Source organism: Leucobacter aridicollis (assembly GCF_024399335.1).
Taxonomy (GTDB): Bacteria; Actinomycetota; Actinomycetes; order Actinomycetales; family Microbacteriaceae; genus Leucobacter; species Leucobacter aridicollis_A.
In genome coordinates, this window is the sequence record NZ_CP075339.1 from 917282 (window position 1) to 1143105 (window position 225824).

220 protein-coding genes, 2 tRNA genes, 1 pseudogene and 1 riboswitch (2 of these 224 running past the window's edge) are annotated in these 225824 nt (G+C 65.1%); of the genes and pseudogenes, 150 read left to right on the forward strand and 73 right to left on the reverse strand.

Annotation, left to right across the window (positions count from 1 at the left end; all coding sequences use genetic code 11):
* From KI794_RS04045 to KI794_RS04065, 5 genes are all read left to right on the forward strand, one after another.
* A protein-coding gene (locus KI794_RS04045) for a helix-turn-helix transcriptional regulator (protein ID WP_255809236.1) crosses the window boundary here: on the forward strand, nucleotides 1-356 show its final stretch. Its footprint begins 487 nt before the window's first position; the window shows 356 of its 843 coding nt (coding positions 488-843); its start codon lies off the left edge, out of view; the stop codon is at nucleotides 354-356.
* 152 nt (nucleotides 357-508) lie between these two features.
* The gene (locus tag KI794_RS04050) at nucleotides 509-1570 is read left to right on the forward strand and encodes an iron-siderophore ABC transporter substrate-binding protein (RefSeq protein WP_119283204.1); all 1062 of its coding nucleotides are present in this window, start codon (nucleotides 509-511) and stop codon (nucleotides 1568-1570) included.
* Nucleotides 1567-2640, forward strand: coding sequence for a FecCD family ABC transporter permease (locus KI794_RS04055; RefSeq protein ID WP_255809237.1), 1074 nt, complete (start codon nucleotides 1567-1569; stop codon nucleotides 2638-2640). Before KI794_RS04050 ends, KI794_RS04055 begins: the two co-directional genes overlap by 4 nt.
* Complete coding sequence (locus KI794_RS04060) at nucleotides 2637-3695, forward strand: FecCD family ABC transporter permease (RefSeq protein WP_255809238.1); 1059 nt, start codon at nucleotides 2637-2639, stop codon at nucleotides 3693-3695. The genes KI794_RS04055 and KI794_RS04060 overlap by 4 nt, the downstream gene beginning before the upstream one ends.
* A gap of 14 nt (nucleotides 3696-3709) precedes the next feature.
* Nucleotides 3710-4498, forward strand: a complete 789-nt coding sequence (locus tag KI794_RS04065) for an ABC transporter ATP-binding protein (RefSeq protein WP_119283201.1) — start codon at nucleotides 3710-3712, stop codon at nucleotides 4496-4498.
* 40 nt (nucleotides 4499-4538) lie between these two features.
* Here the strand turns inward: KI794_RS04065 and KI794_RS04070 are convergent, their stop codons facing one another.
* Complete coding sequence (locus KI794_RS04070) at nucleotides 4539-5957, reverse strand: MFS transporter (protein WP_255809239.1); 1419 nt, start codon at nucleotides 5955-5957, stop codon at nucleotides 4539-4541.
* A gap of 100 nt (nucleotides 5958-6057) precedes the next feature.
* On the opposite strand from KI794_RS04070, the gene KI794_RS04075 reads away from it, so the two are divergent.
* Complete coding sequence (locus KI794_RS04075; RefSeq protein ID WP_162921180.1) at nucleotides 6058-6732, forward strand: TetR/AcrR family transcriptional regulator; 675 nt, start codon at nucleotides 6058-6060, stop codon at nucleotides 6730-6732.
* 12 nt (nucleotides 6733-6744) lie between these two features.
* On the opposite strand, the gene KI794_RS04080 is transcribed toward KI794_RS04075, so the two are convergent.
* Together KI794_RS04080 and arsB are read right to left on the reverse strand one after the other, a co-directional pair.
* Nucleotides 6745-8037, reverse strand: coding sequence for an FAD-dependent oxidoreductase (locus KI794_RS04080; RefSeq protein ID WP_255809240.1), 1293 nt, complete (start codon nucleotides 8035-8037; stop codon nucleotides 6745-6747).
* Nucleotides 8034-9173, reverse strand: coding sequence for an ACR3 family arsenite efflux transporter (gene arsB / locus KI794_RS04085; protein ID WP_119283197.1), 1140 nt, complete (start codon nucleotides 9171-9173; stop codon nucleotides 8034-8036). The genes KI794_RS04080 and arsB overlap by 4 nt, the downstream gene beginning before the upstream one ends.
* A gap of 103 nt (nucleotides 9174-9276) precedes the next feature.
* Here arsB and KI794_RS04090 point away from each other — a divergent pair, with 103 nt between their 5' ends.
* Nucleotides 9277-9666, forward strand: coding sequence for an ArsR/SmtB family transcription factor (locus KI794_RS04090; RefSeq protein WP_119283196.1), 390 nt, complete (start codon nucleotides 9277-9279; stop codon nucleotides 9664-9666).
* Entirely contained in the window at nucleotides 9663-10073 is a 411-nt protein-coding gene (locus tag KI794_RS04095; RefSeq protein ID WP_119283195.1) for an arsenate-mycothiol transferase ArsC, read from the forward strand. Before KI794_RS04090 ends, KI794_RS04095 begins: the two co-directional genes overlap by 4 nt.
* Before the next feature lie 37 nt (nucleotides 10074-10110).
* On the opposite strand, the gene KI794_RS04100 is transcribed toward KI794_RS04095, so the two are convergent.
* Genes KI794_RS04100 through pdhA form a run of 3 tightly spaced genes read right to left on the reverse strand, consistent with a single transcriptional unit; the run spans nucleotide 10111 to nucleotide 13596 of the window.
* The gene (locus tag KI794_RS04100) at nucleotides 10111-11433 is read right to left on the reverse strand and encodes a dihydrolipoamide acetyltransferase family protein (RefSeq protein WP_255809241.1); all 1323 of its coding nucleotides are present in this window, start codon (nucleotides 11431-11433) and stop codon (nucleotides 10111-10113) included.
* 13 nt (nucleotides 11434-11446) lie between these two features.
* Nucleotides 11447-12448, reverse strand: coding sequence for an alpha-ketoacid dehydrogenase subunit beta (locus KI794_RS04105; RefSeq protein WP_255809242.1), 1002 nt, complete (start codon nucleotides 12446-12448; stop codon nucleotides 11447-11449).
* Nucleotides 12445-13596 carry a pyruvate dehydrogenase (acetyl-transferring) E1 component subunit alpha gene (pdhA, locus tag KI794_RS04110; RefSeq protein WP_255809243.1) on the reverse strand — a complete coding sequence of 384 codons (1152 nt, stop codon included), beginning with the start codon at nucleotides 13594-13596 and terminating at the stop codon, nucleotides 12445-12447. The genes KI794_RS04105 and pdhA overlap by 4 nt, the downstream gene beginning before the upstream one ends.
* A 142-nt stretch (nucleotides 13597-13738) precedes the next feature.
* On the opposite strand from pdhA, the gene KI794_RS04115 reads away from it, so the two are divergent.
* On the forward strand, nucleotides 13739-14323 hold the full coding sequence (locus KI794_RS04115) for a TetR/AcrR family transcriptional regulator (protein ID WP_119283193.1): 585 nt from the start codon (nucleotides 13739-13741) through the stop codon (nucleotides 14321-14323).
* 24 nt (nucleotides 14324-14347) lie between these two features.
* Here KI794_RS04115 and KI794_RS04120 read toward each other — a convergent pair whose 3' ends face one another.
* The gene (locus KI794_RS04120; RefSeq protein WP_255809244.1) at nucleotides 14348-14893 is read right to left on the reverse strand and encodes a GNAT family N-acetyltransferase; all 546 of its coding nucleotides are present in this window, start codon (nucleotides 14891-14893) and stop codon (nucleotides 14348-14350) included.
* Here KI794_RS04120 and KI794_RS04125 point away from each other — a divergent pair.
* The 7 genes from KI794_RS04125 (at nucleotide 14892) to KI794_RS04155 (ending at nucleotide 21879) form a co-directional block, all read left to right on the forward strand.
* On the forward strand, nucleotides 14892-16274 hold the full coding sequence (locus KI794_RS04125) for an aminotransferase-like domain-containing protein (RefSeq protein WP_119283191.1): 1383 nt from the start codon (nucleotides 14892-14894) through the stop codon (nucleotides 16272-16274). The genes KI794_RS04120 and KI794_RS04125 overlap by 2 nt on opposite strands.
* Before the next feature lie 230 nt (nucleotides 16275-16504).
* Nucleotides 16505-17668, forward strand: coding sequence for a thiamine pyrophosphate-dependent enzyme (locus tag KI794_RS04130; RefSeq protein WP_255809246.1), 1164 nt, complete (start codon nucleotides 16505-16507; stop codon nucleotides 17666-17668).
* Nucleotides 17665-18657, forward strand: coding sequence for an alpha-ketoacid dehydrogenase subunit beta (locus KI794_RS04135; RefSeq protein WP_119283189.1), 993 nt, complete (start codon nucleotides 17665-17667; stop codon nucleotides 18655-18657). The genes KI794_RS04130 and KI794_RS04135 overlap by 4 nt, the downstream gene beginning before the upstream one ends.
* 28 nt (nucleotides 18658-18685) lie before the next feature.
* Nucleotides 18686-20074, forward strand: coding sequence for a dihydrolipoamide acetyltransferase family protein (locus KI794_RS04140; protein ID WP_255809249.1), 1389 nt, complete (start codon nucleotides 18686-18688; stop codon nucleotides 20072-20074).
* Between the two features lie 73 nt (nucleotides 20075-20147).
* Complete coding sequence (locus tag KI794_RS04145; RefSeq protein ID WP_119283187.1) at nucleotides 20148-20903, forward strand: enoyl-CoA hydratase/isomerase family protein; 756 nt, start codon at nucleotides 20148-20150, stop codon at nucleotides 20901-20903.
* Between the two features lie 118 nt (nucleotides 20904-21021).
* A complete protein-coding gene (locus KI794_RS04150) occupies nucleotides 21022-21453 on the forward strand; it encodes a helix-turn-helix transcriptional regulator (RefSeq protein WP_255809251.1) in 432 nt (143 codons plus the stop codon).
* A gap of 18 nt (nucleotides 21454-21471) precedes the next feature.
* Entirely contained in the window at nucleotides 21472-21879 is a 408-nt protein-coding gene (locus KI794_RS04155; protein WP_119283185.1) for a VOC family protein, read from the forward strand.
* 114 nt (nucleotides 21880-21993) lie between these two features.
* Here the strand turns inward: KI794_RS04155 and KI794_RS04160 are convergent, their stop codons facing one another.
* The 3 genes from KI794_RS04160 to KI794_RS04170 form a co-directional block, all read right to left on the reverse strand.
* The gene (locus KI794_RS04160) at nucleotides 21994-22533 is read right to left on the reverse strand and encodes a YaeQ family protein (protein ID WP_119283184.1); all 540 of its coding nucleotides are present in this window, start codon (nucleotides 22531-22533) and stop codon (nucleotides 21994-21996) included.
* Between the two features lie 222 nt (nucleotides 22534-22755).
* Nucleotides 22756-23679 (reverse strand): dihydrodipicolinate synthase family protein, encoded by a 924-nt coding sequence (locus KI794_RS04165; RefSeq protein ID WP_255809730.1) that lies wholly within the window; start codon nucleotides 23677-23679, stop codon nucleotides 22756-22758.
* The gene (locus tag KI794_RS04170) at nucleotides 23679-24674 is read right to left on the reverse strand and encodes a DMT family transporter (protein WP_255809253.1); all 996 of its coding nucleotides are present in this window, start codon (nucleotides 24672-24674) and stop codon (nucleotides 23679-23681) included. The genes KI794_RS04165 and KI794_RS04170 overlap by 1 nt, the downstream gene beginning before the upstream one ends.
* Between KI794_RS04170 and KI794_RS04175 the strand changes: the two genes are divergently transcribed.
* A complete protein-coding gene (locus KI794_RS04175) occupies nucleotides 24673-26082 on the forward strand; it encodes an aminotransferase-like domain-containing protein (protein ID WP_119283182.1) in 1410 nt (469 codons plus the stop codon). The two genes, KI794_RS04170 and KI794_RS04175, sit on opposite strands and share 2 nt — an antisense overlap.
* Here KI794_RS04175 and KI794_RS04180 read toward each other — a convergent pair.
* From KI794_RS04180 to KI794_RS04190, 3 genes are all read right to left on the reverse strand, one after another.
* The gene (locus tag KI794_RS04180; RefSeq protein ID WP_255809255.1) at nucleotides 26079-29420 is read right to left on the reverse strand and encodes a serine hydrolase; all 3342 of its coding nucleotides are present in this window, start codon (nucleotides 29418-29420) and stop codon (nucleotides 26079-26081) included. The two genes, KI794_RS04175 and KI794_RS04180, sit on opposite strands and share 4 nt — an antisense overlap.
* Before the next feature lie 241 nt (nucleotides 29421-29661).
* Nucleotides 29662-31053 carry a serine hydrolase domain-containing protein gene (locus KI794_RS04185; RefSeq protein WP_255809257.1) on the reverse strand — a complete coding sequence of 464 codons (1392 nt, stop codon included), beginning with the start codon at nucleotides 31051-31053 and terminating at the stop codon, nucleotides 29662-29664.
* Nucleotides 31054-31262: 209 nt separating this feature from the next.
* Nucleotides 31263-33476: an MMPL family transporter gene (locus KI794_RS04190; RefSeq protein ID WP_255809259.1), complete on the reverse strand. Its 2214-nt coding sequence runs from the start codon at nucleotides 33474-33476 to the stop codon at nucleotides 31263-31265.
* A 124-nt stretch (nucleotides 33477-33600) separates the two neighbouring features.
* On the opposite strand from KI794_RS04190, the gene KI794_RS04195 reads away from it, so the two are divergent.
* The 6 genes from KI794_RS04195 (at nucleotide 33601) to KI794_RS04220 (ending at nucleotide 38562) form a co-directional block, all read left to right on the forward strand.
* A complete protein-coding gene (locus tag KI794_RS04195) occupies nucleotides 33601-34188 on the forward strand; it encodes a MarR family winged helix-turn-helix transcriptional regulator (protein WP_255809260.1) in 588 nt (195 codons plus the stop codon).
* Nucleotides 34189-34279: 91 nt separating this feature from the next.
* Nucleotides 34280-35203, forward strand: a complete 924-nt coding sequence (locus KI794_RS04200; RefSeq protein ID WP_255809262.1) for a carbonic anhydrase — start codon at nucleotides 34280-34282, stop codon at nucleotides 35201-35203.
* Between the two features lie 84 nt (nucleotides 35204-35287).
* A complete protein-coding gene (locus KI794_RS04205; RefSeq protein WP_255809263.1) occupies nucleotides 35288-35476 on the forward strand; it encodes a DUF4177 domain-containing protein in 189 nt (62 codons plus the stop codon).
* A complete protein-coding gene (locus KI794_RS04210; protein ID WP_119283176.1) occupies nucleotides 35473-35988 on the forward strand; it encodes a DUF2165 family protein in 516 nt (171 codons plus the stop codon). The genes KI794_RS04205 and KI794_RS04210 overlap by 4 nt, the downstream gene beginning before the upstream one ends.
* 7 nt (nucleotides 35989-35995) lie before the next feature.
* Nucleotides 35996-37339: an LssY C-terminal domain-containing protein gene (locus KI794_RS04215; RefSeq protein WP_255809264.1), complete on the forward strand. Its 1344-nt coding sequence runs from the start codon at nucleotides 35996-35998 to the stop codon at nucleotides 37337-37339.
* A gap of 44 nt (nucleotides 37340-37383) precedes the next feature.
* Nucleotides 37384-38562 (forward strand): GNAT family N-acetyltransferase, encoded by a 1179-nt coding sequence (locus KI794_RS04220; protein ID WP_255809265.1) that lies wholly within the window; start codon nucleotides 37384-37386, stop codon nucleotides 38560-38562.
* A 266-nt stretch (nucleotides 38563-38828) separates the two neighbouring features.
* Here the strand turns inward: KI794_RS04220 and KI794_RS04225 are convergent, their stop codons facing one another.
* The 3 genes from KI794_RS04225 to KI794_RS04235 form a co-directional block, all read right to left on the reverse strand.
* Nucleotides 38829-39902: an NAD(P)-binding domain-containing protein gene (locus KI794_RS04225; protein ID WP_255809266.1), complete on the reverse strand. Its 1074-nt coding sequence runs from the start codon at nucleotides 39900-39902 to the stop codon at nucleotides 38829-38831.
* Between the two features lie 4 nt (nucleotides 39903-39906).
* Nucleotides 39907-40362 carry a carboxymuconolactone decarboxylase family protein gene (locus KI794_RS04230; protein ID WP_119283174.1) on the reverse strand — a complete coding sequence of 152 codons (456 nt, stop codon included), beginning with the start codon at nucleotides 40360-40362 and terminating at the stop codon, nucleotides 39907-39909.
* A gap of 97 nt (nucleotides 40363-40459) precedes the next feature.
* A complete protein-coding gene (locus KI794_RS04235) occupies nucleotides 40460-41155 on the reverse strand; it encodes a TetR/AcrR family transcriptional regulator (protein WP_119283173.1) in 696 nt (231 codons plus the stop codon).
* Between the two features lie 108 nt (nucleotides 41156-41263).
* On the opposite strand from KI794_RS04235, the gene KI794_RS04240 reads away from it, so the two are divergent.
* A complete protein-coding gene (locus KI794_RS04240; protein ID WP_255809267.1) occupies nucleotides 41264-43843 on the forward strand; it encodes an MMPL family transporter in 2580 nt (859 codons plus the stop codon).
* 272 nt (nucleotides 43844-44115) lie between these two features.
* Here the strand turns inward: KI794_RS04240 and KI794_RS04245 are convergent, their stop codons facing one another.
* Nucleotides 44116-44910 carry an ABC transporter ATP-binding protein gene (locus KI794_RS04245; protein WP_255809268.1) on the reverse strand — a complete coding sequence of 265 codons (795 nt, stop codon included), beginning with the start codon at nucleotides 44908-44910 and terminating at the stop codon, nucleotides 44116-44118.
* A complete protein-coding gene (locus KI794_RS04250) occupies nucleotides 44907-45659 on the reverse strand; it encodes a FadR/GntR family transcriptional regulator (protein ID WP_119283170.1) in 753 nt (250 codons plus the stop codon). Before KI794_RS04250 ends, KI794_RS04245 begins: the two co-directional genes overlap by 4 nt.
* Nucleotides 45660-45853: 194 nt before the next feature.
* On the opposite strand from KI794_RS04250, the gene KI794_RS04255 reads away from it, so the two are divergent.
* The 3 genes from KI794_RS04255 to KI794_RS04265 all read left to right on the forward strand — a co-directional run bounded on the left by KI794_RS04255 (nucleotide 45854) and on the right by KI794_RS04265 (nucleotide 49253).
* On the forward strand, nucleotides 45854-47638 hold the full coding sequence (locus KI794_RS04255; protein ID WP_255809269.1) for a 2-isopropylmalate synthase: 1785 nt from the start codon (nucleotides 45854-45856) through the stop codon (nucleotides 47636-47638).
* Between the two features lie 121 nt (nucleotides 47639-47759).
* On the forward strand, nucleotides 47760-48665 hold the full coding sequence (locus KI794_RS04260; RefSeq protein ID WP_255809270.1) for an aldo/keto reductase: 906 nt from the start codon (nucleotides 47760-47762) through the stop codon (nucleotides 48663-48665).
* Nucleotides 48666-48749: 84 nt separating this feature from the next.
* Complete coding sequence (locus KI794_RS04265; RefSeq protein ID WP_119283167.1) at nucleotides 48750-49253, forward strand: phosphoribosyltransferase; 504 nt, start codon at nucleotides 48750-48752, stop codon at nucleotides 49251-49253.
* Nucleotides 49254-49264: 11 nt separating this feature from the next.
* Here KI794_RS04265 and KI794_RS04270 read toward each other — a convergent pair whose 3' ends face one another.
* The gene (locus tag KI794_RS04270) at nucleotides 49265-50734 is read right to left on the reverse strand and encodes a PucR family transcriptional regulator (protein ID WP_119283166.1); all 1470 of its coding nucleotides are present in this window, start codon (nucleotides 50732-50734) and stop codon (nucleotides 49265-49267) included.
* A gap of 83 nt (nucleotides 50735-50817) precedes the next feature.
* On the opposite strand from KI794_RS04270, the gene KI794_RS04275 reads away from it, so the two are divergent.
* Together KI794_RS04275 and KI794_RS04280 are read left to right on the forward strand one after the other, a co-directional pair.
* Nucleotides 50818-51990 carry a CaiB/BaiF CoA transferase family protein gene (locus KI794_RS04275; protein WP_119283165.1) on the forward strand — a complete coding sequence of 391 codons (1173 nt, stop codon included), beginning with the start codon at nucleotides 50818-50820 and terminating at the stop codon, nucleotides 51988-51990.
* Between the two features lie 33 nt (nucleotides 51991-52023).
* The gene (locus KI794_RS04280) at nucleotides 52024-53187 is read left to right on the forward strand and encodes an acyl-CoA dehydrogenase family protein (RefSeq protein ID WP_119283164.1); all 1164 of its coding nucleotides are present in this window, start codon (nucleotides 52024-52026) and stop codon (nucleotides 53185-53187) included.
* A gap of 218 nt (nucleotides 53188-53405) precedes the next feature.
* Here the strand turns inward: KI794_RS04280 and KI794_RS04285 are convergent, their stop codons facing one another.
* The gene (locus KI794_RS04285; protein WP_255809271.1) at nucleotides 53406-54596 is read right to left on the reverse strand and encodes a PQQ-dependent sugar dehydrogenase; all 1191 of its coding nucleotides are present in this window, start codon (nucleotides 54594-54596) and stop codon (nucleotides 53406-53408) included.
* A 46-nt stretch (nucleotides 54597-54642) separates the two neighbouring features.
* Between KI794_RS04285 and KI794_RS04290 the strand changes: the two genes are divergently transcribed.
* The 4 genes from KI794_RS04290 to KI794_RS04305 are packed head-to-tail and all read left to right on the forward strand — an operon-like array spanning nucleotide 54643 to nucleotide 58224.
* Nucleotides 54643-55059: a GntR family transcriptional regulator gene (locus KI794_RS04290; RefSeq protein ID WP_119283163.1), complete on the forward strand. Its 417-nt coding sequence runs from the start codon at nucleotides 54643-54645 to the stop codon at nucleotides 55057-55059.
* Nucleotides 55056-56168: a DUF1648 domain-containing protein gene (locus KI794_RS04295; RefSeq protein WP_255809272.1), complete on the forward strand. Its 1113-nt coding sequence runs from the start codon at nucleotides 55056-55058 to the stop codon at nucleotides 56166-56168. Before KI794_RS04290 ends, KI794_RS04295 begins: the two co-directional genes overlap by 4 nt.
* Nucleotides 56165-57238, forward strand: a complete 1074-nt coding sequence (locus KI794_RS04300) for a DUF1648 domain-containing protein (RefSeq protein ID WP_255809273.1) — start codon at nucleotides 56165-56167, stop codon at nucleotides 57236-57238. The genes KI794_RS04295 and KI794_RS04300 overlap by 4 nt, the downstream gene beginning before the upstream one ends.
* A complete protein-coding gene (locus KI794_RS04305) occupies nucleotides 57235-58224 on the forward strand; it encodes a CPBP family intramembrane glutamic endopeptidase (RefSeq protein WP_255809274.1) in 990 nt (329 codons plus the stop codon). The genes KI794_RS04300 and KI794_RS04305 overlap by 4 nt, the downstream gene beginning before the upstream one ends.
* Nucleotides 58225-58242: 18 nt before the next feature.
* On the opposite strand, the gene KI794_RS04310 is transcribed toward KI794_RS04305, so the two are convergent.
* Entirely contained in the window at nucleotides 58243-58809 is a 567-nt protein-coding gene (locus KI794_RS04310; protein ID WP_119283159.1) for a TetR/AcrR family transcriptional regulator, read from the reverse strand.
* Nucleotides 58810-59131: 322 nt separating this feature from the next.
* Between KI794_RS04310 and KI794_RS04315 the strand changes: the two genes are divergently transcribed.
* Nucleotides 59132-60469: a PhoH family protein gene (locus KI794_RS04315; protein WP_255809731.1), complete on the forward strand. Its 1338-nt coding sequence runs from the start codon at nucleotides 59132-59134 to the stop codon at nucleotides 60467-60469.
* Nucleotides 60470-60496: 27 nt separating this feature from the next.
* Here the strand turns inward: KI794_RS04315 and KI794_RS04320 are convergent, their stop codons facing one another.
* Entirely contained in the window at nucleotides 60497-61207 is a 711-nt protein-coding gene (locus KI794_RS04320) for a FadR/GntR family transcriptional regulator (RefSeq protein ID WP_255809275.1), read from the reverse strand.
* 52 nt (nucleotides 61208-61259) lie between these two features.
* Here KI794_RS04320 and KI794_RS04325 point away from each other — a divergent pair, with 52 nt between their 5' ends.
* Entirely contained in the window at nucleotides 61260-62471 is a 1212-nt protein-coding gene (locus KI794_RS04325) for an MFS transporter (RefSeq protein WP_255809276.1), read from the forward strand.
* A 101-nt stretch (nucleotides 62472-62572) separates the two neighbouring features.
* Here KI794_RS04325 and KI794_RS16230 read toward each other — a convergent pair whose 3' ends face one another.
* The 4 genes from KI794_RS16230 to KI794_RS04345 form a co-directional block, all read right to left on the reverse strand.
* Nucleotides 62573-65275, reverse strand: coding sequence for a purple acid phosphatase family protein (locus KI794_RS16230; protein ID WP_304941401.1), 2703 nt, complete (start codon nucleotides 65273-65275; stop codon nucleotides 62573-62575).
* A gap of 163 nt (nucleotides 65276-65438) precedes the next feature.
* Nucleotides 65439-66227, reverse strand: coding sequence for a trimeric intracellular cation channel family protein (locus tag KI794_RS04335; protein ID WP_255809277.1), 789 nt, complete (start codon nucleotides 66225-66227; stop codon nucleotides 65439-65441).
* 4 nt (nucleotides 66228-66231) lie between these two features.
* On the reverse strand, nucleotides 66232-66789 hold the full coding sequence (locus KI794_RS04340) for a tetratricopeptide repeat protein (RefSeq protein ID WP_255809278.1): 558 nt from the start codon (nucleotides 66787-66789) through the stop codon (nucleotides 66232-66234).
* A gap of 38 nt (nucleotides 66790-66827) precedes the next feature.
* Nucleotides 66828-67820, reverse strand: coding sequence for a LacI family DNA-binding transcriptional regulator (locus tag KI794_RS04345; RefSeq protein ID WP_255809279.1), 993 nt, complete (start codon nucleotides 67818-67820; stop codon nucleotides 66828-66830).
* Nucleotides 67821-68011: 191 nt separating this feature from the next.
* Between KI794_RS04345 and KI794_RS04350 the strand changes: the two genes are divergently transcribed.
* Genes KI794_RS04350 through KI794_RS04365 form a run of 4 tightly spaced genes read left to right on the forward strand, consistent with a single transcriptional unit; the run spans nucleotide 68012 to nucleotide 72371 of the window.
* Nucleotides 68012-69682, forward strand: a complete 1671-nt coding sequence (locus KI794_RS04350; RefSeq protein WP_255809280.1) for an amidohydrolase — start codon at nucleotides 68012-68014, stop codon at nucleotides 69680-69682.
* 50 nt (nucleotides 69683-69732) lie between these two features.
* Nucleotides 69733-70656, forward strand: coding sequence for a transporter substrate-binding domain-containing protein (locus KI794_RS04355; RefSeq protein ID WP_255809281.1), 924 nt, complete (start codon nucleotides 69733-69735; stop codon nucleotides 70654-70656).
* Between the two features lie 3 nt (nucleotides 70657-70659).
* Complete coding sequence (locus KI794_RS04360; RefSeq protein ID WP_119283149.1) at nucleotides 70660-71610, forward strand: amino acid ABC transporter permease; 951 nt, start codon at nucleotides 70660-70662, stop codon at nucleotides 71608-71610.
* Nucleotides 71607-72371: an amino acid ABC transporter ATP-binding protein gene (locus KI794_RS04365; RefSeq protein ID WP_119283148.1), complete on the forward strand. Its 765-nt coding sequence runs from the start codon at nucleotides 71607-71609 to the stop codon at nucleotides 72369-72371. The genes KI794_RS04360 and KI794_RS04365 overlap by 4 nt, the downstream gene beginning before the upstream one ends.
* Before the next feature lie 80 nt (nucleotides 72372-72451).
* Here KI794_RS04365 and KI794_RS04370 read toward each other — a convergent pair whose 3' ends face one another.
* From KI794_RS04370 to KI794_RS04385, 4 genes are read right to left on the reverse strand one after another with little or no spacing between them, the layout of a single operon-like run.
* Nucleotides 72452-73858 carry a class II fumarate hydratase gene (locus KI794_RS04370; RefSeq protein WP_255809282.1) on the reverse strand — a complete coding sequence of 469 codons (1407 nt, stop codon included), beginning with the start codon at nucleotides 73856-73858 and terminating at the stop codon, nucleotides 72452-72454.
* Nucleotides 73859-73895: 37 nt separating this feature from the next.
* Nucleotides 73896-74573 (reverse strand): carbonic anhydrase, encoded by a 678-nt coding sequence (locus KI794_RS04375; protein WP_255809283.1) that lies wholly within the window; start codon nucleotides 74571-74573, stop codon nucleotides 73896-73898.
* A complete protein-coding gene (locus KI794_RS04380) occupies nucleotides 74570-75253 on the reverse strand; it encodes a DUF4245 family protein (RefSeq protein ID WP_119283145.1) in 684 nt (227 codons plus the stop codon). Before KI794_RS04380 ends, KI794_RS04375 begins: the two co-directional genes overlap by 4 nt.
* A gap of 2 nt (nucleotides 75254-75255) precedes the next feature.
* Entirely contained in the window at nucleotides 75256-75522 is a 267-nt protein-coding gene (locus KI794_RS04385; RefSeq protein WP_119283144.1) for an exodeoxyribonuclease VII small subunit, read from the reverse strand.
* Between the two features lie 86 nt (nucleotides 75523-75608).
* On the opposite strand from KI794_RS04385, the gene KI794_RS04390 reads away from it, so the two are divergent.
* Nucleotides 75609-76772 (forward strand): hypothetical protein, encoded by a 1164-nt coding sequence (locus KI794_RS04390; protein WP_255809284.1) that lies wholly within the window; start codon nucleotides 75609-75611, stop codon nucleotides 76770-76772.
* A gap of 42 nt (nucleotides 76773-76814) precedes the next feature.
* Here the strand turns inward: KI794_RS04390 and xseA are convergent, their stop codons facing one another.
* Nucleotides 76815-78032 carry an exodeoxyribonuclease VII large subunit gene (gene xseA, locus KI794_RS04395; RefSeq protein WP_255809285.1) on the reverse strand — a complete coding sequence of 406 codons (1218 nt, stop codon included), beginning with the start codon at nucleotides 78030-78032 and terminating at the stop codon, nucleotides 76815-76817.
* A 163-nt stretch (nucleotides 78033-78195) separates the two neighbouring features.
* Between xseA and KI794_RS04400 the strand changes: the two genes are divergently transcribed.
* Entirely contained in the window at nucleotides 78196-79227 is a 1032-nt protein-coding gene (locus KI794_RS04400; RefSeq protein ID WP_119283415.1) for a 4-hydroxy-3-methylbut-2-enyl diphosphate reductase, read from the forward strand.
* 353 nt (nucleotides 79228-79580) lie between these two features.
* Here KI794_RS04400 and KI794_RS04405 read toward each other — a convergent pair whose 3' ends face one another.
* A complete protein-coding gene (locus KI794_RS04405) occupies nucleotides 79581-79862 on the reverse strand; it encodes a pyrophosphorylase (RefSeq protein WP_119283141.1) in 282 nt (93 codons plus the stop codon).
* Between the two features lie 248 nt (nucleotides 79863-80110).
* Here KI794_RS04405 and KI794_RS04410 point away from each other — a divergent pair, with 248 nt between their 5' ends.
* From KI794_RS04410 to KI794_RS04425, 4 genes are all read left to right on the forward strand, one after another.
* Complete coding sequence (locus KI794_RS04410; protein WP_255809286.1) at nucleotides 80111-82105, forward strand: serine/threonine-protein kinase; 1995 nt, start codon at nucleotides 80111-80113, stop codon at nucleotides 82103-82105.
* Nucleotides 82106-82232: 127 nt separating this feature from the next.
* Nucleotides 82233-84923: a hypothetical protein gene (locus KI794_RS04415; RefSeq protein ID WP_255809287.1), complete on the forward strand. Its 2691-nt coding sequence runs from the start codon at nucleotides 82233-82235 to the stop codon at nucleotides 84921-84923.
* Complete coding sequence (locus KI794_RS04420) at nucleotides 84920-86353, forward strand: hypothetical protein (RefSeq protein WP_255809288.1); 1434 nt, start codon at nucleotides 84920-84922, stop codon at nucleotides 86351-86353. Before KI794_RS04415 ends, KI794_RS04420 begins: the two co-directional genes overlap by 4 nt.
* Before the next feature lie 70 nt (nucleotides 86354-86423).
* Nucleotides 86424-90728 carry an FtsK/SpoIIIE domain-containing protein gene (locus tag KI794_RS04425; protein WP_255809289.1) on the forward strand — a complete coding sequence of 1435 codons (4305 nt, stop codon included), beginning with the start codon at nucleotides 86424-86426 and terminating at the stop codon, nucleotides 90726-90728.
* Between the two features lie 7 nt (nucleotides 90729-90735).
* On the opposite strand, the gene KI794_RS04430 is transcribed toward KI794_RS04425, so the two are convergent.
* The 5 genes from KI794_RS04430 to fbaA form a co-directional block, all read right to left on the reverse strand.
* Nucleotides 90736-91419, reverse strand: coding sequence for a TetR/AcrR family transcriptional regulator (locus KI794_RS04430; protein ID WP_255809290.1), 684 nt, complete (start codon nucleotides 91417-91419; stop codon nucleotides 90736-90738).
* Between the two features lie 218 nt (nucleotides 91420-91637).
* Nucleotides 91638-93185, reverse strand: a complete 1548-nt coding sequence (locus KI794_RS04435) for a pyridoxal phosphate-dependent decarboxylase family protein (RefSeq protein ID WP_255809291.1) — start codon at nucleotides 93183-93185, stop codon at nucleotides 91638-91640.
* Entirely contained in the window at nucleotides 93182-94615 is a 1434-nt protein-coding gene (locus KI794_RS04440) for an MFS transporter (protein WP_370647855.1), read from the reverse strand. The genes KI794_RS04435 and KI794_RS04440 overlap by 4 nt, the downstream gene beginning before the upstream one ends.
* A 105-nt stretch (nucleotides 94616-94720) precedes the next feature.
* Nucleotides 94721-95641, reverse strand: a complete 921-nt coding sequence (locus KI794_RS04445; protein ID WP_255809292.1) for a DUF6264 family protein — start codon at nucleotides 95639-95641, stop codon at nucleotides 94721-94723.
* On the reverse strand, nucleotides 95641-96669 hold the full coding sequence (fbaA, locus tag KI794_RS04450) for a class II fructose-bisphosphate aldolase (RefSeq protein WP_119283133.1): 1029 nt from the start codon (nucleotides 96667-96669) through the stop codon (nucleotides 95641-95643). Before fbaA ends, KI794_RS04445 begins: the two co-directional genes overlap by 1 nt.
* Nucleotides 96670-96808: 139 nt before the next feature.
* On the opposite strand from fbaA, the gene glpX reads away from it, so the two are divergent.
* Nucleotides 96809-97792 carry a class II fructose-bisphosphatase gene (glpX, locus tag KI794_RS04455; protein WP_119283132.1) on the forward strand — a complete coding sequence of 328 codons (984 nt, stop codon included), beginning with the start codon at nucleotides 96809-96811 and terminating at the stop codon, nucleotides 97790-97792.
* A gap of 63 nt (nucleotides 97793-97855) precedes the next feature.
* Complete coding sequence (locus tag KI794_RS04460) at nucleotides 97856-98326, forward strand: DUF3995 domain-containing protein (RefSeq protein ID WP_255809293.1); 471 nt, start codon at nucleotides 97856-97858, stop codon at nucleotides 98324-98326.
* Here the strand turns inward: KI794_RS04460 and KI794_RS04465 are convergent.
* Genes KI794_RS04465 through KI794_RS04485 form a run of 5 tightly spaced genes read right to left on the reverse strand, consistent with a single transcriptional unit; the run spans nucleotide 98323 to nucleotide 103124 of the window.
* A complete protein-coding gene (locus tag KI794_RS04465) occupies nucleotides 98323-99216 on the reverse strand; it encodes a polysaccharide deacetylase family protein (RefSeq protein WP_255809294.1) in 894 nt (297 codons plus the stop codon). The two genes, KI794_RS04460 and KI794_RS04465, sit on opposite strands and share 4 nt — an antisense overlap.
* 6 nt (nucleotides 99217-99222) lie before the next feature.
* On the reverse strand, nucleotides 99223-100167 hold the full coding sequence (gene speB / locus KI794_RS04470) for an agmatinase (RefSeq protein WP_119283129.1): 945 nt from the start codon (nucleotides 100165-100167) through the stop codon (nucleotides 99223-99225).
* Between the two features lie 12 nt (nucleotides 100168-100179).
* Nucleotides 100180-100953: an SDR family NAD(P)-dependent oxidoreductase gene (locus tag KI794_RS04475; protein WP_255809295.1), complete on the reverse strand. Its 774-nt coding sequence runs from the start codon at nucleotides 100951-100953 to the stop codon at nucleotides 100180-100182.
* Nucleotides 100954-100956: 3 nt separating this feature from the next.
* Entirely contained in the window at nucleotides 100957-101646 is a 690-nt protein-coding gene (locus KI794_RS04480; RefSeq protein ID WP_255809296.1) for an SDR family NAD(P)-dependent oxidoreductase, read from the reverse strand.
* Nucleotides 101646-103124 carry an APC family permease gene (locus KI794_RS04485; protein WP_119283126.1) on the reverse strand — a complete coding sequence of 493 codons (1479 nt, stop codon included), beginning with the start codon at nucleotides 103122-103124 and terminating at the stop codon, nucleotides 101646-101648. Before KI794_RS04485 ends, KI794_RS04480 begins: the two co-directional genes overlap by 1 nt.
* Before the next feature lie 124 nt (nucleotides 103125-103248).
* On the opposite strand from KI794_RS04485, the gene KI794_RS04490 reads away from it, so the two are divergent.
* The gene (locus tag KI794_RS04490; protein ID WP_255809297.1) at nucleotides 103249-104607 is read left to right on the forward strand and encodes a PucR family transcriptional regulator; all 1359 of its coding nucleotides are present in this window, start codon (nucleotides 103249-103251) and stop codon (nucleotides 104605-104607) included.
* A 35-nt stretch (nucleotides 104608-104642) separates the two neighbouring features.
* On the opposite strand, the gene rmuC is transcribed toward KI794_RS04490, so the two are convergent.
* Complete coding sequence (gene rmuC, locus KI794_RS04495) at nucleotides 104643-105926, reverse strand: DNA recombination protein RmuC (protein WP_119283124.1); 1284 nt, start codon at nucleotides 105924-105926, stop codon at nucleotides 104643-104645.
* A 67-nt stretch (nucleotides 105927-105993) separates the two neighbouring features.
* A complete protein-coding gene (locus KI794_RS04500) occupies nucleotides 105994-106578 on the reverse strand; it encodes a 3'-5' exonuclease (protein WP_255809298.1) in 585 nt (194 codons plus the stop codon).
* A gap of 128 nt (nucleotides 106579-106706) precedes the next feature.
* On the opposite strand from KI794_RS04500, the gene KI794_RS04505 reads away from it, so the two are divergent.
* The 4 genes from KI794_RS04505 (at nucleotide 106707) to KI794_RS04520 (ending at nucleotide 109525) form a co-directional block, all read left to right on the forward strand.
* Nucleotides 106707-107132 (forward strand): DUF1761 domain-containing protein, encoded by a 426-nt coding sequence (locus KI794_RS04505; protein ID WP_119283413.1) that lies wholly within the window; start codon nucleotides 106707-106709, stop codon nucleotides 107130-107132.
* Nucleotides 107133-107181: 49 nt separating this feature from the next.
* Nucleotides 107182-108255, forward strand: a complete 1074-nt coding sequence (ychF, locus tag KI794_RS04510) for a redox-regulated ATPase YchF (RefSeq protein ID WP_119283412.1) — start codon at nucleotides 107182-107184, stop codon at nucleotides 108253-108255.
* A gap of 215 nt (nucleotides 108256-108470) precedes the next feature.
* Complete coding sequence (locus KI794_RS04515) at nucleotides 108471-109142, forward strand: class I SAM-dependent methyltransferase (protein WP_255809299.1); 672 nt, start codon at nucleotides 108471-108473, stop codon at nucleotides 109140-109142.
* Between the two features lie 20 nt (nucleotides 109143-109162).
* Nucleotides 109163-109525, forward strand: coding sequence for a hypothetical protein (locus KI794_RS04520; RefSeq protein WP_119283122.1), 363 nt, complete (start codon nucleotides 109163-109165; stop codon nucleotides 109523-109525).
* A gap of 38 nt (nucleotides 109526-109563) precedes the next feature.
* On the opposite strand, the gene yiaA is transcribed toward KI794_RS04520, so the two are convergent.
* Complete coding sequence (gene yiaA, locus KI794_RS04525) at nucleotides 109564-110064, reverse strand: inner membrane protein YiaA (RefSeq protein ID WP_255809300.1); 501 nt, start codon at nucleotides 110062-110064, stop codon at nucleotides 109564-109566.
* Nucleotides 110065-110259: 195 nt separating this feature from the next.
* Between yiaA and KI794_RS04530 the strand changes: the two genes are divergently transcribed.
* Complete coding sequence (locus KI794_RS04530; RefSeq protein WP_255809301.1) at nucleotides 110260-110643, forward strand: zinc ribbon domain-containing protein YjdM; 384 nt, start codon at nucleotides 110260-110262, stop codon at nucleotides 110641-110643.
* Here KI794_RS04530 and KI794_RS04535 read toward each other — a convergent pair.
* Both KI794_RS04535 and KI794_RS04540 read right to left on the reverse strand, forming a co-directional pair.
* Nucleotides 110630-111766, reverse strand: a complete 1137-nt coding sequence (locus KI794_RS04535; protein ID WP_255809302.1) for a hypothetical protein — start codon at nucleotides 111764-111766, stop codon at nucleotides 110630-110632. The genes KI794_RS04530 and KI794_RS04535 overlap by 14 nt on opposite strands.
* Before the next feature lie 54 nt (nucleotides 111767-111820).
* Nucleotides 111821-112228: a VOC family protein gene (locus KI794_RS04540; protein ID WP_255809303.1), complete on the reverse strand. Its 408-nt coding sequence runs from the start codon at nucleotides 112226-112228 to the stop codon at nucleotides 111821-111823.
* A gap of 134 nt (nucleotides 112229-112362) precedes the next feature.
* Between KI794_RS04540 and KI794_RS04545 the strand changes: the two genes are divergently transcribed.
* From KI794_RS04545 to KI794_RS04575, 7 genes are all read left to right on the forward strand, one after another.
* The gene (locus KI794_RS04545) at nucleotides 112363-112785 is read left to right on the forward strand and encodes a VOC family protein (protein ID WP_119283118.1); all 423 of its coding nucleotides are present in this window, start codon (nucleotides 112363-112365) and stop codon (nucleotides 112783-112785) included.
* Between the two features lie 41 nt (nucleotides 112786-112826).
* Nucleotides 112827-113321 (forward strand): NUDIX domain-containing protein, encoded by a 495-nt coding sequence (locus tag KI794_RS04550; protein WP_119283117.1) that lies wholly within the window; start codon nucleotides 112827-112829, stop codon nucleotides 113319-113321.
* 60 nt (nucleotides 113322-113381) lie between these two features.
* Nucleotides 113382-113591, forward strand: coding sequence for a DUF4287 domain-containing protein (locus KI794_RS04555; protein WP_119283116.1), 210 nt, complete (start codon nucleotides 113382-113384; stop codon nucleotides 113589-113591).
* Entirely contained in the window at nucleotides 113591-114022 is a 432-nt protein-coding gene (locus tag KI794_RS04560; protein WP_119283115.1) for a DUF1801 domain-containing protein, read from the forward strand. The genes KI794_RS04555 and KI794_RS04560 overlap by 1 nt, the downstream gene beginning before the upstream one ends.
* A gap of 29 nt (nucleotides 114023-114051) precedes the next feature.
* Nucleotides 114052-114801 carry a GTP pyrophosphokinase gene (locus KI794_RS04565; RefSeq protein WP_255809304.1) on the forward strand — a complete coding sequence of 250 codons (750 nt, stop codon included), beginning with the start codon at nucleotides 114052-114054 and terminating at the stop codon, nucleotides 114799-114801.
* A 64-nt stretch (nucleotides 114802-114865) separates the two neighbouring features.
* The gene (locus KI794_RS04570) at nucleotides 114866-115639 is read left to right on the forward strand and encodes a phosphotransferase (protein WP_255809305.1); all 774 of its coding nucleotides are present in this window, start codon (nucleotides 114866-114868) and stop codon (nucleotides 115637-115639) included.
* A gap of 44 nt (nucleotides 115640-115683) precedes the next feature.
* Nucleotides 115684-116583, forward strand: a complete 900-nt coding sequence (locus KI794_RS04575) for a hypothetical protein (RefSeq protein ID WP_255809306.1) — start codon at nucleotides 115684-115686, stop codon at nucleotides 116581-116583.
* A gap of 28 nt (nucleotides 116584-116611) precedes the next feature.
* Here KI794_RS04575 and KI794_RS04580 read toward each other — a convergent pair whose 3' ends face one another.
* Nucleotides 116612-117463 carry a CPBP family intramembrane glutamic endopeptidase gene (locus tag KI794_RS04580; protein WP_255809307.1) on the reverse strand — a complete coding sequence of 284 codons (852 nt, stop codon included), beginning with the start codon at nucleotides 117461-117463 and terminating at the stop codon, nucleotides 116612-116614.
* 347 nt (nucleotides 117464-117810) lie between these two features.
* On the opposite strand from KI794_RS04580, the gene KI794_RS04585 reads away from it, so the two are divergent.
* The 11 genes from KI794_RS04585 to KI794_RS04635 all read left to right on the forward strand — a co-directional run bounded on the left by KI794_RS04585 (nucleotide 117811) and on the right by KI794_RS04635 (nucleotide 132156).
* Nucleotides 117811-119475, forward strand: coding sequence for a peptide ABC transporter substrate-binding protein (locus KI794_RS04585; protein ID WP_119283111.1), 1665 nt, complete (start codon nucleotides 117811-117813; stop codon nucleotides 119473-119475).
* A gap of 193 nt (nucleotides 119476-119668) precedes the next feature.
* The gene (locus tag KI794_RS04590) at nucleotides 119669-120595 is read left to right on the forward strand and encodes an ABC transporter permease (RefSeq protein WP_119283110.1); all 927 of its coding nucleotides are present in this window, start codon (nucleotides 119669-119671) and stop codon (nucleotides 120593-120595) included.
* Nucleotides 120588-121559 carry an ABC transporter permease gene (locus tag KI794_RS04595; RefSeq protein ID WP_255809308.1) on the forward strand — a complete coding sequence of 324 codons (972 nt, stop codon included), beginning with the start codon at nucleotides 120588-120590 and terminating at the stop codon, nucleotides 121557-121559. The genes KI794_RS04590 and KI794_RS04595 overlap by 8 nt, the downstream gene beginning before the upstream one ends.
* Nucleotides 121556-123340 (forward strand): dipeptide ABC transporter ATP-binding protein, encoded by a 1785-nt coding sequence (locus KI794_RS04600; protein ID WP_255809309.1) that lies wholly within the window; start codon nucleotides 121556-121558, stop codon nucleotides 123338-123340. Before KI794_RS04595 ends, KI794_RS04600 begins: the two co-directional genes overlap by 4 nt.
* Before the next feature lie 156 nt (nucleotides 123341-123496).
* Nucleotides 123497-125128, forward strand: a complete 1632-nt coding sequence (locus KI794_RS04605) for an ABC transporter substrate-binding protein (RefSeq protein WP_119283107.1) — start codon at nucleotides 123497-123499, stop codon at nucleotides 125126-125128.
* A gap of 64 nt (nucleotides 125129-125192) precedes the next feature.
* On the forward strand, nucleotides 125193-126266 hold the full coding sequence (locus tag KI794_RS04610; RefSeq protein WP_255809310.1) for an ABC transporter permease: 1074 nt from the start codon (nucleotides 125193-125195) through the stop codon (nucleotides 126264-126266).
* Nucleotide 126267: 1 nt separating this feature from the next.
* Nucleotides 126268-127320: an ABC transporter permease gene (locus KI794_RS04615; protein ID WP_255809311.1), complete on the forward strand. Its 1053-nt coding sequence runs from the start codon at nucleotides 126268-126270 to the stop codon at nucleotides 127318-127320.
* The gene (locus KI794_RS04620; RefSeq protein ID WP_255809312.1) at nucleotides 127317-129026 is read left to right on the forward strand and encodes an ABC transporter ATP-binding protein; all 1710 of its coding nucleotides are present in this window, start codon (nucleotides 127317-127319) and stop codon (nucleotides 129024-129026) included. Before KI794_RS04615 ends, KI794_RS04620 begins: the two co-directional genes overlap by 4 nt.
* 247 nt (nucleotides 129027-129273) lie before the next feature.
* Nucleotides 129274-131178, forward strand: coding sequence for a translational GTPase TypA (gene typA, locus KI794_RS04625; RefSeq protein ID WP_255809313.1), 1905 nt, complete (start codon nucleotides 129274-129276; stop codon nucleotides 131176-131178).
* Between the two features lie 95 nt (nucleotides 131179-131273).
* Nucleotides 131274-131912, forward strand: coding sequence for a maltokinase N-terminal cap-like domain-containing protein (locus KI794_RS04630; protein ID WP_119283102.1), 639 nt, complete (start codon nucleotides 131274-131276; stop codon nucleotides 131910-131912).
* A 170-nt stretch (nucleotides 131913-132082) separates the two neighbouring features.
* Nucleotides 132083-132156: transfer RNA gene (locus KI794_RS04635), tRNA-Pro, on the forward strand.
* 1201 nt (nucleotides 132157-133357) lie between these two features.
* Here the strand turns inward: KI794_RS04635 and KI794_RS04645 are convergent.
* Both KI794_RS04645 and KI794_RS04650 read right to left on the reverse strand, forming a co-directional pair.
* Nucleotides 133358-133900 (reverse strand): hypothetical protein, encoded by a 543-nt coding sequence (locus KI794_RS04645; protein WP_255809314.1) that lies wholly within the window; start codon nucleotides 133898-133900, stop codon nucleotides 133358-133360.
* Nucleotides 133901-134677: 777 nt separating this feature from the next.
* Nucleotides 134678-134845: a hypothetical protein gene (locus KI794_RS04650; protein WP_162921171.1), complete on the reverse strand. Its 168-nt coding sequence runs from the start codon at nucleotides 134843-134845 to the stop codon at nucleotides 134678-134680.
* 271 nt (nucleotides 134846-135116) lie between these two features.
* Here KI794_RS04650 and KI794_RS04655 point away from each other — a divergent pair, with 271 nt between their 5' ends.
* The 5 genes and pseudogenes from KI794_RS04655 (at nucleotide 135117) to KI794_RS04675 (ending at nucleotide 138817) form a co-directional block, all read left to right on the forward strand.
* Nucleotides 135117-135551 carry an Hsp20/alpha crystallin family protein gene (locus KI794_RS04655; RefSeq protein ID WP_119283099.1) on the forward strand — a complete coding sequence of 145 codons (435 nt, stop codon included), beginning with the start codon at nucleotides 135117-135119 and terminating at the stop codon, nucleotides 135549-135551.
* Between the two features lie 489 nt (nucleotides 135552-136040).
* Nucleotides 136041-136307, forward strand: coding sequence for a hypothetical protein (locus KI794_RS04660; protein ID WP_119283098.1), 267 nt, complete (start codon nucleotides 136041-136043; stop codon nucleotides 136305-136307).
* 823 nt (nucleotides 136308-137130) lie between these two features.
* Nucleotides 137131-137762, forward strand: a pseudogene (locus tag KI794_RS16305) (transposase).
* 497 nt (nucleotides 137763-138259) lie between these two features.
* Nucleotides 138260-138463, forward strand: coding sequence for a hypothetical protein (locus KI794_RS04670; protein WP_119283097.1), 204 nt, complete (start codon nucleotides 138260-138262; stop codon nucleotides 138461-138463).
* A gap of 108 nt (nucleotides 138464-138571) precedes the next feature.
* Nucleotides 138572-138817 (forward strand): hypothetical protein, encoded by a 246-nt coding sequence (locus KI794_RS04675; protein ID WP_119283096.1) that lies wholly within the window; start codon nucleotides 138572-138574, stop codon nucleotides 138815-138817.
* Between the two features lie 72 nt (nucleotides 138818-138889).
* Here KI794_RS04675 and KI794_RS04680 read toward each other — a convergent pair whose 3' ends face one another.
* The gene (locus tag KI794_RS04680) at nucleotides 138890-139153 is read right to left on the reverse strand and encodes a hypothetical protein (protein ID WP_162921170.1); all 264 of its coding nucleotides are present in this window, start codon (nucleotides 139151-139153) and stop codon (nucleotides 138890-138892) included.
* Nucleotides 139154-139276: 123 nt separating this feature from the next.
* On the opposite strand from KI794_RS04680, the gene KI794_RS04685 reads away from it, so the two are divergent.
* The gene (locus KI794_RS04685; protein ID WP_119283408.1) at nucleotides 139277-139483 is read left to right on the forward strand and encodes a hypothetical protein; all 207 of its coding nucleotides are present in this window, start codon (nucleotides 139277-139279) and stop codon (nucleotides 139481-139483) included.
* On the opposite strand, the gene ctaD is transcribed toward KI794_RS04685, so the two are convergent.
* The gene (ctaD, locus tag KI794_RS04690) at nucleotides 139480-141156 is read right to left on the reverse strand and encodes an aa3-type cytochrome oxidase subunit I (RefSeq protein ID WP_255809315.1); all 1677 of its coding nucleotides are present in this window, start codon (nucleotides 141154-141156) and stop codon (nucleotides 139480-139482) included. The genes KI794_RS04685 and ctaD overlap by 4 nt on opposite strands.
* Nucleotides 141157-141200: 44 nt before the next feature.
* The gene (locus tag KI794_RS04695) at nucleotides 141201-142121 is read right to left on the reverse strand and encodes a bifunctional hydroxymethylpyrimidine kinase/phosphomethylpyrimidine kinase (protein WP_255809316.1); all 921 of its coding nucleotides are present in this window, start codon (nucleotides 142119-142121) and stop codon (nucleotides 141201-141203) included.
* A 66-nt stretch (nucleotides 142122-142187) separates the two neighbouring features.
* Here KI794_RS04695 and KI794_RS04700 point away from each other — a divergent pair, with 66 nt between their 5' ends.
* Nucleotides 142188-143306 carry a DegT/DnrJ/EryC1/StrS family aminotransferase gene (locus KI794_RS04700; RefSeq protein WP_255809317.1) on the forward strand — a complete coding sequence of 373 codons (1119 nt, stop codon included), beginning with the start codon at nucleotides 142188-142190 and terminating at the stop codon, nucleotides 143304-143306.
* Here the strand turns inward: KI794_RS04700 and alr are convergent.
* Together alr and KI794_RS04710 are read right to left on the reverse strand one after the other, a co-directional pair.
* On the reverse strand, nucleotides 143303-144475 hold the full coding sequence (gene alr, locus KI794_RS04705) for an alanine racemase (RefSeq protein ID WP_255809318.1): 1173 nt from the start codon (nucleotides 144473-144475) through the stop codon (nucleotides 143303-143305). The genes KI794_RS04700 and alr overlap by 4 nt on opposite strands.
* Before the next feature lie 3 nt (nucleotides 144476-144478).
* The gene (locus KI794_RS04710) at nucleotides 144479-145303 is read right to left on the reverse strand and encodes a YggS family pyridoxal phosphate-dependent enzyme (RefSeq protein WP_255809319.1); all 825 of its coding nucleotides are present in this window, start codon (nucleotides 145301-145303) and stop codon (nucleotides 144479-144481) included.
* Between the two features lie 72 nt (nucleotides 145304-145375).
* On the opposite strand from KI794_RS04710, the gene KI794_RS04715 reads away from it, so the two are divergent.
* From KI794_RS04715 to KI794_RS04730, 4 genes are all read left to right on the forward strand, one after another.
* A complete protein-coding gene (locus KI794_RS04715; RefSeq protein WP_255809320.1) occupies nucleotides 145376-146776 on the forward strand; it encodes an aminotransferase class I/II-fold pyridoxal phosphate-dependent enzyme in 1401 nt (466 codons plus the stop codon).
* The gene (gabT, locus tag KI794_RS04720) at nucleotides 146773-148116 is read left to right on the forward strand and encodes a 4-aminobutyrate--2-oxoglutarate transaminase (RefSeq protein WP_255809321.1); all 1344 of its coding nucleotides are present in this window, start codon (nucleotides 146773-146775) and stop codon (nucleotides 148114-148116) included. The genes KI794_RS04715 and gabT overlap by 4 nt, the downstream gene beginning before the upstream one ends.
* Nucleotides 148117-148154: 38 nt before the next feature.
* A tRNA-Cys gene (locus KI794_RS04725) sits at nucleotides 148155-148225 on the forward strand.
* Nucleotides 148226-148364: 139 nt separating this feature from the next.
* Entirely contained in the window at nucleotides 148365-149768 is a 1404-nt protein-coding gene (locus KI794_RS04730) for an L-lactate permease (protein ID WP_255809322.1), read from the forward strand.
* Nucleotides 149769-149842: 74 nt separating this feature from the next.
* On the opposite strand, the gene KI794_RS04735 is transcribed toward KI794_RS04730, so the two are convergent.
* Nucleotides 149843-150385, reverse strand: coding sequence for a carboxymuconolactone decarboxylase family protein (locus KI794_RS04735; RefSeq protein WP_255809323.1), 543 nt, complete (start codon nucleotides 150383-150385; stop codon nucleotides 149843-149845).
* A gap of 119 nt (nucleotides 150386-150504) precedes the next feature.
* Between KI794_RS04735 and KI794_RS04740 the strand changes: the two genes are divergently transcribed.
* Nucleotides 150505-151353: an AraC family transcriptional regulator gene (locus tag KI794_RS04740; protein WP_255809324.1), complete on the forward strand. Its 849-nt coding sequence runs from the start codon at nucleotides 150505-150507 to the stop codon at nucleotides 151351-151353.
* Here the strand turns inward: KI794_RS04740 and KI794_RS04745 are convergent.
* Nucleotides 151350-151736, reverse strand: a complete 387-nt coding sequence (locus KI794_RS04745) for an MmcQ/YjbR family DNA-binding protein (protein WP_119281567.1) — start codon at nucleotides 151734-151736, stop codon at nucleotides 151350-151352. The two genes, KI794_RS04740 and KI794_RS04745, sit on opposite strands and share 4 nt — an antisense overlap.
* Before the next feature lie 417 nt (nucleotides 151737-152153).
* On the opposite strand from KI794_RS04745, the gene KI794_RS04750 reads away from it, so the two are divergent.
* Nucleotides 152154-153566, forward strand: a complete 1413-nt coding sequence (locus KI794_RS04750) for an aspartate dehydrogenase domain-containing protein (RefSeq protein ID WP_255809325.1) — start codon at nucleotides 152154-152156, stop codon at nucleotides 153564-153566.
* Nucleotides 153567-153579: 13 nt separating this feature from the next.
* On the opposite strand, the gene KI794_RS04755 is transcribed toward KI794_RS04750, so the two are convergent.
* Nucleotides 153580-154347 carry a 2-oxo acid dehydrogenase subunit E2 gene (locus KI794_RS04755; protein WP_119281565.1) on the reverse strand — a complete coding sequence of 256 codons (768 nt, stop codon included), beginning with the start codon at nucleotides 154345-154347 and terminating at the stop codon, nucleotides 153580-153582.
* A 105-nt stretch (nucleotides 154348-154452) separates the two neighbouring features.
* Between KI794_RS04755 and KI794_RS04760 the strand changes: the two genes are divergently transcribed.
* The 10 genes from KI794_RS04760 (at nucleotide 154453) to KI794_RS04805 (ending at nucleotide 163922) form a co-directional block, all read left to right on the forward strand.
* Nucleotides 154453-155439, forward strand: coding sequence for an AEC family transporter (locus KI794_RS04760; RefSeq protein WP_255809326.1), 987 nt, complete (start codon nucleotides 154453-154455; stop codon nucleotides 155437-155439).
* A 293-nt stretch (nucleotides 155440-155732) separates the two neighbouring features.
* Entirely contained in the window at nucleotides 155733-156743 is a 1011-nt protein-coding gene (locus tag KI794_RS04765) for a DctP family TRAP transporter solute-binding subunit (RefSeq protein WP_255809327.1), read from the forward strand.
* A 51-nt stretch (nucleotides 156744-156794) separates the two neighbouring features.
* On the forward strand, nucleotides 156795-157397 hold the full coding sequence (locus tag KI794_RS04770) for a TRAP transporter small permease (RefSeq protein ID WP_255809328.1): 603 nt from the start codon (nucleotides 156795-156797) through the stop codon (nucleotides 157395-157397).
* Nucleotides 157397-158878 (forward strand): TRAP transporter large permease, encoded by a 1482-nt coding sequence (locus KI794_RS04775; protein ID WP_119281562.1) that lies wholly within the window; start codon nucleotides 157397-157399, stop codon nucleotides 158876-158878. Before KI794_RS04770 ends, KI794_RS04775 begins: the two co-directional genes overlap by 1 nt.
* 21 nt (nucleotides 158879-158899) lie before the next feature.
* Nucleotides 158900-159667 (forward strand): SDR family NAD(P)-dependent oxidoreductase, encoded by a 768-nt coding sequence (locus tag KI794_RS04780; protein ID WP_255809329.1) that lies wholly within the window; start codon nucleotides 158900-158902, stop codon nucleotides 159665-159667.
* Nucleotides 159668-159796: 129 nt separating this feature from the next.
* Nucleotides 159797-160753 (forward strand): PCC domain-containing protein, encoded by a 957-nt coding sequence (locus tag KI794_RS04785; protein WP_119281560.1) that lies wholly within the window; start codon nucleotides 159797-159799, stop codon nucleotides 160751-160753.
* A gap of 32 nt (nucleotides 160754-160785) precedes the next feature.
* Nucleotides 160786-161013, forward strand: a complete 228-nt coding sequence (locus tag KI794_RS04790) for a lipoyl domain-containing protein (protein WP_255809330.1) — start codon at nucleotides 160786-160788, stop codon at nucleotides 161011-161013.
* 7 nt (nucleotides 161014-161020) lie between these two features.
* Nucleotides 161021-162001 (forward strand): thiamine pyrophosphate-dependent dehydrogenase E1 component subunit alpha, encoded by a 981-nt coding sequence (locus KI794_RS04795; protein WP_119281558.1) that lies wholly within the window; start codon nucleotides 161021-161023, stop codon nucleotides 161999-162001.
* A complete protein-coding gene (locus tag KI794_RS04800) occupies nucleotides 161998-162987 on the forward strand; it encodes an alpha-ketoacid dehydrogenase subunit beta (protein WP_255809331.1) in 990 nt (329 codons plus the stop codon). The genes KI794_RS04795 and KI794_RS04800 overlap by 4 nt, the downstream gene beginning before the upstream one ends.
* Nucleotides 162988-163094: 107 nt before the next feature.
* The gene (locus KI794_RS04805) at nucleotides 163095-163922 is read left to right on the forward strand and encodes an SDR family NAD(P)-dependent oxidoreductase (protein ID WP_119281556.1); all 828 of its coding nucleotides are present in this window, start codon (nucleotides 163095-163097) and stop codon (nucleotides 163920-163922) included.
* 1 nt (nucleotide 163923) lies between these two features.
* On the opposite strand, the gene KI794_RS04810 is transcribed toward KI794_RS04805, so the two are convergent.
* Nucleotides 163924-164661 (reverse strand): FadR/GntR family transcriptional regulator, encoded by a 738-nt coding sequence (locus KI794_RS04810; protein ID WP_255809332.1) that lies wholly within the window; start codon nucleotides 164659-164661, stop codon nucleotides 163924-163926.
* A gap of 128 nt (nucleotides 164662-164789) precedes the next feature.
* Between KI794_RS04810 and yczE the strand changes: the two genes are divergently transcribed.
* Nucleotides 164790-165569: a membrane protein YczE gene (gene yczE, locus KI794_RS04815; protein ID WP_255809334.1), complete on the forward strand. Its 780-nt coding sequence runs from the start codon at nucleotides 164790-164792 to the stop codon at nucleotides 165567-165569.
* A gap of 35 nt (nucleotides 165570-165604) precedes the next feature.
* Here the strand turns inward: yczE and KI794_RS04820 are convergent, their stop codons facing one another.
* The 5 genes from KI794_RS04820 to KI794_RS04840 form a co-directional block, all read right to left on the reverse strand.
* Nucleotides 165605-167653, reverse strand: a complete 2049-nt coding sequence (locus tag KI794_RS04820; protein ID WP_255809335.1) for an NADPH-dependent 2,4-dienoyl-CoA reductase — start codon at nucleotides 167651-167653, stop codon at nucleotides 165605-165607.
* 85 nt (nucleotides 167654-167738) lie between these two features.
* Nucleotides 167739-168293 (reverse strand): hypothetical protein, encoded by a 555-nt coding sequence (locus KI794_RS04825; protein WP_255809336.1) that lies wholly within the window; start codon nucleotides 168291-168293, stop codon nucleotides 167739-167741.
* Nucleotides 168238-168879: a DUF4192 family protein gene (locus tag KI794_RS04830; protein WP_255809337.1), complete on the reverse strand. Its 642-nt coding sequence runs from the start codon at nucleotides 168877-168879 to the stop codon at nucleotides 168238-168240. Before KI794_RS04830 ends, KI794_RS04825 begins: the two co-directional genes overlap by 56 nt.
* Nucleotides 168880-169034: 155 nt before the next feature.
* Nucleotides 169035-169502, reverse strand: coding sequence for a Fe-S cluster assembly sulfur transfer protein SufU (sufU, locus tag KI794_RS04835; RefSeq protein WP_119281551.1), 468 nt, complete (start codon nucleotides 169500-169502; stop codon nucleotides 169035-169037).
* Entirely contained in the window at nucleotides 169499-170815 is a 1317-nt protein-coding gene (locus KI794_RS04840) for an aminotransferase class V-fold PLP-dependent enzyme (protein WP_255809338.1), read from the reverse strand. Before KI794_RS04840 ends, sufU begins: the two co-directional genes overlap by 4 nt.
* 246 nt (nucleotides 170816-171061) lie before the next feature.
* Between KI794_RS04840 and KI794_RS04845 the strand changes: the two genes are divergently transcribed.
* A complete protein-coding gene (locus KI794_RS04845; protein ID WP_255809339.1) occupies nucleotides 171062-171736 on the forward strand; it encodes a trimeric intracellular cation channel family protein in 675 nt (224 codons plus the stop codon).
* Nucleotides 171737-171833: 97 nt separating this feature from the next.
* Here KI794_RS04845 and KI794_RS04850 read toward each other — a convergent pair whose 3' ends face one another.
* A complete protein-coding gene (locus KI794_RS04850; RefSeq protein ID WP_255809340.1) occupies nucleotides 171834-173063 on the reverse strand; it encodes an MFS transporter in 1230 nt (409 codons plus the stop codon).
* A gap of 92 nt (nucleotides 173064-173155) precedes the next feature.
* Here KI794_RS04850 and rsmI point away from each other — a divergent pair, with 92 nt between their 5' ends.
* The 12 genes from rsmI (at nucleotide 173156) to KI794_RS04910 (ending at nucleotide 189319) form a co-directional block, all read left to right on the forward strand.
* A complete protein-coding gene (rsmI, locus tag KI794_RS04855; protein ID WP_119281547.1) occupies nucleotides 173156-173977 on the forward strand; it encodes a 16S rRNA (cytidine(1402)-2'-O)-methyltransferase in 822 nt (273 codons plus the stop codon).
* 488 nt (nucleotides 173978-174465) lie between these two features.
* A complete protein-coding gene (locus tag KI794_RS04860; RefSeq protein ID WP_119281546.1) occupies nucleotides 174466-175410 on the forward strand; it encodes an FKBP-type peptidyl-prolyl cis-trans isomerase in 945 nt (314 codons plus the stop codon).
* Nucleotides 175411-175480: 70 nt separating this feature from the next.
* On the forward strand, nucleotides 175481-176560 hold the full coding sequence (gene dxr / locus KI794_RS04865; protein WP_255809341.1) for a 1-deoxy-D-xylulose-5-phosphate reductoisomerase: 1080 nt from the start codon (nucleotides 175481-175483) through the stop codon (nucleotides 176558-176560).
* A gap of 51 nt (nucleotides 176561-176611) precedes the next feature.
* Nucleotides 176612-176703: riboswitch (glycine riboswitch) on the forward strand.
* 147 nt (nucleotides 176704-176850) lie between these two features.
* The gene (gene gcvP / locus KI794_RS04870) at nucleotides 176851-179715 is read left to right on the forward strand and encodes an aminomethyl-transferring glycine dehydrogenase (protein ID WP_255809342.1); all 2865 of its coding nucleotides are present in this window, start codon (nucleotides 176851-176853) and stop codon (nucleotides 179713-179715) included.
* A 2-nt stretch (nucleotides 179716-179717) separates the two neighbouring features.
* Nucleotides 179718-180872: a glycine cleavage system aminomethyltransferase GcvT gene (gcvT, locus tag KI794_RS04875; protein ID WP_255809343.1), complete on the forward strand. Its 1155-nt coding sequence runs from the start codon at nucleotides 179718-179720 to the stop codon at nucleotides 180870-180872.
* Nucleotides 180873-180936: 64 nt separating this feature from the next.
* Nucleotides 180937-181317 carry a glycine cleavage system protein GcvH gene (gene gcvH / locus KI794_RS04880; protein WP_119281542.1) on the forward strand — a complete coding sequence of 127 codons (381 nt, stop codon included), beginning with the start codon at nucleotides 180937-180939 and terminating at the stop codon, nucleotides 181315-181317.
* Nucleotides 181318-181358: 41 nt separating this feature from the next.
* Complete coding sequence (locus KI794_RS04885) at nucleotides 181359-182786, forward strand: L-serine ammonia-lyase (protein WP_255809345.1); 1428 nt, start codon at nucleotides 181359-181361, stop codon at nucleotides 182784-182786.
* A gap of 52 nt (nucleotides 182787-182838) precedes the next feature.
* The gene (locus KI794_RS04890) at nucleotides 182839-184305 is read left to right on the forward strand and encodes a M50 family metallopeptidase (RefSeq protein WP_119281540.1); all 1467 of its coding nucleotides are present in this window, start codon (nucleotides 182839-182841) and stop codon (nucleotides 184303-184305) included.
* Nucleotides 184306-184356: 51 nt separating this feature from the next.
* Nucleotides 184357-185490 carry a flavodoxin-dependent (E)-4-hydroxy-3-methylbut-2-enyl-diphosphate synthase gene (gene ispG, locus KI794_RS04895; protein WP_255809733.1) on the forward strand — a complete coding sequence of 378 codons (1134 nt, stop codon included), beginning with the start codon at nucleotides 184357-184359 and terminating at the stop codon, nucleotides 185488-185490.
* 333 nt (nucleotides 185491-185823) lie between these two features.
* Complete coding sequence (locus tag KI794_RS04900; protein WP_255809347.1) at nucleotides 185824-186357, forward strand: PadR family transcriptional regulator; 534 nt, start codon at nucleotides 185824-185826, stop codon at nucleotides 186355-186357.
* Nucleotides 186354-187043, forward strand: coding sequence for an ABC transporter ATP-binding protein (locus KI794_RS04905; RefSeq protein ID WP_255809349.1), 690 nt, complete (start codon nucleotides 186354-186356; stop codon nucleotides 187041-187043). The genes KI794_RS04900 and KI794_RS04905 overlap by 4 nt, the downstream gene beginning before the upstream one ends.
* Nucleotides 187040-189319 carry an FtsX-like permease family protein gene (locus KI794_RS04910; protein WP_255809351.1) on the forward strand — a complete coding sequence of 760 codons (2280 nt, stop codon included), beginning with the start codon at nucleotides 187040-187042 and terminating at the stop codon, nucleotides 189317-189319. Before KI794_RS04905 ends, KI794_RS04910 begins: the two co-directional genes overlap by 4 nt.
* Before the next feature lie 13 nt (nucleotides 189320-189332).
* On the opposite strand, the gene KI794_RS04915 is transcribed toward KI794_RS04910, so the two are convergent.
* Nucleotides 189333-190817, reverse strand: coding sequence for an RNB domain-containing ribonuclease (locus KI794_RS04915; RefSeq protein WP_255809352.1), 1485 nt, complete (start codon nucleotides 190815-190817; stop codon nucleotides 189333-189335).
* 47 nt (nucleotides 190818-190864) lie between these two features.
* Here KI794_RS04915 and KI794_RS04920 point away from each other — a divergent pair, with 47 nt between their 5' ends.
* The 3 genes from KI794_RS04920 to KI794_RS04930 all read left to right on the forward strand — a co-directional run bounded on the left by KI794_RS04920 (nucleotide 190865) and on the right by KI794_RS04930 (nucleotide 193196).
* Nucleotides 190865-191926 carry an LOG family protein gene (locus KI794_RS04920; protein WP_119281534.1) on the forward strand — a complete coding sequence of 354 codons (1062 nt, stop codon included), beginning with the start codon at nucleotides 190865-190867 and terminating at the stop codon, nucleotides 191924-191926.
* Between the two features lie 2 nt (nucleotides 191927-191928).
* Complete coding sequence (locus KI794_RS04925; RefSeq protein WP_370647860.1) at nucleotides 191929-192120, forward strand: TraR/DksA family transcriptional regulator; 192 nt, start codon at nucleotides 191929-191931, stop codon at nucleotides 192118-192120.
* Between the two features lie 92 nt (nucleotides 192121-192212).
* Nucleotides 192213-193196, forward strand: coding sequence for a hypothetical protein (locus tag KI794_RS04930; protein WP_255809353.1), 984 nt, complete (start codon nucleotides 192213-192215; stop codon nucleotides 193194-193196).
* 361 nt (nucleotides 193197-193557) lie between these two features.
* On the opposite strand, the gene KI794_RS04935 is transcribed toward KI794_RS04930, so the two are convergent.
* Nucleotides 193558-195957, reverse strand: a complete 2400-nt coding sequence (locus KI794_RS04935; protein WP_255809734.1) for an ATP-binding cassette domain-containing protein — start codon at nucleotides 195955-195957, stop codon at nucleotides 193558-193560.
* A gap of 88 nt (nucleotides 195958-196045) precedes the next feature.
* Here KI794_RS04935 and KI794_RS04940 point away from each other — a divergent pair, with 88 nt between their 5' ends.
* From KI794_RS04940 to KI794_RS04950, 3 genes are read left to right on the forward strand one after another with little or no spacing between them, the layout of a single operon-like run.
* Nucleotides 196046-196420, forward strand: coding sequence for a PadR family transcriptional regulator (locus tag KI794_RS04940; RefSeq protein WP_119281531.1), 375 nt, complete (start codon nucleotides 196046-196048; stop codon nucleotides 196418-196420).
* The gene (locus tag KI794_RS04945; protein WP_119281530.1) at nucleotides 196417-197337 is read left to right on the forward strand and encodes an HAAS signaling domain-containing protein; all 921 of its coding nucleotides are present in this window, start codon (nucleotides 196417-196419) and stop codon (nucleotides 197335-197337) included. The genes KI794_RS04940 and KI794_RS04945 overlap by 4 nt, the downstream gene beginning before the upstream one ends.
* Nucleotides 197334-198215, forward strand: coding sequence for a CPBP family intramembrane glutamic endopeptidase (locus tag KI794_RS04950; protein ID WP_119281591.1), 882 nt, complete (start codon nucleotides 197334-197336; stop codon nucleotides 198213-198215). The genes KI794_RS04945 and KI794_RS04950 overlap by 4 nt, the downstream gene beginning before the upstream one ends.
* Before the next feature lie 8 nt (nucleotides 198216-198223).
* On the opposite strand, the gene aroQ is transcribed toward KI794_RS04950, so the two are convergent.
* Nucleotides 198224-198661 (reverse strand): type II 3-dehydroquinate dehydratase, encoded by a 438-nt coding sequence (gene aroQ, locus KI794_RS04955; protein ID WP_119281529.1) that lies wholly within the window; start codon nucleotides 198659-198661, stop codon nucleotides 198224-198226.
* A gap of 119 nt (nucleotides 198662-198780) precedes the next feature.
* On the opposite strand from aroQ, the gene trmB reads away from it, so the two are divergent.
* From trmB to map, 24 genes are all read left to right on the forward strand, one after another.
* Nucleotides 198781-199518, forward strand: a complete 738-nt coding sequence (trmB, locus tag KI794_RS04960; RefSeq protein WP_119281528.1) for a tRNA (guanosine(46)-N7)-methyltransferase TrmB — start codon at nucleotides 198781-198783, stop codon at nucleotides 199516-199518.
* A gap of 526 nt (nucleotides 199519-200044) precedes the next feature.
* Nucleotides 200045-200353, forward strand: a complete 309-nt coding sequence (gene rpsJ, locus KI794_RS04965) for a 30S ribosomal protein S10 (RefSeq protein ID WP_010156393.1) — start codon at nucleotides 200045-200047, stop codon at nucleotides 200351-200353.
* Between the two features lie 14 nt (nucleotides 200354-200367).
* Nucleotides 200368-201021: a 50S ribosomal protein L3 gene (rplC, locus tag KI794_RS04970; RefSeq protein ID WP_119281527.1), complete on the forward strand. Its 654-nt coding sequence runs from the start codon at nucleotides 200368-200370 to the stop codon at nucleotides 201019-201021.
* 3 nt (nucleotides 201022-201024) lie between these two features.
* A complete protein-coding gene (gene rplD, locus KI794_RS04975) occupies nucleotides 201025-201678 on the forward strand; it encodes a 50S ribosomal protein L4 (protein ID WP_119281526.1) in 654 nt (217 codons plus the stop codon).
* Between the two features lie 2 nt (nucleotides 201679-201680).
* Nucleotides 201681-201974, forward strand: coding sequence for a 50S ribosomal protein L23 (gene rplW / locus KI794_RS04980; RefSeq protein ID WP_183075415.1), 294 nt, complete (start codon nucleotides 201681-201683; stop codon nucleotides 201972-201974).
* 22 nt (nucleotides 201975-201996) lie between these two features.
* Nucleotides 201997-202833 carry a 50S ribosomal protein L2 gene (gene rplB / locus KI794_RS04985; RefSeq protein ID WP_119281524.1) on the forward strand — a complete coding sequence of 279 codons (837 nt, stop codon included), beginning with the start codon at nucleotides 201997-201999 and terminating at the stop codon, nucleotides 202831-202833.
* 22 nt (nucleotides 202834-202855) lie between these two features.
* Nucleotides 202856-203137 carry a 30S ribosomal protein S19 gene (gene rpsS, locus KI794_RS04990; protein WP_025133706.1) on the forward strand — a complete coding sequence of 94 codons (282 nt, stop codon included), beginning with the start codon at nucleotides 202856-202858 and terminating at the stop codon, nucleotides 203135-203137.
* Between the two features lie 25 nt (nucleotides 203138-203162).
* Nucleotides 203163-203540 carry a 50S ribosomal protein L22 gene (gene rplV / locus KI794_RS04995; RefSeq protein ID WP_119281523.1) on the forward strand — a complete coding sequence of 126 codons (378 nt, stop codon included), beginning with the start codon at nucleotides 203163-203165 and terminating at the stop codon, nucleotides 203538-203540.
* A gap of 3 nt (nucleotides 203541-203543) precedes the next feature.
* A complete protein-coding gene (rpsC, locus tag KI794_RS05000; protein WP_042544411.1) occupies nucleotides 203544-204302 on the forward strand; it encodes a 30S ribosomal protein S3 in 759 nt (252 codons plus the stop codon).
* Nucleotides 204303-204305: 3 nt separating this feature from the next.
* Complete coding sequence (gene rplP, locus KI794_RS05005) at nucleotides 204306-204725, forward strand: 50S ribosomal protein L16 (protein ID WP_119281522.1); 420 nt, start codon at nucleotides 204306-204308, stop codon at nucleotides 204723-204725.
* A complete protein-coding gene (gene rpmC / locus KI794_RS05010) occupies nucleotides 204725-205042 on the forward strand; it encodes a 50S ribosomal protein L29 (RefSeq protein WP_119281521.1) in 318 nt (105 codons plus the stop codon). The genes rplP and rpmC overlap by 1 nt, the downstream gene beginning before the upstream one ends.
* 2 nt (nucleotides 205043-205044) lie before the next feature.
* Nucleotides 205045-205317, forward strand: coding sequence for a 30S ribosomal protein S17 (rpsQ, locus tag KI794_RS05015; RefSeq protein ID WP_119281520.1), 273 nt, complete (start codon nucleotides 205045-205047; stop codon nucleotides 205315-205317).
* A 33-nt stretch (nucleotides 205318-205350) separates the two neighbouring features.
* Nucleotides 205351-205719: a 50S ribosomal protein L14 gene (gene rplN, locus KI794_RS05020; protein ID WP_059063306.1), complete on the forward strand. Its 369-nt coding sequence runs from the start codon at nucleotides 205351-205353 to the stop codon at nucleotides 205717-205719.
* A 4-nt stretch (nucleotides 205720-205723) separates the two neighbouring features.
* Nucleotides 205724-206086 carry a 50S ribosomal protein L24 gene (gene rplX / locus KI794_RS05025; RefSeq protein WP_119281519.1) on the forward strand — a complete coding sequence of 121 codons (363 nt, stop codon included), beginning with the start codon at nucleotides 205724-205726 and terminating at the stop codon, nucleotides 206084-206086.
* Entirely contained in the window at nucleotides 206086-206664 is a 579-nt protein-coding gene (gene rplE, locus KI794_RS05030; protein ID WP_119281518.1) for a 50S ribosomal protein L5, read from the forward strand. The genes rplX and rplE overlap by 1 nt, the downstream gene beginning before the upstream one ends.
* Before the next feature lie 114 nt (nucleotides 206665-206778).
* Complete coding sequence (gene rpsH / locus KI794_RS05035; protein WP_119281517.1) at nucleotides 206779-207177, forward strand: 30S ribosomal protein S8; 399 nt, start codon at nucleotides 206779-206781, stop codon at nucleotides 207175-207177.
* Nucleotides 207178-207183: 6 nt separating this feature from the next.
* A complete protein-coding gene (gene rplF, locus KI794_RS05040; RefSeq protein WP_119281516.1) occupies nucleotides 207184-207720 on the forward strand; it encodes a 50S ribosomal protein L6 in 537 nt (178 codons plus the stop codon).
* A 2-nt stretch (nucleotides 207721-207722) separates the two neighbouring features.
* The gene (gene rplR, locus KI794_RS05045) at nucleotides 207723-208097 is read left to right on the forward strand and encodes a 50S ribosomal protein L18 (protein ID WP_119281515.1); all 375 of its coding nucleotides are present in this window, start codon (nucleotides 207723-207725) and stop codon (nucleotides 208095-208097) included.
* Nucleotides 208094-208804: a 30S ribosomal protein S5 gene (gene rpsE / locus KI794_RS05050; RefSeq protein WP_119281514.1), complete on the forward strand. Its 711-nt coding sequence runs from the start codon at nucleotides 208094-208096 to the stop codon at nucleotides 208802-208804. Before rplR ends, rpsE begins: the two co-directional genes overlap by 4 nt.
* Nucleotides 208804-208992, forward strand: a complete 189-nt coding sequence (gene rpmD, locus KI794_RS05055; protein WP_119281513.1) for a 50S ribosomal protein L30 — start codon at nucleotides 208804-208806, stop codon at nucleotides 208990-208992. Before rpsE ends, rpmD begins: the two co-directional genes overlap by 1 nt.
* Entirely contained in the window at nucleotides 208989-209450 is a 462-nt protein-coding gene (rplO, locus tag KI794_RS05060) for a 50S ribosomal protein L15 (protein WP_255809354.1), read from the forward strand. The genes rpmD and rplO overlap by 4 nt, the downstream gene beginning before the upstream one ends.
* 154 nt (nucleotides 209451-209604) lie before the next feature.
* Complete coding sequence (gene secY / locus KI794_RS05065) at nucleotides 209605-210930, forward strand: preprotein translocase subunit SecY (protein ID WP_119281511.1); 1326 nt, start codon at nucleotides 209605-209607, stop codon at nucleotides 210928-210930.
* Nucleotides 210927-211505 carry an adenylate kinase gene (locus KI794_RS05070; RefSeq protein ID WP_255809355.1) on the forward strand — a complete coding sequence of 193 codons (579 nt, stop codon included), beginning with the start codon at nucleotides 210927-210929 and terminating at the stop codon, nucleotides 211503-211505. The genes secY and KI794_RS05070 overlap by 4 nt, the downstream gene beginning before the upstream one ends.
* A 2-nt stretch (nucleotides 211506-211507) precedes the next feature.
* On the forward strand, nucleotides 211508-212350 hold the full coding sequence (map, locus tag KI794_RS05075; protein WP_119281509.1) for a type I methionyl aminopeptidase: 843 nt from the start codon (nucleotides 211508-211510) through the stop codon (nucleotides 212348-212350).
* Nucleotides 212351-212421: 71 nt separating this feature from the next.
* Here map and KI794_RS05080 read toward each other — a convergent pair whose 3' ends face one another.
* From KI794_RS05080 to KI794_RS05090, 3 genes are all read right to left on the reverse strand, one after another.
* A complete protein-coding gene (locus tag KI794_RS05080; protein ID WP_255809356.1) occupies nucleotides 212422-213291 on the reverse strand; it encodes a PaaX family transcriptional regulator in 870 nt (289 codons plus the stop codon).
* Nucleotides 213288-213803, reverse strand: a complete 516-nt coding sequence (locus KI794_RS05085; protein ID WP_119281507.1) for a YqeB family protein — start codon at nucleotides 213801-213803, stop codon at nucleotides 213288-213290. The genes KI794_RS05080 and KI794_RS05085 overlap by 4 nt, the downstream gene beginning before the upstream one ends.
* Nucleotides 213804-213935: 132 nt before the next feature.
* Complete coding sequence (locus KI794_RS05090) at nucleotides 213936-214502, reverse strand: CGNR zinc finger domain-containing protein (protein WP_255809357.1); 567 nt, start codon at nucleotides 214500-214502, stop codon at nucleotides 213936-213938.
* Between the two features lie 48 nt (nucleotides 214503-214550).
* On the opposite strand from KI794_RS05090, the gene KI794_RS05095 reads away from it, so the two are divergent.
* Nucleotides 214551-216056, forward strand: coding sequence for an FAD-dependent monooxygenase (locus KI794_RS05095; protein WP_162920995.1), 1506 nt, complete (start codon nucleotides 214551-214553; stop codon nucleotides 216054-216056).
* Here KI794_RS05095 and soxR read toward each other — a convergent pair.
* Complete coding sequence (gene soxR / locus KI794_RS05100; RefSeq protein WP_255809358.1) at nucleotides 216053-216532, reverse strand: redox-sensitive transcriptional activator SoxR; 480 nt, start codon at nucleotides 216530-216532, stop codon at nucleotides 216053-216055. The genes KI794_RS05095 and soxR overlap by 4 nt on opposite strands.
* Nucleotides 216533-216578: 46 nt before the next feature.
* Here soxR and KI794_RS05105 point away from each other — a divergent pair, with 46 nt between their 5' ends.
* From KI794_RS05105 to rplQ, 7 genes are all read left to right on the forward strand, one after another.
* Nucleotides 216579-218006, forward strand: a complete 1428-nt coding sequence (locus KI794_RS05105) for an MFS transporter (RefSeq protein ID WP_255809360.1) — start codon at nucleotides 216579-216581, stop codon at nucleotides 218004-218006.
* A gap of 170 nt (nucleotides 218007-218176) precedes the next feature.
* Nucleotides 218177-218398 carry a translation initiation factor IF-1 gene (gene infA / locus KI794_RS05110; RefSeq protein ID WP_119281503.1) on the forward strand — a complete coding sequence of 74 codons (222 nt, stop codon included), beginning with the start codon at nucleotides 218177-218179 and terminating at the stop codon, nucleotides 218396-218398.
* Between the two features lie 80 nt (nucleotides 218399-218478).
* Complete coding sequence (gene rpmJ, locus KI794_RS05115; protein ID WP_005050492.1) at nucleotides 218479-218595, forward strand: 50S ribosomal protein L36; 117 nt, start codon at nucleotides 218479-218481, stop codon at nucleotides 218593-218595.
* Between the two features lie 152 nt (nucleotides 218596-218747).
* Complete coding sequence (rpsM, locus tag KI794_RS05120) at nucleotides 218748-219116, forward strand: 30S ribosomal protein S13 (RefSeq protein WP_119281502.1); 369 nt, start codon at nucleotides 218748-218750, stop codon at nucleotides 219114-219116.
* A gap of 47 nt (nucleotides 219117-219163) precedes the next feature.
* The gene (gene rpsK / locus KI794_RS05125; protein WP_042544393.1) at nucleotides 219164-219562 is read left to right on the forward strand and encodes a 30S ribosomal protein S11; all 399 of its coding nucleotides are present in this window, start codon (nucleotides 219164-219166) and stop codon (nucleotides 219560-219562) included.
* A gap of 125 nt (nucleotides 219563-219687) precedes the next feature.
* Nucleotides 219688-220674, forward strand: coding sequence for a DNA-directed RNA polymerase subunit alpha (locus KI794_RS05130; protein ID WP_042544392.1), 987 nt, complete (start codon nucleotides 219688-219690; stop codon nucleotides 220672-220674).
* Nucleotides 220675-220718: 44 nt separating this feature from the next.
* Nucleotides 220719-221219: a 50S ribosomal protein L17 gene (gene rplQ, locus KI794_RS05135; RefSeq protein ID WP_255809361.1), complete on the forward strand. Its 501-nt coding sequence runs from the start codon at nucleotides 220719-220721 to the stop codon at nucleotides 221217-221219.
* Nucleotides 221220-221351: 132 nt separating this feature from the next.
* Here rplQ and KI794_RS05140 read toward each other — a convergent pair whose 3' ends face one another.
* Nucleotides 221352-223286: an acyltransferase family protein gene (locus tag KI794_RS05140; RefSeq protein WP_255809362.1), complete on the reverse strand. Its 1935-nt coding sequence runs from the start codon at nucleotides 223284-223286 to the stop codon at nucleotides 221352-221354.
* Between the two features lie 105 nt (nucleotides 223287-223391).
* On the opposite strand from KI794_RS05140, the gene KI794_RS05145 reads away from it, so the two are divergent.
* From KI794_RS05145 to glmM, 4 genes are all read left to right on the forward strand, one after another.
* Nucleotides 223392-224303, forward strand: coding sequence for a tRNA pseudouridine synthase A (locus KI794_RS05145; protein WP_255809363.1), 912 nt, complete (start codon nucleotides 223392-223394; stop codon nucleotides 224301-224303).
* A 149-nt stretch (nucleotides 224304-224452) separates the two neighbouring features.
* Nucleotides 224453-224899 carry a 50S ribosomal protein L13 gene (rplM, locus tag KI794_RS05150; RefSeq protein WP_119281588.1) on the forward strand — a complete coding sequence of 149 codons (447 nt, stop codon included), beginning with the start codon at nucleotides 224453-224455 and terminating at the stop codon, nucleotides 224897-224899.
* Nucleotides 224900-224932: 33 nt separating this feature from the next.
* A complete protein-coding gene (rpsI, locus tag KI794_RS05155; protein WP_119281499.1) occupies nucleotides 224933-225412 on the forward strand; it encodes a 30S ribosomal protein S9 in 480 nt (159 codons plus the stop codon).
* A gap of 18 nt (nucleotides 225413-225430) precedes the next feature.
* Nucleotides 225431-225824: the 5' end (the start) of a phosphoglucosamine mutase gene (glmM, locus tag KI794_RS05160; protein WP_255809364.1), read on the forward strand. Its footprint extends 956 nt past the window's final position; only the first 394 of its 1350 coding nucleotides appear in the window; the start codon lies at nucleotides 225431-225433; its stop codon lies off the right edge, out of view.

The window sequence follows — 225824 nt, forward strand, 5'->3', positions numbered from 1 at the left end:
CTGTGCCTGTCGACGAGCGTGTGCGGCCCCTCGTCGACGCGGTGCTCGCAGCGCCGGGGGACGTGCGCACTGCGCGCGATCTGTTCGCGCAACACGGGCTCCACGAGCGCACTGTCCTGCGTGTGTTCGTGAGCGATATTGGCATGAGCTTTGGGCAGTGGCGCACCGGGGTTCGTATGACGATGGCCGCCAGGCTCCTCGTTGCTGGCACCCCCGTTGGCGCGGTCGGCAGCAAGTGCGGCTATCACTCGACGAGTGCGTTCTCCGCAGCGTTCAAAGAACGCTTCGGCGTCACCCCAACGCAGTATGCGTCGCGCACGCAGTCTGCTGACGCGCATCGCGCGTACTGGCGGTAAATCTGACGTTTGGCGGTTTTGCGCAAGAAGTCGTCCGCAACGCAACACACGGGAACCCGCGGGGCTCGTAGCATCGTTTTGTTAGGTAAGGCTTGCCTAACTCTCGCCGCCGGTTTGCGGCCGCGACCAGCCATCTTCCCACTAGGAGAACAATGCTGCACGCTTCAGCGCGCTCACACACGCGACGACTTTCGGGCGTCGTCACCCTCATCGCCGCCGCTGCCATCGCCCTCACAGGCTGCACCGCCCCAGCCGCCGAGGAACCCGCGGACGCATCGTCGTCGACGGGCGTCACCATCGAACATGCGCACGGCACCACCGTGATTCCCGAGAAGCCGAAGCGGATCGTCGCCCTCGGCTGGATGACCCCCGACATCGTCGCGGCGCTGGGTGAAAACCCAGTCGGCGTCGAGGAAGTGTGGGGAGCCGACGAAAGCGGCTACCTGCCCTGGTTTAACGAGTTCGTGACAGACACGTACGGCGAGACCCCCGAGATCATCCCGTACGGCAATGAGGGCCCGAACTTCGAGGGGATCAAGGAGCTGAAGCCCGACCTCATCCTCGGCCTCTACACGGGAATCACGGACGTCGAGTACGAGCGGCTCAGCGAGATCGCCCCGACGGTCCCCTACATCAAGGGTCCGTGGGATCCGAGCACGTGGGAAGAGATGACTCGCACTGTTGGGAAAGCGATGTGGGAAGACGCCCGTGCTGAGGAGCTCATCACCGAGACCGAGGATCTCGTGACCTCGCTCGCCGGCGAGCACCCTGAGTTCTCTGGCAAGACATTCGTCTGGGGCCTCACAATGCCGGAGGGCAGCACCGACCTCGGCGTGTACCTCGACTACGACCCGCGTGTGCGCATTACCGAGGCGCTCGGCTTCACCTCGACAAGCGCGATGGACAGTTTCCACAAGAGCGCCGAGGGTGACAACTGGTACACGGGTGTGAGTCTCGAAAATCTCTCCGACGTTGAGGCAGACGTGTTTGCCGCGTGGGGTGCGAGCAAGGCCGAGGCGACCGCGACAGTCGAGAACAAGATCGTCTCGAAGTGGAACCCGATCGCGAACGGCTCCTACGTCATCTACAACAACCAGGCAGAGGCGGCAGCGATCAGCTCGCCAACCGTGCTGTCGTTGCAGTACATCCTGCCGAAGTACGTCGACGACCTCGCGGCCGCGCTGCAGGGCGAGCCGACGAACTCTGACGAATGACGCTGACGGCTGAGAGGCGGGGTCGCGAGGCGGCCCCGCCCTCTGCGGTGCGCGAGCCGAAATCGCGAAAGCGGGGCTGGGTGCTCGGCGTGGGGCTTGTCGTCGTCTGCGGGGTGCTCGTCGTGACAGTGATCGCGTCGCTTGCGGTCGGAAGCCGCGCGATCGACCCAGGGGCCGTTATCGCCGCGCTCGTCTCCTACGACGAAGAGAACCCGCTGCACCTCACGGTGCGTGAACTGCGTGTGCCCCGCACCATCTACGGGATCCTCATCGGCGCAGCCCTCGCAATGTGCGGCGGGCTCATCCAGGCGTTCACACGGAACCCACTCGCCGATCCTGGCATCCTCGGTGTGAACGCTGGGGCCTCGTTCGCTGTTACTTTCGCCGTCGGCGTTCTCGGCCTCACCGCTCCCGGCGCGTATGTGCCGTTCGCGCTCGGCGGCGCATTCGTGCTTACCGTGCTCGTCTACGTGCTCGGCTCGTTTGGGCCGTCGGGAGCGACCCCTATGAAGCTCACCCTCGCGGGCGTCGCGCTCGGCGCGGCGTTCACAGGGTTCACCACCGCGATCGTGCTGCAGAACAACAGCACGCTGCAGGTGATGCGGTTCTGGGGTGTCGGCTCTGTCGCGGGCCGGGACCTCGCCGACCTCGCGTGGGCGGCGCCACTAATCGGCGTCGGGCTGCTGCTCGGAATGCTCAGCGCCCGATCCCTGAACGCGCTCGCGCTGGGAGATGACCTCGCGCAGGCGCTCGGCGCGCGCATCCGCGTAACCAGGGTGGGCGTGATCGTCGCGGTCACGCTGCTTGCTGGCACCGCCGTCGCCGCGGCTGGTCCCATCGGCTTCGTCGGCATCATGATCCCGCACGCGGTGCGCTGGTTTACCGGCCCCGATCAACGCTGGGTGCTTGCCTACTCGGTCGTCGTCGGCGCGAGCTTCCTGCTGCTCGCCGACATTCTCGGACGCGTCGCGATGCAGAACGGCGAACTGCGCGTCGGCATCGTCACCGGCCTACTCGGCGCGCCCGTGCTCATCACGCTCGTGCGCCGCAGGCAGGTGAGCGGGCTGTGAGTGACACCCCAACCGCCATCGACTTCGGCCGCCGTGAGCTCCGCATCGAGACGCCGCGGGTAGCCGTGGCAGTACGGCACCGGTCGGTCATCGTGGGCTGTGTGCTCGCAATTGTGGTGATCGTCTTCGGCGTCGCCTCGATGACTATCGGCTCGTACGAGGTGAGCTTCGCTGAGGTCGTTCGTGCCCTCTTTGACCCTGCGGCAGACCCCGATGCGCGGCAGGTTGTGTTCGAGTGGCGGTTCCCGCGCGTGCTGTTCGCGGTGCTCTGTGGCGCGGCCCTCGCTCTTTCCGGCGGCATCTTCCAGTCGCTCACGCGCAACCCGCTTGGCTCGCCCGACATCATCGGGTTCGGCGTCGGCGCGCAGTTCGGCGTCACGCTCGTGATGGTGGTGCTCGAGTTGAACACGTACATGTTCAAGGCGGCGGGTGCACTCGTCGGTGGCCTCGCGACAGCGCTCATTGTCTACGTGCTTGCGATGAAGCGCACCGTGTCCTCGTTCAGGCTGATCATTGTGGGGATCGGGGTCTCTGCCGGCCTGGGCTCGCTGACTTCGTGGATCCTCATCTCGGTGAGCGTCGAGAAGGCGATGATGGCGGCGACGTGGGGTGCCGGGTCGATCGCCTCGCTCGGGTTTGACCAGCTGCTCCCCGCGGCGGCGGTCTTCGCCGTCGTCGTCATTGCGGCGCTGCCGCTTGGACGCACCCTTCCGGTGCTCGAGATGGGCGACGACGCGGCGACTGCGCTCGGGATTCACCCCGGTCGCACTCGCCTCTCCGCGATGGTGCTCGGCGTCGCACTCGTCGCGCTCGTGACCGCCGCTGCCGGCCCGATCTCTTTCATCGCGCTCGCCGCGCCGCAGATCAGTCAGCGCCTCACCCGCACGAACACGCCGATGGGTATGGCGCCACTCATGCTCACCGGTGCGGCGCTCGTTGTCGTCTCGGACGCGGCTGCGCAGCTCCTATTCGTTCCGGTCGGTGTCGTCACCGTATCAATCGGCGGGATCTATCTCGCTTGGCTCCTCGCCACTCAGTACGCGCGGCGCGCGTGAAAGGACTCTCCCCAATGCCTGCCTCGCTCGTAGCGCGCGACGTATCTCTCGGGTACAGCGATAGCCCCGTCATCTCGGGGCTCACTCTCGAAGTGCCCGACGACTCGTTCTCGATCATTATCGGGCCCAACGCCTGCGGCAAGTCGACGCTGTTGCGCGGGCTCGCTCGTCTGCTTCGGCCCGCCCGTGGCAGCGTGTTACTTGACGGGGCCGAGCTGCACAGGCAGAAGTCAAAGGATGTCGCGAAGCGGCTCGGCCTGCTCCCGCAGTCGTCGCTCGCGCCAGACGGAATCACTGTCGCAGACCTCGTTGCCCGCGGCAGGTTCCCGCACCAGAACGCGCTGCGAACCTGGAGCAGCGCTGACGAGGCTGCCGTGTCGGGTGCGATGGCGGCGACCAACGTGACCGAACTCTCGGCACGGCTCGTCGACGAACTGTCGGGCGGTCAGCGTCAGCGGGTCTGGGTGGCAATGGCGCTCGCGCAGCAGACCGGGCACCTGCTGCTCGACGAGCCGACAACGTTTCTCGACATCGCTCACCAGATCGACCTTATGGAGCTGTTTGCCGAGCTGCATCGCGGCGGCACCACCCTCGTCGCCGTGCTGCACGACTTGAATCACGCCGCCAGGTACGCGACCCACCTGGTTGCGATGCGTGACGGCGAGATCGTGGCGCAGGGTGAGCCGCGCGAGATCATCACCGAGCGCATCGTCGAGCAGGTCTACGACCTGCCGTGTCAGGTGATTACAGATCCCGTCTCGGGGACACCGCTCGTGCTGCCGCTCGGGGGTCGGCGGGCGTAGCGAGTCCTCGAGGCGGTCGCCGCCAGGCGGAGGTCTCGCTTCAGTGCTGCGCGGGGAGCGCGAGCGCGAAGAGCGCACCCGCGCTGCTCACGACTGCGCCGATCACGAACAGTGCAGTGAACGAGCCGAGTGTGCTCGCGCCAGCCGCAGTGACGGCGATGCCAGTGAGCACCGAAGTTGAGATCGGCGCTCCGAGTGCTGAACCGACAGTACGCAGCACGCCATTCACCCCAAGCGCGGCGGCGATCTCTGCGCGCGGGGCGAGACTCGCGACGAGGTCGGAGACGACGGCGAAACCGATGCCGTTGCCGAGTCCGACGAGCGCGAAGAACGCGACAATCACGGGCAGGCTCTGCGGTGCGAGGGCGATGCCGAGGCTACCGGCGCCCATCACCAGGAGCGCGATGAGCGCGGTGAGTTTCGAGCTTGTGCGGCCGATGAGCCACGGCGCGAAGCGCCCGCCGAGGAAGACGAGGATCGCGCCGGGCAGGAGCGCGATACCCGTCTGTGTGACAGTGAAGCCTTGGCCGAACCCAGCACTGGGGCTGGCCTGCAGCAGCACCGGGAGCCCGACGTAGAACAGGTACGGGATGAACCCCAGGAACAGGGTCAGGCCGTTCGTGATCGCGAGCGCCGGCCGTGCGAGCGTGCGCACGTCGATGAGGGGCGAGGCGGTGCGGCGCTCGATGAGCACGAGGGCCGTGATGGCGGCGACTGCGAGGGCAGCGAGTCCGAGCACCGCTGGCGAGTCCCAGCCCCAGCTGCCTCCCTGGGAGATTGCGAGCAGTAGGGCGAGGAGCCCGACAGTGAGCAGCGCGGTGCCGGGCCAGTCGGTGCGGGCCGTCTTGCCGCGCTGCGAGGCTGGCACGAAGAGCGCGGTGAGCGCGATCGACACTATTCCCATTGCGGCGCCGGTCGCGAAGAGCCAGTGCCACGAGAGCGATTCGACGATGACGCCGCCGACGACGAGTGCCGCGCCAGCGCCGAGCCCCATCGTGCCGCTGAGCCAGCCTGTCGCGCTCCGCTGCGCTGCGCCTGCGGTGTGGCGTCTCACGATCGCGAGGGCGAGTGGGAACGTTGCGGTGCTCGCGCCCTGGAGCACTCGCCCGGCGAGCAGCACTGTCAGTGACGGAGCGAGCGCGGCGAGCACGCCCCCTAAGACGAACGTGCCGAGCGTAGCGAGCAGGATGCGTCGGTGTCCGTACCTGTCGCCGAGCGATCCGAGGATCGGGGCGGCGACCGCCCCGCACAGGAGGTAGCTGGTGAGGATCCAACCGGCCAGCGAGGCGTCAATACCGAACTCAGACATGAATGTCGGGATCGCTGGGACGAGCAGCGTCTGCATCATCGAGAAGCTCAGGACGCCGATGGCGAGCGCGAACACGAGGCCGCGCGGTCCGCGCACCGCGGTGGGGGAATCGGCCTGGGCGGGGGTTGGCGTTTGGGCGGTATGAGACACGGCTGCTCGACTTTCACTTCGGGCAGCGACGCCCTGATTCTTCGGAGCGGAATGCTCCGTTCCGATAGAAGTCTATGGCAAACACCGGTACCGTGGAAGAGTGACGTCACACGAACCCGAAGCTGGGCCCCTGCGCGGCCGCGCCCGCGAGGCGCAAAGCAACGACGGCGCGATCCTCCGAGCCGCCCGCGAAGTGTTCAGCGAGTGGGGCTGGAGCGCCCCGATGTCGGAGGTCGCCGCTCGGGCGAATACCGGTGTCGCGAGCATCTACCGGCGCTACCCGAGCAAGACCGAGCTCGTCAACGCAATCCGCGTGTACGCGCTCGACCTAATCTGCGAGCTCGCCGAAGACTGCGCGCGTCAAGCTGGTGCGCCAGGCCAGCCTGAGTCAGCCGTCGAACTTTTCCTCAGGCGCCACATCGCTGAGGCCAGGGGCCCGCTCATGCCCCTCCTTGGGCGGCAGGTCGGCAGCAACGACGAGATCGACGCGCTCTCGGACAGGCTCGAGGTCGCGCTGTCCGCGATCATCGCCCACGACGTCGCCCGCGGGCTCGTGCCAGCGAGCTACGGTCCCGGCGACCTGATGCTCACCGTCACGCACCTGCGCCCGGCACTCACGGTGCCACGGGACCGCGCCAACCTCATTCATTTGCGGCAGCTCGACTACGTGCTCGCCGGGCTCCGCGCATACGCGCAGAGCGGCGACGAGCCGAGCGGCAAGCCAGCAAGCTGGGAAGACTGGGTCAGCCTCAACAACACCGACGAGCGCGAGTAGGGGAGAAGGGCGCTACCCAGCGCTGCAGACGCCTGTCTGTGGGAGCGAGAGCGTGACTTGGCGAGCGGCCTCTCCGTCGCCGCTTAACTCGGCGGTGACCGACCTCACCTGCTCATAGCCTGTCGCGAGCAGAAACGTCGGTGCGCGTCCGTAGCTCTTCGCCCCGACAGTGTAGAAGTGTTTCTCTGGGTGGGCGAGTGCGGTTGCGCCGTGCGCGGGGACTGTTCCGCAGCTGTGAAACTCGGGAGCGATGAGCGGCCCAAGCGCTACTGGCGCTTCGGTGGCGTCGTCAAGGGCGAGGCGAAGCTCAGCTGTGATGCGGTGATCGGGGCGAAATCCTGTTGCCGGTACGAGGAAGTCGACCTCCAGGGTTCGCCCGTCTGCTGACACGACTGTGAGGCGATGCGGAGTCGCATCGGACTCGACGCGAAGCTCGCTCACCGAGACACCCTCAAGGAGCGTCACGTTGCCTGACTCCACGAGCCGGCGAAGGCTCGCCCCGAGCTGCCCCCGCGCGGGCAGCTCGTCGGCCGCTTCACCCCCAAACAGGCGACCCGGATCGGCTGCGCCGCGGATGCCCCACAGGATTTCAGTCGCCGGGTCTTGCTGCCGAAGCCTGCCGAGGGCGATGAGGGTTGTCGCCGCCGAATGGCCCGATCCCAAGACGAGCACCCGCTTGCCCGCAAACTGCGACCGCTCGGCTCCGAGCGGGTCTGGCAGCGGCGAGGTGATGAGTGCCTGCTCCCGTGCGGTGGTCTCGCCAATTGCGTGAATACCTGATCTCCCGACAGGGTTCGGCGAGTTCCAGATTCCGGTCGCGTCGATCACTGCCCGCGCGGTGAGTTCGTGCTCACCGGTGGCCGTCGCAAACCGTATTAGGAACGGTTGCGTGCCGCGAGCTGTCGTTCGGGTCTTATCGAAAGATCCCCCGGTGGGTGTTGTTCGAGTGACCGCGGTGACGCGACGTTGGAGCCTGAGGTGGGGCGCGATTGCAGGGTGTGCGGCGAGCGGTGCAAGGTACGCGTCGATGAGTTCGCGACCTGTCGGCAACTGGGTCGGGCGCGGCTGCTCCCAGGGTGCCGCGCCGGGGTCGTTTCGCGACTCGAGCAGCCGCCGCGCGGCGCCATCGATGTTGTATTGCCACGTCGAGAACAGCTGCACGTGGTTCCACGACTCCATTGCCGCGCCAACAGAGTTGCCGGCCTCGAGGATCACGAACTGTTGATTTCGCTCGGCGAGGTGAGCTGCGGCTGCGAGCCCGATTGGACCCGCGCCGAGGATCGCAATAGGAAGCTTGGTGCTCATGAGGTGGTGCCTTTCTGGGAAGCGTGCGGCGCGGGGTGTGGAGCCCACGTCCTGTCTTGACTGAGCTGGGTTGCGGATGGCGCGAAGAATCTTCGCGCCCAGAGAGCGACGTACACGAGCCCGATGAGGATCGGTACCTCGATGAGCGGGCCGACGATTCCCGCGAGGGCCTGGCCGCTTGCGGCCCCAAACGTGCCGATGGCGACAGCGATCGCGAGCTCAAAGTTGTTGCCTGCCGCGGTGAATGCCAAGGCAGTGGTGCGCTCGTAGCCGAGGCCGGCGACGCGGCCAATCGCCATGCTGACGAAGAACATTACGGTGAAGTAGACGAGCAGCGGGACAGCGATTCGCGCCACTTCGATCGGCTGCGCGACGATGCGATCGCCCTGCAAGGCAAAGAGCGCCACGATCGTGAAGAGGAGCCCGTAGAGCGCCCATGGGGCGAGCTTCGGCAGGAACGACTGCTCGTACCAGGCGCGTCCGCGAGCGCGCTCGGCCGCGAACCTCGTCGCGACTCCGGCGACAAGTGGCAGTCCGAGAAAGACAAGCACCGACAGCGTGATCGACGCGAGCGAGAAGTCGACCTGGGTGGTAGCGAGCCCGAGCCAGCCTGGCAACACCTGCAGGTAGAACCAGCCGAGTGCGCCGAATGCGACGAGTTGAAACACCGAATTGATTGCAACGAGCACCGCGGCGGCCTCGCTGTCTCCGCAGGCGAGGTCGTTCCAGATGAGCACCATGGCGATGCAGCGCGCGAGCCCAACAATGATGAGTCCCGTGCGGTACTCAGGCTGGTCTGCGAGGAAGACCCAGGCAAGCACGAACATGAACGCGGGAGCGACAAGCCAGTTCAGCACGAGTGAGAGTACGAGGAGTTTCTTGTCGGTGAGCACGTTGGTTGTCTCCGTGTACCTGACCTTTGCGAGAACTGGGTACATCATGACGAGGAGCCCAATCGCGATAGGAATCGACACGCCTGCGACGTGCATCGACTCCAAGGCCGGGCCGAGTCCTGGCGCAACCTGTCCGAGAAGGATGCCAGCGGCGACCGCAAGCAGAATCCACACCGGTAGCAACTTGTTGGTCGTGTTGAGGGTGGCGCGAGCCTTGTGTTGGACGGCGGCCTGCTCGGTCATGTGGCTCCTGAAGTGAAACATAGATGGTTGTCGATATGTGCAGCTCCGAGTATGCTCTGGGATATAGATGGTTGTCAATCTCTAGTGCCGAGGGGTCACACACATGGCAGAACGACACGAGCACGCAATCAGCGGCCTCGACACTCAAGGCGAGTCGTGCTGCCCGGCGGAGGGCACAGGCAACGCCTCGGCCGAAAGCCAAGACTTCACCCAACTTGCCGCAGGCTTCAAAGCGATTGCCGATCCAACCCGACTGCGGATTCTCGCGATCGTCACTGAGTCCCCCGAATCAGAGGTCTGCGTCTGCGACCTGCCCGGCCCGCTCGGTCTGACACAGCCCACGGTCTCGCATCATCTCCGAGTGCTCGTTGAAGCCGGGCTGCTACACCGCGAGAAGCGAGGAGTCTGGGCGTACTTCTCACCCGTGCCTGGCGCTTTGCAGCGGCTCTTCGGAGCGGTGTTGCAGCCAGACGAGACAGGAGCTGGCGTATGAGCGAGGCTCCCGGGGTGCTCTTCGTGTGCGTCAAGAACGGTGGCAAGTCTCAGATCGCCGCAGGGCTGATGCGAGCGCTCTCGGCTGGCAAGGTGCGCGTCGACTCTGCTGGCACGGCGCCGGGAAACGCTGTCAGTGCGCTCGCCGCCGAGGTGCTGCGTGATCGCGGCATTGAGATTGGGAGCGAGGTGCCGACGCTGCTCACCGACGACGCCATGCGCAGGGCAGGTCTCGTCGTAGTGCTCGGCGCCGAAGCGAACGTAGCGCCTGTTGCGGGCGTGCGAGTTGAAACCTGGCACACAGACGAGCCGAGCACCCGCGGCATCGACGGGCGCGAGCGGATGGAACTCGTGTGTGACGACATTGAACAGCGCGTGCGGGCCCTCCTCGAGACGCTCTCACGCTGAGTGCTGTGGGGCGCCAGGCGTGCGCCCCACAGCGGTGCTACGCGACGATCGCGACAGGGTTCTCAAGGAGCCCAGTCAGCACGCGCAGGAACTGCGCGGCGAGCGCGCCATCGATGATGCGGTGGTCTGCCGACAGGGTATAGCGGAGCCGCTCTCGCGCAACGATCGCCCCGTCGACGACCGCGGGCTCAGATACCGCGGATCCCACCGCGAGGATCGCTGCTTCCGGCGGGTTGATCACAGCGGTGAACTGCTCGACAACGTACATGCCGAGGTTGCTGATCGTGAACGTGCCCCCAGTCATCTCGTCGGGTGTGAGCTTGCCGTCGCGCGCCCGCGCGGAGAGCGCTGACGTTGCTGCGGCGATCGCCGAGGTCGGCAGCCGATCCGCGTCACGGATCACAGGCACGACGAGCCCCGAGTCTGCGGCGACAGCGAGCCCAACGTGCACGCGCTCGTGCATGACCGTCGCGCCACGCCCCTCGTCGGAATACGAGGCGTTCACCCCCGGTACCTCGCGTAAAGCGAGCGCGCAGGCTCGAACAATCATGTCGGTGACGCTGAGCTTTAGCCTGTCAGCGGCGACGAGCCGCTCGTTGAGTGTCGCCCGCAGCGTGATGAGCTCGGTCACATCGGCGACCGCGGTCACCGCGAAGTGCGGCGCCTCAGAACTGCTCGAGCTCAGCCTGCGCGCGATCACCGCACGGGTCGCGTCGAAGGGAACCACCGTGGAGTGCTGCAGAGCGTTTGTCGCGCTCGTCGCGGGCACCGGCAACGGTGAACCGGCCCCAGCGGGCGCCCCAGCTGGTGCGTCCTCGATGTCAGCGCGAACGATCCTTCCGCCAGGCCCGCTCCCGATCACACCTGCGAGGTCGATTCCACGTTCTCTCACGAGTCGCCTCACGAGCGGCGAAATGACCTGCCGCGCGCCCTCAGCTGGTCGCAGCGGGGTAGGGGCCGCAGGCCCCGCGGGCACGGGAGCGGCGACGGGTGTAGGTGCGGGTACGGGGGCAGATTCTGGCGCGGGTGCGGGAGCCGATTCGGGGTTCGGCGCGGCAGACCCGAAGGTGCGCACCGGTGCCTCCGCCAGCACGCTTTCCGGATCCTGACCGGGGGCCGCGCCGCGCTCGTCGTCGAGTCTCGCGATTGGCTCCCCAATGCGCGCCTGCTCACCCACCTGCACAAGAATGCTGCTGAGAACGCCCGCCTCGTAGGCCTCCTGCTCCATCAGCGCCTTGTCGGTTTCGATCTCGACGAGGATGTCGCCGACTTCGACGCGGTCGCCTGGCTGTTTCAGCCAGGTCGCGATGGTGCCCTCGGTCATAGTGTCACTCAGGCGGGGCATGAGAATGTCGATCATGTGTGCTGCCTTTCTATGCACGGCCGGCGACAGCCGCGAGCGTCTCGCGGATCGCGGTGATGGCATCGGTTGCTTGGGGGAGTGCCGCTGTCTCGAGCGGCTTGGAGTACGGCAATGGCACCTCGGCCATCGCGACCCGGCGAACTGGGGCGTCGAGCCAGTCGAAAGCGCCGTCTGAGATCGTGGCCGCGATCTCTGCGCCGATGCCGTAGGTGAGCCAATCGTCTTCAAGTACGACCGCGCAGTTGGTGCGCTTGACTGAGTCGATGATCGTGTCGCGGTCAAGCGGCCGGAGGCTTCGCAGGTCGACAACCTCGACGTCGATTCCGTCGGTCTCGGCGAGGAGCTCGGCGACTTCGAGTGCAACGGCAGCCATCCGCGAGTAGGCGACAACTGTGATGTCGCTCCCGCGCCTCGTGACCTTCGCCCGACCGATTTCTGCCGGGGTGTCATCGTCTGGAACCTCCCCGCGCGTGTTGTAGAGCGCGAGGTTTTCGAGAAAGAGCACCGGATCGTCATCTCGGATTGCGGCGAGCAAAAGGGCCTTGGCGTCTGCGGGGCTCGACGGTGCGACGACCTTCATTCCGGGAACGAACGCGTAAAACAGTTCGATGTTCTGCGAATGGGTGGCCCCCAGTTGTTGTCCACCACCGCCCGGAGTGCGGATGACGAGCGGAACGCGCGCCTGCCCGCCGAACATCCCGTAGATCTTCGCCGCGTGGTTGACGATCTGATCGAGCGCGAGCAGCGAGAAGTTGATTGTCATGATCTCGACGACAGGCCGAAGCCCAAGCATTGCGGCCCCGATTGCGGCGCCGGTGAAGCCCTCCTCTGCGATCGGGGTGTCGCGGACTCGCTTCGGGCCGAACTCCTCGAGCATTCCGGCGGTGATCTTGTACGAGCCCTCGAACACGCCGATCTCTTCGCCGATCAGCATCACCTCGGGGTCTCGGATCATCTCGGCTCGAAGCGTGTCGTGCAACGCCTGGCGGTAGGTCATGGTCTGGGTGCTCATGAGGTGGCTCCGATCAGGGGCATTGGCGGGACAGGGGCGGGGGCGAAGAGCGGCTGACCCGGCAGCCTGCGGGAATCGTTCGCAACCGGAGTCGCGTAGGTGTAGTCGAAGAGCGTGTCAACGCTCGGGTGTGGGCTTGCCTCCGCGAACTGAACCGCAGCCTGCACGCGGGCCGTCGCGCCTGCGTCGATTTCAGCCACCGAGCCTTCGTCGAGCAGCCCACGGGCGGTGAGGTGCTCAGCGAACAGCGTGATCGGGTCGCTCGCGGCGAGGGACTTGGTCTTCTCGGCGCTGCGATACTTGGCAGGGTCGACGACCGAATGGCCCTTCAGTCGCTCGCTCACGGCTTCAAGGAGGAACGGCGAGCCCGACCGCGCGCTCGAAAGTGCGCGCTGCATCGCGTCGCGCACGGCGAGCGGGTCGGTCCCGTCGACCCGCTCCGCAGGCATCCGATAGGACGCGGCGCGCTTGTAGAGCTCTGGTTCGCCCGATGACTCCTCGACGGTTGTTCCCATGCCCAGGCCGTTGTTCACGACGACGAACACGACGGGCAGCCGCCAGATTGCTGCAAGGTTGAGTGACTCGTGAAACGCGCCGATATTCGTGGTGCCGTCTCCCATAATGCAGACGACTGCCTCGCGACCGCCGCGATAATCGATTGCAAGCGCAGCACCCGTGGCGAGCGGAAGCTGGCCACCAACAATGCCGTAGCCGCCGAGCAGCCTCGCTTCGACATCGAACAGGTGCATTGACCCGCCCCAGCCTTTCGAGACTCCACCGGAGCGGCCGTAGAGCTCCGCCATGATGCGGCCGGGATCGATGCCTTTGCTGAGTGCGTATCCGTGTTCGCGATAGTTGGTGAACAGGTAGTCTGTGCGTTCCATCGCGGCGAGGACGCCGACGACGGTTGCCTCCTCGCCGAGGTTCAGGTGGCAGTAGCCTCCGATTTCTGCCTGCGTATAGGCGCGCGCGGCGCGCTCTTCGAACCGGCGAATCAGCACCATCTCCCTGTACATGCCGAGGAGGGCGCCGTCGTCGATCGTGTCAGCTATCTGGTCTGGAGACGACGTTGCCTTCGGTGTCCGGGGCGCCCTGTTTCGCCTCGTCTGTGGCTTCGTCTGTGGCTTCGCTTGTGGCTGTGCTCCCACGTGTGAACTCCTCACGAGCTTCCGCGTGTCGCCACGTGCAGTGGCGACCCAATATTAATGAAACGAAATCGTATCATTATAGAATGGAGGTCGGCGCCGAGCTTCGCGACTGCGAGGACGCGCTGCGCGAGAGGGGTGTGAGATGAGCGCGAGTGGCGAGCGGCGCAAACGGGGGCGCCCGACTGAGGCTGAGCGGCTGACGCGGCGCGATCACATCCTCGACGCTGCGCTCCAGGCATTCATCTCGCGCGGTTATGGGGCGGTAACGATCGATGAGGTCGCGCTCGCCGCCCAGGTGACGAAACGCACGATCTACTCATACTTCGGCGACAAGGCGGGCATCTTCACCGCTGTCATCGAGCGTTTCCGCGCTGCGGCGGCCGAAGTTCAGAGCGACAATATCGTCGATACCGCGACACGCATAGTCGAAGTGTTGTTCTCCGACGCCGCCGTTGGAATGCACAGGCTGATGATTGCCGAGGCCTCGCAATTTCCCGACCTTGCGGCAGGCTTCTACGAAAGTGGGCCGCGTGGCTACGTCGCGTTGCTCGCAGAACACCTGCCAGGAGATCGGGCGGAACGGGAAGTTGTGGCGGAGGCGTTGTTTGGGGTGCTTCTCGGAGAGCCACATAGGCGCAGGCTGCTGGGGCTCCAGAGTGAGCCGGATCCGGCAGTAGCGCGAGCGCACGCTGAGCGGGCGCTCGCGCTACTGCGAGTAGGTGAGTGAGGATAAGCTGACGCGTGCCCGGTGCTAGTTGCCCGTCGGGGCCGCGTCGTAGGTTACCCAGCTCGCCCGAGTTGCGAGCGTGTTGTAGAGCGCCTGCGCCTGGTGGTTGTCTTCGGCTGTGACCCACTGGACGCCCGCGCGCCCCTCGGCTGCAGCCATGTCTGTGAGCCTGCCAATGAGCGCGCGGCCCACGCCCCTTCCGCGAGCGGCGGGCGTGGTGAAGAGGTCGTCGAGGAAGATGCTTGTCGTCCCTGTGTAGGGCGACGAGAACCGGCGGTGGTGGGCGAACCCAAGGACCTCTCCGTCGACCTCTGCGACGAGCGCATCGCACTCGTGTCGCGGATCCATGAACCATCCCCAGGCTCGCGAGACGACCTCTTCGGACTCTGCGAGCCTGTAGAACTCGCGGTATGCCCGGAAGTGAGCGCGCCACTGGGTTTCGTCGGCTGGCGCAAGCGGGCGGACCGTTGGTGGGGCGAAGCCCGGTGCGGTTGCGGCGAAGGCGACGGCCGCCGCGGTTGACAGTAACGGTGTTGCGGAATTATCAGTAACGTTATTAACTAGGTTCATGTCCAAGGATAACAGAAGCTCGGCGGTGGCAGCGCAGATCCGCGCCGAGATCGCCGACCTATCCCCGGGAGACAAGCTTCCAGGGGTGCGGGAGCTCGCCAGCAGATTCAAGGCGAGCGCGGCCACAATCTCCGAGGCGCTCGCCGAGCTCAGCGCGCTCGGGCTCGTGCGCGCCGAGCCAGGCCGGGGAACGTTCGTGGCGCGGCGCGAACCCATCCGCGAGGCTGACTACTCGTGGCAAACCCAAGCGCTCGGGCCCGCCCGGGTCGACGCAGATCGCGCCTCACGGCTCGGTGGGTACGGGACCCCGCAGCACGTGCCGCTCTCCTGGGGATACCTCGCGCCCGAGCTCGTGCCGGGCGGTGAGCTCACACGGATAACTGCCCGCGTCGCAAAACACTCGCGCTCGTGGCAGATGACGCCCGTCGCGGGATCGCCAGATCTGCGCAGGGTCATCGCCGCCGACTACACGGCAGATCCAGGCGATGTGCTCATCGTTCCCGGTGGCCAACAGGGGCTCGCGTACGCGCTACGAACCCTCAGCGAGCCGGGCGGCCACGTCATCACCGAAAGCCCGAGCTATCCCGGCGTTATCCTCGCAGCGCAGAGCGCCGGGCTGACAGTGAGCTCGGTTCCCGCCGACGCGCACGGGATCCGGATCGAGGCGCTCGCCGACGAACTCGAGCGCACCCGCGCCCGCGTGGTCTATGTGCAGCCCACGTACGCGAACCCGACCGGGGCGGTGCTCGCCCCCGAACGCCGCACGGCGCTCATCGAGCTTGCCGCAAAGCACGGCGCGTTCGTCGTGGAGGATGACTGGGCGCGCTATATCAACCTCGACGAGAAGGCCCCGCGGCCAGTGTTCGTCGACGATCCCAACGGCCACGTCGTGACGGTGACGACGCTCTCGAAGCCAGTGTCGCCCGGACTGCGGCTCGGCGCCGTGATCGCGCGCGGACCAGCGGGGGAGCGACTCCAGGCCGCGCGCGCCGCCGAAGATCTGTGCGTCTCACCGCTCACCCAGGAGGTGACCCACGCCCTGCTCACCTCGCAGGCGTGGGTGCGACATCGGGGACGACTCAGTGCCGAGCTCACGGCGCGGCGAGACGCGCTCGTGCGGGCGATCCACACGTACCTCCCTGACGTCACACTGCAGTCGATCCCGCGTGGTGGATTGCACATGTGGGGGAGGCTGCCGGAGTTCGCGCGCTCCCGCGAGGTTGCCGAGAACGCATACGCCGCGGGGGTGCTCGTCGGCGACGGAAGGCATTTCTTCGTGAACGAGCCCTCCGGGCAGTACCTGCGCTTCTCGTTCGGCGCGGCGACCGAAGCGCAGGCCGCCGAGGGTGCCCGGTTGTTGGCGCGGGTGCTCGAGACCTAAGCCGTTTGTCCCCGCCGCAAGCGGGTTGTTCTGATCGCCAAAGTGAGGGGCAAAAGTTGGCCGTTCATGCCATGGCCTTTCACTGCTTCGCGCGATAGTGTGAGGCTCACAAGTGACCCTTGTGAGTGCTTCGACGGCGAAGACGACGCATCTTTGTTGCCGAGGCGCTGAGCACCACTGAGTGCTCCGAGTACCACCAGAGCAATCCCAAACAAGGAGCGTGAACGTCAATGGGGATCAATATCCATGATCCAGAACCCATTCGCTTTCTCGACGCAGACGGAACGTTTGCGCCGAACGAGAGTGCGGCGGAGTATCTCAGCGAGATCGATGATCTCGCTGTTGAAGAAGTCCAAGAGTGGTACAGGTCGATGGCCCGCAGCCGTGCTTTCGACACAGAGTGCACAAACCTCCAGCGTCAGGGCCAGCTCGCGCTGTGGGCACCGAACCTTGGCCAGGAGGGCTGTCAGGTCGGGCTCGCGTACGCGACCGAACCAGACGACCACCTGTTCCCCACCTACCGAGAGCACGCCGTCGCCGACGTCCGCGGGGTACCGTTTCTCGATCTCGCGGCCCAGTTCCGCGGGCTCACACACGGCGGATGGGACGTCAACGACCCAAAGAACGGCAACTTCCACCTCTACACAGTCGTGCTCGGCGCGCAGGCGCAGCACGCGCAGGGCTTCGCGCTCGGCATGCTGCTCGACGCAAAACGCAAGGCCGGAAACACCGCGCTGGATCCGAATGAGGCCGGCACCCGCACTGAGCGTGGCGTGATGTGCTTCTACGGCGATGGCACCACAAGCCAGGGCGAGGCAAACGAAGCGCTCGTCTTCGCGCAGAGCTACCAGTCTCCAGTCGTCTTCGTCGTGCAGAACAACCAGTACGCGATCTCGGTTCCAGTGGCCCGCCAGAGCCGCACCCCGCTCTACCGACGTGCGCTCGGATTCGGTATTCAGTCGGTGCAGATCGACGGCAATGACGTGCTCGCCTCCTACGCCGTCGGCCGCCGCTTCATGCGCGACGCGCGTGAGGGCCGCGGCCCGGGCTACATCGAAGCCCTGACCTACCGCGTTGGCGCGCACACAACGAGCGATGACCCGACCCGCTACCGGGAGAACGAAGAGCTCGAAGAGTGGAAGACGAAGGATCCGCTCGCCCGTGCCGCCGGATACCTCCGCTCACTCGGAGTCACGGACGAGACGATCGCAGAGATTGACGCCGAAGCCGCCGCTCACGCGCGCGTCGTCCGCGAGGAGATCCTCGCGCTCCCCGCGTCGAAGCCCGACGAGATCTTCGACTACGTCTACGCAGAGCCGCACCCGCGCATCGACGAACAGCAGACCTGGATGCACGCCTACGAAGCGTCGTTCGCAGAGGAGGTGGCCTCATGAGCCAGTCACAGGAGACCACATCACTCGCGATCGCCCGTGCGATCAACGCAGGCCTCCGCGAGGCGCTGTCCAAGGACGACAACGTCGTGCTGCTCGGGCAAGACATCGGCGCCCTCGGCGGCGTCTTCCGTGTGACAGACGCGCTCGCGAAAGACTTCGGAACCGCCCGCGTGCTCGACATGCCGCTCGCCGAGGCAGGCATCCTCGGATCGGCAGTCGGCCTCGCGATGAGTGGCTTCCGCCCCGTCGCCGAGATCCAGTTCGATGGCTTCGTGTTTCCGGCGATGAACCAGCTCGTCACCCAGCTTGCGAAGCTGCGAAACCGCTCGGCCGGCACCATGAACATGCCAGTCGTGCTGCGCCTGCCCTACGGCGGCCACATTGGTGCTGTCGAACACCACCAGGAGAGCCCGGAGGCGTACTTCGCCCACACCGCCGGCCTGCGTGTTGTCAGCCCGGCGAACGCGAACGACGCCTACTGGATGATCCAGCAGGCGATCGAGTCTGAGGATCCCGTGATCTTCCTTGAGCCCAAGGCCAAGTACTGGCAGAAGGGTGAGGTGCGCCTCGACCGCCCCGCCGCGAAGCTCCACGAGACGCTCGTCGCCCGCGAGGGGAGCGACGTGACCCTCGTTGGGTTCGGCGCGATGGTGACGACCCTGCTGCAGGCCGCAGAAATCGCCAAGTCCGAGGGCGTCAGCGCCGAGGTCATTGACCTGCGCACAGTCTCACCGATCGACTACGGGCCCATCATCGCATCCGTGCGCAAGACCGGCCGCGTTGTCGTCGCTCAGGAGGCGCCCGAGAACGCTAGCGTCGGCTCCGAGATCGCCGCGACGCTGAGCGAACGCTGCTTCCTTTCCCTCGAGGCCCCGGTGCTCAGGGTTTCGGGCTACGACACTCCGTTCCCGCCTGCCGGGAACGAGAGCCATTACCTGCCCGATGCTGATCGCGTGCTTGAAGCCGTCGATCGCGCACTGAACTACTAGACAGCGCGCCGCGCTGAGAGGGTAAGACATGAGTAAGAATGAATTTGCGCTCCCCGACGTGGGGGAGGGCTTGACCGAAGCCGAGATCGTCACCTGGGCAGTGAAGCCAGGCGACACCGTGCACCTGAACCAGGTGATCTGCGAGATCGAGACCGCGAAGTCGCTCGTTGAGATCCCGTCGCCGTTCGAGGGTGAGATCGCCGAGCTGCTCGTTGAGACCGGGACGACGGTGCCCGTGGGCACCGCGATCCTCAGGATGGTTGGCGACGACGCCGATCCTGGTCCCGCCACCGCCCCCGCTGAGCCGGCCTCTTCCGAGGGCGAATCCGCAGGTGCGGCGCACGCGGCTGACGCGGCCGCCGCCGCTGAGCCAGCTAGCGCCGCCCCAGCAGCGGCGGACGACGAAAACTCGGGTGCCGTGCTCGTCGGGTACGGCACCGGCGGGGCAGTGAAGAGTCGCCGCAAGCCTGGCGGGCAACCGCTCGTCGTGGTGGGACCGGCCGAGACCGCCGAGCCCCCTGCCGCGGGCAAAGTGTATGTGAAGCCACCCGTGCGCAAACTTGCCAAGGACCTCGGCATTGACCTCGCGCGGGTCGCGGGTTCGGGCGCGGGCGGCGAGATCCTTCGCGACGATGTGCACGCAGCGGCGAGCGGCGCAGGCACCTCAGGATCGGGCGCGACGGCAGGCGAACTTCGCATGGCGACGAGCGGATTCGTCTCGGGTGGCGCGCGCGAGGAGCGGGTGCCCGTGAAGGGAATCCGTAAGGTCGTCGCGGCGGCGATGGTCGAGAGCAAGTTCACGGCCCCGCACACCTCAGTGTTTGTCGAGGTCGATGCGACGCGCACGATGAAGTTCGTCAAGCGGCTCAAGCAAAACGAGGCGTTCGCGGACGTACGAGTGTCGCCACTTCTCGTCATGGCGCGTGCAGTGATCTGGGCGCTCGCTCGAAACCCCGAGGTGAACTCGGCTTGGGCGGGCGACGAGATCATCCGCCGCAACTACGTGAACCTCGGCATTGCAGCCGCGACGCCCCGTGGGCTCGTCGTGCCGAACATCAAGGATGCGCACGAGCTGTCGCTCCTCGAACTCGCCGAGGCGATCGGCACGCTCACACAGCGCGCCCGTCAGGGAGCGACCCAGCCAGCCGAGATGCAGCAGGGCACAGTGACGATCACCAACGTCGGCGTGTTCGGGGTCGACTTCGGGCTGCCGATCTTGAACCCCGGCGAGACTGCGATCGTCGCCATGGGCTCGATCAAAGAAAAGCCATGGGTTGTGAAGGGCAAGGTTCGCCCGCGCATGGTGACCACGGTCGGAGGCTCGTTCGATCACCGCGTCATCGACGGCGACGTGATCAGCAGGTTTATCGCAGACATCGCAGCCGTGCTTGAACGACCGGAACACCTGTTGAGCTAATTCGGCTGAACATCGCAGAGGAATCTCACACATTGGTTGACGGGCGCGCGGTGCCCACTCGTAGGATCGCAGTATGACTACTGCAGTGTTGCTGAGCATCGACAACGGGATCGCCCGAATCACCCTGAACCGGCCCGAGCGGCTGAATGCGTTCAACGACGAGATGGCTGAGGGGTGGGCGGCAGCCGCACAGGCTGCCGCCCAGTCCGACGACGCGCGCGCCATCATCATCGACGCCGCGGGCAGGGCGTTCTGCGCCGGGGGCGACGTGCAGGCGATGGCGCAGATGGACGAGCGCGCAGGTATGATCCGCGAGCTCGCACACCGCATCAACGACGGAATCCTCGCGCTGACGGAGTCGGCGAAGCCCGTCGTCGCGGCAGCCCACGGCACGACTGCGGGCGGCGGGCTCGGCATCCTCCTGTCGAGTGATTACGCCGTTATCGGTGAGTCGTCGCGCGTCGGCAGCGTCTACGGCGGCGTCGGACTCACGCCAGACCTGTCGGTGTCGGCCCAGCTCGCCGCGGCCGTCGGCGAACGCCGCGCCCTGCAACTGCTGCTGCAGGAGCGCCTGCTCTCGGCCGGCGAAGCAGTCGAGTGGGGGCTGGCCGCCGAGAAAGTCGCCGACGACAAGGTGGGGGAGCGCGCGAACGAGATCGCCGCGTTCTGGGCCCAAAACGCCCACGCGTACGGCGAAGCAAAGCGGCTCATCCGTTCCCGGCCGGAGCGCACGTTCCGCGAGCAGCTTGCCGAGGAGGCGAGCACGATCGCGGTCGCGTCGGAGAGCCCCGAGGGTGACAAGCGCATCCGGGCGTTCGCATCGCGCTAGCAGTGCAGGGCGGTCGACGCCGCGTTGGGCCTGGCTGGGTGCCGACTCGGCAACCGGCGCTGCTTTGGCCTGCGCGAGGCGGCTGGTCGGATAGTGCCCGGCGTGGCATGCTGAGTGCATGGGAAGCGGGCGTGAGGAGACAAGCCGTCAGGCGATCATCGCGATCCGCCGGGTCCGCGACAGGATAGACCGCGACTACGCACAGCCCCTCGACGTTGAAGCGCTCGCCCGCGACGCGCACATGTCATCCGGACACCTCAGCCGCGAGTTCAAACGTGTCTTCGGGGAATCACCCTACTCGTACCTCATGACGCGCCGCATCGAACGTGCGATGACCTTACTGCGGCGGGGAGACCTCAGCGTCACTGAGGTGTGTTACGAGGTCGGCGTGTCATCGCTCGGTACGTTCACAACCCGGTTCACAGACCTTGTTGGGGTCTCGCCTGGCGCCTACAAGCGCGGAAGCGCAGGTGTGGCTGCAGGGATTCCCGCCTGTCACGCAAAGCAGGCGACGAGACCGGTCAGGAATCGAGAAGTTTCTGAACGCTGAGCGACGTAGATTAAGCGCATGAACATTAGCATTCACTACGCATTCCTGCCGCACACCGATCCTGAGGCCTCGTTGAGCTTTTACCGGGACGCCCTCGGGTTCGAGGTGCGAAACGACGTCGGCTACGAAAACATGAGGTGGATCACGGTCGGCCCCGCAGGCCAGCCGGATACCTCAATCGTGCTGCACCCGCCGGCCGTTGATCCTGGCGTATCCGAGGCGGAGCGGTCTGTCATCCTCGACCTCATGGCCAAGGGGGCGTACGGCGCGCTCACGCTCGCGACTGACGACCTTGACGGCTTCTTCGCGAAGCTTGAGGCCGCGGGCGCGGACGTGGTCCAGGAGCCGATCGATCAGGATTACGGGGTGCGCGACTGCGCGTTCCGCGACCCTTCGGGCAACCTCATCAGGGTCAACCAGCGCTAAGCCTCGGCCTGCCGCTGCAGGGGTCGGCCCGCTCAGCCGGCCGCCGCTATGTCTCGCTGGGCCAGCCGGCAGGCTCAGCGTGGCGGCTCTGCCTGCCGGCCCAGCGTTCCGGCACTATGCGATGCGGTGTTCCCGAACCTCTGCTGTCGCCGAAGCGCCGTTGTTGTCGACGTAGAGCTGGCCCTCGGTGAGGGACACCGTCATCGTGTTGCGTCGCTCGAGCGTTTCGACGAGAGCGTCGATGAAGCCGAGGTCGAACGAGCGCACGACGATGGCATCTGCATTGTGGATCGTCTTGCCCGACCACGCCGCAAGCAGCTTCTCGGGTTCGCGGTGTGTGTAGACGGCGGTGCGCTCGGCGAGCTTACTGCCGAAGTGGAGCCTGTCGGCATCCGGCGCACCGACCTCGATCCAGGCCGTCGTCGCACCGGTGAGGTCGCGCACGAGCACAGCAGGCTCGTCGGTGGTGGAGACGCCAGCGCTGAATTGGATGCCCTCTTCGTATTCCAGGCAATAGGCGAGCAGACGCGTGATCATGAACCTGTCGGTCTCTGACGGGTGCCGTGCGACCCGAAGAGAAAGATCCTCGTACACCCCGCGATCCACGTCAGCCAGTTGAATGTCGAAGGTGTGCATGGTTGCGCCGATAGCCATGGTTCCCGAGTTTACCCGGGCTTGCACACTCCGGGCTCACGCACCCGCCTCTGCGCCAGACGCTACTTTCCCTGCAGAAGTACCCCTTACCAACGGTCAGGAAGGGGCGGTCTTGCAGGGAAAGTGGTGTTCGGCGGGGTAGGTCGGGCGGGATCGGCTCGGCTCGGCTCCGTGGGAGCTTGCGCCCGGCCCGGCTCAAGCCTCGGCCGCGCCAGGCCCGAGTCAGGCCCGGCCCACGCCCGCGGCATCGAGGGCAGCCGCGACCCCGCGGCGCCCCGCCTCGCCAAGCCCCTGCACCGGGTGGGGGAGGGACTCTGGCCCGACGAGCCCGAGCTCCTCTGCCACCGCGGCAACAACCCTGAGGCTCCCGTGCTCGGCGAAGAGATCCCAGAGCGGCGTGAAGCGGTCAGAGATTGCGGTTGCGGTCGCATGGTCGCCCGACTGGGCCGCACGCGTCAGATCGAGGCATTCCCTGGGTAGCACTCCCGCGAGCACGCTGTACCACGCGTCACAGCCGGTGAGGAGCGCCGCGGCGGCCGACCCGTCGCCGCTGATACCCAGCGTGACTGTGGCGGGAATGTGCTCGCGGTAGTGCGTTACCGTCGCGGTCGCTGCGTCAGCCTCTGTGGGCACGGGCGGGATCTTGATGGAGGCGACACGGGGCAGTTCGGCGATACGCCCGTGGAGCTCCAAACTGAAAGTGAATCCGGTTGTCGCGGGGTTGTCATACACCACGAGCGGGACTGAAAGCTCGGCCGCGACGCATTCGTAGAGCCCGAACACCTCGTCCTGAGTGAGCCGTTGGTACGACATCGGAGCGAGCAGCACGGCCGAGGCGCCCGCGCGTTGCGCGTTGTCAACGTTCCCCAGTACCTCGCGGGTGCTGAGCGCGCTCACCCCGATGACGACAGGCACGGTCCCGGCCGCCCGAACAGTGAGCTCCGCGACCCGGGCGCGCTCCGCGCGAGACAGATACGCGTAGCTTCCGGTCGAGCCGAGAGCCCCGATCGAGTCGACGCCGGCGTTCGCGAGCCGTTCGACGAGCCCTTCGTACGCCGCCTCGTTGACTGCAAAGCCGGCCGCAGACTTCGCCCCGACGCTCGGGCGGAGCGGCGTCAGCGGAAAGGCGCAGAGCCCAGTGAACATCATCCTTGCTTCCTCTCCGTGATACGCGACCGCACTGCCAGTGCAGCACATGCGACGACTGCGAGACCGCCGCCAACGGTCGCGAGCGTGAGCGGTTCGCCGAGCAGCAGAGCTGCCCACGCAATACTCATGACGGGCTGCGTCAGCTGCACCTGGCTGACCTTCGCCATCGGGCCGATCTCGAGCCCTCGATACCACGCGAAGAATCCGAGAAACATGCTGACGACACCGAGGTAGGAGAACGCCGCCCACTGAATCGGGGTCGCGTGTGGTGGCGTGGTAAGTACCGAAACCGTCGCCAGCGCGAGCATGAGGGGCAGGCTGAGCACGAGCGCCCATGAGATTGTCTGCCATGCGCCGAGCTCGCGGGCGAGTAATCCGCCCTCTGCGTAGCCGATTGCCGCTGTTGTGACAGCTCCAAAGAGGAGTAAGTCGTGCCACGAGAGCTGCCACGAGCTGTCGGTCTGGAGGGCAGCGAACACCACGGCGGCCAACGCCCCGAGCGCGGCTGCGACCCAGAAAGCAGTCCCGGGTCGCTCGCCGGTGCGCACGACTACGGCCATCGCCGTGGCGGCCGGCAACAATGCGATGATCACCGCGCCATGGCTCGCCGTGCTCGTCGTGAGCGCAAGCGAGGTGAGGAGTGGAAAGCCAACAACTACCCCGAGAGCGACGGCTCCGAGCCGCAGCCACTGGGGGAGGCTTGGGCGCCGCTGCCGTGTCGCACTGAGCGCGACTATTGCGAGTGCTCCGGCGACGACGGCTCTGGCTGAGGCGACAAATAGCGGAGAAAGCCCACCGAGCGCAACGGTGGTGAGCGGAACTGTGAATGAGAATGCGACGACGCCGAGAAGTCCCCAAGCTATCCCCGAGCGGGGTGTGGACCGACTGGCCGCGTCGGGGGACTCGTCCTCCTGCGAACAGAGAGGCGGGGCCGGAACTCGAGCCGGTATCAGTGGCGATGAATTGCGAGTAGCGCTACTATGATCATTCATGAATAACGATAGCAGTTCGCGAATCGTCGCGGGGCTCCTCGATTGGATTGCGAACGCTCCGTCCGGTGCGAAGCTCCCGTCGACGCGCTCACTCGTCGCCGAATATGGGGCAAGCCCGGTAACGGTTCAGAAAGCGCTGCGAACGTTGAACGCCAGGGGGCTCGTGGAAAGCCGTCCTGGTTCAGGAACCTTCGTGCGCGCAGTTCGCACCGCCCGACCGCTCGATTTCGGCTGGCAGACTGGGGCGCTGCGCTCGCCGCTTGCTCGGCTGCCCCGAGCCTCGATGACTATGCGCGATACAGTGCACGGGGCGATTGCGCTGCATGCCGGCTACCCAGACCGCGAGTTGCTGCCCGAACGGCTCGTGCGAGCAGCGCTGACGCGGGCTGCGCGCAGCGACGTCGCGGTGTCTCGCTCGCCCGTAGCGGGGCTCCCCGAACTACAGGCTTGGTTCGCGCAGGAGCTTGCCGCCGCGACGCCCATTGGTATCACGCCGCCAGCAGCGAGCGATGTTGTTGTGCTTCCCGGCAGCCAGAGTGGGTTGAGCGCGACGTTCCGCGCACTTGTCGGCGCGGGGCAACCGCTCCTTGTCGAGTCGCCGACGTATTGGGGCGCGATTCTCGCGGCGACCCAGGCTGGCGTGCGAGTCGTGCCCGTGGTGAGCGGTCAGCACGGCCCCGACCCCGAGGATCTTGCACGAGCATTCGATGAGACCGGTGCACGGGCCTTCTACGCGCAGCCGAACTATTCAAACCCGAGCGGGGCGCAGTGGTCGACGAGTCGTGCGAGCGAGATCCTTGCGGTCGTTCGCAGCAACGGTGCGTTTCTGATCGAGGATGACTGGGCCCACGATTTTGGCATTGGCAATGACCCAGTACCCGTAGCGACGCAGGACGACGCGGGGCACGTGGTCTACATTCGCTCGCTTACGAAGAGCGTTTCTCCTGCGATCCGGATCGCGGGGGTTATCGCGCGAGGACCGGTCCGAGAGCGGATTCTTGCTGAACGAGCCGCCACGTCCATGTACGTGAGCGGCGTCCTCCAGGCTGCCGCGCTCGACGTCGTCACACAACCAGGGTGGAAGACTCACCTGCGCAGCTTGCGTGATCAGCTGCGCGCACGGAGAGATCTGCTTGTCGACAGCATGGCCGAGTTTGCTGCGCAAGCGCACCTCGACTGGATTCCGCAGGGTGGCCTCAACCTGTGGTTCAGGCTCCCAGACGGCGTTGACCTGCCCGAGGTCCTGCGGGCGTGCGAGGACGAACGCGTGCTTATCGCTGCCGGCGACGAGTGGTTTCCGGCGGAGCCCGCGGGAACCTTTGTCAGGCTGAACTACTCGGGACCGAACCCTGGCGCCTTCCCAGAAGGCGCCAGGGTTATCGGCAGCGTGCTCGAGGGCTTGAGCTAGTTCGTCACCTTCCGCACTGCGCGCCCGCCCGAGTGGATGTACTTGTCGCCGTTTTCGAGCGTGTAGAACTTCACCGACGTCCATGCGCCGGGGGCTCCGACCGCGAAGAGGCCGTCGCTCACGGGGATGAGGTCGTATTCGGCTGCCGACTGCGCGACGAAGGTCGCCGCAATGCCAGTAATCCTGCTCGAGGCGCGAAGTCTGCCGCCCTCCTCGAACGTTTCCATCTCGACGCTCGCCCGCTTGTACTCCCCGACGTACTTAGAGACGTCAGTCACGAACGGTTCCTCTGGGGGAGCGAATGCGGCGGGCAGCGAGACGCCGCCGAGGGTCTCGAGGATCTCGGTGAAGAGCTCGCGGTACACCTCACGGATCGCGCCGCCGTTTGTGAGCATGACGACGGCGAGACCGGCCTCCGGGAGTATGCGCAGGATCGCGGCCTGCCCGACGGTGCCACCATCGTGACCGAATAGCCTCGTCCCGTTCCAGTCGTAGCGGATCCACCCGAGGCCCCATGAATCTCCGAGCACGGTCGTGTCGGGAATCGGCACCTGGAATTCGGTCATCTGCGTCGCGCTCTCCTCCGACAGCAGGCGGGTGCCGTCACTCGCGACACCGCCCTCGAGGTGCATTCGAGCGAACGAGAGCACGTCTGCTGCAGACGAATTGATGATCCCGGCTGGGCCGAGCGATCGCGGCAGCGACCAGCGCGGGGCGAGCAGTGGGCCGTTCTCGTCGCGGCCGAGGTGCCCGAACGCCGCCCGTTGCCTGAGGGCGTCTTCGGGAAGCGTGCTCGTGTGTTTCAGTCCGAGCGGCGTGTAGAGCCGCTCGCGCATCGCCTCGTCCCAGTTCTGGCCAGTGACGATCTCGATGATGCGCCCGAGCACCGCGTAGCCGGCGTTCGAGTACGAGAATGTCGCGCCGACGGGGTGATTCAGGGGCGCGTCAGCGAGCGACGCGACGTACTTCTCGAGGCAGTCGTCGCCGCGGCCGAGGTCGTTGTAGTTGTCGCCGTCGATGCCGTTTGTGTGCGTGAGCAGATGGTGGATCGTGATGAGTTCTGCCTGGCCCTCGTCGGCGACATTGAACCCCGGAATCACGTCCACGACCCGGGTGTCGAGCGAGAGCTTGCCCTCGTCGATGAGCTGCATCGCGACAGTCGCGGTCCAGACCTTTGTGATGGAGCCGATCTGGAAGACTGAGTCGTCGGTGGTCTCGACGCCGGTGTTGACGTTGAGGATGCCGTGGCTGGCGACGACAGGCTCCTCACCGAGGCGCAGGATTCCGAGTGTCGCGCCTGGAATCTCGTGCAGCGTCGCGAGCTCGCTGAAACGCTGCTGCCAGTGTGCGGCGTCGAGCGCAGCGGGGCGTACGGGCTTGCCCGGCTCGGGCACGTGGCGGACGACCCAGTCGACGATACGCCGGTTCCAGTCGGCGCGGTGCGAGGGGCGGCCGTTCGAGAGGAAACCGTGTGCACCGCCCGGATAGAGCACGAGTTCGGTGGGAACCTCCTGTTCGCGCAGCGCGGTGAACCACTGTTCTGCCTGGCCGACAGGGCAGCGGTGATCCTCGCCTCCATGCACGATGAGCGTCGGGGTTCGCACGTCGCCGACCTTCGAGATCGGAGACTGGAGTGCAGTGACCTCGGGGGTCTCCCAGGGCAGCGAGAGGTTCTCGAACCCCGAGATGAAGTGGCCGACGTCGGAAGTGCCCGCGAGACTCGCGAGATCAGAGACGACCCCACCCGCGACCGCCGCTGCGAAGCGCCTATCGCGCGAGGTGAGGTAGCACGTCGTGAACCCGCCATAGCTGTATCCGGTGATCGCGAGCCGGCTTGCGTCAGCGATTCCCTCCTCGACGAGCGTGTCGAGGGGTTCAAGGAAGTCGTTGGCGTCGCCGTGTCCCCAGACGCCGATGACGCCCCGCATGAACTCCTCACCGTAGCCGTCACTGCCGCGCGGGTTGAGCGTGAGCACGGCCCAGCCGCGGTTGACGAGCTCGTGGTGGTAGGCGTGCACGGTCTCGGCAGCGCCGTTCCAGGCGTTGTGCGGGCCGCCGTGCACGTCGAGCAACAGGGGCAGCGGGCCGGCAAGCGACGGATCGCGGCGCAGCCAGCCGTGCACAGTCGTGCCGTCTGAGATTGTGAAGCTGCGCGGCTCGGCCACGACGACGCCAGAGTCCTCGGGCGTGTAGCTGGTGAGTACGGTCAGCGATCCTGACCTCAGGTCGACAATTGCGACCTCACCGAAGCTCGTCTCGGTCGCGAGAATGATCGCTGCGGTCGAACCCGAAACTGACACTCCCGAAACGTTGGCTGCGCCGCCGACGAGAGCCCGGGGCGAGCCGCCTGCGGTGTCGGTGATGTAGAGGTTCGTGTAGCCGCTCTCGCGAGCGCAGAACACGAGCTCAGAGCCTGTCGATCCGTACTGTGGGAGCGCGCCCGGGTATCCAGGCGCGCCCTGCATGACGTTGCGGTCGAGCGATGCGGTGAGGTTGCGCGGCGCTGAACCGTCGACGGGTATGGCGAAGATGCTCGCGTTGCCAACCTGCGTGTTCTCGCTGCCGACGGCGAGGATCTCGCTCCCGTCTGGTGACCACGTCGTCGCAGAGAGCTGCCCGATGGCTGAGCCAACGAGGCGAGGGGCGATCTTCGCGCTGGCGGTGCTCACAACGTAGACGGCGCTCGTGAGATCGAGGTCGCTGCCGGGGGTCTTGCTGCTCGAGAAGGCGATCTGCGACCCGTCGGGCGACCAGACGGGCCTGCCTGCCAGCCAGTCTCCGGAGGTTAGCCGAAGCGTCGTGGCGTCATCGAGATCGACGACGTGGATGTGGGTACGGACTGTGCCAAGAAACCCGGAGCCGTCTGCCTTGTAGAAGAGCTTGTCGGTGACGATCGGCTTTGTCTTGAGCGTCGGTGAGGGGGAGGTTGCATCGCTTGGCGCGGCGCTCACATCGACAGGGCCGCTGAATGCAAGCTTCGAGCTCGCAGCGTTCCACACTGGCGGGCCTGCGCCAAGCGGCTGCTTCGTGACCTGTTCGGCCTCGCCGCCCGCAAGCGGGAGCACCCACAGCTGAGCCGGGCCGCTCTGGGCGCGCAGGAACGCGATCCGGGTCCCGTCTGGGCTCCACGCAGGCGCCGTGTCCGAGGTGCCGCGCGTCAGTTGGCGTGCGGGGCCGCCAGCCGTCGGCGCGATCCAGAGCGACCGCTCATCGCGATCCTCACCGCGGTTCGTGCTGCGAAGCACATACACGACCTGCGACCCGTCGGGCGACACTGTGGGTTGCTCGGGGAGCGGGTGATCGAGAAACTCGTCGGTGTGAACACGTCGCTGTGTCATTGTGTCTCCTGTCGGGGGTGCTGTGTGCGGCGGAACTGAGGGTGGCCTGCCGGGCGCTGAGTGCTCGCCGGGCCAACTGAATGTGTCACGGCTCGGGGCCGGTCGCTGTGTGAGAGTGGCCCGCGACCGGAAGGTCGCGGGCCTAGGGCATGCGGGAAACGGCGAGCATTTCGCGGTGCCAGACGCTGCGGCGGCGAGCCTCGCCAGGTGGCCGCCGCAGCGCGGTCGAGGTGTGGCGGCGTTACACGGTCACGCGGCGGCTCGTCCGCCCGCTGTTCATATACAGCGCGCGCCCGGTGCCGTCGTCGCCTGTGAAGGAGTACTGCGGCATGGTGACCTGATCGGTGCCGAGCGCGAGCACGGTGTCGTCGCGCCAGTGCGCGAGCTCGATGGGCTTCGGTGTTGCGCCGAGTTCAGCGAAGATTCCCTGGAGGTCGTGGGTGACCCAGACCCGACCGTCATCGTCCTGCGTGACATGGGTATCGGCGGCCGCGGAGCGGTAGGTGCCGACATAGCGCGACGCATCAAACCCTGTCGTTCCCTCAGACGCCTCAGGAGCTGCAGACGCCACGACGCCCGTGAGTCGCTCTATGGCTGGCAGTACGAGATCGGAGTAGAGCGCCTGCGTGCTGCCGCCGTTGGTGAGTAGCGCGATCGCGACTCCGTGGTCTGGGAAGACGCGGAAGAATGCGCTCTGGCCGAGAGTGCCACCGTTGTGGCCGATCGTGCGTCCGCCCGACCAGTCAAAGAGTCGCCAGCCAAGGCCCCAGCTGTCGCGCGAGTCGCCGAGGTCGGGGAGCAGCACCTGCGGCTCCTGCATCGCGGCGATGCTCTCGGCGCTCACGATCTGGGTGCCGTCGGGGCCGACCCCGCCGTTCAAGTGAAGCTTTGCGAAGTCCATGAGGTCCGCTGCGCTCGTGCAGAGCACTGACCCTGCGGGGGAGTGCGCGCGAATGAGCGACCATTCCTTCGCAGGCTCGGGCTCGCCGCCAGCCGTCATGGTGAGGTGCCCGACCGCGGCCCGGAAGCGAATTGCCTCGTTGGCGCCCGTGACGGCGCGCGTGAGCTGCATCGGCTCGATGAGGTACTTATGTAGGCACGCCTCGTAGTGCGCGCCGCGGAGCACCTCGACGAGTCTGCCCAACACGCAGAACGCCGCGTTGTTGTACGAGAACATTTCGCCGGGAGGGAAGATCTGGTCTGTGTCGCGGAGGGCCTCGACGAAGAGCTTCACCGCGTCTTCGCCCTCGGACGTCCCAGTGAAGACATCGCCCTCGAAGCCCGAAGTATGGGTGAGGAGGTTTCTGACGGTGATCTGCGCCGCCGCCTCAGCGCTCGCGAGGGCGAACTCGGGGAGGTAGCGCTGGATCGGGGCGTCGAGCTCAACGAGCCCCTCGTCGACGAGCTGCATGACAAGCGTCGTCGTCCACACCTTGGTGATCGACCCGACCTGGAACACAGTGTCGGTTGTCGCCTCGACTCCGGTGAGCTTGTTGATGACGCCGCCCGCAGTGGTGAAGACTTCATCGCCGTGCAGCACTGCGATCGCAGCGCCAGGCACGCTGTGCGTATCGAGCAGGCCCGGAAGCTCGGATTCAATCCACGCGCCGACCTGGGCCAGTGACTCCACCATAAAAACTCCTCCTCATCGAGAAATGCGACTCTTTCGAGCGTAAGGCGCCGCGAAAGCTTGGATCTCGTAGGACTCGACGGGAGTTGGCCGCGACATTCGTGAGATGCGACAATTCTACGTCACCCGCGGGGAACCGCTCGTGGCCCCAGCACACAGGTACGCCCCCGGCCGCGGCGTGAACCGTCGGTCGGGGGCGCTGCCCGCGGGCGCTAGTTCGCCGTGTCGACCCGCTTGCTTGCGCGGGACAGCTTCGATGGCCACCAGATCTTTTCACCAATGTCGTAGCTCAGCGCTGGTACGAGCAGCGACCTCACGATGAACGTGTCGATGAGCACGCCGAACGCGACGATGAAGGCGATCTGCACGAGGAAGAGGATCGGGATCACGGCAAGCGCGGCGAACGTCGCGGCGAGCACGAGACCCGCTGACGTGATGACACCGCCGGTGATTGTGAGCCCGCGCAGGATCCCCTCGCGGGTGCCATGCTTCACCGATTCCTCCCGGACGCGTGTCATGAGGAAAATGTTGTAGTCGATGCCGAGCGCGACGAGGAAGATGAAGCCGAAGAGCGGCACGGCCGGGTCTGCGCCGGGGAAGTTGAACACCCCGTTGAAGACGAGCGCTGAGACGCCGAGGGCGGTGCCGAACGAGAGCACCGTCGTGAGCACTAGGAGGATCGGCGCGACGATCGAACGCAACAGCAGCATCAGGATGACCAGGATGACGGCGAGCACGACTGGGATGATGAGGTTGCGGTCATGGATCGATGCGGTGTTCGTGTCGATCGCAGTTGCGGTGACGCCGCCGACGAGGGCTCCAGGAACCGCGTCAGACAGCTCTGAGCGAATCTCACGAACAGTGACTGCCGCGGCGTCCGAGTCAGCCGCCGATGTGAGCGTTGCCTGGATCATGACGTCGCCGTCGACGACTGTCGGCTCAGGAGCGGGAGTTCCGGGCGGGCCGAACGCTGAGATTCCGTCGGCGGTGATCGGTGCGGAACCGCTCGGCGAGTCTTTCGAGACGACCGATACGCCGTCGATGTCTGAGTGCGCGAGGAGCACGTCTGCGGCGGCCTGGAGCTCATCTTTCGGCACGACGACTGTCGCGGGGCTGCCTGATCCACCCGGGAAGTGCTCGCCGAGCGCGAGCTGGCCGTCGCGGGCTTCGGACGATCCAATGACGAGGTCAGATTGCGGCACGCCGACAGCGTTGAGCTGCGTGACTCCGAGTGCGCCCGCGGCGAGCACAATCGCCGTTGTCACCCAGATGGCGCGCGGGCGGCGCTTGATGAGGGCCGCGAACTTTCGCCAGATGCCGCCCGAGGGCATGCCATGCTCTGCCTCGACGACGTCGGGTTCGAACACTGGCCGGCGCGGCCAGAACGCCGCGCGGCCGAACGCGAACAGGATCGCGGGCAGGAGCGTCAGGGCCGCAAGCATCGCGAACACGATGCCGATCGCCGCGACAGGGCCGAGCGTGCTGTTCGATTTGAGATCGCTGAGCAGGAGGCACAGGAGGCCAGCGATGACTGTGCCGCCGGATGCGACGATCGGCTCGAACGATGCCCTCACTGCGCGCATCGTCGCCTGCCACTTGTCGGTGGTGATGCGGAGCTCCTCGCGGAAGCGCGCGACGTAGAGCAGGGAGTAGTCGGTCGCTGCGCCGATCACGAGGATGAAGAGGATGCCTTGGGTCTGCCCGCTCAAGAGGATCACGCCGGCTTTGGCGAGCCACCAGACGGTGAGCAGCGCAACGCACAACGCGAACATGCTCGTCGCCAGCACGGCGACGGGAAGGAGCAGGGAACGGTAGACGACGATCAGGATCAGGAACACGGCGATGAGCGCGACCCCGAGCAGGAGCCCATCGATGCCGGAGAATGCGGCAGCGAGGTCGGAGCTGAACCCGGCGGGGCCTGTCACGTAGACGTTGACGCCGCTGGGGGCGTCTGCCCGCAGTGTCTCGCCGAGTGCCGCGACGGTGTCGCCGAGGTCTGCGTCGGAGTCGATCGGCACGAAGGCCTGTGCAGCCTTTTCGTCTTCTGACGGGATTGCGGGAGAGGCCCCGTCGGTGATGCCAGGGGTGTTCGCGAGGCCCGTCAGGGAATCGGAGATCTTCGCGAGGTCTGTGTCTGTGAGTGCCGTGTCGCCCGCGAAGACGACGATCGCGGGGATCGTGTCGCTGTCGTTAAACTCAGTCAGCAGATTGCGCACCTGCGTCGCGTCGGCGGACTCGGGGAGGTACGCCGTGGGGTCGTTCGAGGACACTTCGCTGACCTTGCCGAAGTACGGGCCGCCGATTCCCGCGCCCGCGAACCAGACGAGGATAAGCAGTGCCGGGATCAGGATCCGCAGCCACTTCGGTGCGCTGCGGCGTGATCCGATGCTCTCCCCGCTTCGATGTTCGGTGTGCGTGCTCGTCATGCGATCCCCCTGCTAGCCATGCGCTTTTCTTGGTTCATTGTCGAATGTCGCTAGCTTAGCAAGAAATATCAATGGGGTGTAGTTAGTTCAGCATAAAGTATTCGAACCAGGCTACAATCGTCACATGCAGGACAAGTTCACGGGTGAGGAGCAGGACCGCTCCAACGTCTATGATCTCGACTCGAACGACCCCGAGCAGCGGCTCGTGAGCCGAACGGGCGTCGACCCCGCACAGGTGCAACACATTGGAATGCTCATGGGCGCCCTTGGGAGGCTTCGCGACGCCGAACAAGAGTTGTCCGATGCCTCGCTCAAATACATGCGGCTCAACGAGACGGACATGCGCGCGCTGCACTTTCTCATCGTTGCCGGGAACCGGGGAGACCTCGCGACTCCTGGAACGATTGCCAGCCACCTGAAGATTTCAAGCGCCTCGACAACGAAGCTGCTCGACAGGCTCGAGCGGGCCGGGCATATCGTGCGCCGAGCACACCCCACAGACAGGCGCGCGCTCGCCATCTCTATCACTCCCGAAACGCACGAAGCGGCGATGAACACAGTGGGCAAGCAACACGCAAAGCGCTTTCATGCCGCGGCTCGCCTGACCCCCGCTGAGCGTGACGTGGTGATCCGATTCCTTGACGACATGGCCTCGGAGATCAGGATTGGTTCTGACGAGTGGCCAAACCAGGACGAGGCCGGGGCGAACTAAACTCGATTCTCCTCAGGGTGATCTTCGGCTTGAGCGGGCCGCAGCCGGGTTAAGAAATCCGCGCACGCCGGTCTCGATCCGGCTACGATCCATGACTATGGGCATCGTATCGAGCGGCGACGACTCTCATCAGGCTGAGGGGCAGGGTGGCGCGGATCACGCTGCCCGCGAGCGCGAGCGGGTGCAGCAGATCCGGTGGGTCGCCCAGTCGGATAGGCCGGCGCCGATCGCTGCTTCGTCTCCAGCGGAAGCGCTTGAACTGATGAGCGCGGGCAGTCGGGCCTTCGGGTCGCTGGGGTCGACGGGCGGCGACGTTGAAATGCGCCTTGACCCCGAGGCGTTCGGCTTCGTGAACACCGGTGACGAAGACGGCATTCTGAACCAGGAGCCATTCGCCGCAGTGCTGAGCTGTTCTGATGCTCGGGTGCCGATCGAGCTTGCGCTGGGTCGCGGGGCGAACGACCTCTTCGTGGTGCGCATCGCCGGCAACGTGCCAGGCGCCGAGTGCCTTGGCAGCATGCACTACGCGTCTGAGCACCTGCCCCGCGTGCAGCTGTTTTCGGTCATCGGCCATTCTCAGTGCGGTGCCGTGACCGCCGCCGTCGACGCGTTGCTCGACCCTGCGACCTATCTCACGGTAGCCCAGCTCGCGCCTTTGCGTGAGATCGTGGATTCCCTCTTTGGCAGCGTCAGGCTCGCCGCCTATGCGATGCAGCAGGTTACCGGCGACGCAACCTTCGTCGCTGCGGCTGACTCGCCTCGGCTGCGTGAGGTGCTTATCGCGGTGAGCGCCGTCGCCAATGCGGCGCTTGGGGCCAACGTCGTCGCTCGCAATCTTGGCCGCGAGGCTGCTTTCGGTCTCTACGACCTGTCGGAACGAACCGTCGGCTCAATGCGCGCTGGCGGGTGGGAGTCGGGGATGCGGATGGCTCCTGAGACTGACGCCGAGCTCGGTGCGGTGATTCGCGAGGCTGCTGAGGGGTACCTTGCCGAGCGCACGACGGTCTCGCCCTGATTCATAGCCTCTGGCACATTGCTCCTTCACATACTCTGGCGAGGTGTGACAATGGAACCAAGTTGAAGCGTAGGAAGGAACTGTATGCGTGAGTATTCGTTCGTTCGTGTCGCGGTGAAACGTCGCCGCGAGGGATCAGTGCTGCAGAAGGACTACCGCGAGGTCATCACCGAGCAGGCCGCGAAAGGCTGGCACTTCGTTCAGGCAATCCCGCTTGAGTCGCACACAGAGCCGCGACTCGACCTCGTGTTTAGCCGAAAGGTAAAGAAATGAAACACCCACTTCGCCTTCTCCAGGCGTTCACCCTCTTCTTGGCCGGTCTGTTTGGCTTCTTCGTGTTCCTCGGCAATCTCATGGATTACGACTCAAACTTCCAGTTCGTGAAGCACGTGCTATCGATGGACACCACCTTTGAGGGCAATGCTCTTATGTGGCGCGCCATCACCACGCCGTGGGTCTGGACAGTCGGCTACATCGGCATCATCATCGCGGAAGGTGCGTTCGCTGCGATCGCGATCACAGGCGCCATCAAACTGTTCCTTCGCCGCGACGCAGACATCGCAACGTACGACAGGGCACGGGGCTGGGGATACACGGCGTACGCGCTCGGCTTCGCGATCTGGTTCATCGGCTTCATCATCATCGGCGCGGAATGGTTCGCGATGTGGCAGTCGAGCACTTGGAACGGCAAAGAGACCGCAATGGGTATCGTCACGCTCTGGGCCGGATTCGCCGTGCTTCTCGCCATGAACGAGCCCGCCCGCGATTCCGAGTCCAAGGCGTAGCGTCAGAGTGACTGTGACGGGAGGTGCGCAGGGCACGCCTGTGCCCGAGCGCGCCTCCAAACGGCGGTTCGCGCTGCAGATGCAGCAACCGCTGCCGCGCGCGACACTGTTCGACCGCACCGCGTTTCTCATCGGCACCATCGCGGCTGCCTGGCTCGCGGTGATCATATCGATCCAGAGCGTGCGCTCGCCGTGGGCGCTCCTGCTGTTCGTGCCTGTCTGGGCAATCACGGCGTATCTTGTGCTGCCGCGTCTGCATAAGATGCTGTCGGACCTCTACGTTCCGGACTATTTCTTTGGTCGCACCCGGACCGCGGACGGCCTGCTCGGCGACCCTGTGAATCTTGGTGTCGACGGTGACGGAGAACAGCTCGACACCGCGATGCGGCGTGCAGGCTGGCATCGCGCCGATGAGATCACCGTGCGGTCGACCTGGGGCATCATCGTCTCGACCCTCACCCGCAAGAGCTACCCGACCGCACCCGTCTCACCGCTCATGCTGTTTGGGCGTCGCCACGACGTCGCCTATCAACAGGAGGTCGCCGGGAACCCGAAGCAGCGCCACCACGTCAGGTTTTGGCACTGCCCACCAGGCTGGTTGCTCCCGGGTGGGGCGCAGACTGATTGGCTCGGTGCGGGTACCTACGACACTGACGTCGGATTCTCACTGTTCACGCTGCAGATCACGCACCGCATCGACGAGAACACCGACGAAGAACGAGACTTCGTCGTTGCGAGTGTGCGCGAGGCGTCGCCCGAGATCGCCACGCGCACACTCCGCGACTTCACGACTGGCTATCACGCGCGAAACGGTGGCGGCGACAGGTTTATCACCGACGGACATCTTCCAGTGCTCGATGTCACCGCGGTTACACCCGATGGCGACACTTCGGAGCGTGAACCGGTGGTGCCCCAAACCGCCCAGGACGTCGTCGACCGCGCGCCGCTGAGCATCGCCATCTCGGTGTTCCTCATCATCGTGAGCGCGATCGTCGACTTCGTAGCGGTCATGTTTGACCCCGAAGTCCGGCAGTCGTGGAACGAGGCAGCGGACTCAGGTGGGCCAATCTTTGCAGCGGCAGTCACGATCCTCGGCGGATCCCTGACGCTCGGCCAGCTCTTCCTTGCCTGGCGACTCCTCAGGCGGGGCCACCGCTCGCGAACCCTGCTCATCATTCTGCTCGCGCTGACAATCTTTGGTATCGCGGTCGGGTACGTGCAGGGCTTGGAAGCTATCGGTTTGAACGGCACGCTCTTCTCGGCCTCACTCATGTGCCTGTCGCTGCTCGCGTTGACGAGCGAATCGGCTGCCGCGTGGACGCGAGGGCGAAGGAACGCCGGCGCGCACTGACGCGCGCAAGTCCGTCGTGTCGCGCGCTGAATAGACTACGTGCTGTGAGTACCCGAGAAGCGATTGAGCGAGCGACGGCGGCAGACAGTGATGCGATTACACACCTCGTGCGTGAGGCATACGAGCCCTACGTCGAGACGATCGGCCAAGAACCAGCGCCGATGCACGCAGATTACAAGTCGGCTATCGAAGCTGGTCAGGTGCACATCTGCACGCACGATGGCGAACTCGCCGGGGTGATCGTCACCGAGGCCTCGCCTGCGCACTTCTCCATCGAGAACGTCGCGGTCGCGTCGAGCGCGCGCGGGACCGGTGTGGGTGCGCGGCTCCTTGAGTTCGCGGAAGGCGAGGCGCTTCGGCTGGGTCTCAGCGAGGTTCGGCTCTATACGAACGCCAAGATGACTGCGAACCTCGACTACTACCCCCGACGCGGGTATCGCCGTACCGGACGACGTATCGAGGATGGCTACGATCGCGTGTTCTTCGCGAAGACGCTCTCCACCACGTCTGCGCCGGCGGCAGAGCAGCGCCTCAACGAGTTCGGTCAGCCGATCGGTGCTGCCGTGAACCGCGTGCTTCCTGCGCCGGCACCCGGCCGTGTCACCCTGATCGGGGAGCACTGCAGGCTCGAGCCCCTCGATCCCGACGCTCACGCAGCTGGGCTCTACGCAGCCTTCGCGGCGGCGCCAGATGCGAGTGACTGGACATACATGCCGGTTGGGCCGTTCGCATCAGAGGCGGACTACCGCGCATGGGCCGACGTCGCAGCGCTCGCTCAGGATCCGCTGCAGTTCACCGTCGTCAGCATCGCCACGGGCGAGCCCCTCGGAACGCTGTCACTGTTGCGGCAGGACCCGAAGAACGCTGTCGTCGAGGTCGGGTTCGTCGCCTTCTCCCGGGCGATGCAGCGTACGCCCTACTCCACCGAGGCTCACTTTCTGTTCATGCAGTATGTCTTCGACGAACTGGGCTATCGCCGTTACGAGTGGAAGTGCGATGCGCTCAACGAGCCGTCGAAGCGTGCGGCGGAGCGCCTCGGGTTCAGCTTTGAGGGCACCTTCCGGCAAGCGACTGTCTACAAGGGCCGCTCACGCGACACAAGTTGGTTCTCGATCATAGACACTGAATGGCCCGACCTCCGAGCCGAGTTCACTCGTTGGCTGGCCCCCGAAAACTTTGACGAGGCGGGTGTGCAGCGGACGCCGCTGCGGACCCGATCCTGATTGGCGGCTGGCCCCTGGCCCATGGGCCCCTGGCCCTGGCCCCCGGCCCCTGGCCCTGGCCCCTGGGCCCCGGTCGGCCCGTCTTCGCGCTCCTGGCATCGGCACCCCTGCCGGTGAGCGCACACAGCGGAAGTGGGCAGCGCACAACCATGTGATCTGCTGAAGATATGCTCGGCGCCGCGGTGTGCTGCATAGGGAATGCCGATCCCATGGTTAATGGCTGCGGCTGTGGCTGTGGCTGTGGCTGCGTGGCCCTCCAGCCACAACTACGCAGGCTGCCTGGCCCCGAGGGCCCGGCGCACCCCAGCGGCTGCAGTCCGGCCGGCGCGATTCGCCCCGATGGTGCTCGCAGACGGCCCATAGCCAACGAGCTGCACGCGTTCATCCGCGACGGCCCCGGTGCCGCGCCCCTCGCGATCGAGCTGGATGCCGCCCGCCGGGCTGCGCAGTTGCAGCGGCGCGAGGTGCGCGATTGCGGGCCGAAACCCCGTCGCCCAGATGATCGCGTCGACGGCCTCGAAGGAGCCGTCGTGCCAGCGCGCACCGGTCTGTTCAATGCGTTCAAACATTGGGCGCCGTGACGCGTAGGCCCCGAGCCACTCCGCCTCCCGTTCCTGCTCGCGGAGGGCGAGGCCTGTGACGCTCACCACGCTCTCGGGCGGAAGCCCCTGGGCGACGCGCTGCTCGACGAGTGCGACGGCGGCGACGCCGGCCTCCGGCGTGAAATCGTCGGTGCGCCACACGGGTTCGCGCCGCGTCACCCACACGGTGTCGGTGATCGGGGCGATCGCGCCGAGGAACTGCACCGCAGATGCGCCTCCGCCGACGACGAGGGTGCGTTTGCCGCGAAAGTGCTCGGGCCCGGGGTAGGCGACGGTGTGAAACTGTTCGCCGCGAAACGTCTCAGCGCCAGGGTAGTGGGGGATGAATGGCTGCGTCCACGTGCCAGTCGCGTTCACAATTGTGCGGGCCCGCCACGAGCGCTCGCCCGCGTGCACGGTGAGGATCCCGTCGTCGCCTGACTCGACCCGCTCCACCTTGACTGGGCGAACCACAGGCAACTCGTGCTCGGCCTCGTAGCCCGCGAAGTACTCAGGGATTGCGCTGTTTGCACGCTCTCGGGTGAGTGGTGGGGGAACGGATCCCGGCAGCTCGGCGACACCGTGCACGTCGCGCATAGTGAGTGCGTCCCACCTGTGCTGCCACGCGCCGCCAGGGTGCGCGTTCGCGTCGAGCACGACGTGCTCGATCCCGAGCCGAGACAGGTGATACGACGCCGAGAGGCCAGCCTGGCCAGCCCCGATCACGATGCTGTCAAGGACTCCGTCTGCCTGTGTCACCGCGCTAGGCCTTGCGTTGGCGCACTGGGTGCTCGCTCAAGATCGAGATGCGGTTGAACAGGTTGATCGTTGCAGCAACCCATTCGGCCGCAACGAACGTCTCGTCTCCGAGCACGGTTCGCGCCCCGAATAGATCGGCCTGCGCCTCCTCTGTGAGCGGCAGTTGAGTCGCCGCTTCTGCAACCGCGAGGACCGCGCGCTCGCGCTCGCTGTAGATGTCGGCTTCGCGCCAGGCTGGCAACAGATCGAGGTGCTGCTGGGAAACGCCGGCCTCGCGCGCTTCTTCAGTGTGCAAGTTCAAGCAAAACGCGCACCCGTTGAGCTGCGAGGCTCGCACCTTGATGAGTTCGCCCTCGATGAGCGAGAGGCCGCCGTCGGCGGCCGCCTGCGCAATGGCCTGCGAGTATGCGCCGGCTGCCTTCCACGCCTGGGGCGCGACCTTGTCGAGATACGGGCGCATGTTGCTCCTCTTTCGCCTACGTGTGCAGCGTTGTGAACTCACAGCGCTACCTCCACTCAACCAGAGCGCAAAGCTTGCGTCACGTATTCCCGTGCATTCAGTCGGGCAGGCCCTGCGCGCCCCCGAAAGAAGGCGGTAGCTCCGGCGCGCCAAGCAGCGCGACGAGCAGCCGATCCACTGCCAGGCGGTCGAGGCCTGCCCGGCTAAGCGCGCGCAGAAGAACGGCGCCGATGAGCGCGTCTGCGATCTCGTCAACGGGGGCATCCTCACCGAGCAGGGGAGTGGTGCCGCGGCCAGCGCGCAGCCGTGCCGAGAGCGCACCCGAGCCCGAGATTGAGTCGCGCAACCTGCGTCCGACCTCAGCGTTCTCGGTCGCGGCGGCGATGAGCGAGCGAACGAGACCTTCGCCGTGCTCACCCTCGATGAGTTCGCCGATCGCGGTGAGCCAGGTGGCGAGGTCGGCCCGCACGTCGCCAGTGTCGGGAACCGAGAGCCTGCCGGGAAACACGAGGCCTTCGAGGAGGCACTCAGCGAGGATCGCGCTCTTTGACTTCCACCACCTGTAGATCGTCTGCTTGCCGACTCCAGCGCGTGCTGCGATGCCCTCGATCGTGAGGTTGTCGTATCCGCGCTCGACGAGGAGTTCGACTGCGGCGGCGAGAATCGCCTGCCTGGCGACCTCGCTCCTGATGGGGCCGCTGCGCGACGACTGACCCCCGCGGGCGGGCGGATTTTCGGGCCCCGAGTCGGCCGCGGTGGAACGCGGGGGACGGGACGGCTGTGCCGCAACCATGAATCCTCCAGGCTAGACGAGACGGTTCGTGTAATCTTACGGTGTTTGTCGATGCCGACGGCGGCCAGGATACCGCGGTCGCCTCGCACCAGGGTTGAGGAGACCACTATGGCCGAGCTGCTACACCGCCTCGGAACGTTCGCCGCGCGGCGCGCCTGGGTAATGATCGTCGCCTGGGTCGCGATCCTCGGAATTGCAGGCGGCGGCTTCGCGATTGGCTTCAAAGGGCTGAGCTCAAGCTTCGACGTGCCAGGAACCGCGTCGGGGGAGGTGCTTGAGGAACTCCAGGACTCGCTTCCAGACTTCGCAGGCGCCTCGGGGACCGTTGTCTTTCACAGCGACGACGGCTCGGAGCTCACCGACGACCAGCGGGCCGAAATCGTCAGGGTCGCCGAAGAAGCGAAGGGCCTCCCAGATGTCGCCGATGTCATCGACCCGTTCGACGCGGAGCGCCAGCTCGCCGATCAACGCGCCGAGCTTGCGGACGGCAAGGAACAGATTGCCGCAGGCCGCGAGCAGGCCGAACAGGGGCAGCGACAGCTTGACGCCGGGCTCGCGCAGCTCAACGCAGGCCAGGCTCAGCTCGACGCCGGAAAAGCTCAACTCGAGGCGGCTGGCCTCCCCGCAGAAATGCTCGCCGCGCAGCTCGCTCCGCTCGAAGCGCAGCAGGCGCAGCTCGACGCTGGCCGCGCTGAGCTTCAGGCTGAGCAGCAGCAGCTCACCGAGGGGCTCGCGACGCTCGACGAGAACGAAGCACGACTCGAGACAGGTGCAGAACTCGCCTCGTACGTCGAGGGCATCCGTCTCGTCTCGGAGGACGGCGCCACTGCGCTCGTGAACGTCTCATTCACCGAGCCCCGCCTCGACCTCCCGCAAGAGTCGAAAGACGCGATTATCGAGCACTTCGAATCGAACCCGATCGAGGGGGTTGGCGTCTCGTTCTCAACCGACATCTCGCAGGGCGTCCCCGAGATCCTCGGCGTCGGCGAGGTCATCGGCGTCGCAATTGCCGCGATCGTGCTGGTCGTCGTGCTCGGCTCCCTGCTCGCCGCGTCCTTCCCGATCGTGACCGCCCTCGTCGGAGTCGGCATCGGCGCGATGGCGACGCTCGCGTTCTCTGGCGTCACGCAGATGGCGTCAGTCACCCCGATCCTTGGCGTCATGCTCGGGCTTGCCGTCGGTATCGACTACTCCCTCTTCATCCTCTACAGGCACCGGAAGCAGCTGCTCCAGGGTGCCGACGTGGTCGAATCGATCGGCCTCGCAAACGGCACCGCAGGCAACGCGGTTGTCTTTGCCGGTGCGACGGTGATCGTTGCGCTGTTCGCGCTCAACGTGAGCGGCATCCCATTCCTCGGCCTCATGGGCACAGCCGGCGCTGTGAGCGTGGCCGTCGCGGTGCTCATCGCTGTCTCGCTGACACCCGCGCTCCTCGGCCTCGCAGGGCGCAAGCTCCTCGGGCGCCGTGCGCGCGCGACAGCCGAGGCGGCAGCCGCCGCGGCCGCACACCCGGCGCCAGAAGTACTCGACGGCACCGTGACAACGCAACCGTCCCGCGCGCTGAAGCCGATGTCGAACCTGCGGGCCGTGCTGACTGCGGTTGTTGCCGTTGCCGTGCTGCTTGTCCTCGCGATTCCGTCGCTCTCGATGCGCCTTGGGCTGCCCGACGGCGGATCCGAATCAGCAGGCTCAAGCGCCCACACCGCCTACACCCTCACGAATGAGGCCTTCGGCGAAGGCGCGAACGGTACGCTGCTCGTGACAGCCGATCTCCCAGACGGCCTTGACGATGACGCCGTGCTTGGGGCTCAGGCCGCCGTCGCCCGCGAGCTCGCAGCGAATGCAGATGTCGTCGCGGTCGCACCCGTCGCTGTCTCAGATGACAACAGCCTCGCCGCATTCCAGGTGATCCCCGCTGAAGGCCCGAACAGTGAGTCTACCGACGCCCTCGTGCGTGAGCTTCGCGAGCTGCCGCCAGTGAACTTCACGCTCGACTCGGGCGAGAGCGGTGAGGCTGCGCTCGGCGTCGCCGGTCAGGCCGCGATCAACATCGACATCTCCGAGGGTCTGAACGACGTGCTGCCGCTCTATCTCGCGGTCGTAGTCGGCCTCTCATTCATCATCATGGTGATGGTGTTCCGCTCGCTCCTCGTGCCGCTCATCGCGACCGGCGGTTTCGTGCTCTCGCTGTTCGCAACCTACGGTGCGGTCACCGCAGTGTTCCAGTGGGGCTGGTTCGGCGACCTGCTCGGGGTGCACAACCCCGGCCCAATTCTGAGCTTCCTGCCCGTCATCCTCGTCGGGATCCTGTTCGGCCTCGCGATGGACTACCAGCTGTTCCTTGCGACGGGAATGCGCGAGGCGTTCGTGCACGGAGTGCCCGCTCGGCTCGCCGTCGCGCAGGGGTTCCGTGCAGGGCGGACGGTCGTGACGGCGGCGGCCATCATCATGGTGGCCGTGTTCGGCGGATTCATCGCCTCAGACTCGGTGATGATCAAGTCCATGGGTCTCGGCCTCGCGCTCGGCGTGCTGTTTGACGCCTTCATCGTGCGGATGCTCCTCGTGCCCGCGCTCATGCACCTCGTTGGTGGCGGGGCGTGGTGGCTGCCGAAGTGGCTCGACAAGATCATCCCGAACGTCGATGTTGAGGGTGCTGCGCTCGAGCGGCGCCACGCTCTGCAGCACTAGCACGGGGCCTGGCGGCTCGGGCTCGGCCGGCTCGGCCGCCCCATCCCCACTCCCAGCCCCCACTCACCTCCGAGCTGGCAGTTGTTGTCGCTTCCCGACTCGGCAAGCGACAACAACTGCCAACTCAGGGGCGTGAGGCCGGGGCTGGCCTAGGACTGGGCTGGGCCGTGCCCAGGGCCAAGGGCAGGGGGAGGGGCCAGGATCCGAGTCGAGACACCAAGAACCGGCGCCGCGCCGAGGCCCGGGGCGACCGCACCTAAAGGCGACCGCACCTAGCCGCGGCGGCTGACCCTGGCAGCCCAGCGGCCGTCCCTGTGCTCGATGTCGATCGGGTAGTCGAAGCTCTCCGATACGAGCTCTGACGTCAGCGTCTCGTTGACGCCGCCGGCTGCGAGCAGTGTGCCGTCTTTGAGGAGCATCGCGTGCGTCGTTGAAGCTGGCAGCTCTTCGAAGTGGTGTGTGACGAGGACGGTGGCGAGCTCTGGGTGCGACGTGTGGAGATCGTCGACGGTTTCGAGGAGCTGTTCGCGTGCCGCAACGTCGAGCCCCGTCGACGGCTCATCGAGCAGTAGCAATGGCGGCTCGGTGAGTAACGCGCGTGCGATCAGTGCCCGACCGCGCTCGCCCTGTGACATTGTCGGCCAGCGCACTTCAGTTCGATTGCCGAGCCCGAGGAGGTCGGCGAGGTAATCCGCTCGCTCGACGAGCTCGGGGGCTGGCTGCCACCCCATCATGAGCTCGGTCGTGCCAGTCGCGCCGGTGAGCACGACCTCGCGCACGGTGAGGGGCGAGCGCAGCTTGTGGCGGGGGTTGACGTGCCCGATGTGCTCGCGCAGCCTGCGGATCTCGACGCGCCCAAGCTGTTGCCCAAGCACGTGGACGGTGCCGCTGGTTGGGTGATGCTCGGCGCCACAGAAGCTCAGGATCGTGCTCTTGCCAGCCCCGTTGGGCCCGATGAGCGCCCAGTGCTCGCCAGCCCGGATGCCGAACGAAACGTCGTGCAGGATCGTGCGCCCCTCGCGCACGAACCTCACGTCGGTCAGGCGCAGCACCTCGCCCGCGCTCACAGGCCCGCCGCCGGGCTCGATGTTGGCTGGGCTGGGGTGGTTCGGGATCCCGAATCCGATCCCGGTGAGGTGAGCGCGTCGCCGAGGGAGCGCAGGTGGGCCCGCGCAACCGATGCCGCGCGGGCCGCGTCGCGGGCCGCGATCGCGTCGGCGAGGTCGACGTGGTGGTCGTGATCTTGTGAGCCGCTGAAATCGTTGCTGCCGAACGAGCCGCGCAGGCGCAGCATCTCGATCATTGCGGGGCGGATGCGGGGCGTGAATCCGTCGAACAGTTCGAGCAGGATCGGGTTGCCCGCTGCCTGCACCACGGCCCGGTGAAAGGCGGTGTCGGCGTCGACGTGCGCCGCGATGTCGTCGCGCTGTTCCGCGCGCGCGTCGAGGGTGCGCCGGATCGCGCGCAGGTCGGCTGGCGTGCGGCGGTGTGCGGCGAGCTCGGCGCTTTCGGCTTCGATTGCGGTGCGCGCTTCGATGACGGCAAGGATGTCTGAGCGCCTGAGCACGAGGTCCCAGTCATCGCGGACGTCGAGCGCGGTGACGAAGACGCCAGCCCCTTGCCTGGACGTGAGGACTCCGAGGCCAGCGAGCTGGCGGATTGCCTCGCGTGCTGTCGAGCGGCCGACGCCGAGCTGCGGGGCGAGCGTGGTCTCGCCTGGCAGCTTCGCGCCGAGTTCCCACTCGCCCGCGCGGATGCGGTTGAGGAGTACGTCGGCTGCTTGGTCGGCGAGCGAGGATCGTTGTACCTGGGCCATGACTCTCGAATCTGTCTGGTGCGCACTCTTCCCAAAGTGCGCTACTTGTCTGAGGAGTTGTGTTACAGTCTACGCATGTTTCCTCGAGCATTTCTTCTCCTTCTTCGCCACGGCGGGGCGTAGCCAGACCGGCTCCCCGCCGTGGGGAGTCGGGTGAGCCGGTCGTATCAGTACCAGCACGACAGGAAATCGAAATGACATCACTCACCGCGCAGTCCGCAACGACGATCGCGCCGCAAACAGCAGCCTGGAATCGCCAGCAGCCCTCGGGCATGCCTTCTCACCGCTACCGCGACGTGTTCTCGCGCGTCGACGTGCCGCTCGAATCACGCGAGTGGCCGACGAAGCGCCTGACTGAGGCCCCACTGTGGGTGCCGGTGGACCTGCGCGACGGGAACCAGGCGCTCGCCGAACCGATGGACCCCGAGCGCAAACGCCTCTTCTTCGAGCGAATGGTCGCCATGGGGTACAAGGAAATCGAGGTCGGTTACCCCTCGGCCTCACAGACCGACTTCGACTTCGTCAGGCTCATCGCTGAGACCGATATCGCGCCAGACGACGTCACCATCGTCGTCTTCACCGCAGCGAGGCGTGATCTCATTGAGCGCACAGTTGAATCGATCGCGGGCATCTCGAACCCCGTCGTGATTCACATGTACACAGCAACCGCGCCCATGTGGCGCGACGCCGTGCTCGGTCACAGTCGCGAGGCCCTGAAGGAGCTGATACTCGCGGGCGGCCGCGACATGCTCGAACTGGCCGGAGATATGCCCGGCGTCCGATTCCAATTCAGCCCCGAAGTGTTTAACCTCACCGAGCCCGACTACGTACTCGAGGTGTGCGACGCAATCACCGAGCTATGGGATGCCCGGCCCGAGCGGCCCGTGATCCTCAACCTGCCGGCGACAGTCGAAATCGCGACCCCGAATGTCTACGCCGATCAGATCGAGTACATGCACACCCACCTCGCCAGGCGCGACGGCGTGATCCTCTCGGTGCACCCGCACAACGACCGCGGAACGGGCATTGCGTGCGCGGAACTCGCCGTGCTCGCGGGTGCGCAGCGCGTGGAGGGATGCATCTTCGGGAACGGCGAGCGAACGGGCAACGTCGACATCGCAACGCTCGCCCTGAACCTGCACGCGCAGGGCATCGATCCGAAGATCGACTTCTCAGACATCGACGCGATCCGGCGAACCGTCGAACACTGCAACCGGATTGAAGTGCACCCGCGGCATCCCTACGTCGGTGACCTCGTGCACACCGCGTTCAGCGGTACCCACCAAGACGCGATCAAAAAGGGGTTCGCTGAGCATCGCGCACGGGCGGCTGCGCTCGGGGAGCCTGAGGCCGAGCTCGAATGGCGAGTACCGTACCTGCCGATCGACCCAGCCGATATCGGGCGAAACTACGACGCCGTGATCCGGGTGAACTCGCAATCGGGCAAGGGCGGGATCGCGTACCTCCTCGAGAGCAGCTACGGGATCACGTTGCCGCGGCGCCTGCAGATCGACCTCGCCAAGCGAGTACAACACCACAGCGACGAGAGCGGCGCGGAGGTGACCGCAGCCGAGATCCTGGCGATCTTCACCGAGGCCTACTGCGCGCCGGCGCAGGCGTCCGTGGGCGCCGGCGACGCGGTGAGGCCCGTGCCGAGGCTTGCGGCGTTTGAGACCACGGGCGACGCGGGGGAGGAGCGCACGGTGGTCGTGCTGCGTTCCGCCGCCGGCGCAGAGGCGGTGACTGAACACTTCAGGGTTGGGCCAGTCGAGGCGCTCACCGCCGCGCTTGCAGATATCGGCATCGACCTCGACGTGCTCGAACTGCATCAAAACAGCATCGGTGCTGGCAACTCGAGCGAGGCGATCACCCTCATCGAATTCAGGCACGCCGGTGGGACAGCGTGGGCCGCAGGCCGAGATCGTTCGACGCTCAGGGCGACGCTCGCTGCGGTGATGGCGGCAGCTTCCCGCGCCTGAGGAAAGGCCCTGTCCGCGCAGGCGTGCGTCGTCGGCGCGGACAGGGGAATGCGGGTTGCGGCAGTCGCAACCCGCCCCGCGTAACATGGCGTGTAACACCCGACGACGAAGTGGAGACGCTATGAGCGAGACCAGCAGGATTGTGCTTGGGATGATGCGGATCGAGAACTTGAGCGCAGGCGAGATCCGGGAACTCTACACAGCCGCGCGCGAGGCGGGGGTGACGCTCTTCGATCACGCTGACATCTACGGCGGCGGCGAGCACGGCTGCGAACGCCGCTTCTCTGAGGCGCTGCAGTTGAGCTCTGCAGAGCGGGAGCAGATCGAGCTTCAAACGAAGTGTGGCATCAGACCGGGTGGGCGCGGCTTCGACTTCTCGGCCGACTACATTGTGCGCAGGGCCGAGGAATCGCTTGCAGCGCTTGGCACCGACTACCTCGACGTGCTCATGCTGCACCGGCCTGACACGCTCGTCGAGCCAGAGGAGGTCGCGTCGGCGTTCTCGCAGCTTGAGGCCGCGGGCAAAGTGCGCTCGTTTGGGGTGTCGAATCACACGTCGCAGCAGATTGAACTGCTGAAAACCGCGGTGACCCAGCCGATCGCTGTGAACCAGGTGCAGTTCGGGCTCGGTCACGCCGCGCTCGTTGCGCAGGGCATCGCAGCCAATATGGAGGGGCTGAAGCAGTCGGCAGTGCGCGACGGCGGCCTGCTTGAATACGCGCGCATTCACGGCATCACCCTTGAAGCGTGGTCGCCGTTCCAGCGTGGGTTCTTCTCGGGGTCGATTTTTGAGCAGGGCGGGCTCCGGGAACTCCAGGCGGTGCTCGCCCGCATTGCCGCAGAACGCCAGACGACGCCAACTGCGATCGCAACGGCGTGGATTACCCGTCACCCGGCGCGCATGCGCGTCGTGCTCGGGACGACGAAGGCAAGCCGCGTCGCGGAGGCAGTCGCAGGCGCGGGCATCGTGCTCAGCCGGGCCGAGTGGTACGAGCTGTTCGTCGCGGCGGGCTACGAGGTGCCCTAACGGTGACGCTCGACGAAGCCGGGTAAACTGCTTGCCTTACGGCAGCACACGACGCCGCATCCGCACGACCTGAGGGAGCCCCACATGACCGCCGAACGCGAAGTACTCACCTGGGACGGATTCGGGGCAGCGACCCGTGAACTTTCGCGCCAGGTTGTCGCCGACGATTTCATCCCCGAGGTCGTTGTCGCGATCGCCAGGGGCGGGCTGCTGCCGGCTGGCGCGATCGCGTACGGCCTCGGGGCGAAAAACTGCGGCGCGCTGAACGTCGAGTTCTACACGGGAATTGGCACAGTGCTCGACAACCCTGAGGTGCTGCCACCCGAACTCGATATGGGCTATCTCAAGGGCCGCCGCGTGCTTCTCGTAGACGACGTTGCTGACTCGGGCCGCACGCTGAAGCTCGCGGTCGAGCTGCTCGTTGCTGAGGGCGCCGACGTGCGTTCGGTCACGATCTACACAAAGCCGTCAACGGTCATCGCACCCGACTATGCGTGGAAGGCAACCGACAAGTGGATCGACTTCCCGTGGTCGGCTGATGGCTCGGTCATCGAGGAAGACGCGAACGCCGCCGAGCGGAGCGCATAGCGCGCAGCGCGTTACAGCAGCTCGTCGGCGCGCAGCGCGAACCAGAGCTCCGCGCGGTCGGCGGCGCTTGAAAGCGATCTCCCCGTGAGCCGTTCGATGCGTGTGACCCTGTCGCGAAGCGTGTTGCGGTGAATGCCGAGGGCTGCGGCTGCGGGTCCACGCTGGCCGTCTGACTCGAAGAGCGCGTCGAGCGTCTCGCAGAGGAGCTCGCGGTCTGCCTCGGGAGATGCGTCGCCACCGGCTCCCGCTGCCGAAAGCGGCCCGAGCACCTCACGGCTGAGTCCCGCCGCGGCGGGTTTCCCTGCGGCCCCCAGGCTGAGTACTGCCTCGAGGAATGGGGCGTCACGGTCGACCCGGATGACCTGCGCGCGCCGGGGTTCTGCGTAGAGCGCTGCGCGGCCGGGGAGGTCGCTGATGCGCGATGCCGCGGAGCGCGCGCTCACGGGGACGCTGCCGCTGTCGACTTCCCGTCCGACGACGAGGTCGAGCCCGTGCTGCACCGTGCGTGTGATCGCTGGATCGGGGTGCGCGCCGTCGACGATCTGCCACGCTTGCGCGAGCCCGCCAGGCAGCTCTTCGGTTGAGGTGATGAGCCTGTCGAGGCCCAGGCGGGGTTCGGTGCGCCAGGCTGAGATGTCTTCTGGGGATCCCTGCACCGCGACGGCACGCAGCGTCGTGGGCATCACGAGCCCGGGGGAGAGCACTTCGGCGGTTTCGGCGGGGAACTCACCACTCAGGATCTTGCCCGTGAGTAGCTCCCAACGCTCACGTTCGGCGCGGTCTGTCGCTCGATCGCTGCGCACGCTGAACCCAAGTGCCATCGCGCCCGCGGCGATCACTGAGCTGCCCTCGGGCGTGAGGGGCCCGGATCCTGCGATGGCGAGCCTGAGGTTTCCCTCGGTGTCGAGTGCGACGAGTTCGGCGCCGTCTGGATGGAATCCTTGCGTGCTTGCGAGCACCCGGTCGGCACCGGCGATGAGCGCAAGCTGTCGGCCGGTTGCCTGCGAGATACTTGCGAGCACCTCCGCCGGATCTTGCGCTCCCCGCGCGCTGTCGAGGAGGCGCAGCTGCACTTGCAGCGCCGAGCGGGCGGCACGCAGCTCGTCGGAGCGCATGAGGCCGGCGACAGCCTTGGTTACGGCAATGAACGGCACTGGCAGCGGGATCTCGAACAGGGCGACACGGTAGGTGCTCGCCGCGCGGAGCAGGGGCGTGGGCACTGTCTCGTGGTTAACGCCAACACCGAAGCCGATGGCGGCGATGCGGGCACGACTGAGGCCCGCGACGAAGTCGAGCCAGCCTGGATCGTCGGCACCGAGGGAGAGGCCAGTCGTCATGATGATCTCGCCACCCTCGAGGTAGTCGCTGAGCGTCAGCAGCTCGGTGATTGAGGCCCAGCTGAGCTCGGGGTCTCCCTGCCCCGCCTGCAGCAGCGTGAGGCCGAGATCGGGCAATTCGAGCAGTTGGGAGAGCGTCGCCATGGTGTCATTCTCGCACAGTATCGAATGCAAGGAGTGTGCAGGTTTTGCCCCATGGGGTCTGGCGATTCACCTACAGTTGAAGTATGACAACCTCAGGTCCGCTCGCCGGCATTCGAGTCGCAGACTTCTCTCGAGTGCTCGCGGGCCCGCACGCAACGATGCTGTTGGCTGATTTTGGTGCAGACGTCATCAAGATCGAGAGCCCCGAGGGCGATGGCACCAGGCAGTGGTCCCCGCCAACAAACGCGATTGGGCAGAGCACCTACTTCGCGGGGGTCAACCGTGGCAAGCGCTCGGTCGTCTGCGACCTTCGCAGTGAGGAAGGCATCGCGCTCGCGACCGAGCTCGCGACGACGGCCGACGTCGTTATCGAGAACTTCAAGCCAGGCACGATGGACAAGTTCGGGCTGAGCTACGAGGCGCTCGCCGCAGCCAATCCTGGCGTCGTGTACTGCTCGATCTCGGGCTTCGGCGACGCCGAGGGGCGCGATCTGCCCGGCTACGACCTGCTCGTGCAGGCCGTCGGAGGGCTCATGAGCATCACTGGTCAGGCCGACGATGCTGGCGGTGAGCCGACAAAGGTTGGCGTCGCGCTCGTTGACATTCTCACTGGCCTCAACGCGGTTATCGGTATTCAGGCCGCGCTCCGCGCCCGCGACTCGGAGGGCGGCACTGGCCGCGGCCAGCACGTCAAGGTGACGCTCCTTGGATCGCTGCTGTCGGCCCTCGCGAATCAGGCCTCATCGACACTTGAGACCGGGGCGTCGCCTCAGCGGATGGGCAACGCCCACCCCTCGATCGCGCCCTACGAGACGTTTCACGCCGCCGATCAATCCGTCGCGCTCGCCGTGGGCACTGACGGTCAGTTTGCAAGGCTCTGCGAGGTGCTCGGCGTTCCGGGGCTCGCGACCGACGAGCGGTTTGCAAACAATCCCGCCAGGGTTGCGAACCGTGTCGCGCTGCGCGCAGCCCTTGAAGATCGGCTTCGCTCGCGCAACGCAGATGAGTGGATTACTGCGTTCACCGCGGCGAACATTCCTGCGGGCCGGGTGAATACGATTGCGCAGGCGATCGAGCTCGCAGAGTCCCTCGGCCTGAACACCGTTGCCGAGACAACTGGCGTCGCGCCAGATGGCACGGAGCATACTCTTCGCTCCATCGCTGCACCCATCCACTTCTCAGAGACGCCAGCTCGCTATACCTCGCCACCTCCCGGGGTCGGCGAACACCAGGGCGCGACCTGGCTCTCACGCTAATTTCTGCTGCACCCCCACGAACAAAGGAAACTCATGACAACCACGATTGACCAGCTGTTCAACGTCGCCGACTTCGTTACCGAAGAAGAGCGCGAGTGGCAGCTCAAGGCCCGCGAATTCGCACAGACTAAGATCAATCCGATCATCGACCAGGCGTTCGAGGATCGCAGGCTCCCCGTCGAACTGCTACCCGAGGTCGGCGAGTTCGGCGCGTTCGGCATGTACATGAACGGCTACGGCCTTCGTGGGGCGTCGTCCGTTGCATACGGTCTCGTAGCGATGGAGTTTGAGGCCGCTGACTCAGGTTTTCGCACCGCACTTTCGGTGCAGGGTTCGCTCGCGATGGGCGCCATCTACAAGTTCGGCTCGGAAGAGCAGAAGCAGCGCTGGCTCCCGGCGATGGGCCGCGGCGAGGCTGTCGGCTTCTTCGGTCTGACCGAGCCGCAGGGCGGCTCCGACCCCAACACGATGCTCACCCAGGCCCGCCGCGACGGCGACCAGTGGGTGCTCAACGGCAAAAAGCGTTGGATCGGCCTCGCAACGATCGCACAGGTCGGCGTGATCTGGGCGAAGGACGAGGAGGGCGTCGTGCGCGGATTCGTCGTGCCGACCGAGACCGAGGGTTTCAAGGCGACCGCGATCGAGAACAAGCTGTCGATGCGCGCGTCGCTGCAGACTGAGATCGAGCTCACCGATGTGCGCCTGCCTGCAGACGCGATCCTTCCTGGAGCCAAGGGGCTGTCGGCGCCATTCAAGTGCCTGAACGAGGCTCGCTACGGTATTGCCTGGGGCGTCATGGGTGCTGCCCGCTCGTGCCTCGAAGCAGCAGTTGAGCGTTCGCAGACGCGCGAGGTGTTTGGTGCTCCGATCGGCTCGAAGCAGATCATCCAGGCGCAGCTCGCCGACATGTTCGTTGAGTACGAAAAGGGCATGCTGCTCGCGCTGCACCTCGGCCGTCTGAAGGATGCAGGGACGCTCACCTACGGGCAGATCTCCGTTGGTAAGCTGAACAACGTTCGCGAGGCCATCAAGATTGCGGGCCAGTGCCGCTCGATCCTCGGTGGCGATGGCATCACCTCGGATTTCCCGGTGATGCGCCACATGGCAAACCTCGAGTCGGTGCGCACCTACGAGGGCACCGATGAGGTACACCAGCTTGTCATCGGGCGTGAGCTGACAGGTATCGCTGCGTTCTAGTCTGACGCTGCAGGCGCCCGTCGCCCCTCGGGGGCGACGGGCGCTGTGCGTTTTCGTGTCGAGGTACCCGGCATTGGCGCTGTGGCGGGGGAAAGTCGATCGTTGCTACTGGGATCGACGGTTCCAATGCCCACAGCTTCCCGGGGCTGCATGCGAAGTGCAGATCACATTGCGTGTGCTGGGGGCTTGGCACTGGGGGCCGGTGGGGTGGCAGGCCCCTACTTCACGAGACCGGAGTCGATGAAGCGATCGTCGCCGGCGCGCGGCTCGACCCGGCCGTCAGTATTGTTGCTCAGCAGCCAGAGCTTGCCGTCGGGAGAGACGGTGACGTCGCGGATGCGGCCGTACTCCTCCACGAAGTGATCGGAGCCTGTCGTCAGGTCTGAGAGCGGCACCGTTCGCACGCGCTGGCCGCGGAGGTTCGCGATGTAGATTGTGTCGCTCGTGATGGCGATGCCGCTCGGGCTCGCCTCGGCGGGTGTCCACTGTTGCACGGGGTCGACATAGCGGTCGTCACCAGCGATGCCTTCGACCTCGGGCCAACCATAGTTCGAGCCGGCGGTGATGACGTTGAGCTCGTCCCAGGTGTCTTGCCCGAACTCGCTTGAGTACATTGTGCCGTCAGCCGCCCAGGCGATTCCCTGCGGGTTGCGGTGGCCGGAGGTGTAGACGGGCGAGCCCTCGAATGGATTGTCGTCGGGTACGCCGCCGTCTGGCGTGAGTCGAAGGATCTTGCCAGCGAGGCTGTCGAGGTCTTGCGACAGCCACGGTTGCGAGGCATCGCCGACGGTGACGTAGAGCATTCCGTCCGGGCCAAACGCGATCCTGCCGCCGTTGTGCGACGTGGCGCTCGGGAGGCCCTCGACGATGGGCGTCGCCTCGCCGATCGCGAGCGAGCCTGGAGTCCCTGTGAGCGGGAATCGCTGCACGCGGTTGCCAGAGCTCGCTGTCGAGTACGCGTACAGAAACTCAGGCTGGGTGCCCTCAGGTGCTGGCGACACCGCGATGCCAAGGAAGCCGCCCTCGCCGCCATGCACGACGCCGGGGATTGTGGCGATTTCGCGGCTGGCCCCGTCCTCGGTGAGCTCGATGAGCTTGCCAGAGTCGCGCTCACTCACGAGCGCCGAGTTCTCGACGTAGGCGATCGACCACGGTGCGGCGAGGCCGGTCGTCGACTGTCGCGGGCCGAGTGGCTCGCTCGGCTCCTCAGTCGGGGGTGTAGTCGTCGGCGCGGGGCTCGGTGACTCCGGAGGCTCCGCTGGCTGCTCGGCGGCGCATCCGGCGAGGCTGAGTAGCGCAGCGATGGCACCGGCGGTCAGTGCGACGGCTGCGGAGTTGCGCGAACGGGGCGAACGGTTCATGGAGACCTCCCACAACTCACGGTAGTTGATCTTGGTGAATCGAGCCACACATATTGTTCTAGCTCAAGTAGAGTTATTGGCGAAGGGAGCGCGCATGCTGATTCGTATTGACGAGGCGAACGAACGCGCGATCTACGAGCAGATCGCCGACTCTATTCGCGCCGACATCGCCGCTGGAAAGCTTCGAGCCGGCACCGCGCTGCCCGCAGCGAAGCGGCTGGCCGACGCCTTGAATATCAACGTGCACACCGTGCTGCGGGCCTACCAGCAGCTGCGTGACGAACGGCTCGTTGACCTGCGGCGCGGTCGAGGCGCCGTCGTCACGTCACTCGCTAACACGCTCGTCGAGCTCTCTGGCGAGGTCCGCGAGCTCGTCGAGCGGGCCAGCCAGCTTGGGGTAAGCCAGGTCACCCTTGCCGCGCTCGTCGTGCACGCCGACCCCGATGGTGCGCCGCCGGCTGGCCGCGCACCGATTCCGCTGACGTTTTCACAGGAGCAGACCGCCGCATGACAGACACCGATCCCGTCCAGCCAGCGCCCGAGGCGCAGCCCGACCTGCAGCGCGCACGTGTAGCCGCGCGCATCGTGGGGCTCGTTGTCCCAGTAGGTCTCGTCATCGTCGGCACAATTGTGACGCTCGCGTGGCTCCCGCGGCTGCCTAACCCGATGGCGGTGCACTGGAACGGAGCTGGTGTCGCGGACGGCTTTGGCAGTCCCGCGGTCGGCCTGATCGTTTTCCCGCTCGCGGGCCTCCTCATCGCCGCAACGTATTTCTCGACGCGGCTGCAGTACCTCCAGGGTCGGGCTCGCCCCGGGGGTGAACTCTGGGGGCCAATCAACCGTCTCATTCCGGCGATCGGGCTCGGAGCCGCGGCTGCCATCTCCTCGCTCAACATCATCACCACGGCGATCCAGCTCGACCTCCCCGACGCCAGGCAGCTCGAGCCGAACCTCGCCGTTCCCCTCATGCCGGCGATCATCGGCATCGTCGCGGCCGGGCTCGGTTACCTTGTGCAGCCGCGGGTACGGATCGCCGCGGCTACCGAGGCAGAGGCTGGGAATCCGCTCGAACTCGCCCCCGCCGAGCGCGTCGCCTGGATCGGGTCGATCGGGGTGAGCCGAACCTACCTCTGGGTCATGGGGTCGGCGCTCATTGTGCTCGTCGCAAGCCTGATCCTCGTAGCGGGGATTCGCCCAGCGGAACCAGTTGCGATCACAATCGTGAGCGTCTCGCTGCTGGTGGTGCTCGCGCTGACGGTGCTGTGCATGCGGTTCAACGTGCAGATCGACGACCGTGGTTTCGAGGCCCGGTCGTTTCTCGGCTGGCCGGCGCTGCGCGTGCCAGCGGCCGATATTGCCGACGTGGAGGTTGGCGAGATTCACCCGTTTGCTGAGTTCGGGGGTTGGGGCTGGCGACTCTCGGTCGACGGAAAAGTTGGCATCGTGATGCGCACTGGCGAGGGAATCAGATTCTCCAGGCGACAGGGTCGACAAGTTGTTGTGACGATCGATGACGCAGAGTCCGCGGCGGCTGCGCTCGCCACGGCCGCACGCGAGGCTCGTGCACGGCCGGGCGAACCGGGCGAACCTGACGAGAAAGACAGGAAAGGCACGAAATGACCCCCCAACTCGAGCTCGACCGCGCGAAGCGCGCCGCCCTGTGGGCCGGGACGTTCGTGCCGGCGCTTGCGCTCGGCACGGCCCTCGCGATCCAGCTGGCCTGGCTCCCGCGGATGCCTGATCCCGTCGCAACGCACTGGGGACCCTCCGGCCTCCCGGATGGGTTCGGGGCGCCGTGGACGAACGTGGTGATGTTTGCCTGCATCTGCATCGGGGTCATGCTCCTGCCTCCCCTCCAGCGGTTTCAGCTGCGGCTGAGGGACGCCGACGGTGCGACGCGCACCTGGGCCGCGGCGAATCGCTGGATGCCCGCCTTCACCCTCGGCATGGTGGTGTCGTTGCAGATCAACGCCCTCGGTGTCGCGTGGGTGCAACTTGACGCGGCCGACGCGCGCGAGACCGGATCGACACTTGGGTGGTTGATCGGTGGCTGGGTCGCGGGCGCTGCTGCCGCCGCCGCGGCGTACTTCCTCCAACCGAGTCTGCGCGTCGAGCCCGAAGACGGAGAGCCGACCGCAGACGCCCTCTCGCTTGGGGCCGCAGAGCGTGCGGTCTGGGTGGGCGCGATCAGCCCGTCGCGCGGGGTGTCGTGGGGAGTCGGGGTCGTCAACGTGCTGCTCGCGGTGCTGGCGGTCTGGATGTTCACGATCGAGCCACTTGCCGGGTGGATCGGCCTCGGCACGCTGGCTGTCGTCGCTGCATCGACGGTGATGTGTATGTGGTTCAATGTGCGGATCGGGCCGGAGGGGTTCGAGGCGCGTTCAATGGTTGGCTGGCCGGTCTTCAAGATCGCGGCGGGTGACGTCACCGACGTTGTTACGGCGCAGATCGAGCCGCTTGGCGAGTTTGGTGGTTGGGGGCTTCGCTTCGCCGGTGGGCGAACGGGACTGGTGCCGCGCGGCGGGGAAGGGCTCGTGATCGGTCGCAGCAACGGCAAAGTGCTCGTCGCGACACTTGCGGGTGCAGAGGACGCAGCGTCAGTGCTCGCCGCCGCAGCGGCGGCCGCGCGGGACAACCCGGCCGGTGGCGCAACCGACGGAACAGGATCTATCGAAGGAGATACGCAATGACTCAGCAGCTGAGCGAAGGCTCACAACCGACACAAGCTCAACCCACTCCCGCCGAGCCGCTCGCGCGCGTTCCGTGGGTCGCCGTGGCGGTTTTTGTGGCGCTCGCATGGGGGCTCGCGTGGCTTGTCATGCTCCCGATGTGGCGCCTCGACCCCGTCGCAGCCGTGAGCCTGCCGCTCGGCACGCAGATGATGCTGCAGCTGCTCCCGTCGGTGATGATGTTCACCCCTGCGGTCGCGATGTTGGTTGTCGTCTTCGTGCTGAAGACCCCGAGGCGGGGAAAAGCGAGATTCCTCGGTCTGTGGCCGCTGCGCCCTGCGAAGCGTGTGGTCTGGTTCATCGTGCTCGGCAACTTCGGGCCGATCGTGATTGTTGCCTTGGCGCTCGGTGTTGCGACGATGCTTGGCTGGTTTACCCCTGACTTCGCTGAGCTCTCGGGGTTCGCGGCGACGCTCGCGAGCGCGGGCACACCGCCAGAGCTCGCGCGCACCGTGATGCTGACGCAGCTCGCGATGATTCCATTTGCCGGCCTCATCAATCTGCTGCCCGCGTTCGGCGAGGAGATCGGCTGGCGCGGTTGGCTGCTTCCGGCACTGCGGCCCCTAGGGACCTGGCCTGCGCTGCTCGTCAGCGGCGTGATCTGGGGAGTCTGGCACGCTCCGGTCACCTTGCTCGGCCACAATTTTGGCCTGCTCGATTGGCGCGGCGTCGCGCTCATGACAATCGGCTGCGTGTTCTGGGGAATCCTGTTCGGCTGGCTTCGCCTGCGCAGCGCTTCGGTCTGGCCAGCGGTGATCGCGCACGGCGCGCTGAACGGCGTCGGCGCCGTGTGTCTGGTGTTTACGGCTGCCGGGGCGCCGCTGCCGATGCCGCTCGTGAATCCGCTTGGTGTTTCTGGGTGGATCGTCGCAGCTGTCGTGATTATTGTGCTCATCGCGACGGGCCAGTTCGGCAAGCAGCCGAGCCTGGCGCCGCCGCGGCGCTAGGGCCTCGCCCCGACCAGACTACCCTGCCGCTTCGGCCTGGAACCAGGCTGGCAGCAGCAGCGGCAGGTTCTCGAAGAAGCGTTCGCGTGACATGTCCCCCTCGAGGATCCAGACGCGGATCGCGCCAGTGGCGCCGTTGGCGAGGAAGGCGGCCGCGACGTCGAGGTCGACGTCTGGAACGGCGGGCTTCCGCTTGCGCCGCTTGGTGAGGTAGGTCTCTGCGACCTCGGTGAGGAAGCGGGAGAGCATGATCGGGACGGTGCCGTCGACCTGGTCGCTGAACGCGATTGTGTAGAGTTCGCGCCGCTCTTCGAGGTGGTCGAGCGCCGAGTAGATGCAGTGGGTGAAAGCGTCGATTTCGGGGGCAGGCGCGGTGCCGGTGCAGACGTCCTTGAGCTCGGTGTACAGCGCATCCGCGAGCGCCTCCGCTGGCGTCGTGTAGTGCTTGTAGAACGTCACTCGGTTGATGCCCGCGCTTTCGGCGAGCTCGGAGACGGTGATTTCTCCAACAGGCTTCTGGGTGGCGAGCTCAGTGATCGCCTTGTGCAGTGCGGCCCGGGTCCGCAGGATACGCGCGTCAGTCATGGCCCCAGCCTAGCGCTGTTCCATGGAGGAAAGGCAGCATAGGAAACTGTTTCTGTTGTCAGAACTGTAGAGAATGTACCAATTAGACGGGCCACGTCTGTCGATATGTCACGTTTCCAATGTTGCTGCCTCGAATTTCACTCCGAATTCACCGCGTCCCAACACGTCAGCGTGTCGAAAGATCCCGTTCACCTCGGGAGCGTACCTTGTGCAGTACCGGGCACCGTGCCCGGTTGAGGAGGCCGTAGCCCCCCTCGAAAGCTACGGCCGACTCGTTTCGCCGGGGCCGCCCCGGCAGAACGAAGGAGCCGCCGTGGCAACTATCCGAGAAACAATCAAGCAGCCGGCGATCGGCGAGGCAGAGCGCCTCGCGCAGGCGGAGCGAACCTACGTGCTCGACACGTCGGTGCTCCTCAGCGATCCAGCAGCGATCTTCAGGTTCGCCGAGCACAGCATCGTCTTGCCTGTCGTTGTGGTGACAGAGCTTGAGAAGAAACGGCACGATCCTGAACTCGGGTACTTTGCGCGGCGAGCGCTCAGGCTCCTCGACGGGCTTCGTGAGCGGCATGAGCGGCTCGACTTCCCAGTTCCTGTAGGCGACGCCGGCGGGACGCTGCGAGTTGAGCTCAATCACTCGAGCGCAGAGGTGCTCCCGAGCGGCATGCGACTCGGAGACAACGACACGCGCATCCTCGCGGTCGCCCAGAGCCTCGCGAGCGAGGGCCTCGACGTGACTGTCATCTCGAAGGATCTCCCGATGCGTGTGAAAGCATCGGCGCTTGGGCTCGGGGCGGAGGAGTATCGCAACGACCAGACTGGCGACGACAGCTACCTCGGGACGAGCACGATTGAGCTCACGGATGCCGACGTTGACGCTCTCTGGGAGGAAGAACGGCTCGACAGCGTCGACGCGGCCAGGGGCCTCGTGGTTGGAACAGGGCTCATCATCAGCTCGCCGACAGGCTCGGCGCTTGGCAGGGTCGACGGTGACGCGTCGATCAGGCTGGTGCGAGGGGACCGTGAGGTCTTCGGCGTGCACGGCAGGAGCGCGGAGCAGCGCCTTGCAATCGACCTGCTGCTCGACCCCGAGGTCGGGATCGTGTCGCTCGGCGGCAAGGCCGGCACCGGGAAGTCGGCGCTCGCGCTCGCGGCGGGCCTCGAAGCGGTACTCGAGCGGCAGCAGCACCGGAAGGTTATGGTGTTCCGGCCCATGTACGCCGTCGGGGGCCAGGAGCTCGGCTATCTTCCCGGAGACCAGCAAGACAAGATGAATCCGTGGGGGCAGGCGGTGTTCGACACCCTCGGCTCGATCGTCTCGCAGAACGTGCTCGATGAGGTGGTTGCGCGCGATCTCGTCGAGGTGCTCCCGCTCACGCACATCCGCGGCCGGTCGCTGCACGACGCGTTCGTGATCGTTGACGAGGCGCAGTCGCTCGAGCGCAACGTGCTGCTCACGATGCTCAGCCGCATCGGGCAGCGCTCGCGGGTCGTGCTCACGCACGACGTCGGGCAGCGCGACAACCTGCGCGTGGGGCGGCACGACGGGATCGCGGCTGTCATCGAGAAGCTCAAGGGGCACTCGCTCTTCGGCCACGTTACGCTCACGCGCAGCGAACGTAGCGACATTGCGGCCCTCGTCACGGAGCTGCTCGACTCGTAGCGAGTCAGGGGCGGGGGCGGGCCGGCGCTAGCGTGAAGCTGCGCCGGCCCGCTCTGCGTGGTCCCAGCGCTCGGTGGCGGCGAGGTTCGCTGCTGCGCTCGCGCCAGCCGCCTCCGGGTCTTGTCGTCTGATAGCCGCCAGTACCTCCTCGTGGCCGCGTGGGTCCTCGCGACTGAAGCCGTCGCGGGTGATCGCGGATTCCACTGATTCCCTGAGTTGGGGGAGCAGCGCCGCGTAGATCTCGAACAGGATCGGGTTGTGTGCTGCCCGTGCGACCTCTTCGTGGAACGCGGCGTCGGCCTGCGCCCAGACGGCGGCGTTCTCGCGTGTCGGCGGCTCGTTCGTGACGAGGGCGCGGTAGTCGAGTGCCTCGGCGATCCTCTCGATGTCTCCCTCGTTCGCGCGTTCCGCGGCAAGCCGGGCGAGCTGCGGCTCGATGGCGGCGCGCGCCTCGAGCACGTCTCCGATCGAGCCGCCCGAGCGGGCGAGTGCTCCGGGGACCTCGCTTCGGGCGGTGACGAACGTGCCGTCGCCGCGGCGGACGTCGAGCATGCCGCTGTACTGCAGCGCCCGGATTGCCTCGCGAAGGGTGCCGCGCGCGACGCCCAGGTCTGCGATGAGTTCGGGCTCGGGCGGGATTCGCTCGCCGACGCGCCAGCGCCCCTCGACGATCTCGGTGCGAAGTCGCTCGACGACCTTGTCGCTCAATGAAGACTGACGTATCGGATCCAGGCTCATGTGTGCAATGATAGTACGTCTCAAAGGTTAGACGTTAGATGTTTGGATGAATATGACTCACACTCCTGCCCCTGCCCGCAGGCGGACCGCGCTCATGCTGATCGCGCTCGTGCTCGTCGCGCTGAATTTGCGCCTGGCGATAACTAGCGCTGCCGCGCTGCTCACGTTGCTCACCGAGAGCGGCGCCTTGAACTCTGCGACGGTTGTGCTCATCCCAGCGATTCCGACGGCAGTGTTCGCGGTCGCCGGGGTGAGCACCGCGAGACTCGCTGCACGCTGGGGCGTCGAGCGCACAGTCGCTGTCGGGCTTGCGGTACTGACCGCAGGGCTCCTCATCCGCGCTATCCCGAGCCCCTGGATCGTTGTGCTCGGTACCGTCGTTGCGACGGGCGGACTCGCTGTCGTGAACATCCTGTTGCCCGCCGTCGTCCGTGCGCACTTTGGCCGCAGCATCGGCACGGTGACGACGGTCTACTCGACTGCGATGTCGCTCGGCGCGGCGACCGCGGCGGCAACAGCCGTGCCTGTCGCCGTGGCCGTCGGCAGTCCGACGGTCGGGCTCGCGGCGTGGGCGGTGCCCGCGCTCATCGCCCTCGCTGTGTGGGCCGTCGTGATGCCAATCGCGCGGCCCGCCCGCGCCGAGGCCCCCGCGGCCGTCGGGATCGGCGCACGTCGGGTGCGCGCCGCGTACCCTGCCGGAACCTGGCTCCTCGCGAGCTTCTTCGCGCTCCAGTCGCTCCTGAGCTACGTGGTCATGGGATGGCTTCCGACGATCGCCACAGACGCGGGCCTGTCACCCGAGCGCGCCGGGCTCCTGCTCGGCATCACGATGGCGGTGGGCGTGCCTGCGACGGTGCTCATCATGCCGCTCGCCCGCGGGGCCGGCCGGATGCGTGTCGGATTCGCGGTCGTCGGATCCGCGACAACGGCGGGCGTGCTCGGGCTACTGTTCGCGCCGCTCGCACTGCCGGAGGTATGGGCCGGGCTCCTCGGGCTCGGAATGTGCGCGTTTCCGCTCGCGCTCGCGCTCATCGCGACGATCGGCAAGGACGCGGCAGAGTCGGCGCGGGTCTCAACCGCGGTGCAGTCCATCGGGTACACGGTCGCGACGCTCGGCCCCCTCGGGGCGGGGGCCCTGCACCAGGCGACGCAGTCGTGGACGCCAGTGCTCGTGCTGCTTATTGTCGGCGCCGCCGCCCAGATCACCGTCGGCGTCGTGCTCACCGCGGTCGTGTGGCGTCGGCGTCCCGGCGGTGAACGGTAGGTGCGCTCTCACCGGCGTTCGCGTTTGCGCGGCAGCCGTGGAAACGCGTGAGGCGGGGCGGCGGGAGTGAACCCGACGCCCCGCCTCACGCGGCTCCCGCGCTAGCCGAGCGTGTGATCAGCCGTCGCGGCCGCGGCGGTGCGGCGGCGCCACAGCAGCAGTCCGCCGCCTGCGGTGAGCAGCGCGAGCGTTGCGATGCCGAGCGGAACGAACGACGCGCCGCCAGTGGTGGCGATCGATCCCGATCCCTTCCCGCCGCCATGTTCGCCCGCGCCCGGTGTGGTGCCGCCGGGCGTGGTGTCGGTCTCGCCGGGGTTTTCGCCGCCCGGATTTTCCCCGCCGGGGTTTTCGCCACCGGTTTCGGCTGCGGTGACAGTGAGCGGAGTCGACACTGTCTTACCGTTTGGCAGTACGGCGACGAGCTCGTGCTCGGTGTCCGTCGGGGTGTTCGCCGGGATCGTCACCGCTGTCGAGAACGCGCGATCCTCACTGACCTCGACCGAGGCGAGCGCGACCGGCTCCGAGTGCAGCTCGAGCGCGATCTTCGAACCGGGGGCGAAGCCCGATCCTGAGACCTGCAGTTCGTCGCCCTGCGCGACCGACGCCGCACCAAGCTGCAGCGCCGGGCCGGCGGGAGTCTCGACGCCAGGCTCAGTGACCCACTTCTCGCCGGTGTCGTACTTCGTGACCGTGAACTCGTCGAAGACCTCGCCAACGGCGGGGACCTCGGCCGCGGCGTACACCGGGCGCTCGGCTGCGGTATCGGTGAGCTTGAAACTCTTTGACCCGTTCACCTTCTCGGCGACGTACGAGCGGTAGGTGAGCTGATTCGCAGTGACGTCGATGACCTGGTAGGTCGTCACGCGCTCGCCGCGGATGACCTGGGTCGCGCCGTTGTTCGTCCAGACGTTCTTCTCTTCAGTCTCGAGGTCGTAGTGCTTCGCACCCGAGTTTGAGACCGCGTACACCGGGCCGACGGTCATGCCGCGGGTGTCTGTGGTGTCGTCGTTCTTGTAACCGCGCCCGTACGTGTGATCGTGCCCCATGAGTACGAGATCGATGTTGTTCTCCTCGAACACCGGAACCCAGTACTCGCGGAGGACGGCCTCGTCGCGCCCCGAGGAGGTGGAGTACACGGGCTGGTGGAACGTGACGACGTTCCACTTCGATGGGCTCTCCTTGAGCACGAAGTCGAGCCATGCAGCCTGGTACTCCGTCCACAGTGCCTGCACCTTCGTGCTCGGGCACTCTGCGCCCGTGCAGCCGGGGAGGTTCGCGGGCTTCAGGAACGTGGTGTCGCGAGTGGCGTTCAGCGTGATGAACCTGACACCCTGGTAGTCGGTGTAGTACACGGTCTCGGCCGCGAAGTCTGCCCAGTGCTCAAAGTATGCGGCGTACTGGCGTGCGACGTCAGAGTCTCCCTGCGCGCGGCCAGCGAGCTCACCGATCGTCTCGGTCGACGGCTGGTTGAGCGGGTACTCGAAGTGAGCCTTCCACGAGGCGAGCGTCTTGTCGCCCGAGTACTCGTGATTGCCCGGCGCGGCCATCACGTTGGTGCTCGTCGCCGAGCGCTCCATTCCCTTGAACCAGTTCAGCCACTCGGTGTCGTTGCTGCCGGTGTTAATGAGGTCGCCGGCGTGCACCGACCCGATCGAGCGCGGGGCCTTGGCCTCAGCCTGCGCGACGACCGCTGGCCATGTGGTGTCGAGGCCGATCTGTGCGTCGCCGTAGTAGACGAACTGGAAGTCGGTCGCGCCCGGGGTCTCGGTGGTGAATGTGTACCACTCGCTCATGCTGCCCTCGGTGCCCACGCGGTAGCGGTACGTGGTCGCGGGGGTGAGGTCTTCCACTGTCGCCGAGAAGTGTTCTTTCGCGTTGCCGTTGACGGCGCCAACCGCGGCGGCTTTGGCGACGCGGGTGTCGCCCCCGGTGGCGAGCCCGATCTCGACCTGGCCGGTCGTGTGCGTTTCGTCGCCAGCGAGCCACGAGAACGACTGCGATGTCGCCGGAGTCTCTGTCGGAGTGAGGATCACTCGCGTCGGAGCGGCGATGACGGGCTCGGTGCCGCCGCCCTCATCGGTTTTTGGCGTGAGCTGGAGCTTGGTCATGTCGAAGTAGGCATCGGAGGAGGTCTCGCGATCCTGGTAGACGGCCACGGCAATGGTGTTGGCGCCGTCGTGGAGCAGCGCGGGATCGATAGTGAAGTTCGAGACGACGGGGTCGCCCTTGCTTTCACCCGCGTACTGCAGGTTCGATGGCAGTGTGTCATCGACGCGGCTGTCGAGGAATCCCGCGACCTTCTGGCCGTTCACGAACACGCGGGCTGCATCGTCGTGAATGATCGACGCCGAGACCGCGTCGACCTCGCTCGCGACGCCTGTGGCGAGCTCCACGGTCGTGCGGAAGAAGTAGGTCGGGACCGTGTTCTTCGAATCGCCGTCGATGTAGTGGGCGAGCTTGGTTGCTGGCATGTACGGCCCGACTGCGGCGAGCTCGTTCTTCTTGACCCCGAAGCCGCTCGCGGCAGTTGCCCAACCCGAGTCGTCGAATTCTGGAGCCGTCCAGGCGTTGCGATCTTGTGCGCCCGCGGCCGGATCAACGTTGGTGTCGAGATACTTCCAGGGAGTTCCCGTTGTGACGAGCGACCCCTCAGGTACGGCGGGCACCGCGGCAGTCGCCAACGCTTCCGGTGTTGCCGAGGCGGGACTCGCGAGCGGGATTGCCAGGCCCGAGCCCACGAGTGCGGCAAGGGCGAGTGCGGTCACCCCTCGTCGTAGGCGGGGTGGGCGAGCTGGGTTCGTCATTTCGTTCCTTCGGACTCGGTTGCGGCATATGGAGGGCGCCGCAGGGGCGCCCTCCACTACACAACCGAACCCGAGTAGCCCCGCGGTCGACCGTTGGTTGCCGAATCGCGACCGTAGCGTGCACGGCAGATGAACGTGCGGGGCGGGACTTGCCGGGGCGGCGCTAAGGGCGGGGCTGGCGCCACGCCACGCCTGACTCCTCGCCTTCGTCATCTTCGTCGTCATCGTCAGGATCGGGCACGATGTCGGGGAGAACAATGGCGCCTGTCTGCAGCGCCTCGTCGATTGCGGCCTCAACCTGGCGTTGGCGGCGCAGCTGAATGCGGCTGAGGGCCCGCTGTTCGGGAAGGCTCCAGCCGAAGCGAATCGCGAGGAGGCGCAGCATCGTCGTAACGAGGACGCACACGACGCCTGCGACGAGCACTGGCGCGCCGAACTGCAGCATGATGAGCAGGACGACGATGCCGCCCATCGATGCGACGGCGTAGAACGAGCCGACGTGCATGAGCGCGATCGGTATGTTCAGGATCATGTCTCGGAGTACGCCGCCACCGACGGCTGAGATCGTGCCGATGAACAGGGCTGGGAGCACCGGGAGCCCGAGCGCGAGCGCCTTTGTCGCGCCGATCGCTCCGAACATGCCGATGCTCACGGCGTCGAGCAGCGTGATCACGGGGTCAACCCTGTGAAACAGGCGCGGCACGAGCATGCCGACGAAGGCTGACAGGATCGCGGTCAGCAGGTACCAGTTGATTGAGAATGCCGCCGTGGTCGTGTTGAGCAGGATGTCGCGAAGAAAGCCCCCGCCGATCCCTGAGGCGATGCCGACGAGTGCGACCCCGAGCAGGTCAAGCCGTTTGAACCCAGCGGCGAAGAGGGCGCCCTGCAGGCTGCCGACGCCGACTGCCGTGAGCTCGGCCCAGAGGGGAAGCGTGAATGTTTCGTCAAGCACCCGACTATTCTCCCGTATCGCCGGTGCGCAATTCTGCCGCGTATCCGGTGAGCGAGCGTTGGTATTTTGGCAGTGTCGGGATGAGCGCCTCGAGGAGCACCGCGACTGCCTCCGATGAGTGGCCGGCAGCGTGCAGTGCGAGCGCGCGGAAGGCGTCGGGGGAGGCGCCGAGATCATTGTGTCGCGTCGTCGTCTCGAGCACCCGTACGGCTTCGTCGGCGCGACCGAGATTGCGCAGTGTCGAGGCGTACTGCACGTCGAGCTCGGCCCGGGCGACGCCGCCGAGGCCGAGCTCGATCGCGCGCTCGTAGAGCTCAGCGGCGCGCGTTTCAAGCCCTGCTGAGTCGTGGGCCCCGCCAAGCTCAAACGGGCCGCGTGGGTCGCTGTCTGGGAGCTCGGCGACGAGCGCCGCGATTCGTTCGACAACCTCGCGCTCACTCGCGTTGGCGTCTGCCCAGACAGCGTCGACGCGAGCCTGCCACGAGTCGGCGTTTCCCGTCGAGTCAGTGTTTCCCGTCGAGTCAGTGCTGGCGGGCGTCTGGGGCGAAGCTTCGGCGGTCATGAGGCAAGCGTAGCGCGGGCGTTGCCACTCCCGGCGCTCTAGGTCGCGCGGACGACGAGGGGGGCCTCAAGTACCTCGGTGAGCTGCCTGTCTGGGCGCCCGCTTGACTGCAGGAGCGTTCGCATCATCTCGGCAGCGTGCAGTCCGAACTGCACGGGGTTCATGTCGACTGACGTGATTGGCGGCGTGTGGTACTCCATGATCGTGCTGTCGACCCCTGAGACGAGCTTCACGCTGTCGCCGATCGTGTGTCCGAGGCTGCGGAGCACGCCGGCGATCCGTGCAGCGACGCTGTCGCCGCAGATGAACAACCCGTCGCATGCGGCGCCAGCGCCGTCGATGATTTCTGCGAGCTGGGCGCGCAGCCTGTCGTTACCTTGGGTGAGGTCGACGTGTAGCACGAGCGACTGCACGCCGTTCTCGGCGCACCATTTCTCGTACTGGCTCAGCACTGACGCCGTCCACTGCGACTCGGTCTCCACGACGAGGACGCCGGGTCTCGTGCTGCCGCGCTCGCGCATCAGATCGAGCGACTGCGCCGTGCTCGTTGAGGTGTCTGACTCGACGATGCCCCACGGCGCTGGTGTGCCGGGTGGGGGTGGGTCGATGCTCACCGTGGCGGCGCTGCTGCCTAGGATGGCCGCGACGCCAAGGTCGTCAGCGTGAGGCTCGACGAGGATGTAGCCGTCAACGGCAGGCAGTTCACGGAGGTCGCCAGACTCGCTGATTGAGGGGAGCATGACCGGTGAGTAGCCGGAGTCGGCGAGGCCTGCGACGACGCCGCGTGTGATCTCGCCGTAGTAGAGCGAGTAGTCGTGCAGGCTCGCTGGTGTGTAGATGCCGATCGAGCCTGTGCGCGCCAGCCGCAGCGCTTTGCCGCTGGGGTTTGGGCGATATCCGAGCCGATCCGCCGCCTCCTGCACCGCATTGCGGGTGGCTTCGGAGACCCCTGGCTTGCCGTTGAGCGCCATCGATACTGCCGCAGCAGACAGCCCTGTCTCTTCGGCTATGTCGCGCAGTCGTACCGCCATGGTCCTCCGTCTGGATCGTTCAGTCGTCCCGAGTATAGCGATCTGTCTGCGGCCCGCAGGCGTCGGCCAAACCCGATTCGTCGCGTTCGGTTTGACAACCGGGCGCGAGATCGTTTACTCTCACAAACACTCAACTTAAACGATTAAGTAATCGGTGGGCCAGCGGCTCTCCGATGCGACAAAGGAGTCTGATGCAGAGCCAACCTCTCGATCTTGCCATTCTTGGTGGGGCCGTCTTCGATGGCGAGAAGTATATCCCGGCGCCCTGCCACGTGGGAATCCGCGGCGGGGTCATCGTCGAGCTCGGCGACGCAGTGTCGGCGGCTATCGGCCCGGAGACCAAGATTGTCGAGGCCGAAGGCAGGCTCGTGCATCCCGGCATGAACGACTCGCATGTCCACCCGATCGAGGCAGGCATGGAGATGCTCGGCTGCAACCTCGCCGATGGTTGGAACCGCGACGACTATCTCGCGACCGTTCGCGAGTACGTGAGCGCGAACCCAGAGGTCGAATGGATCGTGGGCGCGGGCTGGCAGCAGGCCGCCTTCCCCGGCGGTGCACCACTCAAAGAAGACCTCGACGCGATCTGCGACGACCGCCCCATCATCCTCTCGAACCGAGACCACCACAGCGCATGGGTGAACAGCGAGGCGCTGCGCCGCTGCGGGATCGACGCTTCGACGCCTGATCCTGCCGACGGCCGAATCGAACGCGACGCCGACGGCAACCCGACCGGAACGCTGCACGAGGGTGCGCGCATGCTCGCACTCTCGCACGCGCCGCAGCCGACTGTCGAAACGATGTACGAGGGGTTCCTCGTTGGCCAGCGCAAACTCGTGGGCTACGGCATCACGAGCTGGCAGGATGCGCTCATCGGACAGTACGGCAACCACAGCCCCGAGTTCTACACCGTCTACCGCACTGCCGAAGACCGCGGCGACCTGATCGCCCGCGTCAACGGCGCACTTTGGTGGGAGCGCACCCAAGGCACCGAGCAGATCGCAGCCTTCGTTGAGCGTCGCGAGGCCGTCTCGGGCCGCAGGTTCCGCGCGGACACCGTGAAGATCATGCAGGACGGCGTTGCCGAGAACCAGACCGCAGCGATGCTCGAGCCGTACCTCGTTCCCGGCGGCTGCGCTCACCGCGCACCCGAGAACGCGGGTATTTCCTTCGTTGATCCGGATCGCCTGCGCGAATACGTCGTCGAGCTCGACAAGCAGGGCTTCCAGGTGCACTTCCATGCGCTCGGCGACCGCGGGGTTCGCGAGTCGCTCGACGCGATCGAGGCAGCCCGCATCGCGAACGGGGACGCCTCAACGCAAATGCACACCATCGCGCACATCCAGATCATCTCGCCTGACGACGTGCCCCGTTTCGCGGCGCTCAATGCCGACGCGAACATGCAGCCGCTCTGGGCGAGCTACGACCCGCAGATGGTCGACCTCACGGTGCCGTTCCTCGGCGACGAGCGCGTCGGGCACCAATACCCGTTCGCCTCGCTGCATCGCGCGGGCAGCCACCTGAGCGGCGGCTCGGACTGGCCAGTGACCTCGGCTGACCCGTGGCTCGGCATCCACGTCGCAGTGAACCGCCAGGTTCCGGCCGACCACCCCGACTACAACCCGCTGGTCTTCCTCGAGAACGAGCGGTTGCCGCTCGACGTAGCGCTCCGCGCGTACACGCTCGGTGGCATCGAGACGAACGGTCGCGCACACGAGGTCGGCAGCCTGGCGCCTGGAATGGCAGCCGACGTTGTCGTCGCGAACCGCGACCCGTTCCAGGGCCAGCCGGCTGACATTCACGAGACCACTGCCCAGCTCGTCTTCGTTGACGGCGTGCTCGTACACGCCAACGAGCAGTAACCAGACCCACGCTTCATCACACTCACACACCACCTTTGGAAGGAACCGAAATGAAGAAACAGCTTGTCGGAATCGCGGCGGTCGCCGCGATCCTCATCACCGCTGGCTGCTCGGCTCCCGGCGACGACGCCGGGACTGGCGGCAAGGAAGAACCGAAGAACGCGAACACTGCGGTCGACCTGTCGGCCCTCGGCGTCGACGAGGCAGCGCAGGCACTCGTTCCCGAGGAGATCGCCGAGCGCGGCACCGTGGTAGTGGGCGTCGACGCGACCTACCCGCCGAACGAGTTCAAGGACGAGGCAGGCAACGCGATCGGCTGGGAGGTCGACATGGTCGCCGCCGCGATCACGCGACTCGGGCTCGAGCCCGACCTGAAGATCGCGAAGTTCGAGAACATCATTCCGAACATCGAGCTCGGCAAGTTCGACCTCGGCATCGCGGGGTACTACGACACCCTCAAGCGGCAGCAGGACTTCGACGTCGTCGACTTCATCTGGGCGGGCAACCAGTTCGCCTCGCTCGAGAAGAACGCGATCGATGACGAGCTCGACATCTGCGGCGAGAAGATCGCCGTGCCCAACGGCGGCTCGGCACCCCTCTACTACCTCCCCGAGGTACAGAAGAAGTGCGACGCCGCGGGCAAGGGCAAGATCGACACGCTCGGCTACGACACCACCGACGAGATGGTCGCAGCCGTGAACCTCGGCCGCGCATTCGCGCTCGTCGCCGACTCGCCCGTTGTGAGCTACGCCGTGAAGAATTCCGAGGGCAAGCTCATCGGATCGCCCATCTACGAGAACATGCCTGCAGGCGCTCCGTTCTCGAAGAAGACCGACGGCAAGCTCGCCGAGGCGTTCGCCGCAGCCCTGCAGTCGATGCACGACGACGGCACCTACGACGAGATCCTGAACTTCTGGGGTGTCGAGGCGGGCCGCTACGACAAGATCACCATCAACGCTGGCGACAAGGACTAACACGTGACCCAGCCGATCACCCAGGTGGTCAACGTGGCACCGCCGAAGCCAATTCGCGCGGTGCCACTGCGGCACCCCTGGCGTAACTTCTTTGCCGTCGCCCTGATCATCGCGATCATCGCGTTCGTGCTCGACGCCGCGCAGCGCGAGGCGTACGACTGGCCAGCGTTCGCGACCTACATCTTCGACCCGCGCGTCATGATGGGTGCTGCGAACACGCTCGCCCTCACGGTACTCGCGATGATTCTCGCGATCGTCGTCGGCATTGTGATTGCCATCATGCGCGAGACCTCGAACCCGGTGCTGCGCGGAATCTCATTCGGGTTCCTGTGGCTGTTCCGTGGCACCCCGGTGTACGTGCAGCTTGTCTTCTGGGGACTGTTCACCGCGATCTATCAACAGGTTGACGTTGGCATCCCGTTTACTGAGCCGTGGCTGACGCTCGAGCTCGCAGACCTCATCCCGGTCTTCTGGATCGCGGTGATCGGCCTCGGGCTCAACGAAGCGGCCTACATGGCAGAGATCGTTCGGGCCGGCCTGCTCTCAGTTGACAAGGGACAGAGCGAAGCCGCCGACGCGCTTGGCATGGGCTGGTGGCTGCGGATGCGCAAGGTGATCATTCCGCAGGCCATGCGCGTGATCATCCCGCCGACGGGCAACGAGCTCATCTCGATGCTCAAGACGACCTCGCTTGTGACCGCGGTCCCATACAACTACGACCTCTACACGAGAGCGCGCGACATCTCGTCGGCGACGCTGAACCCGATCCCGCTGCTGCTTGTGGCGTCAGTCTGGTATCTCCTGTTCACGTCGATCATGATGTTCGGTCAGAGCAGGCTCGAGAAGCACTTCTCGAAGGGGCAGAACGCGCGGATCGCGCAAAAGCGAAAGAAAGCGAAGCGCGCTGACGGCGCGAGTTCGGCGTCAGACGCAAGCGAAGGAGCCCGCTCATGAGCGACGTCAAGATGATGGCACTCGACGTGCACAAATCGTTCGGCGAGAACCACGTGCTCAAGGGCATCGACATGACCGTGAAGCGCGGTGAAGTGAGCTGTCTGCTGGGCCCATCGGGGTCAGGCAAATCGACGTTCCTGCGTTGCATCAACCACCTTGAGACGATTGACTCAGGCCGCATTGAGGTCGATGGCGAGTTGATTGGATACCGCGAGCAGGGCGACAAGCTCTACGAACTGCATCCGCGCGCCGCCGCGAAGCAGCGTGAGAACATCGGCATGGTGTTCCAGCGCTTCAACCTGTTCCCCCACATGACGTCGCTTGAGAACATCATCTGCTCTCCCGTGTTCGTGAAGCGTGAGGGCAAGGCCGCCGCGAAGCAGACGGCGCTTGAGCTGCTCGAGCGGGTCGGCCTCGGCGACAAGGCTGAGGCGTACCCGGCCGAGTTGTCTGGCGGTCAGCAGCAGCGCATCGCGATCGCGCGGGCGCTCGCGATGAAGCCCGACCTCATGCTGTTTGACGAGCCGACGAGTGCGCTCGACCCCGAGCTCGTGGGCGAGGTACTCGAGGTGATGAAATCGCTCGCCGAGTCTGGCATGACAATGATCGTTGTTACTCACGAGATGGGCTTCGCCCGCGAGGTTGCAGACACAGTGACGTTCATGGACGGCGGCGTCGTCGTCGAGCAGGGAAGCCCCGACGAGGTGCTCGGCAACCCGCAGCACGGTCGCACGAAGGCGTTCCTCTCCAAGGTGCTGTAGCGCGGCAACGCACCTTCCAAACGAGAAGCGGCTCGGGATCCGGTAAGGATCCCGAGCCGCTTCTCGTATGCGGAGGCGAGTTACTTCGCGACGCCCGGGTGGGTCATCGAGAGCAGGTCGAGTGCCTTGTCGAGGTCAGCCTCGGTGACCTCGCCGCGCTCGACGTAGCCGAGGTCGATGACTGCCTCGCGCACCGTGATGCCGGCGGCGACCGAGTGCTTGGCGATCTTCGCTGCTGCCTCGTAGCCAATGAGGCGGTTCAGCGGGGTGACCGTCGAGGGGCTCATGCCCGCGAGAGTCTCCATGCGCTCGATGTTCGCCTCGAGGCCCGCGACGGTCTTGTCAGCGAAGACGCGCGAGACGTTTGCGAGCAGGCGGATCGACTCGAGCAGCGCGGTGCCCATGACGGGGATCATCACGTTGAGCTCGAAGTTGCCGCGTGCACCGCCCCAGGCGATCGTCGCGTCGTTGCCGATCACGCGAGCGCAGACCATGAGGGTCGCCTCGGGGATAACGGGGTTGACCTTGCCAGGCATGATCGATGAGCCAGGCTGCAGGTCGGGGATGTGGAGCTCGCCGAAGCCTGTGTTCGGGCCCGAGCCCATCCAGCGCACGTCCTCCGCGATCTTCGTGAGCGACACGGCGATCGTGCGCAGCGCGCCCGACGCCTCGACGAGACCGTCGCGGTTCGCCTGTGCCTCGAAGTGGTTGCGTGCCTCGGTGATCGGCAGGCCGCTCGACGCAGCGATCTCGGCGATGACCTTCTCGGGGAAGCCGAGCGGCGTGTTGATGCCGGTGCCGACGGCGGTGCCGCCCTGCGGGACCTCAGCGACGCGGGGGAGCGCTGCGTCGATGCGCTCGATGCCGTAGCGGATCTGCGCGGCGTAGCCGCCGAACTCCTGGCCGAGGGTGACGGGGGTCGCGTCCATGAGGTGGGTGCGGCCAGGCTTCACGGCCGACTTCCACAGCTCAGCCTTCTCCTCAAGCGCCTCGGCGAGGTGCGCGAGCGATGGCTTCAGCTGCTCGATGAGCGCCCCGGTGACAGCGACGTGCACCGAGGTCGGGAAGACGTCGTTCGACGACTGCGAGGCGTTCACGTGATCGTTCGGGTGAACGGGAGCGCCGAGGTGCTTGGTCGCAAGGCTCGCGAGGACCTCGTTCATGTTCATGTTCGACGAGGTGCCAGAGCCGGTCTGGTAGGTGTCGACGGGGAACTGATCGTGGTTCGCGCCGCCGATAACCTCGTCTGCCGCAGCGACGATCGCCTTCGCGATGTCTGCGTCGAGGATGCCGAGGTCAGCGTTCGCCATGGCAGCCGCGCGCTTGATGCGTGCGAGCGCGACGATCTGAGCGGGCTCGAGACCCTTGCCCGAGATCGGGAAGTTCTCGACAGCGCGCTGCGTCTGCGCTGCGTAGATCGCGGACTTCGGTACGCGGACCTCGCCCATGGTGTCATGCTCGATGCGGTACTCGATCTCTTCAGTCACAGTTGTCCTTTGCTAATGGGGTGTTGATGAGGATGTGTTAATTCAGGGGAGCGAGCTCAAGCTCGACAGGGCCGACGGCCGAGTACGGCACTGCGCGGCCCTCGGTGAGCCGGTACTGCAGCCCGACGATCGCGAGGGTGCCGGCGTCGACAGCGTCGCTGATCGCGCGCGAGGTGCGAAGCAGCTCGTGGACTGTCGCGCCGAGGTGCAGCCGGCCGACAGCGTTCGCATCGATGTCTGCCGGGTTGACGTACGGGGTGTCGGTGTGGCCCTGCAGCCAGAGCTGCTGCACGGACGGTTGGATCGGTGCGAGCGTGTGCTTGACCGAGCGGGTCGTCTCAGACGGCTCTCGCCCGGTCTGATCGATCGCGGCGGCGACGGCTCCGCACGAGTCATGCGCGAGCACGACGATGAGCGAGGCACCGAGCTCGGTGACCGCGTACTCCATTGAAGCCGTGATCGACTCGGCGACGACGTGGCCCATATTGCGGGCGATGAACAGGTCGCCGAGGCCGCAGTCGAAGATGATCTCAGCCGCGAGGCGGGAGTCTGAGCAGCCAAAGAGCGCGACGTCGGGGCTCTGCGAATTGACGAGCTCGCTGCGACGTTCAACGTTCTGGTTTGGGTGCGCCGACGCACCCGAAACGAATCGCTCGTTGCCAGCAATCAGCGCGTCCCATGCCTGCTGCGGGCTCACCCGTGGGGTGCTGCTCATTCGGTCACCTCTTCCGTTGTGGTTGTGGCCTCGTTCAGCCCGGCGAGCGAGTCGGTCACCTGCGTCGCGAGTACCCTGATTGTCGCCTCATCGTCAGTGCCGAAGACGAGAACTGTGTTCGTGCCGATGGCGCCCTCGAGGCCGAAGCGCATGTTGACCTCGTCGGCCTTTCGGTCCTGGTGGTCGTAGACCTGCCACTCGACGCCGCCGAGCTGCTCGCTGCCCGTGGGCTGCTGCTCTTCAAGCCTGGTCGCGATCCAGGTCGCAGGCACTGGCGCGCCGTCAGCGGTATACGCCTGCACAACTGTCGCGTACGCATCGTTCTCGGTCGTGTAATGCACCTGCCAGAAGGTGACGTCACCGTCGATCGCGAGCGCCGCGCGCTTCGCCTTCCAGCTGTCAGGAACGTCGGGCACGGCGAGCGGGTAGCTTGCACCCGAGCTTTCCGCGGCGGCGGCGACGTCGACCGAGCGGTCTGGGAAATCGCCGGTCTCGCGCGGCACCATGAGGTAGATCATGAAGACGACGCCGACAGTCACGAGCAGCGAGAACACGAGGTTGTTCACTGTCTTTCGCTGCTTGTAGAGCCGACTTCCCTCCGCCTTGCGGGCAGCGGTTTCAGCGGCTGTTTCAGGTCTGCCGAGCTCAGCAACAATGTTGGGGCGCTTGTTTTTCGCCATCGTTAGAGTTCTTCGCCGTTCCCGGGCTGCGTCGCGGCGGCTGCGTCGCCGGAGGAAGCGCCGCCCTGGCGCGCGTCCTCGAGTCGTTTGCGGGCGCCGATCAGCCACTCCTCGCAGCGTGTGGCGAGGGCTTCGCCTCGCTCCCACAGCTGAATTGACTCTTCGAGTGTGGCGCCGCCCTGTTCGAGGCGGCTCACCACCTGAATGAGCTCGTCGCGGGCCGCTTCATAGCTCAGCGCAGCGACGTCTGCTTCGATCGGGGCAGTCATAGGTTTCAGTCTAGCCGCTGCGCCTTGGAGACTCGCGATACGTCCGCTGACGTGCCCCGCCGCGCCACTCACGTTAGGCTTTTTCAGTGCTTCGCCTGACATTTTTCATCGGTCTCGGAATCCTCTGTGGTGGCATTGTGTCCGCCCTCGTCGGCCCGCCGGGTGCCGCCTCTTGGGCGTTCCCCGTCGGCTTCATCGCGTCAGTGGTTTCGGGCGTTCTCGTGCTCGTCGGCAAGTCGCTGCGGGGCCTCGCCCTGCCTACGAACGAACAGGTGCAGGCCGCGATTTCAGAGGGCAGGGTCGGGCTTGCTCGCGTCGATGCGCTCACGCAGACCGGAACTCAGATCAACGAGCAGCCGGTGTGCGACATTGATCTGACGGTGCGCCCGGTCTCGGGCGGCGTGTACCGAACGCGTGTGCGGCGGATCGTGCAGCTCACGCAGATTCCCCGCTTCCAGCCCGGGACGAGGCACGTCGTGGCGATCCTCGCCGAGGGCGGGCCAGCCGTGGCGCTGACTGACGAGGACGCGACGGCGGAAATCTGGGCCGACACCGAGTTCCCGCCGGCCGCCGTCGCGGGGGAGCTCCGGATCCCGGCTCCTGGCGCCGCGGGGGTGCCCGGCTCGCGCAGGCCGCTCATCGGCACGGGAAAGAAGTGGCGTCCGATCCGGATCACGGTGTTCGTGCTTGCTGGTCTGCTCGCGGGCGCCGCCGTTGTGTTCCCGTACCGCGCTGGCCTCGCTGAGACCGTCGCTGCGATCCCGGAGGGGAGGTTCCACGCGGACCTCCGCGAGCCGGCAGCCCTCGACCGGGCTCTCTCGGCGCTCGCCGCCGAGATCGGGCACGACCGCGTGACGAGCGTGACTGTCTCTGAAGATCTTGTGAGTGTGAACGCGCCGCTCACTCCAGAGAGTCTCAACGTCGACCGCTGGTACTACCGGAAGGGCTCGGTCACCCACGACGGCCCCGGCGCGCCGCAGCCCGAGACGCTCGGTGAGCAGTTCGCGCTCACCGAGCTCGACGCGGGTGCGATCCTCCGCGAGGTGGAGCGCGCCGCTGGGCAAGTCGGGGTGGACGACCTCGACGGCGTGATGTACAACGCGAGCAGGGGCCTCGCGCAGACCGAGGAGGATCCGTGGAATACGGAGCGCTCCGGCCCAGTCAGCGTCTCGTTCATGATCGACGACGGCTACCGGAGCGCGTCGTACAGGGTGGCAGCTGACGGCAGCGGCCTCGAACGCACCGACTAGCTAGCCTCGAACGTCGTCCACACGCGCTCGCACGGACAGGCCCTAGGCCGCCGGGCCTGAAGACGTAGCGCCGAGCTTGCCGCCCACAACGCTCACCCGGAGCGCCGTACCGTCGGGAGCGTCAGCGGGGTCGCGCAGCACGTCACCCGTCGGCAGCTGCACGATCGCATAGCCACGCTCGAGCGTCGCCTGCGGTGACAGAGCCGTGAGCCTGGCACGGGTCTCGGCGAGGGTGCTCGCGCGATCCACGATTGCCCGGTCAGCGAGTTCTGAGCCGCGGGCAACCCAGCGCACGAGCTCCTCGGCGCGGTCATCGATAATCCTGTCGGGGCTTGCGAGCACGGGGCGCTGCCTGAGCTGCGCGATCCTGTCGGTCTCGTGCGCGAACAGCTGACTGAGCCTGCCCGACATTCGGCTGCGCGCCTGGTCGATGCCGGCGAGCTCCTCACCGACGTCGGGAACGACGCGCTTCGCCGCGTCCGTCGGCGTCGACGCACGGAGATCCGCGACCTCGTCGAGCAGCGGGCGGTCAGCCTCGTGCCCGATGGCGCTCACGACGGGGGTGCTCGCCTCGGCAGCCGCCCGGACGACGGCCTCGTCCGAGAACGGGAGCAGGTTCTGAAAGTCGCCGCCGCCACGCGCGACGATGATGACGTCGACTTCGGGATCGGCGTCCAGTGCCCTAATGCCTGCGGTGACCTCTGTTGCGGCCCTGTCGCCCTGCACCGCCGCGTAGTGGAACTTGAACTGCACACCCGGCCAGCGAAGGGTCGCGTTGCGCACGACGTCTTTCTCTGCGTCGGAGTCGCGTCCGGTGACGAGCCCGATCCTGCCCGGTAGGAACGGCAGGCGCTGCTTGCGGCTTTCATCGAACAGCCCCTCAGACTGCAGCTGCCTCCGCAGCCGCTCGAGTCGCTCGAGCAGCTCGCCGAGACCGACGTGCGACAGGTCAAACACCTGCATGGTGAGCGAGCCGCCCTTGACCCAAAAGTTCGGCTTCACGAGCGCGATCACACGGTCGCCCTGCTTGAACTCGGCGGTGAGGCGCTGCGCGACAGAACGCCAGACGGTGAAGCTCACCGTGGCATCCTGAGTGAGATCGCGGAGCTTGCCGTAGACGTGCCCGCCGCGGACCTGCCACTGCGTGACCTCGCCCTCGACCCAGACCTGACCGAGCCTGTCGATCCAGCCGGCGACCTTCTCGCTCATGAGGGCGACGGGCCACGGGGCTTCGCGGGTTGCGGGTGCGTCTGCTGCCATGACGTCGAGCCTACTCGGGGGCCGCTCCGTGCGGGGCTCGTGCCGCGCTCTGACCTGCACCCAGATCATGCGCTCAGCGTTCCAGCGTAGACTTGTGCGCATGACAGAGCAGGGTTCGGTAGTGAATCAGCGCACCATTGGTGCCCCGGTTGTGAGCCTGGCGATGCCGCGCATGCGTCGCCTCGGCGGCAGGCTGAAAAACGAGCCAGTTGATGGTGACAAGCGGGTGCTGCTCGCCGCCCCGCGCGGCTACTGCGCAGGCGTCGACCGCGCCGTCGTCGCAGTCGAGAAGGCGCTCGACCGCTACGGCGCCCCCGTGTACGTTCGCAAGCAGATCGTGCACAACGTGCACGTCGTGCAGACGCTCGAAAAGATGGGCGCGATCTTCGTCGAGGAGGTTGACGAGGTACCCGAGGGTGCGAACGTCGTGTTCTCGGCTCACGGCGTCTCACCGGCAGTCGTGCAGGAGGCCGCAGACAGGCACCTCCATGCCATCGACGCAACATGCCCGCTCGTGACCAAGGTGCACCGCGAGGCGGTGCGGTTCGCGAAGCAGGACATGGAGATCTTGCTCATCGGCCACACCGGCCACGAAGAAGTCGAGGGCACTGCCGGCGAGGCCCCCGATCACATCACGATTGTGAACTCGCCAGACGACGTCGACGATCTCGTCGTGAAAGACCCGGATCGCCTCGTGTGGCTCTCGCAGACGACGCTCTCGGTCGACGAGACGATGGAAACTGTGCGCAGGCTGCGCGAGCGGTTCCCGAACCTGCAGGATCCGCCGTCAGACGACATTTGCTACGCCACGCAGAACCGCCAGGTCGCGATCAAGAAGATCGCGCCCGAGGCTGACCTCGTGCTCGTCGTTGGTTCGACGAACTCGTCGAACTCGGTGCGCCTCGTAGAGGTCGCGCTCGAGTATGGCGCGAAGGCCGCCTACCTTGTCGACTTCGCCGAAGAGGTCAAGCAGGAGTGGCTCGACGGCGTGAAGACGATCGGTATCTCGAGTGGTGCCTCGGTGCCTGAGGTGCTCGTGCAGGAGCTACTCGATGATCTCGGCGAGGCCGGCTACTCCGATGTCAGTGCGGTCGTGACCGCCGAGGAGGACCTCGTGTTCTCGCTCCCCAAGGAGCTCCGCCAGGACGCCTCGGGTAAGCGCGACGAGCGCGCCCTCGGCGGGCGGGTTCGGTAGCCGCACCCTATCCACTCACTCGCGACTTCGCGAAGTGCCTCGCTGAGACTGTTCGCGCTCTTCGTACCGATGCTCACATTGTGCTTGAACGCCTCGGCAAAGAAGCCGCGAAAATCCTTCTCGGCGCCGCGCGCATACTTAGCGCGTGAGCTTTCTTTCGCCGCGACTGCCTGCGCGAGTGATTTCGCCGCAGACCGCAGCTCTTGAGCTGCCGGGTACGAGTATCCCGTCGGTTCGTTGCCCTGGATTTCGGTCATCCTGGGGTGCTTTCGTTGTTGCTGGGAGGGCGCACTAGGTCAGTGTTGGGGCACTGGTGGCGCCCGGTGGGTCCGCCGGGCGCCACGGTGGGGTGACTACGCGCCGCCACCAGCGGTAAAGATGTCCTGTGAGATCTTGTCGAGCTGGGTGCGGAGCTCTTCGAGCTGCTGCTTTGCCTTGTCGAGAGCGGTCTTCGTCTCAGGCCAGGTTGAGCCCCTGAAGGTTGCCGCGAGCGGGCCGTCCCACGTGTTCGGGTCAGACAGGATGCGGCCCTGGGCATCGAGCTGAGTGATCTGGTCAGTGAAGCCGCCGCCGACAATCGACTGAATCTGACGGATCGCCGTCTTGGCTTCTTCGGTTGAGAGTACGCGTGACATAGGTGACGCCCCTTCTGGGTCAAAGATGAGGGAGCCTGGGATTCCGGGCCCCTGGGGACACGCTACGCGAAATTTGCAGCAAATTAAAACAAACGCTCAATCTTGTGAATGGCGAATTTAAGTACAAAGCCTCGGTTGGAAGCGGTCATTGTGCCCGGATGGTTGTACGCTGAGTCCCGCGGCGCGCCCGCGCTCGGCGAGGCTGCGCCTGTCTTTGGCGAGGGATCCTGTTTGGAGATGAAGAAGAGATGGCAACGTTGAAGCCCGGAGCGGCGCTTGGGGCGTCCTACCGACTTGTCGAGCTTCTGGGCTCCGGAGCAGCCGGCGATGTGTGGCGCGCCGAGAGAATCAGCGGCGGCGAACCCGTGGCGGCGAAGATCCTCAAGCCCGAGCATGCGAGCGACCCCGCCCTCGTCGAGCGATTTATCCGCGAGCGGTCAGTGCTCATCGGGTTGCGGCATCCCAATATCGTTGCGGTTCGCGACCTCGTCGTTGAGGGCGAAATGATCGCGATTGTGATGGACCTCATTCCTGGTGGATCGCTCAGAGAGCTGCTCGACGAGCAGCGCACTCTCAAGCCAGCTGACGCGCTGACGCTCGTCGGGCAGGTGTTTCGTGCGTTGAGCGAGGCGCACAGTCGCGCCGTAACCCATCGCGACATCAAGCCAGACAATGTTCTGCTCGCAGCACCCTGGAGCGGGGCCGCGGAGGACACGGTACGCGTGGCCGACTTCGGAATCGCTGCTGTCGTGAGTGAACGAAACCGCCAGACCACTGGGGTCCTCGGCACCCCGCAGTACATGGCGCCTGAACTTATCAGTCACGGGCGTACGACACCTGCGGCTGACGTGTATTCCGCCGGGGTGATGCTCTACGAGCTGTTGTCGGGACGTACCCCGTTTGCGGGTCCCGGGACTGACTTTACGATCGCGTATCGTCACGTGACGTCCCACCCGCCGCGGCTCGACCTGCCGGCTCCGATAGCTGACTGGGTAGCTCGCCTGCTCTCCAAGGATCCGGGGGAGCGGCCGGTCGCAGCGGACGCTGCGGCCGAGGCTGTGCGCCTCGCCAAGCGATTCGACTCGACCGCTCCGCTCGAGAGGGCCGAGGCGCCCACTGAATTTGAGGAGATCGACCGACCTGCGACGATGCTGCGCAGCGATCTGCTCCAAACGCATGCGGACGACGGTCCGGATCTATACGCGCAGGCACTGAGCGTGGATGCTCCGGAGCTCGGAGACGCTGGGCAGCAGACGACCGTGCGTCCGATGCCGCGGCTCCAAGCCCCGGTGCGAGGGCCGGAGCAGGATCCAGATGATGCTGGGCGGTCTCGTCCGTCGTGGCTGACCCGCAAGAATGTACTTCTCGGGGCTCTGGGCCTCGTCTCCCTTGGGGTGCTTGTGGGTGGCATGATGTGGGTGTTCGGCGGGGACACAAGCGACGCGGTGCCTGCGTCCGAGGAGCCGCTCGAGGCGTCTCAGCAAGACCAGCAGCTACCGACAGGGCTCTCGGTCGCGCGCGTGGCGACCTACGACCCTGTCGAGAGCCGGGTGGCGCTCGAGGTGACCTACTCGGCGCAAAAGGCGCCGCTATCCGGATCGTTCCTCGAAGTCGTTCCGTCGCCTGCCAATGGCGGGGCGTGCCCTCCTGTCGTGTGGGAGGGGGTGGATGCTGCGAAGCATCAAGCGGTGACCGGACTTGATGCCAAGTGTGGGTGGCGTCTCGACGGCGTTGAGGTGCCTGCTGACGGGCGGTTGACAGTCCGCGGGTCACTCCCGCTCGAGGTCGCGGACGAGTCGGAGCTTCGCGAGTGGCTCGAGCTCGTGTCAACCGAGACGCTGGCTTCGCTGCTCGACCCCGAGGCGAGCTCCACGTCCTATCCGGTGCAGCGGTTGGTCGATGTCAACGTTGTCGTGCCTTCCCGGGCGGTGGGGCAGTCGACGCTTCCGGTGACACTCCTTCCGGTCTGGCCTGATGGCCCGGACGAGGTGCATCCGCTTTATCAAAGCCCGGCGACAGGAGAACCATCGCGAATGCTCAAGGAAACCGCCGGGGGAGAAGCGGGTGTGCGGTTCTCTGACAGCTGCTCCGGAGCCGTTGCGGTGTCCAGTGACGGGTTGACGGTAACCACGCTCGCGCCGACCTCTGAGTGCAGGATTCGTGCGGTGGTTGGGAATTTCACGAACTTGGAGAGCGCCCCGCTCAGCATCACGACCCGAGAGCAACTCGCGCACTGTGCATAATTCGTATGTTTGTTTGGTTTTGTGCATAGAATGTGTCGAGTAACAATTCGCATAGTCTGACCAGCGGGCGGGGGAGTTCGGTTGGGCGCTGCCTCGTTGTTCATTTCACCGAAAGAGGAGCTCGTAGATGAACCCGTCCCCGCCGAAAGCTCGCCGCCATGCCCGGGCGGCAACTGTAGCCATCGTTGCTGCGCTGCTGGTTACCTCTGGGTGCTCGGCGTTCAACGAAGGGGAAGAACCCACGACGCGGGTGCTGCAGTCGGTTTCAGTGCAGGTGGGCGGGAACGGCTCGGTTACGGCGGTGGACGGGTCAGCGGTGTTCCTCGGTGAGTCAACCGGCCGCTCCCGCAGTGAGACCGTTGCCTATGAGACTGGTGAGGTTGTCGCTGATCTCCCGGTCCGTGTCTCGACGAGCTATCGGACCGATGAGCGCTCCGGCCAGGATCTCTCTGACCTTGTTGGCTACGACGGCCGCGTCGAAATCAGGATCGAGCTTGAGAACCTGACCGTCGCACCGAAAACGGTGGAATACGACGTGGCGGGCGAGGCCCGTTCGACGCCCGCGCTCGTTGGTACCCCGCTGAGTGTTGCAGCGTCGACGACGCTCGCTGATGTTCCGCCTGAGAACCTGACGTTCGGCACCGGTGAGGGGACGACGAGTGGCGTTGTCGCAGTCACTAACACCGGCGAAACCGTGGTGCAGTGGGCGACGATCCTGGCGCCGCCGCAGACGCGCGCGACGACGGCGTTCACGCTGGTTGCGGATGTCACCGACTTCGCCATCCCTGAGATTGACATCGCTGTGCAGGCAGGGCTACACAGCGACCTCTCGTTCGAAGGGGTTGTATCGTCGGCGTTTGATGGGAGCGCGACGTCAGAGCTCGGCATGCAGCAGCGGGCCATCGGCCTAGTCACTGAGGTCAACAGCGTGTTGAGCCGTGCTGGCGGCACCATTACTGAAGTGCGTAGGGACCTCGGCGACACCTCCAAGACTCTCGGAGTGCGGGCGGCCCAGCGACTCGCGGACAGCACAGAGGCCCTCGGCAGCGAGATGCAGACGCTCGGCAAACAGCTCGGCAGCCTGCAGACTGACCTTGCGAGCACTGTGACAAGCACCCATTCAGGGATGAACTCCCAGCTCTCGAGCATTGTCGCTTCTATGACGGGCCTACTCGGGGACACCCGAGGGACTCCTCCGCGCCTGGTGACCGGTAGCGGCTGCGTAGCCAAGGTCGAGCCCGGGGAAGGAAGCGGAACGCTCTATTCAACGTTTCTGCAACTCGCAGGTCAGCTGGACGGCTACGCGGAAGCGACTGCCGAGTGCAAGGAAGAGATTCTCACTGAGATCGGCACCACGCTTGGACCCGACGCGCCACATAGCGATGTCTGCGCTGTGGAAGTGGAGCCGTCGATGACATGCTCCCTCTTCACCGCGAAAGAACACGTGCTCACATCGCTCGTCGATCTCGTTGATCGGGGAGACAAGCTCGTGAAGCAACTCGATAGCGCCGATCTTGACAATGCGTTGGAGCAGCAGAAGCTTTTGGCCTCCGACCTCGTCGAGCTCGGAACCCTGCTCGCCAAACTCGAAGATGAAACCAACAGTGTTTCGGAGTGGGGCAAGCTGTCGGCGATGGTCGCGCAGGCACAGGCGTCAGCGCAGTCGCTCGAACAGGTGCACGATACCGCTCAGGCTGCGCTGAAGGACTTTGAAAGCACCGACCCTGACGCGCTTTCCGTCCTCCCTGAGCAACTCGCCGACAAGGTGTGTGAATTGGGTCAGGGAGCAGCGGCGATCGACCAGCAGAAGCTGGACGAGTTGCGTGGCGAGTTCGTCGACACGAAGTGCGACGGTGTCACGCCACAAGAAAATGAGCCGGCGAACGGCACGCTAGCGGACAAGCTGGGAGCGCAACGCAGGTCCTGGGAAAGCGTAGAGGCGCGAACCGACCCTGCCGCCCAGTCATCTGCGCTCGCGGAGCTGCAGTCAACGCTTATCGAAATGCAGTCGCGCCTGAACACTCACCATGGTGAGATCGGCGGCGGGGAGTCTGCGGCACAGAAGGTCGTCGCCCAGCTTCGGGCTCTCGAAGCACTCGCGATCACGCACAACGATGCGCTGGGCGTGAGCCTGAGCGCCCTCGACGTGCGGGAAGATGGCCTTGCCTCCGAGGTTACGAGCGCGTTCGGTAGCGCCGCCGCCGATGCCGCCCTGGCTGTCTCGAACGACGTCGACGACCAGGTGCGCATGATCACCGACAGGGTCGGACGTGGAAGCAATGCGATCCGGGCCTCGTACGAGGCGACAGTCGCGGGGCTGCGCGCCACTTCAGAGACGATGCTAAGTGACGCGAAGGCCCAGATCGACGACCAGAAGTCGGCGCTCAACGAGGGGTACGGTGCCTCGGTTGCGTCGCTCGACGAACGCACCGGGCCCGCACTTGAACGGATCGACCGCTCGACGACTGCCTCGACACGAGACGTCGAGGCGGCCTCGAAGATGCTGGCTGACAGCTTGAACAGGGTCATCCTCGATTTGGGCGACCCGGCGGTGCGCGGCTCCGGAATCCTCGGAGCAATGTCTGCGTCAGCTGCCAAGTCGAGCACCGCTGACTTCCAGCTCGCCCTCGCCTCGCAGGAGGCGTCGGGGTTCGCAAACGTTCGCGCCGAAGACATCGCGTCGATCATGCTGCGGCAGGCTCAGTTCGAGGCGGCACTCGAATCGGCGTCCTCGCTCCCCGCCTTCCACCTCGAGATTCCTGGCGGCGCCGTTGCGCAGACAATCTATGGATTCCACATCGGCGGAGGAGACAAGTGAGCGGGGTGTCTGAACCGGAAGCCCAGACAGCGACGAAGCACGAAAGCGCCGGGCGCAGGCGATTCTCCTGGCGGTCGCGCCGCGGGCTAGTGATCGTCGTGGCCGTGGCTGTCGTGCTCGCTGCCGCAGCGGTGGTTGCCTTCGGGCTCATTCGTGGGAGCCAGCAGCCGGCCAGCGACCCGGTAGCTGTGACGGTTCCGGTGCCGATCGGCGGCATCGACGTACCCGCCGGCACCAAGATCGGTGTCATTGTGACGACAGGAACGGGCAACGCAGAGGGTGCAGACTGGTCGCGCGCAGCTGAGGGCGCCGTCGTTGCCCGCGAGCGCCTCGCGCTCGGCGGAAGTGATATTCAGCTCGTCGTCGAGAACGACAAGGGCACGCCCGCCGGTGCTCACGAAGCGGCGACTGCGCTCGTCGAACAAGGCGTTGCGGGTATCGTCTACGCGAGTAGCGGCGAACAGCTTGACGCCGGAATCGCCGTCGCTATCGAGAGCAAAGTCGGCGTTGTGCTGCCGTTTGCGGAGGCACCTGCATCGTCGGTGAACGTCTGGTCGCTCGCTCCGACTGAGTCCGATGTGCAGGAACAGTTCTCACAGACGCTCGAGGCCTACGAACGACCGCTGCACCTGGACGCCGGCCCTGGTTTGCCTGACGGCGTGCGGGTTCCCGATGTCCTCCAACACCGGACCGGATCGGATATCAAGTCGCTGGCAATGCAGGTCGCGGAGATGACTGGGAGTGACCCACTCGCGCATGGGGGATACGCCGGCGGTAGCGACGATGACGAGCAAGACGAGGCCGACGCCGAGACTGTGCCCGAGCAGCGGGTCGACGCAATCGTGCTGAGCGGCCCGGCTGCGCTGCAAGCCAACATCACCCGCGAACTGCAGGCGCGGAACGTGACCGTGCCTATCCTCCTGACCCCAGGGGCGACGAGCCAGCGGTTCGAAGACACGTTGATCGAGAATGGGGCCGCGGTCTCGTCAGCGCTACGCACTTTCGGCTACGACTGGGACGACGCTGTTGCGCTTGGAAACGATGGACGAGGGCGCACGGGTTCAGGCTTTCTCGCCGCGATACGCGTGTTCAGTGCTGACAGCGAGATCCTCAACCTCACCGAGGATTCACCCTTCGCCGAGGTGAGCGGTGCCGCAGATGGGCGAGCCCACGACGCACTGCTTGTGCTTGCGCGAGCGGTCTCCGACGCAGGCAGCACGGACCCCGCCAAGGTCGCGACTGCACTTGCAGGGCTCGCCCTAGTCGCGGGCGACGCAATTACCGGCCCAGAGATGGATTTCGCGAGTTCGCAGGCGGTGGCGGCTCCGACCGTGATGCTGTACGCAACCGGGCAGCAGCTCGGCCTCCGGCCAGAGTCGGGCGCAGACGCTGACGCCCTGGTCTGGTTTGCCGAGCCGGCCGCCAAGTAGAAAACAGGGGTGACGCGGAAAGGTCGTGCCACCCCGCCCGATTTCCCCCGAAGAAAGGGAGCACTCAGCGGTGCGTATTCTGATTGATCTTGACGAAAGACGCGAGGTAGTCGACCTCGTGGCGTGGCAGTCGCAGGCGACGCTCGCGGAGTTTCTCGAGAGCTCGGGCTTCCGTGCGGGCGAGTCAGACACGGTCATGCTCGATGGGCTGGCGGTCGAACCAGACACACCCATGGAAGAGCTAACATTCCTCGAAGGCTCGGTGCTGACACGGGACTCAGGTGCGCCAGTTGGCGTGATCTCGGGCTGGAATGTTGCCGTTGGCGCCGGCCTCGAGACACGCCCCGCGGTGCCCGTCCCAGAGCGGCGCAGGCTCGTTGTCGGGCGCTCGCCGGGGGCCGATGTTGTGCTCCCAACGGAGTCCGCTTCCTGGAACCACTGCACCGTCGAGCTCGAAGGCGACGGGGTCAGGCTTCGCGATTCGGGCTCCACAAACGGAACGTTCGTGGACGGAACGAAAGTTGACGAAGCCGGGGTACTCATCACCTCGGTCCGCACTGTCGTCGTCGGCGGCGCCGCGCTCAACATCCGCCCGTCCCTCGCCGAGCCAATCGCCCCGGCCCCGGGATCGCTCACCAACCTCACGTCGGCCTCGACCGCACCGTTCAACAGGCCGCCGCGGCCTGGGCGGCCACCATCACCCGAGCCGATCGAGCCGCCAGCCCCCAAAGAGGTGCCAGCGGCGAGCAAGTTCAACGTCATCACCGTTGTGGCCCCGCTCATCATGGCGGTCGTCCTCGTCATCGTGCTCGGAGACATGAGATTCGCGATGTTCGCGATGCTCAGCCCGGTCATGGCTGTGGGCATGTACTTCGAGCAGAAGCGCCGGCGCAAGAAGAACCTAGAGAAGGAAGAGGAGCGGTTCACCGAGGCGCTCACCGACTTCGCGGCGCAGGCCACACAGGCGGCGGCGGAGGAGAGCGCGAGGCGCCAAGACACGATCCCCGACCCCGCGGCAGTCATCCGTCGACCAGCGCTCCCTTCGACGCTCATGTGGCAGCGGCGTCCTGGTGCCCACGACTTCCTGAGCCTGCACGTCGGCGTTGGCGATGTGCCATGGAAGCCCGAGCTCGACACCCGTGCCTCGTCGCGACTCGATGAGCGCGTGAAGGTCACGCTCGAAGCCACGCGAATGTCGGCGGCTCCCGTGCTTGCCGACCTGAACGACTCGGGTGTCATCGGCATCGTGGGGGACAGAGAGGGCGCGCTCGCGCTTGCGCGGAGCCTGCTCACTCAGGCGGCGACACACTGCGGGCCGGCCGACCTCACGATTGGTGTGTTCTGCGACGGAGGACGGGAACTCGAATGGGACTGGGCCTCGTGGCTCCCGCACACCAGGCAGGCCGGCGGAGCAGCCGGCGCACGATGGATGTCGAACCAACGTGACACGAGCACGTCGATGCTGCGCGCGTTGCAGGACAACATCGAGGGGCTGCCGACAGCAACAATGCTCACGGTGATCGACTCCGAGGTGCTGACAGAAGGGCGCGAGTCACCTGCACGCGACATGCTTGGGTACGGGCGAAGGACGCCCGGACGCGTCGAACGGGTGGGGGAGCGCACCCGACGGGTGAGCGGGATCGTCATCGCGGCGACGGCCGATAAACTCCCCGCCGCCTGCACCGTCGTTGTGGACGTCGCAGCAGACGCGGCAGCGACCGTGTACCACCCGGAGGAGCTCACCCAAGTCGACGACGTCATTCTTGCGGGGCTCAGCGAGGCGCAGGCCGCTGAGACGGCACGCAACCTCGCGCGGTTTGAAGACCCCGAGCTCATTGTGCCCGGGGCGTCGTTGCCCCCGCTCGTTCGGCTTCCAGACCTCCTCGACGTCGAGACGATGAACGCCGATGCCGTGCGCGAACTGTGGGCGACCTCGCCAGGTCTCTCGACCCCAATTGGGCTCGGCGAAAACGGGCCGCTGAGTCTCGATATCGTGAAAGACGGCCCGCACGGCCTCGTGGGGGGTACCACGGGATCGGGCAAGTCCGAGTTTCTGCGCTCCTTCGTCGCCGGGCTCGCCGCCCGAAACGATCCGACCGAGCTGAACTTTATCCTCATCGACTTCAAGGGAGGTGCCGCGTTCAAGGCGTGTGAGCGGCTGCCGCACACGATCGGCACGATCAGCAACCTCGACGAGCAACTCGCTGACCGGGCGCTGCGGGCGCTCGAGGCCGAGATGGAGCGTCGCCAACGTCTCTTCGCTGAGGCAGGCGAAGACGTTGACAACCTCCCCGCGTACCTCGCAACGAACCCAGCGGAGCCGCTGCCCCGACTCCTGCTCGTCATCGACGAGTTCGCGATGCTCGCGAAAGACTTCCCCGACGTGCTGGCCTCCCTCGTGAGTGTTGGCGCCGTCGGGCGTACGCTCGGAGTACACATGATCCTCGCGACGCAGCGACCAGCGGGGGTCGTGAACGACGACATTCTTGCGAACACGAACCTGCGCGTTGCGCTAAGGGTACAGAGCCGCGAAGACTCTACGAACGTGATCGGTGTGCCATCGGCGGCGAGCATTGGTCGCGCGCAGATGGGCCGCGCCTACGTGAAACTCGGGCAGGACGACATCTCGCCAGTTCAGACAGCCCTCGTCACAGGCCGCGCCCAGGAGGCGATCCCGGAGCGGGTACAACTGCGAGACGTCGGCCTCTTCGGGGCTATCACGCCGCGGACGACGCCACCCCCGTCGAAGCCGAGCGATGCGAACGATCTCGACAACCTCATCGACGCCGTCGTCGCAGCCAACGAGCAGGCTGGGTTCGCGCCACCGCGCCAGGTCTGGCCTGAGGCACTCGGCGAGCGCGTCTCGCTTGCTGGGTACGCGATCGCTGCGTCCGAGGCCCCGACCGACCCGATGGCGCGCCCCGTCCCAGACGTGGGCGGCGTCGCGTCCGACACCGTTGTTGTCGCTCTCGCCGACGAGCCCGACAAGCAACGTCAGAGCGCGCAGGGCTGGAACATGGCCGAGGGCAATCTCCTGCTCATGGGGATTCCGGGAAGCGGCACCACCACGACGCTTGCGAGCATCGCGCTCTCGCTCGCCGGCTCTCTTGACCCCACAGACCTCGATATTGTGACGCTGGACGTGGGATCGCGTGGCCTCTCCGCAATCGGCGAGCTCCCGCACTCGGTGGCGTACGTCGGCGCTGGCACGGGGGCGAGGGAGCGCCAGGTGCGTTTCCTCAGATTCTTGAAAACTGAATTCGACCGACGCCGAGAATCGCATGTCGCCGAGCGAAGGGCTGTAGTACTCATCGACGGTCTCGCGGCGCTCCGCGACGAGTTTCAAGACTACGAAGGCCAGGAACTGCTCGACGACTTCTACAGGGTCTATGCCGACGGTCCGGCAGTTGGCATGCACTTCGCTGTCTCGACGACGCGCTCGAAGAACGTGCCCTCGGCTATTGACGAGGTCACGACTCAGCGCTGGATCTATCGCCTCGCCGACACCTACGACTACTCGGCGCTGGGAGTGAAGGGTAAGACTGTCCCAGCCCCTGTCCCCGGGAGGTGTGTTGACGCGGAGACTCTGCTACAAATGCACATCGCGACACCCGATCACGGGCTCGAGCAGGCCGTCGTTGAGGCGGCGAACCAGTGGCACGGGGCACACCACAAGACTGACGTCATTGGGGAACTCCCCAGTCATGTCTCGGCGCAGACGATTGCTCGTCAGATGCGGTTCGGCGGGGAACCGATCCTGATTCCCGTCGGAATTCGTGAGGATACCCTCGAGCCCGCCGTGCTCGAACTGTACGAGGGCGAACACGCAGTCATTAGCGGGCCGGCGCGATCTGGGAAGTCGACGCTGCTGCTCGCAATCGCCGAGACGGCACTCGCGCTACCGGAGGAAGAGCGGCCGGCCGTGTGGGGCATTTTCGACAGGAGGTCGCCGCTTGGGGCTCCCGGTCTCGCGCGCTCGGCAGAGAACCCGGAGGAGATCCCAGCACTGCTTGCCGCACTGAAACTCGAGCGCGGCTCCGTCGTGCTCCTCATCGACGACGCCGAACGGATAGCGGACGAAGACAACGGCCTTGCGACGCTCATCGCCGCGCCGCCTTCGGGACTCACGATCGTGGCTGCGGGGCGAGCCACCGACTTGCGCGGCATGTATGGGCACTGGACGAAGCCGCTCCACAAGTCACGCTGCGGCGTCGCCCTCCAGCCAGATACCGACTACGACGGTGACCTCTTTGGAGTGAAGTTCCCGCGCACGGCGCCAGTGGCCATGATCCCTGGCCGCGGGTACGCCGCTTCCGGCGGCGAGTTCGCCCTTATCCACGCTGCCTCGCCAGGCAACGCGGGCAATCCGAGCTAGGCGTGGGCTAGTCGTCGGTGTCCGAGATAGCGGCGACTGAGTAGCGAAGGGCTGTGACGACGCGATCCTTGTGCTGCGGAGCGAGGTGCTCTCGGAGCGCGCCAGCGAGTACCGCCTCCATCCGCTCGAGCAGCGATTCGTGCGCGCCGATCGTCTCGGCGAAGGTGTAGGTGCCGACGAATCCCGAAACGATTGCCCACGCGATCTCGTCTGCGTTCGCGTCCTCGCTGAGCTCCCCGGCGGTGCGGGCATCAGCGAGGACCTCGGTCACCGACCTCAGCCACTGCTCGGCGAAGCTTGTGTTCGGGGTGGGAAGGGTGCCTGGCTCAAACGTCATCCTGAAGCCGGCGCGAACGATTCGATCCTTGTGCAGGCGCTGCATCTGGCGCAGCGTCATCGAGATGAGGAGCCCGAGCGGCGAGTCCTCGGGGGCGCGCTCTGGGACGGCTGACCAGCGCGCCTGGAACTCCGCGAGCACCTCCTGCGCGATCGCTTCTTTCGAGTCGAAGTAGTGATACATGCCGCCGGGGGTGACCTTTGCGGCGCGCGAGATCGCAGAGATCACGGCGCTCCGGTACCCGACCTCGTTGAAGACCGTCGCGGCGCCTTCGAGCACGGCGGCCTTGGTTGCGCGGGCCTTGTCCTGGTGCCACTGAGTGGATCGCCCGCTTGTGTGGCTCTTCTCCGCCAAAGTGTTTCCCCTCGATGAATACTGACATGCCCTTGTAGATTTCACCGGCTCAGGGATCCCCCCACTGAGCTCTGGTTCAATTCCTACAGTTTTGCAGGCCGGTGCCCGAAGCATGCATAAGCTTTATACGTAAAACTGCTTGTAAGTATCCTAGCTCGTAAGACCGTGTCAGGGCTGAGGCCGACCGCAGGAGCTACGCCTGGCCCCGGTTGCGCGCGTTAGGGCTCGCTGACCCGTGCGAGCAGCTCAATCAGGATCGCTTCTGCCACGGGAGCGGGGAGCTTCTCAGCGAGCGCCATGAGCGGGGCGAGTTTGCCGGGGAGCGAGGATCCCTTCCCGCCAGGTTTGGTGCCGGCGCCGGCAACCTTCAGGATCCGCCACGCCATGTCGGGAGACGGGACGCGGTAGTCGCCGCCTTCGCGTTTCGGCGCGTAGCCGAGGGCCTGCATGCCAAGCAGTTCGAGACGCGGGTTGGCCTGGCGTCGCCCGCGCACCGCGTCAGCGGAGGCGCGCAGCGCCGGAACGAGCTCGGGGAGCGTGCGCTCGGTGACCGGTGTAATCGTGAGGTGCGCGGTGTGCGGCAGCCGGACGCCGTTTCGTTGGGTGAAGCCCGGCTGATGCTGAATGCGAAAGCCACGTGTGGCAAGCTCATCGGCGAGGTGGTGCGGGTCGACTCGTTCGTCTCCAGGGACAGTGGTGTCGGTAACGAGTGCGATCGACGGGCCTGACGGCGCACCCCACACGTTCAGCCCACGAATGATCGACGCCTCGCGCACGATGGTCTCGGCCGAGCGCACGCACGATGCGGTGAGCGCCGCGTAGCCGTCTGAGCCAAGCCGCTTCGTGATCGCCCAGGCCGCCGCGAGCGGCGAGGCAGGTTTTGATCCCAGTAGCGTCGGGTTCACGACTGGGTAGCCGGGCCAGCTCGTCGTCGCGAAGAACTGCGCGCGGTGCCTGCTGCGCCCGCGGTGCAGGAGCACGGAAACGCCCTTTGGAGCGTACCCAAACTTGTGCAGGTCGGCCGAGATGCTCGTGACGCCAGGCACGCGAAAGTCCCAATCTGGCAGGCCAGGCCACCAGGGCAGGGCGAGCCCACCAAAGCACGCATCGACGTGACATGACAGACCAAACTCTTTCGCGATGCGTGCCACTTCTGCGACAGGATCGAGCGCGCCGTTCGGGTAGGCAGGCGCCGACACGACGACGAGCGCGACGTCGGCACCGAGCTTCTTCTCGAAACCCTCGACCCGAACCGTGCCGTCTGGCTCGCACGGAACCGGATCCCAGTCGAGGTCGAACATGCGCGCGGCCTTTTGGAACGCGGCGTGCACTGTCGACGCCGTGACGAGCCTGGGCATCTTCCCGGCTCGTGCGAGCTTCTCAGCGAGTTCGGGGTGCTCGGCCCGCCAGAGATCGCGTGCAGTTTTCACCGCGAGCAGGCAGCTCTCGGTGCCGCCGCTCGTGACGCTTCCCACGATGCTTCCGGTGCCGAAGCAGGAAGTGCCTCCTCCGAGTGCGCGGCGCATGAACGTAATGAGTTCGCGCTCCATAACAGCGATTGAGGGAAACGTCGTCGGATCGAGTGCGTTCAGCGGGCGGGTGAGCTCGGCGGCGTCGCGCGCGAGCTCGTCGAGTTCGCCGAGCCCTGAATCGTAAACGTATGAGAGCACGCGGCCACCCTGCGTCGGCGCGTCTCCAGCGCGAAGCTCGGTGAGCTCGGCGAGGATATCGGCCGCGGATGGGCCTGCGAATGGGCTCGAGGTCACTGCGTGGTCACCCCAGCGTGCTCGACGTCGCGTTCGCTGAGCTTGTACCCCCGCAGCGTCGCGAGGCTCGCGAGCATGAGGAGCGCGGGGAAGAGGCTGAAGGCGAGCGCGATGCCCGAGATCGCCGTGGCGGGCTGTGTGACTGTCACCGATGCGACAGACTCGACGTAGCCAGTCGCCGCGAGTACGAGGGCCAGCGTCGTCGAACCGAGCGCCATGCCCGCCGTTTCGCCTGCGGTCCAGACACCGCCGAAGACCCCGGCGCGACCCTCGGGATCGCCAGACGTTGCCGCGTCATGACTCATCACGTCGGGGAGCATCGCCATTGGCATTGTTTGCATACCTGCGTACGCGGCGCCTGCGATGCCGACGGGGGCGAGAATCCACATACCTGGCCAGAGCAGCATGCCAATGAGCGCGATCGTCGCGACGAGGAACAGCAGGCTCGCGATCCGGAAGGTTCGTACCTTGCCGACGCGGTCTGCAATCCACCGCCAGACTGGCGCGAAGAGGAGCGCCGGGGCGATGAGGGATGCGAAGAGGATCGTCACCGCCCCCTGATCGTGAAGCACCCACGTTGCGACGTATTGGGCGCCGGCAAGCATGAGGCCAGTGGCGAGACCTTGGAGCATGAACGTTGCGAGGAGCGCGCGGAAGGGGGCACTGTCGCGGAGGGCGCGAAGGCCCTCGCGGTAGTGAGTCGCAGAGAATGCCTTGTGGCCGGCTGTCGCGGAGACAATCGGGCTGCCCTGGGGCGCGACTGTCGAAGCAACCCAGAGGCTCAGGCCGAGAAGCACCGCGGCCGCGACGGCCATGAGGAGGTAGCCGAGGAGCTGGTTGTCTGGGAACAGATCGCGAATTTCGGGGCCGCCCGCGCCGAACAACAGGATCGCGATCGTCAGTACGACAACCCGCCAGGTGAGCAGTCGAGTGCGCTCTTTGTAGCCGCCCGTGAGCTCTGCCGGGAGCGCAATGTATGGGATCTGGAACATGCTGAAGAACGTCGCGGCCGCGACGAATGCGATCAGCACCCACGTCGCTGATACTGCTGGGCCGAGCCCTGGTGGCACCGCGAACATGAGCACGAACGTCACTGGTAGGCCGACGGCGCCAATGAGCATGGGGCCGCGGCGGGAGCCAGTGCGTGCGAGCGTGCGGTCGCTGAGCCCGCCGATGATCGGGTCGATGACGACATCCCAGATCTTCGCGAGCGTGACAATGAGGCCGGCTGCGAGCGCGGTGACGCCGAGCGAGTCAGTGAGATAGTAGACGAGCACGAGGCCGGGGAGGGTGGCGAAGCCTCCCGTCGCGAGCGAGCCCGCAGCGTAGCGGGTGACTGTGCGCGCCGGCAGCTTGGCAGCAGCGGGTGTGGTTCCGGTCGCGGGCATCCCGGGCATCGGAACAGACTCAGAACTCGACGGTGAACTCATGTGAATAGCGTAGCCGAACGCCGGGTGCTGGCAGGCCGCGCCGCGGTCAGAAACGCCGCGCGCCGCCCGCCAAAACGGCGAGCGGCGCGCGGCACACACGGAGCGTTAGCTGGCTGGGAAGCCCTGCAAATACTCAAGCAGCTGCGCAGACGCCTGCGGGTCTCGCATAACCTCCATGAGCTCAGGAGTCTGCATCATCGCTGTCCCCACGACTGCCACAACGACAATGAACGCGAGAACTCCAGCTGCGAGTGGCGCCCAGAACGTGAGCTTCCCGGCCCGGAGCCTGCGAATCGAGAACACAAGCACGAGGCCGTACAGCACGAGCAGCCCGAGACCGATGGCCTTCCCTGTGACGTCGAGCCATGCTGGCGGGGTCAAGCTTGTGATGCCAGGGGCGTCCTCCATGAGGGAGAACATCGTCTTCATGCCCATCATCGCGAAGGCAGACTGCAGCGCGCCGAAACCGCCGAAGACGAGCAGCAGGATCGTCACGATCCTGTCGCCCATGTTCGCTGGCTTCTGGTAGCCGGGCGCGCCCTGCGGCGCAGCCTGGAATCGAGGTGCCTGCGGCGTCTGCTGCGGCGCCTGCTGTGGGGTCTGGCCCTGTGCGGGGGCACGGTAGGGGGCGCCGGAGTCTCCCTGAGTCGCGGACTTCCGTGATGGTCGCGCGATGCCTGCGCCAAGGTTATGGGGTACACCCTGCACAGTCGCAGGCGTCGGCGACGCGGCACCTGGGCCTGCCTGCACTGGAGACGACGGCTTCGAGGCATCGGGGGCGCTGTCGGCGCCCTCCGGCTTCCACTCCCAACCCTCGGGGGCGTACTCGCCGAACTCGGGCTGCGGGCGGGTGTCACGAGGCTGCTGGGTCATAGGCGCTGCGGGCTCGGCGGGTGCGGCCTGCTCCGCGGCAGGCGTCGTGCCTGCTGCGGCTGGCTCCGCAACCGATCCTTCGCCAGCGTCAGCGGCCAGAGGGCGCTGACCCGCTGGATCTGATGCGCCGGGTTCGCCGGGAGTCCCCGTCACTATGCGCTCACCGACTTCCCTGCGGAACCGAGCTGCTCAGCGGCAAGCGCGATGCGCGCGGCCATCCCGTTCTCGCCGACCTTGCCCCAGGCACGCGGGTCGTACGTCTTCTTGTTGCCGACCTCGCCGTCGATCTTCAGCAGACCGTCGTAGTTCTTGAGCATGTAGTCCACGATCGGGCGGGTGAATGCGTACTGGGTGTCGGTGTCGATATTCATCTTGATGACGCCATTGCGCACTGCCTCGGCGATCTCCTCAGCCGACGAGCCCGATCCGCCATGGAAGACGAGGTCGAGCGGGTTCTTGCCGGTGCCGTACTTCGCCTGCAGTCCGTCCTGGATCTCGGCGAGGAGTTCGGGCCGCAGCGTCACTCCACCAGGCTTGTACACGCCGTGCACGTTGCCGAAAGTGAGTGCCGTGAGGTAGCGGCCACGCTCGCCGAGGCCGAGCGCCTCGACAGTTGCAATGCCGTCTTCGAGGGTGCTGTACAGGCTGTCGTTGATCTCATGGCTGATGCCGTCTTCCTCGCCACCAACGATGCCGATCTCGACCTCAAGGATCACATTGATTGCGGCGAGTCGGGGAAGCAGTTCTTTCGCGATGTCGAGGTTCTCAGCGAGCGGCACCGCCGAGCCGTCCCACATGTGCGACTGGAAGTAGGGCAGACCGCCCTCCTTCACACGCTCCTCGCTCGCGGCAACGAGCGGTAGCACGAAACTCTCGAGGTGCTGCTTGGGGCAGTGGTCGGTGTGGAGCGCGACCGTGACGTCGTATGCCTTCGCAACTTCTTCCGCGTACTTCGCGAACGCGATCGCGCCACCGGCGCGGTTCTGCACCGTGTGACCAGCGAGGTAGTCGGCGCCGCCGAAGCTCACCTGCAGGATGCCGTCGGAACCTGCCTCCGCAAAGCCCTGAATAGCGGAATTGATGGTCTGGGAGCTCGACACGTTGACCGCGGGGAAGGCGAATCCGCCTGCCTTCGCGGCGTCAAGCATCGCGGCGTACTGTTCCGGAGTTGCGACGGGCATAGGTGCTCCTTGGGCTTCTGGAGGTTGCGCGCTTTCAGCGCGTCAACACACGATGAGTCTTGGCGGCGCGGAAGCCGTGTCACGAAGAACGCCACCGGGCCGCACTGCATGCTCCAGTCTACGCGGTAGTCTTATGTGTATGACTGATCCTCTTTCGCTTGACGAATGGCAGCCCGACCGGAACCTCGCGATGGAGCTTGTCCGCGCGACAGAAGCCGCAGCGATGCGCTCGACCCCGTGGATCGGTCGCGGTGACAAGAACGCGGCCGACGGCGCGGCGGTCGACGCGATGCGCCGCTTCCTCGCGACAGTCAACATGAACGGCACCGTCGTCATCGGCGAGGGCGAGAAAGACGACGCCCCGTGGCTGTACAACGGCGAGCGCGTCGGTAACGGGCACGGCGCGGAGTGCGACGTCGCGGTCGACCCGATCGACGGCACCCGCCTCACCGCTGAGGGGCGCCCAGGCGCGCTCTCGGTGATCGCAGTCGCCGACCGTGGCAGCATGTACGACCCGTCTGCAGTCTTCTACATGGACAAGCTCGTCGCCGGGCCCGAGGGCGTCGGCGTTGTCGACATTCGCAAGCCCATCGGTGAGAACATCCGAGCACTCGCAAAGGTGAAGGGCGTCGACGTCTCTGATATCCGCGTCGCGGTTCTCGACCGCCCGCGTCACGATCAGCTCATCACCGACATTCGCGAGGCAGGCGCCGGCACCCGACTCATCATGGACGGCGATGTCGCGGGAGGCGTGAACGCTGCCCGCTGGGATTCGAGCATCGATCTCTGCGTCGGCATCGGCGGCACACCTGAGGGCATCATCACGGCGTGTGCAGTGAAGGCGCTCGGCGGTGTGATCCAGGGTCGCCTCTGGCCGAAGGACGACGACGAGCGCCAGAAGGCAATCGACGCTGGCCACGACCTCGACCGTGTCCTCGAGGCGAACGACCTCGTCGCGAGCGACAACTGCTACTTCGTCGCCACTGGCATCACCGACGCCGAGTTCGTCGAGGGCGTGCAGCGTCGTGGTCCGTTCGTGCGCGCGGAGAGCATTGTGATGCGGTCGCACTCGGGCACGATCCGCCACATCATCAGCGACATGGATCCGAACCGCTGGGAGTAGTCCCGGTCAGACGGCCCGGTGCGCGGTTGGTGGCAACGTAGTTCACACAGCGAGGAGTTCGACATGAGTTTCATTACACGGACGGCACGCCTCGTGGCGTGGACGGGTCTCACCGCGGCCGGGGCGATTCACGCAGTGTGGGCGTCTGGCTCGTCGTGGCCAGAGCGCAACCACAAACGCCTCAGTGAGGCTGTTGTTGGCAATGGCAAGCAGCTGCCAGACGCGCAGGCGACGATGGTTGTCTCCGGCCTCGCGTTCGCGGGTGGTGCAGTTGCCGCAGGCGGGCTGGGCGAGGGCAAGTTCATTGTCGGAGTGCGGCGGATCGCCGGACTCGCACTCATTGCGCGCGCCGCGTTCGGCGGGGCCGCTGCGCTGAATGTGCTCGGGCTCGACGAACCAGGAAAACGATTCGAAGAGCTCGACCGGCGCTACTACCGGCCGGCCTTCGGTATCCTCGGTGCCGCGATGCTGCTTGGCGCGAAGGACTCGAAGAAGCGCGCAGCGAAGCTGACGCTCAAGCGCGAGGGACGCTAGCTCCGTTCGCTCTGAGCTTTCCCGTCGAGAGACGCGATCGGGGCGGTTCCCTGCACGGGGAGGCCGAGCGATGCGGTGTGCGCCGCGATCTCCCTGAGCGGGGCGAGCCACACGTCGTCGAGTGACGTGACCTCGGCGACGAGCGAGTCGAGTGCTGCCGCGCGTCCCGGCCTGCCGCTGAGGAACGGATGGTTCGTCAGCACCCAGCACCCGCCGAAACGTCGCATCCCGTGGAGCTCACTTCGCCACAGCTCGACCGCGTGCGCCGGTGTCTGGATCGGCCCAAGCTCAGTGACGCTCGGCAGGAAGCAGTACTGCTCCCAGTCGTCAAGTGCCCACTGAATTGGGATCTCGATGAGTGGCGCTCCGTCGGGCGAGTGCTCAGCAGTGCTCGCGAGCGGGTACGGTAGGTCAGCATCCATCAGACTTGATTCGTACAGAAACCCGTGCTTCGCGAGCAGCCCTGGCATATCCCACGACAGATCCCACATGGGCGCGCGATATCCGACCGGCCGCTCGCCCGTAAGACGCTCCAGCGTCTCGCTCCCGCGCGTAATCTCCTGCTCGCGCTCGAGCGGGGTGAGCGTCGTCGGAGTCACGTGGTTGTAGCCGTGGTGTGCGAGTTCGTGACCCGCCGCCGCGATGTCCCGAACGACCCCCGGGTAGCGCTCTGCCGTGAATCCGGGGACGAAGAACGTCGACTGCACGCCGTGGATGTCGAGAATGTCGAGGATGCGCCTGACGCCCACGAGCGGGCCGTAGGCCTGGTGCGTCATCGTGCTCATGCTCGCCGCAGTGGCGGGCGCCGCGCCGAGCGCTGCAGACTCACCGTCGACGTCAAAACTAAACGACGCAGCGCACGCTGCCCCTCCAGGCCACTCGAACTTCACGCTCGCCTACTTTCTCGCCATGATCGATACGAGATCATACGCGCAGTGTGCCGCCGCAACCGCAGTAATGCTTGCGTGGTCAAACGGTGGAGCGACCTCCACGACATCGGCGCCGACGAGGTGCTTGTCCTTTAGCCCTCGGAGCAGCTCGAGCAGCTCCCGGCTCGTCAAGCCACCTGCCTCCGGCGTGCCTGTTCCCGGTGCGTGAGCGGGATCGAGCACGTCGATGTCGATGGAGATGTAGAGCGGCGCATCGCCGACCCTGTCGCTGATCCGCTTGATGATGTCGGTGAATGGGGTCGTGTGGAACTCGCGCGCATGCACGATCGTGAACCCAAGCTCAGCGTCGTCGGTCAGGTCATCGGCGCTGTACAGGGAACCCCTGATCCCAACGTGCGCCGAGTGCTCCTTGAGCAGGAGGCCTTCTTCGATAGCGACGCGGAACGGCGTGCCGTGCGTGACCGGGGTATCAAAGTAGGGCCCCCACGTGTCGAGGTGGGCGTCGAAGTGTACGAGCGCGACTGGTCCGTGCACTTTGGCAAGCGCTCGGAGCGAGGCGAGCGCAATTGTGTGGTCGCCGCCAAGCACGACGACACGCTTGTCTTCCGCGATGAGCGAGGAGATGCCGGCTTCGATCTCGGTGAGCGCAGTGGTGATGTCGAACGGATTGCAGTCGAGGTCACCAGCGTCGACGACCTGCACCGAATCAAACGGTGCGGTTTCGAGCGCTGGGTTGTATGGCCGGAGAAGCCGTGACGCCTCGCGGATCGCCCCGGGCCCGAAGCGTGCACCCGGCCTGAACGTCACACCGGCGTCGAATGGTACCCCGACGATCGCGATGTCGTGCGTGGGTGCGTCGGTGATCCTCGGCAGTCGCGCAAACGTTGTGAAGCCAGCGTAGCGGGGGGAGAGTTGACCGTCGATTGGTGGAATTGGGGTATTTGTTGTCACTGATTGACCTTCCTACACGCGGCCGCGGGTCGCGCCGCCGTTGATCTGAATGGTTTGGCCTGCCATCGCCGTGAGCGCGGGGTCGCAGAGAAACCTGACGGCTTCGGCGATCTCTTCGGGCTGCCCGATTCTGCCGACGGGGATGCCAGCCGAATACTCGCGATGCATTTCTTCGAGGGTGAGCCCCGCGGCTTCAGCGTCGACAGAGAGTTGGGGAGTGTCGATGACGCCCGGAGCGATTGCGTTCACGAAGATCCCTTCGGGCGCGAGCTCGTGGCCGAGAGACTTGACGAGGCTGATGAGGCCTGCCTTCGATGCGGCGTAGGCAGTCGCCTCTGGCCAGCCAGTGACTCCCCACTCACTCACGATGACGACGATCCTGCCGCCGCGCCCCGTCTCCCGCATCACGAGGGTGGCCTCCTGGATGAGCGCGAAGGTACCTAACAGGTTTGTTTCCACGACACGCCACCACTCGGCCTCGTTGGCGTTAGACATGAGCGACATCGACATCGTTGCGTGATTTGCCACGAGTACGTCGAGCCCGTCTGTGCGCGCCGCCTCACGAACCAGACCCCGACATCCAGCGGGCGTTGACAGGTCGGCGACAATACCGGAAACGGAGGGGATGCTCTCCAAGAGCCCCAACCGGGCATCGCGCGCGCGACCGTGGGCGAACACTGTCGCCCCTGCATCGCTGAGTGCGGCAACCTGGGCCTGACCAAGCCCGCCGGTTGCGCCGGTGACGAGGGCTCGACTGCCAGTAAGAAGTCGTGTGCGTGTGGCCATGACTTAGATCACTGCTCCTGAGTTCGGGTGAAGCGTATCGCCGGTGATGAATCCGCTCGAGGTCATGAGATACGAGACGCAGGCTGCGACGTCAGCAGGCTCGGCAAGCGCGCGAGTGGGCAGCGTCGCGAGGTAATCCTGGTCCCGCCACGGGGAGTCATCCGAGAGCATTGGCGTGTTCGTAGGCCCTGGCGCGACAGAGTTGACTGTGATGCCGGTGCCTGCGAGTTCGGCGGCGAGGCTTCGCATGGCGCCGAGAACCGCGCCTTTCGCCGCAGAATAGTGTGAGTCGCGCGCTCCTCCGCCAATCGCCAGCTCGCTGGTGATCGCGATGATCCTGCCCGAACCTGCGTCGCGCATTCCTGGAATGACTGCCCGGGCGGTCGCGAAGAAGCCGCCCAAGTGGGTGTGAAGCATCGCGCTCGCTGCAGCGTCGCTCACCTCTGTGAAGGGCACGCTCTCGTAGTTGCCAGCGGCGCTCACGACACCGAACACGGGCCCAAACTGTTTGATTACCTCTGCGGTCGCAGTGCTGACCGCTTGAGTGTCGGCAACGTCGATGACCCAGCTCGCGGCTGCATCCGGCGCATGCTTCCGATCGAAGCCGACAACCACGAAGCCTTCCTCCGTGAGCCGCCTTGAGATTGCAGCGCCCATTCCGCCGGCCGCCCCAGTCACGATAACCGTACGCATCACCGAGCCTCGCTTTCGGGCTGAGGAGCAGGCTCCGGAAGTACAACGGCGCGTGTCTCGACGTTCGCGATCCGTCCGCGCACGCGCATGTATACAAGAGCCCCGAGCACTGAGAGCACCACGGTGCCTACTACGACGGACCAGTCGAGGAGCGGGTTGCTGTTCGCGGGCCTGGGCCACGCGATGTTGATGAGTTCGAGCGTGACCCAGGCGAAGGCAATGATGGCGACCGGAACGGTCAAACGTCCGAGCGAGAACGGGCCCGGAACCCAGCGGCGCCTGATAACCGCGACCATGAATGCCGCGACAGGGAAGAGGAAACTGAGGTAGAACCCGCCCGAGGTGAAGTTCACCATGATCGTGTACAGGTTCTCGGCAACGTTACTCAGGAGGAACAGGGCGGTTCCCACGGCAGTTGTGACAAGGATCGCCGCGATCGGCTGACGCTGCCCGCGGCTCAGCCTGACGAGAGTTGCAGAGAACGGGAGGGCGTTGTCGCGGGCCTTAGCCCAGATGAGTCGAGAGGCAGCCGTCTGCAGAGCGAGGAAACTCGCGATGAAGCCGATCGCGAAGAGCGCCTGCAGCGGCAGCGCGATGCCCGCGCCGAGCTGGGCGGTGAGGACTGCGTGGACTGGGTCCACGTCGTACCCAGGCAGAAGCTCGGGGTTCTCCGGCGTCGCGAGGATGATTGCAAGGCTCGAGAACATCACGACGACGGCGATGAACGAGATGGAGAAGAGCACTGCCTTCGGCAGGTTCTTGCGTGGCTCGTGGACTTCCTCAGCGATCGAACCCGCGCTCTCAAACCCTACAAACGAGAAGCCGATGAACACGATTGCGAGCAGGAAGGGGCCGCCGATTGCAAAGAACTCCTCGCCTGCCCCGACGCTGCGACCGCCGTCGAACAACACGGAAAGGTCATGCTCGCGTCTGGTGATCAGGAGCCAGATGCCGAGCCCCACTGAGCCGATCACCTCGGCAATGATGCTCGCAAACATGAAGCCCTTGAGTACCTGGCGCCCTGCAAGGTTTACGAGGGTGCCACACACGAGAACGACGAAGGCGATGAGTGCGACCTGGGTGCCAGTTGGGTGATCCAAGCCGATGATGTTGGCGATGAATCTTGCTGCTCCGAGGGCGACTGTCGCCATCGCGATCGTCAACGTCCAGATGTAGAACCAGCCGGCAAACCAGCCATAGCCCGGGCCGGCGAGTCTGCTCGCCCATTGGTAGATCGAGCCCTCGATGGGCCACCGCGAGACGAGGGTGGCGAACACGAGCGCGACGAAGAACTGCCCGCCGAAGACGACGACAAAGCCCCACCAGAAGCTTGGGCCAGCCGCCGCAATCGCTATGCCGTAGATGCCATAGAGCGCCACAATCGGCGAGATGAAGGCGAACGCAAAGGCGAACGCAGCGCCGAAGGTGAACTCGCGCTTGAGCGTTCTTCCGTGATCTGGGGCTTGTTGTGCTGTCACCGTGGTCTCCTTTGGCCGTGCTGGTCAGGCGTTCCAATTATCCATCTGGCTACCTTTGGGTGCGAAAAACTTCGTCATACGTCCACTTGGCAGTGGATTCAATGTAGGAAGCTACACTCGTCTCATGACGAACGATGCGTTGAGTTCTGGTCCGACGGTGACGGTGGGCGACATCGTCTCTGAGCGGACACTCGCGGTTGAAGCCGTCGTGATGCCGGCCGGAGGGTTGGAACGCCCGGTCGCGTGGGTGCATGCGACCGAACAGCTTGACCCTCGCCCGCACCTGCGACGCAACGAGATTGTCTGCACGCTGGGGAGTGCACTTGTCAGAGAACGCTCGGCTCGGTCGTTCGTCGAGGCGCTCGTTTCCGCTGGTGTCGCTGGCCTTGCTCTCGGCCTCGGCGAGGTGCATCTGTCCCCGCCTGCGGAGCTCCTCTCCGAATGCGAAGCGAACGGGCTTCCGCTCTTGGTTCTGCCGCATGGAGTGCCGTTCCTCGCCGTGAATGACGCGATTCTCAGGCATCGATCGCGACTTGAGGTCGAGGCGCGGCGGCAGGAGACTGAACTGCTGTCGCAACTGATGACAGCCGCACGAACCGGGCAGGGTGAGGCCGCAATGCTTGACGCCGTGTGTGCGGAGTTCGGTGGCTCGATCGACGTCGTGGGCAGATCGAGCGCACCGGTCTGGATCGGCGATGGGGTCGGGCCATCAACCGCATTTCTTGATCAGCTTGGAAGCGTGCTCGAACTCGTGAGGCTTGAGCGGGAGCGGGAGGCATCGGAGGCGTTCTCGCAGACTGGACAGCTGGTTGCGCTGGTGGGGGAGGGCCTCGCCCACCCTGCTGCGCTGCTCCCTGAGCTTGAACGATGTGGTGTGACGTCAGCTGCCTTCCGAGTCTCGCTGTGGCCGATGGGAAGTGAGGGGCCACTCGTCGACCGGTGGCCGAACTCGTTGGTCGGCGTCGTGCCTGAGGGCGTGGTCTTGCTCGCAGCTGCCGAAGATCCCGAGCAGTTCCGGGAGCTCGGGCTGGTCTGCGGCTACAGCGCGGTCGTTCGCATCGACGAGATGCGACGAGCGCTGAGCGAGGCGCGCTCCGCGTTGCGCCTGGCTCGAAGCCGCGGTGGTATTGCCGGGCCCGATGCCTTGGTGTCGCTTGAAGCGCTGCTTGAGCAGCAGCCTGCTGACAGGCTGATCCCCTTTATCGAGCAGCTCGTTGCGCCGCTCGTCGCCGCTGATGCTCGGGGCCGGGGCGACCTCGTTCGCACGTTGACCGTCTTTCTCGAAAATGACCGCCAGCTCCAGGCGACGGCCGCGGAGTTGTTCGTGCACGTGAACACGGTGCGTCAGCGTTTCGCGAGAATCAAGGAACTTGTCGACCGAGACCCGCTGTCTCCCGACGAATGCACGGACCTGCGTATTGCTTTGTGGGCTGCTGAGCGCCGCAGCGTAATTCGGCGGCGGCTGACTAAGCCACTCGGGTAGGTGACGCGCCGGCCGTCGCTTCTCCACGAGGGCGACTAGCGGCCACCGCCCCAGAGCGTTGGCTTCTCAGCCTCTGCGGAGTCGGAGTCGGCGTCGGTGTTGTTTCCCGGCGCGCTGGGCTCCGTGGACGCTGCAGGTGCCGGCTCGAACGTCGAGGCGAGTTCGGGTGCAGTCAGAGGGCGCACCGCGTCTTCAAGCTGCACGGGCTCATCGATCGCCGCACCGTTGAGCGCGCTGATCTTGCGGGCAGTGGGGAGTACCTGTCGTTCGAGGGAGCCGACGTAGGCGTTGTACCCCTGTACTCCGCGCGAGAGGGTGCGGCCGAGCTTGTCGAGGTGGGTCGCGCTCACTCCGAGCCGCTTGTGAAGCTCGCGGCCGAGCTCGAACAGGGTGCGGGCCTCACTCGTGAGCGACTCTTGCCGCCAGCTGAACGCAACGGACTTGAGAATCGCCCAGAGGCTGACGGGCGAAGCGAGGGCGACGCGGCGCTCAAACGCGAACTCGAGCAGCACCGGGTCAGTGTCGAGCGCGGCAGACAGCAGTGACTCGCTCGGCACGAACGCGATCACGAACTCGGGGGAGTCGCCGAGCGCTGACGCATAGTCGCGCCCGCTGAGCTCGATGACGTGGTCACGCAGTGCGCGCGCGTGGCGTGTGAGCAGCGCCTGCTGCCGGGCCGCCCGCTCTGTCGGGTCGCCGCCCGATTCGGCCCCGAGATGCTGAGCTTCGAGGTACGCGTCGAACGGAACCTTCGCGTCGATCGCGATCGACTTGCCGCCGGGGAGCTTCACGACCATGTCGGGGCGCAGCGCCCCGCGTTCAGTTTTAATGTGCTGCTGCACCTCGAAGTCGACGTGCTCGAGCATGCCTGACGCCTCGATGATGCGGCGCAGTTGCGTCTCACCCCAGAGGCCTCGGGTGTTGTTCGAACGGAGGGCAGACGCAAGGCCCTCCGCGGTGCCGCGGAGCTTTTCTTCGGCGCGGGCCGCTTGCCGGAGCTGTTCGGCGAGTTCACCGTGCTGCACCGCGCGCTGCTGTTCGATACCGACGACTGTGCGCTCGAGCTTGCCGAGCGAATCACGCAGCGGCATGAGCTGTTGCAGCACGCGCTGCTCCTCACGGTCGAGTTCGATGCGCCGCTCCGTGTTCGCGTGCGCGTCGCGCAGTCTGTCGTTGAGGCCCTGCACGCGCGTCTCGGCGATAGCGAGTTGCTCGCGCAGGCTTCGAGCACGATACGTCGCGACAAAGTAGCCCGCCGCGCCGCCGACGACGAGCACCGCGATGAGCACCGCAGAGAAGATCAGGGGCGAGAATGTCATGCCTCTATCGTGGCATTCGCCACCGACATCGGGGCTGCACGAGGCCGCTGGACGGGGCGAATCTGGTCTACAGCTTGAGCGGGATCGCCTTCAGCTGGTGCAGCTTGACGCCGGCGATCTTCGCAAGAGAGGGCACGTCTTGGGCTTGGTGGCGCTTCGCCGAATCGATGATGATCGAGGCACACGCCTCGGCGTCGGCGAGGGCCTCGTGATGCGCGAACTCGCCGTAACCCGCGGCGGCCGCTGCGAGCGGGAGGCGGTGCGAGGGGATGTCGTAGGTCTTGCGCGAGACCTGCACGCTGCACAGGTACTTCAGGCGCGGGGTGGGCAGTACCGCGTCCGCGCACGCCGCCCGGATCACGCCCATATCGAACGACGCGTTGTGGGCGACCGCCACGTCGGTGCCGATGAACGACAGGAGATCGTCGAACTGCTCGCCCCAGGTCGGCGCATCGACGACCATATCGGGCGTGATGTTGTGGATCTTCACGTTGAACGACTGAAAGTGCGGGTGGCTGGCCGGCGGCTTAATGAGCCAGTACGCGCGGTCGACGACGACACCGTCGCGCACTCGCGCGAGCCCCACCGAGCATGCGGACGCTGGGTTCCCATTTGCGGTCTCGAAATCGATCGCGGTGAAGTCAACTGGCACCCAAAGATCCTCCCACACGGGTCTGACAGTCGACGCGAGTGAGGGTTCCGCTCCCGATCCTGATCGTGTGACAATGAACTCCCACCGGAGTCACACAGGCCCCGGATATTGTGCGAATGGAGTTCGCCATGATTCCTGAGATTAACTATTGGGCAGTGCTCGTCGCGACAGCCTCAACGATGGTCGTCGGGTCAATCTGGTACACGCCGAAAGTGTTTGGCACGCTCTGGATGCGGCTCGCAAACGTGACGCCAAGCGGCAACGCGAAAGACGCTGTTGGGCCGATGATCGCCACGGTGATAGTGAGCTTCATCACCGCCTGGGTATTCGCGGGGGCGATCTGGATCGCGCACTCCTTCTACGGCGGTTCCTTCCTATCGGCGGCGCTCATCACCGGCCTGCTGCTCTGGGCCGGGTTCACTGCGGCGAGGTTCGTGACCCACGACGCGTTCGAAGGGCGACCCGTGAAGCTCACGCTGCTGAACATCGTGCACGAGCTCGTGACAGTTCTCGTGATGGCAGTGATCCTCGGGGCGTGGCCGCCCGCGGTGTGACGGAGAGTACGAGCGCGCGCGGGCGACTTGCCGGGTAGACTTGACCCCCGTGGCTCTAACTATCGGAATCGTCGGTCTCCCGAACGTCGGCAAGTCGACCCTGTTCAACGCTCTCACGCACAATGATGCTCTCGCAGCGAACTACCCGTTCGCGACGATCGAGCCAAACGTTGGCGTCGTCAACCTGCCAGACCCCAGGCTCAACAAGCTCGCTGAGATCTTCGGCAGTGAGCGGATCCTGCCCGCCCCTGTCAGCTTCGTCGACATCGCGGGCATCGTTCGCGGCGCGAGCGAGGGAGAAGGGCTCGGCAACCAGTTCCTCGCAAACATCCGCGAGTCAGACGCGATCGCGCAGGTCGTGCGCGGGTTCTCCGACCCCGACGTGATTCACGTCGACGGCGACGTGAACCCGGCGAGCGACATGGAGACGATCAACACCGAGCTGATCCTCGCCGACATGCAGACCCTCGACAAGGCGCTCCCGCGCTACGAGAAGGAGCTTAAAGGCAAGAAGATCGACGCGTCAGTCGTTGACGCAGCTAAGGCCGCGCTGGCTGCGCTGAACGACGGCACACCGCTTTCGCTCGCGGGCGTGGACCTTGAGCCGATCCGCGAACTCGGGCTGCTCACGGCGAAGCCGTTCCTCTACGTCTTCAACGTCGACGAAGGCGTGCTGCAAGACAAAGCGAAGCTCGCAGAGCTCGCCGACCTCGTCGCCCCGGCGAAGGCGATCTTCCTTGATGCGAAGCTCGAGAGCGAACTCATCGAACTCGACGACGACGATGCGGCCGAGCTGCTCGCGTCGATCGGCCAGGAGGAGAGCGGTCTTGACCAGCTCGCCCGGATCGGCTTCGAGACCCTCGGCCTGCAGACCTACCTCACGGCAGGGCCGAAGGAGGCTCGCGCCTGGACGATCCCGAAGGGCGCGACCGCCCCGCAGGCCGCAGGCGTCATCCACGGCGACTTCGAGAAGGGCTTCATCAAGGGCGAGATCATCTCGTTCGAGGACCTCGTCGAGACAGGCTCCGTTGCCGAAGCCCGCGCGAAGGGCAAGGCCCGCATGGAGGGCAAGGAATACGTTATGCAGGACGGCGACGTCTGCGAGTGGCGGTTTAACGTCTAGTCTTTCCTGGGAGCTGCCCACAGAGCTCGTGAGCGCCGTGCGGTATCGCGAGTTCTCAACAGAATCGTCGGTCCGGGCTGATCCGTCACTCGTGCAGGCTCGGTTGCTCTGCTGCCCGCCCGGCACGCTGTCGCTGACCTTCGTATACTTCTGCATGGTTGCCGCCCGCGTTGTGAAGCTGGGAGGCCAATAACGGCGGAAGGGGTGTGAAAGGCATGCAGCAGGATCCTGCAGCGTTGAACGCGACCGGGTTCGGCGCCGAGATGACGGCTTCCCCCGGCCCCAGTGACATCTGGCTTGACGCTCGCGTCGCCTACGCCGGCCGCGCGGCCGAGTACGTTGCAGCGCTTGGGGATATCGAGGGGATGTCGCCTACTGATCGAGCGAAGATCGGAGCGTGGGCGCTGTCCCTTTCAGGTCCTGTGCTCGATGCAGGCTGCGGGCCTGGGCATTGGACCGCGCACCTGCACGACCTTGGGGTAGAGATCGCTGGCATCGACATGGTGACAGAGTTCGTCGCCAGTGCGAGGGCACGATTTCCAGGCGTCACGTTCCAGGAAGGAACCCTAGGCGCACTGCCGTACCCTGCGGGGGCGCTGACTGGGATCCTCGCGTGGTACTCGCTCATTCATGCTCCGCCAGAGCAAATGCCCGCACTGCTCGCCGAGTTCGCGCGGTGCCTCACGCCCGGCGGTTCGCTACTCGTCGGATTCTTTGACGGCCCACGCATCGAGGCATTCGACCATGCGGTCACGACGGCGTACTTTTGGCCGCCAGCCGAACTCTGCCGCGCTCTCGATAGTGCCGGGTTCACCGTCGTTGACGTCGAAACGCGCACCGACCCGGGTCATCGCCCGCACGCGGCGATCGTGGCGACGCTACGCTAGCTGCATCGGAGAGGAGCCTCATGGGGAAACGGAAGACGCCAGAGGAACGCGCCGCAGAGGAGCGCCGCTACGCGCTCGCGCTCGGTGCGCATACTGACGCCGAGTTCGAGCCGTTCTTCACGGATGCGAACCAGGCGATTCGAAATGCAGCCGCCCTCAATCCCGACGCCAGCGCCAAGGTGCTCGCCCAGTTCGCGAAGGATCGGTTTTGGAGCGTGCGCGTCGCCGTCGCCGAGCACCCGAACACAGACCGGGAAACGCTACTCTCCCTGCTCGAAGCGAATCGCGCGAAACGAGGCGTCGTGCATCACGCCGCGCGGGAACGCCTGGAAGGCGAGGGCGTGATCTTCGGCGAGGATGGAATGCCTGAGGGGCCGCTCTAGCGGGGAGTGCCCGGAAAGCCGGCACTGCCGGCTCAGCCTCAGCCGGCTGCAGTGTCGCGCTGCGCAGTCTGGCGACGCGCCTCCGCGCTGTCGGGTCCGTAGAGCTCAGGGTGTTGCGCCTTGTACGCAATGAGGTCGCGCACGTTCTTCTGTACGACGATGACCGCGAATACTGCCATCGCAAAGGTCATGCCGTACAGGCCGTTCTCGCTGGGGAGGAGCGGGCTGTTCCAGAGCCCCCAGGCAAGCATCGCAAGACTGATGCCCAGTCCAAGCCATGAGACCGCGAGGTAGATCGACGTGACTGGAACGCCCTCGTGGCGATCACGAACGGACTTCTGGAGTCCGACAGCGCTCACGAGCCCGAAGAAGAACGAGCCGAGAAAGAACCCCTTCTCGAATGGGTCCATGTCCGCGCGCCAGAGGCTGATGAAGTAGACGATTACCGCCAGCGCGAGGGCCGCCCATGCTGCCCCGACGAATGCCCCTGTCGGCTTGCCGAACTGCTCTCGGCGAGTCATCGTGAGGTTTTGCTCCATGGAATTGCTCCTTTGCGTTGGATGTGGTCAGCATACCCACGGGTGTGCAGGGCGGCGGGAATATGTTGTGCATGCAGTGATCATCTGGGTGCCCGTCGTCGCAGAGTGCAGTAGCGCGCTGCGGCCTCTCCAGGCACGTGATATGGCTGGCGTATGGTGGAGTTGGCCCCACGGGGAACGGAGAACGGAGCGCGAATGTCTGACCCAGGCGTCATTGCTGAACCAGAGACACCACCATGCCCGGAGTGTGACAGCGAGTTCTCATATGAACTTGGCGCGCTCCTTGCCTGCCCGATGTGCGGTCACGAATGGGCGCCAGGCGAGGCCGCAGCAACCGGTGACGGTGGCGACCCCGCTGAGATCCGCGACGCCGTCGGCAACGTGCTCGCCGACGGCGACACAGTGACCCTTGTGAAGACCGTAAAAGTCTCTGGCGGCGGCGGGGGATCGATCAAAGTCGGAACCAAGGTGGCCGGAATCAGGCTTTCCCCTGGGGGTGCCGGCGGTCACGACATCGATGCAAAAGTGCCTGGCTTTGGCAAGATGCAGCTGAAATCGAGCGTCGTCAAGAAAGCGTAGCGCTCTGAGTGCTTGAGAGCTGCGCGAGCTTGGCACGCATTCGCACGAGGGACCGTTCACGTTCCTTGAGCAGCGCCGCTGGCCACGCAGAATGTCGCAGCGTGAGTGGGTTTGAGAACCAGAGCGCAGCCAAGAGCAGCACGGCGTAGCTCGCTGGAACGAAGATCGGCCTGATCTCGGCGAGCACAAACCAAAGATTGTAGGCGAGCAGCAGGGCCACCCCCACCGCGAGGATGATGCCACCGACAAGTTCAAGTTTGCTGCGCATCTCGTGTCCGCCGAGCCTCGACAGCCTGGCTTCGATCAGCTCGCGTTGAATGAGCGCGACAACGAGAAAAACGAGAGCGCCGATCGCGGTGACGTAGCAGGCTTCAAGGACCGCGGTTGATACCGGTTCGTCGTGCAGGAGCCAGAAGGCGAGGAAGACTACGACAGCGACACAGCCCTGCACAAGAAGTGGCCGACGCCACGGTGAGCGGGTCGTGTGCGAGGTGACACGCGTGTCTCCGTAGAACAGGGCAACGTTTGAAAGGTGAGCGTACTCAGTTTCGGCGCGGGCGATTGTCTGCTGCAGAAGCTCAACTCGACGAGCGACGGGCCTGAAATCGAGCCGCCCGAGCACGAGCGCCAAGATGACCGAGACCGGGGTGAGAAAGAGCAGCCCCCAGAGCTGTTGGCCGCCATCGCTTGTGGCTGTCGGGCCGTGGGTTGAGAGCACAACGACTGCGAGCACGGTCCAGGCAAGCATGAACCCGCCGATGAGCGCGGCCACATAGGGGAGCGGACGCAGCACTGACTGACTGTCGAGGTCAGCGTTCGGGGTGACCAGGAAGCCGAGGCCGACGAGCAACGCGAGCAACGACGGGGCGACCCAACCGACGTAGCTGCCCGATATTGCGACAACTTCCACGACCTCCTGCCAAGCTGCGCCGTAGTGCGGTGCGAGGGAGTCTTCGGCTGCGAGCATCGCCGCTCGCGCGAAGAACGCGAGAAAGAACACGAGCGGCCACAGGAGCGAACCCGCACCGAAGAGCACCGCGGAGGCGCCCCAGCTGTCTGACATGGCCTGGGTGCTGCCTGGCGACGGTGCCGCGGGCGTCTCTGTATGCTCGGTGTTCGTCATAGCGCTCTGCAGCGATAGTACCGAGAGACGCGACGAGACGTGTCGAGCGGCGCGTTACGCGTCGAGGTTGCTTTCTTTGCACAGACAGAACAGGTGCCCGGCTGGATCGGCAAACACGATGAACGAACCGCTCTGGCTCGGTTGGACCTCGTGCCGTCGAGCTCCGAAGGCGACCGCGGCGGACGCGGCCGACTCGAGGTCGGGTACGTAGAAGTCGAGGTGGGCCTGCTGTGGCACCGAGCCCTCTGGCCACTCCGGTGCACGGTAGTTCTCAACCTGCTGGAAGGCGAGAAAATGCGAGCCTGGCGTAGCCGGGGGTGGCTGCACCTCCACCCAGTGGTCGTCGTCGGGGTCGAACGATACCTCCCAGCCGAGGAGTGCAGCGTAGAACTCGGCGAGGGTGACGGCGTCAGGGCAGTCGAGTGCAAAGGTAGTGCGGGTCACTGTGATCGGAGATGTCATGCGAAAAGTGTAGGTACCCTCTACGCAGCTGTCCACGACGCAGTCCCTGCAGCGTGTCAGCAGATTAATGCTGCGGTGCGGCCTGATCCGAGGGATACTGAGTTCTGACCCTGTCACAGTCGAAGGAAGCCCCCATGGCTCATATGCTCGCGACATACATTGCTCTGCCAGGCACGACCGGCGAGGCGATGGAACACTGGCACGACGTTTTCGGGGGCGACCTCGAGATTATTCGCTACGGCGAGGCAAACCTGAAGGACCTGCCGTTCGACCCACCGCCGAACGCTGTGGCGCACGCGTCGCTCACCTTGCCCGCAGGGATTATCACTGGCGGCGACGTGATGGATCAGGGAACCGAGTACCCGGTTCGCGGAACCGCATACTCGCTGCTCTATACGACGGACACTCCCGAGGAAGCGCAGCTGTACATCGACAGGCTCACCGCTGCGGGAGGTTCGCTCGGTATGCCGTTTGAGCAGGCGCCCTGGGGTGACTGGTACGGTCAGGTATTCGACAGGTACGGCGTGATGTGGGCCTTCTCGTGCGCGGTGATCTAGTGCGCGCGATCGCCAGCATGCGCGGGAGATAAGGATCGGCAATGGCGTTCGCAGACTCGTATCTCGGGCGACTGCGACAGCACGTTGGCAATGCCGAACTGCTCGCCCCGGGCGCGCAGGTGCTGCTACTCGCAGATGATGACCACGCGGTCTTTCAACGCCGCGCTGACTCTGGCGGATGGGAGATTCCTGCCGGGAGCGCGGAGCCAGGCCAGAGCTTTGTCGACACCGCAGTAGCTGAGGTCGAAGAGGAACTCGGGGTAACGCTCGCACCCGACGCGCTCACAGCGTTCGCGTCGTTCTCCGATCCGCTTGAGCACCGGCTCGTGTACCCCAACGGCGACATCGTGCACGCTTTTGCGCTGTGCTTCTTCACGAGTGAATGGGCGGGGGAGATTCACCCAGATCCTGCCGAAGTAACTGAGTGGGGAGTATTTCCGCTCGCCGACCCGCCCCCGGGGCTACAGCGCGCAACCGGGATCGTGCTCGAGCTCTTTGCGGAGTTTCGACATACCGGGCAGTTCCAAGCCCGGTAGGTGCCAATGTCGCACCCCAGTGCTACTTTCAACATCTCACCACACGTAGGAGGATCTGCCGTGAGCGAACCAGTCAAGGGCCCGAAGTCCTACTTCCCGTCTATCGAGGCGAAATACGGTAAGTCAATCGACGAATGGCTTGAGTTGCTCCGCCCACATTCAGGCGAGAAGCACATGGAGCAGGTCGCCTTTCTCAAAGAACAGGGAATGGGGCACGGGCACGCGAACGCGCTCGTCCATGTCTTTCGTGCAGAGCACGGCGGAGCCTGATGGCGGCGAAAGCCCCGGCAATGTCGCCGTCTGCGATGCCCGTCGCCGACGTGCTTGACCGGGTGACCGGCCCCCGCCGCGCTGAGGCCGACGAACTGCTTGCCCTGCATCGCGAGGTGAGTGGTGTAGAGCCCGTTGTGTGGGCCGGTCGCATTATCGGGTTCGGCGAGTACGAGTACACGTACGAAAGCGGTCACAGCGGTCGGGCGCCCGAACTCGCCTTTGCAACCGGTGCGCAGCGGCACACGATCTACCTCACGCCAGACTTTGCCGACCGCTGGCCTGATCTCGTCGACGCACTGGGCCCGCATAAGGCGAGTAAGGTGTGCCTGTACCTCACGCGCTTGACGAAAATCGACATGTCAGTGCTCAGGGAGTTTCTTGAGCGCGCGCTGAGCGAAACTCGCTCAGGCGACCCGATGCACAGCTGATTCAGAGAGGTCAGAGTTAGCCTCACATCATGAGCAACACCGCACCTATCCCGCGAGCTCCCATCTCCGCCGTCGGCGATGAGATCACCATCTCCCCAAGCGAGCTTCGCTCCCTCGGAGGGGAACTCCAACGGTTCATGCTTGAGTACCGGTTCGCGATGCAGGAGGTCGAGACGAAGCTCGCGATCCTCCGCGAGGAGTTCGTGCACATGCACGAGTACAACCCGATCGAGCACGTATCGAGCCGAGTGAAGAGCGCCGAGAGTCTGCTCTCGAAGGTCGAGCGCCGCGGAGTGAGCCCCGAGATCGAGTCGATTCGGCGCGAGATCCAAGACATCGCTGGCGTGCGCGTTACATGCGCTTTCATCCGCGACGTGTACCGCCTGTTTGGCTTGCTCACACAGCAGGACGACCTCACCGTGCTCGAGGTCGAAGACTATATCGAGAACCCGAAGCCGAACGGCTACAAGAGCCTGCACGCGATCTTGTCGGTGCCCGTATATCTTTCGAGTGGCCGAGTTGATGTACCAGTCGAGGTCCAGTTTCGTACGATCGCCATGGACTTCTGGGCAAGCCTCGAGCACAAGATCTACTACAAATACCAGCGGCAGGTGCCGGAAGAGATGATGGCCGAGCTGAAGCAAGCCGCTGATTCCGCCGCTGAGCTCGACACACGGATGCAGAGCCTCCACGTGCAGATGCACGGCGACCCGGCTCCGACTTCACCAATTAACCTGCGAGAGATCCGGGAGGTCCGCGAGCGCATCCGTCGCGTCTAAGTGACAAGGTGGCCACGCTGTCTGTTTCGCGCGATCGCACGGTCTCACCCCGTAGGCTCGATCTGTGGAAGAAACTCAACGCGGTGAACACCTGCCTGGCGGATCTGGCGGGGTCTGGCGTATCCAAGGGCCTGATGGGGTGACACGCGTGCACCGACCTACAGGCGCTTGGACGCCCGCGGTGCACGAGTTGCTTGCGCATCTCGCAGCCAAGGGCCTCGACGGCATCCCCGAGGTGTACGGCACCGATGACGCTGGACGCGAAGTGCTGAGCTACCTGCCTGGAGACACGCTTGATCCAGAGCGCGAGCAGCCGAGCGCGCGCGCGCTCGCCGCCGCGGTCGGATGGCTTCGTCGGTTCCATGACGCCGTCGCTGACTTCGAGCCAACGAGTAATGTGTGGCGCCCGGGGGAGCTGCGACTAGCCCAGGATCGTGGAGAGATCATTTGCCACAACGACCCGGGCCTGTACAACTGGGTCGTTGTCGACGGCGAGTTCGCCGGAATGATCGACTGGGACAGGGCCGGCCCGGGCTTGCCGCTCGACGACCTCGCATTTCTGGTGTGGTCTGGCGTTCCGCTGCTCCGCGAGATCCCGCCTGCGGAGGCAGCTGACCGCATCAAGATCGCCGCGGAGACGTATGGCGGTGTCGATGGCAGGGAACTCCTTGACGCTGTGACCCGCCGGATGGGGCTCATCGAAACTCGATGGAAGGCGGGGCTCGACAGGGGCGACCCGGGAACGATTGCGTTGCGAGACGCAGGAATCATGGCCCGACACGAGGCTCGGGTCGCAGCGTTCGAGCATCGCCGGGAAGAGCTCGACGCGCTCCTCTGAGGCGCCGATCTGGTGATTCAGGCTTCGTCGTTTAGGCTTGTGCTGTGAGTAGAGACCCTTTGGAAGAACTCTTCGGCCCGCTTGACTCGGACAATACCGACACCGGCGCCCTAGAGACTTCGACGAAGCCCGCGGAGGCCGTCGACACCTCGGCCGCGACACGAGCTTTCGATCCGGCGCCTGCAGTGCGCCCGCAGGCCGCGCAGGAACAGCCGGCCCCGAGGCCGGCTGTTCCTGCCGACGCTCCGACCGCCCCGTTCGCGCCTACGCCCGCGGCTGCACCGCGGACCGCGGCTGCGGCCTCCGGCGCGCCGGCCCCCGGCCCAGTCAGGGCCCGCGCGACGCGCGATGTCCGGCAGGAGCTGCCGACGCGCCCCGTCCCTGCCGAGTCGAAGCGTTCCAACGCCGCATTGCCGTGGATCATTGTTGCTGCGGTTGCAGTGCTCGCCCTCGTTGGCGCACTCCTTGTCGTGAACGCGATTCGGGGCACAGACGAGCAGACTCCAGCGCCAACAACCGAGGCGCCGGCACCCACGCCAACCGAGCCGGAACCCACCGAGAGCGAGACTCCGCCGACCACTCCCGAGGAGCCCGAAGTTGAGGAGGCGCCGAAGGTTGACGTTGGGCCCAACCCGATCTCTATGGACATCTCGTTTGCAGGGATCTCGGTTGAGTCCTCGCAGAAACTCACGAATCCGCTCTGGTTCTATCAGGCCGGGCCACCCGAGCGAGTCATGTTCGAATCGGGTCTCATGAACACCTTCCCAGACTCGTGCTCAGAGATGCGGAGCCCGACGGGGCAGAGCCCCTGGGGCATCGAGAAGGGCGAAGGCAACACCTGGACCGTTGTGCGCCCCGAGGGCACTTGCGAAGCTGACCCCAAGCTCTACAACGAGGTATGGGGCCTCATGCAGGCTGTGGCCGACAGCGCGAAGCCACTGTAGGCCTGCCCTGGCTGAGGCCGGCGTGCGACTACCCGAAGAGCGCCGGCCACAGGGCGAGCGCGAGGGGATAGCCGACGAAGCTGACGATATCGAGCAAGAGGTGAGCGACGATCAGCGGGAGCGACCGGCCCCAGCGCTGATAGACCCAGCCGAAGACGATGCCCATCACCACGTTTCCGATAAACCCGCCGAAGCCTTGGTAGAGGTGATAGCTGCCACGTAGCAGCGCGCTGGCGATGATCGTTGCCCAGACCCCAACCCCAAGCCGCTTGAGCCGATCGAAGAAGTAGGCAACGACGATAAGTTCCTCGCTGAGTGCGGCCCGTGCGGCGTTGAGGATGAGCACGGGCACGGTCCACCAAAACGCGTCGAGCGTCGTCGGTACGACTGTCGTGTTGATGCCGATCCATTTCGCGAAGAGATAGAACGCGAGACCAGGGATACCAATGGCGGCGGCGAGGAGAAATCCGTTGCCAGACTCGCGAAGCCATGGCCAGCCGCCTCGGCCACTCGCGAGCTGGGTGAAACTCATCCCACCCGGGGCGCCGGTGAGCGTCAACGGTCTTGCACCGAGGCCGAGATCGCCCAGGTGCGGCTTGTTGTCCCGCCACAGGAAGAACACGACGAGTGCAACCGGGGCCAGGCCTCCAACAATGCCGAGTAGTTGGTAGGCAAGGTCGAAGTACTGCTGACCCGACATCGGCCTATTAATGGTCGCGGTCTGGTTTGCTAGCGCAGTGTCTTGCGCGAGCCGCTCCAAGATCGTAATTATCGCCCGCGCGCCCGCGTAGCCAAAAGACAGGGCGAGCACGATCGCGAGCTCCCACCTCAGCCTCGGGCGGAGATCTGGGGGAGCGGGTTCGCGTCGGTGTTCGGTCACAGGATCAGCGTAGCTGGGCCGACGAGTTCGTGGCATGAACTACGGTGAGACTTTTGCCTTCGCGAGCGACACGCGGGACGCTCACTATTGAATATGGAGGGCAGAAGCTCAGGTATGTCGAAGAAATTGCATGATTCGTACAAGTTTCCAGCACATGTGGGTGAATGATTTGGTGGCGCCTCAAGTCACGGTTACGAGTCAGTCACGAGGGGGCACAAGATTCGCATAGCTAGAGTGCTGTGGCTTAAACTGCGAAGCGGAAATACCTACATACTCTGGACCCATTTTCCGGCGTGCACCGCACGTCACTTCGGTACGGGTCGGGAGTCAATACAAGGAGGAAACCAGTGAAGCGTTCACGCATTGGGGTGGGCATTGTTGCCCTCGCCGCAGCGGGCTCCCTGGCACTTGCCGGTTGCTCGACCGGCGGAGGCGACAAGGGCGGCGAAAACGGTGGCGGCGGGGGAATCATTACCGCCAACGGTTCGGAGCCCCAGAACCCGCTTATCCCGACAAACACGAACGAGGTAGGTGGCGGCAAGATTCTTGACGCGATCTTCGCTGGTCTCGTGAGCTACGGTGCCGACGGCGCGCCGCACAACGAGGTCGCAGAGTCGATCGAGCCGAACGAGGACGCATCCGAGTTCACGATCAAGCTCCGCGAGGATGCAACGTTCACTGACGGCACCCCCGTCAAGGCTGAGAACTTTGTGAAGGCCTGGAACCAGGGCGCAAGCAACGAGCTGCAGCACCTCTCGAACTACTTCTTCGAGGACATTGAGGGCTTCGAGATCAACGATGGCCCGGACGGCGAAGCCGGTACGGACGACGACGTTTACGGTGCTGTCGGAGACATGTCGGGACTCGTTGTCGACGGCGACTACCAGTTCACCGTGAAGCTCAAGCAGCCCGCGTCGGACTTCCCGCTGCGCCTCGGCTACTCGGCCTTCTACCCGCTGCCCGACGTCGCATTTGAGGACCTCGAGGCATTCGGCCAGAACCCGATCGGCAACGGCCTGTACAAGGTCGACGGTGAGGGCGCTTGGGAGCATGACGTGCAGATCAAGCTCACCAAGAACGAGGACTACACCGGTCCTCGCGAGGTCAAGAACGACGGCCTGACCATCGTCTTCTACGCTTCGCAGGACGCGGCGTACGCTGACCTGCAGGGCGGCAACCTCGACGTGCTCGACGCGATCCCCGATGCGGCCCTCGCGAACTTCGCGTCGGACCTCGGCGACCGTGCCGTGAACCAGCCCGCAGCGATCTTCCAGTCCTTCACCATCCCGGAGCGCCTCGAGCACTTCGGCGGTGAAGAGGGCAAGCTCCGCCGCGCAGCTATCTCGATGGCAATCGACCGTGACGAGATCACCAAGGTGATCTTCGATGGCACTCGCACCCCGGCGAGCGACTTCACTTCACCCGTCATCGACGGCTGGAGCGACAAGCTCAAGGGCGCAGAGGTCCTCAAGTACAACCCCGAGGAAGCAAAGAAGCTCTGGGCTGAGGCAGACAAGCTCTCGCCGTGGACCGGCTCCTTCGAGATCGCGTACAACGCCGACGGTGGCCACCAGGCCTGGGTCGACGCTGTCACCAACTCGGTCAAGAACACCCTCGGCATCGACGCGGCTGGCAAGCCGTACCCGACCTTCGCTGAGGCTCGCACCGAGATCACCAACCGCACCATCACGACTGCCTTCCGTACCGGCTGGCAGGCTGACTACCCGGGTCTGTTCAACTTCCTCGGACCGTTGTACGCAACGAACGCTGGCTCGAACGACGGTGACTACTCGAGCGCTGAGTTCGACGGCCTCCTCAAGCAGGGCGCGCAGGAGACCGATCCGGCAGCAGCGAACAAGCTGTTCCAGGAGGCGCAGGAAGTTCTGCTCGCAGACCTGCCCGCAACTCCGCTGTGGTACTCCAACGTAACTGGTGGCTTCGGCGAGTCGGTGGACAACGTCCAGTTCGGCTGGAACTCCGTGCCTGTCTACCAGGACATCACCAAGAAGTAATGCACTTCTTTTAGGGCCCCGGGCGAAAGCCCGGGGCCCTAACCCCGTTTTCTTGGCCTACACGGCATTTGCAAAGCGGGAACACAGAGTCGTGCGAACCGGAGACACCGGAGTCTCGACTTCGCATCGCGCAATCACAGCGAGAGAAACAACTAGTTATGCATACGCAGTCTGAACGGGGGACGACAGCACCATGCTGAGATACATCGTCTTCCGCATCCTTCAGGTCGTCCCAGTGCTTTTGGGCACGACCTTCCTGATCTACTTCATGGTGTTTGCCATGCCCGGCGATCCCATCATCGCCATGTTCGGTGACAAGACCCCGAACCCAATCGTGCTCGAGAAGCTGCGAGCGCAGTACAACCTCGACAAGCCCTTCATCGTGCAGTACCTGCTCTATCTCAAGGGCATTCTTGTCGGTGACTTCGGCGTGAGCTTCTCTGGCCAGCCTGTCAGCACGATCCTCGCCCGCACCTTCCCGGTGACCGCAACGCTCGCGATTATGGCAATCGCCATCGAGTTCGTCCTTGCAGTCGTCATCGGCCTCTTCTCGGGCCTGCGCAAGGGCAAGCTGTTTGACAACGTCAACCTGCTTATCGGCCTGCTCCTCATGAGCGTGCCGATCTTCGTCATCGCCTTTATCGCGCAGTACTTCTTCGCGATCGAGCTCGGCTGGTTCCGCGCCACGGCTGGTCCCGGCGCGCCAATCAAGGATCTCCTGCTTCCCGCAATCGTGCTCGGAATTTCGCTCTACGCGACCTCGATGCGTCTGACGCGATCCTCAGTGATCGACACGCTGAACCAGGACTTCGTTCGTACCGCGTACTCGAAGGGGCTGTCGCGCGGCCGTGTCGTTCCGGTGCACGTGCTCCGCAACTCGCTCATTCCGACAGTCACGAACAGCGCCGCAAACTTTGGTGTGCTGCTCGTCGGTGCGACAGTCACCGAGGGCATCTTCAACGTGCCAGGCGTTGGTAACACCCTGTACCAGGCGATCCTCCGCGGTGAGAACGCTACCGTCGTGTCGTTCGTCACGATCATGGTGCTGTTCTACCTTGCCGTGAACCTCATCGTAGACCTGCTCTACGCCGCGCTCGACCCGAGGATCCGTTATGCCTGAGTCACTACAAAATTCCTCACAGAAGCGTCCCGCCATCGAGCACTTCGTCGCACCGTTCGACGAGAACTCAGTGGCCGCAGTTGACGCCGTTAAGGTCAGTGAGACGAAGTCGAACCTCTGGAGCGATGCCTGGAAAGACATGCGGCGTCGGCCCATGTTCTGGATCTCGGCTGCGATCATCCTGCTCGTGCTCGTTGTGTCGCTGTTCCCAACCTGGTTCACTCAGGTTGACCCCCGCGCGTGCCAGCTGGGGCTGTCGAACGCCGGCCCGGCCGCGGGGCACCCCCTTGGCTTCAACAAGCAGGGCTGCGACATCTACTCTCGCGTGATTCACGGTACGTCGACCTCAGTGTCGGTAGGTCTCGTGGTCATTGTCATGACCTTTGTTATCGGAATTGTGATGGGCGCGCTCGCTGGCTACTTCGGTGGTTGGGTCGACACGATCCTTTCGCGTCTCGGTGACATCTTCTTCTCGATTCCATACATCCTCGCTGCCGTCGTCGTGATGAGCGTGATGAGCGAACACCGAAACATCCTCGTGATCTCGCTTGCAATCGGCGGCTTCTCGTGGCCGGTGACCGCGCGTATTCTGCGAGCCGAGATCTTCCGAGTAAAGAACAGCGACTACGTGATGGCATCGCGCGCGCTCGGTCTCTCGGGCCAGGGAACGCTGTGGAAGCACGTGCTGCCGAACTCGATCGCACCCGTGATCGTTGTCACGACCCTCTCGCTGTCAGCCGCGATCGTCGCTGAGGCAGTGCTTTCCTTCCTTGGCGTTGGCCTTCCAGCGAAGGACTTCATGAGCTGGGGCAACGACATTAGTGCCGCACAGAGCGACCTGCGAACGAAGCCCGAGAACCTTATCTACCCGTCAATCGCGCTCAGCGTCACCGTCCTCGCATTCATCATGCTTGGCGAGGTCGTTCGTGACGCGCTCGATCCGAAGGCGAGGGCCCGCCGATGAGCGACATGCAACCGCTGCTCAGCGTGCGCGACCTGAAGGTCGCCTTCAAGACAGACAAGACCGCGAAAGAGGTGCTGCACGGCATCAACCTCGACGTCTACCCAGGTGAGACTGTAGCGATCGTTGGTGAGTCGGGCTCCGGCAAATCGACGACGATGCATGCGGTCATCAACCTGCTTCCGGGTACCGGTGAGATCACCGGTGGTTCGGTGCAGTGGAACGGTCGCGAGCTCGTCGGTATCGGCCGTCGCGAGATGGAGTCGATCCGTGGTCGCGAGATCGGCCTGGTTCCGCAGGATCCGATGTCGAACCTGAACCCGGTGTGGTCGGTCGGCTTCCAGGTTGAGGAAGCGATCCGGGCGAATGGCCTCGCAAAGAGCAAGAAAGACGTGCGTGCCCGCGCGGTCGAAGTGCTCGAGCAGGCCGGACTGCAGGACGCTGAGAAGCGCATGAAGCAGTACCCGCACCAGTTCTCGGGCGGTATGAAGCAGCGCGCTCTCATTGGCATTGGGCTCTCGGCGAAGCCAGAGCTGCTCATCGCTGACGAGCCAACAAGTGCCCTCGACGTGACCGTGCAGCGAGTGGTGCTCGACCACCTCGCCAAGCTCACCAGTGAGCTCGGAACCGCCGTGGTCTTCATCACGCATGATCTCGGTCTCGCTGCTGAGCGCGCGGAGAAGCTCATCGTGATGTATCAGGGAAACATCGTGGAATCTGGACCGAGTCGTCAGATTCTGCAGGATCCGCAGCACCCCTACACCAAGCGACTGGTCGCTGCGGCGCCGAGCCTGGCATCGCGCCGGATCGGGGCGGACGCTGCCATCCCGGCTGCCCCGACGAGCACGTTTGACGTCGCGGCGCTCGCTGAGGCGGAGACCCGGGGCGGCAAGGTTGGCGAGCCCCTCATTGAGGTGGAGAACCTGCGCAAGGTGTACAAGCTGCGCAAGGGCAACTTCAGCAGCGAGGACTTCGTCGCGGTCGAGGGTGCGAACTTCACGATTAACCGTGGCGAGACCCTCGCCCTCGTAGGCGAGTCCGGTTCGGGCAAGTCGACGATCGCCAAGATGGTGCTCCAGCTTGAGGAGCCCACCGGCGGTTCGGTGAAGATTGCAGGCAAGGACACGGCAAAGCTCAGTGGTCGCGAGCTCTTCGAGCTGCGCCGAACGCTGCAGCCTGTGTTCCAGGATCCGTACGGTTCGCTCGACCCTCTCCACAACATCGGTAACACGATCATGGAGCCGCTGAACATCCACAAGGTCGGCGACATGGCCAGCCGCAAGCAGCGGGTCAACGAGCTGCTCGACCAGGTATCGCTGCCGCGGGAGCTCGCGACACGGTACCCGAACGAGCTCTCGGGCGGCCAGCGTCAGCGCGTTGCTGTTGCCCGTGGACTCGCGCTCAAGCCTGACATTCTCGTCCTTGACGAGGCTGTGTCGGCGCTTGACGTGCTGGTGCAGGCCCAGATCCTTGATCTGCTCGCCGAGCTGCAGCGAGATCTCGGGCTCACCTACCTGTTCATCACGCACGACCTCGCGGTCGTGCGCCTGATTGCTGACCGCGTGTGCGTGATGCAGCAGGGCAAGATTGTCGAACAGGCGACGACCGAGGAAGTGTTCGAGAACCCGCAGCAGGAGTACACGAGGAATCTTCTCGCGGCGATTCCCGGTGCGTCGATCGAACTCGGCATCGGAAGCGCTGGAGACCATGTTCCGCACGCTCCCGTGTCGGGCCCCGGCAGCGCACCCTTCGCGGGTGGCGGTCAGGCGGGTGCGCAGGCGTAGCCAAGATCTAGGGGAGAGGGCCACCGAGCGTCACTCCTAGGTCACAATTCGTGGGCCATTGCTACAAGCGGTTAACGCTTGGGGCAATGGCCCACTAGTGTGTGAAGTGATCTGAAACGCAATTAGTACGGGCAACGCTGCGCGTATGAGTTTCCAATGGAGGAAGAATTGAAGAAGACGCTATTTACTTCTGTCGCACTCGCTGGCGCGGCGGCGCTGCTCTTGAGCTCGTGCGCATCGGGCGGTAACAACGGGGGCGGAGACGGTGGCAGCTCGGGCGGCGGCGCGGTCACCATCGGCACGACCGAAACGGTGACGTCGCTCGACCCCGCAGGCGCATACGACAACGGCTCGTTCGGTGTCATGACGAACGTGTACCCATTCCTGCTGAATAACCCCGTGGGCGAGTCGACCGTTGCGCCTGACATCGCAGAGTCAGCGGAGTTCACCGCCCCGACTGAATACACGGTGAAGTTGAAGCCCGGGCTGACGTTTGCCAACGGGAATGAGCTCACGAGCTCGGACGTGAAGTTCACGTTCGACCGTCAGGTCGCAATCGCGGATCCGAATGGGCCTTCGAGTTTGCTTGCAAACCTCGACAGCATCGAGACACCGGACGACACCACAGTCGTATTCAAGCTCAAGTCCGAGAATGACCAGACCTTCCCGCAGGTGCTTTCGAGCCCAGTCGGGCCGATCGTCGATGAGGATGTCTTCCCAGCAGACGCAATCCTAGACGACCAGGAACTCGTGAAGGCCAACCCCTTCGCTGGTCCGTACGCGGTGACAAACTATGACAAGGGCAACCTCATCGCCTATCAGGCGTTCGATGGCTACGAGGGCCTCTGGGGTGCTCCGAAGACTGACTCGATCAACGTGAAGTACTTCGCGAACGAGTCGAATCTCAGCCAGGCGATCGAGACGAAGGCAGTCGACGTCGCATTCCGCAATATCTCGGCGACCGACGTCGAGAAGTTCGAGAGCACCGATGGCCTGAATGTCGTCAAGGGCCCGGGCGGCGAGATCCGGTACATTGTGTTCAACTTCAACACGCAACCGTTCGGCACGGGAGTGGACGGGGCTGACCCGGCGAAGGCGCTCGCAGTGCGCCAGGCCGTCGCAGACTCGCTCGATCGCGAGAAGATCTCGACCGAGGTGTTCAAGGGAACCTACACTCCGCTGTACTCGTACATCCCTGAGGGACTCCTCGGTGCGAATGAGTCGCTGAAGGGCCTCTACGGTGATGGTGAAGGGGGGCCTGATGCCGAGCGCGCAGCCAAGCGCCTCTCCGATGCAGGCGTTGAGACACCTGTGAATCTCAAGCTGCAGTACGCGGGGGAGCGTTACGGCGCCGCCTCAGCAGAGGAGTACGCGCAGATCAAGTCTCAGCTCGAGGCTGGCGGTCTGTTCACCGTCGACCTGCAGTCGACTGAATGGGGCCAGTACACCGAGGACCGCGTGAAGGACCTCTACCCGGCGCACCAGCTCGGCTGGTTCCCCGACTACTCTGATCCCGACAACTACCTGACGCCGTTCTTCTCGCCGGACAACTTCCTCGTGAACCACTACGAGAACGCTGACGTTGTGAAGCTCATCGACGAGCAGCGCGTGACAGGCGACGAGGCCGAACGCGGCAAGCTGCTCGAGCAGGCGCAGGACAAGCTCGCGGAGGATCTCTCCACGCTGCCGATGCAGCAGGGCGCGCAGGTTGCGGTTGCAGTTGACGGCGTCGACGGGGTGACGCTTGACGCGTCGTTCAAGTTCCGCTTCGGGTCGCTCACGAAGTAACTTGGTTCGGCGGGCGGGGGCGCGACGCGCTTCCGCCCGCCTACCGTGTCTCTGAATTCCTGCAATGGTAATTACAGAAGCCGCTCCCGCGGTGACCGCACGCGCGAAGATGAAGGGTGGTGGCCTCGGAAGATTTATCCTGTGGCGTGCACTCCTCATCATCCCCACCGTCTTCATTCTGATGACGATGGTGTTCCTCCTCATGCGAACGCTCGGCAACCCGATTTCAGCCTCCGTTGGCGACAGGCTGCCCCCGGCTGAGCTCGCCAAACGCGTTGCCGAGGCGGGCTACGACCGCCCGCTGATCGTGCAGTATCTCGAGTACCTCGGCCAGATATTTACTGGCAACTTTGGTGTCACGTTTAGTGACCGGCGGCCGGTGACCGAGGTGCTCGTCACCTTCGGGGCGGCCACCCTGGAACTCGCCGTGTACACCCTGATCGTCGCGCTCGTCGTTGGCATCCCACTCGGCATCCTCGCCGCCTACTACCGGGACCGTGGCCCCGATGCGGCGCTGCGCGTCTTCGCTATCTTCACGTACGCGACCCCGGTGTTCTTCTCTGGCCTTATCATGAAGCTCATTTTTGGGGTGTGGCTCGGCTGGTTCCCAGTGTCCGGCCGTGCGTCGATTGCCACCGAGTTGCAACTGCAAACGCTGGCAAACCCGAGCGGCATCTATCTCATCGACGCGATACGGACCGGTTCGTTGGCAAACGTTGGAGATGTGCTCTCCCACGCAGTACTTCCCGCGCTGACGCTTGGCATGATGACGGCCGGGATCTTCCTGAGGCTCGTCCGCACGAACATGATCGGTACGATCGGGCGCGAATACATCGACTCAGGCCGATCACGCGGAGTTGGCGAGTATCGCCTGGCCACGAAGCATGCCTTCCGCCCGGCGCTGATCCCGATCATCACCGTTATCGGTCTCCAGATCGCGATGTTGCTCGGTGGCGCCGTGCTCACTGAAACCACGTTTGAGTGGAAGGGGCTCGGCTTCCAGCTCGCCCACTACCTCAGTGCACGCGACTTTGTCGCTGTGCAGGGCATTGTCGCGCTCCTCGCCGTCATCGTTGCGCTGTCGAACTTCATCGTCGACGTCGTCGCCGCCCTCATCGATCCGAGAGTGAGGTACTGATATGTCGACCGAAATCATTCCCGTCGTGCCTCCGCGCGAGCGCGGCTGGCATAACCTCCCGCTCGTGAAACAGCTCCACCAAAGCGTTGGCCTCCAGCGCGGCATGTTGATCACGGGGCTTGTGCTTGTCGCCATTTTCGCGCTCGTCGCGCTGTGTGCTCCGATCCTCGCGCCGTACTCGTATTCCGCGTTGAGCGGACCAGACGGTGATTTTGGCTCGCTCACCGCGCCGTCTGCCGCCCACCCACTGGGCACGACGATCGCCGGCTATGACGTGCTCTCGCGCGTCATCTGGGGTGCGCGCACGGCGTTCCTCGTGATCGTGATCGCAGTCGTGAGCTCAATCTTTGCCGGCACGATGCTCGGGTTGCTGTCGGGCTACGTCGGCGGCGCGCTCGACAGGGTGCTTGTGATGATCGCTGACGCGATCTACGCCTTCCCGTCGCTGCTCCTTGCCATTGTGCTCTCGATTGTCATTTCCGGTGGACAATCGAGCCTGTGGGGCGGCATTTGGGCCGCGTCGCTGTCGATCACTGTAGTGTTTATTCCGCAGTACTTCAGGGTCGTGCGGTCTGAGGTCGTGCGAGTGAAGTCTGAGGCGTTCGTAGAGTCGGCGAGAGTCGTCGGCGCGAGCCGCGGGCGAATCATGTTCCGGCACGTGCTGCGTAACTCGACCCGCTCCCTGCCGCTCGTCTTCACGTTGAACGCGTCGGAGGCAATTCTCACCCTCGCGGGGCTGGGATTTCTCGGGTTTGGCATCGAGCCAAACTCGGCAGCCGAGTGGGGCTACGACCTCAACAAGGCGATCGCAGATGTGACGAACGGGGTGTGGTGGACGAGTGTCTGGCCCGGGCTCGCGATTGTGCTCGTTGTGATGGGGCTCACCCTCACCGGTGAGAGCCTGAACGACCTCGCGGACCCGCGGTTGCGGGTCCGGCGAAAGGCCAGGGCGGGCAGTGGCCGCGTGGCGAATACGGCGATGACTTCGACTGTGCCGGGCGAAGCGCCACAGGGTGGCGGCGATGCCGCTACAGAGACAGGGGGAGTGCGATGAGTAAGGTTCTCGATATTCGCGACCTCGAGGTCACATTTGCGACCGATCACGGCGACGTGAAAGCCGTCGACGGTGTCTCGCTCGCAGTGCAGCCTGGTCGCGTGCTCGCGGTCGTCGGCGAATCAGGATCGGGCAAGACCGTTTCGGCCCGCACCGTGCTCGGGCTGCTGCCAGAGACAGCAGTTTCTCGCGGCTCGGTGCTGCTCGCGGCGCGCGACGGCAGCGGAACGAGTGACGTGCTGCAGCTGTCTGCTGAGGCGCTGCGTGCGGTGCGGGGCAGAGACGTCGCGATGGTGTTCCAGGAGCCCTCGACGGCGTTGAACCCGGTGTACACGATCGGCTGGCAGATCGCGGAGGGGCTGCGAGCGCACGAGAAGCTCTCGAAGAAGCAGCTGCGGGCGCGAGCGATAGAGATGCTCGCACTCGTCGGGCTCCCTGATCCTGAGGAGCGGGTCGACTACTTCCCGCACCAGCTCTCGGGCGGGCAGAAGCAGCGTGTGATGATCGCGATGGCGCTCGCGCTGAAGCCCGGCCTCATCGTCGCCGACGAACCGACGACGGCGCTCGACGTGACCGTGCAGGCCGAGATCCTCGACCTGCTGCGGAAGCTCAGGGACGACCTCGGCACCGCGATCCTGCTCATCACCCACAACATGGGAGTCGTTGCTGACCTCGCCGACGACGTCGCCGTGATGTACCAGGGCAAGGTCGTCGAGCAGGCGCCAGTCGCAGAGGTCTTCGCGAACCCGCGCGAGGATTACACGAAGCAGCTGCTCGGCGCCGTGCTCAAGCTCGGCGACGGCAGGATCCGCGCTGCGGAGCGGCCCACCGATGCCGCAGCGAATGCCGCGTCAGCGGGGGAGGGGGCTCCGGCGCTCGTCTCGGCGCGCGGCCTGGAGATCCAGTACCCGGGAAGGCTCGGGCGGCCAGGTTTCAAGGCCGTGCGCGGCGTCGACTTCGAGATCCGGGCGGGCGAGGTCTACGGCCTCGTCGGCGAATCAGGATCAGGCAAGTCGACGATCGGCCGCACGATTGCAGGCCTGACCGGCGCGACAGGCGGTTCGCTCACCGTGCTCGGCCATGAGATGGTCGGGCTCAAAGAGCGCGCGTTCAGGCCGCTCCGAAAGAGCATCGGGTTCGTGTTCCAGGACCCGGCGTCGAGCTTCAACCCGCTACTGACAATCGCCGAGAACGTCGCCGAACCGCTCATCGTTCACAGGGTCGCGCGATCCGTCGCCGAGGCAAGGCCGCGTGTCGACGCGTTGCTCGAGTCCGTGCAGCTCCCGCGCGCCTACGGCGACAGGTATCCGCACGAGCTCTCAGGCGGGCAGCGTCAACGCGCGTCGCTTGCGCGCGGGCTCGCGCTCGATCCGAAGCTGCTCATCGCCGATGAGCCGACGAGCGCGCTCGACGTATCGGTACAGGCGCGAGTGCTCGAGCTATTCACCGAGTTGCAGGCTGAGCTTGGGTTCGCCGCGCTGTTCATCACGCACGACCTCGCGGTCGTCGACGCGCTCGCCGATCGCGTGGGCGTGCTGTACCGCGGAGAGCTCGTCGAGAGCGGCCCGACCTCCGAAGTGCTTCGCGCCCCGCGGGAGACCTACACACAGCGTCTGCTCGCCTCGCTTCCGGTGCCCGACCCCGCCGAGCAGGCCGAGCGGCGAGAGCTTGCGCGGGCGCTTCGAGTGGCCGAGGGGCTCGAGTAGCCGAGTCCAGCCGCGCAGCCACATCAGTAGGTCGCCGCCCACCGCATTCCCGCGGTGGGCGGCGACCTACTACGCTAGAGGGGCGCCCGCGCCGTGCGGCTCGGGCAGGGTTTCCGGGGCAGACGTCGCTCCGAGGTCCGTCTCGGCCTGCTCCGCAACTCGCGCATTTCCCGCGCGGGTCGCGGGATGAGTCGTGAACGGGTATGATAGAACGTTCGCTATTTTATGATCGTGAGGATCCACCCCTATGGCTCTTGCCACACGCGAAGACCTTCGTAACGTCGCCATCGTCGCACACGTCGACCACGGCAAGACCACGCTCGTTGACGCCATGCTGCGTCAGACGAACTCATTCGACGCACACGCAGACGTCGATGACCGCGTTATGGACTCCAACGACCTCGAGCGCGAGAAGGGCATCACCATTCTCGCGAAGAACACCGCCATCAGCTACGAGGGCGAGCACGCGAAGAACGGCCCGATCACCATCAACGTGGTCGACACCCCCGGCCACGCCGACTTCGGTGGCGAGGTCGAGCGCGCACTCTCGATGGTTGACGGCGTCGTGCTGCTCGTCGACTCGTCCGAGGGCCCGCTGCCCCAGACCCGCTTCGTGCTGCGCAAGGCGCTTGAGGCGAAGCACCCCGTGATCCTCGCGGTGAACAAGACCGACCGCCCCGACGCCCGGATTCCCGAGGTTGTCGGCGAGGCGCAGGACCTGCTGCTCGGCCTGGCTTCCGATATCGCTGAAGAGCACCCAGACCTCGACGTTGATGCGATCCTCGACGTTCCCGTCGTCTACCTGTCGGGCCGCGCCGGTGCCTCGAGCCTGAACGAGCCCGCCAACGGCACGCTGCCCGACGGCGACACCCTTGAGGCGCTCTTCGGCGTGATCCTTGAGCAGGTGCCCGCACCGACGTACGATGACGAGCACCCGCTGCAGGCGCACGTCACGAACCTTGACTCCTCGCCGTTCCTCGGCCGTATCGCGCTGCTGCGCGTGCACAACGGCTGGATCCACAAGGGCGAGACCGTCGCTTGGGTCAAGAGCGACGGCACCCAGCAGAACGTGCGTATCACCGAGCTCATGCTCACCAAGGCGCTCACCCGCTACCCGGCAGAGAAGGCCGGCCCCGGTGACATCGTTGCAATCGCGGGTATCGAGAACATCACCATCGGCGAGACCATTGCCGACGCTGAAGACACCCGTCCGCTGCCGCTCATCGAGGTCGACGAGCCCGCAATCTCGATGACAATCGGTGCGAACACCTCGCCGCTCGTCGGCAAGGTGAAGGGCCACAAGCTCACCGCCCGCATGATCAAGGATCGCCTTGACCGCGAGCTCATCGGTAACGTGTCGCTGAAGGTGCTCGACACCGACCGCCCCGACGCGTGGGAGGTACAGGGCCGAGGCGAGCTCGCGCTGTCGATCCTCGTCGAGAACATGCGCCGCGAGGGCTTCGAGCTCACCGTCGGCAAGCCGCAGGTTGTCACGAAGCAGGTCGATGGAAAGACCCACGAGCCCTACGAGCACCTCACGATCGATACGCCCGAAGAGCACCTCGGCGCGATCACGCAGCTGCTCGCAGCGCGTAAGGGCCGCATGGAGAACATGGTGAACAATGGCACCGGCTGGGTTCGCATGGAGTTCATCGTGCCCGCCCGCGGCCTAATCGGGTTCCGCTCGGAGTTCATGACAACCACACGCGGCACCGGCATCGCGAACGCGATCTCGCACGGCTACGACGAGTGGGCAGGCCAGATCGTCACCCGCAACAACGGCTCGATCGTCGCCGACCGCTCGGGCGTCGTGACCCCGTTCTCGATGATCAACCTCCAGGAGCGCATGAGCTTCTTCGTGCAGCCCACGCAGGAGGTCTACGAGGGCATGGTTATCGGTGAGAACTCGCGCTCGGAAGACATGGACGTGAACATCACCAAGGAGAAGAAGCTCACCAACATGCGTGCAGCTTCGTCAGACTCGTTCGAGTCGATGACTCCTCCCCGCGTGTTGACCCTCGAGGAGAGCCTCGAGTTCGCCCGCGAAGACGAGTGCGTCGAGGTGACCCCCGACGTGATCCGCATTCGCAAGGTCGAGCTCGACGCGTCGCTGCGCGCCCGCTCGGCATCGCGCCTGAAGAACCAGAAGTAAGCGCCGCTTTCGCGTTTCGCGCCCACACCCTGAGCTGTTGCCAGGGTGTGGGCGTTTCTGTTTTCGCTCACGCGTCGGCCCCGTATGATCGGGTCATGGCACTCCTCTACATCGACACCACGCTCGTCCCTTCGAAGCTCGAACTCATCGCCGAGTGGCTGCCGAAGCAGCCCTGGTTTACTGGCGACATCTCAAAGCTCACGCGCGTCTCGGGCTACCGCCTCGACGACCCTGAAGGCGAGGTTGGCATCGACGGGATCCTTGTCTCCGCTGGCGAGGACAAGGTCTACCACGTGCCGCTCACCTACCGCAGCGCGCCGCTCGATGGCGGAGAGGCGCACCTTGTTGGTACGACCGAGCACGGCGTGCTCGGCACGCGCTGGGTGACTGCCGCGACGGGCGACCCCGTCTACCGCGCCGTGCTCGCCCAGGTGATCTCGCAGGGCGGCTCGAACAGTGAAGAGCTCGTGCACCAGCCCGACGGCAGCACCGTCGCGCGGGCGATTCAAATGCCGATCCATGGGTCGGGGGAGCCCGGCGCGCAGGTGCCAGAGCTCTGGGCTGCTGAGGTGTCTCTCGCTGACGGCGTGAGCGTCGCCTCGACGGGTTTCTCCACGCTCAGGGTGATCCACGTGCCGCAGACCGACTCACCCGCTGCGCGTGGGGCTGTGGGCACGCTTACGGCGACCTGGCCGGGGCAGGACGCCCCCGTGGTGATCGCGACGCTGGACTAGCGAGCGGCGTCGCCAGGGCCGGGGCCCGGTCCGGAGCGGCTTGTGCGCGGGCTCGAGCTCGGCCGCCGCGCGACATGCTGACAGCCCCGCCCGCGACATGCTGACCGCCCTGCCCGTTTTCGTTTTTCGAGTGCGACCCGATAGAGTATTCCTTGCGCGAAAGCGTAAATCGGGATGTGGCGCAGTTTGGTAGCGCACGTCGTTCGGGACGACGGGGTCGCAGGTTCAAATCCTGTCATCCCGACAGATGGCCCCGGAACTGCCGTAGAGAATTGCGGAAGTTCCGGGGCTTTTTTGTTTCGCCTACCGCCAGCTCAGTTCGCAGGGCACATTTGGGGCACATGGGAAACTACGCTGCTTTAGACGTCTCGTCCCCGCGGTGCTTCTGGGCGAGTCCATGCGCCTGGTAAACCTCGTGCAGCTGTGTCGAGGTGAACTGGGCACCCCGGTCGGCATGAAACACCACATCGTCGGGATCTGTCCTGGAAGCGTTCGTGTCATTCGTCGCGCTCGTATCAATGTGCGCGGGATTTGTCGCACGCAGGCCAGCAAGGCCGGCTTCGTTTCTAACGCCAGGCGTGGTAGACAGAGCGAGCAACGCCCATGAGTCTCGGCGTGTTGAGTTTCGGCTGGGGTCGGGCCTTCGAGCCGTGCGCGTTCTTGGTTCACCCAACGGCCGAGGAGTTGTTCCCCGGGCCGGAGTTCTTTGGCGACGTGCACGCGCTCGCGGCCGGTATCGATCACGAGGTGGGCGGCCTCTCGCCGCTACTCCGGGGTGAATTTCCTACGTGTGGTCAGGAGACATCCGTTCCAGCAGAACACGGGGGTCTGCTTCGCGTAGTGTCCACAACCCGAGGGTGACCCCACTGAGCGATCACGGGGCGACAGGGGGGATGTGAGCACGCGGACGCAAGGAGAGCTTCGGGTTTGGCTAAGCGAATAGGGCGAAGGGCGACGGCGCCCCGCACCGGTTGATATGAACGTGACGATGCTTGGGAATAGCCTTGACCCTCGAAGCCGCGGGACGCGCCATTGATGAAGGTGACAGATGATAGGAGAAAGAGCAGGATCAGGAAGAAGTCTGGCTTGCTGGGGGCGAAATGGTTGAACAGGCCGCCCATGAGCAGAACGAGAATCGCTGCGGCAAACCCAATGCTGAATCGCTTCAAGCTCCAGAGCGCTTCGCAGCTTTTCGCTCGGTTGACCAATGCACTGCTGGCTCCTCGAGCAGCTGCCATTACTCTGTTCCCTGAATTATGAGAGGTTGCCCAGCCTTCATTTGCTCGAAGAAGAGCTTGCTGGTCTTCCGTTCGCTTCGAGACACTGCTGCTGTGGGGTCCGGCGTAACTTCAAGGGCGATGATTAGCATCATACCTTCGAGTACTTGAGGCGTTGCGTCACTCATTCCGCTGGCCGTACCCAGGTGGGCGGCATGGCGGAAAGCCTTAGCGCAGCAGGAACCACCAAACGCCAAGAGCCGCGATAGCCACGACAGCGACGACGGCGACGACCGCCCCGACCCGGTTCTCGATATCAACCTTGCGGTTGTGCTCACGCACTTCCGCGTTGCGTTTTTGTACCTTCTGGTTGTGCTTCTGAATGCGGATCCGTTCAGGGCAAATAGTCCCTTCCCGATGACGCGTCGTTGGGCAGGTGGGCTGGTACTGGCACATAAGCACAACCATAGTAAAAGCCGGTTCATAGCTGAAGATCGAGTCGCCTGAGGTCATGCTGCTTGCCACGATTCGACTCGTCGAAACCGTCGAGCGTGAAGCGTCGCGGAGTCGCTCGAGGAAGTCCACGTTTGGCTCAAGGTGAACCGGCCGGAGGGTTTCGACCTCGTGAGAGCGCCAGTGAAGATGGGTAAGATCGGTGGTGTCATGACGGCGGTCGGCACGCGTCAGGGGCGAGACCAAACAGAGGTCTTCGAGACCGCAAGCATGCCAGCGCGCAATGCCAAGACCCCAGGCGGTTGGCAGATGCTGCATGTCCAAACCATCACCTGACCGGCCCCGTATTCTCGCGCCGCGGAGCGCCGGCCTCACTCACTCCCAAATCGGCGAAGAAGCCGGTCTATCTCGTACACGCATCGCACAAATCCTGAACCAAGCACTCGCGCCAGAACAGCTCGACGAGCTCCGTGCGCGCGTCTACGCGAGAGCAGAAAGGGCTCCGAAACAAGTCATAGATGTCAGTGGGCACACAGACGCTATTCGAGCAAACTTTCGGACAGGGGAAGCCGTGACGCGCACCGACACAACCAACGACATCGAGTGCATGCCATGCGTGTAAGTCGACACCAATCTATGGGCGTCATGCGCCAGCCCAAAGACCCTCCCGTCGCAATGAGCGTTGCTCTCGCAAACCGCGACAACGTATCCATGTTCTTTGTGCAGTAATGGCATCCCCAGCCATCCAAGCGACGCGTTATCTCGCAGCACGGCGCCCTCGAGGCCGCGACCGCATCCGTACTGTGGGGGCTTGAGAAAGCCAACTCCCACGGAGCGCGGGCGCCTGTCCAGCCAACGGGGCTAAGTCCGTCCAGAAGCGACGAACATAGCCCCCCAGTGGGCCCGCGCCTCCTCCGTGGCGAGAGCAGGGTTACTGGGGGCCATTCGTGATTGCATGCGGAACCAGAGCGTCAACACCGTACGAGTCGGCCAGATATGTGCAAGAGGATATTCGTGTTGCAGGATCACATAGCGCGGTTCGCGCAGTGTGGTTGGCGCAACTGGTGGTCTTGTCCAGAAGTGCTGCTGGCTGCTCTACAGGTTGTAAGGCGCGGTCGTCTTGTCGCCCTTGTCGGGATGGCGGATCAGCCCTGGGTCTGATTGCCCTTTGCGGGGGTTTGCGTCCCCATCGAATTCCTCGTCAGCGCCGTCCATTACGGGTTCGTCAACAGTGTCCTCGGTGGGCTTCTTCTTCTCGTTCATGTTGCATTCCCTTTCCTGAGTGGGACACCACCATACGCCTCAAACATGGGGGCAGCTACTTTTTGGGCCTGTAGCTGCTTGCGGATATGGCGGCAGGGCGCATTGATGTCGTTGAACACGGCTCGAGTGGTCCGGAATGTGAGCTCTGTGGCGTTGGTCTTTTGAGCAATTTTTGAGCATTCTTTATTAGCACTCTCAGGGTCAGAGTGCTAATCTAAATCACACCTGAGCGGAACCGACTCAGGTTTCTATCGAAAGGAGACTGATCTCAATGGCACTGACATTTGACCCTTTCACTGAGCTCGAACGAGTCGCCACCGGCATGCTGCAGGCGCGCACCGCGCCACGCGCCATGCCCGTTGATCTCTACCGAGACCAGGACCGATACTTCCTGACAGCTGATATGCCAGGAATCGACCCAGGCAGCCTCGATATTGACGTCGACGGCCAGCTACTCACGATCCGCGCTTACCGTTCAGGCGCGAACTCCGACGGCGTGAAGTGGCTGACACAGGAGCGCCCCGAGGGCGCCTACTTGCGACAGTTCAGCATCGGCGAAGGCATCGATACCGAGAACATCAGCGCCACCTACAAGGACGGTGTCCTCAGCGTCATCCTTCCGCTGAACGCAAAGGCAAAGCCGCGGAAGATCGAGGTAGCAATGCCGTCGACTGAAGCAGCCGAGGGGAAGTCGATCACCGCCTAACAAGCTGGTCCTGCACGTACAACCTGAGCCTGATATGAACGAGCTGCGGCCCCGTTCCGAGAGATACCTATCTCGCTGGAACGGGGCTGCGCCTCGTCTCCGCCGACGAGAGGGTCATTCGGGCTCTGCGTGCGCTCTTCAAGGCTGCCGCCCTGTTGACGTCTCTTGAGCGCTTCGGGGCAGGTGATGTGCGCGAGCGGGTCCCGGCACGTATGAGGCATGGTCAACGCGCGAAGGGTGTCCTCGTCGCCATCGGCCGCTCGAAGCGTCAGCACCATGTCACTTGCCAGGCGTCGAGGAAGTGAGCGGTGAAATGTTATTCGAACCCCTCTCGAACCCTTCTCGAAGTACTCACGGGGCACCCGCCGGTTGCAGCAGCGCTAGTGAGTCCTTTGGGCCCACCCCCACTCGCTCGGTTGAAAAGGTCGACGAGTCGGTCGCAAAGTTATCGTTCCATCCAGTGAACTCTCGGTAGCTTGACCTGCGCCGATGCTGTTGCTGGGAACGCCAAGTGGCACGTTCGCCGGCGCAACGGTGAGCTTCCTCGTTCGCTACGAGACCGCGGATGAACTCCGCGAGAGCAACATGTGTCCGCAGGTGGAGTCGGCTGCTCTTGAAGAATGCATCTCTGGCGGTTGGCTTGGATCGATCGTGTTCGACGCGTCGCCCCAGAACCTCTGGTCATTACAGTTCTGGACGCTTCTCATTAGTGGTTCCATAGTCGTCCTGCTCATTTGGGGCTTGATCACCGGATGAGAGAAGTCCTACCCCCGGCAGACAACCGATGAACGCGTGCCTACCGTGCCCTTCTTGTACCGCCAACTAGGCGGTAACCTGCTTTGAGTCTGTCGCTGTATCACAGCGACGATTATCGGCGGTCTTTCGCCACCGGCCTGAGCGAGGGGGCCCACGTTAATGAGCTATGAAGCCTCCAACAATGAGGCGCAGGCGCACGTCACCCCGCCCGGTACGGTTCCTCCTCCTTTTGGGGCAGGCTTCAGACGACTTCCAAAACACATTAGAACTCACACCATTGACTACCTCGACAAGGAAATCGCGCAAGCGCGACGTGAACGCAAGAACCTATCTGCCGACAGCTTTACCTTCGCGAACCGGCGCGGCAGCTCGACGACGCGATCTCTCGCACTGAGTCACTCCGGGAAGCGCTCCTCGGACGTCACTAGCCGCGTGTAGTTACTCGGCTGGGCTCCTCGTTATCGCGGCGCTGTGCCCTGTCTTCGGCAAGCGCCTCAACTGCCTCGGTAAGTGACTCTAAGACGCGCTGAACGCGGTCATGAAGTGCATGACAGTTCCCCGATGTAAATGCCCTCCCATTCGTGAATTCTGATAGCTCATCCCGAGCTTCATTGATGCAGCGATTCAGGATCCCATTCGTCTTCCCCATGCCGGCCACTCTATCTACCGACTTCTTCGAAGAGTATGGTGGCCGTATTCTCGGCTCGAACACGTGGGTTTGGGAGAGGGGCCCGGTGCCCCGTTGATGAAGGCGTCCTGGCAATGTTGGAGGTTCCAGGGTTGCGGATGGGGCATGGAGCGGAGTCCAACATGAGAACAAGAGATGCCGCTACTCGGCTGGGAGGGAGGTGCAGCGATCAGAATGGTGCGAACTTTCTGCGCCTAACCCGGTATGAGCCAAGGCGCGACCGTGGGCGTGGCCGGAAAAACTCGGTTCCGGGTCGACGGTGCGCGCCTGGGTACGCCAGGCCGATATCAACCAAGGCGTGAAAAGTGGAGTCTTCCCCGACGCGCAGGCGCGGATTCGAGAACCTGAACAAGAGAATGGTGAGCTCAGGCCTCGCGAACCGCGCATTCAGCGCAGGTGCGCCGAATCAGTTGTGGGTGAACGATCTGACTTTCGCGCTCCCTTGGCAGCCAATTTCTCTCCACTCGTAGTGGAAAACGCCTCTCCGGTATCGAGGCGACGCCCTCGACCGGAACTGTTGGCGGCAGGCATGGTAATGCCCTCGCTGAGGCGGTGAACCACCTCAACGGGGCCGATCTTGTGCGCGGGCCGGCGATGAACGGGCCGCGGAAAACGGTCAACGATCTCGAGCTCGCGACGTTTGGAGGGAGTACTCGCACAACACGAGACGACTCCGTGGCGACCTCGGTGATGTGCCTCCAGCGAGGTTTGAAGAGTCGTTCTATGCTGGGGTTACCAGCGCCCAAGATCTGTTTGGAAACAAATGAGCTGAGTCTCTTCTCAACCCCGGGCGTGAACGAGCGTCAGTGCCAGGCGCGCTCGTTGCGCGCCTCATGCTCGGGTTCTGGCGGGACCTATTCGATTCGGCTGGCTACGAAGGCAAACAACCCAGGAGCGCCTAAGCCGATTGTGGGCAGCACTGCTGCACCGTGCTGCAGCGCGCCTTTCCCTGCGGGCGAATCACTGCGCGACATCGAATCGCGAACCGCGAACCCCTGCCCCGCAGGGTCCGATTGCCCGGGCAAGACGCGGAAGGCCTCACGGTCGAGCAGCGCATCTAGCCTGTATCTGATTAGCGAGAGTGGCGACTTCAATCTTGCTGACTGGGGCAGATGCAACTCCACGGAGCCAGTTCTGTTCGCACCTGGCCCACTTAGTAGCGTGTGAGTTTCCAGGGGAATCGATCACGGCGACGGGGTCACAGGTTTACCGCTATCGTTCCGGGCCTGATGGAGCCCGCGCAGAGCGTTGGTATTCTCAGTGCATGACTGAACCCCAGCAGGCGCCCCAGCTGCCGTCGCCGAAAATCCTGCTTCCCGTTGGGATCATGTTCGTTATCGGTGCCGTCTTTGCGTTCGTGCTCTTTGATCTGCATGTGGTCTCGGGTGCGTTCGCCGGGTTGATTGGGCTTGCAGGGCTCGCCATGACTGTTCAGAGCATCATGCGGCTCGCCAAGGGTGAGCGCTAGTTGCCCCAGGCCCCCGCCGGCAGCCACCGCGGGCGAATCGTGGACCAAACTTGAACATTAGGGCGCGCGAATTCCAAATTCGCGCAGTGCTGGCATAACATGGAGACCATGCTTAGCGACAGTTTCAGCCGACTTCCTTCACATGTTCAGCAGGGGGTGCTCGAATACCTCGATGAGGAGATCCGTATTGGATTCCAAAAGAGCGAGGACGCAGCAGCTGACGAGAAGACCACGCCGGAGGGTGCGCGTCAGCTCGCAGACGGGATCGTCAGGTCCCTTGCGCTTCGCAACTCGTTCACTGGTGAGTCGGTTTCAAGCCCCCGCGATCTTGGGATTGGGCAGCGTCAGAAGTAATTCACTGCGGCCCCGCTGGCATCATCGCCGGTGGGGCTTTTGCGTGCCAGTGAAGGCGCGAGCACGTCGACACTATCTCCGCCCATTCGCTGGGCCAGCGGTCGCCTGGGACACCCGCGCGACTTGATTTGTATCCCAGAGGACCGAGCTGTTCGCGGCCTCGAGTGTGTCGTGCTGTGACACCACCCGCCGTTTTGACGGTTCTGGGTGCCACGTCATGACGAAGAAGAGCGGCACGTTCTCGCGGTTCGCGAGGCCCTGGATCATCGCAACCGGTCGGTCTTTCGGGTAACGCATGACGGCCCAGAGGTTAGTGTCGACTTGCACGTATGGCATGCGCTCGCGCTCCGTGTCTTTTTCGTGTTCGTTCCGGTACACGCCCCTACCCCCATTCGAAAGTGTGTTCGATGAGTGTAGGTCAAAGCTCTGACATTTACGTCGAGTATGCTCGGTGGCGATATGAAGATCCGGGCGAACACGACCATCGGCGGCGCATCGCGCTTCGACGCGACGGCTGCCGAGGAGACGCTCCGTGAACTTGAGGAGCAGTACGCGCGCGGCGAGATTGAGCGCCATGCCTATTTCGAGAAGAAGAGCTCGCTCGTGCGTCTCTTTCTGAAGTCGACGACGTCACCTCGCCGCAAGCCGCGCGGCGACTTTGACTAGTCGACAGCCTGCGTGTTCGGCGCGCTGTCGGTCTCGGACAGGGCCTCTGCCTGCATCGTGCGTGGAGCCCAGGCGGGCGATGGTGCGACTTCGGGGTGGTTGGCGTCGAACGCCGGTGACTCGGACCTGATGCGCGGGATTGAGGTGAAGTTGTGCCGCGGCGGCGGGCACGACGTGGCCCACTCGAGCGATCGGCCGAACCCCCAGGGGTCGTATTGGGTGACGCGTTCGCCTCGCCGCGCAGTGAGGTAGACGTTGACGAAGAACGGGATCATCGAGGCGCCGAGAACCATCGATCCGATTGTCGAAACCTGGTTTCCCCAGGTAACCCCGTCCTCGGGCAGGTAGCTGTAGTATCGGCGAGGCATCGCCATGACGCCGAGCCAGTGCTGCACAAGGAACGTCATGTGGAACCCAACGAACAGCACCCAGAAATGGATCTTGCCGAGCCGTTCGTTGAGCATCTTGCCTGTCCATTTGGGCCACCAGAAGTAGAACCCTGCGAACATCGCGAAGACGACAGTGCCAAACACGACGTAGTGGAAGTGCGCCACGACGAAGTAGGTGTCCGAGAGGTGGAAGTCGAGTGCGGGCGACGCGAGGATGACGCCTGTGAGGCCGCCGAACACGAAGGTCACGAGGAAGCCGAGTGACCAGAGCATCGGGGTCTCGAAGGTGATCGAGCCGCGCCACATGGTGCCGATCCAGTTGAAGATCTTGACCCCTGTCGGAACCGCGATCAGCATGCTCATGAGCGAGAAGAACGGGAGCAATACCGAGCCACTCACGTACATGTGGTGCGCCCACACGGTGAGGGACAGCGCGGCGATGGCGATCGTCGCGTAGATCAGCGTCTTGTACCCGAAGATCGGCTTGCGGCTGAAAACCGGGAAGATCTCGGAGACGATGCCGAAGAACGGCAGCGCGATGATGTACACCTCGGGGTGTCCGAAAAACCAGAAAAGATGCTGCCACAGGATTGCGCCACCCTCGCCCGAGAAGATTTGGCCGCCGAAGATCCGGTCCATCGCAAGCGCGAAGAGCGCAGCAGCGAGCACCGGAAACGCGACGAGCACGAGCAACGAGGTTACGAGCACGTTCCAGGAGAACACCGACATGCGCCACATGGTCATGCCGGGTGCGCGCATCGTAATGATCGTCGTGATGAAGTTGACCGACCCGAGGATCGTTCCGAAGCCAGAGATGCCGAGGCCGAGTACCCACAGGTTGCCGCCGACGCCTGGCGAGAACGTCTCCGACGACAGGGGTGCGTACGCAAACCACCCGAATGAGGCGGCGCCCTGTGGGGTGAGGAAGCCGCCGACGGCGATGAGCGAGCCGAACGTGTAGAGCCAGAACGAGAACGCGTTGAGCCTAGGGAACGCCACGTCAGGTGCGCCGATCTGCAGCGGCATCATGACGTTTGCGAATCCGGTGAACAGTGGGGTTGCGAACATCAGCAGCATGATTGTGCCGTGCATGGTGAAGAGCTGGTTGTACTGCTCCTTGGTTGCGACCACTTCGAGGCCCGGCGCGAAGAGTTGCGCGCGAATGATGAGGGCGAGGACGCCGCCGACGAGGAACCACGCGACCGAACTGATGAGATACATGTAGCCGATCACCTTGTGGTCGGTCGACGTCACCCATGAGGCGATCGAGCTGCGTGTGGACATTGTGAAGTGCTCCTCTCGAGTGTGCGATGCTGCAAGTTGTCGTGTCAGTCGCGGGACGCCCGCGTGTCTTGTGCGAGGGCGCGCCGCACCTCACCCGAGGCGAACTCGACAGCCTCGTCGATGTCGTAACGTTCGAGGAGTGCGGTGGTGAGGGCGGCGGCGAAAGTGTCGCCGAGTCCTTTCGCGGTAACCTCTCGTTCCTCCTGGCGGTGCACGCTGCTCCACGTCGGAGTCACGAGTACGTCGCAGATATCTGCGGGGCCGCCGATGCGGGGCTGTCGGCTTGGTAGCCTGACGCCGGTGACGACGACCCACTCGGTCTGTGGTCCCATGATCGAGCGGGCGGCTTCTTCGACAGCGCCCCGCGAGCTGAGCTCGGCGAGCGGGGAGGCGCTCAGGTGAGCGAGCTCGAACCTGTTGGGAACGATTCCGGTGGCAAGCGGGAGGAGCTCGGAGCGGATCTCGTCGACAAGGCCGGGGTCGGTGTAGAAACCGAGTTCGGCATCGCCGAGCGTGGGGTCGACGAGCAGCGCGGGCCGGGTGCTCTCGGCCTGGCTTGCGAACCAATCTGCGACCGCAGTCGGCTGGCCGAGCGTGGCGAAGTATCCTGTCGAGAGCCACTGCAGGTCCGTGAGCGCGTCCGCGGCCGCCAGGTCGCGGAGGGTGTCGGCGAGCCACGCTGCGGGCACCTGGACGTCGTGCACCGCGGCGTAGTGCGGCATCACGCTGAGCAGGATCGTCGGAAGTGTGATCGCGTGCGCCCCGCGGCTCCCAAATACTCGCGCGGCGGCGTTCAGGCCGACCGATCCGTGCGCGAGTTGGGACCCGATTGCGAGGATGTGCGCGGGGCGGCGTGTGAGCTCGAGCTGCCGGGCGTCGGCGAGTTGCACCGCCCGGCGTCGCTCGCCGATCCGCTCAAATTCCCGCGGTGAGCGACGATTTTTCACACTCACAACATTTGTCATAGGACAAACGCTATCATGGTGATGACAATGATTCGACATGCGTCCTCGGCGCGGAAGGCACACCCCATGACCCAGTCACCCACGCTCATCCCTGCGGCACTTCCGCGCATCGGCAGTGAGGAGCGACTCGCTGTTGACGCGGTGTTGCGCTCGGGAAACCTCGCGCAGGGCCCGGAAGTCGCCGCCTTCGAAGCGGAGTTTTCGAGCCACTTCGTACTCGGTCGGCCGACGGTTGCGGTGAACTCGGGGACGAGCGGCCAGCACCTCGGCCTGCTCGCGAGCGGGGTAGGGCCAGGCGACGAGGTGATCGTGCCGTCGTTCACGTTCGCGGCGGTCGCCAACTCGGTCGTGCTTGCGGGCGCGACGCCTGTGTTTGCCGACATCGAGCCAGAGCACTTCACGCTCGACCCCGCCCGCGTTCGCGAGGCGATCACCGAGCGCACGAAGGGCATCATGCCTGTGCACCTCTACGGCCACCCCTTTCAGGTCGATGCCATCGAACAGGTCGCACGAGAGCATGGCCTCGCCATTTATGAGGATGCTGCGCAGGCGCACGGTGCGAGCTGGCTCGACAGGCCCGTCGGCACGATCGGCGAGTTTGCGATGTTCAGTCTGTACCCCACGAAGAACATGACCGCCGTCGAGGGCGGCATGGTCGTGTGCCGTGCTGACGAAACCGCTCGCCGGGTGAAGCTACTGCGTAATCAGGGCATGGAGACGCAGTACGCGAACGAGGTCGTCGGGTTCAACGCGCGAATGAGCGACGTGCACGCGGCGGTCGGGCGCGCGCAACTACGTAAGGTCGACGCGTGGACGAGGATCCGGCAGCGCAACGCCAAGTTCTTTGATAACGAACTCGCGCTGGTACCCGGTGTGACCCCACCGCGCGTTGCCCCTGAGGCCACCCACGTCTACCACCAGTACACGATTCGGGTTGCGGCTGCCGAACGCGACCGGATCCGCGCCGCGCTGCTGCACGAGCATGGCGTCGCTACCGGGGTGTACTACCCGATTCCGAACCACCGGCTCCCGTCGCTCGCATCCTATGCGCCGGCGGCCGATCTGCCGGAGTCCGACCGCGCCGCAGCCGAGGTGCTGTCGCTGCCAGTCCACCCGTCGCTCAGCGAGCGTGACCTTCACCGCATCGTCGCGGGCGTGGTCGCTGTCGCCGCCGCGGGTTCCTAGAACTCCCCCTCGCGGCCCGAGGGGGAGAGGTGGGCCGGGGCGTCTCGTGGGGGGTCGCCCTGGCCCACCGACTTTCGCCGTACGCGGGTCCCCAGGCGGGCGATGATCTCGTAACTGATGGTCCCCAGGCGCTCGGACCACTCCTCAACGGCGGGTTCCCCGCGAGCGGGGTCTCCGAAGAGCACGGCTCGGTCGCCAACGCGCACGCGCGAGGCGAGGGACGTCACGTCGATGATGCACTCGTCCATCGCGATTTGGCCGACGAGTGGCGCGCGAAGGCCCCCAATCGTGACGGTGAGACCCGTGCCCGCGAGCGCGCGCGGCATGCCGTCCGCAAACCCGATGGGGAGGACCGCGTACAGCCGCTCTCCGCTGGCCGCGTTCAGGATCGGCTCCTCGGGATACGACCTGACGCTCCCGCGATGCAGCGAGACGATCTCCGCACTGAGCGTGAGTGCGGGGCGCAGGCGGATCGGCTGGCCGTGGACGCCGGGTTCCGGAACGAGGCCGAGGGCCGCGATCCCAACCCTGACCGCATCGTACGCGAGGTGGGGGGAGGAAAGCGCCGCCGCCGACGCCGCAAGGTGCCTGAGTCGAGGGTTCGCGCCCGTCACGCGGAGGAGTCGTGCGCCAGCGTCGAACCGCGACGCCTGGGCGCGATCGGCAGCATCGCCGGCGTTGGCAAGGTGGCTGAAGAGGCCAGCCACTCGCACAGTGTCGGCACGCTCCGCGGATGCCGCGGCGGCGAACAGCTCGGGCCATGTCTCCGGGGCAGCGCCGTTGCGGCTCAGTCCGGTGTCGAGTTTGAGGTGAACGGAAGCGGTCGCGCCGAGATCTGCGGCGGCGGCCGCGAGATCGCGCACCTGGCCGGCGCGGCTCACTCCGAGCGTGACGTCGTGGCGCACGGCCGCGCGGTAGTCCAGCCGTTCGGAGTGGAGCCAGCAGAGAATCGGGGCCGAGAACCCGTTTGCTCGCAGGGCGAGCGCCTCGTCGAGGCTCGCAACAGCGACCATGATTGCTCCGCCCTCGATCACGGCTGGCGCGACGATGGTTGCGCCGTGCCCGTACGCATCGGCCTTGACGACGACGATGACCTCGGCCCCCGTGTGGCGCCTGATAGCGCCGATGTTGTGGCGGAGCGCCGGCACCGACACCTCGGCGAGTCGCATGCGCTACGGCCTGGGGTCTGCCTGGGCGCCAGTTGGTTCCTGCGGGAACGCCTCGGGCCAGTAGTGGCTGTCAGGAAGCTGCCTGGCGCCAAATATCGCCTGGCCGACCCGTACGCATGTCGCGCCTTCCTCGATCGCGACTTCGTAGTCGCCACTCATGCCCATCGACAGTCCGCCGTCACCGACGAGCGCCGGATCGAGCTCGCGCATGCGGTCTCGAAGGGTGCGCAGGAGCGCGAAGCAGGTTCGAACGCGCGGAATGTCGCTCGTGAAGAGAGCGAGGGTCATGAGGCCGCGCACCCTGAGTGAGTTGTACTGGGGGAGCTCGCGGAGAAACGCCTCAAGGTCTTCTGGCGGGAGCCCGTACTTCTGGGGCTCGGCCGAAGTGTTGACCTGCACGTAGACGTCCAGGCCGCGGCCAGCTGCCTGGAGGCGTCTGTCGAGCGCCGCGGCGGCACGCAGTGAGTCGAGCGCCTGGAATTCAGATGCAAAGGCGGCGACGTCGCGCGCCTTGTTCGTCTGGAGGTGCCCGATCACCGACCACTCGACGCCGAGGTCGGCGAGGTTCTCTGACTTACGCTTCGCTTCTTGGACCTTGTTCTCTCCGAGCTGGGTGCATCCGGCCGCGACTGCGAGGCGCACGCGGTCCTCGGGCACGGTTTTGCTGACGGGGAGCAGCTGAACGTCTGCTGCGGAGCGACCGACGCCAGCTGCAGCACGCGCGATGTTCTCGCGGACGTCGGCGATGTTTCGCGTGAACTCGGCGACGGAGGTGGCTGTCGGAAAGTCGTGAATGGGGAGGTCATCTGCCCCGAGTTGCTTTGTCATAGGACAAAGCGTAACATGGGCTGTGTTGAAACCGAGCTGACGAGTTCGGTACACCGTGAGAAGGGAGCAGGCGTGGCGAACCGCGGCGCAGGGCACACAGGCCCCACGGAGATTTCAGGCAGCACCGTCGACGACATCGTCGCGAGCATTCGCGCGCTCATCGACGCCGGATCCCTCGCCCCAGGCGACTCGTTGCCGCCGATGCGCAGTCTCGCCGATACGCTCCGAGTGAACCGCAACACGGCGTCAGCCGCATATAAAGCGCTCGTGCAGGCTGGGCTCGCAGAGACGCGCGGCCGTGCTGGCACCTTCATCGTCGACCCCTATGAGGCCTACGAGGAGGAGGGATTCGCGCGCGACACCGTGCTCCGCGACGTTGGCGACGGCAACCCTGATCCAGCGTTCCTTCCCCGCCCGGAGCTCGTGCGGCTCCCCGCTGCCGCGCCGCGCCTGTACGGCGAGCCGACGATTGATCCTGATCTCGCAGAGTGGGCGACCACGTGGATCGCCGCAGATCAACCGCGCCCATTCCGGCTGACTGTCGCCGCCGGAGCTGTCGACGCGATCGAGCGGTTACTCGCCCAGACGCTCACGCCTGGCGACGCGCTCGCAGTTGAGGATCCCTGCTTCCTGACAAGCATCAGCACGATTCGGCAGAACGGCTACCGCCCGGTGCCAGTCGCGATGGATGCCGACGGGATGCTCCCCGAGAGTTTGGCTGCGGCCCTCGAATCTGGGGTCCGCGCAGTGATTTGCACCCCGCGCGCCCACAACCCGACTGGCGCGAGTCTCACCGCAGACCGCGCGGCCGCGCTGCGCGAGGTGCTCGCAGACTACCCGCAGGTGCTCGTTATCGAAGACGATCATTTCTCGCTACTCGCCCGGACCCAGTACGCGAGCATCATCGGTGACGGCCAGTCGCGGTGGGCGCTCGTCCGCTCCATGTCGAAGGCGCTCGGCCCAGACATGCGCATCGCGCTCGTCGCGAGCGATACCGAGACCGCTGAACGCCTTGCAGCTCGTATCAGCGGCGGCATCACCTGGGTCAGCCATCTCATCCAGCGGCTCACCGTGGCACTGCTCACCGACCCCGAGACGCAGGCCCTCATTCGCCGCGCGAGCGATCACTACGCCACGCGGAACGCGGCGTTTGTTGATCGGCTCCGCGTCGTCGGGTTGACGTCGGAGAGCCGTGACGGCCTCAACGTCTGGGTCGATGTGCGCGGCGATTCGTCCGCCGTGCTCGTTCAGCTTATGCGTCGCGGCTGGATAGCCCGCGACGGCATGACCTTCGGGCTCGAGCGTGACGGCGAGCACTTCCTCAGGCTCACCGTGCACGACCTCGACGGTGAGGAGATGACGAGGCTCGCCGAAGACCTCGCAGCGGCTGCCGCAGCAGTGCCGCAGGCCGCCACACACGCCCCCGCAACCGCCTCATTCTTCACACGACCCGAAGGGAAGTTACAGCCATGACTCACACAGTCGAAGCTCCCGCCACACTTCAGCGCCCGGAGCTCGTCACCGAGATTCCCGGCCCGAAGAGCCTCGAGATCCACGATCGCCGACAGGCGGCAGTGCCACGGGGCGTGGGCTGCGCCCTCCCCGTGTACATCGAGTACGCCGACGGCCCCTGGCTCACCGACGTCGACGGCAATCGCCTGCTCGACCTCGGGTCAGGAATCGGCGTCACGACGCTCGGCCACACGCAGCCGGCCGTCGTCGCAGCCGCCAAGGAACAGCTTGACCGCGTGAGCCACACGCTCTTCACCGTCACACCGTATGAGAACTACGTGCGTCTCGCCGAGCGTCTCGGGACGCACACCCCGGGCAGCCACGCCAAGAAGACGTTCTTCGTGAACTCGGGCGCAGAAGCAGTCGAGAACGCAGTGAAGATCGCGCGGGCCCACACAGGCCGCCGCGTCGTCGCAGCCCTCGACCACGCGTTCCACGGTCGCACAAACCTCACCATGGCAATGAACCATCGCGCGGCTCCCTACGGCACCGGCTTCGGCCCGTTCGCGCCAGACATTCAGCGCGTGCCGAACTCGTATCCGTTCCGAGACGGGCTCTCGGGGGCAGCGGCCGCCGCGCGCACGATCGAGTACCTCGAGCAGCGCATCGGGGTGCAGGATCTCGCCGCGGTCATCGCCGAACCCATCCAGGGCGAGGGCGGATTCATCGTGCCCGCCGAGGGGTACCTCCCCGCGCTGGCGGAGTGGGCGAGCGCGAACGGCGTCGTGTTCATCGCTGACGAGATCCAGGCAGGCCTCGGACGAACTGGTACCTGGTTCGCGAGCGAGCTCTTTGGGCTCGTTCCCGACCTCGTGCTCACCGCGAAGGGCATCGCTGACGGGCTGCCGCTCGCCGGCGTCACCGGCCGCGCCGAGATCATGGACGCCGCACACGTCGGCGGTCTCGGCGGCACCTTCGGCGGCAACCCGGTCTCGATCGCGGCCGCCCACGCGGTGCTCGACATGCTCGAAACGGGGGAGCCGTTCGCGGAAGCCGCTCGGATCGAGCGCGCGCTCGTCGAGAGCCTGCGCGACCTCGCCTCCCGCTTCTCGGAGATCGGTGACATCCGCGGACACGGCGCGATGATCGCGTTCGAACTCGTTGAGCCTGGCACCACGACCCCGTTGGCGGGGCTCGCGGGTGAGATCGCTGCCTATGCCGCGAGCCAGGGCGTACTGCTGCTCACGGCGGGCAGCTACAGCAACGTGATCCGCTTCCTCCCATCGCTCGCCGTGACGAGCGAGCAGATTGAGTATGCTGTGGAGGTGATCGGCGACGCCCTCGCCCGCCAGCGCGCGTAGGTGTTACCCGGGGCGCATCCGAACGGATGCGCCCACCCGGTGGGGTGACCGAATGGCTAGGTTGCGGCTCGCAAGGCCGTGCATGCAGGTTCGACTCCTGCCCCCACCTCTCTGTCCAACCGACAGGCGACCTCCCGGCCGCGAACCCAGATGAGGAGCCCGAACAGCATGCGCCTCAAGACGCTCCACTGCGTGTGGGATGCGGCGCGCCCGTCGGGAATCCTTCCTGTGCCGTGTGGTGCTGAGTAGTGCGCGCGCTCGCCGCAGTCGCGCCGCTATCGGCCGTGATCCTCATGCTGCTTCTCGGCAGATCCTCGCGTGCCGCCGCGCTCGCCGGGATCGCCGTGCTTGTGCCACTCGTCGCCTTCGTGTTCCCGATCTCAGTCTCCACTGCGCTGCGGTCCGCAGCTGAATGGGCGCCCGTCGTGACCGAGGTCGTCCTCGTGCTCGCCGGCGGGATCCTCTTCGCCGAGGCGGGGCGCTTCACGGGTAACCAGCAACGCATCACCGGCTGGGTGACGAGCTCGCTCGGCACCGGCATCGTTCCGGTCCTTGCGATCGTGCACGGCTTCACGCCGCTCACCGAGTCGCTCACGGGGTACGGCGTTGGCGCCGCGCTCGCGGTCCCGCTGCTGCTCGGAATCGGGCTGCCGGGAAAGCAGGCGGCGATCGTCGGGCTGCTCGGACTCTGCGCAGTGCCGTGGGGATCGATGGGGCCTGGCACGCTCATCGCCTCGCACCTGTCAGGGGTCGACTTCGATGCGCTCGGAGTCACGACGGCGCTCTTCAACATCGTCGTGTTCGTTGCCGTCGGGGTGACGGCGGCGCTGCTCGTATCGGAGCGAGGACGTCGGGTGCCAGCGATCACCGCCGCAATCGGCTCCGCGCTCGCGCTCTCGGCAGCCGTGCTCGGGGCGAACGTGCTTGTTGGCACCGCGCCGGCCGGAGCGATCGGCGGGCTGACGGTGCTCGCGCTGCACATTGGACTCCGTGCCGCCCGCAGCAACCGCATCGGCATGTCGCGCGACGTGGCCCGCGCATGTGTGCCCTACGCGATTGTGCTCTGTGGGATGCTCGTTTCAACACTGGTGTTCGCGCTCCTGCCCGCCGGGGGCGGAGCCGCACAAGCGATCCTGACCTCGCCCGCGCTCTGGCTGTCGGTCTCGACCGGCGCCCTGCTGGCGGTGCACCGCAGCGCGGCGCGTGGTGCTGTTCGCTCTGCCGCAGCGACATGGCTGCGGGTGGCTCCCGCGACCGTGCTCTTTGTCGTGCTCGGCGCACTCATGGGAGTGAGCGGCATGACCGAGGAACTCGCAGGCATTCTCGCGCGTCTGGGGGCAGGCTACCCGTTCTTTCTGCCGCTGTTTGCTTCGCTCATCGGGTTCGTTACGGGGTCGAACTCGGGCGCGAACGCGCTCGGCGCGGGCGCGCAAACCGACGTCGCTCGGGCGCTTGGACTGGACGTTCCGCTCGCAATCGGCGCGCACAACGCGGCCGCAGCGACAGCGATGATGGCGTCGCCAGCGCGCGTCGAACTTGCCGTGAGTCTCGCGCGGGTACCCGAGCAGCGTGGGGCCGTGCAGCGGCTGCTCCTGCTGCAGCTCGGAGTGATCTCGCTCGCTATTGGATGCCTCAGCTTCGTCCTGCTGTGAGTGCGGGGTGTACACGCGGTGCGGGCTTGGCGCCTCAGAGCGAGGAAGCGCCAAGCCCGCTCAGTCAATGCCGGTTAGCCTCGCTGGAACGGAACCTCGGGGAAGTCGACAGGAACGTCGAGCGCGATGTTGATGTAGTTCGTGAACAGGTTGAGACCGACCTGGGCGATCGTCTCGACGATCTGGCTGTCGCTCCAACCGAGGTCGCGAAGGCCGGTGATCTCCTGCGGCTGAACCTTGCCGCGCTTCTCCACCAGGCTCTGCGCGAACTTCAGCAGCGCCTCAACCTTCGGATCGGCGGCCCGAGCGAGTTGTGCGGTTGCGAGCTCGTCGGCGCTGAGGCCGGCCTGCGCGCCAAGCGCCGTGTGCGCGGCGAGGCAGTATGCACAGGCATTCGTGTCGGCGACGGCTACAGCGATCTGTTCGGTGAGAGCTGCACCGAGCGCGCCAGTCGAGAAGGCCCCGAACGACCCCCACATTGACTGCAGCGCAGCTGGGGAGTTCGCTACGGCCCCGAACATATTTGGAACCGTGCCGAAGGCCTTCTCGATCTTCGCGAGGTTCGCCTGGGCGGCGGGTGCGGCCTCTGCTGCGGTGAGGACTGGGACATGTGCCATGAGATTCTCCTTGTGTGAGTTGCGGCGGTGCGTGCCGGCTGACACCAGTGTGACGTCAATCTTGGGACGTTTCGCTTCAGATTTGCCCAATAGCTTGCCAGATCGTCCATACTTGGCGTATGGAACCAACCGACCGCCTCGACGCGCTGCTTCGCCGGTTCGGCGTGCAGGCGCAGCAGTTCTTCGACGGCAACCTCTGTGACAGACGACGGTTCGAGCCGCTGCCCGGGCGCGGATTCCTCCACATTCTCCGTGCCGGATCAATGGCCGTCGACGACGGCGCCGGGACCGGACGGTGGCTCTCAGAACCGACGCTGCTGTTCTACCCTCGGGCACACGACCACACGTTCACCCCGGGTGCCGGCCGGGGCGTCGACCTCGCGTGCGCCACGCTCGCGTTCGAGGGCGGTGCTTCGCACCCGCTCGTCGCGGCGCTCCCCGACGTCGTGAGCGTTCCGATCCGAGAGGTCGCGGGGCTCGAGGCGACGCTTGACCTGCTCGCATCTGAGATTGATGCAGGCGCCTGCGGACACCGCCACATCGTAGATCGGCTGTTTGAGATCGTGCTACTCAAGCTCCTGCGGCATGTGCTCGACAGGCCCGGCGAGCACGGCATCAACACAGGAATGATCGGCGGGCTCGCCGACCCACAGATCGCCCGCGCGCTCGGTGCAATCCATGCCGAGCCAGGGGAGGCATGGACGCTCGAGACACTCGCCCGGGAGGCGGCTATGTCTCGGAGTGCATTTGCCGCACGGTTTCGCGAACTCGTCGGGGCCACCCCGCACGGGTACCTCACCGAATGGCGAATCACGGTTGGCAAACAACTCCTCGCGAGACAACTCCCGGTCTCCGAGGTCGCCGCGACACTCGGCTACACAGGGAGCTCCTTTGCCCGGGTGTTCGCTCAGCGCGAGGGGTGCTCACCGCGTGACTGGGCTACAGCGAGTACGACGCCCGAAGGTTAGTTGGGTTGCTGCCCAAACGTCGCCGGGTCCACCGGGCGCTGAGCCCGCGGCAACGTTTCAACGACAAGGAGGTATGACTCGGTCACAAGGTCGCGAACAAGCTCTTCCTCGAGCGCGCCGCCAGCGCGAAGCGTGATCCAGTGCCGCTTGTTCATGTGGTACCCCGGGATGACGTCGTCGAATGCCTCGCGCAGCGTTGACGCGTCGGCGGGCGTCGCCTTGACAGTGACAAACGGCTCGCCGGTGGTGTCGGACAGCAGCAGAAACATCTTGCCGCGCACCTTGTACACCGTCGAGTCGGGCCCGAACGGTTGCTCGGGGGCTGAGCCGGGAAGCTCGTCTGCGCGCGCGGCGGCCCACTCCTGCAGTGTTGTTTGGCTCATGTGGGCTCCGATCATGGGGCGGGCGTGTGCAAGATGAGCCTAGTGGAGGCCCCGGACGCCGGGCCCGGAGCGTCTCGGAGCCTATGCCATGGTGACGCCGTGGGTAGTGCGCCCCAGCCTCAGCCAGTGGCCTTGAGATCTGCGATAGCAATGCCGCCCGCCGCTGGAATCCACATTCCTTCTCCAGATCGCATGAGTTGCGGCTGACAGCGGCGCGGGCAGCAGGGGGCCGGCTGACTTGGGCGAGGGCGGCAGTGGCTTGGCCGACAGGCAAAGGTGCGGGTTGCGGCGGTTCGGCAGACTCGGGCGCGGGCGACAGTGGTGCTGGCGGCTCGGGGCACGGGTTGCTGGGGGTGGATGACAGGCGGTGAGCCGGCACTGGGCGGAAGACCCGGGGCGGCAGACTACAGTTAAAGCATGGCATCGGTAGTGCGTGGTCGGCCCCCTGCATCCTCACGGGAGACGCTAGCGGACGCTGCGAGTGAGCTGTTCCTTGAACAGGGGTACGACACGACGACCGTTGCCGACATTACGACGCGGGCAGGCGTCAGCCGATCCTCCTTCTTCAACTATTTCGATGGCAAGGCGGCGACGTTTTGGTACGCGCTCGACGAGCACATTGCCAAGTTCGTCGAGGCGTCTGCGGCGCCAGGGCGCGGTGAAAGCCCGGATCAAGCCGCCGAGTCCTTGGCCAGCCAGATTGGGGCGTCCCCGCCGCACACGCTCGCTTTGGCAATCGCGAACGCCGACGCAATGGGGGTGCGCGAGGAACTCGGAACCGGGAGGGCGCTGCGCCAGGCATCGCTCGCAGCCGCGCTCGCCGCAGGCAGCGGAAGCGCACCCGCAAGAGCAATCCCTGCACAGATCGTCGCGGCTGCTCGGGCTACGGCTGTCTTCGCTGGAATCTGGCAGTGGGCCGAGCGAGGCGCAGGCACGACTGACCTCGAAGCCGAGATCCTGACTGCATTGCGATCCGTCGACCTCGGCCGCCCTCCCGCTAAGAACGTGCTGCGTGTGGCTGTTGTGGGAAGTGGTGCGATCGGTGCGCGGGTCATCGAGGAGCTCGCGACAGGCAACGTCCCAGGCGCCGCGCTTGCGGGCGTCGTGACACGGCGGGCTGATGCGCTCACGCAGGCCGTCGGGCAGCTCGCAGCGGGCGTCACTGACTTCGGTGAGGATCTCGACGCGGCGATCCGCGCGAGCGACATCGTTGTCGAGTGCGCCGGGATCGCCGCAGCACAGTCGATCGGCTCGCGGGTGATCGCTTCTGGGCGCGACCTGCTCATCGTCTCGATCGGCGCGCTCGCAGACCCCGCAAGCCGCGAGGCTCTCACTGGCGGGCCCGGGACACTCCGGCTCGCGACGGGGGCGATCGGTGGTCTCGACCTGCTCGCGGCTGCGGCGCGGCCCGGCGGGATCACTGACGGCATCACGAGCGCAAGCCTCACCTCGACGAAGGACGCTGCCTCGCTCGCGCAGCCGTGGATGAGCGCCCAGCAGGTGCGAGAACTTGAGAGCGCCACTGAGCCGTTCGTCCTGTTCGAGGGGACCGTTGCGGAAGCCGTCGCGCGCTATCCGGGGTCCTTGAACGTCGCGTGTGCGCTCGCCCACGCGACCGGGCTCTGGCGTGAGACGCGCGTGCGGCTCATCGCTGATCCTCGTGCCGAGCGCACTACGCACGAGATCGCCGCGGCCGGAGCTGCGGGGGAGTACAGGTTCGTGATGACGAACGCGGTCTCCGAAATGAACCCGACTTCGAGCGCGGTCGTCGCCGAGACAGTGCTGCGCGGGATCGCCGCGATCGCTGGTCCCGGCGCAACGTTCGTGTAGCGCGCTGGCCCCGTTACACGTCGAACTCGCCTGCTTCGAGCCGGGCTTTGACCTGCCCAAGGAACCGTGCAGCGTCTGCGCCGTCAACGAGCCGATGATCGTAGCTCAAGGAGAGGTACATCATGTCGCGGGCCTCGATACTTTCGGACCCGTCGGCACGCTGGATCACGGCCGGGCGGCGCGTGAGCGCTCCGGTTCCGAGGATAGCGACCTGCGGCTGGTTGATGATTGGCGTGTCGAAGAGCGTGCCGACCGAGCCGTAGTTCGTGACGGTGAACGTACCGCCGGCGAGATCACCGGCGGTCAGCTTGCCCGCTTGCGCGCGTGAGGCGACGCCCGCGATGGCCGTCGCGAGCGACCGGACCGACAGCGTGGCGGTATCTCGAATGACGGGCACGAGCAGGCCACGGGGCGTATCGACGGCGATGCCAATGTGTTCGCCGTCAGGATGGCTGATGACCCCGGCGTCGAGGTCGATCGTTGCGTTCAGCTTGGGATGATCCCTGAGTGCCTCGACCGCAGCATGCACAATGAACGGGAGATAGCTGAGCCCGACACCCTCCTGCTCGCGAAAGCGCTGTTTCACTTCGCGTCGGATGTCTGAGATCGCACTGCAGTCAACCTCGACCGTCGCAGTGAGCTGCGCGGACGTATCGAGCGAGTCGAGCATTCGTTTCGCGATTGTCGCGCGAATCCGCGAGACTCGTTCGGTAGTGCCGTGGTGCGGTAGCGACGGTGTGTGGGTGGGTGTCGTCGGCGAATGGGCTGTGTGGGTATTCACTGTGCATCCTCATTGATTACGTCTGGTAGAACCAGGGGTATCCTGACATGACTGAGCGCGAAGGTCAAAGCCTCGCCACTAACTACTTCGAGACGGAGATGTGAAATGCTGAGCGTGCTGTCAACGATCGCGCCGATGTTTGTGCTCCTCGGCCTCGGCATGATTGCTGGCTTCGCGCCACGGTTTCGCAGTGCGCAGGCTGGGCTCAACGCCTTTGTGTTCACCTTCGCGCTGCCTGCGTTTCTGTTCGTGGCTGTGACAAACGCGCCGATCCGAGACGGCGTCCCGCTCGCGTTCGTTGGAATCTCGCTCGGGGCTACCGCGCTTGTCTACGCTCTCGTGCACCTTGGGGCCTTTCTCGTTCGCGGGCGTGGGAGCGCGGGGCGGGCTGGCCTCGCTCCCGGCCCGCTTGCTGTCGCTTCGACGTACGGCAACGTCGGGTACCTTGGCGTGCCCATCGTGCTCAGTGTCGCTGGCCCTGGCGCAGCGCTTGGTGCAGCCCTGGGGCAGCTCCTGCACAACCTGCTGTTCATGGTCGGCTACCCGCTACTGAAGTCCATTCGTGGGGGCACGGCGCGCGGTGGTCGCGAGGGTGAGCGGGGCGTCTGGCGGTTGCTCTGGAGGCTCGCAAAAGGCTCGTTGTTGCTGAACCCGGTGGTGCTGGCGGTGGTTGCGGGCGCGGCGGTCAATCTGCTTGACATTGTGGTGCCCACCGTGTTGGCTGCCAGTTTCGAGATGCTTGGGGGCGCCGCTGTGCCCGCTGCGATGTTCGCTGTCGGGCTCACGATCAAGCCCGCTCTTGCGGGGATGCGCTCGGGTGCCGTGTCGGTCGCCGGCGTCGCTGTCGCGTCGGTGGTGAAGCTTGTGGCGCTGCCGCTGCTGACGATCCTTGCTGTGGCGCTCTTCGGGGGCGGCCTGGCGCCCCAATGGGTCGCGTCCGCTGTGATTATGGCTGCGATGCCAGTGTCGTCGACCGCGAGTGTCATCGTCTTTGAGTATGACGGTGACGTGCGTCTCGTCGGTGCGGCAACGCTTGTCACGAGTGTTGCCGCGCTCGTCACGATCCCGCTCGTTCTGTCGGTGGCGGGCTAACTCACGGCCTCGCCACGCCCGGGATGCCGCGGCCCGCCGAGCTTGTGGGCGGGCTCCGATTTCGTTGCTGCGACAGGGGAGTGGGCGGGCGGCCTGGACTTCGCCGCTGTGGCTGTGGCGAGACAATGGCGCCCAACGGTTGCCTGGTTCTACCAGAGCGTGCATAATAATCCGAGCGGCCCGTCTGACACTCAGCTGGACCCGCTCCGAGGGCGGTACCTCGCTCTCACCCTGTCTGACCTGGACGGACACAACAATCCAACCGGTACCGATATCTCAAGGAGGAGATTCACGTGAAGAAGACAAGTTTGATCGCTGCCCTAGCGGTCTCAGCCCTCGCGCTCACTGGCTGTTCGAGTGGTGGCGCACCGTCTGGCGGCGCCGGCGGAGAGAGCTATAGCTGGGACATGACAATCACGGTTTCTGAGGCGTCGGCATGGTGGGCCGGGGCAGAGAAGTTCGCCGAGCTCCTCGACGAGAAGTCGGATGGGCGGATGACGCTCAACCTCTTTGCGAATGAGCAGCTCTCTGGCGGAGATCCTGCGGCCGGCGTCGAGATGCTTGCGAACGGCGACAAGGCATTCTCATACAACTCGCCGATCATCTACTCGGGTATCGACCCACGATTCTCGGCGATTACCGCGCCCTTCCTGTACGCCGACTACGCTGAAGCCGACGCGGCAATGGCAGACGGCGGCATTGAGATCTACGAGCAGCTCACCGACGAGATGGGCATCAAGATGCTCGGCTTCGGCGAGTCGGGCTTCCGCCAGATTACGAACAGCAAGCACGAGATCACCGAACCGGGCGACCTCAACGGGCTCAAACTGCGCGTCGCGGGCTCCGAACTCTTTTTGAACATCTACAAGCAGCTCGGTGCAGACCCTGTCACGATGAACTTCGCCGAGGTCTTCACGTCGCTTCAGAACGGCACGATCGACGGCCAGGAGAACCCGTTCGACGTGATCTACTCGAACGGCCTCATGGAGGTACAGAAGTACCTCTCGGTCTGGAACTATGTCTACGATCCGCTGATTCTCGGTATGAACAAGGACCTCTTCGAGAGCCTGAGCGACGAAGACAAGAAGATCGTGGAAGAAGCGTCGGCTGAGGCCAACGAGTTCCAGGTCAAGCTCAGCCGCGACCGCGAGGCAGAGCAGCTCGCGGAGATGAAGGACGCCATGACGGTGACCGAACTCACTCCAGAACAGCTCGCGGTGTTCCGCGAGGCCATGCAGCCGGTCTACGACGCCTACGCCGACAAGTGGACGGCTGAGGTCGCCGAGGCAGTGCAGCCGAAGTAGTTCGCTCTGTGGGGCGGCACCTGCGCCGCCCCACAGCGAACCGGATCACTCATGTTTGATCTCATTTTGCGCAGGCTCGAAAACACAATCATCGCGATCACTTTTCTGTTCATCACGTTGCTGGCGTTCGCCAACGTGATCGCGCGCTATGTTTTGCACGCCTCATTTTCGTTCACCAGCGAGCTCCTGATTAATCTCGCTGTGCTGCTGACAATGGTTGGCGCCTCTGCCGCGACGCGGCTCGGTACCCATCCCAGCTTCAGCCTGCTCCGCGACTCGAGTCGCGGAGCACTCCGCAAAGTGGTCGTCGTCGTCATTTGCGCCGGCATGCTCACCTTCTTCCTCATTCTGCTCTGGCTCGGTTTTGAAACAGCGATGAAACAGCTCGAGTCTGGCCGCCTGACCCCTGCGCTGCAGTTCCCGCAGTGGATCTTCTCAATGGGGCTTCCCCTCGGAGCGCTCCTTGGGGCGATCCGCTCGATCCAGGTCTGCGTGATCGAGCTGCGAGGTGGAGAAGCGTTCAAGGGCGAAGAAGCTGAAGCGCTCGAAGTCGCAGCCGCTGTCGAAGCCGAGACTGAGCTGCTTGCGCGCGCACACCAGGAAGGCGGTACGCCCGCCACCCCAACATCCGGACCGAAGGAGGGCGGACGATAATGATTGAACTCGTACTATTCGGTACGTTCCTTGTCTGCCTGTTCATTGGCGTCCCGGTCGCTATGTCGATGGGGCTGTCGGCGTTCGCCACGATCCTGTTTACCGGCGGCGTGAAGGCACTCGCCCCAGCATCAAGCATCTTGTACGCGGGGCTGTCTTCAGAGACGTTGCTTGCGATTCCATTCTTCATCCTTGCCGGTGTGATCATGGAACTCACGGGCATTTCGAGGAGGCTCGTAGAATTCGCGGATGCGTGCTTCGGGCATATGAAGAACGGGATCGCGCTCACCGCGATCCTGACTGCCCTACTGTTCTCCTCGATCTCAGGCTCTGGCCCAGCGACTGTCGCCGCAATCGGCGGGATCCTGATCCCAGCGCTCGCGAAGCACGGCTACAGTAAGCGGCACGCAGCCTCGCTCGTCGCAACCTCGGGCGAACTCGGCATCATCCTTCCGCCGAGCATCGCCTACATCGTGTTCGCCGTGGTCGCTGCAGACTACGCAGGTCCCGGTGTCGACCGCGTGACGATCGGCCGCTTGTTCATGGCGGGCGTGGTTCCCGGCCTCATCCTCGTGGTCGTGCTCTACTTCATCGCCCGGTTCCTGCCGCGCGACATGGAGATTGCGAAGTCGAACGCCGCCGCTCACCTGAGCGAGGCAATGGGGAAGAATACTCGCCAGCGCACTGCAACAGTCACCGCGACGGGCGCCGTCGCGAGCACTGCCGACAACACTGGTCTGTTGACAATTGACGACGTCACGCCTGAGAACGCAAGCTCGGGTGCAGGCATCGGCATGCGAGTTCGGCGGGCCCCAGCCGGGGTCGTCTTCAGAGCGTTCCTGCGAGCTGTGCCCGGCCTGCTGGTTCCAGTCATCATTCTTGGCGGCATCTACGGCGGCATCTTCACCCCAACTGAGTCGGCCGCGGTCGCCTCCGTCTATGCGCTCGTCGTCGGCCTGTTCGTCACTCGCGACCTGAAGATTGCCGAGGTCTTCAAGATCTTCACCTCGGCTGGGATCATGTCGGGGCGCATCATGCTCATCATCGCCTCGGCGACGCTGTTTGCATACGTGATTACGCGCAACCAGATCGCGAAGCACGTCGCTGACTGGATGCTGAGCCTCACCGACAGCATGGTGCTGCTCGTGTTGATCATTAACCTGGCGCTGCTGATCGCGGGAATGTTCCTCGACGCGATCTCGGCCTTCTACCTCTTCATTCCGCTGTTCGTTCCGGTGCTCCTCGAGCTCGGCATGAATCTCACCACGATCGGCGTGATGATGACAATGAACCTCGCCATCGGCCTCATCACGCCGCCGGTCGGAATCGACCTCTTCGTCGCTGCGAGCATCGCGAAGATCCCGTTCGGCGAAGCGGTGAAGGGCGTGGTGCCATTTGTGGTCTCGGGCATCATCGTGCTGCTCTTCGTGACCTTCATCCCAGCCCTGAGCAACTGGCTGCCCGACCTGCTCGGGCTCTAGCCCTTCGAAGGAGTTCGCAAGATGTCAAATGAATTTGCTGGCAAGGTCAGCGTCGTGACCGGTGCGGCCGGTGGAATTGGCGCGGCGATCGCGATCGAGCTCGCGGAGCGCGGGTCCGACGTGCTCGTTGTCGATGTGATCGACGGAGCGGGCACGGTGGCTGCGATCGCCGAACGTACTGGTGGCTCGGTGCGGGCCCGGAGCGAGATCGTCGATATTCGGGATCGGCAGGCAGTGAAGCACTGCATAGACTGCCTGGTTTCAGATTGGGGCTCGCTCGACGTTCTCGTGAACAACGCGGGCACGGCGGGAAGGCTGAGCCTCGAGAAGATGAGCGACGACGTGTGGGCTCGCGATCTCGAGACGAACCTGACAGGCACGTTCCTGATGACCCAGAGCGCTGTCTACCCGCACATGCGGGATGCCGGGCAGGGGGCCATCGTGAACGTGAGCTCTATCTCAGGGATCATCGGTGGAGCGAACTCCGGCGGTGATGGGGCTGCTCGCACGGGCCCGGCCTATGCGGCCTCGAAGGGCGGCGTCATCGCCTTCACCCGGTGGGTTGCGAAAGAGGTCGGCCCGCTTGGCGTCACCTGCAACACTGTCGCCCCCGGGCCCGTTGCTACCCCGATGACCGCCGGCGTTCCCTACCCCGTCGATGCGCAGCCGATCAAGCGCATCGGACAGCCCGCTGACATCGCCCAGGCGGTCGCGTTTCTCGCCTCGCCCGGTGCGAGCTACATCACTGGCGAAACCCTCAAAGTCTGCGGCGGAACCGCCATCGGTTAATACCTCGCCGCACGCCTAGCGCGCTGTCGGTTCGCCCCTATCCGGGTGCGAACCGACAGCACCCCTCACCGCGGGTGCAGCGCTCTTTCTCGACTCTTCCCAACGGTCACAAGCTGGAAGGAGGACCCGATGCTGCCATTAGTGCATCCTGGTCCCAAGACCCAACCCCGAATTCTCACCCGAAACGTGCGCACACTGCGCGCACTCTGCGAGCTCCGTGGCGGCCGCCCCGTCATCGATCAGCTCCACGACACGCTCACCGCCCTTGGCGCCGACAGTGGGTTCGCCGAGATCCACGGCGGAAGCTACGCCCCGCTCAGCTACTGCGTACCCGACGTTGCGACCTCCGAGAAGGCGCTGAGCTTCTCCGCGACGCGGCACCACGACAGCGCCAACCTGCTCTACGGCTCCGTCACGCTTGGGATCCGCGACGAGGCCCCGTACATGCACAGCCACTGCTTGTGGCAAGCCCCAGCTGGAGGCCTCGAAGGCGGACACGTCTGGCTCGAGACTGAGGCCGGCGAGGCTGCTCCTGTTGCTGTCGTCACCGCAGTGTTCGATGCGCAATGGCGGAGCACGACCGACCCTGAGACCAAGATGCCGGTGTTCACACCGCACGCGCACACTACCGAACGAGAACGGGGACACGTGATGATTCACGACAGCAACGCAACCCAGCAGCCGGGCCCGACGACTGACGTCGAGCCGGGCGGCGAGGCCGACACGGTCATTGCCCGCGTATTGCCAGGCATCGACATCACCGACGCGCTGATCCGCATCTGCGCGGACGCGGGTTTTGACCGCGCCTCGGTGCGGGCGGGCCTCGGCAGCTTCGTCGGCGCGACCTTTGTTGACCGTGCGACAGGCGGGCACACAGTGATCGACGGCCCGGCAACGGAGGTGATCGCCCTTATCGGGGACGTTCGCCGCGTGGCAGGGGAACTGCAGACGCGCCTGAGCTGCACGCTCGTCGACCGCCACGGAGTCATCCGAGCCGGCGAGCTCGTGCCAGGGGAGAACCTCGTCGCGGCGACGTTCGAGCTCACGGTGCAGCGCCTGGACGCCCCAACAATTACCGTCTCATAGACCATCCACCACCACTCAGAAGGAGAACACCCATGGACGTCAACCTCACCAAGGACCTGCTCGGCGACGAAGAAGAAGCCGACCTTGTCGAATGGCTCGTCGAAGACGGCGCAACAGTTGCCGAGGGACAAAACATTGCCTCGATTGAGACCTCGAAGCTTGTGAATGAGCTTGTTGCACCAGCGGCAGGGGTCATCTCGCATAAGAAAGAGGCCGGCGACATGGTCTCACTCGACGAGACCATCGCAACGATCGAGTAGGGCCATCATGACGACATTTCACGCAGCAGAGCAGGGGCTCGCTGGGCTCGAGCTCATGGCAAAAATCCGTGAGTTCGAACGAAGGATGCCGCTGCTCTCGGACGAGGGCCTCATCAGAGGATCAACGCATCCGTCGCTCGGAATGGAAGCGGTTGCGGTCGGTGTCTCGCTGGCGCTTCGCGACGACGACGCCATCGCGAGTAACCACCGTGGGCACGCACACACGCTTGCCAAGGGCGCGGACTTCGGCCGCACGATGGCCGAGATCCTCGGTCGAGCCGACGGCTACTGCCACGGCAAGGGCGGCTCGATGCACATCGGTGTTAAGGAACTCGGCGTGCTCGGCACGAACGGCATCGTTGGCGCGGGGATCGGGATCGCAACCGGTGCCGCCCTCGCTTCAAAAATGAAGGGTGACGACACTGTCGCGGTGTCGTACTTCGGTGACGGCGCATCGAACCAGGGAGTGCTCGCGGAGGCGTTTAACCTCGCAGCGATCTGGAAGCTGCCTGTCATCTTCGTGCTCGAGAACAACCACTACGCGCAGTCGGCCGCGATCGAGGACATGGTCGCCCAGATCGACCTGTCGCGCCGTGGCGAGGCGTACGGTGTGCCGTCGTTCTCCGGCGACGGCATGGATCTCGCCGAGGTCTACGAACTGGCCTCCGCGGCTGTCGCGCGGGCACGCGCCGGCGAGGGGCCGACGTTTCTTGTGCTCGACACCTATCGCTACCTCGGGCACATGGCCGGGGACACAGAGATCTATCGCAGCGCCGACGAGGTCGAAGCGGCGAAGAAGAACGACCCGATCGAGAAGCTCCTCGGCCAGCTCATCGAACAGGGCGCCATCACCACCGAGGGCTGGGAGGCCATGACCGCCCGGGTATTTGCAGAGGTCGAAGCGGCGGAGCAGTTCGCGCGGAAGTCGCCCTTCCCGGACCCCGCGGAGGCCTTCACTGATGTGTACGCGAAGGAGACGCAGGGATGAATACACAGACAAAGGACCTCGTCACCTGGCGAGCGCTCAACGCCGCGATGCACGACATCCTCGAGTCGACGCCTGAGGCGTTTGTGCTCGGAGAGGACATCACGACGTGGGGAACTGGGGGCGGAACCTATGGGGTGACGCGCGGACTCAGGAAGAAGTTTGGCAGCGGCCGTGTGATGGACACTCCGATCAGCGAGGAAGTGCTGCTGTCGGCCGTCTCGGCTGCAGCCGCACGGGGCACGCGGCCGATTCTCGAGATCATGTATTCGGACTTCTCGTTTCTCGGCTTCGACGGCATCATCAACCAGGCGGCGAAAGCCCGCTACATGTTTGGCGGACAGTTCGACACACCGCTCGTTATCCGAAGCAACGGCGGATCGGGTATTGGCAAGGCTGCGCAGCACTCGCAGTCGCTCGAGACACTTTTCGCACACATCCCTGGCCTCGAGGTCGTTGTTCCAGGGACTCCGGGCGATGCGTACGGGCTGCTCCGAACCGCCGCGGCGAGCGACAATCCGACGATCTTCCTGGAGCACAAGAACCAGTACTACGACCGCGGACCGGTCGACTTCACGCCGATCCCGTTTGGGCAGGCTCGAATCGCGAGGGAGGGAACGCACGCGACGATCGTTGCGACCCAGCAGATCCTCGCCTACTCGATGGCTGCGGCCGAGGAACTCGCAGCCGAAGGCATTGAAGTCGAGATCCTCGACCCCCGGACGCTCTACCCGTTCGACATGGACGCGGTCTACGCCTCGGTGGGGAAAACCCGACACCTTGTCGTAGGTCACGAGGCCGTGCGCGACTACGGCTGGGGTGCTGAGTTTGTCGCGCAGACAGTCGAGGCCGCGTGGGACAAGCTTGACGCCGCGCCCGTCAGGGTCGGGGGAGCGCGAGTGCCGATCCCGTATTCGCAGCCCCTCGAAGAAGTCGTCATTCCCTCCAAGGACGACATCGTCGCGGCGGTCAAGCGCACGCTTGCCTGACGCTGTGCTGGGTGGGAGCGGTGTCTCGCCGCTCCCACCCAGCACGCTCCCCAACTCGATCATCACCACTACCACCGCCCCACCGAAGACCCGCTGAAAGGCACCCAATGAACCGTCTATCGAAAAAATCCTGCATCGTCTTTGGCGGGGGCTCTGTCGGAGGCGAAATAAACAACGGCCTGGCCGCCGCGATCACCTACGCCCGAGAGGGTGCGAGCGTGACGATCGTCGACCTGAGCGCTGAAGCGGTCGAGGGCGGCACACGACGGGTCCGCGAAGAGTGCGCGACGCTCGGCCTTTCTCCGTCAGTGCTGGGGATCGTCGGCGACGTTACTGACGAGTCCTCGATTGAAAACGCGGTTGCCGAGACGATCGCCGAGTTTGGTGCAATTGACGTGCTGCACAACAACGTCGGTGTGGCGCGGATGGGGGGTCCGATCGAGCAATCGGTCGAGGACTGGAAGTTCTCCATCGACGTGAACCTCACGAGCATCTTCCTGACATGCAAACACGTGCTCCCGCACATGCTCGCACAGGGCGGCGGCAGCATCATCAACATCGGTTCCGTTGGGGGAATGCGTTACATCGGCTACAACTATCCGAGCTACTCGGCGACGAAGGGGGCCGTCGCACAGTTCACACAGAACCTTGCACTCGAGTATGCCTCGCGCGGTATTCGAGCGAACACGATTGCCCCCGGGTACATCAACACACCCATGATCTACCGTCAGATTAGCTCGGCGTACGACAGCGTTGAAGCAATGGTGGCCGCACGGGATGCGTTGTCACCCACGGGCAAGATGGGCGACTCGTTCGACGTCGCGAATGCCGCACTCTTCCTCGCATCTGACGAGGCCCGCTACGTCAACGGCGTATGTCTGCCTGTCGATGGCGGGCTGGTGCAGAGCTCGGCGCCCCCTGCGGTGCAGCAGTGAACTAGGGCTTGCTGGCGTCACGCTCGCGCTCGGTGAGCACGTCGAGCCATGCGAAGTGGTCGTCGACAGTTGCCGAGGCGCGGGCGACGTCGCCGGCGCGAACCGCGGTAAATATGTCGTCGTGGACCTTCCGCATGGTCTCGAAGTCTTGCTCGAGCGTGAGGTGCTGCAACGTGCCTTGGAGGACGGGCTGGAGCATCTCAGAAAAGAAGATGAGCCCGGGCGAACCGGAGGCCGCAAACATGGCGCGGTGAAAGGCGCCGTCGGCTTCGAGGAGCTCTTTGCCGTCCTGGGTGCCATGCATGCGCGAGAGGCTGTCTTCGAGCGCCGCGAGCGCCGCGTCGTCAGCGTTGACGCACGCCTCGATGGCGGCCTGACGCTCGAGCGCGTGTCGAACCGAGATGAGGGACTCGACTGTCATCTGCTGGAACATCAGCCCGAGGATGAGCACGTCGCCGGTCTGCTCTGGCTGCACCCCTGTATAGAAGGTACCTTGCCGTTCTTTCCTGCTGAGCACCCCCATGGACTCGAGCTTGCTCATACGATCGCGGAGCGTGTTCCGGCTGAGGTTCAGCGTCTGGGTGAGTTCACGCTCGCTTGCGAGTCGCTCCCCGGGGGCCATGCCAAGCAACAGCTCAACGAGTGCGTTGAGTGGGGGATCATTCAACAACGCAAGGGAAAAGTGATGGTTCTTCAGCGACTCCGCCGCCACGAGCGGCGCTCGGCTCTGATCATCCACGGTGGGTCCTTCCCTCGTCATGCTTTCACAGGTATATCACGCTCTCGCAGTGGGAAGTTCACGAAGCCCCCTCCGCGTGGCGAAACGCAACCCGCCGTCACTCGCTTCGCGGCCACTACACTAGCTGAGTGAGTACACCGCGCGCCCTGAAGACGCTTGATCGATTGCCTCGCCGGGTGCTCCAACTCGCTGCGGGGCTCGCACTGTTTGGCATTGGCGTATCGCTCATTCTGAAGTCGAACCTTGGTGCGGCGTCGTGGGACGTGCTGACTCAAGGGCTGAGCCACCACCTGCCGTTGAGCTTTGGCACGATCACGATCATCATGAGTGGCATCGTGCTGCTGTGCTGGATTCCGCTCCGTCAGCGCGTCGGGTTCGGTACGGTCGCCAACGCGATTCTCATCGGCGTCTTCGCTGACGTCGGCCTCGCCCTGTTTCCGACACCAGACGGGTTCTGGGTTCGAATCGCGGTGATGCTGCTCGGCGTACTGCTTGTGGGTATCGCGAGCGGAATTTACATCGGCGCCGGCTTCGGGTCTGGGCCTCGCGATGGGTTAATGATCGGCCTGCACGAGGTGACTGGGCTGCCGATCTGGGTCGTGCGTACCGCGCTTGAGGTGTTCGTCGTCGTGGTCGGCTGGCTGCTTGGAGGGACCGTCGGCATCGGGACGCTCGCGTTTGCCGTGCTCATCGGCCCGCTGTGCCAGGTCTTCCTGCCGTTGTTCGCGATCCGTGACGCGGAACGGCAGCCGACAGAGGTTGACCCTGCGCTCGAGGCCCCGGTTGTCGTTGCCGAGCCCGAGTTCGCCCCGATCGAGACGGGGAGCATTCCGGTGCAGCCAGCAGCGCGCCAGGGAGAGCCTGCCGTGGAACTGCAGCCCGATCCGGAGTGCGGCGCGGGCGCCTAGACGGGGTGCGCGCTCCACCGTCGGTATTGCCCGACCTATACCGCGGCCGCGAGCCTGGTGCCTTGGTCGATTGCCCGTTTCGCATCGAGTTCGCCTGCGACGTCGGCGCCCCCGATGACGTGTGTCGGTACGCCGAGAACGGTGAGTTCGTCGGCGAGACCCCGCCGGGACTCCTGACCGGCGCAGATCACGATCGAATCGACTTCGAGCACGCGGGCCTTACCCTCGACTGAGATGTGGAGACCGGCGTTGTCGATCCTTTCGTACTCCACTCCGGCAATCATCTGAACGCCGCGGCGAGTGAGCTCGGTCCTGTGGATCCAGCCGGTTGTCTTGCCGAGGTCTTTGCCGAGCTTTGAGTGCTTTCGCTGCAGCATGACGAGTTCGCGTTCGGGAGTGAAGCCGGCGGGCTCAGTGAGCCCGCCGGCTCGCTCGTAGGACGGATCGATTCCCCAGTGGTGGAAGAACTCGCCTGCGGTTGCGGGCTCGCCCCGCAGTCCCGGGGAGTCGGCAGGCTCGGTGAGGAATTGGGCAGTGTCGAATCCGATGCCACCGGCTCCGATCACGGCGACCCTGCGCCCGACTGCCGCGCCATCTCGGAGTACTTCAAGGTAGCCGACAACTGACGGATGCTCAATGCCAGGGATTGCGGGTACCCGAGGCGAGACGCCTGTCGCGACGATAACTTCGTCGAACCCCGCTGCCGCGATCGCAGCCGCTGTTGCCTGGCTGCCGAGCCGAACGTCGACGCCGGTTTCGCGGAGCCGTTCGGAGAAGTACCGCAGGGTCTCCCGAAACTCGCTTTTGCCCGGAACCTTCAGGGCGACGTTGAGCTGGCCGCCGATCCTGTCGGCCGCGTCATAGAGCGTGACAGCGTGACCTCGCTCGGCAGCCGTGACGGCGTATGCGAGCCCAGCAGGCCCAGCGCCGACAACGGCGAGCCGTTTGGGGCGACCTGTCGGAGCGATGATGAGCTCGGTTTCGTGGCCTGCGCGTGGATTCACCAGGCACGACGTGAGTTTGCCCGAGAACGTGTGGTCGAGGCATGCCTGATTGCATGCGATACATGTGTTGATGCGCTCCGGGGTGCCAGCCTTGGACTTCGAGACGAACTCGGGGTCAGCGAGGAACGGCCGGGCGAGCGATACCAGGTCTGCGTCGCCCGACGCGAGGACGTGTTCCGCGCTTTCGGGGGTATTGATGCGGTTCGTTGCGATGATTGGCACGGCGACCGAGCCATGGAGCTCGCGCGTCACCCATGAGTACGCCGCCCTAGGCACGGATGCGGCGATCGTGGGGATTCGCGCTTCGTGCCATCCGATCCCGGTGTTAATGATCGTGGCCCCGGCTCGTTCGACGCGTTGCGCGAGCTCGATCACTTCGGCGAGGGTTGAGCCCCCTGGCACCAGGTCGAGCATGGAGAGCCGATAGATGATGATGAAGTCCGACCCGACAGCTTCTCGCACGCGCCGCACGACTTCGGTGGGGAGCCTGAGCCTGCCCGCGAGGTCTCCACCCCAGCGGTCGTCGCGCATGTTCGTTGCTTTCGCGATGAACTCGTTGATGAGGTAGCCCTCAGACCCCATGATCTCGACGCCGTCGTAGCCGACTGACTGCGCAAGCTTTGCCGCGTGCGCAAAGTCAGCGATCGTGCGCTCGATGTCGTCGTCAGTGAGCTCACGAGGCGTGAGCGGGGAGATCGGTGCTCGAACCGCGCTCGGCGCGACGAGATCCTGCTGCGCACCATACCTGCCGGCATGCAGTAGTTGCAATGCGATCCTGCCACCGACCTCGTGCACTGCACCCGTGATGAGGCGGTGCGGCGCCGCGTCTGCCTCGCTCGCCATCGTCGCGCCCCCAGCAGTGAGCCTGCCCTCAGCGTTTGGAGAGACCCCTCCGGTCACGATGAGCGCTGCACCGCCTGCCGCGCGCTCCCGATAGAACGCCGCGAGGCGTGCGAACCCACCGGGCAGCTCCTCAAGACCGAGGTGCATGGAACCCATGATCGCCCGGTTGGGCAGCGTCACTGGTGTTCCTGGCAGGTCGAGCGGGCTGAACAGCGTCGGGTACGTCGTCGTTGACATGTGGTCCTTCCGGTTCGATGTCCACCGAATCTAGCCGGAGGCTCGTGCGAAGTCGAGCAGGGTGGCGCGACCCGACTACCGTGACTTAGTCGAGCCCCCGCGTCGTCAGCGTGAAGCTCCCACTGTGAATCACCTCGCCCGCAAGCTGCACAACGGCGTCGGCGGAGTCGAGTCTGAGCGCCTCGGCAACGTGCGCTGTAGCAACCGATTCGAGCCCGCGGAACCACCAGGCAAGCGCGCAAAGCGCGGTGAACGCGGCCCGCTCGCTGCGGGAGACGAGCGGCGCGATGAAGGCTAGCGTGTCCGAGGCTGCCACGAGCCTCGAGAGGGCGGCACGATCAGGGTCGCGAGCCGCGGCAGGATCGTGCGCGGTAGACGCGGCGGTGGCGAGGGAATCGAAACAGCACGTCCATCCGGCGTCGGTCGTCAGGTCGCTGACGAGCGACGCGCACTCCTCCAGCGTTCGCTTGCCAGGCGAGAACAAGACTTCGAGCCGATCGCGTAACCGTGCTGCCTGTCTGTCGCCGAGCGCGTGCCAGTCAGCTGCAGCCTTGAGCGTGTCGCCGAAGCTCGGGTGAGCACGTTTAGCCCGCTCGCGTTCGAGGGCCCCTGCGAAGGCGTCTCGCTCGGTGGGTCGCACGCGACGCTGCTGACCGAGTTCCGCGAGCGTCGGCAGGGGCGAGGCAGCACAGCTCTCGCGGGGAGATTCCAGCACGCTCGAGCTGCGCGTCGAGGCGTCCGGCGAAGCGCCGCCACGGAATCTCGCCGGCCTCCGAAAAACTCAGCGAGCTCGTAATAACGAACGCGGGCCGGTTCGTCCCGTGTTGACGCTCGGCGTGGGCGACCCATTCGATGAGCTCAGCGATGTACGCATCGACTGCTTTCGGGGACTCCCCGTCGGGCAGATCGACGCGCATTGCGCCATGAGCTCGCGACTCCGAGAACAGCACAACGAACAGGCTGTCGGGTGCAGTGAAGCCGACGAGGCGGGGGAGCGCTGCGAGAAAATCGGCGGTTGTCTCGCATCGAATGACTGTCGGGATCTGGGGATCGGACCTCGCCGCACCGCTTGGCGTCGAGCTTGGCGCCTTGGCTTCAGGGCGAACAGGATGTGACGCTGTCGATCCGGGCCCGGCGAGTCTCTCGTGCGCCGTTTCTGTGCCGCCCAGTGCGGCGAACGTGCGGTGAGGAAAGGCCTGTGGTGCGGAAGAATGTGGTGTGTGCATGTGTCGAGCATGCGGGGTGTGAGCGCGCGATCCGGAGCTATCCACAAGGGAAGCGGGAGCGCCGGCAGCGATCCTGATTGTGGACGGTGCTGCATCCGCCGCCCGCGGCAACTCGCACCCAGCGAGACATCGCTGGGTGCGAACCACCAGGTCAATTACTTCTTGGCGTCTACCTGCACTAGGTCAGCCTCGAGCGCGACCCACGCGAGCATCGCGCACTTGACACGCATCACAAACTTCGAGACGCCCTGCAGCGCGACAGCGTCACCGAGGAGATCCTCATCAGGTTCGCCCTCGATCTTGCCGTGGATCATCTCGCGAAACGCGGCGATCCGCTCACGCGCCTGAGCGCCGTCGAGCGTCTCGTCACGCACGATCTGCGACAGGATCGACGCCGACGCCATCGAGATGGAGCAGCCCTGGCCTTCCCAAGCGAGCGAGGTGATCTCGCCGCTGTCGGGATCCACCGCGATCGCCAGATCAATCTCGTCGCCGCAGCTCGGATTGAACTCGTGGTGGGTCGCCGTCAACGACCCCTCATCGGCGGCGAGCTCGCCCTTGCCGATGGGTCGCCGCGAATGATCCAGAATGACCTCTTGATACAGTCCGTCGAGAGCGCTCACGCGGACACCTCCAATCCAAAGTACTGCTGTGCGCCGCGAACGGCGTCAATAAACCGATCCACCTCGTCCTCGGTGGTCGTTGCGTGCACGCTTGCCCGCGTGGACGATGCCATGCCAAGCGCGCGATGCAGCGGCTGCGCGCAGTGGTGGCCGACGCGCACGAGCACACCCTGCTCGTCGAGGAACTGGCCGACATCGTGAGCATGCAAGCCCTCGACCGAGACAGCCGCGAGCGCGATGCGCCGCGACGTCTCAGCCGGGCCGAGCAGCCGCACGCCCGGAAGCCCCTGAACGCCGGCAACGAGCCGCTCAACAAGCTCGTGCTCACGCGCAGCGACCCGATCCATGCCAATCTCAGTGAGAAACTCGACTGCCGCGCCGAGTCCCACAACCTGCGAGACTGGCTGCGTACCAGCTTCGAACCGCAGCGGGGGCGGCATGAAGTCGGCGCCCTCCATCGTGACGCGAGTGATCGCAGAACCACCGGTGCGCGAGGCTGGGAGCGCTGCGAGCAACTCTGGCTTTCCATACAGCACGCCGATACCGTTCGGGCCGAGCATCTTATGGCCAGAGAACGCTGCGAAATCGACGCCGAGCTCGGCGAAGTTCACCGGAATATGCGGCACCGACTGGCACGCATCAACAACCGTGACCGCACCCACGGCGTGCGCGAGCTCGACAAGCTCAGCGACTGGCGCGACGAAGCCAGTCACGTTTGAGACGTGCGCAAACGCGAAAAACTTCGTCTTCTCGGTGAGGGCCTCGCGGGCATCGTCGAGGGTCCACGTGCCGTCTTCGCGCACAGGAATGTAGCGAAGCGTCGCGCCCGTCTTCTTCGCGAGACGCTGCCACGGGATCAGATTCGCGTGGTGTTCAGCCTCGGTGATGAGGATCTCGTCACCCGCCCCGAGCTCGTATCGCTCCGACCCGGCAACGCCGTTGCCCGAATTCGCCTCACCGATGCCGAGCGTCACCAGGTTCAACGCGTCGGTCGCGTTCTCGGCCCACACGATCTGCTCAGGAGTCGCCGCTCCGACAAAGCCCGCGACGAGCGCGCGGGCACCCTCGAATGCGCCAGTCGCCGCCCCGACGGCACCACTCGTGCCGCGGTGAACCGCGGCGTTCGAGTGCTCAAGGAAGCTTCGTTCGGCATCAAGCACAGCGAGCGGGCGTTGCGAGGTCGCTGCCGAATCGAGGTATGCGGGGGCGAGCTGTGCGGCGGCACCCGCCGCGGCCCGCTCGTCGATCGTCTTGAAGTATGGAAATGCGGCGCGCAGGCCTGCAACTTCACCGGGGGACAGAGACGCATGCATAGCTTCTATTCTTCCACTTTCGTGGTCGCCACGGCTGGCTAAGCCGGGCCTTAGCCTACGCTGCGAGCGAAGTGGCCGCAGCTCGCGGCGGTTGGCGGGCCGTGGGGCGTGCATGCCGGTCGTCGGGGCCAAACACACGGGGCGAAGTATTCGTCGGCGATGACCGGCGCCTCCGGCCCACCGCGCACCGCACGGCGTGCGGATGGCGGCGGGCGCCGCGGCGCATCCCCTAGGATCAAAAGCGTGATGGGCGATGTCATCTATGAGGCGCTGCAGCTCGCTGGGATCCTTGCATTCGCGCTGTCCGGCGCTCTCGTCGGCGTGCGGCGAAACCTCGATATTCTCGGGGTCGTCGTTGTTGGCGCGGCGACAGGCACGGGCGGCGGGATCCTGCGCGACATGCTCCTTGGCGTGCACCCTCCCGTATCGTTCCTGCACTGGCCAAACCTCGCGGTTGCTGTCGCCGGGTCGCTTGTGGTGTTCTTCGTCCACCCTGGGCTGACCCGAATCCGCTACTTTGAGGTCGTTTTCGACGCATTCGGTCTCGGTCTGTTCTCTGCGAACGGTGCTGCCCTTGCCTACGCGAGCGGGCAGACGTTTGTCACCGCGGTGCTCGTTGGCACGATAACCGCGATTGGCGGAGGCGTCATTCGCGACGTGCTCGTGAATACGGTCCCGGGCGTGCTGACCCGCGAGCTGTACGCCGTGTCAGCGCTCGCGGGGGGCGCGATCGCGGTGTCGATTGGAGCGTTCGGGGGAGGCGTGATCCTCGGTTCCCTTGCGGGCGGCACTGTTGCGATCGCACTGCGCCTCACCTCGGTTGCGCGCGGCTGGCACCTGCCGCGCCCCAAGTTCTCGCCCGAGCCGGCACGTGGCGCCACCGACTCGACCGAGCCGAGTCCGGGGGGCTCCGGCGCGTAGCACGGATCAGGATCGCGGGAGCTTCTCCGCGCGGGCCCAGTATGCCGACGTGTCGCACCGAGACGTACGGAGCATCTGCGGCAGCCGAGGCCAGGCGTTACAGGTCGCGGCCGCTGCCTGACGGCGTGAGTACCCAGTTCAGCGCGCCCGCGACGGTAATGAACACAGCGGCATAGAAGGGGAGCGCGAGTGCGGCAGGCACGCCGACATTCTCTGCGACGGCGCCACCCACTGCGGAGGAGAGCGACTGGCCGAGGATCACCCCTGACCCGAGCATCGTCATGACGGTGGCGCTTCTGCCCTCTGGGCTTCTCGCCGTTCCGAGGCTGTACAGGGTGACGAGGAGCGGGCCGATCCCGATGCCCGTGATTGCAAGACCAACAGCGATCTGCGTCGCAGACGAAGCTGTCGCGAGCAGCGCCTCACCGGCGAGCACGAACAGTGCGAACACGAGCCAGCGGTAGCGCAGCGTGAATTTCGGGGAGAAGAGTGAGACCGAGATCGCGAGGAGCGCAGAACCGATGCCCATGATTCCGTAGAACAGGCCGGCGGCCTCGGGCTGGCCCTGCGCCTGCATGAACGCGGTGAGAGCCGTGAGAGTGCTGCCGAACACCAGGCCGACGCCAGTAATGCCCGCGACGACGACGAGCAGTGACGGCCGAGCGAGCTCCGACGCGGGAGCGAGCGTCTCTGCGCGCTCGGCCGCCGACTTGGCCGGGGCGCTCGTGTGGTGCAGCGCGAACGCGATGATGAAGAGCAGCGTCAGCGCCGCAGCGGCGAGGATCGGGGTGCGCGGCCCAAAGAACGTCGCTAGCAGGCCGACGATGACAGGCCCGAAGACGAACACGACCTCGTCTGCAGCCGACTCGTACGCGAGTACCTGCGACATGATCTTCGGTCGACGTTCTGTCGGCAGGAAGTTCTGGATGATGAGCACGAGCCGAGAGCGAGACATCGGCGATGTTTGGGGGCTCGTCGCGCCGACCGCAAACGCGACGGCGAGCATCGCCCAGTCCGGGGAATCCGAGTACGCGATAAAGGCGAGCCCGACGAGCGCGGCGCTGTGAGTCGCAGCGGCGAGGAGGAGCGCGATTCGCTGGCCGTACCTGTCCGCTGCCGCTCCGATGAAGGGACCGACGATCGCCGAGCCGATGCCAACGATGGCAGATGAGAGGCCGCCGAGCTGCAGTGACCCGCGCGCTGACACGACGAGCGTGAGCACGCCGACGACCATCATCGCGAAGGGAAGACGAGCGACGAGCGCGAGGGGGAAGTAGACGACGCCTGTGCGCTCGAGCAGCGTGGGTGATGATTTCGAATCGTGCATAGCCGACCAAGCTTACCCGAGGGTAAGCGCGGGCGCACCTGTCGAAAACTCGGTGGCCGCCGCGCCGCGCTGCGAGCCCGTAGCATTGGGGCATGATCCTTCTCGCGGCGACCCCGATCGGCAATCTTGGAGACGCGTCGGTGCGACTGCGTGAGACGCTCGCACAGGCGACGGTGATCGCGGCCGAAGACACCAGGCATACAGCACAGTTGCTGCGGTTGCTCGAGATTGATGCCCGGCCAGAGCTTGTCGCGCTGCACGACCACAACGAGCACGACAGGGCGGCGACGCTCGTGGAACGGGCGAAGCACGAGGACATCGTGCTCGTCAGCGATGCGGGCATGCCGACAGTGTCTGACCCCGGCTTCCGTGTTGTTCAGCTTGCGGCCGAGGCGGGTGTGCAGGTGAGCGCGATCCCCGGACCGTCTGCGGTGATCACGGCGCTCGCCGTCTCGGGCCTCCCAACAGACAGGTTCGCGTTTGAGGGCTTCTTACCGCGCAAGGCTGGCGAGCGCGGGCGGCTGCTTCGAGACCTCGCGGGTGAACGACGCACGCTCGTGTTCTTCGAATCGCCCTCCCGCCTGGCGACGTCACTCGCCGACCTTGCAGACGCGTTCGGAGCGGATCGCCCTGCCGCGGTGTGCCGCGAACTCACCAAGATGTACGAGGAAGTGAAGCGTGGTGGGCTCGCTGAACTCACCCAGTGGGCGCAGGCGGGTGTGCGTGGGGAGATCGTTGTCGTTGTCGGCGGAGCGACCGCTGCAGCAACCTCGCCAGAGGATGCGCTCGCCGAGGTGCTTGAGCGCGTCGCCGCGGGGGACCGGCTGAAAGACGTTACGCGGGAGGTCGCCGAGGCCTCGGGGCTTTCGAGCAAGGAGCTCTACGCAGCTGCGCTCGCCGCCAAGCGCGGCTAGCGGCCCGGCCGTATTCCCAGCCTGCCCGCCTCACTCCCGGCCTCCCGGCCTCGGGGTGCACTCCCTGCCACAGGCCCCGTGCTCCCAGCCTCCGGCAGTGTTCCCGGCCTCCCGGCCTCCGGCCTCCCGGCCTCCGGCCTCCGGCAGTAGCCATGGGATCTGCAGTTCGTATGCCTGGAACCAATGGTGGTGGCATATCTGCTGCAGATTGCATGTCCTTGGGCGGCAGCCAGGCCGGCTCCGGCGTGCTCCCGGCCTCGGGGTGCACTGCCTGCCACAGGTCCCGTGCTCCCAACCTCCGGCAGTAGCCATGGGATCTGCAGTTCGTATGCCTGGAACCAATGGTGGTGGCATATCTGCTGCAGATTGCATGTCCTTGGGCGGCAGCCAGGCCGGCTCCGGCGTGCTCACAGCTAGAAACCGGCGCGATAGCGCACACTTGAAGTACATTTGACCCGTCTGATCCCATCGACGAGAACAGGATCCCCGTGAAACTCTCCCGCCTTTTTATTCCGACAGCCATTGTCGGCGCGCTGCTGCTTTCGGGCTGTACGACAGGTAGCGACACTGTCATCGCCAAGGACGCGAGCGGCGAGTCCTGCGCGCCAGCCGGTGCAGCGAGCAAGTCTGTCAAGGTGACTGGCGACGTCGGTGGTGAAATCAAACTCACCTCGAAGACCCCGATCGAGGCCGGCGACAAGATCGAGCGCACCGTGCTCAAGAACGGTGAGTCGAAGCCGTTTGCGGAGGGCCAGGTTGCGACGGGCAACTACACGATCTTCAACGGCAAGACCGGTGAAGTCATCAACGTCGCTCCCGACATGAAGTTCCCGAACGATGCCGACCAGTTCGCTGACGCGCAGTGGGCATACGAAGCCGTGCGTTGCGGTTCCGTCGGACAGCGCACAGTCATCGTGTCCTCGGTTGCTGACGCGCTCGGCGATGTGGATCCCGCAGAGCGGGGCTTCACCGGTCTGGAGAAGACCGACGCTTTCGTGTTCGTGTTCGACTTCACCGAGGCCGCAGAGGTCTGTGACGACCCGAAGCCGCGCGATGAGAAGTATCCCGAGGTCGACCTGGGCGACGGCAAGTCAGAGCCGACAATCACGATCCCGACGTGTATGGAAGCGCCCGCTGAACTTGAGCTGAAGGTGCTTGAGGAGGGCGACGGACCTGTCGTCGCTGACAACGAGAAGATCATGACGAACTACGTCGGCGTTGACTGGAACGGCGCTGAGCGTTTCGACGGGAACTGGAGTGAGACGGGCATTGAGTTCTCGACTGCGGAGGGCGCGCTCGTTGAGGGCTTCCGCCAGGCGATGATCGGCCAGAAGGTCGGATCCACTATCCTCGTCACGATGCCCTCCGAGATGGGGTACAACGACGGCATGACCCGCACCTTCGTGCTGCAGCTCGTTTCGAAGGTCGAGTAACACCTCGGATCGGCCCCGCTCGCGGGACGTCGGTCACACCGAACAGCGCGCCTCAGGCAGAATAGTCTGCATGAGGCGCGTTGTGATTTTGGGGTCCACTGGTTCGATTGGCGAGCAAGCACTCGACGTGATCAGGCGCCACCCAGACAGGTTTGAGGTTGTCGCTCTTGGTACTGGGCGCAACGCCGAGCGGCTCGCCGCGCAGGCGGCAGAGTTCGGTGTCGAGCACACGGGGCTTGGCGTCGACGCTGCAGTACAGCTTGCGCGTGACGTCGACGCCGATGTCGTGCTGAACGGCATCACCGGCTCGGTGGGTCTCGCCCCGACACTTGCGGCGATTGAGGCTGGGCGCACGCTCGCCCTCGCTAACAAGGAGTCCCTCATTGTCGGCGGCGATCTCGTGAAGCGGCTCGCCAAGCCTGGCCAGATCGTGCCCGTGGACTCCGAGCATTCTGCGATTGCGCAGGCCCTCCGCTCAGGCACCCATGACGAGGTGCGTAGGCTCGTGCTCACCGCCTCAGGCGGGCCGTTCCGCGGGCGCACCCGTGACGAGCTGCACGACGTCACGCCGCAGCAGGCGCTCGCACACCCGACGTGGGATATGGGCAGGGTCATTACGACGAACTCGGCGACGCTCGTGAACAAGGGTCTCGAGGTCATCGAGGCCCACCTGCTGTTCGACGTACCCTACGAGCACATCGACATCGTCGTGCACCCGCAGTCGATCGTGCACTCGATGGTTGAGTTCATTGACGGGTCGACGATTGCGCAGGCGTCGCCGCCCGACATGCGCCTGCCGATCGCTCTCGGTCTCGCGTGGCCAGAGCGGCTGTCAAACATCGGGGTTCCCCTCGACTGGACGAAGGCGGCGACCTGGGAGTTCGAGCCCGTCGACAACGGGGCGTTCCCGGCGCTGAACCTCGCGAAGCAGGTCGGCTCGGCGAAGGGCACCTTCCCCGCCGTGTTCAACGCGGCCAACGAGGAGGCGGTCGACGCGTTCCACGACGGCAAGATCACGTTCACTGGAATCGTTGACGCCGTGCGCGAGGTCGTCGATCGGCACGATGCGCCGGGCGAATTGACGCTCGAGACTCTTGCTGAGGCCGAGCGCTGGGCGCGGGCGGAGGCCCACAGGGTGTTCGCGGCGTAGCCTGAGCTCTGGCAGCAGGGTAGACTCTGCCGTAACAACTGAATACGCCGTTGAAGCATTGCGGGAGAGACCGGGTGAGCCCCGGCGCCGTAGGAGCAAACCCTCCCTGGGAAACTCTCAGGCCCCTGTACCGCAACGCCTAGGCAACTCTGAAAAGCAGCGGGTTTCCCGCTCACCGAAGGTGCAAGGGTGCAGTGGTGGTTTCACTCGCTCGAATCTCTCAGGTCACAGTACAGAGCGGGGAGGATCTTTACGTTGGTCGCGCGCGACCCCGATATTGGAGATCCTCTGTGACATCACCAGCACTGTCCGTACCCTTCGCGAACCGCCACATCGGCGTCGCGTCAGACGCCGATCAGCGGGTCATGCTCGACGCGCTCGGGTTTACGAGCCGCGCGGCCCTCGTCGACGCGGCCGTTCCCGCCGCGATCCGCAGCGCGCGCCCGCTCGAACTGCCCGACGCGCTGAGCGAGGAAGAGATCCTCGCCGAGCTTCGCGGCCTCGCATCGCAGAACGTCGTGAAGACGCAGCTCATCGGGCAGGGGTTCTACGGGACTCACACGCCGCCGGTGATTCGCCGCAACGTGCTCGAGAGCCCCTCGTGGTACACGGCATACACGCCCTACCAGCCCGAAATTTCGCAGGGCCGGCTTGAGGCGCTCCTGAACTTTCAGACAATGGTGTCTGACCTGACAGGCCTGCCGGTCGCGAACGCGTCAATGCTCGACGAGGCGTCGTCGGCGGCCGAGGCTGTGCTGCTCATGCGCCGCGCGAACAAGGCGAAGGCAGACGCGAAGACCGTCGTTGACCAGAACCTTTTCCCCCAGACGATCGCCGTCATCCAGGGCCGCGCGGAGGCGCTCGGCTTCGAGGTCGAGGTCGCGGATCTCTCGCAGGGTCTGCCCGACGGCGAGATCTCGGGCATCGTGCTGCAGCAGCCGGGTAACGACGGCGCGGTTGTGGACCACGCAGCGGTGATCAAAGAGGCAAAGGATCGCGGCGCGATGGTCACCGTCGCAGCCGACCTCCTCGCGCTCACGCTCATCACCTCACCCGGCGAGCAGGGCGCCGACATCGCGGTCGGCAACACGCAGCGCTTCGGCGTGCCGCTGTTCTTCGGTGGCCCGCACGCCGCGTTCCTCGCGGTGCGCGAGGGCCTCGAGCGCTCGCTCCCGGGTCGCCTCGTCGGCGTCTCGAAGGATCAGGAGGGTCGCACAGCCTACCGCCTGGCGCTGCAGACCCGTGAGCAGCACATCCGTCGTGAGAAGGCCACGAGCAACATCTGCACCGCGCAGGCGCTCCTCGCGATCACCGCGTCGATGTACGCCGTGTACCACGGCCCAGATGGGCTCAAGCGGATCGCCGAGCGCACGCACGCGCACGCCCGAACGCTCGCCGCGGCCCTCACCGGCGTCGGCGTCGAGCTCACGCGCGACTCCTTCTTCGACACGCTGTGGGCGCGGGTTCCCGGCGTCGCGTCGAAGATCGTCGCCGTCGCTGCAGACGCGGGGCTGAACCTCCGTCTCGTCGACGAGGACACCGTCGGCATCTCGCTCGACGAGACCACGACGGCCCACACCGTCGCGGCGGTCGCCGAGGTCTTCGGCGCGACGGCCCCTGAGGCTGTCGCCGCTGGGGAGTACGCCTTCGCTGCGGAGCTCACCCGCACGAGCGAGTACCTGACACACCCGATCTTCCACGAGGTTCGGTCGGAAACGCAGATGCTGCGCTACCTCCGCCGCCTCGCTGACCGCGATCTCGCGCTCGATCGCACAATGATTCCGCTCGGCTCGTGCACGATGAAGCTCAACTCGACCGCCGAGATGGAATCGATTTCGTGGCCCGAGTTCGCCGGGATCCACCCGTATGTTCCAGCCGATCAGAGCGTCGGCTGGCGCGAGCTCATCGGCCGCCTCGAAAGCTGGCTGCTTGAGATCACCGGCTACGCGGGAATCTCGCTGCAGCCGAACGCCGGCTCGCAGGGCGAGTACGCTGGTCTCCTCGCGATTCGTAGCTACCACCTCGCGAACGGCGACGACGGCCGCGACATCTGCCTCATCCCCGAGTCCGCCCATGGCACCAACGCCGCGTCGGCTGTGCTCGCAGGCATGCGTGTCGTGATCGTGAAGAACACGCCGACCGGCGCGATCGACCTCGACGACCTCGACGCGAAAATCGAGCAGCACGCCGCGGCGCTCTCGGCAATCATGATCACCTACCCCTCGACGTACGGCGTGTACGACGCCGACGTGCGCGACGTCTGCGATCGCGTGCACGCGGCGGGCGGCCAGGTGTACATCGACGGCGCGAACATGAACGCGCTCGTCGGGCTTGGCAAGCCGGGCGAGTTCGGCGGCGACGTCTCGCACCTGAACCTGCACAAGACGTTCGCAATCCCGCACGGTGGCGGTGGTCCGGGAGTCGGCCCGGTCGCCGTCGCTGAGCACCTGAAGCCGTTCCTGCCGGGCAACCCGGCGAGGGGCGCTGGCTCAGCAGGGATCCAGACAACCGACGGCATCCCCGTCGCGGCGACGCTCTTCGGCTCCGCCGGCGTCCTGCCAATCTCGTTCGCGTACGTCGCGATGATGGGCAGTGAGGGGCTCACGCGCGCGACCGAGACTGCGCTGCTCTCGGCAAACTACATCGCCGCGCGCCTCCGCGAGCACTTCCCTGTGCTCTTCACCGGCGAGACCGGCCTTGTCGCGCACGAGTGCATTCTTGACCTGCGCGAGCTCACCGCGAAGTCGGGCGTCACGGCCGAGGACGTGGCGAAGCGTCTTATCGACTTCGGCTTCCACGCGCCGACGCTCGCGTTCCCGGTTCCGGGGACCCTCATGGTCGAGCCGACAGAGTCGGAGGATCTCGGAGAGATCGAGCGGTTCATTGAGGCGATGATCCAGATCCGCGCCGAGATCGACGAGGTCGTCGCTGGCACCTACGCGATCGAGGCATCGCCGCTGCGCGGAGCGCCGCACCCCGCCGCGGTCGTCGTCTCTGACAGCTGGGACCGGGCGTACAGCCGTGAGCAGGCAGCGTTCCCGAGCGAACGTCTGCGCGTCGACAAGTACTTCCCGCCGGTCTCGCGCATTGACGGCGCGTTCGGTGACCGCAACCTAGTCTGCTCCTGCCCGCCCATCGACGCCTACGAGGACTAATCATGACTGAGCACACGACTGAGCAGCCGAAGCGCACGTCGCTGCACGCCGAGCACGAGAAACTCGGCGCATCGTTCACCGACTTCGGCGGCTGGGACATGCCGCTGAAGTACGGCAGCGAGCTCGCGGAGCACCGCGCCGTTCGCGAGACCGCAGGCCTGTTCGACCTATCGCACATGGGGGAGGTGTGGGTGTCGGGTGATGACGCCGCCGCCTTCCTGAACACCGCACTCGTGGGAAACTTCGCGGTGACCCCCGTTGGCAAGGCGAAGTACTCGCTCATCGTGAACGCCGATGGTGGCATCGTCGACGACCTCATCGTCTACCGCATCGCTGAGACGCGCTACCTCGTCGTGCCGAACGCTGGCAACGCCCCCACTGTCGCGCGCCTCTTGACCGAGCGCGCCGAGGGCTTCGCGGTGGAGGTCACTGACGCGTCAGCCGACACCGCGCTCATCGCCGTGCAGGGGCCGCACTCCGAGGAGATCGTGCGCGCCGTTGTCGCGAACGACGAGCAGCGGGCTGCTGCCACCGAGCTCGCGTACTACGCCTGGACCGCCGTCTCGATCGCTGGCATGGACGTGCTGCTTGCGCGCACAGGCTACACGGGCGAGGATGGGTTCGAACTCTACATCCCGGCCGAGCGTGCCCCCGAGCTGTGGCAGCTGCTGCTCACCGCAGGCGAGGGCCACGGGCTGACGCCGTGCGGCCTCGCCTCGCGCGACTCGCTCCGCCTCGAGGCGGGCATGCCGCTCTACGGCAACGAGCTCAACGTCGACACGACGCCGTTCGAGGCGAACCTCGGCGGCGTCGTCTCGTTCAAGAAGACCGAGAACTTCGTGGGTCGCGCCGCGCTTGAAGCAGCAAAGGAAGCTGGGTCGCGCCGCGTGCTCGTCGGGCTCAAGGGACTCGGACGTCGCGCAGGTCGCGGCGGCTACGCGGTGTACTCCCCGCCGTCCGAGGTTACTGACGAGGCGCCCCGCGAGATCGGCGTGATCACAAGCGGCCAGCCCAGTCCGACCCTTGGTTACCCGATCGCCCTCGCGAAGCTCGATGCGGGCTTCGCCGAGCCCGGCACGACAGTCGAGGTCGACCTGCGGGGCAAGCGCGAGCCGTTCGAAGTCGTCCCCCTCCCGTTCTACAAGCGCGGCGCGTAGCCTCGGGGCCACACCGCCCACTGCACACCCCCACAGCACCCCACAGAAAGAAAACGAGAAACCCATGAGCCAGGTACACGCAGGATTCCGCTACTCCGAAGAGCACGAGTGGATCGACGATCAGAGCCCCGCAACCGTTGGTGTCAGCCAGGTCGCGGCAGACGCCCTCGGCGACGTTGTCTACATCGAGCTGCCCGAGGCTGGCACGCAGCTCACCGCAGGCGAGGTCTGCGGTGAAATCGAGTCGACGAAGTCGGTTTCTGACCTCTACAGCCCCGTCACTGGCGAGGTCGTAGAGGTCAACGACGCTGTCGTCGCCGACCCCGCGCTCGTGAACAGCGACCCATACGGTGCGGCGTGGCTGTTCCGCGTCGCAGTCACATCTGAGGGCCCGCTGCTCTCGGCTGAGGAGTACGCCGCCGCGAACGACGCAACCGTCGCGTAACGCGCCCTCACCAACCCACACCCCGAAAGGCAGGCCGCAGCGTGGCGATCAGCGTATTCGATCTCTTTACCGTCGGGATCGGGCCATCGAGCTCTCATACCGTCGGGCCGATGCGCGCCGGTCACGCGTTTGTTGCTGGTATCGCAGCGCGCGGCAAGCTTGCCGGGGTGGCCGGGCTGCGGGTGGACCTCTTCGGTTCGCTCGCAGCTACCGGCCACGGGCACGGCACCTTCACCGCAGTGCTGCTCGGGCTTGAGGGATTCGACCCCGAGACTGTGCTGCCGAGCGAGGTCGAGGCCGCGCTCGCCCGCATTGAGGAGACGGGAGAGCTGCGGGTCGGCGCCGAGCTCGGAGCCGCGGCGAACGGCGCCGAGCCGGCGATCGTGCAGTTCGGCGTCGCCGACATTGTGCTTCGCCCGCTGACGGTGCTTGAGACCCACACGAACGGCATGCGGTTCGCGGCGCTCGACGCCGCGGGCGAGGTGCTCGACGAGCAGACCTACTACTCGGTCGGCGGCGGCTTCATCGTGCGCGACGGGGCCGAGGAGAAGATCCTCGACCGCCTCGCAGAGCAGCTCGCCGAGCAGCCTTACCCCTTCACCACGGCGGCTGAGCTGCTCGTGCACAGCGAATCAAACGGGCTGAGCATCGCTGAAGTGATGTTCGCGAACGAACTCGTCAGCCGAGACGAGGAGAGCATTTGCAGCGGCCTCGCCCACATCTGGGACGTGATGGAGGGGTGCAAGAACTCAGCCCTCACCCGCACCGGCGTGCTGCCCGGCGGGCTGAACGTACGCAGGCGAGCGCCTGAGTGGCACCGGAAGCTGAGCGAGCAGGATCCTGACCGCGACCCCGTGTTCTGGCAGGAATGGATCAACCTCGTCGCCCTCGCTGTGAACGAGGAGAACGCGTCTGGTGGTCGCGTCGTCACCGCGCCAACGAACGGTGCGGCGGGGATCATTCCTGCGGTGCTGTTCTACGCGACCCATTACGCGCCAGGCGCCGCGACATGGAGCCCGGACGAGAAGCAGCGCGTCGTCGTCGATTTCCTGCTCGCCGCGGCAGCAATTGGTGTGCTGTTCAAAGAGCAGGCGTCGATCTCTGGTGCAGAGGTGGGGTGCCAGGGCGAGGTCGGTTCTGCCTCCTCCATGGCGGCAGCTGGCCTCGCGCAGATCCTTGGGGGTACGCCGCAGCAGGTCGAGAACGCCGCAGAGATTGCGATGGAGCACAACCTCGGGCTGACGTGCGACCCGATCGGCGGGCTCGTGCAGATCCCGTGCATCGAGCGCAACGCGATCGCGGCATCGAAGGCGATCAACGCGGCGAAGATGGCGCTCATGGGTGACGGAGAACACCACGTCACGCTCGACGAGGTCATCATCACGATGCGCGAGACAGGCAAAGACATGAGCGACAAGTACAAGGAGACCGCGCGCGGCGGGCTTGCTGTGAACGTCATCGAGTGCTGAGAACTCGCCCCGCTGAGGGGCTAAACACAGCCGCCGCGGGTACGCTAAACCGGTGACTACCGTTCTGCTCTATGCCCTCGGGATCCTGATCGTCGTGCTGCTGCTCGGCATATCGATCGCGCTGCACGAAATCGGGCACCTGCTCCCCGCCAAGCTCTTTGGCGTGAAGGTGACGCAGTACATGATCGGCTTCGGGCGCACAATCTGGTCGCGCAAGAAAGGCGAGACTGAGTACGGCGTGAAGGTGCTCCCGTTCGGGGGTTACGTCGCGATGATTGGCATGTATCCGCCATCGAAGCCGGGGGAAGCGCCGCGCGAGGCGACGACGGGGTTTCTGAACTCGGTCGTCGAAGACGCGCCAGTGAAGGTCGGCAAGAAGCACGGCGAGACGATCGTCGATGAGATCACGCGGGTCGGCGACGCCGAGACTGCCACTGGCGGCCCCGACGAGGCCGAGTACCGTCGCGGGCTTGCGGGCTGGGTTGACGAAGCACGCGATGCGAGCGCGGAGACGATCGGCGAGGGTGAGGATCACCGGTCGTTCTACAGGCTCCCAGTCTGGAAGAAGATCATCGTGATGGCGGGCGGGCCGTTCATGAACTTGTTGCTCGCGTTTCTGTTCTTCGGCATCGTGATCTCGGGCTTCGGCGTCGCCCAATCGAGCACGACGCTCGCGCACGTGAGCGAGTGCCTCGTACCGGCGGGCAGCACGCAGACGAGTTGCGGCACTGACGATCCGGCGGCCCCAGCTGCGGCGGCCGGGCTGAAGCCCGGAGACAAGCTTGTTGCAGTCAACGGGCAGCAGATTGAAGACTGGGAGCAGTTCCGGTCAATCGTGGCTTCGTCGCCAGGGGAGACGTTGCAGGTCGAGATCGAGCGCAACGGCACGACCGAGACAGTCGGGCTCACACCAGAGGCGAATGAGCGGATTCTCGCCGACGAGAACGGCAAAGCGGTGTTGAACGCCGACGGAACACCGAAGACCGAGAGCGTCGGCATGATCGGGGCGTCGCCGGGCACCGAAGTGGTGCAGCAGCCGATCACCGAGATCCCAGCTTTTGTCGGCGAAAACGTCAAGAACGTTGCCGGGGTTATCTTGAGCCTGCCGGCGCGGCTCGTCGACGTCTGGCAGGCCGCGTTCGGCGCGGAGGAGCGCGATCCCAACGGGCCGATGGGTGTCGTCGGGATTGGCAGGCTCGCCGGTGAAGTGGTGAGCATGGACGAGGTGCCGTTCTCCGCTCGTGCCCAGTTCATCTTCAGCCTCGCAGGCTCGCTCAACGTCGCACTGTTCGTCTTCAACCTCGTACCACTCATGCCGCTCGACGGCGGTCACATCGCCGGCGCGATCTATGAGGCGATCAAGCGCGGGTGGGCGAGGCTGCGGGGGAAGCCCGATCCTGGCCCGGTCGACACTGCAAAGATGGTCCCCGTCACATTCGTTGTCGTGATTGCGCTCGGAGCAATGAGCCTGCTGCTCATGTACGCGGATATCGTGAAGCCTGTCGCACTATTCGGCTAACGCTCGGCTGACCGCGGTAGACTCGAGTCCGTGGCAGCAGTGAATTTGGGAATGCCGAAGGTGCCGGAAGTTCTGGCACCGCGGCGCAAGACCCGTCAAATCAAGGTCGGTTCAGTCGGCGTGGGCAGCGACTCGCAGATCTCTGTGCAGTCGATGACCACGACTCCGACGACCGACATCAACGGTACGCTCCAGCAGATCGCGGAGCTTACGGCGGCGGGGTGCGACATTGTTCGTGTCGCCGTCCCGAGCCAGGACGACGCGGATGTATTGCACATCATTGCGAAGAAGAGCCAAATTCCGGTGATCGCCGACATTCACTTCCAGCCGCGCTACATCTACGCGGCGATCGATGCAGGGTGCGCCGCGGTTCGTGTGAACCCAGGCAATATCCGCCAGTTCGACGGAAACGTCGGCGCGATTGCCAAGGCCGCGAAGGACGCGGGAGTCTCCTTGAGGATCGGCGTGAACGCCGGCTCGCTCGACCGTCGCCTGCTGCAGAAGTATGGCAAGCCGACAGCAGAAGCGCTCGTGGAGAGCGCAGTCTGGGAGGCATCGCTCTTCGAGGAGCACGATTTTCACGACTTCAAGATCTCGGTGAAGCACAATGACCCCATCGTGATGACGAAGGCGTACAGGCAGCTCGCCGCGCAGGGCGACTGGCCGCTGCACCTTGGTGTGACCGAGGCGGGCCCGGCGTTCCAGGGAACGATCAAGAGCGCCACAGCCTTTGGCATTCTGCTGTCAGAGGGCATCGGTGACACGATTCGCGTGTCGCTCTCGGCCCCGCCAGTCGAGGAAGTCAAGGTTGGCCTGCAGATCCTGCAGTCGCTGAACCTCCGCGAGCGCAAGCTTGAGATCGTGTCGTGCCCCTCGTGTGGCCGCGCGCAGGTCGACGTCTACACGCTCGCCGAAGAGGTCACCAAGGGCCTTGAAGGCATGACCGTGCCGCTGCGCGTCGCAGTCATGGGCTGCGTTGTGAACGGGCCAGGGGAGGCCCGCGAGGCAGACCTTGGTGTTGCTTCGGGCAACGGCAAGGGGCAGATCTTCGTGAAGGGCGAGGTCATCAAGACCGTTCCCGAGTCTGAGATCGTCGCCACGCTCATCGAAGAAGCGAACCGCATCGCTGACGAGATGGGGCACGAGCGCGAGTCTGGCAAGCCTGAGGTTATCGCCTCGAAGTAGCGCCCACCGGCCTGCGGCTCCAGCCTCGGCCACTGTCGGGCTCTGTCGGGCTCTGCCCAGCTCTGCCGGGCTCTGCCCAGCTCCATGCGGCTCCAGCCGAGGCCTCGGCCACTGTCGATCCGGCTCTCAGCGCATTGAACGACTCCAATCCCTGCGATCTGTAGATCGTATGCAGGATTGGGGTCGTTTCTGCATTTGCATCGTTGAAACCATGGCGTGCGCGCGACAGGAACCGTCCGGGGCTGGTTCGAGGCTTCCAACCGACCACCGCCCGCCCAGGCAGTCGAAAGTCACGACTTGCGCATCTATACACTCCGTGTATACGCTCGGTGTATGGCAACGATGGACTCCTCACACGCCCTTCTCGGGCTGCTCGGAACCGGCTCCGGTTACGGCTACGACCTGAAGCACGACTACGACAGGCACTTCGGGGCCGAGAAACCCCTCGCATTCGGCCAGGTGTACGCGACGCTCGCACGACTCATGAAGCACGGTTTCATTGCGCTGCTCGGCGATGAGGCGGGCGGCGGCCCCGATCGCAAACGCTACGAGATCACAGCCACAGGTCGCGCCGAGCTCGAGGATTGGCTGTTTTCGGCCGACACCCCATCGCCGGCGCTGCAGAGCAACTTGTTCGCGAAGACGATCATCGCGCTGCTGCTCGAAGATGATGCCGCCCGACTGCTCGACATCCAACGAGCAGAACACCTTGAGCGGATGCGCGAGCTGACGAGGCGCAAGCTTGGGGCCGACCTCGCGACGGTGCTCGTCTGCGACCACGCCCTGTTTCACATCGAGGCCGACCTCCGTTGGATCGAGCTCACCTCAGCGCGTCTTGGCGAACTGCGGGCGGCGGTGGCGCGATGAACCCCGTGCTCAGCGTTCGCGGCATTGAGCGGTCCTTCGGCATGGACGTCGCGCTCCGCGGTGTCGACCTCGATGTCGCGCAGGGCGAGATCCTGGCGATCATGGGGCCCTCTGGATCAGGGAAGTCAACGCTGTTGCATATTCTCGCTGGCGTGCTCACACCCGACGACGGGACAGCAATCTATCGCGACCCCGCAACGAGCGAGACCTCGGAGCTGAGCGGGCTCGGCGAGGCAGCGCGGGCGAAGCTCAGGCTCTCGGAGTTCGGCTTCATCTTTCAGTTTGGGCAGCTGCTGCCAGATCTCAGCGCTGTCGACAACGTGTCGCTCCCGCTGCTCCTCTCTGGGCAGCCGCGCAAGATCGCGTTGCGTCAGGCACGCCGGTGGCTCGAACGGCTCGGCCTCGACGAGCACGTGCAGAAGCTGCCGTCAGAACTCTCGGGTGGGCAGGGACAGCGCGTCGCGATTGCCAGAGCACTCGTGACGGCCCCAAAGGTGATCTTTGCCGACGAGCCGACGGGTGCACTCGATTCGCTGTCTGCCGAGCAGGTGATGCTCACCCTCACGGAGCTCTCGCGCGCTTCGGGAACAACGGTCGTGCTCGTGACTCACGATGCCCGCACCGCCGCATATGCAGACCGCGAGGTCGTCGTGCGCGACGGCAAGCTATCGGGGCTCGCGCGATGAGGGCGGTCATCGTCGGTTGGGTGCTCGCTTCGCGCGAGCGCGGTGGCGTGAAGCGCCTCGTCGGAATCGCGGCCGGTGTTGCTGTCGGCGTCGCGCTCCTGCTCCTCGTGATCGCCGCTTACCAGGCGCTCGGGGACCGGAGTGCTCGCTCGACCTGGCCGCTTGATAGCGCCTTCAAAACAGGTCAGATCGCCGACCTTGAGTTCGGCGACGACACAGTGTGGGTCGCGCCGAGCGGCATGCTCGGCGCCCCCGGAGACTTCTACGATTGTGAAGCGATCACGCGGGTGTCTATCGCGGCGACGGCAAACTCGACCGTCGCGGTCCCCGGGGTTGAACGCGCCCCGCAGCCGGGGGAGTACTACGCCTCGCCAGCGCTCGCCGAGCTCATCGACGCCGCGCCTGCCGACGAGCTCGGAGACCGCTTCGGCACTCGGATTGGAATCATCGGCCCAGATGCGCTGCTCGGCCCCGACAGTATGCTCGCAATCGTCGGCACCGAGGCGGCCGCTGTGGAACCGATGCTCGGCGCGAGCCTGCACGCTGACCTCTCGGGCGTGAGGTTTCCGACTCCCGCCTACGCAATGATCGCGATCATAGGTGGGGTCGCCGTGCTCTTCCCGGTCGTGGTGCTTATCTCGATCGTCACGAAGCTTGGACAAGCCGCGCGTACGGAACGCTTCTCAACGATCCGACTTATCGGCGCTTCGCCGCGCCTTGTCGCCGTGCTCGCAGCGCTCGAAGCAGTCGCACCGGCAATCGTCGGCGCACTTGCCGGCGTCGGGCTCTTTTTTGCCGTTCGCCCGCTCGCGGCGCTCGTCGAGATCGAAGGCTCTCGATTCTTCGTCAGCGACCTCGCAGTTCCGTCTTGGGCGATGATCGTCGCAGCGCTTGGCACAGCGGCGCTTGCAGGCATCGTCGCATTTGTCACAGCCCTTCGGACAGGGCTCGGCCCGCTCGGCGGGAGCCGCGAGCAACATGAGCGCCCGGCCAGATGGTTGTCGCTTGTTCCACTCATGCTCGGCGCGATTGTGATCGCGACGCCGGCAGTCGTGACGTCCTCGGGGCTTGATGTGCGGGTCCCCGACATCACAATCCTCGCCGGGTTCGTCCTCGTGACTACTGGGCTCGTGCTCGCAGGCCCGTGGCTCGCGGCGACAGTCAGCGGCTTCGGAGCTCGCCGAGCGAACGGTGCCGCAGGAGTGCTCGCCATGCGCAGGATTGCCCGCCACCCGCGAGCGACGTTCAGGTCAGTGAGCGGCCTCGTGCTTGCGGTGTTTGTTGTCACAGTGTTTGCCGTCGCAACGACGACCGAGATCGTAGACGAAGTCGCCGACGTGCCGGCGACCGAACTCGTGCGAGCCGAGACGCTCGTCGCAAACGTCGCCGTCGACGCCGATCCGGCTGCGCAAGAGGCTGGCCTCGCGCGGGTGGCTGAGACCCCTGGCGTTGAACGCATTGTGCGAGTCGGTTGGTATGAAGGGGAGAACACCTCCCTCGGCGGTGAGAGCGAACCTGCAGGAGCCTCCCACCCAGAAGCGACGCCCGCGGGCGTTGACGGCGAACTGCTCGATGGCGGCTTTGTCCTCTCCGGCGAGGATGCCCGTGCGCTTGGACTCGATCCGGGAACCGCTGAGTGGCTGTGGCTGGAGCAGCCGTACTTCAACCCATTCGCGATCGGTCGCGACGTCTATACCGCAGCGATGACCGAGGCCGCCGCCGCGACAGCAACACCGACGCTCGTGGCGGTGCTCACCGACGATCGGCCCGGATCGCTCGAACGAGCGCGGACCGCGATCACCACGAGCGGCCTCACGCTTGCGGGGCTTCCCGCGACGCGGGTAGAGAGCACCGATGCCGGGGCGACCCGGTTCGCGCGCCAGTACGTCAGCCTCGCCTGGATCGGGATCCTGATCGCCACGCTCATTTCGGCGATCTCCCTGTCGGTCTCGACAGTCGCTGGCATGATCGACCGGCGCCGCCAGCTCGGCCTGCTGCGACTGAGCGGAATGCCGGCGGCAACGCTCAGGCGGATGATCGTCGTCGAGACCGCGCTCCCGCTTGCGGCAGTCTTTCTACTCACGATCGGGCTCGGCTTTCTCACGGCGTGGGCTGTCGTTGTCGCCCTGAGCGGCGGCGACAGAGGTGTGACGCTGCCCGATGCGAGCTATCTCGGGCTGATCGGGATCTGCCTCGCGCTCGCGGCCGCCGCGATCCTCGTCGTGTTCCGCTCCGTGCGGAGCGAGCTGCCGCTCGCCGCGACAAGGTTCGAGTAACCGAGATCGCACCTCACGCGACGGCGAGTTCGATCGTCCCCGTCGCAATCTCCGCACTCACGACCCTGACGCGGGCGTGGCGCCCAGCACTGAGCGCTCCGCCCGTGTTCGGCACTCTGGCGGTGACCGCGGGGTCGACGATCTGCACGCGTGCGCCGCCGCCCCGGGCCTCGAGCACGACGGCGTCGAATTCCTCGCCTGCCCGGTCGCGGAGCAGCGCTGCCTCGATCCTGTCGAGCGCCTCGGAACCGAGCCTGCCGGCGAGCGAGGACGACGACCGCATGAGTCCAGGTACCTCGCCAAGACTCGAACTGGCCCATTCGGGCACCTCGCGCCCAGCACAGAGCGCCTCACAGATCACCAGGCCCCACCTGTCGACGAGTCGCCTCAGCGGCGCAGTCACGTGCGCGTAGGGCGCGGCGATCGCTGCTTGCTCTGGACGTTCGGGCGGCGCGAGCCGCTCCCCATCGTGGGTGACCCCAAACGCCGCATAGTCGGCGCCCCGGAAGAGACTCGCCGCGGCGTGCAGCACGGCGGCCCCAGCCGGCGTTCCGGCAGGGACTGAGCGCAGGTACTCGCCATACTCGATACCGGCAGGCCAGGGAAGGCCGAGAGCCGCGATCCTGTCGTGAAACTCAGCGAGCGCCGTCGCATCTGGCGACGGCATCGTTCGGAGGATCCCGATTCCGCCGTCGAGCATGATCCTGCCCGCCGCCATCCCGGTGAGGAGCGACAACTGTGCGTTCCACTCCTCCACCCGGAGCGGGAACCGGCGCTCGATCCGGTAGCCACTGTTGTCGCGGAGGACCTCCTCCTCGGGCATGTTCAGGCTCGCGCCGCCGCGCGCCCGTTCGCAGCTGATGCGCAGCTCGCCGACCTCCCGGAGTAGCGTGAGAGCCTCCGCAGCAGGGCCGGAGCCCGCGGCACCCGAATCGAGTGTGAGCTGGGCCGAAACGTAGTCGAGTTTCGCGCAGGATCGGATGAGCGCACGCTCCACCCGCGCGGGGGAGACCGCTGCTCCGTCGAACGCAGCGCGGCCATCGGTATCGAGCTCGATCGTCCACACGAACGCTGTGCGCTCCTCATTCGGCAGGAGCGAGGCGCGACCCTCGCTGAGCTCTCTCGGATGCAACGGCACCGAGCCGTCTGGGAGGTACAGCGTCTGACCGCGGCGTCGCGCTTCGGCGTCGAGCGCGCCACCCGCCGCGACGAAGCCCGGAACGTCGGCGATCGCGTAGCGTATGACGAACCCGCCGCCTGTGCGCCGCTCGATATGGAACGCCTGGTCGAGGTCTCGCGACTCTGCCGGGTCGAGCGTCACGAACCCGATATCGCGGAGGTCGAGCTCTGGGGTGGGCGGCGTGGCTGAGACGGCCTCGGCGAGTGCCTCGGGCGGGAACGCGTCGACGATCCCGCCCGCCTCCCTGAGCGCGGTGAGGGCCGCGGCGAGTTGGCCGCCTGGGGCGTGAGGTGCGATGTGCGTCCGCCTGCTGGGCATGGACGTAGCCTAGCGCGCCGACCCCATCGAACTTCTAAACTGGGGGTATGACAGCCGCAGCGAGTGCCCAGACCAGGGAAGCCGTGGACGCCCTTCTTAAGGTGGCCGGGGTGACGCAGCAGCGGGGGCTGGTTCGGAGGATCGTTGAGGCCGGCCTCGGGCTGTCCTCAGACGACGCTTCACGGTTGGATCTGAAGATCTCCGCCGCGGCACTCGAAGAGATGCGGGAAGCCTTCGCCTTGTTCGCCCCCTACACAGGTGTGCGGAAAGCGACGATCTTCGGGTCCGCGCGGACGCAGCCTGGCGACCTGCTCTACACCGCTGCCGAGGCGAGCGCGAGGGCGCTCTCGGATGACAACTGGATGGTCGTGACGGGCGCCGGTCCCGGAATTATGGAGGCCGCCGCGATCGGGGCAGGCGCCGAGCACTCGCTCGGGGTCTCGATCCGGCTGCCCTTCGAGGAAGAGCCGAACGCGTTCGTCGCGAACGACGAACGGCACGTGGCAATGAAGTACTTCTTCACGCGAAAGCTCATGCTCGTCAAGGAATCGAGCGCGTTCATTTGCCTGCCCGGCGGGTTTGGCACGATGGACGAGACCTTTGAGCTTCTCACCCTGCAGCAGACAGGAAAAATGGTGCCCGTGCCGATCGTGCTGCTCGACAGGCCTGGCGGTACCTACTGGAGCGGGTTCAAAAGCTTCGTGCTCAACGAGCTCGAGCGTGGCGGCTTCGTCACCCCGGGCGACCTCGACCGCGTGCTCATCACGGACTCTGCCGACGCCGCCGTCGGGCACGTGCACGGCTTCTGGAGTAATTACACAGACCTGCGGTGGTTCCCGACCAACGTGCCCGGAGAACGGGACACGCTGCTGCTGTACGTTCGTACTGCTCCGACCGCGGCACAGCTTGTCGAGCTCAACGAACGCTTCGGTTTCATGCTCGCGGCGGGCGCGATCGAGATCGCCGAGCCATACCCCGAGGAAGGCTCGGAGCGCGCCAACCTGGTACGAGTGCGCCTCGTACCTCGGCCGCATGCGATCGGGGAGCTCTACAGGATCATCTGGGCACTGAACGAAATGGCGCCCGGCGACCCCTCCACGGAGGAGTAGCCGTGGGGACAGCCGCTGGCACAGACGACGATGCGGCGCGCGCCGAACTCGCCGAGGTTGACGGGGCGCTCGAGCGATGGGCTGCAGGAGACTACGGAGTGTGCGAGAGCTGCGGCAGGCAGATTCCTGTCGAGCGGCTCGAAGTTCGCCCGTTCGCGACACGCTGTGTGCGGTGCGCGAGCCTGGCGCGCTGACAGGAGCTATCGACGTCTGGCGCTGCGCGGCAGTTGTCCACAGATCGCACGATGCGGTCGCTACGCGCGGGGGTCGCCGCAATCCTTGAGACATGAACAGGCCCGCACGCCAGCTGCCAGTAGACCTCGGCGACGCGTTTCTGCGGTCGGATGCGATCGCTGCTGGCGTCTCTCCTCGACGCCTGCGAAATGCTGACCTTGAGGCGCCGTTCCGAGGCGTGCGGAAGAAGCGCGTTGATCCGCTCCGAGTGTCGCAGCCGGGGCCGATCGGGCACGTTTCCGCCGGTCACGCGAGCGCTGCTCATCCGCTTGCCAGGCGGAGGATCGAGCACCTCGAGCGGGCCAGGCTCTATAGCCTGATCGCGTCCGATGGAGCCTTCTTTTGCGGCAGAACGGCTGCGGTGATCCTAGGGCTCCCCGTTGAGCTCAAGCCCGCTCAAGATCTCGAGGTGGGGCGGCTGTATCCCGCCCGCGCCCCGAGAGTGCGGGGCATCCGGGGCGTCCAAGTTCGGCCAGGGCTCGTCGCGCTGCAGTCGTCCTCGGGGCTGCGCACGACCAGTCCATCGACGACGTGGGCGATGCTCGGCCGCTGGCTCAGCAGGGAAGAACTTGTTGTACTCGGCGACGCGATCGTGAACGCTTCGCGCTTCGGGCGGGACGCGCTGATCGCGCTTGACGCGGCCGCAAGCGTTCCAGGCAGGCCCAGGGCGCGGCTGCTCAGGGAGGCGCTCTCGCTCGTGCGCGTTGGCAGTGCCTCTCCGCCCGAGACTCAGCTGCGACTGGCGCTTCACGCTGCTGGCCTGCCTGAGCCTGAGCTCGATGTCAATGTGCGGGACGCGAGCGGCGGCTTCCTTGGGCGGAGCGAGCTCGCGTATCCGGACAGCCGACTTGCAATCGAGTACGAGAGCGACCACCACCGCGTCGACCAGCGACAGTGGAACCGCGACATCGACAAGTATCAGGCTTACGCCGAGTCAGGATGGCGCATCATCAGGGTGACCGCGGCCATGTTGTACACCAACAGCGGTGAGATGGTGCGGCAGGTTGCGGATGCCCTCGCCGCGGCAGAGCGCTGAGCCCGGTAGCTCTCGTGGTCCTGAGATGCCAGTCATGGCGGTGCCTGCCATGGCGGTGCCAGCCAGGGAGTTGGCAGTTGTGGCGGTGCCAGCCAGGGAGTTGGCAGTTGTGGCCGCTTGCGGGCACCCAGAACGACCACTGGTGCCAACCCGGGCGAGTGAGAGTTGGACCGGGGGAGGTATCTTGCCCCCGGCCCTGCCCTCATGCCCACCTTCTGCCCCTGAGTTGGCAGTTGTGGTCGTTTGCCGGCGCTTGCAGCGACCACTAGTGCCAACTGCCTGGGGTTGGGTAGGGCCGGAGAGCAGGGCCCGGGAGCAGGGCCGGGGCCGGAGCCAAGTTGGGGTTGGGGCAGGCCCTGCCCTAGCCGACGTACTCTGCGAGGTGCTCGCCCGTGAGGGTCGACTTCGCTTCAACCAGGTCCGCGGGTGTGCCTTCGAAGACGACAGTTCCGCCGTCCTGGCCTGCTCCAGGCCCGATGTCGATGATCCAGTCGGCGTGCGCCATCACAGCCTGGTGATGTTCGATAACCACGACACTCTTGCCTGAGTCCACGAGTCTGTCGAGCACGCCGAGTAGCTGCTCGACGTCAGCGAGGTGTAGGCCCGTTGTGGGCTCGTCGAGCACATAGACGCCAGCGTCCTCTGCCATCGCGATCGCGAGCTTCACGCGCTGGCGCTCGCCGCCGGAGAGTGTGGTGAGCGGCTGGCCGAGGGTGAGGTAGCCCACACCGACGTCGACGAGGCGAGCGAGGATCTTCGCGGCCTTGGGTACCTTCGCGCTCGCACCGGCGGAGGAGGTCCCAGCGAGGAAGTCGTGGGCGTCGGTGATTGACATCTCGAGGAGCTCGGCGATGTTCTTGCCGCCCTCGCCCTCGCTCCCTCCCAGGCGGTACTGCAGCACCTCGGCCTGGTAGCGCCGGCCCTCGCACTCGTCGCACGGCGTCGCGACGCCGGCCATCACAACGAGGTCTGTGTAGATGACGCCGGCGCCCTTGCAGACCGGGCAGGCGCCCTCGGAGTTCGCCGAGAACAGTGCCGGTTTCACGCCGTTCGCCTTCGCGAATGCGGTTCGGATCGGGTCGAGCACTCCGGTGTAGGTGGCGGGGTTTGACCTGCGGGAACCCTTGATGGGGGACTGGTCAACAGCGATGACACCCTCACGGCCCGAGACGTAGCCGTGGATGAGCGAGGACTTGCCGGAGCCCGCGACGCCAGTGATCGCGCACAGCACGCCGAGAGGCACGTCGACGTCGACGTCGCGAAGGTTGTTGCGGTTCGCACCCCGTACTTCAATCGCGCCGGTCGCCTTGCGGACGGATTCTTTTAGCGAGGCGCGGTCGCCGAAGTGCCTGCCAGTGACGGTGTCAGAAATGGCGAGCTCCTCGACGGTGCCCTCGAAGCAGATCTCGCCGCCCGCGGCGCCCGCTGCGGGGCCGAGGTCGACGACGTGGTCGGCGATCCTGATCATCTCTGGCTTGTGCTCGACTACGAGCACCGTGTTGCCCTTGTCGCGTAGCCTGAGCAGGAGCCCGTTCATGCGCTGGATGTCGTGTGGGTGGAGGCCGATCGATGGCTCGTCGAAGATGTAGGTGACGTCGGTGAGGCTCGAACCGAGGTGGCGGATCATCTTGGTGCGCTGCGACTCGCCGCCGGACAGCGTGCCTGCGGGCCTGTCGAGCGAGAGGTAGCCGAGCCCGATCTCGACGAACGAGTCGAGGGTGTCGGCGAGGTTTGCGAGGAGCGGCGCGACGGACGTGTCCTCGAGCCCGCGCACCCACTCCGCGAGGTCCGAGATTTGCATCATGCAGGCGTCCGCGATCGAGATGCCGTTGATCTTCGAGGAGCGCGCGAGCTCGGTGAGCCGCGTACCGTCGCACTCTGGGCAGGTATCGAATGTGATCGCTCGGTCCACGAATGCGCGGATGTGCGGCTGCATCGCCTCTCGGTCCTTCGAAAGCATCGACTTCTGGATCTTCGGGATGAGCCCCTCGTAGGTGACGTTGATGCCGTCGACCTTGATCTTTGTCGGCTCCTTGTAGAGGAGCGCGTCGAGCTGCTTCTCAGTGAAGTCCTTGATCGGGGTGTCGGCGTCGAAGAAGCCGTTTCCGCCAAAGATTCGCCCATACCAGCCATCCATCGAGTAGCCCGGGATCGTGAGCGCGCCCTCGTTGAGGGTCTTCGAGGCGTCATAGAGCGCGGTGAGGTCGAAGTCGCTCACCTTGCCGCGGCCCTCGCAGCGTGGGCACATGCCGCCGATGATGTTGAAGGAGCGGCGCTCCTTGGTGGTTCGGCCGCCCTTTTCGAGTGTGACCGCGCCTGCGCCTGAGATGGACGCGACGTTGAACGAGAACGCCTTGGCAGGGCCGATGTGCGGGGTGCCAAGGCGGCTGAAGAGGATGCGGAGCATTGCGTTCGCGTCGGTCGCGGTGCCGACGGTGGAGCGCGGATCGGCACCCATGCGCTGCTGATCGACGAGGATCGCGGTTGTCACTCCGTCGAGTAGGTCTACGTCGGGGCGGGCGAGGGTGGGCATGAACCCCTGCACAAACGTTGAGTAGGTCTCGTTGATGAGGCGCTGAGACTCGGCAGCAATTGTCGCGAAGACGAGGGAGCTTTTGCCTGAGCCGGAGACCCCGGTGAACGCGGTCAGGCGCCGTTTGGGGAGCTCGACGCTGACGTTCTTGAGGTTGTTTTCGCGGGCGCCATAGACGCGAATGCGGTCGTGGGAATCAGCTGGATGGGTGGCTGCCTCGGTGCTCATACGCAAATCGTAGTGCTCGGGCCTAAAGCTCACAGGAAAAGTTTTGGTCATGCACTGCAATCCTTGTTACGCAAGATATAGTCGCAGCATGGAGTCCCCGTCTGACCGCATCGCCACGAACCTTCGTAAGGGGGTGCTCGAATATTGCGTGCTCGCGCTGTTATCCGAGCGTGACATGTACGGCCTCGAGCTCGCAAACGCCCTTATGGAACGGGGGCTGAGCGCGAGCGAAGGGAGCCTGTACCCCCTCCTCGCGCGAATGCGTGAGGGCGGGGCAGTCGACACGCGGTGGGAGCAACCAGCTGAATCCGGTGGCACACGGCCACGGCGCTACTACGCGATCACTGATCGGGGCCGAGAGCTCCTTTTCGTGTTCGCGGGGATCTGGCGGGGACTTGCCGCCGAAGTAGACACGCTGATCTCTGACGTTGTTGATCGCCCAGATGCGGAGGAAAACGCATGAACGCTCACTCACTGCCGGCGCGGGCCGAAACCTACCTCGAACAGCTTCTTGGCGCGCTCGCCGACGCCCCTGCGGATGTGCGAGCTGCAGCCCTCGACGACGTTCGCGCGCACGTGGCGGAGGCGCTCGACAGCGGCAGAACCGTCAATGAGGCGCTTGCAGGGCTCGGGCCTGCGCAGACGTTCGCGGCACAGTTCCGTGAGGAACTCGGCCTGCCTGAGGAACACGAGGCAGACGAGACCATCGGCGCGCGCCTCTTGCATGTCACGGCTGTGGTGGTCGCGGTACTCGGTGGTGTCATGAATGTGTGGCTCGAGACGGCGGCCCGGGACCTATCCCTTGGCGTTGCAGTGCTGCTGTTTATCCCCGCCGTACTCTCTGCGCTGCCGCTGGTGTTACCGGCCCACTTGCGCGTGCCTGTAGGTCTCGCAAACGCCGTCGTTGTCACGGCGTTCGTCGTACTGATGATCGGTGGTGTTGGCGCGTTCTTTGCTCCCCTCGCGCTGCAGCTCTGGGTGGCGGTGATTGTCCCGTGGCGGGTATCGAAGGGGCTCGATCTCTCGCAGGGGCTCATGTTGCGGATCCTTGGCGCGGTCACGGTTGCGCTGCCCGCGCTGCTGCTCGTCGCTGGCATGACCTCGGGATCGCTGGGGTGGAGCCTGGCGACCGCAGCAATCGCGGCTGTGCTCATCGCACTCGCGCTGGGGTTTGCCCTCGGGCTTCGCTTCACAGCCTGGGTTGTCGCCGCGCTCGGCGTGGCGCTGCTTATCGCAGCGTTCTTTGACCCGGGCATGCTCGTGCTCGGAGCCTGGTGGGTCGGCGGCTACTACCTGAGCTTCGGGGTCGGGTCGGCAGTCGCTTGGACGCACGCTGCGAGACCGGCACCGCGGGGCCCAGCGGCTACGCTGGAGGCGTGATCGAACACCCCGTACCGACCCTGCGAGCGCTGCCACTTGCCGGCGCACTGCTTGTCGTGCTCGCGGCGCCGGCGTTCTTCGTCGCCGAGCTCCCGTGGCTCGGGCTGGGCCTCCTGCTCGTGGGGCTCGTTGCCGCCTGGGTAGCTGACGCTCGGTCAAGGGTGTTGGTGTGGCCCGGTCGCCCCTCGCAGGGCTGGCGCCCGACGCCTTCGCTCACGCGCGACCTCTCACTGGTCGCGCTCGGACTTCTTATCGTGCGCACGATTCCCCTCGCGGCAGAACTTGATACCCTCTCGATGCTGCGGTTCACGCTCGCGCTTGGTGGGGCCGTGACAGTGCCCTACCTCGTGTCCCGCTACATCTATGGCGACAGAGCTACAGGCTTCCCGTGGCGCGGCGAAACTCCCGGTCGGCGTTGGGGTGCGCTCCATTGGGGGTGGCTCGGTGGCGTACTCGTGCTCGGGTGGTTGATCTTGCCGTACTACTTCATCTCGTCAGGCGTCTACGCGAACTGGCCGGAGATCACCACGCAAGATCTCACGGCCCGCCTGTTCATCGGGGTTGGGGCAGTCGGAATCTGGGACGAGCTGTTCTTCATCTGCACAGTGTTTGCGGTGCTGCTGAGGCACTTCCCGGTGTGGGCCGCGAATGTGCTTCAGGCTGTAGTCTTCGTGTCGTTTCTGTGGGAGCTCGGCTACAGGGCCTGGGGGCCGATCTTGACGATCCCATTCGCGCTCGTGCAAGGTTTCATCTTCGTGCGGACTCGCTCGCTGGCGTACGTCGTCACAGTGCACCTCTTGTTCGACGCGGTCGTGTTCGCGGTGCTCGTGCACGCCCACAATCCAGCACTGTTCGACGTGTTTCCTACCGCTCCGTAGGGCGGCGGCTACCGAGCAAGTAGGCTCGCGATCCTACGTACCGCAAACTCGTAGCCTTGGATACCCGCGCCGGTAATGACGAACTCTGCGAGCGGCGAGATGAACGAGTGATGGCGGAACTCTTCGCGGGCGAACACGTTTGAGATGTGAATTTCGGCGAATGGCAGCGGTACGCCTGCGAGCGCGTCACGCAGCACCACTGACGTGTGGGTGAGCCCTGCCGGGTTGATGATGATGGCCGAGCAGTCGTGCCTGGCCTCGTGGATCGCGTCGAGAATGACGCCCTCGTGGTTCGACTGGACCGCGCGGACATCGATTCCGTACTCCTTGGCAACGCGAATGACGAGCCGTTCAACGTCCTTGAGAGTGTCACTGCCGTAAATTTCGGGCTCGCGGGTGCCGAGCAGGTTGAGGTTCGGGCCGTTTACCAGCAGGATCCGCTTCATCTCGGCACACTCCTTGTGACTCGTTCTGTGTCTCACCATCGTAGCCCCGGAGGGTGACTGTGTCGGGATACGCGTGCGCCGCAATTGCACTCTCAGGGGCGCCCGGCTACCGTTGACGGGTGACTGAGCAGCCGCGCAAAGCCTTTGACCCCTCGACATTCCGCGACAAACCCGTATCGTTTGTCCGCCGAAGCGGCAGGATGACGCCATCCCAGGAGCGGGCATGGGAGGAATCGCGAAGCGACTTCCTGCTCGAGATTGCTCACGGTCCGGCCGCGACGAGCGTCGCGCCGGGGGAGACCGGGGACCCGGCTCAGATCTTTGGGCGCGACGCTGAGCTCATCGTAGAGGTGGGTTCTGGTCAGGGCCATCAGATCCTCTCTGCCGCAGCTGCACGGCCTGAGACAAACTTCCTCGCTATTGAGGTGTTTCGCGCGGGTCTCGCACGAACGGTCATTCGGGCGGCTGACGCCGGACTCACGAACTTGCGCCTCGCCGAGGTGAATGCCCCTGAGTTGCTCGAACACTACTTGCCGGCGGGCTCGGTCGCAGAGATCTGGGTGTTCTTCCCAGACCCCTGGAAGAAGGCCAAGCACCACAAGCGCAGACTCATCAGCGCAGATTTCGCGAGGATCGCCCACCGGGCATTGCAGCCTGGTGGAGTGCTGCGTCTCGGCACTGACTGGCAGAACTACGCAGATCATATGCGCGTTGTCATGGACGAAGCCCCCGGTTTCGAGCGCGCATTCGAGGGGGAGTGGGCTGAGCGCTACGAAGGTCGAGTGCTCACGGCATTTGAAAACAAGGGCATTGAGAAGGGCCGCGACATCCGCGACCTCACGTACCGCAAGGTCTAGACGCGAGCAGGGTCTCGCCGGCCCCGGGAGGGCGCTCAGCGTGAATGGAGCCGTGCGTCTGCGATCTGCATTCGCTCTGACCCGCGGGGAGGATCCTGGCATTGTTGCTATCGATCGCATACCGAACGCGTGAGTCGTAAAGACCCCGTACGGGCCGAGCGGAGCATGCCCGCGATCCGAGTCGACGACACGCCGCGACACGCGACACGCCCGGGTTGCACCGCGCGAATCCCTGTGTCAGAATAGACAGGTTCAGTACTCCGTGCATGCGGATCACTGCCAGGTAGTGCATTGCTTCTCGACTTGATCGAGACGTGAGGCCGCGGGCAGCGAACACAGCCTGCACGCCGAGAGGCGACCAGACGTCAGTCCGGTCGTTTTTGTGCGTGCAGAAATTGATAGGTGAACAGAGACCCAGCACTAAGGCACTTCAGGGTGCCCGTCTGCCAAGGGCGCTGGTACGCAAGACGTCCAATGCTGTCGGCCACAAGCCGAGAGTACGACGCAAGTAGAAAGTAGAGATGTCATGGCGGGACAGAAGATCCGCATTCGACTCAAGTCGTATGACCACGAGGTCATTGATAGCTCAGCGCGCAAGATCGTAGATACGGTCACCCGCGCGGGCGCAACCGTGATCGGCCCAGTGCCGCTCCCCACGGAAAAGAACGTGATCGCTGTGATCCGTTCGCCGCACAAGTACAAGGACAGCCGCGAGCACTTTGAGAAGCGCACGCACAAGCGCCTGATCGACATCGTCGATCCCACCCCGAAGGCCGTCGATTCGCTCATGCGTCTCGATCTCCCGGCCGATGTCAACATCGAGATCAAGCTCTAAGGGGGGATCCAGACATGACTGCAGTACGTAATGTGAAGGGTCTCCTGGGCACCAAGCTCGGCATGACTCAGGTATGGGACGAGGACGGCAAGGTCGTTCCCGTTACCGTCATCGAGGTGGCGCCTAACGTTGTCACCCAGATCCGCACCCCCGAGGTCGACGGCTACAGCGCCGTTCAGATCGCCGCGGGTCAGATCGATCCCCGCAAGGTGAACCAGCCCTCGGCTGGTCACTTCGAGAAGGCCGGCGTGACGCCGCGCCGCCACATCACCGAGATCCGCACCGCCGACGCTGCTGAGTACAGCCTCGGCCAGGAGCTCACCATCGAGGGCGCTTTCGAAGCCGGTCAGAAGATCGACGTCGTTGGCACTTCGAAGGGTAAGGGCTTCGCGGGCGCTATGAAGCGTCACAACTTCAAGGGCGTTGGCGCTTCGCACGGTGCACACCGCAACCACCGTAAGCCTGGTTCGGTTGGTGGCGCAGCAACTCCTGGTCGCGTTTTCCGTGGCAAGAAGATGCCAGGCCGTATGGGTACCGATCGCGTGACCGTGCAGAACCTCACCGTTCAGGCGATCGACGCCGAGAAGGGCCTCATCCTGATCAAGGGTGCAGTTCCCGGTGCGCGTGGTCGTCTCGTTTTCGTCCGCAACGCAGTGAAGGGGGCGTAGTTCATGGCTACCGCTACCAAGCTCGAGGTTTTCGACGCGAAGGGCAAGAAGGCTGGGTCGGTTGACCTTCCCGAGGCTATCTTCGGCGCCGAGACCAACGTTCCGCTGATCCATCAGGTGGTCACGGCACAGCTGGCTGCTGCCCGTCAGGGTACGCACAAGACCAAGACCCGTGGCGAGCGCTCGGGTTCAGGCGTCAAGCCGTTCAAGCAGAAGGGCACTGGCCGTGCACGCCAGGGCTCGGTCCGCATGCCGCAGCACCGCGGCGGTGGCATCGTCCACGGGCCCGTGCCCCGCGATTACTCGCAGCGCACCCCCAAGAAGATGATTGCTGCTGCACTCGTTGGCCTGCTTTCGGACCGCGCACGCGCGAACCGCCTGCACGTCGTCGAAGGCTTCGGCATCGCCGACAAGCCGAGCACCAAGACCGCACGCGAGTTCCTCGCACAGGTCGCACCGGGCAACCGCGTGCTCGTGGTCGTCGACCGCGAAGACGTGCTCACCGTGCTCAGCGTTCAGAACCTTCCGAACGTGCACGTGCTGTTCCACGATCAGCTCAACGCCTACGACGTTGTCGTCAGTGACGATCTCGTCTTCACCAAGGCAGCTTTCGACGCATTCGTCGAGGGTCGCGCCGTTAAGGAGGACTCGAAGTGAGCATGAACAAGGCTGCGCACGACGTCATCATCCGCCCGATCGTCTCGGAGAAGAGCTACGGCCTCATCGACGCAAACGGACAGTACACCTTCGAGGTTGCTCCCACCGCGTCGAAGACTGAGATCAAGCTCGCCATCGAGTCGGTATTCGGTGTGAAGGTCGCAAAGATCAACACCCTGAACCGCAAGGGCAAGACCCGCCGCACGAAGTTTGGCCTCGGCAAGCGCAAGGACACCAAGCGCGCCATCGTCACGCTGAAGTCGGGCTCCATCGACATCTTCACGGCTGCGCTGTAGAAGGGGCGAAAAGGAACACAACATGGCAATTCGCAAGTACAAGCCGACGACCCCAGGTCGTCGCGGGTCGAGCGTTGCTGATTTCGCTGAGATCACGCGCTCCACGCCCGAGAAGTCGCTGCTGCGTCCGCTCCCGAAGACGGGTGGCCGCAACAACCAGGGCCGCATCACGACTCGTCACATTGGTGGTGGCCACAAGCGCCAGTACCGCGTCATCGACTTCCGTCGCAATGACAAGGACGGCGTCAACGCCCGCGTAGCGCACATCGAGTACGACCCCAACCGCACCGCGCGCATTGCGCTTTTGCACTTTGAGGACGGCACGAAGCGTTACATCATCGCTCCGAACAAGCTCAAGCAGGGCGACATCGTTGAGTCGGGCGCTGGCTCGGACATCAAGCCCGGCAACAACATGCCGCTGAAGAACATCCCCACGGGTACTGTGATTCACGCGATTGAGCTGAAGCCCGGTGGGGGAGCGAAGCTCGCTCGTTCCGCTGGCTCGTCGGTTCGCCTCGTGGCGAAGGATGGCCCCTACGCACAGCTGCGTCTCCCCTCGGGCGAGATCCGCAACGTTGACGCGCGCTGCCGCGCGACCGTCGGCGAGGTCGGCAACGCTGAGCAGTCGAACATCAACTGGGGTAAGGCCGGCCGTATGCGCTGGAAGGGCGTTCGCCCGACCGTGCGTGGTGTCGTCATGAACCCGGTGGATCACCCCCACGGTGGTGGCGAAGGCCGCACCTCGGGTGGCCGTCACCCGGTGAGCCCCTGGGGCCAGAAGGAAGGCCGTACGCGCCGTCCGAACAAGGAAAGCGACAAGCTCATTGTGCGCCGCCGTAACGCTGGCAAGAAGCGCTAGTCGGCAGGTAGGAGAATAGAAGATGCCTCGTAGTCTCAAGAAGGGCCCCTTCGTCGACAACCACCTGCTCAACAAGGTGGTCGTACAGAACGAAGCTGGCACCAAGAACGTGATCAAGACCTGGTCGCGCCGCTCGATGATTATCCCCGCAATGCTGGGCCACACCATCGCAGTGCACGACGGTCGGAAGCACATCCCCGTATTCGTCACCGAAACCATGGTTGGACACAAGCTGGGCGAGTTCGCCCCGACTCGTACCTTCCGTGGCCACGTGAAGGACGACAAGAAGGGCCGTCGCCGCTAACGCGGTGGCGAGAGGAGGAAGAGAAATGGTGGAATCGATCGCACGCGTGCGTCATATCCGCATCACCCCCCAGAAGGCCCGTCGTGTCGTTGACCTGGTTCGTGGCAAGAACGCGCAGGAGGCACTCGCCATCCTGAAGTTCGCGCCCCAGGCTGCCGCTGAGCCCGTGTTCAAGCTCGTCGCTTCGGCGATCGCGAACGCACGTGTAAAGGCTGACGCTGAGAACCTGCGCCTCAACGAGGACGAGCTCGTCATTGCACGCGCATTCGTGGATGAGGGTGCAACGCTCAAGCGTTTCCGCCCCCGTGCACAGGGCCGCGCGTTCCGTATCAACAAGCGCACAAGCCACATCACGGTCGTTCTTCAGACCGCTGATGAGCTGGCAGCTCAGAAGGGAGCCTAAGGAATGGGCCAGAAGATTCATCCCTACGGCTTCCGCCTCGGGATTACAACCGACCACGTGTCGCGTTGGTTCTCGGACTCGACGAAGAAGGGCCAGCGTTACGCTGACTACCTCGCCGAGGACATCAAGATCCGCCAGCACCTGCAGGTCCAGCTGGACCGCGCCGGTGTCTCGCGTGTTGAGATCGAGCGCACCCGCGACCGCGTCCGCGTAGACATCCACACTGCTCGCCCCGGCATCGTTATCGGTCGCCGTGGAGCAGAGGCCGAGCGCATCCGCGCTGACCTCGAGAAGCTCACCGGCAAGCAGATCCAGCTGAACATCCTCGAGGTGAAGAACCCCGAGGCTGACGCTCAGCTCGTCGCACAGGGCATCGCCGAGCAGCTCGCTGCTCGTGTGGCATTCCGTCGCGCAATGCGCAAGGGCCTCCAGGGTGCTCAGCGCGCTGGCGCTAAGGGTGTCCGTATTCAGGTATCCGGCCGCCTTGGCGGCGCTGAGATGAGCCGCTCGGAGTTCTACCGTGAGGGTCGCGTGCCGCTGCACACGCTCCGCGCGAACATCGACTACGGCTTCTACGAGGCGAAGACCACCTTCGGTCGCATCGGCGTGAAGGTCTGGATCTACAAGGGCGACCTGACGAACAAGGAGCTCGCTCGTGAGCAGGCTAACCAGAAGCCGTCTCGTGAGCGTGGCGATCGCCGCCGTGCGCCCCGTGGCGCTCAGGCTGAGGCTGCACCCGCTGCAGCAGGAGCGGAGAAGTAACACATGCTGATTCCCCGTCGAGTCAAGTACCGCAAGCAGCATCACCCGAGCCGCAGCGGTCAGTCCAAGGGTGGCAACACCGTCACCTTCGGTGAGTTCGGTATTCAGGCGCTCAGCCCCGCTTACGTGACGAACCGTCAGATCGAGTCCGCTCGTATCGCCATGACGCGTCACATCAAGCGTGGCGGCAAGGTGTGGATCAACATCTACCCTGACCGTCCGCTGACCAAGAAGCCCGCTGAAACCCGCATGGGTTCCGGTAAGGGCTCACCCGAGTGGTGGGTTGCGAATGTCAAGCCGGGCCGCGTCCTCTTCGAGGTCGCAGGTGTTGACGAGGAGCTTGCGCGCGAGGCACTGACCCGCGCGATCCACAAGCTCCCCCTCAAGGCCCGCATTATTAAGCGCGAGGAGGGCGACGCGTAATGGCGATCGGAACCAAGGAACTGGCTGTCACCGAGCTTGACAGCTTCGAAAACGAGCGTCTCGCGGAAGAGCTGAAGAAGGCCAAGGCCGAGCTCTTCAACCTGCGTTTCCAGTCGGCCACCGGCCAGCTTGAGAACCACGGGCGCGTACGTCAGGTGAAGCGCGACATCGCTCGCATCTACACCGTGCTCCGCGAGCGCGAGCTCGGCATTCGGGTCACCCCGGCAGCTGAGCCCGCGAAGAAGGCTTCTGCAAAGAAGTCGTCCACCAAGAAGACCGAGCAGGCGCCCGCCGCCGCTGAGACGAAGGAGGCCTAAGAATGGCTGAGGTCGAGAAGGAACAGCGACCGTATCGCAAGGCGCGCCGTGGCTACGTCGTCAGCGACAAGATGGACAAGACCATCGTTGTTGAGGTCGAGGACCGCGTGAAGCACCCGCTCTACGGCAAGGTCATGCGTCGCTCATCGAAGGTGAAGGCCCACGACGAGCAGAACACCGCCGGCATCGGCGATCTCGTACTCATCCACGAGACCCGCCCGCTCAGCGCCTCAAAGCGCTGGCGTCTGGTCGAGATCCTCGAGAAGGCGAAGTAAGCGCCTCGCGCTTACTGACTGAAGGAGTAGCAAGTGATTCAGCAGGAATCCCGACTCAAGGTTGCCGATAACACCGGCGCCAAGGAGTTGCTTACCATCCGTGTCCTCGGGGGCTCAGGACGTCGTTACGCAGGTCTCGGCGACACCATCGTCGCGACTGTCAAGGACGCGATCCCCGGCGGCAATGTGAAGAAGGGTGAGGTCGTCAAGGCCGTCATCGTTCGTACCCGCAAGTCGACCCGTCGCGTTGACGGTTCGTACATCAGCTTCGACGAGAACGCCGCCGTTATCCTGAAGGCAGACGGGGAGCCCCGCGGCACCCGTATCTTCGGGCCGGTTGGCCGTGAGCTTCGCGACAAGAAGTTCATGAAGATCGTCTCGCTCGCACCGGAGGTGATCTAGTCCTATGGCTGCAAAGATCAAGAAGGGTGACCTCGTCGAGGTCATCTCGGGACCGACCCAGGAGCGCGGTGGCTACCGTGGCAAGCAGGGTGTTGTTCTCGAGGTTCTCACTGAGACCGATCGTCTGATCGTCGAAGGTGTGAACTACGTCACCAAGCACGTTCGCGTCGGCCAGTCCGACCGCGGTACGAAGGAGGGTGGCATCGAGACCGTAGAGGCTCCCATTCACGTATCGAACGTTGCTGTCGTTGACCCCTCGACGAAGAAGCCGACTCGCGTTGGCTTCCGCGTCGAGGAGACCACGAAGGACGGCAAGAAGAAGACGGTTCGCGTGCGTTACGCGAAGTCGTCCGGGAAGGACCTCTAATGTCTGAAGCTGCTGTGGCGGCTGGCAAAATCCAGCCTCGCTTGAAGCAGAAGTACCGCGGCGAAATCGTCCCGGCACTCCGCGAAGAGTTCTCCTACGCAAACGTCATGCAGGTTCCCGGTCTCGTGAAGATCGTTGTGAACACCGGCGTTGGCGAGGCGGCTCGTGACAGCAAGGTGATCGAGGGAGCAGTTGCTGACCTCGTGAAGATCACCGGCCAGAAGCCCAAGGTCACCCTGGCCCGCAAGTCCATCGCGCAGTTCAAGCTGCGTGAGGGTCAGGCCATCGGCGCGCACGTCACGCTTCGTGGCGATCGTGCCTGGGAGTTCCTTGATCGCCTCGTGAACCTCGCACTGCCCCGTATCCGCGATTTCCGCGGACTTTCGGACAAGCAGTTCGACGGTGCTGGCAACTACACGTTCGGTTTGACCGAGCAGAGTGTGTTCCACGAGATCGATCAGGATAAGATTGACCGCGTGCGTGGTTTTGACATCACCATTGTCACCACCGCAAAGACTGACGACGAGGGTCGTGCGCTGCTCAAGGCGCTCGGCTTCCCGTTCAAGGCCGACAACTAAATAGTCCAAGCGGATAGGGTGCCCGGGGCCTTCCCGGGCACCCCGTTCGCGTGTCACCCAGGTCGCGACCCGTGTAACGGGTCGTGAAACCAGGCGAGAAAGAAAGAGTCAATCATGACGATGACTGATCCGGTAGCAGACATGCTTACCCGGTTGCGCAACGCAAATAGCGCACATCATGACGACGTTTCGCTTCCCGGCTCAAAGCTGAAGGAGCGGATCGCCGAGATCCTCAAGCGTGAGGGTTACATCAGCGACTGGAAGGTCGAGGCGGCACGCGTCGGCACGACCCTCACCATGACGCTGAAGTACGGACCGAACCGCGAGGCTTCGATCGAGGGCCTCAAGCGCGTCTCGAAGCCGGGCCTCCGCGTGTACGCGGGCGCTGCTGAGATTCCGAGCGTGCTCGGTGGCCTCGGTATTGCGATCCTGTCCACCTCTTCGGGGCTCCTCACGGACCGCGAGGCCGAGCAGAAGGGCGTGGGCGGCGAAGTGCTGGCCTACGTGTGGTAAGCCGTCATGTCACGTATTGGAAAGCTTCCCATCGCCATCCCCGGCGGTGTAGATGTCAAGATCGATGGCCAGCAGGTCACGGTCAAGGGTTCGAAGGGTGAGCTGTCGCTCACCGTTGCAGAGCCCATTCGCGTCGCAGTTGAGGACGGCCAGATCCTGGTCACTCGTCCCAACGACGAGCGCGAGTCCCGAGCGCTGCACGGCCTGAGCCGTACGCTCATCAACAACAACATCATTGGTGTGACTGAGGGCTACGCAAAGCAGCTCGAGGTTGTTGGCACCGGCTACCGCGTGCAGCAGAAGGGTGCGGACCTCGAGCTCGCACTCGGCTTCTCGCACCCTGTGTCGTTCACCGCTCCTGAGGGCATCACGCTCGTCGTTGAGGGCGCCAACAAGATCACCGTCAGCGGCATCTCCAAGCAGGCGGTCGGTGAGGCCGCAGCGAACATTCGCAAGCTGAAGAAGCCGGAGCCCTACAAGGGCAAGGGCATTCGTTACGCTGACGAGGTTGTTCGTCGCAAGGCTGGAAAGGCTGGTAAGTAACCATGGCCGCTAACATCACCCGTGCAAAGGGTCGTTCGGCTGCGCGCGTTCGCCGCCACGCCCGCCTGCGCAAGAAGATTGTCGGCACCGAACTGCGTCCCCGTCTCTCGGTGACCCGCTCGTCGCGCCACGTATTCGTGCAGATCATTGACGACTCCAAGGGCCACACCGTGGCTTCGGCGTCGACGATGGAAGCAGATCTCCGTGCATTCGACGGCGACAAGACCGCTAAGGCCCGCAAGGTCGGCGAGCTCGTCGCAGAGCGTGCAAAGGCTGCTGGCGTCGAGGCTGTTGTCTTCGACCGTGGCGGTAGCAAGTACGCAGGCCGTGTCGCTGCGATCGCCGAAGGCGCTCGCGAGGGAGGTCTGACACTGTGAGCAACGAAACGAAGGAGCAGGAAGTGACTGCTGAGGCTCAGACAGAGGCTCCGGCCGCTGAGGCGCAGAACAGCGATCACCGCAACGAGCCCCGTGAGCAGCGTCGCGGAAGCCGCGACCGCGGCACCCGTGGCGAGCGTGGTGGCCGTGGCGAGCGCGCCGAGAGCCAGTTCCTCGAGCGCGTCGTAACCATCAACCGCGTGTCGAAGGTCGTCAAGGGCGGCCGTCGCTTCAGCTTCACCGCGCTTGTCGTGGTAGGCGATGGCAACGGCACCGTCGGCGTCGGCTACGGGAAGGCGAAGGAAGTTCCCCTCGCAATCTCGAAGGGCGTTGAAGAGGCGAAGAAGAACTTCTTCCGCGTGCCGCGCGTCGGCAGCACGATCCCGCACCCGGTGCAGGGCGAGGCCGCTGCTGGCGTCGTTCTCCTCCGTCCGGCAGCAGCTGGTACCGGTGTTATCGCCGGTGGCCCGGTTCGCGCCGTACTCGAGTGCGCTGGCATCCACGACGTGCTGAGCAAGTCGCTCGGTTCGTCGAACACCCTGAACATCGTGCATGCGACCGTTGAGGCGCTGCGTCAGCTCGAGGAGCCCCGCTCCGTTGCAGCTCGTCGTGGTCTCGACTTCGACCGCGTCGCTCCGGCCCGCCTCGTGCGTGCCGAGGCGAAGGCTGCGGCCGACGCTGCCGCTAAGGCAAAGGCAGGTGCGTAATGGCTAAGAGCCTGAAGATTACGCAGACGAAGTCCGTGATCAGTGAGAAGCAGAACCAGCGCGACACGCTCCGCAGCCTCGGTCTCCGCAAGATCGGCCAGACGGTCGTTCGCGAGGACACCCAGGCGAACCGCGGTTACGTGCGTGCGGTTGCTCACCTGGTCCAGGTTGAGGAGATCGACGAATGAGCGAGAACAACGAAGAGCGCGGCGCCGTGCTGAAGGCACACCACCTTCGCCCGGCTGCTGGTTCGAAGACTGCTAAGACCCGCGTTGGTCGTGGCGAGGCGTCCAAGGGTAAGACCGCTGGTCGCGGTACCAAGGGCACCAAGGCGCGCTACCAGGTCAAGGCAGGCTTCGAGGGTGGCCAGATGCCACTGCACATGCGTACCCCGAAGCTGCGCGGGTTCAAGAACCCGTTCCGCACCGAGTACCAGGTTGTGAACGTCGCCAAGCTCGAGGAGCTGTACCCGAAGGGTGGCGAGGTCACGATCGAGGATCTCGTTGCAAAGGGTGCCGTGCGCAAGAACCAGCCCGTCAAGGTGCTGGGCAACGGTGACCTGAAGGTCAAGCTCTCCGTTCAGGTCGACAAGGTCTCTGGCTCTGCAGCCGAGAAGATTGTCGCCGCTGGCGGTGAAGTGAAGTAACATTCGAGTTTTACTCGAGTGAATAAGGGGGTGTTGGGGAGCCCGTTTGGCTCCCCAACACCCCCTTTTCGTTCACCAGCACGCACCGCACGTGTAGGCTGGTCTAGTTGCTCCTCGCAGGCAAAGGCCCGCGAACTATCCAGGAGGCTAAGTTTTGTTCAGCGCCATTGGACGGATCTTCCGTACACCCGACCTCCGTCGGAAGATCGTTTTTACGCTCGGAATCGTCGCACTGTTCCGTCTCGGTTCGTTTATCCCTACGCCGTTTGTTGACTTCAACAACGTCCAGGCCTGCCTTGCCTCGAACAAGGGTGACGGCACCGCCGGTCTCTACGACATGGTCAACCTCTTTAGCGGCGGCGCACTCCTGCAGCTTTCGATCTTCGCGCTCGGCATCATGCCGTACATTACTGCGTCGATCATCACCCAGCTTCTGCGCGTGGTTATCCCGCACTTCGAGACCCTCCACAAGGAGGGCCAGGCTGGCCAGGCGAAGCTCACGCAGTACACCCGTTACCTGACGATCGCGCTCGCAGTGCTGCAGTCGACGACGCTCATCACCGTCGCGCGTTCAGGCCAGCTCTTCGGCTCGGCTGTGAACCAGGCCTGCCAGAACCTTGTCGCGCAGGAGTGGTGGGCGATCCTCATCATGATCATCACGATGACCGCCGGTACCGGCCTCATTATGTGGTTCGGTGAGCTCATCACCGAGCGTGGCGTCGGCAATGGCATGTCGCTTCTCATCTTCACCTCGATCGCTGCGAGCTTCCCCGGCGCCCTCTGGGTCATCAAGGAGCAGCGTGGCTGGGAGGTCTTCTTCTTTGTCATTCTCGTCGGCATGCTGGTCATTGGCGCTGTCGTGTTCGTCGAGCAGTCCCAGCGCCGTATCCCGGTGCAGTACGCGAAGCGCGTTGTTGGACGTCGCACCTACGGCGGTTCCAGCACGTACATTCCGATCAAGGTGAATATGGCTGGCGTGATCCCAGTCATCTTCGCCTCGGCGATCCTGTATCTCCCGATGCTGATTGCTCAGTTCAATCAGCCGAAGGCGGGCGAGGAGCCCGCCGCGTGGATCGTGTGGGTCCAGAACAACCTCGTGTACGGCGATCAGCCGCTGTACATGCTCGTGTTCTTCCTGCTCGTCATTGGGTTTACGTTCTTCTACGTCCAGATCACCTTCAATCCTGAAGAGGTCGCGGACAACATGAAGAAGTACTCGGGCTTTATCCCCGGCATTCGTGCGGGCCGCCCGACGGCTGAGTACCTGAACTACGTGCTGACGCGCATCACCAGCGCTGGCTCGCTCTACCTCGGCATCATTGCGCTGCTTCCGCTCGTGGCGCTTTCGTTCTTCGGCGCAAACCAGAACTTCCCGTTCGGTGGCGCGTCGATCCTCATTATCGTTGGCGTGGGTCTCGAGACCGTCAAGCAGATTGACGCTCAGCTCCAGCAGCGCCACTACGAAGGACTTCTCAAGTGACAGTAACTCGACTTCTCATCATTGGCCCTCCTGGCGCGGGCAAAGGCACCCAGGCTTCGAAGATCGCCGAATCGTATGGCGTTCCCGCGATCTCCACTGGAGACATTTTTCGCGCGAACATCAAGGGCGGCACGGAGCTCGGACAGCGTGTGCAGGCGATCATTGAGTCGGGCGAGCTCGTTCCAGACTCGCTGACGAACGAGATCGTTCAGGATCGCCTCCAGCAGGAGGACGCTGCAGGCGGATTCCTGCTCGATGGCTACCCGAGAAATGTTGAGCAGGTTGAGGCTCTTGACGGGATGCTTGAGGGCGACGCGCTTGACGCGGTTGTGCTCCTTGAAGCCGATACTGACGAGGTCGTCGCGCGTCTCTTGAAGCGCGCCGAGATCGAGGGTCGTGCAGACGACACTGAAGAGGTAATCCGCCACCGCCAGGATGTGTACGCGCAGCAGACTGCTCCGCTTATCGAGCTCTTCACTGAGCGCGGCATTCTTGTGAGCGTTGACGGGCTTGGGGGCATCGACGAGGTCGCCGAGCGCATTGCCGTCGCCCTCAGCGAGAGGTTGGGCCGCTAGGAATGTCGCGTCGCGGGTTCCTCCGCCGTTCGATCTATAAGTCGCCGGCGCAGCTCCGGCTCATGATTGAGCCGGGTTTGGCTGCTGTTGACGCGCTCGCTGCGATGCGAGCTGCGGTGAAGCCGGGGATCACCACGCTCGAGCTTGACGCGATCGCGGAGGACGCGATTCGCGCGAGGGGTGGCGAGCCGAACTTCATGCTCGAGCCTGGCTACAGGCACACGATCTGTGCGAACGTGAATGCCGACGTTGTCCATGCAATTCCGACTGACAGGCCGCTTGCTCCGGGCGACATTGTGTCGCTCGACGTGGGCGCCGTTATTGGGGGCTGGCACAGCGACGCCGCATTCACTGCCGTGATTCCGGACCCGTCGAGGCCTGAGCTCACCGAAGCGAACGAAAAGCTCTCGCATGTGACCGAGCAGGCCATGTGGCAGGGGATCGCGCGTCTCGCGCGTGCGACGCACCTGAACGAGGTCGGCGATGCGGTTGAGCGCTACGTTCGTAAGCACAGTGACTTCGGCGTGCTTGAAGATTACATTGGTCACGGAATTGGCCGGAGCATGCACGAGGACCCGCCGGTGTTCAACGTTGCGGTGCCGAAGCGGGGCCCCGAGGTAAAGCCTGGTCTTGTTGTCGCCATCGAGCCGATTATTTCGGCTGGCACGATCGACACTGTTGTTCAGGACGATGACTGGACAGTGTCGATTGCTGACGGTGCTATGAGTGCCCAGTGGGAGCACTCTGTTGCCGTGCATGAGGGCGGAATCTGGGTCCTGACGGCTGATGACGGTGGCGCCGCTGGTCTCGCCCAGTTCGGGATCACGCCCGCGCCGATCGCCTAGTTCACGCAGGTCTCTACAGCAGAGCGCCGCTACCAACGGGTAGCGGCGCTCTGCTGTATTGGGGGACTTGGCTAGCTGAACATCGGGAGCGTGGGCCACGCCTGCTCGAGCGTTTCCCACTCCGCCATGAACGCACCGCGAAGGCGCTTCGGCTCCCAATCGGCTTGGCGAAGCTCACCGGGCAGGAGCGGATCCACTGCGAGTGCCTGGTCAAGCCCCTCTGCGAGCTGCAGCGCTCGCGCGCTTGCGGCGATCTCATCGAGGCTTCCGTTCGCTGGCGACGCGAGTACGGCGGCCAGTGGTGCATAAGCGGCTATCGTCGTCTCGGCGGGCCACAGGCCCTCCGCGATGTCTTGGTGGGTGCTAAATCCAGGAAGGGTGAGGTCGGTCGAGGTTGCCCGAACGAGCCATCTTTCGATTGTGGTTGGCGAGAGCGTTGCCGCGAGCTCATCTCCGAGCTCGTGTGGGCTGGCATACATTCCAGCACCGATCGGTGCGGCGCCGAGCCAGACCAGTGCGTTTCGGAGTGCATCGCGTTCCGCGCGTGAACGTTCGGGGATGGAGAATGCGTACAGGCGCCATTTTTCGTCCCAGACGACGCTTCCCGCGTCCTGCGCGAATGCGAAGTCGACGAGCGCCCGTTCCCGACGCGTCCGTGCACGCGCGTCGGGGGTGCGTTCGATGCGGCCGGCGCGGCCGCGGCCTATCTGCGTGAGCTCGCCGGCGGCCTGCATGCGGCGCAGCGCGAGCCGCACGGTCTGCTCGGCGATGCCGAGCGCGAGGCCGACATCGTAGACCGCTGCAAGCTGCGCTTCACCCGCTGCGTTAAAGGAGCCGTCGATGAGCGTGCGTGCGGATACTGTGACGGTGGGAGACGCGACAGTGGGTGATGCGACAGTGGGCGAGGGGCTCGGCGCAGTGGCGCTTACGCTTGAAATCACTGCGCAGCCACCCGCGAGCCGCGGTCGATTGACTCCCAGGGGTAGCCGTGGCGGGTGAACGCCGCGGCGATTGCCGCCTTGCCGCCCTCGACATCGTCGTGAAACAGGACCCGGCCTTCGCGGGACTCGATCCGCACCTTGCCGCCTTTCGCGTAGACGCCCCCAACGTTCCTGCGCTCGATGACTCTTGTGTCGTCACCCTCAGTCACCTGAATTGACTGGTTGGTGATGACAAGTTGGGCTGCCTCGTGGGTGATGTAGAACGCAAAGGCGAGGCCAATGACGCCGAGGACGGCGGGCCTGCCGGCCACCATGAACGGGGAATCGATTGAGCCGAGCGCCTGAAGCGCGTTGATGTAAGGGATTGGCCACGAGGCAGCGTGCTGAAGGATCCAGGGGAGTGCGAGGCCGAGGCCGACGCCTGCCGCGCCGAGCACCGCCCAGATGAGTGCCTTCGTGCCTGTCGTCATCTTGAGCGTTGTCGCCTCGGCGCTTTCACCGGTCGCATTCATTCGAGCTCCCAACTATCTGTCCTGCAACGATCGTAGCAGTTCCGATAGAAATCGCCCTGTAGGGTCGATGGAGCCATGCAGAGTGGCTTGGGCGCAGTCCGCCTGCAGAGGGAGTCGTCAGTGTGTCCGCGCTCACTCCGTGGCGGTGGTGTCGCCGGCGTCGGCGACCGCTCCCGATTTGCGATGGAGAGCAACTCTGGTTCGGGTGGCGCACGTCGTGCTGCAGAATCGCTGCGCCGCGCGTCGTCCCTCGTCGATGAACGCCCGATCGCATCCAGTGGCCTCGCACAGGCCCCAGGCGCATCGGCCACGCTCCGAGAGCCAGGTCGCGAGCGCAAAGGCCCCGACGCGAGTGAGGGTTGTGGCAGCCGTCGATGTGCCGGTGAGGCTTGGCCGAAGCGCCCATCGGCCGTCAGGAAGTTCGGCCAGTTCTGGTTGCGTCGAGCACTCAGCGAGCAGTTGGTTGAGTTTGGCTGCGGCCTGGCCTGGATCCTGGATCTCAAAGATGCTTCGCAGCGCGTGCACCGCCGCGTGAACGTGCTCTTGCTGGGTTGCGAGTTCGCCGAGTAACGGGTCGCCGTGGGCCTCGGTCAGTGCGCTCCAGGAGGATGAGGGGTTGGGGGCGTTGATGGCGTCAACGACGAAGCGGAGGCCCAGGGGGCGTTCGGGGTCTTGGCGTTGGGTCTGGCGAGGCTGCATGCACCTAGTGTAACGTCTAATCTGAAATTAGGCGTTACGGAGGTAGCTTTGCAAGAGAACACGACGCGGCGAGAAGTCATCATCGTTGGTGCGGGTCCGGTTGGCCTGACGCTCGCGGCGCTGCTCGGCCAGCGGGGCGTCGACGTGCTTGTGGTCGAGGCGCACCCGGGGTTGTCTCGGCACCCGAAGGCTCGAGGCGTCTCCGCGAGCTCAATGGAGACCTACCGTGGGTTGGGCATCGAGGGTGCCGTGCGGGCGGCATCGCTCCCAGCCGAGCACGTGCGCTTTTTTCGGGGGAAGAGCCTCATTGACCCAGTAGCAGAGCTGACTGCAGGGGCCTCGGGTCCCACCGGGTCCTCGGTGAATACGCCCTCACCAGGTGCGCTGTGCTCGCAAGACCGCCTCGAACCGGTGCTCGCCGAGGCGGTGCGGGAGGCCGGTGCCGATCTGATGCTCGGGGCTCGGGTTGTTGATCTCGCCGAAGACGAGCGCGGTGTCACTGTCACTATCGATGGTGTCGCTGGGCGCAGTGAACTCCGCGCCGACTGGGTCGTCGGGTGCGATGGGGCGCGCAGTATCGTCCGAGAGCGGGCGGGTATCGCGCTTCAAGGTGAGCAGGATCTCGGCCGCTATCTTTCCGTCCGCTTCCGCGCGCCGCTCGGGAAGGTTGTGCAAGGACGCGAGGCGACCTCCTACTTCATCTCGGGAGGAAAAGGGGGGTTTCTCGCGGTTGACAACGATACCGAGTGGATCTATCAGTATCCGATTTCGGTCGGCGAAGAGTCCGACGCCCTCAGGCACGACCTGCCGCGGCTTGTGGAGCTCGTGCGCGACGCAGCAGGCATATCGGACCTCCCAGTTGAGGTCACCGACACAATGCTCTGGCGCATGGACGCCTGCGTTGCTGACTCATTCCGCGCGGGACGGCTCCTGCTCGCTGGCGACTCTGCGCATCAGACCCCACCAACGGGCGGACACGGCATGAATGTCGGAATCGCTGACGCTCAGGCACTTGCGTGGCAGCTAATAGCCGTGATCCGGGGCGAGGCAGAGGCCTCCCTCCTCGACAGCTATACGGCGCAGCGCCGGCCCGTCGCGGTCGCGGTTGTTGATCGTTCACTCGGCAACGCGGGCCGGGCGTATGGCATCGAGGACGAGTTGCTCTTAGGGAGTGGCTACGCGCCGGCGCAGGCGCTGCCCGAAGGCCCATATGCGCCAGCTGCGCTGCCGGGACGCCGGCTGCCACACGCGGAACTCGACGGTGGCGGCTCGGTGCTCGACGCCGAATGGGGGCGCGCACGACTTCTCGTTGCGGGCAGCGCTGAGCGTTGGGCCGATTGGAAAAGCTCGGTCCCTGCCGGACCGCACGTCGACCTGGCGGTTGTCTCGCTAACGGAGGGGGAGTGGGCCTCGGCGGCGCTCCTGAACCGCGCCCAGCTCGCGCCCGGCGAGGCCCTTCTCGTGAGGCCCGACGGGGTGATCGCCGCGCGCGCGGCGTCTTGCGAGCCGACCAGTTGGCTGGACGAGGCTGTCGCCGCGATGCTCGGCGGCTAGCTCGGCGCGGTGGAACCGCCTTCCGCTACTTCCTCGAGCCGCACGGGGCCCGAGCCCTGCTCCGCGAGTACGTCGCCGGGGTTGAGCGCGTTGCAGTTGCTGAGTGAGAGACAGCCGCACCCGATGCATGCCGCAAGCTCCTGCTGCAATGCCTCAAGCCGCCGCCTGCGCTCGTCGAGCAGGGCGGACCAGCGCGCAGAGATCCGTGTCCAGTCGCGCTTGCTTGGCATTCTGTCTGCTGGCAGTGACTCAAACACGACGGTGACCTCTGTGAGCGGAATCCCTAGACGCTTCGCGTAGCCGATGATCGAGAGCCGGCGCAGCGTGTGGCGGGGGTAGCGTCGCTGGTTTCCGGCAGTGCGCACGGATGAGATGAGCCCCTCCTGCTCGTAGAAACGGATCGCAGAGGTCGCGATTCCGGCTCGGGCGGCGACCTCGCCGATCGTCAGGTTGTCTGTCGGAGTCTTGCGTTCCATGATGCCCCTTGACTTCAAGTTAACTTGAACTTCTAGGCTAACCCGCGTGACTGAAAATGCAACGAACAAGACCGAAGACGCAGGCAACGCATTCGAAGGTGGGGGAGATGTCCGCCTCTTCTCAGCAGCCCACGTTGTGCAAGCATCGATCCTCGCGGGCGGGACCGTGCTGTACGCCATGAACCTGTACTTCACCGCGGCGCTCCTCCCCTCAATCGTCAGTGACATAGGAGGGGAGGCGCTATTCGCCTGGGTCGCGACGGGGTTCCTCATCGCCGCGGTGATCGCCTCGACGCTAGTCGCCGGCACCATCGCCGCGCTAGGCGCGAAAGGAGCATACCTCGTCGGATTCTCAGGCTTCGCCCTCGGGTCAGCCGCCGCCGCTGTGAGCGGCACAATGGAACTGTTCGTTGCGAGCCGCATCCTTCAAGGCGTCGGCGGTGGGCTGCTTGCCGGGCTCGGCTACGCAGTCATCAGGTCGGCGCTGCCACGTGCTCTCTGGCTGAAGGCCGCGGCCCTCGTCTCGGCAATGTGGGGTGTTGGGGCGCTTGTCGGGCCGAGCCTGGGTGGCGTTTCTGGGGAGCTCGGCGCGTGGCGGACAGCCTACGCAGTGCTTGCCGGCGTCGCGATCCTGCTCGGCGTGCTCTGCATCCGGGCGCTCCCGGCTCGTGCTATCACTGATCGTGTGCCGGAGCCGCTTCCCTATGCGTCGCTCCTCGTGCTCGCCGGCGCAGCGGCGAGCCTTAGCATCGCGCCTATGCTCCGCCCCGCGGGGCACGATAGCCTGGCCATTGCTATCGGCGCGCTTCTGCTCGTGCTCTTTCTCGCAGTTGAGTCGCGTGCGCGTCACACTGTGCTCCCTAAGCTTGCGTTCGCTCGCGGAAACCAGCTGAAATGGGTCTACGTGCTTGTCGCGACGCTCTGCGCCGGGGTCATGATTGAGACATACGTGCCGCTGTTTGGGCAGCAGCTCGGCGGCCTGTCGCCGGTGTGGGCCGGGTTCCTCGGAGCCGCGCTCTCGCTCGGTTGGACAGGAATGCAGCTCGTGAGCGTGAAGTTTGGCCCGCGGCTCGCTCGCGCGGCAATGATCGGCGCACCGAGCTTGCTCGCGGTGTCAATGGCGGCGTTCGGTCTGCTGCAGGCGCCTGAATCTAGCCCTGGCAGGATCCTCGCCTGGGCGCTCGCGCTCGTGCTCGGTGGGGTCGCGATTGGCGCTGTGTTTCCACACCTCAGTGTGCGCGCGATGGGCGTTAGCGCCGACGCCGCGGAGGGTGAAAAGGCCGCCGCTGCGCTCAGCACAACCCAGCTGATCTCATACGCTCTCGTCTCAGCTCTCCTGGGAATCTTCGCCGCTGGGGCGCACGGAGACCTCGTTGTGGCTGCCGAGCGGATCTCGTTTGGTCTCGCCGCCATTGCTGGGTTCGGTGTCGTTCCCGGTCTCATGCTGATCCGCAGCGCCCGCAATGCGCGATGACAGGGACAGCGTAAGTCTCTGGATAGGGTGCACACACAATCGAGAGGTAGACATGCGGGGGAATCGGGGATATGATTACTCGTTGGTGCTTTGTGCCTGTTTTCGTGATCGCGAAAACCGGGGGGAAGCATTCGCAAGACCGGTGAATCAACACGAGCGACAGTGAGGCTATGGCGAAGAAAGACGGCGTCATCGAGATCGAGGGCCAGGTAGCTGAGGCGCTCCCGAACGCACAGTTCCGGGTAGAGCTTACAAACGGCCACAGGGTGCTCGCGCACATCTCGGGCAAAATGCGTCAGCACTACATCCGCATTCTCCCAGGAGACCGCGTGATTGTTGAGTTGACCCCGTACGATCTGACCCGCGGTCGCATCGTCTACCGTTACAAGTAGACCTGCGCACGTCCATCGGAAAGTAACGACTCGCGGCATCCCGCGAGTACGAGGACAGCGAACCCGCTAAAGGAAAAACAATGAAGGTCAACCCCAGCGTTAAGCCCATCTGCGATCACTGCAAGGTGATCCGCCGCCACGGCCGCGTCATGGTGATCTGCAAGAGCAACCCGCGTCACAAGCAGCGCCAGGGCTAACCGGCCCGCTGCAGCTCGCAGATCAAGTAAATCAAAATAGAAACAGCGCATCGAAGAACCCCACGGCTCACGCCAAGGGGGGACACCTTGGGTCGGAGGCCTAATCCCACGATGCGCACCACACCTCCACTAATCCGCAAGGAGAGCCAGACATGGCACGTATTGCAGGCGTAGACATCCCGCGCGAAAAGCGCGTAGAGATCGCGCTCACCTACATCTATGGCGTCGGCCGCACGAGCGCACTCAAGACGCTCGAGGCGACTGGCATCGACGGGAACACCCGTGTTCGCGACCTGAGCGACGACCAGCTCGTTCTGCTCCGCGACCACATCGAGGGCAACTTCAAGGTAGAGGGTGACCTCCGCCGTGAGGTTCAGGCCGACATCCGCCGCAAGGTTGAGATCGGCAGCTACCAGGGTATTCGCCACCGCCGGGGCATGCCTGTGCATGGTCAGCGCACCAAGACGAACGCTCGTACCCGCAAGGGCCCGAAGCGCACCGTCGCCGGTAAGAAGAAGTAACACCGGTTCACACCGACCATCACACATAGCTTTCAGGAGAATTCTCAATGGCTGCACCTAAGTCGGCTGCGCGCAAGCCGCGCCGCAAGGACAAGAAGAACATCGCCGTGGGCCACGCCCACATCAAGTCGACGTTCAACAACACGATCATCTCGATCACGGACACCACTGGTGCCGTGCTGACCTGGGCTTCCTCGGGTGGAGTTGGCTTCAAGGGTTCGCGTAAGTCGACCCCGTTCGCCGCTCAGCTCGCCGCAGAGTCCGTCGCCCGTAAGGCGCAGGAGCACGGCATGAAGAAGGTCGACGTCTTCGTGAAGGGCCCCGGTTCGGGCCGCGAGACCGCGATCCGCTCGCTGCAGGCCGCAGGCCTCGAGGTTGGCTCGATTAACGACGTCACCCCGCAGACCCACAACGGCTGCCGCCCACCGAAGCGTCGCCGCGTCTGAGCCTCACTGTCGCGCCGGCCTCGGTCGGCGCGACACCGGCTCTCCTCACGCGAGATCCGGTACGTTCCCAACACCCTCTTTACCGCAGAGTCATATAGCGGACTCCAGCGAAAGGAACTAACACAGTGCTCATTGCACAGCGCCCCACTCTGACCGAAGATTCAATCTCCGAGTACCGCTCGCGCTTCACCATCGAGCCCCTCGAGCCTGGCTTCGGTTACACGCTTGGAAACTCGCTCCGTCGTACCCTGCTTTCCTCGATCCCCGGAGCCGCTGTGACAAGCGTTCGCTTCGAGGGCGTCGCTCACGAGTTCACGACGATCCCCGGTGTCACTGAAGACGTCACCGAGATCATCCTGAACATCAAGGGCCTCGTGGTTTCGAGCGAGCACGACGAGCCGATCACCGCGTACCTTCGCAAGACCGGGGCAGGCGAGGTTACCGCCGCTGACATCTCGGCGCCTGCTGGCGTTGAGGTGCACAACCCCGAGCTTGTCATTGCGACACTTGGCGACGACGCACAGTTCGAGCTTGAGCTCACCATCGAGCGCGGCCGTGGCTACGTTTCTGCAGCGCAGAACCGTAACGACGACGCAGAGGTAGGCCGTATTCCGGTCGACTCGATCTACTCGCCCGTGCTCAAGGTGACCTACCGTGTCGAGGCAACTCGTGCCGGCGAGCGCACTGACTTCGACCGCCTGGTGGTCGACGTCGAGTCGAAGCCAGCTATCAGCCCCCGTGACGCAATCGCGTCAGCAGGTTCGACGCTTGTCGAGCTGTTCGGGCTTGCACGCGAGCTGAACACTGCCGCTGAGGGCGTCGAGATCGGCCCCGCGCCGGTTGAGGTTGTCGCCGAGGGCGAGCTCTCGATTCCGATCGAGGATCTCGACCTTTCGGTTCGCAGCTACAACTGCCTCAAGCGTGAGGGCATCAACTCCGTGAGCGAACTCGTTGCGCTCTCGGAAGCCCAGCTCATGAACATTCGTAACTTCGGTCAGAAGTCCGTCTTTGAGGTGCGCGACAAGCTCGCCGAGATGGGTCTCTCGCTCAAGGACGCGGTTCCCGGTTTTGACGGAGCCAACTTCTACAGCTACGAGGACGACGTTAACTAACGATCCGGCTTCAACGCTGATCGAACACTTACAGGAGTACAACCATGCCTAAGCCCACCAAGGGCCCCCGCCTCGGAGGCGGACCCACTCACGAGCGCCTCATGCTCAACCAGATGGCTGCGCAGCTCTTCGAGCACAAGCGCATCCAGACCACCGAGACCAAGGCGAAGCGTCTGCAGCCCATCGCAGAGCGCCTCGTGACCTTCGCTAAGCGTGGAGATCTCCACGCTCGCCGTCGCGTCATGCGCCAGATCCTCGACAAGTCGGTTGTGCACGAGCTCTTCACCGAGATCGCACCGCTCGTCGAGAACCGCGAGGGTGGCTACACTCGCATCGTCAAGACCGGTTTCCGCAAGGGTGACAACGCACCCCTCGCAGTGATCGAGCTCGTTCTCGAGCCCGTCCAGCCGAAGCCGAAGACGAAGAAGGCTGCTGCTCCGGCTGCAGAGGTCGTCGAGGAAGCACCCGAGGCTGTCGAAGAGGCAACTGAGGTTGTCGAGGAGGCCGCTGAGACCGAGGCTCCCGCCGAGGAGAAGGCCGAGTAAGGGATCACTCCCACTCGACTGACGCAGAAACGCCCCGTGGCTTCGGCCCGGGGCGTTTCTGCGTGTCCGTAGGGCTCCAGCGAATGCGGAGCCGCGTGAGGGTTGGAGCCGCGGGAGGATCTCGGCGACGCGTTAGCGCCTGGCCACCGACCAACCGCGAGCTTCGGCAGGGGAGAGCAAATCGTCGAGCGCCTGCCTGATCGCGGCTGCGTAGATCTCGCCGCCCTCGGGCCCCGGATGGATGCCGTCCTCAGCGAGGAACTCCGGGGTGCCAGCTACGCCCGTGTCCCACTTGGCGACGACAACCCCTCTGTGGGCTGCGGCAAACGAGTTGAGGTTCTCGTTGACTTCAGGGATCCAGTCGCGATCCGCGTGGGCGTCGACAAGCACGAGGGGTCGCGCGCCAATCACGTCCTTGAGCGCAGTGAGCGACTCCGGCTCGACGGGCCCGTTCGTCCCGAGCCCAACGACGACGACGTCCCGCAGTTCACCCCGGGCGGCAATCTCGCCAAGGATGTCAACGCCGGCCCACAGCCCACGGGAGACCGCGGCATCAACCTCGATTCCCGGGAATGCCTCAGTGAGCTCGGGATAGCTTGCGAGCATAACCGAGTCGCCGACGGCAGTGATCTCGGGGCCAGTGAACTGGATCGCTGGCGATGCTTGTGCCTGATCCTGATCGCGAATTGCAGGCTCATCGGACGGCGGGGACGCGACGCCTTGCTCATCAGTGCCGTCCTGCTCGACGCCAGTGCCCTGCCCGTCGGCGGCACCCTTGTCGGCCTCGAGTTGTTCTTGGCCGCGCAGGATCGAGTCGGCCGACGACGTCCGCTCAGGTGCGATCGCGACGGCGACGCCCGTGAGCGGAAACGTCACCGCGAGCACTGAGGCAAGCGCGATGGAGACGCGCCGCTGCCTGGTTGTGTACCGACGCGGACTGAACCAGCGAAGAAGTGCGCCTCGCAGGCCAACGCGGCGCACGGGCTGCTCGACGAAGCGGTAGGAGAGTGCGGCGAACACGAGAGTGAGGGCGAGTGAGACGAACTGCGCAACCGGTGTCGTTCCGAGCCCGGCAGCCGTTGCGACACTCGTCGCGATCACCAGTAGCGGCCAATGCCAGAGGTAGATGCCGTAGGAGCGCTCGCCGACCCAGCGGAGCGGGGCGACGTCAAGGAGTTTGCCGATAAGCGCGCCCTCGCGGGTGACAGCCCACACAATACCGAGCGCTGCGAAAGTCGCAGCCTGGAACCCCCAAGCGAAGCTCTCCGGGCTCGCCTCCTGCAGCGCCACCGCGAGGTAGCCAAGCACGGCGAAGCCTGCAGCCGCGACGCCCACCGAGGCGATCTGCCCTGCCCGCCCGATGCGCTGCTGCTCGCGCGAAGACAGCACCACCGCCATGGCCGCGCCAAGAAAAAGCCCGAAACTATGCGAGTCGGAACCGAAGTAGACACGGGTGGGCTCAGCGCCCCCATTCGCGAGCGCGGCCATGAGAAACGCCGACCCGACCCCGAGGAGAGCAAGAGGGATCGCCCGGGTAAGCCGAGAGCGAAGCTTGAACACAAGCACCGCGATGAGCGGCAAGACGATGTAGAACTGCTCCTCAAGCGCGAGTGACCAGAAATTGCGGAAGAGTTCGGGAGCATCCCTGGCAAAGTAATCGGAGCCGTTCGCGATGAACACCCAGTTGCTCACGAACAGCAGCGCGCCGGCAATCTGCTGGGCCACGCCGACAAGCAGGTCACGGCTCGCCGCGAGCGCGAGCGACGTACTCACGAGCACAACAAGGGCGACAGCGGGGAGTAATCTCCGTGCCCTCCGACGCCAGAACGCGAGCAAATCGATGCGGCCGGTGCCCTGCAACTCGCGTAGCAACAGCGAGGTGATCAGAAACCCGCTCATGACGAAGAAGACGTCAACGCCAAGGAAACCGCCAGGCAGCGCGGTAGGAAAGAGATGGTACACAAGCACCATGCCAACTGCGATCGCGCGCAGGCCGTCAAGCCCGCCGAACCGGCGTCCGCGTGCAGTCGCGGGAGCTCCAGTCGGGCGCAACGGACTAACAGACACTCGAAGATGGTACCTCGGAAGGATGGGAGAGCCCAGTTCGGTGCCACGCGACTGCAGTCGTCACGCCCTCGCCACGTCCTGCCAGACATCTGGCAAGCTTGAGGGGTGGAAACGATCCGGCTGCGCCTCGACATCGCCTACGACGGGACAGACTTCTCGGGTTGGGCGACCCAGCCAGGCCTGCGCACTGTGCAAGGCGAGATCGAGGCCGCACTTGCACGGCTTTTACGCGCTGAAACGGGACAACTGCGACTCACCGTTGGCGGGCGAACCGACGCCGGAGTACACGCTCGCGGTCAGGTCGCGCATCTGGATGTCACGCCAGAACAGCTTGAAAAATGGGGTGCGACCCAGCGGCGGGGGGCCACGGTCGCGGCGGCGACCCCCGCGTCCGCCTGCACCGCATCCAGTGAGGCCGCCCGGCTCATGACACGACGCCTGAACGGGGTCCTGCAGAACAGCGCGAGCGACATTGCGATCCACAGCGTCGCCCGAGCAGCGGAAGGATTCGACGCCCGCTTCTCGGCCCTCCGGCGCAGATACGAGTACCGCCTTCGGCCGGAGAACGCTCGCCGAGACCCGCTCACTACACGCTTTACCGCCGACGTACCGCGCGTACTCGACCTCGCCACCATGCAGCGCGTATCTGAAGACCTCCTCGGGCTTCAGGACTTCACCACCTTTTGCAAAGCGCGCGAGGGCGCGACTGCCGTGCGGGAGCTCCTCGCGTTTGACTGGCGCGAAACCAATGACGGCGCATACGCCGCCCGAATTGAGGCAGATGCCTTCTGTCACTCGATGGTGCGAGCGCTCGTCGGCTCGGTCGTCGCTGTCGGGCATGGCCGCCTCACCCCGGGGGAGCTCGTCGGGCTGCGCGACGCGAGAGAACGCACCAGCCGGTTCACTGTCATGCCAGCACATGGCCTCTCGCTCGAAGAAATCGGCTACCCGGAAGACGCCGAGCTTGCGGCCCGAGCCGAGCAGACGCGGGCACGCCGCGACCCGCTCGATGACTGAACGATCTGTGCTAAAGTTGATCCTTGGTGCGCAAGCACCCGAATTGTTGAGCCCTCCACCGCACAGGAACTCACGAGGCACTGCCCCGCGAGACCTCGCACGGAGTGGGATTCAAGAACTCCTCCATTTCGACAGAAAGCAGCACGACAGTGACTCGCACATACTCGCCGAAGGCAGCTGACCAGAAGCACGACTGGATCGTCATCGACGCAACAGACGTGGTTCTCGGCCGCCTCGCATCCCACGCCGCAGCTCTGCTTCGCGGCAAGCACAAGACCACCTTCGCACCGCACATGGACATGGGTGACTACGTCATCATCGTCAACGCGGACAAGGTTGTGCTGACCGGCAACAAGGCAGCGCAGAAGAAGGCATACCGCCACTCGGGCTACCCGGGCGGCCTCCGTTCGGTGAGCTACACCGAGCTCCTCACGAAGAACCCCGAGCGCGCAGTCGAGAAGGCCATCCGTGGCATGCTCCCGAAGAACTCGCTCGGTGCAGACCTGTTCCGCAAGCTGAAGGTTTACGCGGGTCCGGAGCACCCCCACGCTGCGCAGCAGCCGACCCCCTACACCTTTGGCCAGGTTGCGCAGTAAGCGCGCTAGAGACGCAAGAAGAGAGACTTTAACGTGACTGAAGAGCAGACCGTGGCCCCTGAGAGCTACACCACTGAGACCCCCGCGTCGCAGGCAACCGCTGCAACCCCGCGTCCCGCACTCACCGTTCCTGGTGCAGCTGTTGGCCGCCGCAAGCAGGCTGTCGCACGCGTTCGCCTCATCCCGGGCGAGGGCAAGATGACCGTTAACGGTCGCGAGCTCGCTGAGTACTTCCCGAACAAGCTGCACCAGCAGCTCATCACCGATCCGTTCACCGTGCTCGAGCTCGGCGGCGCATACGACCTCATCGCCAACATCGATGGCGGCGGCCCCTCGGGCCAGGCAGGCGCACTCCGCCTCGCAGTCGCACGCGCCCTCAACGAGATTGACGCTGAGCACAACCGTGCAACGCTGAAAAAGGCTGGCTTCCTGAGCCGCGACGCTCGCATCAAGGAGCGCAAGAAGGCTGGACTCAAGAAGGCCCGTAAGGCGCCTCAGTACTCGAAGCGCTAAACCGGAGCGTATTCCCACATGGGACGCCTGTTTGGCACTGATGGGGTGCGGGGCTTGGCCGGGGTGGATATCACCGCCGACCTTGCCCTGCGCCTCGCGCACGCAGCGGCTCTCGTACTCGGACGTAACGCCCGAGGCGAGAGCCGTCGCGCTACCGCGATCGTTGCGCGCGATCCGCGGGTTTCTGGCGAGTTCATCTCGGCCGCAGTGTCGGCCGGCCTCGCCGCAGCCGGCGTCGACGTACTCGATGCTGGTGTCATCCCGACGCCTGCCGCCGCGTATCTCGTTGCTGACACCGGAGCCGACTTCGGCGTCATGGTGTCGGCATCGCACAACCCCGCGCCCGACAACGGCATTAAGTTCTTCGCCGAGGGCGGGCGAAAGCTCCCTGACGACGTCGAGGACAAGATTG

Bases quoted from the DNA above. Each gene is read 5' to 3' on its own strand.
- KI794_RS04050 (WP_119283204.1), top strand. From the start codon at position 509: ATGCTGCACGCTTCAGCGCGCTCACACACGCGACGACTTTCGGGCGTC.
- KI794_RS04055 (WP_255809237.1), top strand. From the start codon at position 1,567: ATGACGCTGACGGCTGAGAGGCGGGGTCGCGAGGCGGCCCCGCCCTCT.
- KI794_RS04065 (WP_119283201.1), top strand. From the start codon at position 3,710: ATGCCTGCCTCGCTCGTAGCGCGCGACGTATCTCTCGGGTACAGCGAT.
- KI794_RS04080 (WP_255809240.1), bottom strand. From the start codon at position 8,037: ATGAGCACCAAGCTTCCTATTGCGATCCTCGGCGCGGGTCCAATCGGG.
- arsB (WP_119283197.1), bottom strand. From the start codon at position 9,173: ATGACCGAGCAGGCCGCCGTCCAACACAAGGCTCGCGCCACCCTCAAC.
- KI794_RS04090 (WP_119283196.1), top strand. From the start codon at position 9,277: ATGGCAGAACGACACGAGCACGCAATCAGCGGCCTCGACACTCAAGGC.
- KI794_RS04095 (WP_119283195.1), top strand. From the start codon at position 9,663: ATGAGCGAGGCTCCCGGGGTGCTCTTCGTGTGCGTCAAGAACGGTGGC.
- KI794_RS04100 (WP_255809241.1), bottom strand. From the start codon at position 11,433: ATGATCGACATTCTCATGCCCCGCCTGAGTGACACTATGACCGAGGGC.
- KI794_RS04105 (WP_255809242.1), bottom strand. From the start codon at position 12,448: ATGAGCACCCAGACCATGACCTACCGCCAGGCGTTGCACGACACGCTT.
- KI794_RS04115 (WP_119283193.1), top strand. From the start codon at position 13,739: ATGAGCGCGAGTGGCGAGCGGCGCAAACGGGGGCGCCCGACTGAGGCT.
- KI794_RS04125 (WP_119283191.1), top strand. From the start codon at position 14,892: ATGTCCAAGGATAACAGAAGCTCGGCGGTGGCAGCGCAGATCCGCGCC.
- KI794_RS04120 (WP_255809244.1), bottom strand. From the start codon at position 14,893: ATGAACCTAGTTAATAACGTTACTGATAATTCCGCAACACCGTTACTG.
- KI794_RS04130 (WP_255809246.1), top strand. From the start codon at position 16,505: ATGGGGATCAATATCCATGATCCAGAACCCATTCGCTTTCTCGACGCA.
- KI794_RS04135 (WP_119283189.1), top strand. From the start codon at position 17,665: ATGAGCCAGTCACAGGAGACCACATCACTCGCGATCGCCCGTGCGATC.
- KI794_RS04140 (WP_255809249.1), top strand. From the start codon at position 18,686: ATGAGTAAGAATGAATTTGCGCTCCCCGACGTGGGGGAGGGCTTGACC.
- KI794_RS04145 (WP_119283187.1), top strand. From the start codon at position 20,148: ATGACTACTGCAGTGTTGCTGAGCATCGACAACGGGATCGCCCGAATC.
- KI794_RS04150 (WP_255809251.1), top strand. From the start codon at position 21,022: ATGGGAAGCGGGCGTGAGGAGACAAGCCGTCAGGCGATCATCGCGATC.
- KI794_RS04155 (WP_119283185.1), top strand. From the start codon at position 21,472: ATGAACATTAGCATTCACTACGCATTCCTGCCGCACACCGATCCTGAG.
- KI794_RS04160 (WP_119283184.1), bottom strand. From the start codon at position 22,533: ATGGCTATCGGCGCAACCATGCACACCTTCGACATTCAACTGGCTGAC.
- KI794_RS04165 (WP_255809730.1), bottom strand. From the start codon at position 23,679: ATGTTCACTGGGCTCTGCGCCTTTCCGCTGACGCCGCTCCGCCCGAGC.
- KI794_RS04175 (WP_119283182.1), top strand. From the start codon at position 24,673: ATGAATAACGATAGCAGTTCGCGAATCGTCGCGGGGCTCCTCGATTGG.
- KI794_RS04170 (WP_255809253.1), bottom strand. From the start codon at position 24,674: ATGAATGATCATAGTAGCGCTACTCGCAATTCATCGCCACTGATACCG.
- KI794_RS04180 (WP_255809255.1), bottom strand. From the start codon at position 29,420: ATGACACAGCGACGTGTTCACACCGACGAGTTTCTCGATCACCCGCTC.
- KI794_RS04185 (WP_255809257.1), bottom strand. From the start codon at position 31,053: ATGGTGGAGTCACTGGCCCAGGTCGGCGCGTGGATTGAATCCGAGCTT.
- KI794_RS04190 (WP_255809259.1), bottom strand. From the start codon at position 33,476: ATGACGAGCACGCACACCGAACATCGAAGCGGGGAGAGCATCGGATCA.
- KI794_RS04195 (WP_255809260.1), top strand. From the start codon at position 33,601: ATGCAGGACAAGTTCACGGGTGAGGAGCAGGACCGCTCCAACGTCTAT.
- KI794_RS04200 (WP_255809262.1), top strand. From the start codon at position 34,280: ATGACTATGGGCATCGTATCGAGCGGCGACGACTCTCATCAGGCTGAG.
- KI794_RS04205 (WP_255809263.1), top strand. From the start codon at position 35,288: ATGCGTGAGTATTCGTTCGTTCGTGTCGCGGTGAAACGTCGCCGCGAG.
- KI794_RS04210 (WP_119283176.1), top strand. From the start codon at position 35,473: ATGAAACACCCACTTCGCCTTCTCCAGGCGTTCACCCTCTTCTTGGCC.
- KI794_RS04230 (WP_119283174.1), bottom strand. From the start codon at position 40,362: ATGCGCCCGTATCTCGACAAGGTCGCGCCCCAGGCGTGGAAGGCAGCC.
- KI794_RS04235 (WP_119283173.1), bottom strand. From the start codon at position 41,155: ATGGTTGCGGCACAGCCGTCCCGTCCCCCGCGTTCCACCGCGGCCGAC.
- KI794_RS04240 (WP_255809267.1), top strand. From the start codon at position 41,264: ATGGCCGAGCTGCTACACCGCCTCGGAACGTTCGCCGCGCGGCGCGCC.
- KI794_RS04250 (WP_119283170.1), bottom strand. From the start codon at position 45,659: ATGGCCCAGGTACAACGATCCTCGCTCGCCGACCAAGCAGCCGACGTA.
- KI794_RS04255 (WP_255809269.1), top strand. From the start codon at position 45,854: ATGACATCACTCACCGCGCAGTCCGCAACGACGATCGCGCCGCAAACA.
- KI794_RS04260 (WP_255809270.1), top strand. From the start codon at position 47,760: ATGAGCGAGACCAGCAGGATTGTGCTTGGGATGATGCGGATCGAGAAC.
- KI794_RS04265 (WP_119283167.1), top strand. From the start codon at position 48,750: ATGACCGCCGAACGCGAAGTACTCACCTGGGACGGATTCGGGGCAGCG.
- KI794_RS04270 (WP_119283166.1), bottom strand. From the start codon at position 50,734: ATGGCGACGCTCTCCCAACTGCTCGAATTGCCCGATCTCGGCCTCACG.
- KI794_RS04275 (WP_119283165.1), top strand. From the start codon at position 50,818: ATGACAACCTCAGGTCCGCTCGCCGGCATTCGAGTCGCAGACTTCTCT.
- KI794_RS04280 (WP_119283164.1), top strand. From the start codon at position 52,024: ATGACAACCACGATTGACCAGCTGTTCAACGTCGCCGACTTCGTTACC.
- KI794_RS04290 (WP_119283163.1), top strand. From the start codon at position 54,643: ATGCTGATTCGTATTGACGAGGCGAACGAACGCGCGATCTACGAGCAG.
- KI794_RS04295 (WP_255809272.1), top strand. From the start codon at position 55,056: ATGACAGACACCGATCCCGTCCAGCCAGCGCCCGAGGCGCAGCCCGAC.
- KI794_RS04300 (WP_255809273.1), top strand. From the start codon at position 56,165: ATGACCCCCCAACTCGAGCTCGACCGCGCGAAGCGCGCCGCCCTGTGG.
- KI794_RS04305 (WP_255809274.1), top strand. From the start codon at position 57,235: ATGACTCAGCAGCTGAGCGAAGGCTCACAACCGACACAAGCTCAACCC.
- KI794_RS04310 (WP_119283159.1), bottom strand. From the start codon at position 58,809: ATGACTGACGCGCGTATCCTGCGGACCCGGGCCGCACTGCACAAGGCG.
- KI794_RS04320 (WP_255809275.1), bottom strand. From the start codon at position 61,207: ATGAGCCTGGATCCGATACGTCAGTCTTCATTGAGCGACAAGGTCGTC.
- KI794_RS04325 (WP_255809276.1), top strand. From the start codon at position 61,260: ATGACTCACACTCCTGCCCCTGCCCGCAGGCGGACCGCGCTCATGCTG.
- KI794_RS16230 (WP_304941401.1), bottom strand. From the start codon at position 65,275: ATGACGAACCCAGCTCGCCCACCCCGCCTACGACGAGGGGTGACCGCA.
- KI794_RS04340 (WP_255809278.1), bottom strand. From the start codon at position 66,789: ATGACCGCCGAAGCTTCGCCCCAGACGCCCGCCAGCACTGACTCGACG.
- KI794_RS04345 (WP_255809279.1), bottom strand. From the start codon at position 67,820: ATGGCGGTACGACTGCGCGACATAGCCGAAGAGACAGGGCTGTCTGCT.
- KI794_RS04350 (WP_255809280.1), top strand. From the start codon at position 68,012: ATGCAGAGCCAACCTCTCGATCTTGCCATTCTTGGTGGGGCCGTCTTC.
- KI794_RS04355 (WP_255809281.1), top strand. From the start codon at position 69,733: ATGAAGAAACAGCTTGTCGGAATCGCGGCGGTCGCCGCGATCCTCATC.
- KI794_RS04365 (WP_119283148.1), top strand. From the start codon at position 71,607: ATGAGCGACGTCAAGATGATGGCACTCGACGTGCACAAATCGTTCGGC.
- KI794_RS04375 (WP_255809283.1), bottom strand. From the start codon at position 74,573: ATGAGCAGCACCCCACGGGTGAGCCCGCAGCAGGCATGGGACGCGCTG.
- KI794_RS04380 (WP_119283145.1), bottom strand. From the start codon at position 75,253: ATGGCGAAAAACAAGCGCCCCAACATTGTTGCTGAGCTCGGCAGACCT.
- KI794_RS04385 (WP_119283144.1), bottom strand. From the start codon at position 75,522: ATGACTGCCCCGATCGAAGCAGACGTCGCTGCGCTGAGCTATGAAGCG.
- xseA (WP_255809285.1), bottom strand. From the start codon at position 78,032: ATGGCAGCAGACGCACCCGCAACCCGCGAAGCCCCGTGGCCCGTCGCC.
- KI794_RS04400 (WP_119283415.1), top strand. From the start codon at position 78,196: ATGCCGCGCATGCGTCGCCTCGGCGGCAGGCTGAAAAACGAGCCAGTT.
- KI794_RS04405 (WP_119283141.1), bottom strand. From the start codon at position 79,862: ATGTCACGCGTACTCTCAACCGAAGAAGCCAAGACGGCGATCCGTCAG.
- KI794_RS04410 (WP_255809286.1), top strand. From the start codon at position 80,111: ATGGCAACGTTGAAGCCCGGAGCGGCGCTTGGGGCGTCCTACCGACTT.
- KI794_RS04415 (WP_255809287.1), top strand. From the start codon at position 82,233: ATGAACCCGTCCCCGCCGAAAGCTCGCCGCCATGCCCGGGCGGCAACT.
- KI794_RS04440 (WP_370647855.1), bottom strand. From the start codon at position 94,615: ATGAGTTCACCGTCGAGTTCTGAGTCTGTTCCGATGCCCGGGATGCCC.
- fbaA (WP_119283133.1), bottom strand. From the start codon at position 96,669: ATGCCCGTCGCAACTCCGGAACAGTACGCCGCGATGCTTGACGCCGCG.
- glpX (WP_119283132.1), top strand. From the start codon at position 96,809: ATGACTGATCCTCTTTCGCTTGACGAATGGCAGCCCGACCGGAACCTC.
- KI794_RS04460 (WP_255809293.1), top strand. From the start codon at position 97,856: ATGAGTTTCATTACACGGACGGCACGCCTCGTGGCGTGGACGGGTCTC.
- KI794_RS04475 (WP_255809295.1), bottom strand. From the start codon at position 100,953: ATGGCCACACGCACACGACTTCTTACTGGCAGTCGAGCCCTCGTCACC.
- KI794_RS04480 (WP_255809296.1), bottom strand. From the start codon at position 101,646: ATGCGTACGGTTATCGTGACTGGGGCGGCCGGCGGAATGGGCGCTGCA.
- KI794_RS04490 (WP_255809297.1), top strand. From the start codon at position 103,249: ATGACGAACGATGCGTTGAGTTCTGGTCCGACGGTGACGGTGGGCGAC.
- rmuC (WP_119283124.1), bottom strand. From the start codon at position 105,926: ATGACATTCTCGCCCCTGATCTTCTCTGCGGTGCTCATCGCGGTGCTC.
- KI794_RS04505 (WP_119283413.1), top strand. From the start codon at position 106,707: ATGATTCCTGAGATTAACTATTGGGCAGTGCTCGTCGCGACAGCCTCA.
- KI794_RS04515 (WP_255809299.1), top strand. From the start codon at position 108,471: ATGCAGCAGGATCCTGCAGCGTTGAACGCGACCGGGTTCGGCGCCGAG.
- KI794_RS04520 (WP_119283122.1), top strand. From the start codon at position 109,163: ATGGGGAAACGGAAGACGCCAGAGGAACGCGCCGCAGAGGAGCGCCGC.
- yiaA (WP_255809300.1), bottom strand. From the start codon at position 110,064: ATGGAGCAAAACCTCACGATGACTCGCCGAGAGCAGTTCGGCAAGCCG.
- KI794_RS04530 (WP_255809301.1), top strand. From the start codon at position 110,260: ATGTCTGACCCAGGCGTCATTGCTGAACCAGAGACACCACCATGCCCG.
- KI794_RS04535 (WP_255809302.1), bottom strand. From the start codon at position 111,766: ATGACGAACACCGAGCATACAGAGACGCCCGCGGCACCGTCGCCAGGC.
- KI794_RS04540 (WP_255809303.1), bottom strand. From the start codon at position 112,228: ATGACATCTCCGATCACAGTGACCCGCACTACCTTTGCACTCGACTGC.
- KI794_RS04545 (WP_119283118.1), top strand. From the start codon at position 112,363: ATGGCTCATATGCTCGCGACATACATTGCTCTGCCAGGCACGACCGGC.
- KI794_RS04550 (WP_119283117.1), top strand. From the start codon at position 112,827: ATGGCGTTCGCAGACTCGTATCTCGGGCGACTGCGACAGCACGTTGGC.
- KI794_RS04560 (WP_119283115.1), top strand. From the start codon at position 113,591: ATGGCGGCGAAAGCCCCGGCAATGTCGCCGTCTGCGATGCCCGTCGCC.
- KI794_RS04565 (WP_255809304.1), top strand. From the start codon at position 114,052: ATGAGCAACACCGCACCTATCCCGCGAGCTCCCATCTCCGCCGTCGGC.
- KI794_RS04590 (WP_119283110.1), top strand. From the start codon at position 119,669: ATGCTGAGATACATCGTCTTCCGCATCCTTCAGGTCGTCCCAGTGCTT.
- KI794_RS04595 (WP_255809308.1), top strand. From the start codon at position 120,588: ATGCCTGAGTCACTACAAAATTCCTCACAGAAGCGTCCCGCCATCGAG.
- KI794_RS04600 (WP_255809309.1), top strand. From the start codon at position 121,556: ATGAGCGACATGCAACCGCTGCTCAGCGTGCGCGACCTGAAGGTCGCC.
- KI794_RS04605 (WP_119283107.1), top strand. From the start codon at position 123,497: ATGGAGGAAGAATTGAAGAAGACGCTATTTACTTCTGTCGCACTCGCT.
- KI794_RS04610 (WP_255809310.1), top strand. From the start codon at position 125,193: ATGGTAATTACAGAAGCCGCTCCCGCGGTGACCGCACGCGCGAAGATG.
- KI794_RS04615 (WP_255809311.1), top strand. From the start codon at position 126,268: ATGTCGACCGAAATCATTCCCGTCGTGCCTCCGCGCGAGCGCGGCTGG.
- KI794_RS04620 (WP_255809312.1), top strand. From the start codon at position 127,317: ATGAGTAAGGTTCTCGATATTCGCGACCTCGAGGTCACATTTGCGACC.
- typA (WP_255809313.1), top strand. From the start codon at position 129,274: ATGGCTCTTGCCACACGCGAAGACCTTCGTAACGTCGCCATCGTCGCA.
- KI794_RS04630 (WP_119283102.1), top strand. From the start codon at position 131,274: ATGGCACTCCTCTACATCGACACCACGCTCGTCCCTTCGAAGCTCGAA.
- KI794_RS04645 (WP_255809314.1), bottom strand. From the start codon at position 133,900: ATGCAGCATCTGCCAACCGCCTGGGGTCTTGGCATTGCGCGCTGGCAT.
- KI794_RS04650 (WP_162921171.1), bottom strand. From the start codon at position 134,845: ATGAACGAGAAGAAGAAGCCCACCGAGGACACTGTTGACGAACCCGTA.
- KI794_RS04655 (WP_119283099.1), top strand. From the start codon at position 135,117: ATGGCACTGACATTTGACCCTTTCACTGAGCTCGAACGAGTCGCCACC.
- KI794_RS04660 (WP_119283098.1), top strand. From the start codon at position 136,041: ATGCTGTTGCTGGGAACGCCAAGTGGCACGTTCGCCGGCGCAACGGTG.
- KI794_RS04670 (WP_119283097.1), top strand. From the start codon at position 138,260: ATGACTGAACCCCAGCAGGCGCCCCAGCTGCCGTCGCCGAAAATCCTG.
- KI794_RS04675 (WP_119283096.1), top strand. From the start codon at position 138,572: ATGCTTAGCGACAGTTTCAGCCGACTTCCTTCACATGTTCAGCAGGGG.
- KI794_RS04680 (WP_162921170.1), bottom strand. From the start codon at position 139,153: ATGCCATACGTGCAAGTCGACACTAACCTCTGGGCCGTCATGCGTTAC.
- KI794_RS04685 (WP_119283408.1), top strand. From the start codon at position 139,277: ATGAAGATCCGGGCGAACACGACCATCGGCGGCGCATCGCGCTTCGAC.
- ctaD (WP_255809315.1), bottom strand. From the start codon at position 141,156: ATGTCCACACGCAGCTCGATCGCCTCATGGGTGACGTCGACCGACCAC.
- KI794_RS04695 (WP_255809316.1), bottom strand. From the start codon at position 142,121: ATGACAAATGTTGTGAGTGTGAAAAATCGTCGCTCACCGCGGGAATTT.
- KI794_RS04700 (WP_255809317.1), top strand. From the start codon at position 142,188: ATGACCCAGTCACCCACGCTCATCCCTGCGGCACTTCCGCGCATCGGC.
- alr (WP_255809318.1), bottom strand. From the start codon at position 144,475: ATGCGACTCGCCGAGGTGTCGGTGCCGGCGCTCCGCCACAACATCGGC.
- KI794_RS04710 (WP_255809319.1), bottom strand. From the start codon at position 145,303: ATGACAAAGCAACTCGGGGCAGATGACCTCCCCATTCACGACTTTCCG.
- gabT (WP_255809321.1), top strand. From the start codon at position 146,773: ATGACTCACACAGTCGAAGCTCCCGCCACACTTCAGCGCCCGGAGCTC.
- KI794_RS04735 (WP_255809323.1), bottom strand. From the start codon at position 150,385: ATGGCACATGTCCCAGTCCTCACCGCAGCAGAGGCCGCACCCGCCGCC.
- KI794_RS04740 (WP_255809324.1), top strand. From the start codon at position 150,505: ATGGAACCAACCGACCGCCTCGACGCGCTGCTTCGCCGGTTCGGCGTG.
- KI794_RS04745 (WP_119281567.1), bottom strand. From the start codon at position 151,736: ATGAGCCAAACAACACTGCAGGAGTGGGCCGCCGCGCGCGCAGACGAG.
- KI794_RS04750 (WP_255809325.1), top strand. From the start codon at position 152,154: ATGGCATCGGTAGTGCGTGGTCGGCCCCCTGCATCCTCACGGGAGACG.
- KI794_RS04760 (WP_255809326.1), top strand. From the start codon at position 154,453: ATGCTGAGCGTGCTGTCAACGATCGCGCCGATGTTTGTGCTCCTCGGC.
- KI794_RS04770 (WP_255809328.1), top strand. From the start codon at position 156,795: ATGTTTGATCTCATTTTGCGCAGGCTCGAAAACACAATCATCGCGATC.
- KI794_RS04775 (WP_119281562.1), top strand. From the start codon at position 157,397: ATGATTGAACTCGTACTATTCGGTACGTTCCTTGTCTGCCTGTTCATT.
- KI794_RS04780 (WP_255809329.1), top strand. From the start codon at position 158,900: ATGTCAAATGAATTTGCTGGCAAGGTCAGCGTCGTGACCGGTGCGGCC.
- KI794_RS04785 (WP_119281560.1), top strand. From the start codon at position 159,797: ATGCTGCCATTAGTGCATCCTGGTCCCAAGACCCAACCCCGAATTCTC.
- KI794_RS04790 (WP_255809330.1), top strand. From the start codon at position 160,786: ATGGACGTCAACCTCACCAAGGACCTGCTCGGCGACGAAGAAGAAGCC.
- KI794_RS04795 (WP_119281558.1), top strand. From the start codon at position 161,021: ATGACGACATTTCACGCAGCAGAGCAGGGGCTCGCTGGGCTCGAGCTC.
- KI794_RS04800 (WP_255809331.1), top strand. From the start codon at position 161,998: ATGAATACACAGACAAAGGACCTCGTCACCTGGCGAGCGCTCAACGCC.
- KI794_RS04805 (WP_119281556.1), top strand. From the start codon at position 163,095: ATGAACCGTCTATCGAAAAAATCCTGCATCGTCTTTGGCGGGGGCTCT.
- KI794_RS04820 (WP_255809335.1), bottom strand. From the start codon at position 167,653: ATGTCAACGACGACGTACCCGACGCTGTTCAGCCCGCTCGACCTGCCA.
- KI794_RS04830 (WP_255809337.1), bottom strand. From the start codon at position 168,879: ATGCACACACCACATTCTTCCGCACCACAGGCCTTTCCTCACCGCACG.
- KI794_RS04840 (WP_255809338.1), bottom strand. From the start codon at position 170,815: ATGCATGCGTCTCTGTCCCCCGGTGAAGTTGCAGGCCTGCGCGCCGCA.
- KI794_RS04845 (WP_255809339.1), top strand. From the start codon at position 171,062: ATGGGCGATGTCATCTATGAGGCGCTGCAGCTCGCTGGGATCCTTGCA.
- KI794_RS04850 (WP_255809340.1), bottom strand. From the start codon at position 173,063: ATGCACGATTCGAAATCATCACCCACGCTGCTCGAGCGCACAGGCGTC.
- rsmI (WP_119281547.1), top strand. From the start codon at position 173,156: ATGATCCTTCTCGCGGCGACCCCGATCGGCAATCTTGGAGACGCGTCG.
- dxr (WP_255809341.1), top strand. From the start codon at position 175,481: ATGAGGCGCGTTGTGATTTTGGGGTCCACTGGTTCGATTGGCGAGCAA.
- gcvT (WP_255809343.1), top strand. From the start codon at position 179,718: ATGACTGAGCACACGACTGAGCAGCCGAAGCGCACGTCGCTGCACGCC.
- gcvH (WP_119281542.1), top strand. From the start codon at position 180,937: ATGAGCCAGGTACACGCAGGATTCCGCTACTCCGAAGAGCACGAGTGG.
- ispG (WP_255809733.1), top strand. From the start codon at position 184,357: ATGCCGAAGGTGCCGGAAGTTCTGGCACCGCGGCGCAAGACCCGTCAA.
- KI794_RS04900 (WP_255809347.1), top strand. From the start codon at position 185,824: ATGGCAACGATGGACTCCTCACACGCCCTTCTCGGGCTGCTCGGAACC.
- KI794_RS04905 (WP_255809349.1), top strand. From the start codon at position 186,354: ATGAACCCCGTGCTCAGCGTTCGCGGCATTGAGCGGTCCTTCGGCATG.
- KI794_RS04910 (WP_255809351.1), top strand. From the start codon at position 187,040: ATGAGGGCGGTCATCGTCGGTTGGGTGCTCGCTTCGCGCGAGCGCGGT.
- KI794_RS04915 (WP_255809352.1), bottom strand. From the start codon at position 190,817: ATGCCCAGCAGGCGGACGCACATCGCACCTCACGCCCCAGGCGGCCAA.
- KI794_RS04920 (WP_119281534.1), top strand. From the start codon at position 190,865: ATGACAGCCGCAGCGAGTGCCCAGACCAGGGAAGCCGTGGACGCCCTT.
- KI794_RS04930 (WP_255809353.1), top strand. From the start codon at position 192,213: ATGAACAGGCCCGCACGCCAGCTGCCAGTAGACCTCGGCGACGCGTTT.
- KI794_RS04935 (WP_255809734.1), bottom strand. From the start codon at position 195,957: ATGAGCACCGAGGCAGCCACCCATCCAGCTGATTCCCACGACCGCATT.
- KI794_RS04940 (WP_119281531.1), top strand. From the start codon at position 196,046: ATGGAGTCCCCGTCTGACCGCATCGCCACGAACCTTCGTAAGGGGGTG.
- KI794_RS04945 (WP_119281530.1), top strand. From the start codon at position 196,417: ATGAACGCTCACTCACTGCCGGCGCGGGCCGAAACCTACCTCGAACAG.
- aroQ (WP_119281529.1), bottom strand. From the start codon at position 198,661: ATGAAGCGGATCCTGCTGGTAAACGGCCCGAACCTCAACCTGCTCGGC.
- rpsJ (WP_010156393.1), top strand. From the start codon at position 200,045: ATGGCGGGACAGAAGATCCGCATTCGACTCAAGTCGTATGACCACGAG.
- rplC (WP_119281527.1), top strand. From the start codon at position 200,368: ATGACTGCAGTACGTAATGTGAAGGGTCTCCTGGGCACCAAGCTCGGC.
- rplD (WP_119281526.1), top strand. From the start codon at position 201,025: ATGGCTACCGCTACCAAGCTCGAGGTTTTCGACGCGAAGGGCAAGAAG.
- rplW (WP_183075415.1), top strand. From the start codon at position 201,681: ATGAACAAGGCTGCGCACGACGTCATCATCCGCCCGATCGTCTCGGAG.
- rplB (WP_119281524.1), top strand. From the start codon at position 201,997: ATGGCAATTCGCAAGTACAAGCCGACGACCCCAGGTCGTCGCGGGTCG.
- rpsS (WP_025133706.1), top strand. From the start codon at position 202,856: ATGCCTCGTAGTCTCAAGAAGGGCCCCTTCGTCGACAACCACCTGCTC.
- rplV (WP_119281523.1), top strand. From the start codon at position 203,163: ATGGTGGAATCGATCGCACGCGTGCGTCATATCCGCATCACCCCCCAG.
- rpsC (WP_042544411.1), top strand. From the start codon at position 203,544: ATGGGCCAGAAGATTCATCCCTACGGCTTCCGCCTCGGGATTACAACC.
- rplP (WP_119281522.1), top strand. From the start codon at position 204,306: ATGCTGATTCCCCGTCGAGTCAAGTACCGCAAGCAGCATCACCCGAGC.
- rpmC (WP_119281521.1), top strand. From the start codon at position 204,725: ATGGCGATCGGAACCAAGGAACTGGCTGTCACCGAGCTTGACAGCTTC.
- rpsQ (WP_119281520.1), top strand. From the start codon at position 205,045: ATGGCTGAGGTCGAGAAGGAACAGCGACCGTATCGCAAGGCGCGCCGT.
- rplX (WP_119281519.1), top strand. From the start codon at position 205,724: ATGGCTGCAAAGATCAAGAAGGGTGACCTCGTCGAGGTCATCTCGGGA.
- rplE (WP_119281518.1), top strand. From the start codon at position 206,086: ATGTCTGAAGCTGCTGTGGCGGCTGGCAAAATCCAGCCTCGCTTGAAG.
- rpsH (WP_119281517.1), top strand. From the start codon at position 206,779: ATGACGATGACTGATCCGGTAGCAGACATGCTTACCCGGTTGCGCAAC.
- rplF (WP_119281516.1), top strand. From the start codon at position 207,184: ATGTCACGTATTGGAAAGCTTCCCATCGCCATCCCCGGCGGTGTAGAT.
- rplR (WP_119281515.1), top strand. From the start codon at position 207,723: ATGGCCGCTAACATCACCCGTGCAAAGGGTCGTTCGGCTGCGCGCGTT.
- rpmD (WP_119281513.1), top strand. From the start codon at position 208,804: ATGGCTAAGAGCCTGAAGATTACGCAGACGAAGTCCGTGATCAGTGAG.
- rplO (WP_255809354.1), top strand. From the start codon at position 208,989: ATGAGCGAGAACAACGAAGAGCGCGGCGCCGTGCTGAAGGCACACCAC.
- map (WP_119281509.1), top strand. From the start codon at position 211,508: ATGTCGCGTCGCGGGTTCCTCCGCCGTTCGATCTATAAGTCGCCGGCG.
- KI794_RS05085 (WP_119281507.1), bottom strand. From the start codon at position 213,803: ATGAATGCGACCGGTGAAAGCGCCGAGGCGACAACGCTCAAGATGACG.
- KI794_RS05090 (WP_255809357.1), bottom strand. From the start codon at position 214,502: ATGCAGCCTCGCCAGACCCAACGCCAAGACCCCGAACGCCCCCTGGGC.
- soxR (WP_255809358.1), bottom strand. From the start codon at position 216,532: ATGGAACGCAAGACTCCGACAGACAACCTGACGATCGGCGAGGTCGCC.
- infA (WP_119281503.1), top strand. From the start codon at position 218,177: ATGGCGAAGAAAGACGGCGTCATCGAGATCGAGGGCCAGGTAGCTGAG.
- rpmJ (WP_005050492.1), top strand. From the start codon at position 218,479: ATGAAGGTCAACCCCAGCGTTAAGCCCATCTGCGATCACTGCAAGGTG.
- rpsM (WP_119281502.1), top strand. From the start codon at position 218,748: ATGGCACGTATTGCAGGCGTAGACATCCCGCGCGAAAAGCGCGTAGAG.
- rpsK (WP_042544393.1), top strand. From the start codon at position 219,164: ATGGCTGCACCTAAGTCGGCTGCGCGCAAGCCGCGCCGCAAGGACAAG.
- rplQ (WP_255809361.1), top strand. From the start codon at position 220,719: ATGCCTAAGCCCACCAAGGGCCCCCGCCTCGGAGGCGGACCCACTCAC.